The organism is Pseudonocardia sp. ZF1 (genome assembly GCF_056835605.1).
In genome coordinates, this window is record NZ_JAJNBY010000001.1 from 1,238,662 (window position 1) to 1,469,347 (window position 230,686).

The window sequence follows — 230,686 nt, forward strand, 5'->3', positions numbered from 1 at the left end:
TCTTCGCCGTGCGGGCGGCCAGCCGCAGCGCGCCGTGGAAGCAGGCCGCGTAGGCCGCGGCGAACAGCTGCTCGGGGTTGGTGGCGCCCCCGGGGCCGCCCAGCTCCGGCGGCATCTTCAGGTCCTGGTCGATGAAGCCGTCGTCGCTGCGGACGTGGCCGTCGCGGCCGCCGCCGGTCGAGGTGGCCTCGGTCGTGTAGTTCGCCATGGGTGCGCCTCCGAACTCGATTGGTTGCGCACAACCTATCTCGGGTCGGGCCCCGTCCGCCGTATGGAGCCGGTCACGAGGACTCGCGCAGCCGGCGCAGCGCGCCGTGCACCTTCTCCCGGTCGGTGGTCTCCCAGAACGGGGGCAGGCTCGCCCGCAGGAAGCCGCCGTAGCGCGCGGTCGCGATCCGCGGGTCCAGGATCGCGACGACGCCGCGGTCGTCCGTGGCGCGCAGGAGCCGTCCGGCGCCCTGGGCGAGCAGGAGCGCCGCGTGTGTCGCCGACACCGACAGGAAGCCGTTCCCGCCGCGCGCGTCGGTGGCCTTCTGCCGGGCCGCGATCAGCGGGTCGTCCGGGCGCGGGAACGGGATCCGGTCGATGATCACGCAGGACAGCGACGGACCGGGCACGTCGACGCCCTGCCACAGCGACAGCGTGCCGAACAGCGAGGTCTCCGGGTCCTCGGCGAACCGCTTCACCAGCAGCATCGTGGAGTCGTCGCCCTGGCACAGCAGGGGGGTGTCGAGCTTGCCGCGCAGCGCCTCGGTGGCCTGTTTCGCCGCGCGGGTGGAGGAGAACAGACCCAGCGTGCGGCCCCCGGCGGCGCGGACGAGTCCCTCGATCTCGTCGAGGGTCTCCGGCGCGAGGCCGTCGCGGCCGGGGCTGGGCAGCCGCCGGGCGAGGTAGAGGATCCCGGACTTGGCGTGCGCGAACGGGGACCCGACGTCGAGGCCCTGCCAGCGCGGCGCCTCCGGGTCCTGGACCGGGCCGTGCCCCTCGTCGACGCTCGACGGTGGGGTGGACCCCGCCTCCCTGGGCTGCGACGCGGGCAGGCCCCACTGCCGGGCCAGCGCGTCGAACGACCCGCCCAGGGCCAGGGTCGCCGAGGTCAGCACGGTGGTGCGGGTGTTGAACAGCCGCTCGCGCAGCAGCCCGCCCACCGACAGCGGCGCGACCCGCAGCACCTTGTGGCGGGAGCCGTCGGGCCCCTGCTCACCCAGCCAGACGACGTCGCGGCGTGTGGCCGCGTCGGTCTCGGAGAACGTCTCCAGCAGCCGCGCGGCGGTGTCGACGACCTCGTCGAGCACGGCCTGGGCGAGCTTGCGCGCGGCGGCGCCCTCGGGGTCGGCGTCGTCGCTGCGCTTGTTCGCGCCCATCGACTGCCGGCAGCCCGCCCCGGCCGAGAGGATCGCGTTCAGTGCGCCCGCGGCGGCGGTGGTCAGCGACTCCCAGCGCCCGGGGGGCATGTCCTCCAGCACCGCGGCGAGACCCTCACCGGCCTCCGCGAGCCGGTCGGCGGTGTCCTGGTCGACGAGCTTGCCGCAGCGCCGGGCCGCGGTCGCGACGGTGCCCGCGGTCAGCTCGGCGGTGGCCGCGCCGGTGACCCGGTCGACGAGCTCGTGCGCCTCGTCGACGATCACCACGTCGTGCTCGGGGAGCACCTGCGCCTCGCCCATCGCGTCGATCGCGAGCAGGGCGTGGTTGGTGACGACGATGTCGGCCCGCCCGGCCTCGGCCTTCGCCTTCTCGGCGAAGCAGTCCTCGCCGACCGGGCAGCGGCTCGCGCCGAGGCACTCCCGCGCCGTCACCGACACCTGCCGCCACGCGGAGTCCGGGACGCCGGGGACCAGCTCGTCGCGGTCCCCGGTCTCGGTGTCCGACGACCACTCGTGCAGCCGCTTCACCTGCCGCCCGAGCGCCGAGATGGCGAACGCGTCGAACAGTTCCTCGGAATCGTCGGCAGCGTCCCCCATGTCACCGTGGAGCTTGTTCATGCACAGGTAGTTCCGCCGCCCCTTGAGGATGGCGAAGGTGGGCTCGCGGCCCAGCACCTTCTTCAGGCTCTTCGCGACGCGCGGCAGGTCCCGGTCCACGAGCTGGCGCTGGAGCGCGATCGTCGCCGTGGAGACGACGACCGTGGTGTCGCGGGCGATCGCGTGCCGGATCGCGGGCACGAGGTAGGCCAGCGACTTCCCGGTGCCGGTGCCCGCCTGCACGGCCAGGTGCTCCCCGGACGACAGCGAGCGGCGCACCGCGTCGGCCATCCGGTCCTGGCCCTCGCGGCGTGAGCCGCCGACCGAGGTGACGGCCACCTCGAGCAGCTCGTGCACTCCGGGCAGGTCCTGGGTCCGCACGGGGGCCGTCGAGGGGGGAGGCACGTCCGGCAGGTTACCGAGCGCCCCCGACAGGCCCGGCCGTGACCGTGCCGCCCGGCACCCGGGACCGCGCACCCGGCGTACCCGGGCCGCTCACCGGGTGTGATATCGGGCGGCCGGTTGCCGGTGAGCGGCGACACAGCGTCACCATGGGGGGGTGACAGCAACCATCACGACGCCGACCGTGCCCGAGCCGGGGATGTTCCCGGTGCTGATCGAGCACGAGGCCCGCTACGCCGACCTCGACCCGAGCCGCCGGATCGGCCGCGACGCCCTGGTGCGCTGGTTCGAGGACGCCCGCGTCGCCGTCGAGCGCGACACCTTCGGCGCCGACCTGGTGGCCCGCCTGCAGTCCCGCGTGCGGCTGCTGCTCGCCGCCATCCGGGTCGACGTGCTGGCCCCGCTGCGGGTCGCCGGCTCCTACCGGATCGGCGTCGGCGTCAGCCACATCGGTACCACCTCGTTCTCCTACCGGTACGCGGTCTTCGCCGGCGACGAGTGCGTCGCCACCGGCGAGTCGACCTCGGTGCACACCGACGGCGACGCCCCGACCCCGCTGACCGACGAGGTCCGCGGCGCGCTGACCACCCTGCGCATCGAGTCCCCCGCCCCGGTCCGTCCCGAGCGCGGCGACGCCCGCGCCGTCCGCGAGAACTACCCGTTCCGCTGGGACGTCCGCACCCGCTTCACCGACCTGGACACCAACCGCCACGTGAACAACGTCGCGCTGGCCTCCTGGTACCTCGACGGCCTCGCCGAGCTGCACTCCGACGTGCTGGGCTACCCCGCGGGCGGACCGCTCGACGGGCTCTCCCCGTCGACGCTGTCGGTCCAGTACCTCTCCGAGGTGCACTACCCGGGCATCTACCAGATGCGCGTCGCGGTCACCGAGATCGGCGAGGACACCGTCCGCTACGTCTGCGGTCTGTTCCACGACCGCGAGCTCATCGGCCTGGCCGAGGCCGAGGGGGCCCACCACGCCCCGGGTGAGGACGGCGACCCGGTCCTCCTCGCGGAGAAGCTCGCCCCGTTCCGCTTCCGGGACTGACCCCGCCACGATCCACCGAGATGCGGCGCAGCGGGACTTGTGGATCTCCACACCCCGCTGAGCCGCATCCCGTCGACGGAGGGCCCGATTCAGAGGACCGCGCGGACGGCGGTCTCGAAGCCGACGACGTGGTCGCGGCTGACGGCCTCGGCGCGGTCGGCGTGGCCGGCGGCGATCGCCTCCAGCAGTGCCACGTGTTCGTGCACGTGGTGGCCGACCTGGTCCATGCGGTCCAGGAACAGGCAGTGGATCCGTGTGGCCAGGTGGTAGTAGCGGGTGAGTGTGTCCTCCAGGTACGGGTTCCCGGCGGCCCGGTACACCGACCGGTGCACCGTCACGTCCCACCGCATGAGCTCGGTCCGGCCCATCCGCGGCGCCTCCAGCGACGCCACCCGCACGGCCAGCTCACGCAGCTCGTCACGCCGCCACCGCGGGGCGACGACGGCGGCCCGCCGCGCGGCGGTCGGTTCCAGCACGGTCCGGACCTCGCACACGTCGCGCAGGTCGGAGATGTCGACGGCGGTCGCGAACGTCCCCCGCCGCGGGTAGGACACGACCAGGCGCTCGGTCTCCAGCCGCTTCAGCGCCTCGCGCACCGGGGTGCGGCCCAGGCCGAGCCGGGTCGACAGCGCCTCGTCGTCGATCGGGGCCAGCGGCGGGATCTCCAGCATGATCAGCTGGTCCCGGATCGCCACGTAGGCCCGGTCGGCCAGCGACCGCGGGCTGTCGAAGTCCACGAACACGTCCTCGGTGATCGTCATGCGGGCTGCCCCTCGGGAACGGCCGGGCGGTCCAGCCGCGACGCGACCGCGCCGGGCAGCCGGAACGACCCGGTCACCACGACGGGGTCGCCCCCGCCGGTCGTCAGGGCGTGGTCGACGGCGTCGGCCGGGTCCGCGACGGCGACGGCCGGCACCCCGGCCGCCCCCGCGGCCGCGGCGATCTCGGACGGGCTCCAGTGCCGCGACGCGTGCTCCCCGCCCGGCAGCCCGGTCGCGACGACCCGCGCCCCGGCCCCGGCGACCGCCCGGACGGCCTCGCCCAGGTCCTTGTCCCGGGCCAGCGCCAGTACCCAGGTCACCGGGCGTCCCGGGTGGGTCTCGGCCACCGTGGTGGCCAGCGCGGACAGCTTCAGTGCGTCGTGCGCGCCGTCGAGGACCACCGGGGTGCCCGCGACGGTCCGCCGCTCGAACCGCCCCGGCAGCGAGGTCAGCGCCAGTCCCTGACGGACGGCGAGCGGGTCGAGCCGCCAGCCGTCGCGCCGGGCGAGCACCGACACCGCATGCAGCGCCAGCACCGCGTTCCCGGCCTGGTGCCTGCCGTGCAGACCCAGCGGCACGTCCGACCACCCGGCCAGGTCCACCATGGTTCCCGCCGGGCCGGTCCGGGCCAGCGCGGCGGCGACGGCGACGTCCACGACGTCGACCAGGGTGTCGCGGCGCACCGCCTCCCGGGCCACCGCGGCGTCGCTCTCGGGGCCGCCACGGGCCAGCACCGCGCGGCCGCCGACCGGCAGGATCCCGGCCTTCTGCGTCGCGATCTCGCCGAGCGTGCTGCCGAGCATGTCGACGTGGTCCAGGCCGATCGCGGTGAGCACGGCCAGCTTGTCCGGGCGGGCGACGACGTTCGTCGGGTCCAGCCTGCCCCCGACACCGGTCTCGACGACGGCGTAGTCGGCCCGTCCGGCGACGGCGGCGAACCCGAGTGCGGTCACGACCTCGAAGAACGAGCAGCGCTCGCCCCGGCGCGCCTCGACCGCGGCCACCGAACGCGCGACGGCGGCGAGCCGGTCGTCGAGCACGTCCGCGCGGACCGGGAGGTCACCGGTGCGGAACCGCTCGCGGATGCCGTAGACGTGCGGCGAGGCCTGCACGCCGACCCGGAACCCGTGCCGGGTCAGCAGCGACGCGACGAACGCGCACACCGACCCCTTGCCCGCCGTCCCCGCGACGTGCACGGTCCGCACGGCCTCCTGCGGGTCACCCAGCCCGGCCAGCACCTCGCGGGTGCGCTCACGGGGCGCGTCGGGTGCGGTGCCGTTGCGGCGCCCGGTGGCCGGGCGCGACAGCAGGAACCGCTCCAGCTCGTCCTGTCCGGAGAACACGGCTCAGCACTCGACGATGTTCAGCGCGAGACCACCGCGGGCGGTCTCCTTGTACTTGTCCTTCATGTCCGCGCCCGTCTCCCGCATCGTCTTGATGGCCTTGTCCAGCGAGACGTGGTGCACCCCGTCGCCGTGCGCCGACATCCGCGCCGCGGTGATGGCCTTGATCGAGGCGACCGCGTTGCGCTCGATGCACGGGATCTGCACGAGCCCGCCGACCGGGTCGCAGGTCAGCCCGAGATTGTGCTCGATGCCGATCTCGGCGGCGTTCTCGACCTGCTCCGGGGTGGCGCCCATGATCTCGGCGAGCCCGGCGGCCGCCATCGCGCAGGCCGACCCGACCTCGCCCTGGCAGCCGACCTCGGCGCCGGAGATCGAGGCGTTCTCCTTGAAGAGCAGCCCGACCGCGCCCGCGGTGAGCAGGAACCGGACGACGGAGTCGTCGTCGAAGCCGGGCAGGAAGCGCTCGGCGTAGTGCAGCACGGCCGGGACGATCCCGGCGGCGCCGTTGGTGGGGGCGGTGACGACGCGCCCGCCCGCCGCGTTCTCCTCGTTGACGGCGAGGGCGTAGAGCGTCACCCACTCCATCGCGTGCAGCGCGTCCGGCTCGCCGGTCGCGGCCTCCAGCCGCTCGCGCAGCGCCATCGCCCGGCGCCGGACCTTCAGTCCGCCGGGCAGGGTGCCGCCGGTGCGGGCGCCGCGCTCGACGCACTCCCGCATCACCGACCAGATGTGCAGCAGCTCGCTGCGCACCACGTCCTCGGTGCGCCGGGACAGCTCGTTGGCCAGCATGACGCCGGAGATCGACAGCCCGTGGGCGCGGGTGAGTCCGAGCAGCTCGTCGCCGGTGGTGAAGGGGTGGGCGACCGGGGTCGCGTCCTCCACCAGGACGGGGCGGCCCGCCTCGTCGGAGTCGAGCACGAAGCCGCCGCCCACCGAGTAGTACTCGCGCTTGTCCAGGACGGCGCCGACGGCGTCGAAGGCCTGCAGCAGCATGCCGTTGGAGTGGAAGTCGAGCCGGCGGTTGCGGTGCAGGACCACGTCGTCGTCGGGAGCGAAGGTGATCTCATGGACCCCGCCGAGGCGGATCCGCCCCTCCGCGTGGACGTCGGCGACCATCGGGTCGGCGGCGACCGGGTCGACGAGGTGCGGCTCGTGCCCGGCGAGCCCGAGCACGACGGCCTTCACGCTGCCGTGGCCGTGTCCCGTCGCGCCGAGGGAGCCGAACAGCTCGACCCGCACGGACGCGGTGCGGGGCAGTTCGCCCGACGCGGCGAGCCGCGCGACGAACCGGGCCGCGGCCCGCATCGGGCCCACGGTGTGCGAGCTCGAGGGTCCGATCCCGACCGTGAACATGTCGAACACGGAGATGCTCACGGCCGCTCCGATCCACGCCGGGCTCTGGTCATGTCGACGATGTTAGACTGATATATCAAACATGCCAAGAGGGGTGCGAGGGTCGGTCCGCGGCGGGTCAGTGCGTGTGGTCGTAGGGCTGCTCGAGCGGCACGCCCTCGGGCGACATCGGCGGCGGGGGCAGGTCCGCACTGGAGGTCAGCGGGGCGGCCCCGGCCAGCGGGCGGCCCGCGGTCTCGGGCAGGAACACCACGCCGACCACGCCGACGAGGCCGGCGGCGACGAGGGCGTACCCCGGCCAGTCGAGGTTGCCGGTGGCGGTCACGGCGGTCTCGATCAGCGTCGGCGCGGTGCCCGCGAACAGTGACACCGACAGGTTGAACACCACGCCCAGGCCGCCGTAGCGGACCATCGTCGGGAACTGCGCGGGGAGTGTCGACGGCAGCACCGCGGCGAAGCCGACCAGCACCGTCGCCATCAGCAGCAGGCCCACGAACTGGCCGATCATGCCGTCGCGCATCAGCCAGACCGCGGGCAGCCCGACCCCCACCAGGGTCAGGCTCGTGACCATCAGGACCGGCTTGCGGCCGACCCGGTCGCTGAGCCTGCCCACCGCGGTGATCGCGCAGAGCATGCCCAGCATGACCGCGACGAGCATGGCGCCGGTGGCGGCCCCGGAGGCGCCGTGCTGGCCGTGCCGGGGGAGCGTCCCGGTCAGGTAGGTGGGCATGTAGTTGGTCAGCACGTAGTTGGTGACGTTCCAGGCGACCACCAGTGCCGCGGTCACCAGGGCCGGTGCCCGGTAGCGGCGGACCAGGATCTGCATCGCCCGCCGGTAGGGCATCGTCGCGAGCGCGGGGGAGCGCTCCATCAGTTGCCGGAACGCCGGGGTGTCCTCCAGGCGCATCCGCAGGTAGATGCCGGCTATCCCGAGGGGGAGGGCGAGCAGGAACGGGATCCGCCAGCCCCAGGCGAGCAGGTCCTCCTCGGGCAGCACCGCGACGAGCACGCCGCAGACACCGGCGCCGAGGGTGTAGCCGGTGATCGTGCCGAACTCCAGCCAGCTGCCGAAGAAGCCGCGACGGCGGTCGGGCGCGTACTCCGCGACCAGGGTCAGTGCGCCGGTGTACTCCCCGCCTGCGGAGAAGCCCTGCAGCATCCGGATCAGCAGGACCAGCAGCGGCGCGGCGATCCCGGCCGTCTCGTAGGAGGGCACGAAGCCCAGCGCGAGCGTCGCGACGGTCATCAGCAGGACGGTGAAGGCGAGCACCCGGGTGCGGCCGATGCGGTCCCCGAGCGGCCCGAACACGAACCCGCCGAGCGGTCGGACGACGAAGGCGGCCGCGAACGTGGCGAGGGTCAGCACCAGCGACCACTCGCCGGCCTCCGGGAAGAGGACCCGGTTCAGCACCACCGCGGAGAGGAAGGAGAAGAGGCCGAAGTCGTACCACTCGGCGACGTTGCCGACCGAGGCCGCCGCGGCCGCCCGCCGGACCGTGCGCTCCTCCTCGACCGCGACCGGGCCGCGGCGTCGGGGCCTGCGCGGTCCGTCGGTCATGGGGTCTCCTCGGATCGATCGGCCGCGCCGCGGCAGCCACGCCGACGTGGCGATGCAGTATCGCCACACCATCATTCTCGCGGTCATGGTGTCACGTGTCCACGAGTGATATATCTTTCGTCGACGGGCGGCCCGGAGTGTGCCGGTGCCGGTTTTCGGGGCTTTTCGGTCACCGGGGACAGCCGCTCACATTTCCACGTCGTGACGCCGATGCCCCGTCCGGGCCGGCCGAGAAATCGCTCGTTGACGGCTGCGACCTGCGGCCTCACCATACGGTTGCGCATGGCATGGCGAGTTTCGCGATAGGCAACAGTGGAGGAAGCATGATCTTCGTGGGCGAGCTGTCCGACATCCCCGTCGGGGAGTCCGTTCGTGTCCAGGGGACGGTGCCCATCGCCGTCTTCAACGTCGACGGCGATCTCTACGCCATCGACGACACGTGCACCCACCAGGACGCCTCGCTGTCCGACGGATGGCTCGAGGACTGTGCGGTGGAGTGCCCGCTGCACGCGGCCTGCTTCGACCTGCGGACCGGGATGCCGAGCGGCCCGCCCGCGAAGACCCCCGTCCGCACGCACCAGGTGGTGGTCGCCGACGGTGTGGTCCACGTCGTCGAGTCGGTCCCCGCCTCCGGTGCTGCGACCGGCGTCCGCCCGGGCGTACGGGCCGGCACCTGATGCGCGACGTCACGGTCGTCGGCGCCTCGCTCGCCGGCCTCGCCACGGCGCGTGCCCTGCGCGCCCAGGGCTTCACCGGGACGATCACGGTCGTCGGCGACGAGAAGCACGCCCCCTACGACCGCCCTCCGCTGTCCAAGGAGTTCCTCGCCGGGAGCTCCGACGAGGACGCCATCGCCCTGACCGAGGACGACGACGCCGCCCTCGACGTCGAGTGGCGCCTCGGTCGCACCGCACTCGCCCTCGACGGTCCGGCCCGGACCGTCACCCTCGACGACGGCTCGACCCTCTCGGCCGACGCCGTCGTCCTCGCCACGGGTGCCCGCGCCCGGAACCTCCCGGGTGAGCTGCCCGGCGGGGTGCACACCCTGCGCACCCTGGACGACGCCCGCGCCCTGCGCGCCGACCTCACCCCGGGCCGGCGGCTGGTGGTGATCGGCGCCGGGTTCGTCGGGGCCGAGGTCGCCTCGACCGCCCACGGCCTCGGTCTGGACGTCACGATCGTCGAGGCGGCCCCGGTGCCGCTGCAGCGGGCCCTCGGGCCCGAGATGGGCACCGCCTGTGGCCGCCTGCACGCCGCCGCCGGGGTGTCGCTGCACCTCGGCACGGGCGTGGCCCGGCTCGTCGGCTCGCCCCGGGTCACCGGGGTCGAGCTCACCGACGGCCGCGAGCTGCCCGCCGACGTGGTCGTGGTGGGGATCGGCGCGATCCCGAACGTCGAATGGCTCGACGGCTCCGGCCTGGAGCTCGACGACGGTGTCGTCACCGACGCCGCGGGCCGCACGACCCTGCCCGGGATCGTGGCGGTGGGGGACTGTGCCAGCACCCAGCGCGACTACACCGGCTCCCGGCTGCGCCTGGAGCACTGGACCAACGCGCTGCAGCAACCGGCGGTCGCGGCCGCGGCGCTGCTCGGGACCGAGCACTCGCTGCCGGCCCACCACGCGGTGCCCTACTTCTGGTCCGACCAGTACGGGCACACCATCCAGTTCGCCGGGCACCGGGCCGAGGACGGTTCGGTCCGGATCGAGGACGGGGACCCCGAGGCCGACGGCGGGTTCCTCGCCGTGTTCCGCGACGCCGCGGGGGAGGCCGTCGGCGTGCTCGGCGTCGACCGTCCCCGGCCCTTCGGGCGGATGCGGCGGGAGCTGGCGAAACGGCTCGCCTGACCCGGTCCGTCACCTGCGGCGCAGGTCCTCATGTGGACCTGCGCCGCAGGCGTGTCCGGACCCGCTCGCACGCACCTCGATCAGCCTCTTGACCTGCCGGGAGTGCCGTGCGAGGCTGAGCGCGGACAGTTGATATATCAGTCTTCTGAAGAAGATATCTGGAGGTGCCCATGACGACGTTCGCCGTGGATCGGGGTCCGTCGGACGGTGCGACGCGGGTCCTCGACGGGACGCTCGCCGAGACCGACCCGGAGGTGCACGCGGCCGTCGCCGCCGAGCTGGGTCGCCAGCGCGGCACCCTGGAGATGATCGCCAGCGAGAACTTCGCCCCGCTGGCCGTCATGCAGGCACAGGGCTCGGTCCTCACCAACAAGTACGCCGAGGGCTACCCCGGCCGCCGCTACTACGGCGGCTGCGAGCACGTCGACGTCATCGAGCAGCTCGCCATCGACCGCGTGAAGGCGCTGTTCGGCGCCGACTACGCCAACGTCCAGCCGCACTCCGGCGCCCAGGCCAACGCCGCCGCGATGGCCGCGCTGCTGAACCCCGGCGACACCATCCTGGGCCTGGACCTGGCCCACGGCGGGCACCTCACCCACGGGATGCGGCTCAACTTCTCCGGCCGCCTCTACGACGTCGCCGCCTACCACGTCTCCGCCGAGGACCACCGCGTCGACATGGCCGAGGTGGAGCGCCTGGCCCGGGAGCGCCGTCCGAAGCTGATCATCGCCGGCTGGTCGGCCTACCCGCGGCAGCTCGACTTCGCCGAGTTCCGGCGGATCGCCGACGCGGTCGGCGCCCACCTGATGGTCGACATGGCGCACTTCGCGGGGCTCGTCGCGGCCGGGCTGCACCCGTCGCCGGTGCCCTACGCCGACATCGTCACCAGCACCACCCACAAGACACTCGGCGGCCCGCGCGGCGGCATCATCCTGGCCCGCGCCGAGCACGCCAAGAAGCTCAGCTCACAGGTCTTCCCCGGCCAGCAGGGCGGCCCGCTCGAGCACGTGATCGCGGCCAAGGCCGTCGCGTTCAAGCTCGCCGGCGAGCCCGCGTTCGCCGAGCGGCAGCAGCGCACGCTGGAGGGCGCCCGGATCGTCGCCGAGCGGCTGGTGACCGAGCCCGGCGTCGGCGTGGTCTCCGGCGGCACCGACGTCCACCTGGTCCTGGTCGACCTGCGCGACTCCGAGCTCGACGGCAAGCAGGCCGAGGACCGCCTGCACCGGGTCGGCATCACGGTCAACCGCAACGCCGTCCCGTTCGACCCGCGCCCGCCGATGGTGAGCTCCGGGGTCCGGATCGGGACCCCCGCGCTGGCCGCCCGCGGCTTCGGTGCCGAGGACTTCACCGAGGTCGCCGACATCATCGCCCGCGCCCTGCGCCCCGCCGCGGGCGAGGCCGAGCTCGACGAGCTGGCCGCCCGCGTCACCGTCCTCGCCGACCGCCACCCCCTCTATCCGGAGCTGACGGCATGAGCACCCGGAACACACCCCCCGGGGCGCACCTGCCCGAGCACCCCGACGCCCTGTGGCGCAACCCCGAGCCGAAGCGCTCCTACGACGTGGTCGTCGTCGGCGGCGGCGGGCACGGTCTGGCCACCGCCCACTACCTGGTGAAGAACCACGGCATCACCAATGTCGCGGTGCTGGAGAAGGGGTGGCTCGCCGGCGGCAACATGGCCCGCAACACCACCCTGATCCGCTCCAACTACCTGTGGGACGAGTCGGCCTTCATCTACGAGCACGCGCTGAAGCTGTGGGAGGGGCTGGAGGAGGACCTCGGCTACCCGATCCTGTTCTCCCAGCGCGGCGTGCTGAACCTCGCCCACACCGAGCAGGACGTGCGCGACTCGGTCCGCCGGGTCGAGGCGAACAAGCTCAACGGGATCGACGCCGAGTACGTCGGCCCCGACGATGTCGCCAAGATCTGCCCGATCGTGAACGTCTCGCACGACATCCGCTACCCGGTGCTCGGGGCGACCTACCAGCCCCGGGCCGGCATCGCCAAGCACGACTACGTGGCCTGGGGCTTCGCCCGTCGCGCCGACGAGGCCGGGGTGGATCTCATCCAGGACTGCGAGGTGCTGGACTTCCTCACCGAGGGCTCCGTCGAGGACGGCACGGCCCGGGTCACCGGGATCCGCACCAGCCGGGGCGACATCGCCTGCGGGCAGGTCGCGCTCTGCGCGGCCGGGCACACGTCCACCCTGCTCGACCGGCTCGGCGTCGACACCCCGTTGCAGTCGCACCCGCTGCAGGCGCTGGTGTCCGAGCTGCTGGAGCCGGTGCACCCGACGATCGTCATGTCGAACGCGGTGCACGTCTACGTCTCCCAGGCGCACAAGGGCGAGCTCGTGATGGGCGCCGGCGTCGACTCCTACAACGGGTACGGCCAGCGCGGCGCCTTCCACATCATCGAGCGCCAGATGGCCGCCGCGGTCGAGCTGTTCCCGGTGTTCGCGCGGGCGCACCTGCTGCGCAGCTGGGCGGGCATCGTCGACGTCACCCCGGACGCCTCGCCGATCGTCGGCCGCACTCCGTACTCCAACGTGCTGGTCAACTCCGGGTGGGGGACCGGCGGCTTCAAGGTGACGCCCGGGCTGGGCTGGTGCCTGGCCCACACCATCGCCACCGGCGAGCTGCACCCGCACATCGCCCCGTTCTCCCTCGACCGGTTCGTCACCGGCGCGCTCGTCGACGAGCACGGCGCCGCCGGCGTCGCCCACTGACCCCAGGAGCCACCACCGTGCAACTCATCGACTGCCCCTGGTGCGGCCCCCGCGAGGAGGTCGAGTTCCACTACGGCGGCCAGGCCCACGTCGAGTACCCGGCCGCACCCGCCGAGCTCGACGACGAGCAGTGGGCGCACTACGTGTTCTTCCGGGACAACCCGAAGGGCCCGTTCGCGGAGCGCTGGAGCCACTCCGCGGGCTGCCGCCGCTGGTTCAACGCCGTCCGTGACACCCACACCTACCGGTTCCTCGCCGTCTACCCGATGGGCGAGGCCCGGCCGCAGATCCCGGGGACCCGCACATGACCCGCGTCGACGGGTACGGGCGCATCGACCGCACCCGTACACTGACCTTCGTCTTCGACGGCACCACCTACACCGGTCACCCGGGCGACACGCTGGCCTCCGCGCTGCTCGCGCACGGCGTCACCGTGCTGGGCGGCTCGGTCAAGCTCGGCCGCCCGCGCGGCATCGGCGGGGCCTGGACCGAGGACCCGGTCGGCCTCGTGCAGATCGAGGAGCCGTTCCCCGAGCCGATGCTGCAGGCCGCCACCGTCGAGCTCTACGACGGCCTGGTCGCCCGCGGCCTCAGCGGGCAGGGCCGGCTCGCGACGGTCCCCGACACCGCGCGGTACGACCGTCGCCACGCCCACTGCGACACCCTGGTGATCGGCGCCGGCCCGGCCGGACTGCTCGCCGCGCGCACCGCGGCCCGCCGCGGCGACCGCGTGGTGCTCGTCGACGACCGTCCCGAGGCCGGTGGCGCGCTCGTCCCGACCGACCGGATCGACGGGCGCGCCGCGCACCGCTGGGTCGCCGACGTCGTCGCCGAGCTCGCGGAGAACCCGGAGGTGCTGCACCTGCAGCGGACCACCGCGTTCGGCCACTACGACGACGGATTCGTCCTGGCCCTGGAGCGGCGCACCGACCACCTCGGTGCGGCCGCCCCGACGAACCGGTCCCGCCAGCGGGTGCACCGCATCCGCGCCGGGCGGGTCGTCGTCGCGGCGGGCGCGATCGAGCGTCCCGTGGTGTTCGCCGACAACGACCGGCCGGGCGTCATGCTCGCCTCCGCGGCGCGGGAGTACCTGCACCGCTACGGCGTGCTCGCCGGCCGCGAGGTCGTCGTGTTCACCACCGACGACGCCGCCTACCTCGCCGCCGCCGACCTGGCCGGGGCCGGGGCACGCGTCACCCTCGTCGACGCCCGCGCCGAGCTGCCCGCCGAGCGGGCCCGCGCCTGCACCGAGGCCGGGGTGACCGTGACGGCGGACGCCACCGTCGTCGGCTCCGACGGCGACGCCGCGGGCCGGGTGTCCGCCGCGCACGTCGCGACCGGCGACGGCACCGAGGTGCTGGCGTGCGACCTGCTACTGGTCTCCGGTGGCTGGACGCCCACCGCGCACCTGTTCAGCCACGTGCGCGGACAGCTCGTCTTCGACGCCGGCCTGGGCGCGTTCCGCCCCGGCGCCGCGATCGCGGGTACCGAGGTCATCGGCGCCGCGAACGGCACACTCGACCTGGCGGGCTGCCTGTCCGAGGGCGCGGGCGGCGACGCCCCGAGCTCCGCCCCGGAGCCGGTGCGGACGCCCGGCCTGGTGCTGTGGCGCACCGCGGGGGACTCCGCGCGCCAGTTCGTCGACGTCCAGCGGGACGCGACCGTCGCCGACATCGAGCGGGCCGTCGGCGCGGGGCTCCGCTCGGTGGAGCACGTGAAGCGCTACACCACCATCGGCACCGCCCACGACCAGGGCAAGACCTCCGGCACCATCGCCTCCGGGATCACCTCGGAGCTGCTGGGCCGCCCGGCGGGCGACCTCGGGACCACCACGTTCCGCCCGCCCTACACCCCGGTCCCGTTCGCCGCGCTCGCCGGCCGCGAGCGCGGGCAGCTGTTCGACCCGGTCCGCACCACCGCGGTGCACCCGTGGCACGTCGCGCACGGCGCGGTCTTCGAGGACGTCGGCCAGTGGAAGCGGCCCCGCCACTTCCCGCGGGCCGGTGAGGACATGGATGCCGCGGTGCTGCGCGAGTGCGCCGCGGCCCGCCGCGACGTCGCGATCATGGACGGCTCCACGCTCGGCAAGATCGACGTCCAGGGCCCGGACGCGGACACGTTCCTCGACCTCGTCTACACGAACCTGATGAGCAGCCTGAAGGTCGGCCGTGTCCGCTACGGCGTCATGTGCGGCAACGACGGCATGGTCACCGACGACGGCACCGTGCTGCGCATCGCCGAGGACCGGTTCCTGCTCACCACGACCACCGGCGGCGCGGCCTCGGTGCTCGACCACCTCGAGGACTGGCGCCAGACCGAGGTGGGGCACCTGAAGGTGAACCTGACCTCGGTCACCGAGCACTGGGCCGTGTTCCCGGTCGTCGGGCCCCGCTCGCGTGAGGTGATCTCGGCGGTCTTCCGCGACGTCGACGCCTCCGCCGAGGCGTTCGAGTTCATGACCTGGCGCGACACCGAGCTCGACGGCGTCCCGGTCCGGCTGGCCCGGATCTCCTTCTCCGGGGAGCTGGCCTTCGAGGTCAACGTCGACGCCCGGTACGGCCTGGCCGTGTGGGAGCGGCTGGTCGCGGCCGGCGAGCCGTACGGCATCACCCCCTACGGCACCGAGACGATGCACGTGCTGCGCGCCGAGAAGGGCTACCCGATCATCGGGCAGGACACCGACGGCACCGTCTCCCCGCACGACCTGGGGATGAGCTGGGCGGTGTCGAAGAAGAAGGTCGACTTCGTCGGCAAGCGCTCCTTCGCCCGCGCCTCCAACACCGACCCGATGCGCAGGCACCTGGTCGGGCTGCTCCCCACCGACCGCGGCACCCGGCTGCCCGAGGGGGCGCAGATCGTCGAGTTCTCGCCCGACGGCACCCTGCCCCCGCCGCCGGTCCCGATGCTCGGCCACGTCACGTCCAGCTACCTGTCCGCGGAGCTGGAGCGGCCGTTCGCGCTGGCCCTGCTCGAGGGCGGGCGCGACCGCATCGGCGACGTCGTGCACGTCCCGCACCAGGGGGCGCTGGTCCCGGTCGAGATCACCGGACCCGTCCTCGTCGACCCGGAAGGAGCCCGCCGTGACGGCTGAGCTCGCCACCACGCACCCGCTCGACGCCCACGCCACGGCACTGACCGGGCTCGCCCGGGACACCGACGGCGGCCTCTCGGTCGAGGTCCTGCCGACCGCGCAGTCGGTGACCCTGCGTCTCGACCCGGCGGGCCCGGCCCGCGCCGGTGTCGACGCCGCGCTCGGCACCGCGCTGCCGACAGGTGCGAACACCTGGGTCGCCGCCGGTGACGGCGAGGTCGTCTGGCTCGGACCCGACGAGTGGCTGGTCACCAGCCGCTCCGCGAACGCCGCGGTCTCCGAGGCGGCGCTGCGCGCGCTCGTCGCCGGGGAGGCGGGCGGCGCCGCCGTCGACACCTCCGCCCAGCGGGTCGTGCTGCGGATCGGTGGGCGCCTGGCCCGCGAGCTGCTGTCCTTCGGCTGCTCGCTGGACCTGCACCCGCGCTCGTTCCCGGCCGGGCGCAGCGCCCAGACGCTGCTCGGCGGGGCGGGGGTGCTCCTCCTGGCCCGTGACGCCGCCGCCGACGCCGACGGGGGAGCGGTCCTCGACGTGCACGTCCGCAGCTCGTTCGCCGGCCACCTCGCCGACTGGCTGCTCGACGCCGCCCAGGAGTTCCGCGACGACCCCGCCGCCGACCCCGCCGCGTCGCCGGCCCTCGCCGGCTGACCCGCCCGACGACCACCGAGAAGGAGACCACCATGACCCCCCGTGTCGTCATCATCGGAGCCGGGATCGTCGGGGCGAACCTGGCCGACGAGCTCACCACCCGCGGCTGGACCGACGTCACCGTCCTGGACCAGGGGCCGCTGCCGCTGACCGGCGGTTCCACCTCGCACGCCCCCGGCCTGGTCTTCCAGACCACCGGGTCGAAGACCATGACCGCGTTCGCGACCTACACCGTCGAGAAGCTGAAGAGCCTGGACGTCGACGGCGGCTGGTGCTTCAACCAGGTCGGCGGCCTGGAGGTCGCGACCACCCCGGAGCGGCTCGCCGACCTGCACCGCAAGCGGGGCTGGGCGGTCTCCCGCGGGGTCCCGGCGTCGGTCGTGGACGCCGCCGAGTGCGCGCGGCTGCACCCGCTGCTCGACGCCGACCAGGTCCTCGGCGGCCTGCACACCCCCACCGACGGCCTGGCCAAGGCGGCCCGCGCGGTCGTCGCGCTGGCCCGGCGTGCCGAGTCCCGCGGTGCGGTCTTCCGCGGCTCGGTGCGCGTCACCGGCATCGCGCAGTCCGGCGGCCGGGTCACCGGCGTCGAGACCGCCGACGGCGAGACCGTCCCCGCCGACATCGTCGTGTCCTGCGCCGGGTTCTGGGGCCGCGAGCTCGGAAAGCTCGTCGGGATGCGGGTGCCGCTGCTGCCCCTGGCCCACCAGTACGCCCGCACCACCCAGGTCGAGCAGCTCGTCGGCCGCAACGACGAGCTGATCGAGGCGCGGCTGCCGATCCTGCGCCACCAGGACGCCGACCTCTACTACCGCGAGCACAACGACTGCATCGGCATCGGCTCCTACGCCCACCGCCCGATGCCGGTGTCGATCTCCGACCTGCCCGAGGTCGGCGACGGCGAGGTAGGCGAGCGCACCCAGCCCTCGATGCTGCCCTTCACCTCCGACGACTTCGCGCTGCAGTGGGAGCAGAGCACGCAGCTGCTGCCCGGTCTGCAGCGCTCCACGATCGAGCACGGCTTCAACGGGGTCTTCTCCTTCACCCCCGACGGCGGCCCGCTGATCGGCGAGTCCGCCGACGTCGCCGGCTTCTGGATCGCCGAGGCCGTGTGGGTCACCCACTCCTCCGGCGTCGCCCGCTCGGTTGCGCAGCTGCTCGTCGAGGGCCGCAGCGAGCTCGACCTGCACGGCTGCGACGTGCACCGCTTCGACGAGGTCGAGACCACCGACGCCTACGTCGACGAGACCTCGCAGCAGAACTTCATCGAGATCTACGACGTGCTGCACCCGCTGCAGCCGAAGCTGTCCCCGCGCGACCTGCGGACCAGCCCGTTCGTGGACCGCCAGCGCGAGCTCGGGGCGTTCTTCCTGGAGTCCCACGCCTGGGAACGTCCGCACTGGTACGAGGCCAACGCGGTGCTGGCGAAGGACCTGCCCGCCGAGTGGCGTGCCCCGTCCCGCGACGCGTGGTCGGCGATGTTCCACTCGCCGGTCGTCGCGGTCGAGGCGTGGCGGACCCGCACCGCGGTCGCGATGTACGACATGACCCCGCTGAAGCGCCTGGAGGTGTCCGGGCCGGGTGCGTGCGCGTTCCTGGAGGGCCTGACCACCGGCACGATGGACAAGTCCGTCGGCGCCGTCACCTACACCCTCATGCTCGACGAGGCCGGCGGCGTCCGCAGCGACCTCACCGTCGCCCGGCTGGGCGAGCAGCTGTTCCAGGTCGGCGCGAACTCCCACCTCGACCTCGACCATCTGCGGCGTGCGCTGCCCGACGACCACTCGGTGGTCGTCCGCGACATCACCGGCGGTACCTGCTGCATCGGCGTCTGGGGCCCGCTGGCCCGCGACCTGGTGCAGCCGCTGTCGGGCGACGACTTCTCCCACGAGGGGCTGAAGTACTTCCGCGCGAAGTCCGCGCACATCGCCGGCATCCCGGTGACGGCGATGCGGCTGTCCTACGTCGGCGAGCTCGGCTGGGAGATCTACACCAGCGCCGAGTACGGCCGGAAGCTGTGGGACGTGCTGTACGAGGCCGGGCGCCCGCTCGGCGTCGTCGCGGCCGGGCGCGCGGCGTTCAACAGCCTGCGGCTGGAGAAGGGCTACCGCTCCTGGGGCGCGGACATGTCCACCGAGCACAACCCGTACGAGGCCGGTCTCGGTTTCGCGGTCCGCCCGCACACCAAGGGCGACTTCGTGGGCCGCGCAGCCGTCGAGAAGATCGACCCCGACGCCGTCACCCGCAGGCTGACCTGCCTCACGATCGACGACGGCCGCAGCGTCGTCCTCGGTCACGAGGCCGTCCTCGTCGACGGACAGCCCGCCGGCTACGTCACCTCCGCGGCGTACGCCTACACCCTGGGCACCCCGATCGCCTACGCCTGGCTGCCCGCCGGGCTGCCGGTCGGGGGAGCGGTCGAGATCCAGTACTTCGACCGCCGGATCCGCGCCTCGGTCGCGGCCGAGCCGCTGTTCGACCCGGAGATGAGCCGCATCCGGCGCTGACCCGCACGACCCGGGGCCCGGCCCACCCGCCGGGCCCCGGGCCCCGACGTGCCACCCGCCCGTCGCACCGCCGCACGGAAGGACCCCATGCGTTCCGACACCCTCGACCGGTTCCTCTGGGACCTGGCCGCCCGCGTCCCCGCTCCCGGGGGCGGCGCGACGGCCGGCCTGCACCTCGCGCAGGCCGCCGCCCTGCTCGGCATGGTCGCCCGCTACACCGACGGGGACCGCTACGCCGAGCACGCCGACGCCGTCCTCGACATCCGCAACCGGGCCGACGCGCTGCGCATCACCGGCCTCGGACTCGCCGAGGACGACGCCCGCGCGTTCGGTGCGGTCGGCGCGGCCTATGCACTCCCGCGCGACACCGAGGAGGCGAAGAAGGGCCGCACCGCGGCGATCGCCGCCGCACTGGTCGAGGCGGGACGGATCCCGGCGCAGGTCATCCGCGCCGCGGAGCAGGTGGTCGGCCTCGCCGAGCGGCTGCGGCCGATCGGCAACCCCACCGTGATCAGCGACGTGGGAGCGGCGGCCGACGCCGCACGGGCCGCAGCCAGCACCGCCCGGCTCAACGTCGAGATCAACCTGGCGGGCCTCACCGACCCGCCGGCGCGCAGCGAGCTGTCCGCGGCACTGGCCGGCGTCGACGACCTGCTGCGCCGGGCCGACACGGTGACCGACGACGTACGGGAGCAGATCCGCCGATGACCCCGCAGGCCCCCACCCCGCCGACCCCCACCCCGACCACGTCGTGCTCGAGGGCACCGCGCGCGCCCGCGAGCTGCGCCAGGGCGTGCACGCCGAGGCCGCCGCGCTCACCCTGCTCGGCGTCGCACCGCGGCTGGCCGTCGTCGTCGCCACCGCCGACGAGGGCGCCGGCTGGTACGTCCGCTCGCTGTCCCGTGCCGCCCGCCGGGTCGGCGTCGAGTGCGAGGTCGTCGACCTCGGCCCGGACGCCGCGCCCGAGCTCATCGGCGCCACCCTGGCCCGCCTGAGCAGCGACGACACCGTGCACGGCATCATCCTGCAGACCCCGCTGCCCGACGGCGCGCGGGTCGAGGAGCTGGCCGCGTCGATCGTCCCGGAGAAGGACGTCGACGGCGCCAACCCGCTGTCCGCGGGCCGGCTCGCCGCGGGCCTACCCGCCTACCCGCCGGCCACCGCGGCCGCGGTGCTCGAGCTGCTCGACCACCACGGCGTCGAGCTGGCCGGGCGCAGCGCGGTCGTCGTCGGGCGCTCGCTGGTCGTCGGCAAGCCGACCGCCCAGCTGCTGCTGCAGCGCGACGCGACGGTCGGGATCTGCCACCGCCACACCAAGGACCTCGCCGAGCACACCCGCACCGCGGACGTGCTGGTCGTCGCGGTCGGGCGGATCGGGCTGATCCGCGCCGAGCACGTCGCCGACGGCGCGGTCGTGGTCGACGTCGGTACCAACACCGCGTCCGACGGCAGCCTGGTCGGCGACGTCGACGCGGTCGACGTCGCGCGGAGGGCGGGGGCGCTCACGCCGGTGCCCGGTGGTGTCGGTCCGGTGACCACGGCGCTGCTGCTCGCGCACACCGTCCGCTCGGCGCGCGCCCACGTCCGAGACCCGCTCACACGACCTGGCGGACCGCCTTCTCGAACCCGATGACGTGCGCGCGGGCCCGTTCGGCCGCCTCGTCGGCCTGCTGGCCCGCGATGGCCCGCAGCAGCCCCGAGTGCTCGCCGACGTGCCGGTCGAAGTCGGTCATCCGGTCCAGGAACAGGCAGAAGATCCGGGTCGCCAGGTTGTCGTAGCGGATCAGGGTGTCCTCGAGGTGCGGGTTGGCCGCCGCGGAGTAGATCGTCCGGTGCACGTGCAGGTCCCAGCGCATCAGCTCGTCGCGGTCCAGTGTGCGCACGTCGATCCGGTCGATCGTGTCGGCCAGCTCGGCGAGGTCGGCCCGGGTCGCGGGGCCGGAGTACTCGGCGGCGCGGCGCGCGGCGAGCGGCTCGAGCTGCACACGGATCTCGGAGATGTAGGCGAGGTCGGTGATGTCGACGCCGGTCGCGAACGTCCCGCGGCGCGGGTAGGAGACGACCAGCCGGTCGATCTCGAGGCGCTTGAGCGCCTCCCGGACGGGGGTGCGACCGACCTCGAGGGACTTGGCGAGGGCGACGTCGTCGATGGCCGTCATCGGCGGGATGTCGAGCATGATCAGCCGATCCCGGATCACCGTGTACGCCTTGTCGGCGAGGGACGTGTACTCCGGCTCGGCGTCGTCGGGAAGAGCGGTCACCGTCGCATGTTAACGCGACATGTGTGGGTAACAGTCCTCGGACGTGCCCACACCTCTTGACCGAGACTGATATATCAATGCACTATCTACACCGTGCCGCGGTCTCCGCGGACCGCGTCCGACCGAGGAGAGGCCGCCGTGTCCCGTTCCTTCATCCTGACCCTGGACTGCCCGAACCGCACCGGCATCGTGCGGGCGGTCAGCGCGTTCCTGTTCGAGCACGGCTGCGACATCGGTGAGTACCAGCAGTTCGACGACCCGCTGCGCGGCCGCCTCTACCTGCGCACCCAGGTCGGCGCGGAGCAGGACGTGGACCTCGACGCGGTCGGTCGCGACTTCGAGGCGGTCGCGGCGGAGTTCGGCATGAGCTTCACCTTCACCGACGGCGTCCCCGCCCGGATCCTGGTGATGGTCTCCAAGCTCGGCCACTGCCTCAACGACCTCGTCTTCCGCTGGCGGGCCGGCAGCCTCGGCGCCGACATCGTCGCCGTCGTGTCCAACCACGAGGACCTGCGCCCGATGGCCGAGGCGGCGGGGCTGCCGTTCGTGCACGTCCCGGTGACCGCGGAGACCAAGCCCGAGGCCGAGGCGCGGCTGCTGTCGCTCGTCGACGAGTTCGACGCCGAGCTGGTGGTGCTCGCCCGTTACATGCAGGTGCTCTCCGACGAGACCTGCAAGGCCCTCGAGGGCCGGGCGATCAACATCCACCACTCGTTCCTGCCCGGTTTCAAGGGCGCCCGCCCCTACCACCAGGCCTACGAGCGCGGCGTCAAGCAGGTCGGCGCCACCGCCCACTACGTCACCCCGGACCTGGACGAGGGCCCGATCATCGAGCAGGAGGTGATCCGGATCGACCACTCCTACGACCCGAAGGCGCTGCAGATGGTCGGCCGCGACGCCGAGGCGCTCGCCCTGTCCCGCGCGGTGCGCTGGCACTGCGAGCGACGGGTGCTGCTGACCGGCGGCAGCACGGTCGTCTTCCGGTGACGCCGCTCCGGCCTCCACGGCCCCGTCCCCGCACCGCGGGGGCGGGGCCGTTCCGCGTTCTGTCGGTCGTGTCCCGCCTGCCGCTGCCCGGCCCGGCGACACCTCGCGTCTCGTGGCACCCGACGCGTGGGGTGCCACGCGTCGTGGTGAGGTGCCACGGTGTTCGTGCACTTCTGCCCGATGCCGGGGGGCGGGAAGGGGGAGTGGGGCGCACGAACGCCCCGCGCCGGCGGGCCGGGCGGGGCGGTCGTGATGGTGCGGGACGGAACGGGACGGAACGGGATCAGCCCACCCGGTCACGCACCCAGTCGTGGAACTCGCCGATGTGGTGCTCGCTGGGCACGAGCACGCCGCCCTTCTCGTAGGAGCGCGAGTCCATCGCGAGCTGACAGCGCTCGCAGGCGTCGAAGTCCTGGACGTTGACCCGGTGGAACAGCTCCACCGAGCGGTCGATGTCGGCGCCGGAGTCGACGACCTCGGGCAGGTAGAGCCAGTCGCAGACGACCAGGGTCCGCTCGGCGGTCAGCGGGAACATGCGGTGGAACACCACGTGGTCGGGGACCAGGTTGACGAACACCGACGGCCGCACGGTGATGGCGTAGTAGCGGCGGTCCTGCTCCTGCGCGACGCCCGGGATGCGGGTGAGCCCCTCCGAGCCGTCGACGGTGAACCCCTTGATCTCCTCGCCGAACTCCGCGCCGTGCCCGACGAAGTACTGGGCGGCGAGGCCGTCGGCGAACTCGGGCAGCACCTCGGTGAGCTCGGGGTGGATCGTCGCGCAGTGGTAGCACTCCATGAAGTTCTCGACGATCTGCTTCCAGTTCGCCTTGACGTCGTAGGAGATGCGCCGGCCGAGCTTCAGGTTCTCGACGTCGTAGCCGACGATCGCGTCCGGCGAGCCGAGCCGGGTGGTGACGTCACCGATCACCGTCTCGGTGAACGAGGGCGGCTCCTCGGCCAGGCTCAGCCAGACGTAACCCAGCCACTCGCGGACGTGCACGGTGTGCAGGCCGTACTCGACCTTGTCGACGTCGGGCATCGAGCCGAGGTTCGGCGCCGCGATGAGCTTGCCGTCCAGGCCGTAGGTCCAGGCGTGGTACGGGCACTGGAAGGAGCGCTTGACCTCGCCCTTCTCCTCCGTGCACAGCCGCGCGCCGCGGTGCCGGCAGACGTTGAGGTAGGCCCGCACGGAGTTGTCCCTGGCCCGCGTGACGATCACGCTCTCCCGTCCGATCTGGACGGTCTCGAACGCGCCGGGCTTGTCCAGGTCCGCGGCCAGCACCGCGCAGAACCACGTCTTGTGGAAGATGTTGTCCTGCTCGGCCCGGAAGATCGCGGGGTCGGTGTAGTAGTGGCCGGCGAGGGTCTCTCGCAGGCTGTCCGGGAGGCTCTGCCCCTCGGTGGCGGGGGTCGACAACTCACCGGTCGTCATGGCGGTGCTCCTCGTGGGCGACGGTCGGGCGTACGGCTGCGGGTCTGGCGCGAGGTCGGGCGCCTCGACGGGGGTGTGTCCGGCGGGCCGAGCTCGGGATCGGTGCGACGGCATCGGTGTGTCACGGGGGCCGGCGCCGCGGGTCCGGGGGCCCACGCGACGGCCGGGCGCCGGCGGCGACCGGCGTGCGGTCACGGTGGAAGCGTTGCGGCACAGCGGATCACCTCCTGCAGTGGGATTCCGATGCGACGACGACGGCGGCGATCGGGGCCGCGGAAATACACGAGAAACACCGGAAACTGTTGCGTAACAAGCAACGAGTCGCTCAATGCGCACCATGATGGGAGCGCGTCTCCCGGGTCGGTGTCAAGGGGCCGCGGTGGTGGTGTTCGTGCAGGCCCGGGGTGTGGACCGGTCGCCGCGGGTGGGGCGACGGAACTGCTGGGGGCACGGTGGCGACTCCGGTGTCGGCGGGCTCCGGGCGGCTGGCGAGGTCTTGACCGCCGCTCCGGGGTCACCATAACGTGCACAGATATATTAATCGAGTATCTGGGGAGCAGGTGACGCCGGGCTCGGTCCCGGCCGGCCGCCGCCCCTCCGGCGCCGCCTGCGCGGCCGGAGGGACCCGCCCCCTCACCCGTCGCGCCGGGCGACCCCGGCCGCGGGACCGCACGACCGCACGACCCACGGAGCGGCGCACGGACCGCACTTCCCCCGCACCCGGACAGAGGTGGAGACGTCATGACGCAAGTCGATCCCCGGTCGTGTACCGAGGACCCCGGAGCACCCCCGGAACGACCCCGCACGGACTGGACGGTCTTCGGGATCGGGGCCGCGCTGGCGCTGCTGTTCGTCGTCTGGGGGGTCGCGTCGCCGGAGAGCCTGCGCACGACCGCGTCCGGGATGATCGAGGGACTGATGCGTGGCGGCGGCTGGGGCTTCATCCTCGCCGCGACCGCCTTCGTCGCCTTCGCACTGTTCCTGGCCTTCAGCCGGTTCGGGCGCATCAAGCTCGGCGCCGACGACGAGGAGCCCGAGTTCCGCACGGTCTCGTGGATCGCGATGATGTTCTCCGCCGGCATGGGCATCGGGCTGATGTTCTTCGGGGTCACCGAGCCGCTGACCTTCTTCCGGTCCCCGCCGCCCGGGTCCGCCGCGCCGGCGACGACCGAGTCCATGCAGGTCGCGATGGCGACCTCGCTGTTCCACTGGACCCTGCACCCGTGGGCGATCTACGCCGTCGTCGGTCTCGCCATCGCCTACTCCACCTTCCGTCGGGGCCGGCGGCAGCTGATCAGCCAGGCGTTCGTCCCGCTGATCGGGCAGAAGGCCGCCGACGGGGCGATCGGCAGGGCGATCGACATCCTCGCGATCTTCGCGACGCTGTTCGGCTCGGCCGCGTCCCTCGGTCTCGGCGCGTTCCAGATCGGCGGCGGCATGCAGACCGTCGGCTGGGTCGACGGGGTGCCGGGGGCCGGCGTGCTCGCGACGATCATCGTCGTCCTGACCGCGGCGTTCATCCTCTCCGCGGTGTCCGGCGTCGCCAAGGGCATCCAGTGGCTGTCCAACACCAACATGGTGCTGGCCGGGGCGCTGGCGTTGTTCGTGTTCGTCGTCGGCCCGACGGTGATCATCCTGGACCTGGTGCCGACCGCGCTGGGCGCCTACTTCGCGCAGTTCTTCGAGATGGTCGGGCGCACGGAGGCCGTCGGCGGCGAGCCGATGCTCGAGTGGCTGTCGAGCTGGACCGTCTTCTACTGGGCGTGGTGGATCTCGTGGACGCCGTTCGTCGGCATGTTCCTGGCGCGGATCTCGCGCGGGCGCACCATCCGTGAGTTCGTCGGCGGCGTCATCCTCGCGCCGAGCCTGGTCTCGCTAATCTGGTTCTGCATCTTCGGCGGCACCGCGATCACCCAGGCCCAGCAGGGTGCGCAGTTCTCCGACGACTCCAACGTCCAGCTCTTCCAGATGCTGGCCGCCTACCCCTGGGCGACGGCCACCGGCCTGCTCGTCATGGTCCTGGTGGCGATCTTCTTCGTGTCCGGCGCCGACGCCGCGTCGATCGTCATGGGCACGCTGTCCCAGCGCGGCACCATCGAGCCGAGCAGATGGGTCGTGGTCTTCTGGGGTGCCGCGATGGGCGCTGTCGCGGTGCTGATGCTGGTCACCGGGGGTGAGGACGCCCTGTCGGGCATCCAGAACCTGACGATCCTGGTCGCCGCGCCGTTCGTGGTGATCATGGTGCTGCTGTGCCTGGCGCTGCACCGCGACGTGCGCCGGGACAAGGTCATTCTGCGCGCCGAGAAGAGCGCCGAGGTGATGGAGCAGGCCGTCGAGTGGGCGACCGACAACCACGGCGACGACTTCTATGTGAAGGTCGGGTCCTTCGCGAAGGACGACTCCGGTGAGCCCGCCTCCCCGGACGGCACCCACCCCGCTGCGACCGCCGCCGCGCCGGCGGCGGCCGACGGGGCGGGGGACCGGGCCGAACCCGTCCCGGTCGCCGTCGTCGACCCCCTCGCCCCGGTCGGCCGGCCCGACGACGACCGGCCCGCCCCGGTCGGCACGGCCGACCGGCACTGAGTCCGGCACCGCAGCACCGGCACCGCAGCACCGGCACCGCAGCACCGGCACCCGGCCGGGTGCGCGCCACGAGCGCTTACCCGGCCGGTCCGGCGCCGGGCCGCCGGGGGTCAGGCGGTCCGGAGCTCCACGCCGGCCCCGGTCAGCGCGGCGAGCGCCCGCTCCGTCGTCTCCGGTGCCACCCCCGCGCAGTGGTGCAGCAGCACCGTCGTCGCCAGCCCGAGCCGGGACGCGTCGAGCGCGGTCGCCCGGACGCAATGGTCGGTCGCCAGGCCGACGACGTCGACCTCGGTCACCCCGCGCTCGGTCAGCCAGTCGCCCAGCGGGGTGCCCGACTCGTTCGCGCTGGCGCCCTCGAACCCGGAGTAGGCGCTGGTGTAGGCGCCCTTGTCGAAGACGCACTCGATCGGCGCCACGTCCAGCGCCGGGTGGAACGACGCGCCCGGCGTCCCCGCGCGGCAGTGGGGCGGCCAGGAGTCGACGAAGTCCGGGGTGTCGGAGAAGTGCGGCCCCGGGTCCACGTGCACGTCCCTCGTGGCGACGACGTGCTCGTAGACCCGCCCGTCGCGGCCGGCGGTCGCGAGCGGCCCGATCCCGGCGGCCACGGCGGCCCCGCCGGCCACCGCGAGGGCGCCGCCCTCGCAGAAGTCGTTCTGGACGTCGACGACGATCAACGCTCGTGCCATGGCTCAGCTCCCGGTGAGGAAGGTGGTCGGGATCGCAGGCTCGCCGCGGGACAGCTTCAGCCCCTCCCACGGTACGGCGACCAGCGCCGTCCGCAGCCGCTCCCGGGCGGCCTCCAGCCCGGTGACGACGTCGTCGGCGACGACCTTCCCGTCCCGCACCAGCGGCACCGGAAGCGCCCGGTCGTGCGGGCCGAGGACCGGGTCGGTGCCGTAGGGGTACACGACCTCCTCGACCGCGGTCCCGGTCGGCTTGAACCGGCGCAGCGCCGCCTTGCGCCCGCCGCGGGACTCCTTCGCACTCGACCGCTTGGCCACCGGGCGCCCGTCGACCTCGACGAGCTTGTAGACCATCCCGGCCGTCGGCGAGCCCGACCCGGTGACCACCGAGGTCCCCACGCCGTAGGAGTCGACCGGCTCGGCGCGCAGCGAGGCGATCGCGTACTCGTCGAGGTCGCCGGACAGCACGATCCGGGTGCCGGTGGCGCCGAGCGCGTCGAGCTGCTCGCGGGCCTGGCGGGCCAGCTCGCCGAGGTCACCCGAGTCGATGCGGACCGCACCCAGCCCGGGCCCGGCGGCCGCCACGGCGTGCTCGATGCCGCGGCGGATGTCGTAGGTGTCGACGAGCAGCGTGGTGCCGGTGCCCAGCGCGGCGACCTGGCTGGCGAAGGCGGCCGGCTCGTCGTCGTGCAGCAGGACCCAGGCGTGCGCGGCGGTGCCCGCGGTCGGGATGCCGTGCCGGGCGCCCGCGGCGAGGTTCGACGTCGTCGCGAAGCCCGCCAGGTACGCGGCCCGGGCCGAGGCCACGGCGGCCTCCTCGTGGGTGCGCCGCGAGCCCATCTCGATGAGCGGCCTGCCGGCCGCCGCGGTCACCATCCGGGCCGCCGCCGAGGCGATCGCGCAGTCGTGGTTGTAGATCGACAGGGCGACGGTCTCCAGGATCACCGCGTCGGCGAAGGTGCCGGTCACGGTGAGGACGGGGGAGCCGGGGAAGTACAGCTCGCCTTCCGGGTAGCCGTCGACGTCACCGGAGAAGCGGTAGTCGCCCAGGCGCTCCAGGGTCGCCGCGTCGACGACCGGGGCGAGGAACTCCAGGTCGGCGGCGGAGAACCGGAAGCGCTCCAGCGCCTCCAGCAGCCGCCCCGTCCCGGCGACGACGCCGTAGCGGCGCCCGTCGGGCAGGCGCCGCGCGAACAGCTCGAAGACGCAGTGGCGTTCCGCGGTGCCGTCGGCGAGGGCCGCCGCCACCATCGTCAGCTCGTAGCGGTCGGTCAGCAGGGCCGTGCCGGTCATGGCCGGGAGCCTACGGCTCCTGTGCCACCATGGGGTGCATGTCCGCGCCGTCCCCAGCGCCGTCCCCGGCGCCCACCGAGCAGGTCACGCCCGACCTGGACGAGTCCGCCGGCCCCGACACGCCGTGGCAGGCCATCGTCTGGAACGACCCGGTCAACCTCATGTCGTACGTGACCTACGTGCTGCAGAAGGTGTTCCACTACCCCGAGGCGAAGGCCACCGCGCTGATGCTCGACGTGCACCACAAGGGACGCGCCGCGGTGTCGGCGGGGGACAAGGACACCGTGGAGGGCCACGTCGCCCAGCTCCACGCGGCCGGCCTGTGGGCCACCATGCAGCGGGCCTGAGCGTGAACGGCTGGAAGCGCAGCGGCCGGGGCGACCGCGTCCGCTACACGTCCGGGTTCTCCGGTGAGGAGGCCGTCGTCCTGCGGGGGCTGTTCGTCGAGATCCGCCAGATGCTCGCCGGTCGTGCCGAGCTCGCGCCCACCGACGAGCTGGCCGAACTCACCGGCATCCGCACCGGTCCGACGTCGCGGCCGACCGACCGGGTGCTGGCCCGGCTGCTGCCGGACTTCACCACCGAGGACTCCGACCTCGCCGGCGGGATGCGCTCGCTGCACGAGCCGTCGCTGATCGAGGCCAAGGACACCGCCGCGGCGACCGTCCTGGACACCCTGCCCGAGGCGGGCGGACGGCTCGAGCTCACCGAGGCCCAGGTCGACGCCTGGCTGGCCGCCCTCAACGACGTGCGGCTCGCGCTCGGCACCGCCCTCGACGTGAACGAGGACATGCCCGAGCAGCTGTCCGACGACGACCCGCGGGCCCAGCACCTGGGCGTCTACCACTGGCTGACCTACGTGCAGGACTCCCTGGTCCGGGTCCGCGTCCGCGGGCTCTGACCCGCCCGGCCGACCCTCAGCGGCGCACGATCCGGTCGGTCGACGGCGCGGCCAGGCCCGGGTTCGCGCCCAGGTACGCGACGAACGCGTCGAGGTCCACCGGGCCGCCGACCAGCTCGGTCCCGGCGGTGAAGGTGTCGAAGCCGTCGCCGCCCGCGGACAGGAAGTTGTTCGTCGCGACCCGGTAGCGGCCGTCGTCGGTGACTCCGACGCCGCCGATGGAGATGTCACCGACCCGGTTCCCGGCCACCACCGTGTAACGCAGGTTCGACGAGCTCTGCAGCACCGTCGGACCGTCGTCGACGGTGAACTGCTGGTCGAGCACCGCGCGCAGCTGAGCGCCGGTGAGCGTCATGGTCTGCAGGATGTTGCCGAAGGGCTGCACCGTGTAGGCCTGCCCGTAGGTGACCCGCCCGCCCGGGCCCGGCACCAGGTCCGCGCGCACCCCGCCGGGGTTGGTCAGCGCGAGCTGTGCGCCGTCACCGCGCGAGGCCGCCAGCTGGGCGTCGGCGATGACCGTGCCGAGCGGGGACAGCCCGGTCGGTGCGGCCGCACGCAGCAGCGGCCCGGTCACCGTTCCGACCGGCCGTTCGGCCAGCGGCCGCGACTGCGCGACCGCACGGTCGACGATGTCGGCGACGGCCGGGTCGGGGGCGACGTCGCGGGTGACGACCTCGTTGCGGGCCGTCGTCGCGCCGCGGTCCACGTCGCCGTCGCCGGTCAGGGCGAGGTCGACCACCGACAGCAACCTGCCGGACGACAGGCCCTGCACGAACGGTCGCGGGTTCCCGGCCGGGTCTGTCGCCGAGCACGCGTACTGCTGGTGGGTGTGCGCGGAGAACACCGCGTCGACGTCGGCGGACACCGCGGCCGCGATCCGCGACCCCGGCCCGCCGGGCTCGATCGCACAGGCGTCCGGGCCGCCGTCGCCGGTCGCCTCGTCGCCCTGGTGCAGCAGCAGCACCTGTGCCCGCACCCCCTGCGCGGTCAGTTCGCGCGACGCCGCGTCGACCGCGGCGACCTCGTCGCCGACCTCCAGGCCGCGGATGCCGTCGGGGGAGACCAGGTCGGGCAGCTCGGACAGGGTGGCGCCGATGACGCCGATCCGGGCGCCGCCCGTCTCCACCACCGTCGACGCGGCGAGCGCGGGCTTCCCGCCCTCGGTCACGTTCGCCGACAGGATCGGGAACGACGCGCCGTCGTAGGACGGGGTGAAGCGGCAGCCGTCGGCCGGGTGGCAGCCGCCGCGCTGCAGCCGGCGCAGCTCGGTGATGCCCTCGTCGAACTCGTGGTTCCCCGCGGCGGACGCCGCGACGCCGATCCGCTCCAGGACCTCGACGGTCGGCTCGTCGCGGAACAGCGCCGACGCCAGCGGGGACGCGCCGACGTTGTCGCCGGTGGACAGCACCACGCTCGCCGGGGCCTGCGCCCTCAGCGCCGCGACGTGCGCGGCGACGAACGCGGTGCCGCCGGCCTCGACCTGCGCGCCGGCGTCGTCGGTCACCCGGCCCGAGGTCCCCGAGGGCGGCTCCAGGTTGCCGTGCAGGTCGTTGAGTGCGATGAGCCGCACCGTGCCGGAGCCCGGCGCGCCCGCGGCGGGGCGACCCGAGAGCGTCACCGCCTCGACGGTGACCCCCACCGCGAGGACGACGACGAGCACGGCGGCGAGGACGAGTCCGACACGGCGACCGGAGGAGGGCACGCAGGGCAGTATGGCCGCACCCCCGTACGGGAGGCCGTGGCCGGGATCACCGACCGTGGTGTCGAGTGCGTGAACGGGCGGTTCCGGCCCGGCGGGTGTTCGGTCCCGTGGCCGTGGCCGCGTATCCTCGGGCCGTGCTCGTCCTCCGGTCCGACCTCGTCGATGCGATCGTCGCGCATGCCCGCCGGGACTTCCCGGTCGAGTCGTGCGGGCAGCTCGTCGGTCCCGAGGCCGGCGAGCACCCCGAGCGCTACGTGCCGATGACCAACGCCGACGAGGTGGCGAGCGACTTCGCCTTCGCCCCGGCCGAGGACATCCGCCTGGAGCGCGAGCTGGACGCGGCCGGTGAGCGCCGCATGCTCGTCGTCCACTCCCACACGCGGCTGCCGCGGCGCCCGGTGGCGCACACCGGCCTGCCCGAGGCCTACCCGTCGCCCAAGGACGTCGCCCAGATGGAGTGGACCCCCGACCAGCACTGGCTGATCGTGGGCCTCGCCACCGCCGACGCCGAGCCCGAGGTGCGCTCCTACCACCTCGCCGACGGCGAGGTCGTGGAGGACGAGCTGGCGGTCGTGGAGTCCTACATGTTCTCCCACACCGGCTCCGACGACGTGCCCGACCGGGCCTGATCGACCCTCTCGCGCACCCGCGCCGGAGGTCGCGCGGGAATGTCGCCGTACTCCGGCCGCGTTGTCGCGCGTGAGAAATCCACGCCAGAGCGACCCACCAGGAGTGATCACAGAGATGGCCGTCTCCGTCTCCATCCCCACCATCCTTCGCACGCACACCGACGGTGAGAAGACCGTCGAGGCGAAGGGCGACACCGTCTCGGCGGTCATCGACGACCTGGAGTCGCGGCACAGCGGCATCAAGGACCGTCTGATCACCGACGGCAAGCTGCACCGCTTCGTCAACATCTACGTCGACGACGAGGACATCCGTTTCGCCGGCGGCCTGGAGGCCCCGGTCTCCGAGTCCTCCACGTTCACGATCCTCCCGGCCGTGGCCGGCGGTCGCTGAGCCCCACCGGACCCCGGCACCGGGCGGCGTCCCCGCCCGGTGCCGTCGTGTGAGGAGAACCCGTGCGTTACGACTCGTTGCTGGACGCCGTCGGCGACACCCCGCTGGTCGGGCTGCCGTCCCTGTCGCCGTCGGAGGACGTGCGGCTGTGGGCGAAGCTGGAGGACCGCAACCCCACCGGCTCGATCAAGGACCGGCCCGCGCTGGCGATGATCACCGACGCCGAGAAGCAGGGGCTGCTCACGCCCGGCTGCACGATCCTGGAGCCCACCTCGGGCAACACCGGGATCTCGCTCGCGATGGCCGCGAGGCTCAAGGGCTACGAGATCATCTGCGTGATGCCGGAGAACACCTCCGAGGAGCGTCGCCAGCTGCTGGCGATGTACGGGGCACAGATCATCTCCTCGCCGGCGGCGGGCGGCTCGAACCAGGCCGTCGCCGTCGCCAAGCAGCTGGCGGCCGAGCACCCGGACTGGGTGATGCTCTACCAGTACGGCAACCCGGCCAACACCGACGCGCACTACCGCGGCACCGGCCCCGAGATCCTGCGCGACCTGCCGTCGATCACCCACTTCGTCGCCGGGCTCGGCACCACCGGGACCCTCGTCGGCGCCGGGCGCTACCTGCGCGAGCACAAGCCCGACGTGCAGGTCGTCGCGGCGGAGCCCCGGTACGGCGAGCTCGTCTACGGCCTGCGGAACCTCTCGGAGGGCTTCGTCCCGGAGCTCTACGACGAGACCGTGCTGACCGGCCGGTTCTCGGTCGGCTCCTACGACGCGCTGCGCCGCACCCGCCAGCTCGTCGAGCAGGAGGGCATCTTCGCCGGGATCTCCTCCGGCGCGATCCTGCACGCCGCGCTCGGCGTCGCGAACAAGGCGCTCGACGCCGGGCAGCGCGCCGACGTCGTCATGATCGTGTGCGACGGCGGCTGGAAGTACCTGTCCACCGGGGCCTACTCCGGCGACCTGGGCACGGCCGCGCAGGGCATCGACGGTCACCTCTGGGCCTGACCGGGCCGAACCGGTACGTAACGGGCGAATCGGGCGGCCAGGCCGGTACCGTGGGTGACATGACCGCGCTCTCGGACGGCCGTCCCGCCCGCGTGCTGCCGCCGGCACCGGTGCGCGCCGCGGTGATCATGCTGGTGTTCACCGCCGCGCTCTACGTGTTCGAGGCGGTCGACCAGGCCTCCGGCGGCATGGTCGAGTCCGCCGCCGCGATCTACCCCCGCAGCACCGAGGGGCTCACCGGTGTCCTCACCGCGCCGCTGGTCCACGACGACTGGGCCCACCTCGCCGCGAACAGCCTGCCGTTCCTGATCTTCGGGTTCCTCGCGATGTCCGGCGGGCCGGTGCAGTGGTTCGCGGTCACCGCCACGATCTGGCTGGTGAGCGGGCTGGGGGTGTGGCTCGTGTCGCCGGCCCCGGTGATCGGCGCGTCCGGGATCGTCTTCGGCTGGTTCCTGTTCCTGCTCGTGCGCGGGTTCTACGCCCGCAACGGCAGGCAGATCCTGCTCGCCCTCGTGCTCTTCCTGTTCTACGGCTCGATCCTCTGGGGCGTGCTGCCGTCGGACCCGTCGGTGTCCTGGCAGGGCCATCTGTTCGGCGCGGTCGGCGGCGTCGTCGCCGCCTACTGGGTGGCCAAGGCCGACCGCCTACCCTCCTAGGGTGTGAGCGACGCGCCCGGTATCGACGCCCCGATCGGCATCTTCGACTCCGGAGTCGGGGGACTCACCGTCGCCCGCTCGGTCATCGACCTGCTGCCCGCCGAGCAGATCGTCTACGTCGGCGACACCGCGCACAGTCCCTACGGGCCGCGCCCGCTGGCCGACATCCGGCGCCTCGCGCTCGCCATCGGCGACGAGCTCGTCGACTCCGGGGTCAAGGCCCTGGTCATCGCCTGCAACTCCGCCTCGGCGGCCTGTCTCGCCGACTTCCGCGAGCGCTACCCGGTCCCGGTGGTCGAGGTCGTCCGCCCGGCCGTGCGCCGCGCCGTCGCCACCACCCGCAACGGCCGGATCGGCGTCATCGGCACCGCCGCGACCATCGCCTCGGGCGCCTACGCCGACGCCTTCGACGCCGCCCGCGACACCGAGATCACCTCGGTGGCCTGCCCCCGGTTCGTCGACTTCGTGGAGCGCGGCACCACCAGCGGACGCCAGGTCCTCGGCGTCGCCCAGGGGTACCTGGAACCGCTGCAGCGCGCCGGGGTCGACACCGTCGTCCTCGGCTGCACCCACTACCCGCTGCTGTCCGGGGTGCTGGAGATCGTCCTCGGCCCGGACGTGACGCTGGTGTCCTCGGCCGACGAGACAGCTCGCACCCTGGTCCGGACCCTGCACGCGCACGACCTGCTGCGCGACGACACGACTCCGCCCGCGCCGCACCGCTTCCTCGCCACCGGCGACCCGGAACCCTTCGCCCGGCTCGGCCGCCGCTTCCTCGGCCCCGAGATCGGCTCGGTCGTGGGCCGCGCGGGCGCCGCGCTCCCGTCCGCCTGACCACCGGCCGCGACGGGCGGGTCCTCCGCGCCGCACCGGGAGCGGGGGGTAGCGTTCCCGCCGTGATCGGAACGCTCGTCCTGGTGATCACCGTGGCGCTCTCGGCCACCGCGCTGTTCGGGCTGGTCACGACGGCGCTGAACCGGCCCCCGAGCCGGGTGCACACCGTCGCCGTCGGGATCTGTGTGGCACTCATCGTCGTGCAGGCGGCGATCGCGGCGTATCGGGTCCTGCTCGGCGGGGTCACCCTGCCCGAGCAGTCGACCTTCCTCATCTACCTCGCCGTCGCGGTCTGCGTCCCGGTGATCGCGCTGCAGTTCGCCACCGCCGAGCCGAGCCGCTGGGGCGGCGCCGTGATCGCCGTCGGCGCGGTCGGGACGCTCGTCGCCGTACTGCGCCTGCAGGGTCTGTGGATCCCGGGGGTGCCCGGTGCCTGAGCCCCGCGCCACCGCCACCGGGCCCGGCCGCATCCTCATCGCCGTCTACGGCATCTTCGCGCTCTCGGCCTCGGCGCGGGCCGGCGTGCAGATCGCCGAACGCTTCGGTGACGCGCCGCTCGCGTACGCGCTGTCCGCGCTCGCCGGCTTCGTCTACATCCTGGCCACCGTCGGTCTGGCGGGCACCGGCCCCGGCTTCCGCCGCCTCGCCTGGTCCGCCGTGGTGTTCGAGCTCGTCGGCGTGCTCGCCGTCGGCGCGTTCACCACGTTCGTCCCCGCCGACTTCCCCCGCGAGACGGTCTGGTCGCACTTCGGCGCCGGCTACGGCTTCGTCCCGCTGGTGCTGCCGTTCGTCGGGCTCTGGTGGCTGCGGCGTACCTCACGATCGGGTTAGGGTCGCGCATGCGGCTGATCGTTCTCGGGTGCTCCGGCAGCGGCCCCGGACCCGAGTCCCCGGCATCGGGCTACCTCGTCGAGGCCGGGACGACCCGCCTCACGCTCGACCTCGGCAACGGCACCCTCGGCGCCCTGCAACGGCACGCCGACCCGTTCTCCCTCGACGCCGCGGTGTTCAGCCATCTGCACCCCGACCACTGCTCGGACTTCCCGTCGCTGGTGGTGCACCGTCGCTACCACCCCCGGCCCCCGTTCGACGCGACCGCGCGCAAGCTGGCCGTGCACGCCCCGGCCGGTGCGCACACCCGCTTCGCCCGCGCCGACGCCGTCACCGAGGCCGACTACGCCCGCACCGATCTCACCGACGTCTTCTCCTTCCACGACCTCGTGGTCGGCGAGCCGTTCACCGTCGGCACCGGGGACGACGCCGTCACCGTCACCGCGTACGAGGTCGTGCACGTCTGCCCCGCCTACGCGCTGCGCCTCGAGCACCGCGGCCGGGTCCTGACCTACTCCGGGGACACCGCCGCCTGCCCCGGGCTCGTCGAGGCCGCCCGCGACGCCGACCTGCTGCTCTGCGAGGCCAGCTGGCCGCACGCCGAGGCCGGGCCGCCCGGGGTGCACCTGTCCGGACGGGAGGCGGGCGAGCACGCCGCGGCCGCCGGGGCCCGGCGCCTGGTCGTCACCCACGTCCCGGCCTGGTTCGACCGCGAGCTCCTCGGTGCCGAGGCCAAGGCGGCCTTCGGCGGGACCGTCGAGCTCGCCTGGCCCGACGCGGTGTTCGAGGTCTGAACCGGCTTCCTACGATGGCCGGGTGACACGAACAGAGGGCAGGGCCGACGGCCGGACCGACGACGAGATGCGGCCGGTGACCATCACCCGGGGCTTCCAGAAGCACCCTGCGGGATCGGTGCTGGTGGAGTTCGGGGACACGAAGGTGCTGTGCGCCGCCAGCGTCACCGACGGCGTACCGCGGTGGCGGAAGGGATCCGGCCTCGGCTGGGTCACCGCCGAGTACGCGATGCTGCCCTCGGCGACCGACACCCGCTCGTCGCGGGAGTCGGTGAAGGGCAGGATCGGCGGCCGCACCCACGAGATCTCCCGGCTGATCGGCCGGTCCCTGCGCGCCTGCATCGACCTGCGCGCGCTCGGCGAGAACACGATCGCGATCGACTGCGACGTCCTGCAGGCCGACGGCGGCACCCGCACCGCGGCCATCACCGGTGCCTACGTGGCCCTGTGCGACGCCGTCACCTGGCTCGGCGAGCAGGGCAAGCTGTCCGATCCCAAGCCGATCTCCTGCCAGGTCGCCGCGGTGTCGGTCGGCGTCGTCGACGGCCGCGTCCGGCTCGACCTCCCCTACTCCGAGGACTCGCGGGCCGAGGTCGACACGAACGTCGTCGCCACCGAGACCGGCACCCTCATCGAGGTCCAGGGCACCGGCGAGGGCGCCACGTTCTCCCGCTCGACCCTCGACGCCATGCTGGACTCCGCACTCGCCGGTATCGCCGAACTGGCCCGCCTGCAGGTCGAGGTGCTCGCCGCGCCGCACCCGAAGATCGCCGCGCAGGCCGCCGCCGACGTCCCGGACACCGCGGGGGAGGGCGACGCGTGAGGATCCTGCTCGCCACCCGCAACGCCAAGAAGCTCGTCGAGCTGCGCCGGATCACCGAGGCCGCCGGGCTCTCCGGGGTGGAGATCGTCGGGCTCGCCGACGTCCCCGGGTTCCCGGAGGCCCCCGAGACCGGCGCGACCTTCGCCGCGAACGCGCTCGCCAAGGCCCGCGACGCCGCCGCCGCGACCGGGCTGCCCGCGATCGCCGACGACTCCGGCATCACCGTCGACGCCCTGAACGGCATGCCGGGCATCTTCTCCGCCCGCTGGTCCGGCCGGCACGGCGACGACGAGGCCAACCTGCAGCTGCTGCTCGGGCAGACCACCGACGTCCCCGACGAGCGCCGCGGCGCCGCGTTCGTGTGCGCCGCCGCGCTGGTGACGCCCGACGCGGCCACCGCAGGCCCCGATTCCGACCCCGCCCCCGGCGACACCGACGGCACCGGCGGCCCGGACGCGGAGGCCTCCGTGCCCGGGCGCACCGTGGTGCACGGGACGTGGCGCGGCACCCTGCTGCGCGCCCCGCGGGGTGAGAACGGCTTCGGCTACGACCCGATCTTCGCCCCGGAGGGCGACGACCGCTCCTCGGCCGAGCTCAGCGCCGAGGAGAAGGACGCCGCCTCGCACCGGGGGACCGCGCTGCGCGCGCTCGTCCCGCACCTGCAGGCGCTGCTCGCCGACGGCTGAGGGACTACTCGGGAGCGGGCTCGGCCAGGACGCGCTGCGCGATCCGGAACGCCGAGTTCGCCGCCGGGACCCCGCAGTAGATCGCGGTCTGCAGGATGATCTCGACGATCTCGTCGCGGGTCAGGCCGTTGCGCCGGGCCGCCCGCACGTGCAGCTCGAACTCCTCCCAGTGCCCGTGCGCGACGAGCGCGGTCAGCGTCACCGCCGAGCGCATCCGGCGCTCCAGCCCGGGGCGGGTCCAGATCTCGTTCCACGCGTAGCGGGTGATCAGCTTCTGGAAGTCCGCGGTCGTGTCGTCGACGCGGCCCAGCGCCGCGTCGACGTAGTCCGAGCCGAGGACCTCGCGGCGCACGGCCAGCCCGTCGGCGTCCAGTTCGGCGGGGTCGATACCCGAGTCGCTCATGGCCGGCAGCCTCTCACGGCCGGCCGCGGCGGCACGCGCGCCGACCGCGACCGGTGGCGCGCCCGGAGGTGCCCGGCCACGCGGACGGTCGCGGCCGGTGACGCACACGGGGGAGTCCGGTCACGTGCGACGACCGCGGCCGACGGCACCGGCACGGGTCTCGGTACCGTGATCTCCGTGCGGTGGTGGCGGTTTCTTCTGGGCTGCCTCGGGCTGGTGCTCGCGGCCGCACTCGTCGTACTCGTGGCCCGGTCCCTGGGGCTGTCCGCCGTCCCCCGGTTCGGTGAGCTGCGCCGGGCCGTGGAGGCCGCCGGGATCTGGGGCCCGGTCGTGTTCGTGCTGCTCCAGGTCGCGTTGAACGTCCCGCCCTTCCCCCGGACGGTGTTCACCGTGTCCGCCGGGGTGCTGTTCGGCGCCGTCGGCGGTGCGGCGCTGACCCTGTTCGCGACCGCGCTGTCCGCGGTCGTGGCGTTCGCGCTCGTCCGGGCCACCGGCGGGCGGCTCGTCGCCCGCTACGCCGGCCACCCGCGCGCGGTGTGGGTGCGCCGCAGGCTCGACCACCACGGCGTGCTCGCGGTGACGTCGCTGCGGCTGATCCCGATGGTGCCGTTCGCGGTGCTCAACTACCTGTCCGGGCTGTCCCAGGTGCGGTTCTGGCCCTACCTGGTCGGCACCGTGATCGGGTCGGCGCCGAGCACCATCGCCGTCGTCGCGCTCGGCGACGCCGTGACCGGGCACGTACCGCCGGCCCTGCTGCTGGTCTCCGGGATCTGCGCGGTGCTCGGTCTCGGCGGGGTGCTGCTCGCCGCACGGCGGCCGCTGCCGGACGAGACCGACGGCGTCGCGCCCGGAGGCGCGGAGCCGGCCGGGACCGCGCCGCCCGCCGGGTGAGGCGGGCGACGCGACGCGTGCCGGCGGCGGGATTCGAACCCGCACTTGCACGGACCTAAACCGTGTCTCTCTGCCAGTTGGAGTACGCCGGCTAGTTCTTTCGGCCGCACCAGGTAGCGGTGAGGGCATGGCAGTTCGCGCACAGGATACGAAGGTTCTCGAGCCGGTTGTCGGTGTGGTCGCCGTTCACGTGGTCGAGCTGGAGCGGGACGGGTCGTCCCTGCCACTCGGTCAGGCCACACCCCTCGCACCGCGCGGCCTTCAGCCCCTCCGCGACGAGCCGCCGGCGCAGGGTCGCGCTGCTGCGGTAGCTCGACCCGCGGACCAGGATGTCCGCCAGCGGGCGTGCCCGCCGCCCCGGGAAGGTCCGGCCCCGGGCCCAGGAACGCCCCGTGAAGTGTGTCGTGTCGAGCTCGAGCGTCCGGATGTGCGCGACCACCGCCCGGAACATGCCGCCGCTGGGCTCGTACCCGAGCCGCCGGAGCACGGCGTGCACGCTGACCTCGGCCGCGACGGCCGCCCGCAGCTCGCCGTCGGTGTAGCGCCGTCGGTGGTTGCGGTGCCCGGGGTCGAGCGCGCCCGGGATGTGGCTCGCGTCCGCGCCGGTCCGGACGATGTGGGCTCGCAGCTGGTCGTACCGCCCGGGCCGGATGCCCAGCCGGTGACACACCTCGCTCGACCGTCGCGACACCGCCACCGCCGCGACCAGCTCGTCGTCGGTCCACCGGCGGGCGCGGGGCACGTCCGCTCACCCCGCGCCCGCCGGCCGGACGGGCATCAGACCTTCCAGTCCCGGCGCAGCTTCGCCACGTGCCCGGTCGCCTTCACGTTGTACTGCGCGTCGACGATCGTGCCGTCCTCGCCGACCAGGAAGGTGGAGCGGATGACCCCGGTGACCGTCTTGCCGTAGAGCTTCTTCTCGCCGAAGGCGCCCCAGGCGGTGAGGACCCCGCGGTCCGGGTCGGACAGCAGCGGGAAGGTCAGCTCCTCGTTGTCGCGGAACGTCGCGAGCTTGGCGGGCTTGTCCGGGGAGATGCCCAGCACGTCGATGCCCGCGCCGTTCAGCTCGGCGAGGTTGTCGCGGAAGTCGCAGGCCTCCTTCGTGCAGCCCGGGGTGCTCGCCGCCGGGTAGAAGTAGACGACGACCTTGCGGCCGCGGTAGTCCGCCAGGGAGACGGGCGTGCCGTCGGCGTCGTCGAGGGTGAAGTCGGGGGCGGTGTCGCCCGCCTGCAGCCGTGTGCTCATGACGATCAGCGTGCCACCCGTGTCCTCGTCCTCGGCGCCGAGCACGCGGCCTGTGGACGGACCGTCCGGTTGTGGACGGAGTGGGCTCAGGGCTCCCCGGCGAGCCGTTCCAGCCGTCGCAGCTGGCCGTCGAGGTAGGGCCGTGCACGGCGCAGGCCGCCACGTTCGGCGATCGCCGCGGCGAGCGAGCGCAGCGTGCCGAGCACCGCGGGCAGGTCCGGATCCCAGCCGCGCCTGCGGCACTCGGCGAACCAGTCCGCGGGGCTCGTGTGACCGCGGGCCCGGTTGCAGCGACCGCAGGCGACGACCTCGTTCTCCAGCCACGACGGTCCGCCCTTCACCTTCGGGACGAGGTGGTCGGTCGTGGCGCGGACCGGTCCGGTGCAGTCGCGGCGGCACCACACACAGTGCCCGCCGTCGCGGAGCGCGGCCAGCGCCAGGCGCTGTGCGCGCCCGGGCTGGGCGGGGGAGGGGGTCACGGAACGGTCAGAACGCGTAGCGGATGCGCAGCCACGGTGCGTGCCGCTCGACGAGGCCGCGCAGTTCACGCACCCCGCGGGCCTTCACGGTGTCCCGGTAGCGCACGTTCCACATGCCGTTGCCGCTGCGCTTGCCCTGCTGGATCGCGGGTCGCCACAGCACCTCCTCGGCCCGCGGGTGCCAGCCGAGGTTCACCTCGTGCAATCCCTCGTTGTGGGTCAGCAGGATCACCTCGGCGGCGGCCTGCGCACGGAACGCGGGGCCGGTGACGTCGCCGATCCGGCTCAGGAGCTCGGCCCAGTCGGCCTGCCAGCCCTCGCGCAGCACCACCGGGGACAGGTTGAGGTGCACCTCGTAGCCCGCGGCCACGAAGTCGTCGATCGCGGCGATCCGCCGGGCGACCGGGGTGGTGCGCACGTCGAGCAGCCTGCTGTCGCGTTCGGGCATCAGCGAGAACCGGATGCGGGTGCCGCCCTGCGGGTCGAGGCCCAGCAGCTCGCGGTTGACGTACTTCGTCGCGAAGCTGGCCCGCGCGCCGGGCAGATCCCGGAAGCAGCCGACCAGGTCGGCCACGTTGTCCGAGAGCAGCGCGTCGACCGCGACGTCGGAGTTCTCCCCGATGTCGTAGACCCAGTCGGTCGGGTGGACCTGGTTCGGTTCGGTCTTGGGCCCCTGACGCCGCACGTGCCCGCGCAGGTAGCGGACGATCCGGTCGATGTTGGTGAACACGGTGACCGGGTTCGCGTAGCCCTTCTGCCGGGGGACGTAGCAGTAGGCGCAGGCCAGCGCGCAGCCGTTCGCGGTGGAGGGGGCGATGAAGTCCGCGGAGCGGCCGTTGGGGCGGGCCGAGAGCGACTTCTTCTCGCCCAGGACCAGATTCTCGGTCTTGACCCGGACCCAGCGGTCCACGTTGCCGGCGTTGCCGTGCAGCGCCTCGATGTTCCAGTGCGAGGCGATCTCGACGATCTCGGCGCCGGGGAACGACAGTGCGACCTGCTGTCCGCGCGGCGACGCCAGCGCGTCCGGTTCGGCCCAGATCCGGCGGATGTCGAACAACTGTTCCACACTCACCGGCCCAGCCTCGCAGGATCGTGCGGGTACCGCCCGGCGACCGTCCGCGGCACCCGAATCGGCGGCGCGCCGTGGGCGGGCGCGCGGACCGGCCCGTGCGGTGGCTACGGTGTGTGCCACGCCGCTCGCGGTGCCCGGACGTCGGTGTCGGGGCAGCGTCGGGCGCGAGCAGCAGGAGTCCCGGGCGCGGACGCGTACCGGCCGAACCGGAGGTGGACGTGGTGGCCCGCGACCCCGAGAACATCCAGCGCGAGATCGAGAAGACCCGGGACGCGCTGGCCGAGAGTCTGGACGCCCTGGCGGACCGGGCGAACCCGAAGAACCTCATCGAGGGCGGCAAGGAGCAGCTCGCGGAGCGGCTCGCCGACCCGAAGGTCAAGTACTCGCTGATCGCGGTCGGCGCGCTGGTCGGGCTGGCGATCGTCCGCTCGATCTTCCGCTAGACCGCCTGCACGCCACGCCCGGCCGGTGTCCGCACCGGCCGGGCGTTCGTGTGTCAGGACAGCGAGTCGCGCAGCTCCAGCGTCGCGGCGCGGTCGGCACCCTCGGCCAGCGGGCGGCGGTAGCGGGCGACGAGCCGGGCCGCGCCGAACCCGGCGACGGCGACGAGGTCGTCGCCGCGCAGGTAGCCGAGCACGGTGCCCTTGACCGGGCCGTCGTCGAGACCCTCGCCGTGCAGCGGCAGCAGCGAGTCCGCGCGGTCCGGCCGCCCGACGAGCTGGATCTTCATGCCGAACTGGTCGGACCAGAAGAACGGCACCGCGGCGGGCGGCGGGGTCGTGCCGGTGATGTCCGCGGCGACCGCGGCGGCCTGGTCGCTCGCCGAGGTCCAGTGCTCCAGCCGGGTGCGCTCGCCGGTGTCCGGGTCGGTCCAGGCGGCCGCGTCGCCCGCCGCCCACACCCCGGGCAGCCCGTCGACCCGGCCGCGGTGGTCGCAGGGGATGCCGTCGGCGACGTCGACGCCGGTGGCCTCCAGCCAGCCCAGGTCGAGCATCCCGCCCACGCCGACGACGATCTCGTCGGCCGTCACCGTCGACCCGTCGGAGAGCGTGGCGCCCGAGTCCGTCAGCTCCGACACCGACACCCCGGTGCGCAGGTCGACCCCGGCGTCGCTCATCAGCCGGGCCACGACCGCACCGGCCTGCTCGCCCAGCAGCCGCGCCATCGGCACGGTGCCGGTCTCGACCACGGTGACCGCGACGCCCCGATCCCGGGCGGTGCTCGCGACCTCGGCCCCGATGAACCCGGCACCCACCACGAGCAGCGACGACGCCGAGGCCAGCGCGTCGCGCAGCTGCTCGGACTCGTCGACGGCGCGCAGCAGGTGCGCGGAGTCGGGCTGGTCGTCGAGCACCCGGGAGGTGACCCCCACGGCGAGGACGACGGCGTCGGCGTGCAGCACGGTGCCGTCGTCGAGCTCGACCTCGGAGCCGTCGGCCGGGTCCTCGGCGGGCCGCAGGGCGACCGCGGAGCGGCCGAGGTGGGTGCGTACGCCGAGCTCGTCGAGGTCCTCGGCGGTGCACAGGTCGACCTTGGTGCGCTCCCACTCACCGGCCAGGAACTGCTTGGACAGCGGCGGGCGATCGTAGGGGAGGTGCTCCTCGGCACCCACCAGGCTGATCCGGCCCTCGTAACCGTCCCGGCGCAGGTTCTCCACCGTGCGCAGTCCGGCCAGTCCTGCGCCGACCACCAGCACGTGTTCCGGCACGTTCATCTCCTACCTCCCCGCTCCGGGCCCGGACGGTGTGCCGGTCCCGCCCCGATCTTCGCGGACCGGGCACCGCGCCGCCGCGCGGCCCGGGCGTCAGAAGGTGCGGTCCTCCGGGTCGAGCCGGTTGCGCAGCCGGGACAGCGTCTGCGCGAGCAGCCGGGAGACGTGCATCTGCGAGATGCCGACCTCCTGGGCGATCTGGGTCTGGGTGCGGTTGCCGAAGAACCGCAGCATCACGATGGTCCGCTCGCGGGGCGCCAGCTCGGCGAGCAGCGGGCGCAGCGACTCGCGGTAGTCGACCCGGTCGAGCTCGGCGTCGGCGTCGCCGACCAGCTCGCCGACGGTGGCGCTGCCGTCCTCCGACGACAGCATCTCGTCGAGCGAGGAGCTGCGGTAGGCCTCGGCGGCCTCCAGGCCCTCCAGGACCTCGGCGACGGGCAGGTCGAGGTACTCGGCGAGCTCCGAGGGCCGGGGCGCGCGACCGAGGGTCTGGGACAGCTCGGACACCGCGCCGTTGATCGACACGTGCATGTCCTTGAGCCGTCGCGGCACCCGCATCGACCAGCTCTGGTCCCGGAAGTGCCGACGTACCTCACCGGAGATCGTGGGCACGGCGAAGGAGAAGAACTCACCGCCCTTCTCCGGGTCGAACCGGTCGATGGCGTTGATCAGCCCGACCGTCGCGACCTGCACGAGGTCGTCGAGGGGCTCGCCACGGTGGTTGAACCGGCGGGCGATGTGCTGGGCGACGGGCAGGTAGCCGGTGACGAGCTGCTCACGCAGCCGTTCCCGGCGGGGGTCGCCGTCGTCGAGACCCGCGTACTGCTCGAGCAGCGGGGTGAGGTGGGCGTACTGAGGGTCCGACGTCACGTCACAGCCCGTGACCCGCGAGCTTGTGCAGGCGGATGGTGAGGGCCGGGCGCCCGCCGTCCTCCTCACCGGACTCGACCGCGACGTGGTCGGCCAGGGTCTGCAGGACCCGCCAGCCGAAGGAGTCGGTGGGCAGCTGCGCACCGGTGGCCGTCTCGACCCGGGCGGTGACCTCGATCCGCTCGTCGGAGACGGCGAAGGTGCACCGCAGCGGCGACCCGGGGGCGGCCATCGCGACCAGCGTCGCGCACGCCTCGTCGACGGCCATCCGCAGATCGGAGACCGCGTCCAGGTCGAAGTCCGCGCGTGCGGCGAGGTCGGAGGCCACCGCACGGACCGTGGGGATCAACGCGGGCCGTGCCGCGACCCTGATCTCGACGGTGTTGTCGGTGCCGGCGCCGTGCGCCGTGCCTGCCACGTCCTCCTGGGCCACGCTGACGAGTCCTTTCGTGCGACGGGGGTGTCGGGCCGGATCATGTCGCCTCCGGCGGGGGTGTGCAGGACCGGGTGCCCGCTCAGGCGCCGGGAATGCCCGCCTGGTCGGGCAGGACGGTGAACAGCTGGGCGGAGCCGGTGACCTCGAGCGGTCGGAGCACGGCCCGGTTGGTGGCGACGACGAACAGCCGCCGTCCGTCCCGGGCGGCCCGCCGTGCGGTGTGGATGAGCACGCCGAGGCCGCTGGAGGCGAGGAACGTGACGCCCTCCAGGTCCACGGCGAGGTCGCGGCCGTCGCCGTCGGGGGCGAGGTCCAGCAGCTCGTCGAGAGCGGTCTCGAGGCGCGGTGCGGTCAGGGTGTCGACCTCGCCGCGCACGGTGAGCACGGTCAGGCCGCTGCGCGGTGAGGAGAAGCCGACGCCGAGGTGGGCGGAGTCGGTGCCGTCCAGCTCGGCGTCCCCGTCCCCCCGGGACGGTTGTGCCGGCGCGGATCCGGGCAGGGTGATCACCTCCGTGTCGGGCGCCGGGCGGCGCGGAAGCGTTGCGGAGCGCCGCCGTGCTCTCGACGGGCAGGTGTCTTCTCGCGCCGCACGACGCACCGGGGTCGCGGCGGGGCCGTCCTGGCCCGCGCCGGGTCCGGTCCACCCACGACAGGAGACCGGGCCCGACGATACCGGCCGGGCTCGGCGGGCCCGGCACGGCGCCTGCCCTTAGGCTCGCCCGGGTGACGCGGTACTCCGATCTCGGCCCCGACGCCCCGGCCGGTCCCCCCGGCGACGCGGTGGACAGGGCTGTCGACCAGGCGGTCGCGACCTCGGTGGAGTCCTTCGGGGAGCAGCCGAGCACCCCGGCTATGCCGCACGTGCGCGGCGGGGCGCAGGTGGCCGTCCTGATGATCGACATCTCCGGGCGCCGGATCGTCTACGCCAACACGACCGCGCTGGAGCTGGCCGGTGACCGCCCGGTGCAGCTGCCCGTCGGGGTCCGCGAGTGGAGCGAGGCCGCGCGGCTGACCGACCTGGACGGCCGTCCGTACACCGGCGAGGGGTCCCCGCTGGCCCGGATCGCCTCCGGCGAGGCGGTGTCCGGCGAGCCGGTCGCGCTGCACGGACCGGGGCTCATGCCCGACCGCGACGGTGTCCCGGTCCCGGGGGAGGGGGCCACGGCCAGCAGCACCCTGGTCTGGGTGACCGGGTTCGCGCTGGCCGACCCCGCAGCCCAGGGGCATGGCACCTACGCGCAGACCTCGGCCACCGGGCCCGGCCGGGCGCTGGCGGTGCTGTTGCCGCTGTCGGACTCCGAGGTCGGCCAGGGCGAGGACCGCGACCGGATGGGGTTCCTGCGCGACCGTGCGGTGCTCGCCACCGAGATGTCGTTCACCATCTCCGACCCGCAGCGTGAGGACGACCCGCTGGCCTGGGTGAACCCGTCGTTCGAACGGCTGACCGGGTACCCCCTCGACGAGGTGGTCGGGCGCAACTGCCGGTTCCTGCAGGGCCCCAACACCGACCGGTCCGCGGTCCGCCGGGTGCGCGAGGCGCTGCGGGACCGGCGGGCGATCACCGAGGTGCTGCTCAACTACCGGCGCGACGGCACCGCGTTCTGGAACCAGGTGTCCATCTCGCCGGTGCACGACGGCGACGGTGAGCTGGTCAACTTCGTCGGCGTGCAGAGCGACGTCACCGAGCGGGTCGTCGTCGAGCAGGAGCGGCGGGCGGCGCTCGCCGACGCCGAGGCCGCACGGGCCCAGCTGCGGCTGCTGGCCGAAGCGACCACCCAGATGACGACGGCGCTCGACGTGGCCGACGCCTGCCGCCGCTTCTCCCGGATCGTGGTGCCGGAGCTGGCCGACCTGTGCACGGTGGACCTGCTCGACACCCCCGACGGGGCGACCCGCGAACGGATGGCCGTCGCCGCCCGTGACGCCGACGACGAGGCGTTGCTGTCGCGGTCCGGTCCGCTGGGGGCGGTGCGGATCGAGCAGCAGGCCGAGACCGCGGTGCGGACCGGCAAGCCGTACCTGGTGCAGGAGCTGCCCGACGACGGCCGCGAGGTCTACCCCGACGACCCGGAGGCGGCCGACGCCTACGAGCGGCTGCGGCTGCGCTCGGCGATGGTCGTCCCGCTGCTCGGCCGCGGCCGGGTGCTCGGCCTGGTGACACTGTCCACCCAGTTCCCCTACGGCCGTCGCTGGACCCAGCGCGACGTGCACCTGGCCTCGGACCTCGCGGGCCGCGCGGGGCTGGCCGTCGACAACGCCCGGCTCTACGAGGTGGAGCGGGCCGCGGCGGCGACCCTGCAGCACAGCCTGCTCCCGGCGCTGCCACAGGTCCCGGGGATGCGGGTCGCGGCCCGCTACCTGGTGGGTGCGGACGGCAACCAGGTGGGCGGGGACTGGTACGACGTGCTGCCGATGCCGGACGGCTCGGTCGGCGCCGCGGTGGGCGACGTCGTCGGCCACGACCTGTCGGCGGCGGCCGCGATGGGGCAGCTGCGCGGCGTGCTGCGCTCCTACGCCTGGGGCGGGGACGCTCCCGGGCCGGTGCTCGACCGCTGCGACCAGCTGGTGCAGGGCCTGGACATCGCCGCGATGGCGACCGCGGTGTACGCCCGGTTCGGGCCGGTGACCCCCGACGGCGGACGCGAGCTGACCTACGCCAACGCCGGGCACCCGGCGCCGCTGCTGCGCGACCCGCAGGGCCGGCTGCACCGGCTCGACGCGCACCACTCACCGATGCTCGGCGCGGTGCCGGACTACGGGCGGGCCGCCGGGGCGCACCGCGGCGGCGCCACGGTCCCGTGTGCCGCCGGGTCGCTGCTCGTGTTCTACACCGACGGTCTGACCGACATCATCGGTGAGGACGCCGACGCCCGCACCGAGCTCATCGAGCGCACGCTGGAGGACCTGCCGTCCGACGCCGACCCGGAGCGGGTGGTGGAGCGGGTGCTCGAGGTCTGCCTGCCGGACCGGCTCGACGACGACATCGCCCTGCTCGCGATCCGTCTGGACCACCCGGCCTGACGGTCCGGTCGGCCGGGCCGTCACCCGTCCGGACCCGGCCGCGCGGAGCGACCCGATCGGCCCCACCGGCCGACACGATCGGCGGCCGGCCTGCCGTGTCGGCCGGTGGGGCCGGACGGGTCGACCGCTCCGGCCGCGTCGGGCGTCCGTGGTCGACCGGTCCGCGGTCGACCGTCCGGGGCGGCCGCCCCCGGGCGGTGCCCCGCCCGGCAGCGGGCCGGTGCCGTTCGACCGTCCGACCCATCCGCGCTACCGGTGGGCGGGCCGAGGTCACGGCGGTGTTGCGGTCGGCGCGGTCCGCGGGTTCCGGACCGGGGGTCGTCGCCCGCTCGTGGATCGGGTGACCCCACTCGTCCGTCCGGGTGGGTAATCGACGGCCGAATCGGGGATCCGGGCGTTGTACTCGACGGACGAGGACGTGCGGGATCGACGGGGGCGAGCGTGAGGCAGGGGACGACGCGACCACGGAGGCTGGTCGCGGTGGCACTGACCGCGGCGGAGTCCGCCCGTGCGGGGGGCCCGCTCGCGGCGCTCTCCGGTGAGGCGGGGGAGACCGACCTGCTGGTCGTGCGGGACGACCCGGCCCCCACCCGGCGCCCGCTGACACCGGTCGAGGCGCGGGAGCTGCTGGCGGCCGAGGACGACACCGAGGACGTGCCGGTCGAGGCGCTGCCGGTCGAGCGGGTGCGGGTGCACCGGCTCGGGCTGCGCTGGGCGGTGCAGGACGGCGACGAGGCGGACCTCGTCGCGGCGCTCTCGGAGCTGGTCGGGTTCGACCCCGACGACGACACCTGGTGCGTGGCCCCGGCCGCCGCCGGGCCGGTGGACGACCCGGAGATCGAGGTGATCCGCCGCGCGGTGCGCCGCGTCGCCCGGGTCTACGGCCTGCCGGTGCTGCCCTACCGGCCCGCCGGACCCGCCGCGGAGGACGTCACGGAGCCGGAGGCTCTGCCCTCGGCGGTGTGACTCCGGCCGGGCGGCCGGAACGGCCGAGCAGCAGAACGGCCCGCCCGGAACCCGGGCGGGCCGTGCCGGATCGACGATCCGTCGTCCGTGGTCCGTCAGACGACGGCGGCGAGGCCGGGGCCCTGCTCGGCGACGATGCGCTCGGCGTCGCGACGCTCGATGATGGCGCGGCGCTCGGACTCGCCCAGCCCGCCCCACACGCCGAACGGCTCACGGCTGGCCAGCGCGAAGCGACGGCACTCCTGCAGCACGGGACATCCCCGGCAGACCTGCTTCGCGCGCTCGGTGCGACGCGACCGGGAGGGGTTGCGCTCCCCGTCGGGGTGGAAGAACACGGCGCTGTCCATGCCGCGGCACGCACCCAGTCGCTGCCACTGCCACACGTCGTCCATCGGGCCGGGAAGCCGGGAAACGTCGCTCACGTGCTCACCTCGTCGCTCGGGGCCCGGGAGGACCGGGTTGGCTCCTCACCCCGGTTCCCGAGGGGGTTCGAGATCAAACCTGCGCGATGCCGGGATGGGTGCTAGCGACGGGCCGTGCGAGGCGTCCCGGGGCGGCCGCGCGGTCGGACGGACCGGGCATCGCCCCTGTTCACGACACCGCCACGCATCCCCGGGCCGCGCACTCCGCCGCGCCAGGGGGTGGATCCGGGCTCGTCGATATGTGACTCAGGTCACTTTCTCAGGAGTCGAGTGCGGCCTGCACGTCGTCGTGGATGTCGAACAGATGGTGCAGCCCGGCGATGCCGATCGGGCGCAGGACACGCCGCTCGGTGCACGCCAGACGCAGCTCGACCCCGGCCCGGTGGGCCTGCTCCCGCAGCTCGATCAGCGCCGCCAGCCCGGAGGTGCCGAGGAAACGGACCCCGTCGAGGTCCAGCACGACCAGCGAGGCCGCGGAGATCTGCTCGGCCACCGCGTGCCGCAGCTCCGGCGCGGTCAGCATGTCCAGCTCACCGGTCACGGCGACGACGACCGTCCCGTCCGCGGGCCGGGAGTTCTCCAGCCGCAGCCCGTCGCAGGTGTCGGTGACATCGGGTGACGTCCCGCCCGAGCCGTCGGTGGTGCCGGCGGCGGGCGGACGGGGGTCGGTCATTGGGTCGACGGTAGGCACCGCGGCACGCCGTCGCCACTCGGAGCCCGCTCAGCGCAGGCGATGTGTCCCGTCGGGCATCCGCACCGTGAGGCCCCTGCGGGCCAGCAGCTCCAGCAGCGGCACGACGACGCGGCGGCTGCTCCCGAGTACCTCCCGCGCGGCGGAGACGGTGAACGCGCCGTCGAGCCCGTCGAGCGCGGCGACCGCCCGCTCCGGCGCGTCGGGGCCGAGCACGACCTCCGGGGCCACCCGCAGCAGCTCCCCGGCGCGGTCGAGCACCGCCAGCTCCCGCGGCCCGAGCCCCAGCTCCGCGAGCCGGGCCGCCCCCGGCGCGGCGAACGGGGCCCCGTCGAGGTCGGCGCGCACGCGGGCCGCGGCGTCGCGCAGGGCCGCGGGCGGGCCGGTGTCCGCGGCGGCCCGCACCCGCCCGTCGCGCAGGACGAGACCGGACCCGCCGACGGCGGACAGCACGGCCTCCACCAGCGCGACGTCCGGGAGTCCCGCGGCGCGCCGGGCCGCGGCGAGCGGCAGCCCGGGGTCGAGGGGGTCCTCGGCGTCGTGTGCGGCGACGGCGGCGGCCAGTGCGGCGGCCGACGACGCGGCGGTGGCCGGGTGCAGCAACCGGCCCGCCGCGCCGGGGACCCGGGCCGCGAGCGCGGCCACCTCGCCGGCGGGCACGCCCCAGCGCACCAGGTCGTCGGCCCGGACGGTGCCGCGCCGGGCGAGCTCGGCGTCGGCGTCGGGGACGGCACCGGCCCCCGCGAGCTCGTCGGCCCGGCGGCGGGCCGCGCCGCGCCTGCGCAGCGGCGGCGGTGCCGGGTCCAGCACCGTCACCCCGGCCACGATCCGCCCGGCACCCGGGTCACGCAGCACCGCCCGGTCCCCGATCCGCAGCGGCAGCGGCCGTGCCGGGGTCAGCCGCACGACCGGGTCGCCGCCCGCCGGGCCGGGACCGAGCGGGCGGACCCGCACCGGCACGGCCGCCGAGCCGACGTGCAGGGTCAGTCCGACCGGCGACGACGGCAGCGGTACCGGCCCGCCGATCCCGTGCAGCCGGGCGTCGGCCGCCCCGGTCACCGGCCACGCCCCCGGGCCGAGCAGCGCGTCGCCGCGGTCGACCCGGTCACGGGGGACGCCCCGCAGGTTCAGCGCGACCCGCGCGACCGCGTCGGCGGCGTCGACCGGCTCGCCGAGCTCCTGCACCCCGCGCACGGTCACCGGTGCCCGCCCGGCGCCGCCGTCGAGCTCCAGGGTGTCGCCGGGGCGCACGGTGCCGCTGCGCAGCGTGCCGGTGACGACGGTCCCGGCCCCGCGGACGGTGAACGCCCGGTCCACCCACAGCCGCACCGGCCCGTCCGGGTCGGGTGCGGGCAGCCGTGCGGTGAGCGCGGCCAGCGCGCCGCGCAGCGCGTCGAGACCGGTGCCGGTGCGGGCGGAGACGGCGACCGAGGGCCAGCCGCCGAGCCCGCGGGCGGCGAGCGCGGCGCGGGCGTCGTCGAGGGCCAGCTCGGGGTCGAGCAGGTCGGAGCGGGTGACCACGAGCAGTCCGTCGGTGACGCCCGCGGCCGCGAGCGCGTCGGCGTGCTCCCCGGACTGCGGCATCCAGCCCTCGTCCGCGGCGACGACGAACAGCGCCGCCGGGACCGGACCGGCCCCGGCGAGCATCGTGGCGACGAAGCGTTCGTGCCCGGGGACGTCGACGAACGCGACCGTGCCCGCCCCCGGCACCTCGGTCCACGCGAAGCCCAGGTCGATGGTCATCCCGCGGCGGCGTTCCTCGGCGTACCGGTCGGGCTCCATCCCGGTCAGCGCCCGGACCAGCGTGGACTTGCCGTGGTCGACGTGGCCCGCGGTGCAGAGGACGTGCACGGCTCAGCCCTCCGGACGCACGGGCACCGCGCGCACGGCCCTGGCCAGCGTCGCGTCCGCCGACGCCGGCAGCGCCCGCAGGTCGAGCAGGCAGCGCCCGTCGGTGACCCGGCCCAGCACCGGCGGGTCACCGGCACGCAGTGCGGCCGCGTACCGCTCGGGCAGCGCGACCGCGGCGCTGGGCAGCTCCACCCCGGGTGCGCCGCCACCGCCGACCCCGGCGACGGTGTCCGTCGCGGTCGCGTCGATCCCGTCGGCGGCCAGGGCCTCGGCGAGCGTGTCGGCCCGCGCCCGCAGCGCGGCCGGGTCGGCGTCGAGGAACTCCCGGACGGGCGTCGGCGGCCCGGCCACCGACGCCTCCAGCGCCGCGAGGGTCAGCTTGTCGACGCGCATCGCCCGGGCCAGCGGGAAGCGCCGCACCCGCTCGACCAGGGCGGCGCCGCGGTCCCCACCGCCGAGGAGCAGCCCGGCCTGCGGCCCGCCGAGCAGCTTGTCCCCGGAGGCGGTGACGAGGTCGGCGCCGTCGGCGAGGGTGCCCGCGGCGTCGGGCTCGTCGGGCAGCAGCGGGTGCGGGGTCAGCAGCCCGGACCCGATGTCGACGACGACCGGTGGCCCCAGCCCGGCCAGCTCCCGGACCCCGACGGCCGAGACGAACCCCGTCACCACGAAGTTCGACGGGTGCACCACCAGCACGAACGCGGTGTCCGGGCCGATCGCGCCGGCGTAGTCGCGCAGGTGGGTGCGGTTGGTGGTGCCGACCGGGCGGAGCCGGGCCCCGGTGGACTCGATCAGCTCGGGGATGCGGAAGCCGTCGCCGATCTCGACGAGCTGGCCCCGGGAGACGACGACCTCGCGGCCGGTGCCGGCGAGGGCGGCGCACACCAGCGCGAGGGCGGCGGCGCCGTTGTTCGCCACCCAGGCCGCCCCCGCACCCGGGACGGCGGCGCGCAACGCGGCCAGCGCGTCCGCGCCGCGCGGCCCGCGGCGCCCGGTGGCCAGGTCCAGCTCGACGTCGCAGGTGCCCGCGGCCACCCCCAGCGCGTCGACGGCGGCGGCCGACAGCGGCGCCCGGCCCAGGTTGGTGTGCAGCAGGACGCCGCTCGCGTTGAGGACCGCCCGGATCCCGGTCGCGGCGGCGGGCAGCGACGCCCCGGCGACGGCGGCGACCTCCTCGGGTGCGATCCGGCCCGCCCGCGCGTCCTGCTGCGCGGCGACGACGGCGCGCTTGACCCGCGGCCGGCCCAGCCGTGCGGCGGCACCGGCCAGCGCCGGGTCGGCCAGGACGACGTCGGTCCGGGGGACGCGCCGGCGCGGGTCGGGCTCGGCGGGAGTCACCGGCGCACCGTAACCCCCGTCACACCGTGCTGTCCCGTGCTCCGGGCCGTCGCGTTCCGGGACCCGGGGTCAGGACGTCCGCTGCCCGCTGCCCTCGGTGGTGGCGGCGGTGCCGGTCGCCGGGGCCGCATCGGCCGGCGGCTCCGGCTCCCGCTGTTCGGGCAGCACCACAGCCGGCAGGTCGACGGCGTCGGCGTGGTCCACGACCACGGCGGCGTCGTCGGCCGCGAGCTCGCCGGTCCCGGGGGCCTCCCCGGTCCGCAGGGCGTGCGCCGGGCCGCCCACCGGGCGCCGGACACGCTCGCCCTGGTCGGCGCCGCGCGCGGCCCGGGCGGGCGCGTCGAGCCTGCCGAGCTCGGACCCCAGCATCCCGTGCAGCCGGGCGATCTCCTCGCGCACCGAGGAGCGCAGCGCGGACACGTGGGCGTGCATCGACGCCGCGGTGTCCGCGACGAGCTCGCTGTCCCGCCGCGCGGCCACCCCGGCCGCACGCAGCCGGTCGACCTCCGCGCGGGCGTCGTCGACGATCCGGGCGGCCTCGTCGCGGGCGGCGTCCACCAGCTGCGCGGCCTCGGTCTCGGCGGTGCGCCGCCGCATCGCGGCCTCGTGCTCGGCCATCCGCAGCACCTTGTCCGCGCGCATGCCGAAGGTCTCCGCGGGTCGGGACCGGGCGTCCTCGAGGGCGGCGGCGAGTGCCTCGGCCCGGCGCTCGGCGGCGTCGCGGGCGTGCTCGGCCGCGGCGAGGCGGCCCACCAGGTCCTCGACGGTGTGCTCGACGCTGCGGGCGCCGTCGCCGCCGCGCGGGGCGCGCTGGGGCAGTCCGACGGCCGTCGTCGGAGGGAGCACGGCGTCGGCGACGGGCCCGGCCGGGGGAACGGCGTCCCCGGAGCGGGTCGTCTCGTCGTCGCGTACGTCCTCGGCCGTCACCTCGGCGCCGGTATGCGTGACACCGTCGGTCACCTCGTCGTACCCCCCGTGCAGCTGCTCACGGTGCGTCAGTCTCCGTCTCCCCGGCGCAGCCCGACAGCCCCCGTTCGGCGGACGGCGGCAGTCCGGCGGTCGACGGTGTGTGACGCGGGCGATCACGGAGCGACGCTGCCAGGATGGGGACATGTCCGACACCGGTGTCGTCCGTCGTCTCACCGAGTTCAGCCACGGCGCGGGCTGCGGCTGCAAGCTCGGACCGGCCCAGCTGGGGGAGGTCCTGGCGGCGGTCACGCCCCCGTCCCATCCGGACCTGCTGGTCGGCACCGACACCGGCGACGACGCCGCGGTCTGGCGGCTGTCCGCGGACCGTGCGCTGGTCGCGACCACCGACTTCTTCACCCCGATCGTCGACGACCCGGGGACCTGGGGCGCGATCGCCGCCACCAACGCGGTCTCCGACGTCTACGCCATGGGCGGCACCCCGCTGTTCGCGCTGAACCTGGTGTGCTGGCCGTCCGAGCAGCTCGGGCCCGACGTGCTGGCCGCCGTCCTGGAGGGCGGCGCCGGGGTGGGGCGGCGGTGCGGGTTCGCCGTCGTCGGCGGGCACACGATCGACGACCCGGAGCCGAAGTACGGCCTCGCCGTGGTGGGGGAGGTCCACCCGGACCGGGTCCTGACCAACGCCGGGCTGCGCCCGGGCGACGAGCTGGTGCTGACCAAGCCGCTCGGGATCGGCGTGACCACCACCGCGGTGAAACGCGGGGTGCCCGCGGACGTCGACGCCGCCGTCGCCGTCATGACCACCCCGAACGCCGACGCCGCGACGGCCGCCCGCGAGGCGGGCGCCACCGGCTGCACCGACGTCACCGGCTACGGCCTGCTCGGGCACCTGACGAAGATGACCGTCGCCTCGGGGGTGGACGCCCACGTCGACGTCGCCGCGGTGCCGCTGCTCGGCGGGGTGCGGGAGCTGGTGGCCGACGGCGTCGTCCCCGGCGGCACGCTGCGCAACCGCGCCTGGATCGACGACCGGGTCGTCGCGGGCTCCGCGGGCGAGGAGGACCTGCTGGTCCTGTCCGACGCCCAGACCTCCGGCGGGCTGCTGTTCGGCGCCGCCCCCGGCCGCGGCGACGCCGCCGTCGCGTGGCTGCGCGGGCGCGGGCACGACGCGGCCCGGATCGGCACCGTGACGGAGGGGACCGGGCTGGTCCGGCTCTGAGGCCGATCTAGGGTCGGGGGCGTGCAGCCCGTCGACCGCTCCTGTGCCCGTACCCGCGCCTGGGTCGACGAGGCGATGCGTCGCGTCCAGGCCGACGCGAACCGTTCCGGCGACACGCACCTGCACGTGCTGGACCTGCCCGCCGAGTGGGGCGTGCAGGTCTACCTCAAGGACGAGTCGGTGCACCCCACCGGCAGCCTCAAGCACCGGCTGGCCCGGTCGCTGTTCCTCTACGCGCTCGCGTCGGGCTGGATCACCGAGGGCACCACGGTCGTCGAGGCCAGCTCCGGGTCGACGGCGGTCTCCGAGGCGTACTTCGCCCGGCTGCTCGGGGTGCCGTTCGTGGCCGTCATGCCGCGCTCGACCAGCCCGGAGAAGATCGCGCTGATCGAGCGGGAGGGCGGGCGCTGCCACTTCGTCGACCACGGCGGCGAGGTCTACGCCGAGGCCGAGCGGCTCGCCGCGGCCACCGGCGGGCACTACCTCGACCAGTTCACCTACGCCGAGCGCGCGACCGACTGGCGCGGCAACAACAACATCGCCGAGTCGATCCTGGCCCAGCTGGCCGAGGAGCCGCACCCGGTGCCGGAGTGGATCGTCGTCGGGGCCGGGACCGGGGGCACCTCGGCCACGATCGGCCGCTACCTGCGCTACCGGCGGCTCGCGACCAGGCTGGCCGTCGTCGATCCGGAGGGGTCGGCGTTCCTGCCCGGCTGGACGGCGGGGGACCCGTCGTACGCGACCGGGGCGGCGTCGCGGATCGAGGGGATCGGGCGGCCCCGGATGGAGCCGAGCTTCGTCCCGTCGGTGATCGACCGGATGGTCCCGGTGCCCGACGCGGCCAGCGTCGCCGCCGCCCGGCACCTGCGCGACCGCACCGGCCGGTGGGCGGGCGGGTCGACCGGCACCAACCTGTGGGGTGTCTACCAGGTCGTCGCGGAGATGCTCCGCGCCGGACGCGCGGGCAGCGTCGTGACCCTGCTGTGCGACGGCGGCGAGCGCTACCGCCACAGCTACTACGACGACGCCTGGGTGGCCGCCCAGGGGATGGACCTGGCGCCCTACACGGAGACCCTCGACCGGTTCGTCGCCACCGGGGTCTGGTCCCCGCCCGCGGACTGAGCCGGGCCGGGGATCATTCCCCGGCGAGCAGGGCGCCGGTCGCGAGCAGCCGCCGCTCCGACCCGGGCCGGCCCACGAGCTGCACGCAGCCGTGCTCCCCGGGCCGCTGCACCGGCGCGACCAGCGACGGCAGCCCGGCCAGGTTCCACGCGGCCACCCCGGTGGACCCGGCCCCGGACGCCCCGGGCGGGGCGGGCAGCAGACCGGCCTCGGCGCCGGCGTCGTCGAGCCAGGCGATCATCCGCTGCCGCCACGACGCGGGCGTCGCGGGACGCAGCCCGCCCAGACGCCGGACGCGGCGGCCGCGCCGGACCAGGCTGCGGGCGCTGCGCGGCAGCTCGGCGGGGTCGAGGCCGAGGTCCTCGACCCGGCGGGCGAGCCCGGCCTGACGGCGGCGGGCCGAGTGCACGACCAGTACGGCCCGGTACGGCGGGTCGGCCGCGACGAGGCCCAGCCCGGCGTCCTGCAGCAGCCGGATCGCCGCGTGCACCGCGGACGCGGAGTCCGGCCCGGCGAGCCGGGTGCGGCCGGTGCGCAGCGACGCGGCCAGCGAAGAGACGGGCGCCGCGGCCGGACCGGGGCCGGTGCCGGCGGGGGTGGTGAGCCGCAGCACCGACGACGGCGCGGGCGGCCCGCCGGTGCCGCGCGAGAGCGCGTCGAGCACGGCGGTGAGGTCCTCCGCGCGTCCGGCGAGCAGGGTGGGCTCGGCCAGCCCGCACCAGCGTCGCTCGGCGGCGTCGGGCAGCGGGAGCACCCGGCGGCCCGGCTTGAGCGCGGCGATCCCGTGGGCGGCGGCGGCGCAGCGCAGCGTGCCGTCACCGTCGACACCGATCCCGAGCGGGACGACGCCGGAGGCGACCACGGTCGCGGTGGCCCGGCCACCCGGGGTGGCGTCGAGGCCCACCTCGTGCTCGGCGGTCCGCGCCCGCCCTGCGACGAGTGCTCCCGCGGCCCGCAGCCTGCGCACGATCTCGTCCCCGCGCCCGGCCACGGAGATGCCGTCCTCGACCACCACCGGGACCCCTGCCAGCGGCAGGGCGAACCGGTCGGTGCGCCGGTCGAGCGCCGCGGCGGCCGCGCGCAGCGGCGCGGGGTCCACCACCAGCCCGGCGCCCACGGGGACCGCGTCGCCGGGGGTGGCGAGGAGCCGCTCGGCGACGGTGGCCGCGCTCAGCCGCCCCTCGCGTACCGCAGCCGCGAGCTCCGGCACACCGGACGGGCCGTCACCCGAGGTGGGGGACAGCTCGTCCAGGTGCAGGAGGCTCATCGCGGTGGGGCTCGTCGTCCCGGTCGTCGGGGGTGATGGTCGGCGGAGGCGGACGGGAATCGAACCCGCCTGGCCGAGATGCTCGGCCACGTCGGTGTTGAAGACCGCGGGGGCCACCAGGCACCCATACGCCTCCGGGTCGTCAGGCCGTGCGGAGCGCCTCCGGCACGCCGTCGGCCACGTCGAACAGGGACATCAGGTTGGTCGCCTCGAGCGCGCGGGTGACGGCGTGCGAGCCGCAGACCAGCCGTAGCCGGCTGCCGGCGTTCTCCGCCTTCTCCTTGCCCTCGACGAGCGCTGCCAGCCCGGCCGACCCGAGGAACGTGACCCGGGTCAGGTCCACCACGAGCAGGCTCGCGGAGCCGATCCGCTCGGCGAGTCGTTCGCTCAGCACGGGCGCGGTCATCGTGTCGATCTCGCCGTGCACTCCGACGACGACGGCGCCCTCACCGTGCTCGGTCACCTCGAAGCGGACGACCTCGCCGACGTCGGGGCCCTGGTCTCCCCCCACCCCGGTGGGCGTCTCACTGCTCATGTGTCGTGCTCCCTCGCGAGTCGTCGCCGTCGGCGCCGTCGACGTGCTCGTCGTCCGTTCCCGGACGCGTCCTCGACGTCACCGTGAGTGACAACCGGCCGCCGTTGCTTGACGTACCGCTCGTGCTGCCTCCGCACCAGCCTAGTCAGCGCGGTCACCCACCCTACGACCGCGGTCGCAGGTGGCACAAACGTCCCGGGACACGGTCGGGCGCGCTGCCCGGGGTGGTCCGGCCCGGCTGGCAGGGTAGGGGCCATGAGCGTCGAGCAGTCTCCGCCGTTCGGGGTCCGGATCGGTGTCCGCAGCTACGAGATGGACGTGAACGGGCACGTCAACCACGCCGTCTACCACCAGTACGGCGAGCACGCCCGGATGGAGCACTTCCGTGCCGCCGGGCTGTCCCAGCACGCGCTCGGCGCACACGGCCTGACGATCGTGCTGCTGTCGACGACGGTGCACTTCCGGGCCGAGCTGCGCGCCGGGGACGAGCTGCGGATCGACTCGGTGATCGCGTTCACGACGCGCAAGCCGTTCACGATGAGTCACCGGATCGTCCGGGTGGCCGCGGCCGACGGGGCCCGGACGGACGATCTCGCGGCCGAGGTGGAGTGCACCCTCGGGGTCCTCGACACCACGACGCGACGGCTGGTCGCCGACCCGCACGGCAGGCTCGTCGCCGCGTCGTCGGACCCGGCCCTGCTGGGGCCGGGTCCGGACGTCACCACGTCCTAGCGCGGTCCGTGGCGGCGGGGCGTCGCCACGGACCCGCGGGCGGCTCAGCCGCGCCGGGCGGGGCCGGCGCCGTACGGGCCGCCGGTGCGGGCGGGGACGGGGCGGTACCCGCCGGTGTCCTGCGGCCGCCCGGGGGCGGCGGCCGGGTGGCCCCCGGTGCCCTGGGGCCGGGCCGGGGCGACGGCCGGGTACCCGCCGGTGCCCTGCGGCCGGGCGGGGGTGACGGCCGGGTGGCCGCCGGTCGCCAGGATCCTGTGCGGGGCGGTCGTCCCGGCCCGCGCCGGTCCGATCAGCGGCGGCACCGCTCCGCCGGCCCGCCGCACCGCGCGGCGCGACCGGAGGTAGGCCCGCGGGCCGTTCAGCAGACCCCGGTTGCGCGTCTGGTCGGCGTCGGCGGGCATCGCCACGCCCGCGCCCGCCTCGCGGTCGGAGATGTGGCGCAGCCGGGCGACCGCCGCCGGGAGGCGGCGCAGCGCGACCGACCGGCCCTGCGGCGACAGCGCCACCTTGGCCAGGAAGCTGCCCAGTCCGACGGCGTAGCCCTCCATCTGCTTGCGCAGCGCGGCCTGGTCGGGGCGGTGGTGGTGCCACAGGTAGGCGCCCGGGGCGTAGCCGAGGACGTTGCCGGCCAGGATCATGCGGACGAGGAACTCGCAGTCCTCGCCGCCGTGGGTGGGGGTGCCCGGGCCCATGGCCTCGTCGAAGCCGCCGACGGCGCGGGCGGCCCCGGCCCGCACGGCGAGGTTGGCGCCGATGCCGAACAGGCCGGGTGCGAACGGGAAGATCGGGGAGTCCGCGGGGGGCTCGGCGAGGGTGAACCGGCGTGGGGTGAAGCCCTTGTTCCAGGCCAGGGCGACGTCGGCGGCGCGCTCCTCGGGGCTGCCCAGGCGGGCGGCCAGTACCGGGCCGGAGACGCAGGCGAGCTCGGGGTCCGCGGCGAACGCGCCGGCGATGCGCGAGGCCCAGGCGGGGTCGACCTCGGTGTCGTCGTCGGTGAAGGCGACGATCTCGGTGCGGGCCTCGGCCAGACCCCGGTTGCGCCCGACCGACGCGCCCCGGCGGGGCTCGCGGACGTAGCGGACCCGCGGGGACCCGGCGGCGGCGACGGCGTCGCGGGTGAGCTCGTCCGGCGGGTCGTTGTCGACGACGACGACCGACAGTGCCGGGTGGTCGGAGGCGAGGACCGCGCGCAGGCAGCGGGCCAGCGACTCGGGCCGGTTGCGGGTCGCGATCACCACCGTCACGGGGTCGCTCGCGACCGGAGCCGGGGCCACCCGCTCGGGCGACCCCAGGGTGATCAGTGCGGACCGCAGCTCCGCGATCGTGGCGCGACCGCCACGCAGCGGCACGGTCACCTGACCCTGCGGAGTGCCACCGACGGTGACGAGCAGACGGGCGGCGTGGAAGGCCGGGTCGACCCGCAGATCACGCAGCGGGCCGAGCCGGTCCAGCTCACCGACCCAGGTCGCGGCGTCGTTCGGCGCAGACATCCCTGACATGGGACACAGTGTCGGGTATGCCCGCTGTGCTCACACTGAGAGTGCGCGGTTGCCGGAAAACGGACACCGTGCGTGTGCGCGGTCGCGGAGTTCACCGGATGTGGTGCGACGGACGGCGTCGGCGCAGGTAGGAGCCGTACCGTCCGATCGTGCGCCGTACGGGTGACGACGGCGGCCGCGCAGGGCGGTTGCCCGCGGCCGTCCGGGGGCACGACGAGCGGCATTCGCGATGCGACGACACGCCGGAGTGGTGCGGTTCCGGGCGTGTCGTGCGCCATCATCACCCGAACGGGTGGCGAGTCCACACCGGACGGCGTCCCGACGGCCCGGACCTGCACCGATGGTGACCCCGCGCGCGACGGGGTGCGGACCTCCCGGCGCGGGTAGGTTCGGATCATGAGCGAGTCCCGTCCCACCGCGTCGGTCCTGGTCACCGGGAGCGAGCTGCTCACCGGCCACGTCGCCGACGCCAACGGTCCCTTCGTCGCCCGCTCCCTCGGCGAGCTCGGCTTCGCCGTCTCGCGGGTCCTGCTGGTGGGGGACCGCCCGGAGGACCTGCGCTCGGCGCTGGAGTTCGTCGCCTCCGACGACCTCGTCGTCACCTCGGGCGGGCTCGGGCCGACCGCCGACGACCTGACCGCCGAGGTCGTCGCCGGGTTCGCGGGCGCGGAGATGGAGGTCGACACCGCGCTGCAGGGCCGGATCCACGACCGGGTCGCCGGCTGGGCGAGCCGCGCCGGCTGGGCCGGGCCCGCGCTCGACGCGGCGACGGCCAAACAGGCCAGGGTGCCGCGCGGCGCGAGCGTCCTCGAGCCGGTCGGGACCGCACCGGGGCTGGCCGTGACACGGCCGGGTGGACCGTTGGTCGTTGTGCTGCCGGGGCCGCCGCGGGAGCTGCAGGGCATGTGGCCCGCCGCGCTGGAGTCGGCGCCCGTGGCGGAGCTGTTGACCCGGGTGCCCCGCGCGGAGGCCACGCTCCTGCGCTTCGCCGGGCTGCCGGAGTCCGAGATCGCCGAGACGCTGCGTGTCCTGGAGGGCGAGCTCGACGTGTCCGGGGTGGAGGTGACCACCTGCCTGCGACGCTCCGAGCTGGAGGTCGACCTGCACCCGCTGCCCGGCGCCGAGCTCGCGGCCCGCGAGCTGGCCGCGCGCATCGTCGACCGCCACCGCCGCGCACTCATCAGCGACGACGGCAGCACCACCGACGAGCTGCTCGCCGCGGCGCTGGGCGCGAAGGGCTGGACGGTCGCGACCGGCGAGTCCTGCACCGGCGGGCTGCTGGCCGGGCGGCTCGTCGACCGGGCCGGGTCGTCGGCCTACGTCGCCGGAGGCGTGGTCGCGTACTCGAACGAGGCCAAGACCGCACTGCTCGACGTCCCCGCCGCGCTCATCGAGGCGCACGGGGCCGTGTCGCCGGAGGTCGCGCGGGCACTGGCGGACGGTGCGCGGGCGCGGTTCGGGGCGGACGTCGGCGTCGGTGTCACCGGCGTCGCGGGCCCCGGCGGCGGTACCGAGGCCAAGCCCGTCGGCTACGTCTGCTTCTGCGTGACCACCGCCGACGGCCAGGTCATCGCGCGCGACCCGCAGCTGCCCGGCGGGCGCGCCGACGTCCGCGAGCGTTCGGTCGACCTGGCGATGCACCTGCTGCTGCGCGCCACCGGGGTCACCGGGGCGGGCGCGCACCGCTGAGGGCGCGACGCCCCGCCCGGGGCTCCCGGGCGGGGCGCGGTCGCGGTGCGGGGAGGCTCAGCCCTTCGCGGCGGCGAACCGCTCGGCGGCGTCGGCCCAGTTGACGACGTTCCACCAGGCCTTGACGTAGTCGGGCTTGACGTTCTTGTACTGCAGGTAGAACGCGTGCTCCCACATGTCGAGCAGGACGATGGGGGTCTGGCCGGCGGGGAGCTGGGACTGCTGGTCGTAGAGCTGGTGGATGAGCAGGCGGTCGCCGAGCCGGTCGTGGCCGAGGATGGCCCAGCCGGAGCCCTGGATGGTGGTGGCGGCGGCGGTGAAGTGGGCCTGGAAGCCGTCGAAGGAGCCGAAGTCCTTCTCGATCGCGGCGGCGAGGTCGCCGGTGGGCTTGTCGCCGCCGTCGGGGGAGAGGTTGTTCCAGAAGGCGGAGTGGTTGACGTGGCCGCCGAGGTTGAAGGCGAGGGTCTTCTCGAGTCCGACGACGGCGCCGAAGTCGTTCTTCTCGCGGGCGTCGGCGAGCTTGTCGAGGGTGGTGTTGAGGCCCTGGACGTAGGTGTTGTGGTGCTTGGAGTGGTGCAGCTCCATGATCTCGGGCGCGATGTGCGGGGCGAGCGCGGAGTAGTCGTAGGGCAGATCCGGAAGCGTGTACTCGGCCATGGGGCCTCTCCTCGTCGGGGATGCGCGGCGGGACGCCACGCGCGGTCATTTGCCACTATGTAGCAACTGCCGCCTACCCGCGACGGGCGACGCGCACGCATGGACGCGGGGATTCGCCACATGTACTCTTCTGCAAGTCACTTGCAGAAATGCGGGCGACGCGGTGGGGATCGTTCTGGCAGCTCGAATCCACCGTCGACGGCGCCGCGCGTCACGTCCGACCGGACGGGGCCGCGGCGCCGTCGCGTGTCCGGCTCAGCCCAGGAACTCGGCCAGCTTCACCACGGTCGCCCGGTTCCGCATCGTCCCGCCCTGGTCGCCGGCCCTCGTCCGGGCGGCCAGCCGGGTCGCGAGCTCGCTGCGTCCCAGCCCGTCGGGCAGGTGCAGCCAGACCACCCGCCCGCGGGCGACGGCGTCGCCCGGCCCACCCTTCGCCCGCTCGGCCGCCAGCGCGGCCGCGATCCGCTCGCGGTCGTCGTCGGACACCGGACGGGCCCGGAACAGGGCGTGCAGCTGCTTCGGGTCGGTGACCTCCGGGTACGGGTTCGCGGCCACCGCGGCGAGGAAGTCGTCGCGGCCGAACACGACCACCGGGCGCTCGACGCCGAACTCCTCGACCAGCGCCGCGGCGACCGTGGCGGCGACCTCGTCGTCACCCAGGGGGCTGGTCAGGGCGACGTTGCCGGACTGGATGTGGGTGACGACGTCGGCGCAGCCGCGCCCGCCGAGCACCCGGCGCAGGTCGGCCATCGGGACCTTCCCGTGGCCGCCGACGTTGATCCCGCGCAGCAGCGCGACGTGGGTACGCACGCCGGAATGGTGCCGCCGCCACGCGGCGATCGGAAGGGTGAAGGCCGAGGCGGACCGTGCGCGGGTTTCCCGGCCGTCATGACGGACGGTCGGCGGCGGCCAGCACGGTGTCGGCCAGCTCCGTCGGGGTGAGCCGGTCCGAGCGCAGGACGAGGGTCCCCACCGGCTGCCGGCCCGCGGCGGCCGGGTCCAGTCGGCTCAGGGCCCAGTCGAGGGCCGACCCGTCCGGTCGGTGGTCGCCAGGTGGCGGCGTGCGGGCGCGGAGCCGGTCCCGCAGCACCTCGGGGGCGGTGTCCAGGAAGACGTGCAGCACCTCCTCGCCCGCGGCGGCCAGGCCGTCGAGGATCTCCGTCCGGTAGCCGTCGCGCAGGAGCGACATCGGCACGATCAGTGTCTGCGCGTGGTGCCTGCGCAGGGCCAGGGCCGTCGCGACGACCAGCTCCCGCCAGCTCGGCAGGTCCTGGAAGTCCTCGTTCGGCGGGAGCCACTTCGAGAGCATCAGGCCGACGTCCTCGGGGTCGTACACGACCGTGCCCGGGAGGCGGCGGTGCAGCTCGGCGGCCAGGGTCGTCTTGCCCGCTCCGAACCCGCCGTTCAGCCAGACGATCACGGGGGCACCGTAGCGCCGGGGTCCGGACTCACCGAGGTGCCGGGGCTCCTGACCCGAGCACCGAACGGTAGTGCGCGACGAGGGCCTCGTCGGGTCCCGGCGTGGTGTCGAGGTCGCTCCCGCCGAGGTGTGCGGAGAGTGCCTCGAAGCAGCGGTCCCACCCGGCGGCGGTGTGCGCCGACCAGCGGGGGTCGAGCACGGTGTTGCCGAGACGCAGCACGCAGCCGTCGCCGTCGGGTTCGAGGGTCCAGCGCAGCCTCTCGTCGGCCCAGGTGAACCCGAACGCCGTCGGTGGCTCGAGCTCGGTGATCTCGGCGTGGTCCTGCTCGCCGCCCTCGAAGGTCAGCGTGATCGTTCCCCCGACGCGCATCTCCGCCTGCACCTCGCAGGGGAACCAGCGACTCATCTGGGCGGGTTCGGTCAGTGCGGCCCAGACCTTCTCGATCGGATGCGGGTAGCGGCGTGCGAAGCGCAGGACCGGGCCGTCGGGATCGACGGTGACCTGGATGCTCATGACGGTTCCTCTCCGTGGGGGCTGTCGAGGGAGTCGAGGTGTGCGCCCAGGGCGTCGAGTCGTTCCTGCCAGAAGGCGCGATGCGGCGCGAGCCAGGTCTCGATCTCGGCCAGCGCGTCCGCCCGGAGGACGTAGCGTCGGCGCTGGGACTCGACGACGACGTCGACCATGCCCATGTGGCGCAGCACGCGCAGGTGCTTCGACACCGCGGTCTGGTTCAGCTCGAGCGCGGTCACGAGCTCTCCGACGACGCAGCCCTGCGTCGTCCGCAGCCGGTCCAGGATGGCTCGTCTCGTCGGGTCCGCCAGGACGTCGAAGGAGTCACGCACCCGCTGAACATGCCATAACAGGTATATGCCGGTCAAGGCACATACTTGTCACGACCCGGCAACGACGACGGCGCTGACCGCGGGGAGAGATCCCCGCTGGTCAGCGCCGTCTCAGGGCCTGTGATCAGGCAGCCTGCTTGGTCTCCCAGAAGATCTTGTCGATCTGGGCGATGTAGTCGAGCAGCTCCTGGCCGGTGGCCGGGTCGTTCGAGCCCTTGGTGCCCGACGCGCCGGCGGCCTTGGTGGCCTTGTTGAACAGCTCGTGCAGCTCCGGGTACTTCTCGAAGTGCGGCGGCTTGAAGTAGTCGGTCCAGAGCACCCACAGGTGGTGCTTGACCAGGTCGGAGCGCTGCTCCTTGATCTCGATGGCGCGGGCCCGGAAGTCCACGTCCTCGTTGCCCTGGTACTTCTCCTGGATCGCCTTGACCGACTCGGCCTCGATCCGGGCCTGGGCCGGGTCGTACACGCCGCAGGGGAGGTCGCAGTGCGCGGTGGCCTCCAGTCGCGGACGGAGAATGCGGGACAGCCGCATGAGTGTCCTCCCTGGTGGGGTGATCGTTCTGGCACCGGCGACCCTACCCTCGCGGCGGTGGTCGGGCAGGACGACCACCGCCGCGAGAGATCCACTCTGGAGGGAGTCCGTGATGCGCCTGCGGAGGGTGACGGTGCGGGGGCCGTCGATGTCCCCGGCCCTGTCCGACGGCGACGTCGTGCTGGTCCGGTTCGGCGCGCCCGTCCGGTCCGGCGACGTCGTCCTCGTGACCTGGGCGTCCCGCCCCGGACAGCTGTCGGTGAAGCGGGCCGTTCACCCCGACGGCGACGGCTGGCACGTCCGCGGCGACAACCCGTTCGGCTCCACGGACTCGGCCACCCTGGGCCCTGCCTCCGTCCACGCCGTCGCCCGCCACCGCCTCTGGCCCCGCCCCGGCCGGGTGCCCGGACCCCGCCACTGAGCCCCGCACGGGACCCGGCGCCCCGCACCGGTCCCGGCCCCGCGCGGGACGCCCGAACCGGTGCGGGAGCCGTGGGCTGACGTAGCGTCGGGGCCGTGGGTGCCGGTGAGGGTGTGCAGGTCGGGGACGGGCTGGCCGTCGGGCCGGATCTCGTCGGCGCCGCGGAGGTCGCGACGGGGCAGGCGCTGGCCGCGCTCGGCGTCGTCCCCGACCTCGTGGTGTTCTTCGTCTGCCCCGGTGCGGGGGCGGCCGCGCCGGTCGAGGAGGTCGAGGCCGCGGGGCTGCGGGTGATGGAGCTCGCCGCGCCCGGCGCGACGATCGGGACCACCGCGCACGGCGTGATGGCCGACGGCCGCGGCGTCGAGGGCGAGCCCGCCGTCGCCGTCTGGGCGGCGTCGCTGCCCGGCACCCGGGTCCGGACGATCTTCCCGGTCGCCGAGCGCCGCCCCGGCGCCGGACCGGACGGCCGTGACGCGATCGGCGTGCGCGGCCTGGTCCCGCCCGCCGAGGACGACCGCGTCGCCGTCCTGCTCGCCGACCCGTTCGCGTTCCCGGTCAGCGGGGTGCTGGACCGGCTCGCGTCGACGAGCCCGGGCTTCCCGGTGATCGGCGGCCTGGCGAGCGGCCCCGGCGGACCCGGGGCCAACCGGCTGTTCGCAGGCGGGACCGTGCACCACGGCGGCGCGGTCGGGGTGCTGCTCGGCGGCACGTCCGACGCGCGGGTCGTCGTCAGTCAGGGATGCCGCCCGATCGGGCCGCCGATGGTCGTCACCCGCGCCGAGCAGAACCGGATCGCCGAGCTCGCCGGGCGGCCCGCGGCGGAGCGGCTGCGCGAGATCGTCACCGCGCTGCCGCCCGAGGAGCAGCAGCAGGCGCTGACCGGGCTGCACCTGGGCGTCGCGGTCGACGAGTACGCCGAGTCCCACGACCGTGGGGACTTCCTGGTCCGCGCGGTGCTGGCCGTCGACGTCGGCGACGGTGCCGTCATCGCGGGCGACGTCGTCGAGATCGGCACCACCGTGCGCTTCCAGGTCCGCGACGCCGCGGGCGCCGCCCAGGACCTGCACGAACTGCTCGCCCCGGTGCGCCACGCCGCGCCGGCCGCGGGCGCGCTGCTGTTCTCCTGCAACGGTCGCGGCGCCGGCATGTTCGGCGACGCCGACCACGACGTGCACGCCGTGCGCGTCGGCCTCGACCCGCACGCGGGCGGATCCGGCGACGCGGCCGGACCCCGGGTGGCCGGCTTCTTCGCCGCCGGGGAGATCGGACCGGTCGGGCCGGGCAACCACCTGCACGCGTTCACCGCGTCCGTGCTGGTGGTCTGAGACCTCAGCGCAGGGTGCGGAAGAACCCCCGCACCTCGTCGACGAAGGAGTCGGGCTGCTCCAGCGACGGGAAGTGCCCGCCGACGTCGGGACGCGAGAACCAGCGCAGGTCGGTGTAGCGGCGCTCCAGCCAGGACCGGGGGAGCTTGACCATCTCGTGCGGGAACTGGGCGACGCCGGTCGGGACCTCGACGTCGTCGAGGCGGCGGCGGGCGAAACTCTCCCAGTAGATCCGTGCCGACGACGCGCCGGCCGAGCCCAGCCAGTACTGCATGACGTTGTCCAGCAGCCGGTCCCGGCTGATCACGTTCTCCGGGTGGCCCGCGCAGTCGGTCCAGTCCCAGAACTTCTCCACGATCCACGTGCACTGCGCGGCGGGGGAGTCGGCGAGCCCGTAGCCGACGGTCTGCGGACGGGTGGACTGCTCGGCGGAGTAGCCGGAGCCGTAGCGGGAGAACTCCTTCGAGAAGCGGATGTCGGCCTTCTCCTGCGCGGTGAGCCCGGCGGCGTCGTCGGGCTTGGGCGCCAGCGCCATCGTCAGGTGGATGCCGTACAGCATCTCCGGGGCCGCGGTCCCCAGCGCCGAGGTGATCATCGAGCCCCAGTCGCCGCCCTGTGCGGCGAAGCGCTCGTAGCCGAGCCGGTCCATCAGCTGCGCCCAGGCGACGGCGATCCGCTCGACCCCCCACCCGGTCGTCGTGGGCTTGCCGGAGAACCCGAACCCGGGCAGCGTCGGCACGACGACGTGGAAGGCGTCGGCGGGGTCCTCGGGGTCGGTCAGCGCGGGCAGCACGCCGAGGAACTCGACCAGCGAGCCCGGCCAGCCGTGGGTGAGCAGCAGCGGCATCGCGTCCGGGTGCTTCGAGCGGGCGTGCAGCACGTGGATCTCGACCGAGTCGTCGCCGCCGCCGTCGAGGCCGGTGCGGAACTGCGGCCACGCGTTGATCTCGGCCTCGACGCGGCGCCAGTCGTAGCGGGTGCGCCAGTACTCGCACAGTTCGCGGGCGTAGTCCAGCGGGACGCCCTGGGACCAGCCGTCGACGGTCGCCGGGTCCGGCCAGCGGGTGCGGGCGAGCCGCTCACGCAGGTCGTCCAGCTCGGCGTCGGGGATCTCGATCCGGAAGTCGCGCACGTCGTCACGGTGGCACGGAACGCCACGGCGGGCGTACCGGTCACGGCATCGGAACGATCACGATGCGAGCGCCCGGCTGATCCCACGGGCCGCAGCGCGCACCGCGGGCACCAGGGTGTGCGGGTTCGTCGCGGCCGGCACGACGATCGACAGCGCGGCGACGACCGGACCGTCCCCGCTGCGCACCGGGGCGGCCACCGACATCGACACCTCCTCGATCTGCCGGTCGGACACCACGAACCCGCCGGTGCGGGCCTGGGCGAGCAGCGCCCGGACACCGTCGGCGCGGCACACCGTGAACGGGGTGAACCGGCGGATCGGGCGGGCCAGCACGGCCTCGACCGCGGCCGGGTCGGCGTGGGCGAGCAGCACCAGCCCGACCCCGGTCGCCGTCGACGGCAGCCGCGACCCGGTCCGGGTGACGATCGAGACGGCGTCGCGGCTGGACAGGCGCTCGACATAGACGACCTCGCCGGCGTCGTCCGGGTCGAGCACGGCGAGCTGCACGTTGTGCCGGGTGACCTCGTGCAGGTCCTCCAGGAACGGCATCGCCGCCTCCCGCAGCCCGTGGCTGGCCGGGGCCAGGTGCGCGATCTCCCAGAGCCGCAGCCCGATCCGGTAGCGACCGTCGTCGCCGCGGTCCAGCGCCCCGCCCGCGGCGAGCTCACCGGCGATCCTGTGCACCGTCGTCAGCGGGAGCCCGGTGCGCCGGGCGATGTCGGTCAGCCCGAGCACCGGGTCCTTCGCGCTGAACGCGCCCAGCACGTCCAGCACCCGCGCGGTGACCCCCGAGCGGACCGGACGCGTCGTCATGACCGGGCATTCTTCCGTAGAGCGGAAGCTCGGTCGAACGGCCGTGCCGGGAACGGGAAGGTGGCTCCCATGACGCAGCGACGCGAGTCCCGGACCCAGGTCGGCATCGTCGGAGCGGGCCCCGCCGGGCTCGTGCTGGCGAAACTGCTGGCGCTGGCCGGTGTCGAGTCGGTCGTGCTGGAGGCCCGCGACCGCGCCTACGTCGAGGCGCGGGTCCGCGCCGGGGTGCTGGAAGCACCCACGGTCGAGCTGCTGCGCGGGATGGGCGTCGCCGGACGGCTGGACCGTGAGGGCATGCCGCACACCGGCATCTCGCTGCGCTTCGCCGAGGCGCCCGGCGCCCCCGCCGCCGACCACCGGATCGACTTCGCCGACCTCGTCGGCACCGGGATCACCGTCTACGGCCAGCAGGAGGTCGTGAAGGACCTGCTCGCCGACCGCGTCGACGACGCGGGCCTGCCGGTCGAGTTCGGCGTCTCCGGCGTCGCTCTGCACGACGTCGACACCGACGCCCCGTCGGTCACCTACGCCGACGCCGACGGCGCCGAGCACGTCCTGCGCTGCGACGTGATCGCCGGCTGCGACGGCTTCCACGGCGTCTCCCGCCCGCTGGTGGCACCCGACATCGCCGAGCGGGTCTACCCGTTCTCCTGGCTCGGGGTGCTCGCGAAGGCCGCGCCCACCACCGACGAGCTCGTCTACGCCCACCACGACGACGGCTTCGCGCTCTACTCGATGCGCAGCCCCGAGGTGACCCGGCTCTACGTCCAGGTCCCGAACGACACCGACCCGGCCGACTGGTCCGACGCCCGCATCTGGGACGCCCTCCACACCCGCCTGGCCTGCGAGGGCTTCACGATGAACGAGGGCGAGTTCCTCGAGAAGCCCTCGGTCACTCCGATGCGCAGCATGGTCGCCTCCCCGATGCGCCGCGGACGGCTGTTCCTCGCCGGCGACGCCGCGCACATCGTCCCGCCCACCGGGGCGAAGGGCATGAACCTCGCCATCGCCGACGTCCGGGTGCTCGCCGACGCGGTCGTGCGCGCGCTGCGCGACGGCGACACCGGCGGTCTCGACTCCTACTCCGACACCTGCCTGCGCCGGGTCTGGCGGGCCGAGCACTTCTCCTGGTTCATGACCTCGATGCTCCACCGCTTCGACCCCGCCACCGAGGGCGGCGACGCGTTCGGCGTCGGCCTGCAGCGCTCCCAGCTGCGCTACACCGTGACCTCCCGCGCCGCCGCGACGAGCCTCGCCGAGAACTACGTCGGCCTCCCGCACGGTGCCGTCTAGATCCCACCCACCACGAGGAAGGACCGCCGATGCGGGGCTACGCCCCCGTCCCGGCCGGGACCCACGCACCGCTGCTCTCACCGGACTACCGCAGCACCGCGCTGCGGGCACCCGCCGAGCAGCCGGTGATCCTGCCCCAGCGGCTCACCGAGATCACCGGCCCGCTGCTCACCGGCCCGGTCCGCCCCGGCGACGACGACCTCACCGTCGGCGCCGGCGGCGAGGCGCTCGGCCAGCGGATCGTCGTCGCCGGGCGGGTGCTCGACTCCGACGGCCGCCCCGTGCCGGACACCCTCGTCGAGGTCTGGCAGGCCAACGCCGCGGGCCGCTACGCCCACCGCTGGGACAACTGGCCCGCCCCGCTCGACCCGAACTTCACCGGCGGCGGCCGGGTCCTCACCGACGCGCAGGGCAACTACTCGTTCACCACGATCAAGCCCGGCGCCTACCCGTGGGGCAACCACCACAACGCCTGGCGCCCCGCCCACATCCACTTCTCGCTGTTCGGGCGTGCCTTCACCCAGCGGCTGGTCACCCAGATGTACTTCCCGGACGACCCGCTGTTCGGCCAGGACCCGATCTACAACGCGACGCCGGAGGAGGCCCGCGGGCGGCTGGTGTCCACCTTCGACCTCGACGCGACCCGCCCCGAGTGGGCACTGGCCTTCCGCTTCGACATCGTGCTGCGCGGCCGCGGCGCCACCCCGTTCGAGGAGCCCCACGCATGAGCCTGCCGCTGACCCCCACCCAGACCGTCGGCCCGTACCTGTCGCTGGGGCTGCCCTGGCCGGACGGCCCGGACGTCGTGCCCGACGGCACCCCGGGCGCCGTCCTCGTCGGCGGGACCGTGGTCGACGGCGCCGGCGCGCTCGTGCCCGACGCGCTGGTCGAGACCTGGCAGGCGGATCCGGACGGCCGCTTCGACCACCCCGACGACCCGCGCGGCGCGGCGAAGTCCACGGTGGAGGGCTTCCGCGGTTTCGGTCGCTGCCCCACCGACGACGAGGGCCGGTGGTGGATCCGCACCGTGCTGCCGGGTGCGCTGCCCGACGAGGTGCCCCACGGTTCCGATGCGCGCTCCGCCGAGGCTCCGCACGTGAACGTCTCGGTGTTCGCCCGCGGCCTGCTCGACCGCGTCGTCACCCGCATCTACTTCCCCGAGCACACCGACGCCCACGCCACCGACCCGCTGCTCGCCGCGGTCCCGGAGGCGCGCCGGCACACGCTCGTCGCCGTCGCGGAGGGCCCGGGCCGGTACCGGTTCGACATCCGCCTGCGCGGCGAGGGGGAGACGGTGTTCCTCGCTCTGTGACGGTGCCCGGCCGCGCGCGCACCCGCCCGGGGCATCACACCGTGGAGGTGTGACGCGTCCGGTTGATTCCCGGTGATCCGTCGGGGGTACTCCTGCGAAGATCTACCCAGCAGGGGCGGGAGGAACGGTGGACGCAGCACAGTCGGCGGCACACGTGCCGTTCGGGGACCCGGCGACCTCCGCGGCCCGGGTCCCCGGGCGCGTGACCGGTGCCGTCGTCGCGTTGTCGCGGCGGTACCCGCTGGCCGTGCAGCTCGCCCGCTACGCCGCCGTCGGCGGTGGGGCGACGGCGCTGAACGCCGCGCTGTTCCTGCTGTTCCGCCCGGTGCTCCCGGCCGTCCCGGCGAACCTGGTCGCGCTGGTCCTCACCACCGCGATCAGCACCGAGGCCAGCCGCCGTTTCGCCTTCGACGGCGCCCCCGCGCACCGGCTGCGCGAGTGGGTGCAGGACGCGGGCACCGTCGCGTTCTACGCGACCTACACCTCCGCGGTGCTGCTCGCGCTGCACCAGCTGGCCGGGGCCACCACGCCGGGGGAGGAGGCCGCGGTCGTCGCGGTCGCCAGCCTCGCCGGCGGGCTGCTGCGGTTCGCGGTGCTGCGGTTCTGGGTGTTCGATGTGGCGCGGCCGGCCGCCGGTGCGCGACCCGACCAGGGAGGACGGCACCCGTGCCCGGAACAGTCGACTTCGACGCCTTCGACCTGACCGTCGGCCCGCCCGAGGAGCGGGTCGTCGTCCACGGGGTGCGCGGTGGCGAGGGCCCGCCCGTCCTGCTGCTGCACGGCTTCCCGCAGACCCACGCCATGTGGGGGCCGCTCGCGGCGGACCTGGCTCGCGACCACACCGTCGTCGCCACCGACCTGCGCGGCTACGGCGAGTCCGGCCGCCCCTCCGACGGCGAGAACCACGCCGGCTACTCGTTCCGGGCGATGGCCGCCGACCAGGTCGACGTCATGGCGCGGCTCGGGTTCGACAGCTTCGCCGTGGTCGGCCACGACCGCGGCGCCCGCGTCACCCACCGGATGCTGCTCGACCACCCCGAGCGCGTCGCGCGGGCCGCGCTGCTCGACATCCTCCCCACCGCCTACGTCTACGCCCACACCGACCGGGCGCTGGCGACGGCGTACTACCACTGGTTCCTGTTCATCCAGCCCGCCGACCTGCCCGAGCGACTCATCGCCGGGGACCCGATCGGCTACCTGCACTCGCTGCTCGGCGGCTGGGGCTCCGGACTGGACGCGCACCCGCCCGAGGCACTGGCCACCTACGAGCGCGCGTTCGCCGACCCGGCGGCCCGGCACGCGATGCTGGAGGACTATCGCGCCGGCGCCTCGATCGACCTGGAGCACGACGCCGCCTCCGACGCGGCGGGTGAGCGGATCGCCGCGCCCACCCTGGTGCTGTGGGGCGAGCGCGGCGTCGTCGGCGCCAACGGCGAGAGCCCGCTGGAGGTCTGGCGCCGCGCGGCCGCCGATCCCGGTCTGGTCACCGGGGAGGCGGTCACCGAAGCCGGGCACTTCCTCGTCGACGAGCAGCCCGCCGTCACCACCGCGGCGGTGCGGGGCTTCCTCTGCGGCTGACCGGGCGATCCGGAAGACTCGTGCGTATGCGACGAAACACCCCTCTCCGGGCGCTGCTCGGCACCCTCGCGGCGCTCGCGCTCGTCCTCACCACCGCCGCGTCCTGCGGCGGCGGGTCCGCGACCCCCGCGCCGGCCCCCCAGCAGCAGCAACAGCAGCAGGACACGGACGACGACCGCGACGGCGACGACGACCAGGACGGCCGGCAGGACGGCGACGACGGCGGCAACGACGCCGACGACGACGGCTGAGCGCGTCCGGCCCGGGCCCCGCGCGAGGCCCGGGCCGGACACCGTCCTCAGGCCCGGACCGCGTGCACGATCCCCCAGGTGAGCTTCCCGGCGCGGCCACCGTCCACCCAGTGCTGCAGCCCCGCCTTCATCGCCGTCAGGTAGGTCCCCGAGATCGACGACGACAGCTCCTCCTCGTGCGCCACCAGCTCCTCCCGCACCCGGCGGTAGTGGGTCGCGAGGTGCTCGGCGTGGTCGAGGAAACGGACCCCGGTGAAGCCACGCCGCTCCAGACCGTCGGTGTAGAAGCCGGGCGTGGCCATCGTGGACAGTGCGATGCGGTCGAGGATCGGCTGGATCGAGGACTGGTCGAGCCCGTCCACGGCCATCGGGTCGGTGAACACCACCTGCCCGCCGGGGCGGAGCACCCGGGCGATCTCGTCCAGCACGGTGTCGCGGGAGCCGGAGTGCAGGAACGCGTCCTGCGACCACACCAGGTCGACCGAGGAGTCCTCGACCGGCACGTCCTCGTAGCTGCCGGTGGTCACCTCGACCCGACCGGCCAGGCCCTGCTCCCGGGTCATCCGCTCGTTGCGGGCGTTCTCCACCGGGGAGAGGTTGAGGCAGTGCACCGTGGCCCCGTGTGCGGCCGCCAGCCGGCGGGCCGCGCCGCCGTACCCCGCCCCGAGGTCGAGTACCCGGGTGCCGGGGCCGACCCCGGCGACCTCGGCCATCCGGGTCACCGTGCGGGCGCTGGCGACCGAGATCAGCTCGTCCGGTGCGCTGTAGATGCCGACGTGGATGTCCTCGCCGCCCCAGACCCGGGAGTAGAAGGTGTCGGCGTCGTCGGAGTCGTAGTAGGACCGGGCGGTGTGCTCGGCGGTGTCCTGGGTCGTCCGTGTCACTCGGCGTCCTCCTGGTCGAGGTAGGCCTTCTCGGCGATGTGCACGAAGAAGTCGGGCTCGTCGTCGGCGTAGGTCGACTGGAAGTCGCCGTAGGTCTCGACCCGCTGGAACCCGACCTCGTGCATGAGGCGGCGGGTGTAGTCCTTGCGCAGCGGGAACATGTTCAGGTGGTACTGGGACCCGTCGGGGAACCGGTAGCGGAACCGGGCGAGGCCGTCGTCGACGTACTCCGGCTCGGCCACGACGTCGTCGCCGCAGTAGTAGTACTGGTGCTTCGAGCTGAAGCCGTTGTCGAGGATCGCGTCGTAGTTGCGCTGGTCGAGGATCAGCACACCGTCGTGGGAGAGCATGGCGTAGAACTCGGCGAGCGCCCGGCGGCGGTCACGCTCGGAGAACAGGTGTGTGAACGAGTTCCCGAGGCAGATGATCGCGTCGTACTCGCCGTGGACGTCGCGGTTGAGCCAGCGCCAGTCGGCCTGCACGACGCGCAGCACGTGCCCGCCGAACTTCATCCCGTTGTCGAAGGCCTTCGCCAGCATCTCGGCGCTGCCGTCGGCGGAGACGACGGTCTCGAAGCCCTCCTCCAGCAGCCGGACGGAGTGGAAGCCGGTGCCGGTCGCCACGTCGAGCACACTGGTGACACCGCGCCTGCGGAGCTGCTCGACGAAGAAGCTGCCTTCGCTGGCGTAGCGGGCCCGCCAGTCGATCAGCTCGTCCCACTTGTCGACGAACGTCTGCACGTACTCGTGCTTGTAATGGGTGGACTCGCGGACCTCCGTGGGCGCGTCGCCGAACTCCTGCACGGTGCTGGCGGGCCCCCGGAGCCCGCTGCGGTGGTCTGCCGTCATGGGGCGCGCCTCCTCGGCGCTCGGGTGCGGGACGGCCCTGACGGTAGGTGTCCCCGCGGCCCCTGTCCCCTCACCCAGGGTGAGACTGGAACGGCCGCCGGAGTTGTGTTATGCGCAACTCGGCCGGTCATTCGGGGATTTTCCGGGCGGCGGCGAGCGGACCCGGGCGGTGACCGGCGGCGTGCGGGCCCACCAGTGACGTCATGTGGTCGTCACACATCGTGGGTCCGGAGTGGACGCCGTCTCACTGCCGTCCGGCCGGCGGTGGCCCGCGGCCGGGACGTCGGTGATCCGTTCACCCCGGGTGATCTGTGGTTCCGGTCACACCGTGGATCGGAGTTCACACGTCTGGCGTAACGGCGCCGCCCCACAGGGCGCTCAGCGCGCGTCGCCGCTCGGCGCGGCCGAGCCCCCGCAGGTCCGCCGTGCCCCGTTCGGTGACGACCACGTCGACGTCGTGCGACGGCGTCGTCACCGGTCCGCCGAGCCGCTCGACCAGCGTCGGGCGCCCGCGGTGCGCCGCGGGCAGCGCGATCACCGACAACCCCGGCCCGCGGACCGCGGCGGCCGCGAAGTCCGGGTGCCCGCCGATCATCCCGGCCGCCGAACCGGCGACGCCCTCGACGTTGACCTGGCCGTCCCGGTCGATCTCCAGCGCGGTGTTCAGCGCGACCAGCGGCCCCGGGCCGGTGCTGAGCCGGGACACGTCGTGGGTGTGCTCGACCGGGCGGACCGTGCCGCGGCCGGCCCGGCCCAGCCGGTCGGCCCAGTCGTAGAGCCGGGGGCTGCCGTAGAGCGCCGTCGACGACGGTGTCCCGCGCAGCAGCCCGCGCTCGTCCAGGTCGACGACCGCGTCGGCGAGCAGCCCGGAGTCCACCGCGACCGGCACCTGCAGGGCCTCGACGAGTGCGGCGGCCAGCCGCCCGGGGCCGAACTGGATCCGCGCCCCGGCCGGGACGAGACTCGCGACCGCGGCGGCCACCGCCCGGTCGGCGTCGCCCGGCGCGGGGGTGGCGACGGTGTGCGGCGCGCCGTCCGGGCCGTCGACCTCACCGAGCACCGCCACCCCGGCCAGCGGGGGACCGGCGTCGGCGTGCGGCGCGGAGCGGGACACGACCGCCGCGACCGGGACCCCGGCGTCGTACAGGCCGCGCATCCAGGACGCCTCCGCGCCGAACCGCAGGTCGCCGCGGTCGTCGCGGACGACGGTCGCCAGCAGCAGGTCCGGGCGCAGCGGACCGGCCAGCAGCGCCGGCGTCGCCGAGAGCCGGGCCGGGACCCGGTGCGCGCGCCCGGACTCGATCAGCGTCCGCGCTCCCGGCCCCCCGACGACGGTGCGGATGTCGGCGAACGCGTCCGGCTCGAGGTCCGGGGCCGGGCCGGGCACCCAGCCCAGCACGAGCCGCACACCCCCGGCACGGGCCGCGACCGCCGAGAGCGGGCGGGCGAGCGCGTAGGGGAGCCCGCAACCGTCGGCCAGCGCCACCCGGGAACCCGGCGCGACCAGCTCGGACAGACCGCGTGCGAGGTCACCGTCGACGCCCATGCGCCCATCCGACCACAGGGCTAGCGTCGGCGGCATGGGGACCGACCAGGACAGCGGTGAGTTCGTACGGGAGGCGCTCGGGGTGGCCGAGCGGATCACGGCCGACGGGTCGTCGCCGTGGCCGGTCGAGGCGGGCCGCTACCGCCTCGTCGGCGCGCGCGCCTGCCCGTGGGCGAACCGGGTGATCATCACCCGGCGGCTGCTCGGGCTGGAGGACGCGATCTCGATGGGCATCGCGGGCCCGCTGCACGACGAGCGCAGCTGGCGCTTCCACCTCGATCCGGGGAACGTCGACCCCGTGCTCGGCATCGAGTACCTGCGCGAGGCCTACGAGAAGGCCGTCCCCGGCTACGACGAGGGTGTCACCGTCCCTGCCATGGTCGAGGTCGCCTCGGGCAAGGTCGTCACCAACGAGTACGCGCTGCTGGAGCGCGACCTGTCGACCCAGTGGCGGGGGCTCCACCGCGACGGCGCCCCGGACCTGTGGACCGACCCGGAGGCGATCGACGAGATCGGGGAGGGGATCTTCCACGACGTCAACAACGGCGTCTACAAGTGCGGGTTCGCCTCGTCCCAGCGCGCCTACGACCGCGCCTACGACGCCCTGTGGTCGCGGATGGACGAGCTGTCCGAGCACCTGTCGACGCGCCGCTACCTGGTCGGTGACTCGATCACCCAGGCCGACATCCGGCTGTGGGTGACCCTGGTCCGCTTCGACGCCGCCTACCACGGCCACTTCAAGGCCAACCGGCACAAGCTCACCGAGCTCCCCGTGCTGTGGGCCTACGCCCGGGACCTGTTCCAGACCCCCGGCTTCGGCGACACCATCGACTTCGAGCAGGTCAAGCAGCACTACTACGGCGTGCACGCGTCGGTGAACCCGACCGGGATCGTCCCGAAGGGGCCCGACACCGCCGGCTGGACGACCGCGCACGGCCGCGAGGAGCTGGGCGGGCGCCCGTTCGGCGACGGCACCCCGCCCGGCCCGCCGCCGGAGTCCGAGCGGGTCCCCGCGGTCGGCTGAGCCCCGCACCCGGCGGAGCGGGTCGGGCCGGGGGAGCCGGTGACCGCGGCGCGGCGGGGACGCCGGGCCGGGACGGGCCTGTCACGATGGTCCCGATGCGAGTGCCTGGACGACCCCACCCCGTGATCCGGCAGCGACGCCGTCGCAGCACCGGACTGCTCACCGCCGCCGTCGTGGGCGCGCTGACGGCGGGGCTCGTCGCCGTCGCCGGGCCGCAGCTCACCGCGAACAGCACCGCCGCCGCCCCGCCGGGTGCACAGCCGCAGGCGGCGCCGGCGGCACAGCCGGACCCGGACACCTGTGCCCCGATGGTGGCGGCGCTGTCCCCGCGCGACCGGCTCGCCCAGCGCCTGATGGTCGGGGTGGACGCCGCCGACCCGGCCGGCGCCACCGCGATCGTGCGGGGGTCGCAGGTCGGCGGGGTGTTCCTCGGCGGCAACGCGACCGCGCTGCTGCAGGACGACCGGCTCGCGGCGCTGCAGAAGGCGTCCCGCACGCCGCTCGCCGTCGCCGTCGACGAGGAGGGCGGCCGTGTCCAGCGCATCGACGAGCTCGACGGCGAGGTCCCCAGCGCCCGGCAGATGGCCGCGTCCGGCAGCCCCGAGGAGGTCACCGGGATCGCCCGCGAGCGCGCCGGACAGCTGAAGGCACGTGGTGTCACCTGGAACCTCGCGCCGTCGGTCGACGTCTCCGACCAGCCGCGCACCGCCGTCATCGGGGACCGCTCGTTCTCCGACGACCCGGCCACCGTCACCCGCTACGCCGCGGCCTGGGCCGAGGGACAGCAGGCCGGCGGGGTGTTCGGGGTCCTCAAGCACTTCCCCGGCCACGGGCACAGCTCCGGTGACTCGCACAAGGGCTCGGTGAGCACTCCGCCGCTGGACCAGCTGCGTGCCGGTGACCTCCGGCCCTACTCCGACCTCGTCGGACCGGGGAAGCCGCTCGACGGGCGGGTCGGGGTCATGCTCGGCCACCTCGACGTCCCGGGCCTGACCACCGACGTGCCCACCAGCATCGCCCCGGCCGCCTACCGGCTGCTGCGCGAGGACTACCGGTTCGACGGCCTCGCCATGACCGACGACCTCGGTGCGATGAAGGCGATCACCGATCGCTTCGGGCTCGCCGAGGCCACCACCCGGGCCCTGACCGCCGGCGCGGACATGGCGCTGTTCTCCAACGTCACCCCGGTCGCCCCGCTGCTCGACGCCGCGGAGAAGGCGCTGGCCGAGGGGCGGATCACGGCGCAGGCCAACGACACCGCCGTCGCGCGGGTGCTGGCGGCCAAGGGGCTCTGCAGCCGCGGCTGAGCGCCCCTCAACCGGAGGGGCTCTGCAGCCGCGGCTGAGCGCCCCTCAACCGGCGAAGAACGCCCGGATGTCGGCCGCCACGTCGGCCGGCCGCTCCAGGGCGGCGAAGTGCCCGCCCTCGTCGAAGGTGCTCCAGTGCTCGATCCGGCTGTTGTCGCGCTCGGCGAACACCCGGACGGTCCGGAAGTCCGAGGCGAACACGGCCACCCCGGTCCGGGCGTGGTTCACCCGCGGCTCCGCGCCGGCGCGTGCGTCCTCGAAGTAGATCCTGGCCGAGGTCGCCGCGGTGTTGGTCAGCCAGTACAGCGACACCTGGGTCAGCAGCTGGTCACGGGTCACCAGCGCGGTGCCGTTGCCGAAGGACGCGAACAGCTCGGAGTAGGCCAGCTGCCCGACCGGTGAGTCGGCCAGCGCCGCGCCGATCGTCTGCGGGCGGGAGGCGTTCATCCCGTTGTAGCCGCCGACCGAGGAGAACCACTGCATGAACTCCAGCGCGGCGTGGTCGTCCGGTCCCAGCCGCTCGAACTCGGCCGGGTCGCCCGACGGGAACGAGAACAGCTGCAGCACGTGCAGCCCGAGGAACCCGGGCGGGTCGAGCAGGCCCAGCTCCCGCGCGACGAGCGCCCCGGCGTCGCTGCCGTGCGCCCCGTAGGAGGGGTAGCCGAGCCGGCGCATCAGGGTGTCCAGCGTCGCGGCGATCCGGGCGGTGGTCCAGCCGCCCTCGGCGAGCGGGGTGCTGAAGCCGAACCCGGGCAACGAGGGCACCACCACCGAGCAGGCGTCCTCGGCGCGGCCGCCGTGTGCGACCGGGTCGGTCAACGGGCCGATCACGTCGAGGAACTCCGCGAACGAGCCGGGCCAGCTGTGCAGCAGCAGCACCGGCGTCGCGCCGGGCTCGGCCGAGGGGACGTGCAGGTAGTGCAGGACCTGGCCGTCGATCTCGGTGCGGTACTGCGGGTGGGCGTTCATCCGGGCCTCCTGGGCCCGCCAGTCGAACCCGTCGCGCCAGTACGCGACGGTCGCGGCCAGCCACGCGTCCGGGGTGCCGTAGGTCCAGTCGTCTCCCGGCGCGGGACGGGGCAACCGGGTGCGGGACAGACGGTCGGCGAGGTCGTCGAGGTCGGACTGCGGGATCTGCACGGTGAACGGCGTCATGGGTACTACGGTGCCGGTTGAACAGGCACGTTCCCTTCCTGTCCGCGACCGGATCCGGAGGTTCTCGTGGCCGACACCGCCGCCCGCATGCTCGCGCTCCTCGGGCTGCTGCAGAGCCGGCCGGAGTGGACCGCGCCGGAGCTGGCGGAGCGGCTCGGCGTCAGCACCCGCACCATCCGCAACGACGTCGCCCGGCTCCGCGGACTCGACTACCCGGTGCACGCCGTCCGTGGCGGCGCCGGGCACTACCGGCTCGGGCCCGGCGCGCGGCTGCCCCCGCTGCAGCTCGACGACGCCGAGGCCGTCGCCGTGGCGATCGGGCTGCGCACCGTGAGCGCGAGCGGCGGGCGGCTGGGGGACAGCGGCGACCGCGTCCTGGCCAAGCTCGACCAGGTGCTCCCGGACCGGCTGCGCCGCCGCGTCGCCGCGATCCACGACGGCACCGTCGCGGGGCCGCGCAACACCGACACCGTCGACCCGGATCCGGAGGTCGACCCGGCGGTGCTCACCGAGCTCGCCACTGCGATCCGCGACCACACCTGCGTGCGGCTCGACCTGCCCGGGCAGGAGTGGCCGGTCACGGTCGAGCCGTACCGGATGGTCTCCTGGCAGGGCCGCTGGTACCTGGTCGGGCGGCTCGACGGCGGGTGGCGGACGTGGCGGGTCGACCTGGTCCGCCCGCGCACGGCGACCGGCCGCCGGTTCGTCCCGGACCCGCTGCCCGGCGGGGACTACCCGGCCCTGGTCCTGCGGGAGGCCGCGTCGACCGGGTGGCAGGTGCACGTCCGCATCACCGTCGACGCATCGGCGGCGACGGTGCTCGCCCGGATCAACCCGGCCGTCGGCGCGGTCGAGGAGGTCGACGACACGCACTGCGTCCTCGTGACGGGGGCGGACAGCATCGAGACCGTCGCGGTGTACATCGGGCTGCTCGACCTGGACTTCCACGTCACCGAGCCACCGGAGCTGGTGGCGCGGCTGCGCGCACTGGCCGACCGCTACACCCGGGCGACCACGGGCCCCTGAGCACGCACGAGGGCCCCGCACGACACTGTGCGAGGCCCTCGGCCGGGGAGAACGACGGTCAGGACGCCATGTCCAGCCCGCCGTTCACGCTGATCACCGAGCCGGTCACGTAGCCGGCGCGGTCGTCGACGAGGAACTGCACGGCGCGGGCGATCTCGTCGGCCTGGCCGAGGCGGCCGACCGGGATCTTCGAGACGATCTTCTCGAGCGCCTTCTCCGGCACGGCGGCGACCATCTCGGTCTCGATGAAGCCCGGCGCGACGCAGTTGACGGTGACGCCCTTGCGGGCGACCTCCTGGGCCAGCGACTTCGAGAAGCCGATCAGGCCGGCCTTCGACGAGGCGTAGTTGGCCTGGCCCATCGCGCCGGTCTGGCCGATCACCGAGGAGATGTTCACGATCCGGCCGAACTCGTTGCCGGTCATGTGCTCCAGCACGGCCTTGGTCATGTAGAACGCGCCGGACAGGTTGATCCGCAGCACGGCGTGCCAGTCGTCGACGGTCAGCTTGCGGACGGTCTTGTCGACGGTGATGCCGGCGTTGTTGATCAGGTAGTCGACGCGGCCCCGCTGCTCCAGGACCTCGGTGACGACCCGCTGGCAGTCCTCGGGCGAGCCGACGTTGCCCCGGTGCACCGAGATCGACGCGCCCTCGGCCTCCAGCTTGCCCTTCAGCTCGTCGGCGGCCTTGGAGTTCGACGAGTACCCCGCGGCGACGTGCACCCCGGTGCGGGCCAGCGCGGTGGTGATCGCGGCGCCGATCCCGCGCGCACCCCCGGTCACGATGGCGACGCGCTGCTCCGGGTGGGTATCGGTGATCGCGGTCATGCGTTTCCTCCAAGGGTGTCGAGAGTGCGCTTCATGCCCCGCTGGACCGCGTCGGCCAGGTACGGCCGGAGCTGGTCGGGGGAGACGATCCGGTGCACCGAGCCGACGGACTGCGCCCGCTCGATGGAGTGCTTGGTGTCGAACTCGTCCGCGACCTGGCCGAGCTTCTCGGAGCGGACGTCGGGGCGGAGTGTGGCGAGGTCGCCGCGCAGCCGTGCCGCCGTCGCCTCGTCCCCGTCGGTGACGGCCTGCTTGATCCGGGTCTCCAGGTCGGTGACCCGCTCGTCCTTGGCGGTGCGGTCGTTGACCTCGCCGGCGAACACGACGGCCGCGGCGGGCGCCCCGCCGAGCACGGAGGCGTAGGAGCCGGTGATCGCGGCGACCTCCATGTTGTCGTTCAGCGTTCCGGAGAACACCACGAACGCGCCGCCGTGGTAGCGGGAGACCACGCAGAACACGATCGGGCCGTCGAAGTTGACGATGGCCCGGCCGATCTCGGCGCCGTTCTCCAGCTGCAGGCCGCGCAGCGACTCCGGCGAGCCGTCGAAACCGGACAGGTTCGCCAGGACGACCAGCGGCCGGTTGCCCGACGCGGCGTTGATGGCCCGCGCGCACTTGCGCGACGAGCGCGGGAACAGCGTCCCGGCGGTGAACTGCGACGGCCCGTCGACCGGGCGCGGCCCGCGCCGCGGCAGCGGCCGCGACTCGATGCCGATCATCGCGATCGGCTGGCCGCCGAGGTGGGCGTCGAGCGCGACGACCGAGTCGGCGTCGTGCATGTCGGCCCACCGCTCCGACGTCGGGTGGTCGGCGTCGGCGACGCCGCGCAGCACCGAGCGGATGTCGAACGGCTTCTTCCGCTCCCGGTTGGTCTCCGGCGCCCAGATCTCGCCGAGCGTGGTGAAGTCGCAGTTCGGCCCGGAGTGCGGCGCCGTGGTGACGTCGCGGGAGACCGGGTCGGTGGTCGGCGCGGGTCGCGGGAACCGCTCGCCCGGCTGGGTCCAGGTGTGGGCGTAGTGCTGCAGCAGAACGCCCACGGCGCCGCCCAGGTCCGGCGCCCAGTACTGCGCCTGCCCGTTCGGGCCCATGATCCGGTCGTAGCCGCCGATGCCGAAGTTGTCCTCGGCCGAGACGCCGCCGGAGAAGTCCAGCGAGTGCTTGCCGGTCAGCACCATGGCCGAGTCCGGCGTCATCACCAGGATGCCCCTGGTGTGCATGAGCATCGTCGCCTCGGCGTTCCAGTAGGGCTGGGCGCCGACGTTGATGCCGGTGACGACGACGTTGATCTCCCCGCCGTCCTGGGTGAACTCGATGATCCCGCGCAGCACCCGGGAGATCCAGTCCATGTTCTCGGTGCCGGAGTCCATCGCGATCTTCGCGCCCGCCGAGACGGCGAACCACTCGATCGGCACGTCCAGCTCGCGGGCCAGGTGGATCGCGGCCATCACGCGGCGGCACTCCGGCTCGGCGATCGCGCCGAGCGCCCGGGTCGGGTCGCCGAGCAGCACGACCCGCTTCATCCCGTCCGGGTAGCGCCGGGTCGGCACCGAGACGACACCGAGCACCAGGTTGGCGCTGTTGCCGCCGGGGGCGCGGTCGACCGGCACCGGCAGCGCCGGGTCGGCCGGGTCGACGAGGTCGTACTCCTGCCAGGTGCCCGGGCCGGCGTCGACCGGGGCGGTGAGCAGCGGGACGATCTCGTACGGGTAGACGGCGCCGCGGCGACGGGCCTTGAGCACCTTCTGGTCGTAGGCGTCGAGCTCGCGCATCGGCTCGGTCGGGGGCTGGTCGAGCTTGACCGTGAGCCCCGCGCCGGGCGGGCGCGACATGCGCAGCAGCATCGAGCGCGGACCGCCCTGGCCGCCGGTGACCTGCGGGTCGGCGGTGCGGAACTCGACGAGGACCTGCTCCAGACCGAGGTTGGCCGTGCGCGGCGCGAGCCGGCGGACCACCGAGTCCAGCTCGGCGAGCGGGACGTCGACCTCCGGCCACACGTAGAGCGCGATCCGGTTCCACGACATCCGGGCGAGGGTGCGGTCCCCGGCGCGTGCGGCACGCAGCGAGTTGATGCAGGCGTCGAGCGCGCGCTCGAACTGCGGCAGCGAGCGGACCTTCCCGGTCTCCTCGTCGCGCAGCACGGTCAGCTCGCGGACATCGGCCATCGCGACCAGCCGGTCGTCGGCGGTGACCTCGCGGCCGGTGGCCCGGAACAGGTGCACGTCGGTGGCGGCGGGCAGTCGGTGCAGCTCGAAGTTGCGGAAACGCCACAGCCGCAGCCGGTCCGCGACCAGCGGGTGCATGCCCCGCAGCGTGCGGTCCTCGACCAGCTCGCCGGTCTCGTCGGGCCGGAAGGTGAACCAGGTCGGCGGCTCGGCCTCCTCGCTCGCCGTCCCCGCGGCGCGCGGGTTCGGGCGGACGGCGACGGCGACCCGGTGCAGGTGCGCGGGCACCTTCCCCAGTGCGGCGCGGACGCGCTCGGCGCGGGCGTCGGGGTCACCGCCGTCGTCGGCCTTGGTCGAGGTGACGTAGAGGTCGACGAGCGCGGTGCGGTCCCCGTCGAGTTCGCCGACGCGGCGGCGCAGCTCGTCGGACACGGCCTGCGCGGCGGCCGGGTCGTTGTTGTCGATCACCGAGGCGAAGACCGTGCGGTCCCGGCCCAGGTGCTGGTAGCGGGCGGTCAGCAGCGGCTTGCCCGCGTGCTCGACGAGCTCCAGGTCGCGCAGCACCCGCACCCGGTAGTAGCGCCGGGTCATGACCTCGAGCAGCACGGCGTCGTGCCGCTCCCCGAACACGCCCAGGATCGGCTCCGAGGACCCGACGAGGGTGTCGATCCGGCGGGCCCGGTCCGCGGTCTCCGGGTCCGAGGCGAGCACGTCCAGGCTCTCCCGGACCTCGGCCAGCGCCCGGTCCCGCTCGGCGGCGACGACCGGGGCGTCGAACGCCCGGTAGCGGGCCAGCCGCGCGGTGTCCCCGACGACGGGGTGCCGCAGCTGGGTGGCGACGACGACCTCGTCGAGGGTGCGCAGGTAGTCCTCGCGCGCCGCGGGGGAGAGGTTCGCGACCGACTCCGGGTGGCGCAGCCGCCAGTTCAGCAGGTCCAGCACGACCGGCACCTGCTGCGGCGCGCGGCGGTGGGCCAGGAACATGCGGTACAGCGCCGGGCCCAGGTCGTCGGCACGGCCGGTCCCGCCGTCGATCTCGGTGACGCCGTAGTGGGCCAGCGCCCGGCGCAGCTTGGCCTGGAACGACTCGGGCAGGCCCTCGTCGTCGGCGTCGCGGGAGCGCAGGTAGGCGTAGAGGTACTCCTGCGGGTTGCGCTCGGTCTCGCCGGTCTCGTCGTCGGTCTCGGACCGGTTGCGCGAGAGCTGGCACAGGTCGGCGAAGATCTGCAGGACGGCGGTCTCCCCGGCCAGCACGGCCGGGTCGTCGGCGGCCAGCTGGTCGCGGGCGGCGGTGAGGCGGCGCAGCTGCGGGCGGGCCTGGCGCTCGTCGACGTCGAAGCCCAGCACCTGGAAGCGCAGCGCGGACAGCGCGTCGGCCGCGGTCGCGGCGGCGTCGGTGTCGGCGCCGGCCGCGGCGAACGCGGACAGGTCGGCGCGCTCCCCGCTGGGGCCTGCTGCGTCCGCGTCGGCCGACGGCTCCAGCCGCACGAGCTTGGTGCCGCCGTCGACCTGGGTGTTGGCCGGGACGAGGATCTCGGCGACGGTGCCGTCGAACGGCGCCCGCAGCGAGGTCTCCAGCTTCATCGACTCGACGATGGCGAGGGTGTCGCCCTCGGACACGGTCTGGCCCGCGGTGACCGGCAGCGCGACGACCATCGCCGGGGCGGGGGCGCGGACGATGCCGGCCTCGCCGCCGGAGATGCGGTGCACGGCGCCGTCGACCTCGACGAGGTAGTCCGCCTCCTGCGCGACCGACAGCACGGTCCAGGACAGGTCGCCGACGGTGAGCCGGCGCTCGTAGGCGCCGTTGCGCTCGACGTCGACGTCGACCGACACGCCGTCCAGCTCGACGGTGTAGCGGCCGGCGCGGGTGCGGGCGACCGTCAGCTTGTAGGACTGCCCGGCGACGGTGACGTCGGTCTGGTGCCAGGTCTCGTAGCCCACCTCGGGCCGGCCGGCCTCGGCGGAGCGGAACAGCCGCTCCTGCTGGCGGGCGACGTGGCCGTCGTGGCTCTGCACGGCGGTGGCGAGCAGCGCGACGTCGAGGCGGCGCGGCGGCGCGTAGCCGTCGGCCATCATGGTGTCGAGCCAGGTGGTCTGCAGCTCGCCCGAGCGGAACTCGTCGCGGTCGAGCAGGTCCAGCAGGAACGCCTTGTTCGTGGAGCCGCCGTCGATCACCGCGGAGGTCTGACGCAGCGCCCGGGACAGCCGCGCGCGGGCCTCGTCGCGGTCGCGGCCCCAGGCGATCACCTTGGCGATCATGGAGTCGAACTGGGGCGGGATGACGTCACCGGCGGCGACGCCGGTGTCGACCCGGATGCCCGGACCGGACGGCAGTGCCAGGTGCTCGATGCGCCCCGGGGCGGGCGCGAACTCGCGCTCCGGGTCCTCGGCGGTCAGCCGGGCCTCGATCGCCCAGCCCTGGGCCGCCGGGACCTCGCGTGCGACCTCGGCGAGCGTGCCGCCCGCGGCGACGTGCAGCTGCAGCTTCACGATGTCGACGCCGGTGCACGCCTCGGTGACCGGGTGCTCGACCTGCAGCCGGGTGTTGACCTCGAGGAAGGAGAGGAGCTTCTCCTCGGGCTGGTAGAGGAACTCGACGGTGCCGGCGTTGACGTAGCCCGCGGCGCGGGCCAGCTCGGCGGCCGAGCTGCGCAGCAACGCCTCCTGCCCGGCGTCGAGTGCGGTGGACGCCGACTCCTCGATGACCTTCTGGTTGCGCCGCTGGACCGAGCAGTCGCGTACCCCGAGGGTCCAGACGTCGCCGGTGGCGTCGGCGACGACCTGCACCTCGACGTGCCGTCCGCCCGACACCGCGCGCTCCAGGAACACGGTCGCGTCCCCGGCGGTCCTCGACGCCTCCGACGCGGCCCGCTCGAAGGCCTCGTCGAGCTGCTCGGGACCCGGCACGTAACGGATGCCGCGGCCCCCGCCTCCCGCGGTGGCCTTCACCATCAGCGGGTAGCCGACGGTCTCGGCGGCCTTGCGCGCCGTCTCGACGTCGGCCACCGGACCGCCGGACCACGGCGCCATCGGCACGCCGACCGACTCGGCCAGCTGCTTGGAGGCGATCTTGTCCCCGAGCCGGCGCATCACCTCGGCCGACGGGCCGACGAAGGTGATCCCCAGCCGCTCGCACAGCTCGGCGAAGTCGGCCTTCTCCGAGACGAAGCCCCAGCCCGGCCAGACCGCGTCGGCGCGGGTGGCGCGCAGCGCGCGCTCCAGCTCGTCGTGATCGAGGTAGGGGCTGGTGCCCATGTGGTCCGGGTCGTCCGGCCCGATCAGGACGGCCTCGTCGGCCTCACGGACGTACATCGCCCGCCGGTCGACGGCGGTGTGCAGCGCGATCGTGCGCAGGCGGCGGTCGGGCCCGTTCTGGGCGTTCCACTCACGGACGGCGTTGATCAGCCGCATGGCGGGTTCGCCGCGGTTGACGATGGCGATGCGCGAGAACATGGCTGGGCTTCACTGCTCCTACGGGTGCTGCGACGAGGTGGCGGCGGTGTGCCGCATCGACATCGTCGTCGTGCGGTCGGCGGGTCGGTGCGGACGGTGGCCCGGTCGGTGCCGGAATGCGGGCGGGCTCACCTCTCGGACGGGGATCTTCCCGCCCACTGTGGCCCGTGTCACCCGGTCGTGGCTACTCGCCGAAGGCGATCCGGACGTCGTCGGAGGTGGGCGCGGCGGCCGGCTCGGCCGTCGCCGCGGCGGTCGGGTCGAGGTGGACCTCCGGTGCCATCACGGCCGGGTCGACCTCCAGCACCGCGTAGCCGCCCACCGCGCCGGCCCCGAAGCCGGGCGCGAAGACCCGGGTCCGGCCGGCCACGACGCCGTCGGCGACGGAGTCGAACAGCGCGATCGGGATGGACGCCGCGGAGACGTTCCCCATCGACTCGATGTTGAAGTACAGCTGCTCCGCCGAGAGCCCCGCCTTGCCCGCGAGCTGCAGGATCATCGTCTTGTTGGCCTGGTGCGGGACGATCAGGTCGACGGCGTCGAGCATCGAGCCCTCGCCGTCGGGGCCGGCCTGCTCGGTGAGCTCGCCGATCATCTGCGACAGGTAGCGGGCGACGAGCGCCTTGACCTCGGGGCCGTAGACGGTGATGTCGTTGTCGAACTCCGGGTTCGGCCAGATGATCGAGTTCACCTGGGTGTCCGGGCCCGACGCGTAGGTCTGCAGCAGGTCGATGTCGCCGCGCTCGCCCTCGGCGGCCGGGGCGATCACCATCGCGGCCGCGCCGTCACCGAAGATCATCCGCGAGGTGCGGACGTTGCCGATCTTGTCGGAGAACTTCTCGACGCAGACCAGCAGGACCGGCCGGTTCACCTCCTGCAGCTGGCGCACGGCCTCGGACAGGCCGTAGGGCAGCCCGGCGCAGGCGGCGACGATGTCGGCCGAGCAGTGCGTCTGGAGCAGCCCGAGCCGGCCGGACAGCCACGTCGACAGCGACGGGATGAGCCGCTCGCTGGTGCAGGTGGCGACGAGCACGGCGCCGATCTCGGAGCGGTCGCGGCCGGAGTGCTCCAGCGCGCGGACCGCGGCGGCCCAGGCCAGGTCCTCGATGTCCAGCTCGGTGTAGCGGCGCTGGTCGATCCCGGTCTTGGCGGAGATCTCGTCGGCGCTCATCGGCGACCAGGAGAACGCGGAGTTGCGGACGACGTCGTCGTTGGAGCAGACGTGCTCGCCCCGGACGACGGCGAGCGCCTCGACCTTCGGCTGTACCGCGAACGCCTCACGGACCCGGATCGGCGGCAGCGGGGTGGCGGGCTCGACCGGGTCGGACTGGGTGGAGAGCCGGCCCCGGCGCGCCGGGCGGGTGCCGGTGGCGCGGTCCAGGAACTGCTCGACGTCGCGGTTGCGGGGGTGGAAGGCGATGACGTACTCGTCGTCGCCGATCTCGTCGGCGGTCCGCAGCTCGGTGGCGGCACGGTCCCAGGGGTACTGGTTGTGCAGCACCATCGCCCAGCGGGTCAGGGCCTCGAGCTCGGGACGCTCGGCGTGCGCGTCGAGGATCTCGTTGAAGGAGAAGACCGGGTAGTCCGGGTCGTGCTGCGGCACGACGAAGGTCTGCGCCCCGGGTGTGGTGAGGAACTGCTCGACGGTCGGCTTGACGGCCGGCAGCTCGGTCGCGTGGTGGCGACGGTTGCCGTAGACGTCGAAGAGGAGGTCGAAGATGCGGCGCTCGGTCGCCTCGTCCCAGGTGCTGGGGAGCGCGGCGAAGGCGTCGGCGACGGCCCGGACCTTCTTGTCGCCGTCGCGCCACGGGGTGAGCAGCGGGAGGAAGACGTCGCTCCGGTGGCGGGGGAGGTCACGCCAGCGGGTCGGACGCTTCTCGAACATGGTGAGCGTGTACCGGTTGACCCAGAACAGGTTCTGGCTCATGTCGCGCAGCAGCGCGAAGCGGCTCTCGTAGGCGCCGCTGGTGACCCGCTCGAGGATGTCGGTGCCGGTGGGCGCCTTTGCCTCGAAATCGCGACCGACGATGGCGGTGAACTGCTCCATATCGTCGATGACGGAGAAGTCGAGTTCTCCGAGAAAATTGGCGGGAAAGACCAGTCGGTCGTGGTTGTTGACCACGAACGGTTTCATGTGACGACCTCCAGCAGCGGCGTCGACCGGCGGAATCGCCAGGCGGGGCGCGGTGCGGCCTGGTCGATCGGATCGGTTGCGGTGCCTGCAACGCTATCGACGAACAGTCACGATCGGAATGTGATCCAGCCGCCGAGTGTGCGCTCTCACGGATGGTCGGTCAACTCGGACTGTTACCGGCGAGAATGTTACCGGTCGGTTCTACTCGTCGGTTCCCTGAAAGAATTCCGCAGATCCGCAGGTTGGCGGGCGGTGGTCGTCCATAGTGGAATGATCACCGGGTGTGGCCGGTCGGTCCCGAGGCGTGCACATGCAGGCGGGAGCGTGGTCGTCGGCGTCACAGCCCGCGCGACGATCGTCACCCGCACCTGGTGGGGTGCACCATCGTCCGAACGGGGGAGGGCGGTGTCGATCCTCCGATGTGGACGGTCGCACGGGGTCGCGGCGGGCGGGTCGGACCGGCGGGCGGTGTGCGGGACGGAATGCGTGGGCGGAATGCGGTCGCCCCCATTTCCGGGGCACCGTTCCCGGGGGGTCCGGTCCTCAGCCGTGGGCGGTGGCCGGGGCCGGGGCCGCGACGGTCTCCGCCGCCGGAGCGGGCGTGAGCAGAACCAGCACCGTGGCGAGCAGCCCGGCGGCGCCCGCCGCGACGAAGGAGATCGTGTACGCCGTCGCCGAGGGGGGTCCGCCGTCGCCGAGCACGTAGGTCGCCGTCACGGCCGCGACGACCGCGGTGCACGAGCTCGTGCCCAGCTGGCGGGCCAGGGTGTTGAGGCTGTTCGCCGCGGCGGTCTCCGACTCCGGCACCGCGCGCATGATCGTCAGCGGGATCGCCGAGTAGGCGAGCGCGGCGCCGACCGCGGCCACGGTGGAGGCGGCCATCAGCAGCGGCACCGTCGAGGGCATCGCGGCGAAGGCGAAGTTGCCCACCCCCAGCAGGAGCGTGCCGAGCACCAGCGTGGTGCGCGGGCCGCGCAGCCGCGACAGGCGCGCCGAGGCCGAGGAGAACACCACCATCGACCCGCCCATCGGCAGCAGCACCAGCCCGGCGACGACGAGCGAGAGCCCGAACCCGTAGCCGGTCGTGACCGGCGCCTGGAGGATCTGGGTGGCGAGCACGAAGCCGGCGAACATCGCGAAGCCCACCAGCACCGAGGCCAGGTTGGTGAGCAGCACCGCGGGCCGTGCCGAGACCCGCAGGTCCACCAGCGGTGCGGGGACGCGCAGCTCGTACCGGGCGGTCGCGGCCACCAGCACCACGGTGCCGGCGAACAGGCCGAGCACGGTCGGGGAGGCCCAGCCCCAGTCGTTGCCCTTGGAGATCGCCAGCAGCAGGCACACCAGCGCCCCGCCGACGCCGAGCGCCCCGGGCACGTCGAACCGGCCGCCGGTGCGCAGCCGCGACTCGGTCACCAGCCACCGGACCAGCAGGATCTGCACGACACCGAGCACCGCGGCCCCGGCGAACAGCCAGCGCCAGCTCGCGAACTGGGCGACGACGCCGGTGATCGGCAGCCCGATGGCCCCGCCGAAGCCGAGCGAGGAGGACATCAGCCCGACCCCGGACCCGACCCGCTCGGCGGGCAGGACGTCGCGCATCAGGCTCATCCCGAGCGCGATCACCCCGAACGCGGCGCCCTGCAGCACCCGGGCGACGAGCAGCAGCCCGATCCCGGGCGCCAGCGCGCCGAGCAGCGACCCCACCCCGACCAGACCGAGCGCGACGAGGAGCATCCGCCGCTTGCCGAACATGTCGCCGAGCCGCCCCAGCACCGGCGCCGACACCGCGCCGGCGACCAGATTGGCGGTGATCAGCCACGACGCGGTCGACCCGCTGACGTCGAGCAGCTCCGGGAACCGCGGGAGCAGCGGGACGACCATGGTCTGGACCAGCGAGACGAGCAGCCCGCAGGAGGCCAGGACGGCGATCGCGACGCCGGGGCGTGGCGGCACCGGTGCGGATCCCTCGGGGTGGGTGCTCTCGGGCTGCTGGTGCGGACGGCGTGCCCGGAACACTCGACCTCCGTGGTGGGTGACAGATCGTGCCGGCGGACGACCCCGCTCAAGCGGGAGTCACCCATCAGATGAGCACGCCGGTCACCCGTCCGGCAAGCCGGGTCACCTCCCGCGTGCGGGGACCGGCTCGGGCGGCGGCGGGCCGTCGTAGACCGCGGAGGGCCGGATCAGCCGTCGCTCGGCGGCCTGCTCCAGCACGTGCGCGCACCAGCCGACGACCCGGCTGACCGCGAACGTCGGCGTGAACATGCTGCGGGGGATCCCGCAGCCCTCCATCACCACGCCCGCGTGGAACTCGACGTTCGCGAACAGCGGGTGGTCCGGGCGCAGCTCCGCGAGGGTGGCGGCCACCCGCCGTTCGACGTCGGCGGCCCGCGCGGGCAACGGCCCGCCCAGCTCCGCGGCGACCTCGCGCAGCAGCGCCGAGCGCGGGTCCGGCCCGCGGTAGACGGCGTGGCCGAACCCCATGATCCGCATCCCCGCGGCGAGCCGGTCGGCCACCCAGCGCTCCGGTGAGCCGCCGGCGTCGCGGTCGATCGCGTCGAGGCTCTCCAGCGCCCGGTCGGGGGCGCCGCCGTGCAGCGGCCCGGCGAACGCCCCGAGCGCGGCGACCACGCAGGACGCGACGTCGGCGCCGGTGGAGGCGACCACCCGGGCGGTGAAGGTGGAGGCGTTGAAGCCGTGGTCCACCGTCGCGACAAGGTAGGCGTCGAGCGCGCGGACGTGCGCCGGCGCGGGCTCGGCACCGTCCAGCATCCACAGCCAGTTCGCGGCGGAGGACAGGTCGGTGCGCGGTGCGACCGGGTCGAGGCCGTGCCGCAGCCGGTGCAGCGCGGCGAGGACGGTCGGTGTCGCGGCGCAGACGGTCGCGGTGTCGCGGGTGCCCGCCGCCGGGTCGTCCCAGAGCGGGCGCATCCCGTGCTGCGGGCCCAGCAGCGACAGCGCGGTGCGCAGCCCGGCGAGCAGGTCGGGCCCACAGGCGTCGGCGATCGCGGGCAGCTGCGCCGCGACGGCGTCGGGCAGTGCCCGGCGCTCCGCGGTCGCGGCGGCGAACTCGGCGGCCTCGCCCGCGTCCGGGAGACGGCCGTGGACGAACAGGAACCACACGTCGTCGAAGGTGCGGGTGCGCGCGAGGTCGACCGCGGAGTACCGGCTGTAGTGGTAGAAGCCCTCGTCGCCGCGGACGTCCCCGATGCGGGTGCTGGTGACGGCGACGCCGCGCAGGCCCGGTGGGACCTGCCCGGCGGCGGCGCCGATGCTGTCGGTGCTGGTCATGACCGGACCGTCCGCCCGTCGGGAACCATTGTCAATATTGATGCAATCAATGTTGATACGGTCCACGTCGTGGAGTACCTGACCGTCGCCGAGACCGCGGAACGCCTCGGGGTGAAGCGGGAGACCGTCTACGCCTACGCCAGCCGCGGGCTGCTGACCAGCGTGCGCGGCGCGCAGCGGCGGGGCAGCCGGTTCGCCCAGGACGAGGTGGAGGCCCTCGCCGCGCGCGGCCGCGAGTCGGGCGAGCCGTCCGGGACGGTCGAGCGGATCAGGACGCGGATCACACTCGTCGCCGACGGCGGGCCGTGGTTCCGCGGGCTGGCGGTGCCCGCACTCGCGGAGTCGCAGGACCTCGAGCACGTCGCGGCGCTGCTGTGGGAGGTCCCCGGCCGGGTGCCGTTCGACGCCGACCCGGACCTGCTCGCCCCGGCGCGTGCCGTGCTCGCCGCCGCCCCCGCCGGGGCCCGGGCGACCGACCGGTTCCGGCTCGCCGTCGCCGCGGTGGCCGCGGCCGACCCGCTGCGCGCCGACGCGCGGCCGGGAGCGGTGGTGGCGACGGCGTCGTCGCTGCTGGGGACGGTCGTGACCGCGCTCGCCGGGGACACGGGGGCCGCGGGCGGGCCGGGTGTCGCGGGGGCCGGCCTGGCGGAGCGGCTGCTTCCGGCACTGGTCCGTGACCCGGACCGGGCACCCGCGCCGGCAACGGCCGGACACGTCCGCGCCGCGCTGGTCCTGCTCGCCGACCACGGCCTGGCGTCGTCGACGGTCGCGGCCCGGGTCGCCGCGAGCACCCTGGCCGACGTGCACGCCGTCGTCTCGGCCGGTCTCGGCGCCCTCGACGGGCCCCGGCACGGACTGGTCAGCGGGCTCGCGTACCGCTTCCTCGCCGACGCCCTGGAGGACCCGCCCGGCGTGCTCGCCCAGCGGCTGCGGGCCGGCGAGCGGGTCCCGGGCTTCGGGCACTCGGTCTACCGGGGCACGGACCCGCGGGCCACGGTGCTGCTCGACCGGTTGCGTGCCGACCCGGCCGCGGACGACGTCGTGGCCTGCGTCGACGCCGTCGTCGCGGGGATGGACCGCGGCGGCGACGGCCCCGCCGCGAACGTCGACCTCGCGCTCGCCGCGCTGATGCACGCCCACGACCTGCGCCCGGACGCCGGCGAGCTGCTGTTCGCCTGCGCCCGGACGGTCGGCTGGGTGGCGCACGCCCTGGAGGAGTACGCGGAACCCGGACTGCGGTTCCGGCCGACCGGCGTCTACACCGGGCCGCGGCCCGGGTCGACCAGCGCGGCGAGCACCACGACGTTGTCGGTGTAGCTGCGCACACCCCGGTCGAACGTCCCGCCGCAGGTGATCATCCGCAGGCCCGCGCCGGGCAGGTCGCCGTAGACGGCCGCGGTGGGGAAGCGGTCCTTGGCGTAGCGGCGCACCGCCTGGACCTCGAAGGTCGCGGTGGTGCCGTCGGCGCGGTCGACCGACACCAGGTCACCGGGGGCCAGCGCGTGCAGCCGGTGGAACGGGCCCGGCTCGTGGTCCCAGTCGACGTGCGCCGCGAGCACCGCCGGTCCCCGGGCGCCCGGGGTGGGGGCGCCGGTGTACCAGCCGGTGTCGGCGCCGTCGGGCGGCACCTCGAGGGTTCCGCGCCCGGTCAGGCCGAGCGGGACGAGCCCGCTGTCGAGCCCGATCGAGGGCGCCCGCACCCGCACCGGCTCCGACGGCGGCAGCGGGGCCGCCGCCGGACGGAGCGTGGTGGAGGGCAGCGGCGGCACCGCCCCGCCCAGCGCCACCGGCGGCGCCCCGAGCGGGACGGCCAGTGCCAGCACGACGAGCACCCCCCACCACACCCGTCGCACGGCACGGGGCCCGAGCGGTCCCCGCGGACCCCGGACGCGCGCGGGGTCGGAGGACGCGTTCCCGATCGGGAGCGCGTTCTCCGGAGCGGCGCGCGTGCGGTGTCCCCACGGGGCCGCGGGGGCGGGGCGGGGGCGGGGGTCACGAGTGGCGGGTGGTCAGGGGGGGCGCGGCGCGGCCGGTGCGACGCCCGCCCCCACGACGACGCCCGCCCCGGTGGCGAGGACCGCGCCCGTCCCGACCAGCAGGAACACCGTCGGGTCGACCCCGGCGCCGCCGGAGCCGTCACCGGCCTCGACACCACCACCCGGGACCGCGCGGACCTGCCCGGTACCGGCGGCCGCGACGAGGTCCGAGCCCTCGCAGGCCCGGCCGTCGTCGTCGCGGTCCAGGTTGTTCGGGTCCGTGGGGTCGGCGGCGAGCACGGCCTGGGCCTGGGCCCGGGAGAGGTCGACGCAGTCCAGGTCGCTGCCGCGCCCGGCGGCGGGGGCCCCGGCCGCGGGGGTGGTCGCCTCCGGGGCAGCGGCGGTCTCCTCGGGTGCGGTCTCCTCGGGGACGGTCGCGTCCGGGGTGCCGGCGCCGGGGGCCTCGTCGGCCGACATCGCGTCGTCCGCGGGCTCCTCGGCGGACGGCTCCGCGGTGTCCTCCTGCGCCGGGGCGGTCACGACCGGGCCCGCGGTGGCGACGGCGGCCGGGGCCGTGACGGCGCCCGCCACCGGGGTGACGGCCGGTTCCGCGGCGGACGCCGCTCCGGCCAGCGGGACCCCGGCGAGCGCGGCGAGGGTGAGGGACGCGGCGACGGCGCCGGTGCGGCGGACGAGCGAACGTGCGGTCATGATCCACTCCCTGTGACGAACGTGATCCTGGTGACCGGTGGGGCGAACGGGACGCCCTGTCCGATGGCGGAGAGTGAAGCGACACCCCGTCGACAGGGCCAGGGAAGTCGCCCGTACGGGGATCACCGGGGCGGGTGGCGTCGCCCGGAGTGACCGGTGCCTCGGCGTGCCGGGGCGCGCGGGGCCCGGCACGACGTCCAGGATGGCGACCGTGACGACCACCCCCGAACCGCACCGGCGCCGCCGCCGGTCCCTCGACGACGGTGTCTCCGACGCGTTCGTCGAGCTCTGGTCCCAGCGCCGCCCGTGCGTCCTGGTGACCCCGCGCCGCGACGGCACCCCGCACGCGGTACCGGTGGGGGTGACCGTCGACGTGGCCGGGCGCACCGCCCGGGTGATCTGCAGCGGCGGGTCGCAGAAGGCGCGCAACGTCGCCGCGGCCGGGCCGGACGGGGCGCGGGTCAGCGTCACCGTCGTCGACGGCCGCACCTGGTCCACGCTGGAGGGCTGCGCCGTCGTGCGGGACGAGCCCGACGTCGTCGCCGACGCCGAGCGCCGCTACGCCGCCGAGTACAAGCAGCCCCGGGAGAACCCCGCCCGGGTGGTGCTGCAGATCGCCGTCGACCGGGTCCTCGGCAACGCCTGAGGGGATACTCGACGGTGTGGACCTGCCGGAGACGACCTTTCTCGGCCACAGCACCCTGCGGCTGCGGATCGGCGGGCGCACCGTCCTGACCGACCCGGTGCTGGGGCGGTCGGTCGGGCCGCTGCGCCGCGCCGCGCCGGCCGTCGACCCGGCGGGGCCCGCCGGGGCCGACCTGGTCCTGATCTCCCACCTGCACGCCGACCACCTGCACCTCGCCTCGTTGCGCCGGCTGCCCCGCGCGGTGGAGGTCGTGGTCCCCGCGGGCGCCGGCGACTGGCTCCGCCGTCGTGGTGTCGCCCGGGTGTCCGAGCTCGCCGTGGGGCAGACCCGTGTCTTCGACGGGCTGCGCGTCACCGGCACCCCGGCCGACCACTCGGGGCACCGGTGGGGACCCCGGTTCACCCACGGCCCGCAGGCCGACGCGATGGGGCACCTTCTGGAGGGCGACGGGCTGCGCGTCTACGTCGCCGGTGACACCGGCCTGTTCCCCGGGCTCGACGACGTCGCCGCCCAGGGCCCGATCGACCTCGCCGCGCTGCCGGTGTGGGGGTGGGGCCCGAACCTCGGCCCCGGCCACCTCGACCCGGCCGGCGCCGCCGAGGCCGTCCGTCGGCTCGCACCGGCCGTCGCGCTGCCGGTGCACTGGGGGACCCTCGCCGTGGCCGGGCTGTGCTCGGTCCCGGGGCGGACCGGGTCCCGGATGCGGGAGCTGCTCGTGCGCCCGCCGCACGACTTCGCCGACGCCGTCGCCGCGGCCGGGCTGCCCACCCGCACCCTCGTGCTCCCGCCCGGCGCCGCCGTCGGAACGCCGGCGTGAGCGCGCCGCACCTGCTGGCCGCGTCCGCGCAGGAGTGGCTGGACGCCGAACTCAGCCCGGACGCCGGACGGATCGCCTACCTCGTCGTCGCCGGGGGAGTGCTGCTCGGGTCGGTGGTGCCGGTCGTGCCGACCGGTGCGATCGTCGGCGCCGCCGCCGCGACGGCGATGACCAGCTCCGCCCTGTCGCTGCCGGTGGTGCTGCTGCTGTCCTTTGCCGCGGCCCTGCTCGGTGACGTCATCACCTTCGCCGTCGCCCGCCTGGCCGGTGACCCGGTCCGCGCCGCCGTCGCCGGCGGGCGGCTCGGCGGTGAGCGCACCGCGGCCCGGATCGAACGGATGCGCGGCGCGTTCGCCGAGCGCGGCTGGCTGGTCGTGCTGGTCGGACGGGTCGCCCCCGCGGGGCGGGTGCCGACCCTGATCGCCGCCGCGGTCTCCGGGATGGCCTGGGCGAAGCTGGTGCCCGCGGTCGCGGCCGGGGCGGTGCTGTGGACGCTGCTCTACGGCGTGCTCGGGGTGCTGACCGGCAACCTCACCGACTCCCCGCTGGTGGCCGCGCTGCTCGCGGTCGGGTTGGTGGCCGTCGTCGCGGCGGTCACCGCGCTGGCCGGGCGGGTGCGGACCCGGCTACGGGCCCGGCACCCCACCGGCTGAGCCCCGGCGGCCCCGCCGTCCCGGCACGCGTACGGCACGCCCGTCCGCCGGCGCACACGGAACCGGCCGGGCGCGACGGGAGGGGGGTGTCGCGCCCGGCCGGGGCGGGTGCCCGGGGCGTGGCGTCGCCCCGGGGGGATCAGGTCAGTTGCCGCCGCCGAAGGGGTTGATGCCGAACGGCAGCTCGCCGGTGGAGCCGCCCTCGGGCACGGTGCGCGCCCCGTTCTGGGCGGTCGCGGCGGCGGTGTCGCGCACGCTGCCGAGCGTCACCGGCACCTCGCGGGCACCGGACCCGCTGCCGACGGTCAGCGTGACCTGCTGGCCGGGGGTGAAGTTGCCGACCCGGGCGATCAGGTCCGCGAAGCTCGACACCGGGTACTCGTTGACCTTGGTGACGACGTCGCCCGCCGCGATGCCCGCGGCGGCCGCCGGCGAGTTCGGCTCCACCGTCGTGATCTGGGCGCCCGCGGTCCCGCTCGGGGCGCTGCCGGAGGCCGACACCGAGCCCTGCACGCCGAGCTGCGGCTTGGTCGCGACGCCGGAGTCCATCAGCTCCTGGGCGACCCGCTTGGCGGTGTCGACCGGGATCGCGAAGCCCAGCCCGATCGAGCCGGAGCTCTGCCCGGCGGTGGCGATCGCGGAGTTGATGCCGACGACCTGCCCGGCCAGGTTGACCAGCGGACCGCCGGAGTTGCCCTGGTTGATGGGGGCGTCGGTCTGCAGGCCGTTGTAGACGACCGGGGCCTGGCCGTCGCCGCCCGCGGTGACGGTCCGGTTCAGCGCCGAGACGATGCCCGCGGTGACGGTGCCGGACAGGCCCTGCGGCGAGCCGTTCGCGACGACCTGCTCGCCGACCTGCACGCTCGAGGACTCCCCGAGAGTGGCGGGCTTCAGGTCCGTGGCGCCCTGCAGCTTGATGACGGCGAGGTCGTAGCTGGGGGAGGTGCCGACGACGGTCGCGGTGTACTGCTTCCCGTCGGCGGTGGACACGGTGATCCGGCCGCCGTCGGCGGCGGTGGCGACCACGTGGTTGTTGGTGAGGATCTGGCCGTCGGAGGTCAGGACGACCCCGGAGCCCTCGGCGACGCTCTGCGCGGTGCGGACCTGGATGTCCACCGTGCTCGGGGTGATCGCGGCCGCGGCACCGGCGATCGAGCCGTCGGCGGGGGTGGCCGGGGTGCCGGGGGCGGCCGCGCTGGTCAGCGTGGCCGGGGTGGAGGAACCGTCGAGCACCAGGTAGGCGCCGCCGACGCCGGCCGCACCGCCGACGAGGGCGGCCGTCAGCGCGACGGCGGCCAGGCCCGCTCCGAACCGGCGCGGCGGCCTCGGTGCCGGACCCTGCTGCGGGAACGGCGGGTACACCGAGGTGGGCGGGCTCCCCGCGCCGTAGGCCGGGATCGTGGGGTTGCTCGTCGTCGCCCACGGCGGGGGAGTCTGGGTCCCGTGGCTACCGCCCGGGTCGCCCCCCTGGCTGCCGCCCTGCTGCCGGTGGTCGGTGTCGGTCACGGTGGTCGCCTCCTGTGCGTGGGTGCCGTCGTCGCCGGCCGGGTGGGCGGGGACCGCCCCCTCGTGACGCCGTGCGGGCCGGACGGGGTCGGTGGCGCCGCCTCCGGTGGAGGTCCGTCCGTCGGACGGCTCGCCCGTTCCCGGCCCGTTCTCGGTCATGGGGCAACTGTGCGCCGTGACCCTGAGACGACCCTGTGACCGCGCTGGGAATCGCTCGGGCATCGGGTGAGAGTGCCCGGCACGCGGGTCCCCACCGACGGTCCGGGCAGGTCAGGAGATCGCGCCGACCACCGTGAGCACCAGTCCCAGCACCGCGAGGGCGGCCCCGCCGCGGGCCCACAGCCGCTGCGCGCGCCGGTCGGAGGCGGTCAGCTCGGCCTCGGTGCGGGTGGACAGCACGAAGGTCCCGCCGGAGTCCTGCGGCGGCCGGACCACCAGTGGCCCGTCGCGGTCGTCGACCTCGCCGAGGACGTACATCGCGACGCCGGGGCGCAGCACCCACTCCTGGTTGCGGTAGCCGACGGTCCGGTCCCCGCCCCGGCCCCGGTCGTCGGCCGGATCGAACCGGTCCAGCACCCGTTCCACCGGGTCCGGGTGCCGCCCGCCCGGGTCGACGCCGATGGTGTGCCCGTCGCGCAGCAGCGCCCAGCCGTGCGGGGACGTCCGCTCGGACACGGTCTCGGTGTGGGTCTGCGTCCGGGTGCGGCCCTCGTCGTCGCGCTCACGGCGCTCGAACCGGCGCTCGACCCGCTGCATGTGCCACACGCAGTCGACGCCCGCGAGGTCGGAGCGCAGCACCCCGACCGGGGCGGGCGCGGTCTGCCCGACGACCTCGCAGACCTTCCGGAACGTGCCCGGCCGCCCGGCGAGCTCCGCCGCGACGCCCGCGAGGTCGAGCAGCTCGGGCACCGACAGCGTCTCGGCAGCCATCATCGCGTGCACCCGGCGCTGGGTGCGGACCGCGACCCAGATGCAGGCGGCCCCGGCCAGCAGCGCGATGATCCCCACCCACAGCACGGGCGGAACCTAGCAGGTCAGGCGACCAGCTCCACGATCGTGGCGTTGGCGGTGCCGCCGCCCTCGCACATGGTCTGCAGCCCGTAGCGGATCCCGCGGTCGCGCATGTGGTGCACCAGCCGGGTCAGCAGCACGGTCCCCGACGCGCCCAGCGGGTGCCCGACGGCGATCGCCCCGCCGAGCGGGTTCAGCACGGCGTCGTCGGCGCCCAGCTCGGCCTGCCAGGCCAGCGGGACCGGCGCGAACGCCTCGTTCACCTCGAACGCGCCGATGTCGCCGATCGAGAGCCCGGAGCGCTTCAGCACCTTCTGTGTCGCCGGGACGGGCCCGGTCAGCATCCGCAGCGGGTCCGCGCCGGACACGGCCCCGGAGTGGTAGCGCACGATCGGGGTCAGGCCGAGCTCGCGGGCCCGCTCCGGGGTGGTCACGAGCACCGCCGACGCGCCGTCGGAGATCTGCGAGCTGTTCCCGGCGTGGATCACCCCGTCCGCGGAGAACGACGGCTTCAGCGCGGCCAGGGTGTCGACGGTGGTGCCACGGCGAAGGCCCTCGTCGGCGGTGAACCCGGGCGCTCCGGGCACGTCGACGAGCTGGTCGTCGAACACGCCGGCGTCGATCGCGGCGGCGGCGAGCTCGTGGCTGCGTGCCGCGTACTCGTCGAGCCGGGTCCGCGACAGTCCCCAGTCCCGGGCGATCCGCTCGGCGCCGACGCCCTGGTTGAAGTCCCCGTTCGGGAACTCCCCGGACTCCAGGTCGGCGCGGTAGCGCTCGCGCACCAGCGGCCCGTAGGGACGTCCCAGGTCGCGGCCCGCGCCCAGCGGCACCCGGGTCATCGACTCCACCCCACCGGCGACGACGACGTCGTACTGCCCGGCCAGCACCATCCCGGCCGCGAAGTCGAACGAGGACTGGCTCGACCCGCACGCGCGGTTCACCGTCACCCCGGGCACCGTCTCCGGCCAGCCCGCGGCCAGCAGCGCGTAGCGGCCGATCTGCGCAGCCTGGTCGCCGACCTGGTTCACACAGCCCCACACGACGTCGTCGACGACGGCGGGGTCGATCCCGGTCCGCTCGGCCAGGGCGCTCAGCACGGCGGCGGACAGGTCGACCGGGTGGACCTCGGCCAGGGACCCCTTCCGCTTCCCGATCGGTGTGCGGACGGCGGCACAGACGACGGCCTCGGGCATGGGGGTCCTCCTCGGTCACCGGTGACACGACTCGTTCGCGACGCTAAGCCATCGGAGGGGGTCGGCGCTGAGAGAGCGATCACAGCGCCGGATGCGCATCAGGTGTCGAGGCGCTCTGGATCGATGAGGTACCGTCTCCGGCGTACGCGAAGGGGAGTAGCTCCCAACGCTGCGCTCGACATACTGGTCCGCCTCGTACTCCGACGGCCGACCCGGGTGCAGCGGCCTGACCACCACCAGGCGAGCGAGACCTTCGATCCGGATACACCGGGTCGAGGGCACCCCAACCTCGGTCCGGTCGAGATCGAGGGATGGACATGGACGGATTCCTGATCGCGTTCGCGATCAGCTTCGGCGTCATCTTCGTGGCCGAGCTGGGCGACAAGTCGCAGCTCATGGCCCTCACGTTCGCGACGCGCTTCAACGCGATCCCGGTCCTGATCGGGATCACGATCGCCACCTCGGTGACCCACCTCGTGTCGGTCGCCGTCGGCTACGGCCTGGGCGCGTCGATCCCGACCGGCTGGATCGCGCTGGTCGCCGCGGTCGCGTTCCTGGCGTTCGGTGCCTGGACACTGCGCGGCGACAGCCTCTCCGAGGACGAGGAGGCGAAGGCCAAGCGGGCCGGCGGGTCCGCCGTCGTCGCCGCGTCGGTCGCGTTCTTCCTCGCCGAGCTCGGTGACAAGACGATGCTCGCGACGATCACCCTGGCCTCCCAGCACGGGACCCTCGCCGGGTCGATCGGCATCTGGGCCGGATCCACGGTCGGCATGGTCGCCGCGGACGGGCTGGCCATCGTCGTCGGGCGTCAGCTCGGCAAGCGGCTCCCGGAGCGGGCCATCTCGATCGGCGCCGCGGCCATGTTCTTCGTGTTCGGCGCCTGGCTGCTCTACGAGGCCGTCCCGCAGGTGTGGGGCGAGGACGCCTGGGGCCGCGTGGTCGACGTCGCCGGGCACCACGGGCTCGGCTGGGCCGCGCTGGTGCTGGGGGCCCTCGCCGTCGGCGCCGGGCTGTGGTTCCGCGGTCGTGCGCACCGCGCCCGCGGGGAGCGCAGGCTCGACGTCACCCGGACCCCGGGCAGCCCCGCCTGGTGGGCCCGCACGCTGTTCGTGCTGGCCGCGCTGCTCGGGTTCGGTGCACCGCTGCTGGTCGCCCTCGACGTGCTGCAGCCGATCTCGGTGCTGGCCCGGCCGGCGGTCGCCGTCGTCGGGGCGGGGCTGCTGCTGCTCGGTTTCGCCGTCGTCGCGGTCGCGATGCTGCAGCTCGGCACGGTGTGGCGCCGCTCGGCCACCGAGGCCGGAGCGGCCGCGGCCGGTGACCCGGACGCCGCACGACGCCCGGTGCTCGCCACCGGCGGGATCTACCGCCGCGTCCGTAACCCCGCCCTGACCGGCCTGATCGTCGGGTGCGCCGGGATGCTGTTCATGGCCCCGACCCTGCTCGGCGTGCTCGCCGGGGTGCTGATCCTCGTCGCGGTGCAGATCCAGGCCCGTGCGGTCTACGAGCCCGGCCTGGGCAGCGCACTGGGCGCCGAGTACGACGAGTACCGCGCCCGGACCGGCCGGTTCCTCCCGCGGGTCCGCACCGACCGCACCCCAGCGGGTGAGGGCGACCGCACGACCGTCGGCTGAGCGGCCCGCCGCGACGCCACTGCGGCGACGACACCGCCCGCCCCGGCGCGACCGGGGCGGGCGGTGTCGTCCGGGGGTCCGCAGGCGGGTCAGGAGTACCAGGTCGGCTCGGGCAGCTCGTCGCGCAGCACCCACGCCCCGACCTCGCGCCGCTTGTAGGCGACCGGGTCGTGCAGGGTGTGCGTGCGGACGTTGCGCCAGAACCGGTCGAAGCCCAGCTCCGTGGTCGTCGCGCGGGCCCCGAGGCCCTCGAAGATCCCCGAGGTGATCTCCAGCGCGACGTCGGTGGCACGCGCCTTCACCGCGGCGACCCGCACCTCGTGCCGGCCGCGCTGCTCGGCGGTGACGCCGTCGGCGTCACGGTGGATCACCTGCTGCTCCTGCGCGACGGCGTCGGCCAGCGCCTCCACCGCCCACAGCTTCGCGTGCAGGTCGCCGTAGAGGTCGAGCTGGTAGGGCTCGTCGACGGCGCGCTCGTGGCCCCCGTGGAGCCACGGCCGGGTCCGCTCGCGGGTGAAGCGCGCCGCGGTCTCGAGCGCCCCGCGGGCGATCCCGAGGTAGAACTCCACGAAGACGAGCTGGATGATCGGCACGTTGAGCGTGTTGTAGACCCGCGGCGTGAACACCCTGTCGGTGAACCCGGCGGCCGCCGCCCACGGCACCCGGACGTCGGTGATCGTGACGCTGCCGGACTCGGTGAGGCGCTGGCCGATGTTGTCCCAGTCGTCGCCGAAGACGATGCCCTCCTGGTGGCTCGGCACGATCGCGAAGACGTGGGTGTCGGTCCGCTCGATCACCCCCTCCAGCACGGTGACGTCGGAGACCCTGCTGCCGGTGGAGAAGGACTTGCGGCCGGAGTAGACGAGCTCGTCGCCCTCGTCGCGGATGGTCAGTTCGGCGTCGCGCGGGTTGACCGCGCCCCCGAAGAACCAGCGGTTGCGGGTGGCGTCGGCCTCGACCGCCGCGATCTGCTCGGGCGTCTCGACCAGCCGGGCGGCCCAGAACCAGAGCAGGTGGTAGCCGAGCAGCTGGCCGATGGAGCCGTCGCCCGCGGCGACCTCGCGGATCACCCGGTAGGCCAGCGGCCACTCCTGTCCGCCGCCCCCGTGCTCGACCGGCCCCAGGATGGTGACCAGGCCGGAGTCCTTGAGCAGGGCGACCTCGTCGTGCGGGGTGGCGCCCGCCTGGTCGCGGGCCGCGGCGTCACGCTCCAGGACACGGCGGACGTCGCGGGCCCGGGCCAGCCAGCCCGGGGCGTCGGTGGGCGTGGTGGACCAGTCGAGCGACTCGACGGTGGTGGGCTCGGAACGGTTCTCGGTCGTGGTCACGGTGTGTCTCCTCGTCGTCGGAGAAAGGTGTCCGGGCGCGGCGCCGCAGGATTCGGCGGATACGCGCGAAAGTGCGCACCGAATCGGCGGAGGAACGGTGGGCCCGGACGGGAGGGAACTGTCGGGGCGGTCACCGGCGACCGGGATCGCCGGCCGCGGCGCAGCTCAGGGAGCCTGCTCCGCGGGGATGCCGGTCAGCGACAGAGCGACGAGGTCACACGCGAGAGGTCGACGTGGCGTCGACGGGTGAGCTCGGTGAACAGCACGGCCCCAGTGTTCGGGGAGATCACGGTGGACGTCAACGGGACATTCCCGGGAATGGGACGCGGCGCGGGATGTCCGGTCAGGACGGGTCCCGGGAACGCGGACGGGCCCGGCGACGACGGTCGCCGGGCCCGTGCGGACGGTCTCGCTCAGACGGTGGTGAGCTGCGGCTCGCGGGCGGCCAGCTCGGCCTCCTTCTCGCGGATGATCGGCAGCACCTTCGCGCCGAAGTACTCGACCTCCTCCTGGAAGTGCAGGAAGCCGAGCAGCAGCAGGTTCGCGCCGCGCCGCTTGTACTCGATCGCGCGGTCGGCGATCTGCTCCGGGGTACCGATCAGCTGGGTCTTGAAGCCGTCGTTGTACTGCACGAGGTCCTCGAACGACGAGTCCGCCCACATGCCGCGCTTGTCGCCGGTGGAGTTGCCGGCCTGCTGGACGGCGTCGCGGAAGCCCTCGACGGCGGGCCGGTTGGCCTTCTCGATGATCTCGCGCAGGGTGTCCCGGGCCTCCTTCTCGCCGTCCCGGGCGATCATGAAGCCGTTGAGGCCGAACCGGACGGGCTGCAGCCGCTGGGCGGTCTTCGCGTGGCCGAGGACCTCCTCGACCTGCTCGGTGAAGCCGTCGTAGTCCTTGCCGTTGGAGAAGTACCAGTCCGACACGGTGCCGCCGTTGTAGCGGGCCGCGGTGGAGTTGCCGCCCTGGAAGATCTCCGGGTGCGGACGGCCGGGGACCTCGACCGGGCGGGGCTTGAGGTCGAAGTCGCGGATCCGGTAGAAGTCGCCGGCGAACTCGGCGCCGCCGTCGGAGGTCCAGATCTCGCGCAGCACCCGGATGAACTCGTTGCTGCGGCGGTAGCGCTCGTCGTGCTCGAGCCACGGCTGGCCCATCGCGGTGAACTCGGCCTTCAGCCAGCCGGAGACGATGTTGACCGCGAGCCGGCCGTTCGTCAGGTGGTCGGCGGTGGCGACCCACTTGGCCAGCACCGAGGGCTCCCACAGGCCGGGGTGGACGGCGGCGATCACCTTGAGCCGCTCGGTGGCCAGGCCCAGCGCGAGGGAGAACGCGGTGGCCTCGTGCTGGTGGTCGGCGCCGTAGCTGGCCATGTAGCGGATCTGGGACAGCGCGTACTCGAAGCCGTTGTTCTCGGCGGTCTGCGCCAGCTTCCTGTTGTACTCGAAGCCCCAGTCGGTGCGCTGTTCGATGGTGCTGGTGACCAGCCCGCCGGAGACGTTCGGGACCCAGTACGCGAACTTCAGCGGCTCCTGGATCCGGGTGTTGGGCGTGGTGGCGAGAGCTTCGGACACGGGAGACTCCTCGGGGGTGTGCCGGGCACGGCAGACGGACGCACGACGGCGCCGGAAAGAGGGGGAAGAGGGAGGAAACGGACCTGCGGTGACGCGATCAGCGACAGGCCTGGCTCACGACGACGAGGTTGTCGACGTGACGGCGTCGGGTCAGCAGGAAGCCGGTCACGCTTCCACCGAACCCGCGGTGCGAGTTGTTGTCAACCGGATGCCGGGGAGATCACCACGGGTCCTCACCGGTGGACCGGATCGACGCCGAGCAGGCCGTGCGCCAGCCCGCCGAGCAACCCCACGAGCCGGTGCTGGTCCAGGCCGCTGCGGAAGAACAGCGTCGACTGGATCGCGCCGACGCAGGCGTGCACCAGCACGCGCAGCTCGCCGTCGGACAGGTCCGGACGCAGCGGGGCGAGCACGTGCACCCAGTCCTCGACGTGGTGGCGCTGACGGCGCCGCAGGTCGCGGCGGGCCTCGGCGGGCAGGGTGTGGACCTCGCCGTAGTAGACGGCGAACTCGGTGCGGTTCTCGGTCACGAGCCGGATGTGGTCGGCCACCAGGACGGTCAGCGTCTCGCGCTCGGGGGTTCCCGCGGCCAGCGCCGCCGCCGCGGAGGCCTCCAGGCGGGCCATGCCGCGGTCGAGCAGGGCGAGCAGGACCGCCTCCTTGGAGGCGAAGTGCCGGTAGATCCCGGACCCGACGATGCCGGCCTCGGCGCCGATCTCGGCCATCCCGACGGTGTGGAACCCGCGACCGGCCGCGAGCCGGGCCGCCGCCTCGAGGATCCGCTCCCCGCGTTCCGGGTCGCGCCGCCGCGGGGGTCCCGCGGTTCCGGAGCTGGTTCGCGTCGGCATCTTTCCAGCATCGCATCCGCGCGGTACGGTCCGCCACAAGTGAACAACGGATCACTAGGGAGTCGGCGTGGACTTCACCGAGACCGACGAGGAACGCGATCTGCGGGCGGCCGTCGCCGCCATCGCGGCCTCCTTCGGCAGCGAGTACTACCTGCGGTGCGCCCGGGAGGGCAGGCACACCCACGAGCTGTGGAAGGCGATGGGGCAGGCCGGGTTCCTGGGCGTCAACGTCGCTGAGGAGCACGGGGGCGGTGGCGGCGGGCTCGTGGAGCTCTCCATCGTCTGCGAGGAGGCCGCGGCGCAGGGCGCCCCGCTGCTGCTGGTGCTGGTGTCCGCCGCGATCTCGGCCGAGGTGATCGGGGAGTTCGGCTCCGAGGAGCTGCGCCGTCGCTGGCTGCCCGGGCTCGCCGACGGCTCGACCAAGGTCGTCTTCGCGATCACCGAGCCGGAGGCGGGGTCCAATACCCACCGGATGGCGACCCGCGCCGACCGCGACGGCGACGACTGGGTGCTGAACGGCACCAAGCACTACATCTCCGGCACCGACGACGCCGAGGCCGTGCTGGTCGTCGCGCGGACCGGGAGGGCGCCGGACGGGAAGGCGCGCCTGAGCCTGTTCGTCGTGCCGGTCGACTCGCCGGGGCTGACCCGCACCCCGCTGCCGGTGGACCTCATCGCCCCGGACAAGCAGCACGTCCTGCACTTCGACGACGTCCGCGTCCCGGCGGGCAACCTGGTCGGCGCCGCGGGCGACGGGTTCCGCCAGGTCTTCCGCGGCCTCAACCCCGAGCGGATCACCGGCGCCGCGCTCGGCGTCGGCATCGCCCGGTTCGCGCTGGCCAAGGCGGCCGACTACGCCCGCACCCGGCAGGTCTGGGACACCCCGATCGGCGCCCACCAGGGCGTCTCGCACCCGCTGGCGCGGGCCCGGATCGACACCGAGCTCGCGGCGTTGATGACCCGCAAGGCCGCGTGGCTGCACGACCGCGGGATGCCCGCGGGCGAGGAGTCCAACATGGCCAAGTACGCGGCGGCCGAGGCGGCGACGCACGCCGTCGAGGCGGCCATGCAGACCCACGGCGGCAACGGTCTGGCCGGCGAGTACGGGCTGATCCCGTACTGGGGGATGGCCCGGCTCATGCAGGTCGCGCCGGTGAACCGCGAGATGATCCTCAACCACGTCGCCCAGCACGGGCTCGGACTGCCGAGGTCGTACTGATGGGTGCCGGCGAGCTCGACCGGAACCTGATCGGGCGGGTCAACGTCGCCGACGCACTCGGCCGCAGCGCCGCCGCCCGGCCGGGGCGGACCGCCGTCGTCGACGGGGAGCGGTCCTGGACCTACGCCGAGCTGGACGCCTGGGTGGACCGGCTGGCCCGCGGGCTCGCCGCGCGCGGCTGGGCCCGGGGCGACGCGCTCGCGCTGGCCTCGGGCAACAGCGCCGAGTTCCTCGCCGTCTACTACGCCTGCGCCCGCCTCGGCCTGGTCTGCGTGCCGGTGAACCTGGGCTGGCGTCCGGACGAGGTCGCCTACGTCCTGGGCCACTCCCGGGCCCGCGGGATCGTCGTCGAGGCGCAGCTGGTCGCGGCGCTCGCTCCGGCCTGGGAGCAGGTGCCCGCGGTGACCGAGGTGTTCGTCGCGCCCGGCACCGGCGGGCCGGCCGGCACCGGGGTCCCGCTGGCCGACGTCGAGACCGGGGAAGGGGACGGCGCCGGGCCGGTCGAGGTACTGGTCGAGGACCGGGACCCGCTGTCCTACCTGTACACCTCGGGGACGACGTCGTTCCCCAAGGGCGTCGTCACCTCGCACCTGGCGGTCACCCTGGAGTCGTTCTCCGCGGCGCTGGACTCGGGCTGGTCGGCGGCGGACAGCTTCCTGGCGATGATGCCGATGTTCCACACCGCGCAGCTCAACGCGTTCTGCACCCCGGCGGTGCTGGTCGGGGCGACGATCCACCTCTCCCCGGGGGTTCGAGCCCGCCGCGTTCCTCGACACCGTCGAGCGCGAGCGGATCACCCAGGTGTTCGGACTGCCGATGATGTACCGGGCGGCACTGGAGCACCCGTCGTTCGCCGGGCGGGACCTGTCGTCGCTGCGGCGCGCGGTGTACGCGATGGCGCCGATGCCCGAGCCGCTGATCCGGGCCTGCCTGGACGGCTTCGGCTGCGACTTCGCGCTGCTGTTCGGGCAGACCGAGATGAGCCCGTGCACCACCCTGTTCCGTCCCGAGCACCAGCTGACCCACATCGGTGCGGTCGGCACCCCGATCACCGGGGTCCGGGTCGCGGTCATGGACTCCGGCGGGACCCTGCTCGGCCCGGGGGAGGAGGGCGAGATCGTCTACCGCGGCCCGTCCACCATGAACGGCTACCTCGACGACGACGCCGCGACCGCCGAGGCGTTCCGGCACGGCTGGTTCCACTCCGGCGACGTCGGCCGGCTCGGCGAGGACGGCGTGCTGTGGTTCGCCGACCGGGTCAAGGACGTGATCAAGACGGGCGGCGAGAACGTGGCCTCGCTGGAGGTCGAGCGGGCCGTCTACGCGGCCGCACCGGACGTCGCGGAGGCGGTCGTGGTCGGGCTGCCGCACCAGCGGTGGAGCGAGGCGATCACCGCGGTGGTCGTGCCCCGGCCCGGCGCGACGGTCGACCCGGAGGCGCTGCTGGTCGCGCTGCGCGGGCACCTCGACCCCTACAAGGTCCCGAAGGCGGTGATCGTCGCCGACGAGCTGCCGCGCACCTCGACCGGGAAGATCCGCAAGAACGTCGTCCGCGAGACCCACGCCGGCCACTACGGGCCGCCCTAGCCGACGTGCACCACGGGGCGCCGGGCCACGTCGGGCTCGGCCTCCCGCAGGATCTCCCGGGTGATCGGGGCCACCTCGCCGACGCCGGTGAACAGGTACCGGCCGAAGTGGCGCACCGGGTTGCCCTCGGTCCAGTCGAAGTAGATGTGCGGGGCGCGGTCGCCGACGTCGCGCAGGTGCAGCAACAGCGCGGCGATCGCGTTCGGGACCGACGGCGCCGACGTCGTCAGCACCCGGTACGGGCCGCGACGCTCCCCGCGCACGGCGATGCCCGACTCGAACTCCGACGGGTCGGTGACGGTGACCTCGACCAGCACCACGCGGCCGGGGTCGGGGATGTGGTGGTCCTCGGTCTCCTCGGCCAGCTTCTCCCGGTACTCCTCGTCGCGGGCGACGCTGTCCCGTTCGCCGGGGCGGGGCTCGTGCGCGACCAGGCGCAGCGGCCTGCCGGAGCCGGAGCACTCGTCGAGGAACCCGCGGGCGGTGTCGTCGAGGGTGACGTCGGTGATGCGCAGCTCGAACGCGCGCAGGGTGCGCGACAGCAGCGACACCACCAGGATCCCGGCGATGAAGCAGGCGGCGATCTTCACACCCTCCGGCCGCTCGACGACGTTCGCCACCGTCGTGTAGGCGAACACGAGCGCGATCAGCGCGAACGCGACGACGACCGGGCGGCTCCCGGTGCGCCGCACCGACAGCGCGACGGCGACCGCCGCGGAGGTCATCAGCACCAGCACGCCGGTGGCGTAGGCCCCGCCCTGGGCGTCGACGTCGGCGTCGAACAGCCACGTGACGGCGAACGCGACGACCATCACGACCAGGACGAGCGGCCGTGCCGCCCGCGCCCAGGACGGCGCCATCCCGTAGCGGGGGAGGAACCGCGGCACCAGGTTGAGCAGGCCCGCCATCGCCGAGGCCCCGGCGAACCACAGGATCGCGATCGTGGACAGGTCGTAGACGGTGCCGACGACGTTCCCCAGGTCGCGGTGGGCCAGGAACGCCAGCGCCCGCCCGTTCGCCTGCCCGCCGGGGGCGAACTCCGGCTCGGGGATCAGCAGCACGGTCACGACGCTGGAGGTCACCAGGAAGGTGCTCATGACCAGCGCGGCGACGGTGAGCAGCCGCCGGGTGCCCGCGATCCGGCCCTCCGGGCGGTCCTCGGTGTCACCGTCGCGGCCGCGCACCAGCGGCATCACCGACACCCCGGTCTCGAACCCGGACAGGCCCAGCGCCAGCTTGGGGAACACGATCAGCGCGACCCCCACCATGAGCAGCGGGTCCGGGTAGCGGGACACGAGCAGCGCCGACCAGTCCGCGACGACGTGCGGCGCCGCGACGATCCGGACCAGCCCGTCCACCACGACGACGGCGTTGAGCACCAGGTAGACCGCGACCAGCGCGACCGCGATCCGGATGGCCTCGGAGAACCCGGCGAGGAACACCCCGCCGAGCAGCGCGAGCAGCAGCAGCGTGATCGGCACGTTCTGGCCCTGCAGGGCCGCGGGGGCCAGCGGGTTCTGCACCAGGTGCGCGGTCGCGTCGGCCGCGGACAGCGTCATCGTGATGAGGAAGTCGGTGGCCGCGAACCCGAGCAGGACCAGGACGAACACCTTCCCGCGCCACCCGGGCAGCAGCCGTTCCAGCATCGCGATGGAGCCCTCCCCGTGCGGGCTCTCCCGGGCGACGCGGCGGTAGACCGGCAGCGCACCCAGCAGCGTCACCGCCACCAGGACGAGGGTGGCGACGGGGGAGAGCACGCCGGCGGCCAGCGCCGCGATCCCCGGCTGGTAGCCCAGCGTCGAGAAGTAGTCGACGCCGGTCAGGCACATGACCTTCCACCAGGCGTGGCGCGGGTGCTCCGGTTCGGGCCGGGCGTGCGGGCCCTGCCGGTCGGGGCGGTGCGCGTCCTGCAGGAGCCAGGAGCCCACCCGGTTGCGGACCCGCCGCGGGGCCTCGGTGATCGCCACCGGCCCAGGATTGCGCTACGACACCGTCGGCGCCGCTCCTGCGGGCGGATCGTCCGGATCCGGTGGGGTGACGGTGGCCGCGTCGGTGCAGGCGAGCAGCGCGCCGGCGAGCGGGCCGTGCCCGGCGACGAGCTCGACGACCCGCGCGTCGTAGCCGCGGACCTCGAGGAACCGGGCGGCGTCGCGCTGCGGGTCCCCGGTCCGGCGGGCGACCGGCGAGTGCCCGATGGGGTGCAGCACCGCGGCCGTCATCAGCAGGTCCCGGTCGTGCCCGCCGTCCTCGGCGGCGGCGCGGGCCGCGATCGCCGCCCGCTGCGCGCGCTCCCACAGCTCCGGGCGTTGGTGGGCCAGCAGCGTCTCGGCGAGCGCGCGGGCGGCGTCGAACCCCATGACCCGATCCTGCCCCACCCCGCCGTGAGGTGATCCGCTGCGCGCGCGGTGATCCGTGCCGCGCGTGCGTCCGGACGCGCGCGGCGCGCGGATCACCGCGCGGACGACGACGCCCCGCGGCCGGTGCGGCCGCGGGGCGTGTCGGGGCACCGGCCGGGTCAGACCGTCTCGGACTCCCGGTCACCCCGCTGGGCGCGGACCGCGCGGAGCACGACCGGGGCGACCAGCAGGATCGCGATCAGCGAGTACACGACGATCGCGAGCGGGGTGGAGACCAGCGTGGTGACGTCGCCGTCGGCGATCTGCAGGGCGCGGCGCAGCTGCAGCTCCGCGTCCGGGCCGAGGATGACACCGATGATCGCCGGCAGCACCGGCAGCCCGAACCGGCGCATCAGGAACCCGATGCCGCCGATCGCGAGCAGCACCAGCAGGTCGACCGGCTGGCCGGACACCGCGTAGGCGCCGACGCAGGCGAAGAACAGGATGCCCGCGTAGAGGTACGGCCGCGGGATCCGGAGCAGCGTCGCCCAGGCCGGGGCCAGCGGAAGGTTCAGCACCAGCAGCATGACCAGGCCGATGAACAGGCTCGCGATGAGCGTCCAGACCAGGTCCGGCTCCTTCTGGAACAGCAGCGGGCCGGGCTGGATGCCGAACTGCTGGAACGCGGCGAGCATGACGGCGGCGATCGCCGTCGTCGGCAGGCCGAGGGTCAGCATCGTCGCCAGCGTCCCCGCCGACGACGCGCTGGCCGCGGACTCCGGCCCGGCGACGCCCTCGATGGCGCCCTTCCCGAACTGCTCCGGGTGCTTCGAGAGCTTCCGCTCGGTCACGTACGCCATGAAGGTCGACATCTCGGCGCCGCCGGCCGGGATCGAACCGAAGCCGAAGCCGATGAACGGGCCGCGCAGCCACGGCTTCCAGGTCCGCCGCAGGTCCTCGCGGCCCAGCCACGGACGGCCGACCGGGATGACCTCCTGCGTGCGTCGTCGCAGGTGGGCGGCCACCCACAGCGCCTCGCCGATCGCGAACAGCCCGACCGCGACGATGATGACGTCGATGCCGTCGGCCAGCTGCGGCACCCCGAAGGTGAGCCGCGGCTGCCCGGAGATCGGGTCGAGCCCGACCAGGCCGATCGTGAGGCCCAGGGCGAGCGCGGCGAACCCGCGGACCCGCGAGGCGCCCAGCACGCCGCTGACGGCGACGAAGGCCAGGACCATGATCGCGAAGTAGTCCGGGGCGCCGATGTCGACGGCCACCGAGGCGATCAGCGGGGCGACCAGGACCAGCCCGGTCACGCCGACGATGCCGCCGATGAAGTGCCCGATCGCGGCGGTGGCGAGCGCCTGGGCGCCGCGCCCGGACTTCGCCATCGGGTTGCCCTCGATGGCCGCCATCACCGAGGCGGACTCGCCGGGGGTGTTCAGCAGGATCGACGTCGTCGACCCGCCGAACATCGCCCCGAAGTAGATGCCGGCGAACATGATGAACGCACCGGTCGGGTCGAACGCGTAGGTCACCGGCAGCAGCAGTGCCACCGCCATCGCCGGGCCGATGCCCGGCAGCACGCCGATCGCGGTGCCGAGCAGCACCCCGAACGCGGCGAACAGCAGGTTCTGCGGGGTCAGCGCGTGCGCGAACCCGTTCATGAGCAGGTCGAACGTGCTCATCAGCCGAACACCCCCATCAGCGGGCCGCCCGGGAGGTCGACGCCGAGCACGGCGTCGAACAGCACCCAGGTCAGCAGCGAGACCGCGGCGGCGATGCCGAGGTCGCGGAGCACCGCGCGCGAGCCGAGCGCGTAGGTGGCGCCGGCGAACAGGACGGTCCCGGCGATCGGCCAGCCGGCGAGCGGGATGAGCGCCGCCGTCGCGGCGATCACCCCGGCCAGCATCCCGACCGTGCGCAGGTCCATGGCGGTGTCGAGGTCGACGTCCTCGCCGCCCTCGGCCTCGCCGCGGCCGCCGCGCAGGACGTCGACGGTCAGCAGCGCCGCGAGCACCAGCAGCGCCGCGCCGAGCACGAACGCGACGGTGCGCGGTCCGAGCGGGTCGGACGCGCTGCCGCCGCCGCCCTCGGCGAGGGTGTCACCGAGCACCAGCAGGCCGGTGAGGGCCAGCAGCACCGACACACCCAGCTCCGAGTGCTCCTTCCACCAGGAGCGAGCGGTCCCGGTGTCCCCGATGGTCGTCACGTCAGCCCCAGCCCGGTCAGTACCCGCTCGACGCGGGCGTCCTCGTCGGCCAGGAACCGGCCGAACTCCGGCCCCGGCAGGTACGCGTCCTGCCAGCCGTTGCGTGCCAGCACCTCGCGCCACTCCGGCGTCGTGTGCAGCTCGGCGTAGGCACGCTCCAGCTCGGCGACGCCCTCGGGGGCCAGCCCCGGCGGCGCGACGACACCGCGCCAGTTGGTGAACTCGACGTCGATGCCGGACTCACGCAGCGTCGGCGCGTCGAGGCCGGGGATCCGCTCGCCCGCGGTCACCGCGAGCACCCGCAGGTCGCCCGAGGCGATCTGGTCGGCGAACTCGCCGAGCCCGGACACCCCGAACGCGACCTTGCCGCCGAGGACCGCGGCGAGCAGCTCGCCGCCGCCGTCGTAGGAGACGTAGTTGACCGCGCGCGGGTCCACGCCGGCGCCCTCGGCCATCAGCATCGGGGCCAGGTGGTCCGGGCCGCCGGGGGAGGAGCCGCCGCCGACCGGGGTCTTCCCGGGGGCCGCCCGCCAGGCGGCCAGCAGGTCGCCCACGTTCCGGTAGGGCGAGTCACCGGGGACGACGACGATCTCGGTCTCCTCGGTGAGCCGCGCGATCGGTGTGGTCTGCTCGAGCGTGGCCGGCGAGTCGTTGGAGTACACGCTCCCGACCACGCCCAGGCCCATGCTCATCACGAGCCGGTCGTCGCCGGCCTCGTTGACGGTCCGGCCGAGCCCGACCGTGCCGCCCGCACCGGGCAGGTTGAAGACCTCGACCGACCCGGTCAGCCCGGCGTCCTCCATGGCCTTGGCCGCGCTGCGGGCGGTGACGTCGTAGCCGCCGCCGGGGGCGTTCGGGACCAGCATCCGCAGCCCGCGGAGCTGGGTGCCGTCGCCGCCGCCCCCGATCGCGCCCACCGCCGGCGGGACGAGGAGCAGGGCGGCCAGCACGGCCACCACCGTGCCGAGGAGAGGTCCGACCCGGGGCCGCGGCACGGGCGACGTGGGGTCGTCCGGCGGGGGCCGGTCCTGCGTTCGTGGAGGAGCCGTCTGAGGCATCTGCGTCCGATCTCACCGTTGCGAAGCGAACGCGTTGCAGTGTGCGGAGTCACCCCTCCGATGTCTCCGTAACGGCCACAACGGTCGTTGTGGTCGTTGCGGTCACCGCGGCCCGGGTCCGCGGGTCAGCGTGACCGCAGCCCCAGCTCGCCCAGGACGTGCTCCACCCGCTCGTTCTCGGCGGCGGTGAACCGGGCGAAGTCCGGGCCCGGGAGCCAGGCGTCGCGCCACCCGTTCGCGGCCAGTACCTGCCGCCACTCGGGGGTGTCGCGCATCGCGGAGACGGCGTCGGCCAGCGCGGCGCGGTCGGCGTCGGCCAGCCCGGGCGGCGCGACCAGCCCGCGCCAGTTGCTGAACTCCACGTCCACCCCCGACTCGCGCAGCGTCGGCACGTCGAGGCCGGGTACCCGCTCGCCCGCGGTCACCGCGAGCACCCGCAGGTCACCGGACCCGATCTGGTCGGCGAACTCGCCCACCCCGGACACCGCGAAGGCCACCTCGCCGCGCAGCACCGCCGCGAGCAACGGCCCCCCGCCCTCGTAGGACACGTAGCGGACCCGGGCGGGCGCGATGCCGGTGCCCTCGGCGAGCAGCATCGTGGCGAGGTGGTCCGGCCCACCGACGCTCGAGCCGCCGCCGACGGTGATCCCGCCGGGGGCGGCGCGCCAGGCGTCGAGCAGCGCGCGGACGTCGCGGTAGGGCGAGTCCGCGGGCACGACGACGATCTCCGACTCCTCGACCAGCCGCGCGATCGGCGTGGTGCCGGTGAGCGAGAGCGGGGTGTCGCGGGACGCGGTCGCCCCGACGATCCCGAGCCCCATGCTCATCAGGAGCCTGCCGTTGCCCGCCTCGCCCTCGACCCGGCCGAGCCCGGCGATCCCGCCGGCACCGGACAGGTTGAACACCTCGACCGGGCCGGCGATCCCGGTGTCGGACAGCACCTTGGCCGCGCTGCGGGCGGTGACGTCGTAGCCGCCGCCGGGTGGGTTGGGGACCAGGATGCGCAGGTCGGACAGCGGCCGCGGCCCGTCGGTCAGCACGATCGGGACGACGACCGCGGCGAGGGCCAGCACGAGCACCACGATCAGCGAGACGACCGGACCCCGGCGGGCGCGGCGGGGGATCGGTGCCCCGCCGGGCCGCGTCACCGTCCCCGCCATGCCCACCCGCCCGTCGCCGTGCCGCCGCAGGTGAGTCTGCGCGTCCGCGGCCGGGCCGGTCCACCGAGGGTGAGCCGCGCGACGCGTCGTGGTCCCACCGCCTCGCGTGGCCGCCGCCGTCGCCGCACGTCCTACGCTGGGCGCATGCGACGGCGCGCCGGGGGGACGGGTGGACCGCTGGCCCGCCAGTTCCTCGTCTGGCAGCTGGTGGTCGTGGTCGTGCTGCTCGGCGCGGTCGCGGCGCTGGCCGCCGTGCAGTCCTCGGAGTCGTTCCGCGAGACCCAGGGACGCCGGATGCTGTCGGTCGCCGAGGACGTCGCGTCCGTACCGACCGTGCGCGAGGCGTTGCAGACCCGCCGCTACGACCTGCTTCCGTCGTTCGCCCGCAGCGCGGAGAACCTGTCCGGGGCCGACGAGATCGAGATCGTCGACGCCGGTCTGGTCGTGCGCACCTCACCGGACCCGTCCCGGGTCCGGCAGCGGTTCGACCCCGGTGCCAGCACCGCGCCGCAGGGCCGGGCCTGGGTCGGCAACCCCGACGGGCGCACCGTCGTCGCCCAGGTGCCGGTGATCGACGACCGCGGCGCCGTCGCCGGACTGGTGTCGGCCGGGATCCGCGCCCCGTCGCTGTGGGAGTCCCTCTCCGGGGCCCGCGCGGAGACCGGCGCGCTGCTGGGGCTGGCCCTGGGCGTCGGCGTCCTCGGGTCGCTGCTGCTCGCCCGGCGGGTCCGCCGCCAGACCCTCGGCCTGGAGCCCGACGAGATCGTCGAGCTGGTGCAGCGCCGCGAGGCGATGCTGCTCGGCATCAAGGAGGGCGTGGTCGGGCTGGACACCGCCGACCGGATCACCCTGCTCAACCCGGTCGCCCGCGAGCTGCTGGAGCTGCCCGGCGCCCGCGAGGGCGACGCCGTCGCCGACCTCGGCCTCGACGACCGGCTCCGCGAGGTCCTCACCGGTGCCGCCGACGGCGAGGACCAGCTCGTGCTGCGCGACACCCGGGCCCTGGTGCTCAACCGCCGCCCGGTCCGCGTCGACGGCCGCGACGTGGGCGCCGTGGTGACCCTGCGGGACCGCACCGAGCTCACCACCCTGCAGCACCGGCTCGACGCCTCGCACACCGTCACCGACACCCTGCGCGCCCAGGCCCACGAGTTCTCCAACCGGCTGCACACCATCGCCGGGCTCACCGAGCTCGGCGAGCACGACGAGGTGCGCCGGTTCGTCGCCGGGATCGTCGCCGCCTCGGAGGGGTGGCGCCGCGAGGTCACCGCCAGCGTCGGCGACCCGGCGACGGCCGCGCTGCTCGTCGCGAAGAACAGCCAGGCCGCCGAGCGCGGCGTCGAGCTGGCCCTGGACCCGGAGTCCCGGCTCGACCCGACCGACCCCGACCACGACCCGGACCTGTCCGCCGACCTCGTGACCGTGCTCGGCAACCTGATCGACAACGCGATCGACGCGACCGCCGGGCGGGACGGCCCGCGCCGGATCGAGATCGGGCTCGCCGGCGGCGGCGACACCGACGGCGACGAGGTCTGGGTCGAGGTCCGCGACTCCGGCCCCGGGATCGCCTCCGAGCTGGCCGAGGAGGTGTTCCGGGCCGGCTACTCGACCAAGGCCGCCGAGATCGGCGGCCGCGGGCTAGGCCTGGCCCTGGCCCGGCAGGCGTGTCTGCGCCGGGGTGGCACCATCGCGGTGCGGCCGGCGCCGGCGGGCCGGGCCGGTGCGGTGTTCGAGGCGGTGCTGCCGGTGGCGCCGACGGGGGTGCGGGTGTGAGGGTCCTGGTCGTCGACGACGACTTCATGGTCGCGAAGGTCCACTCCGGCTACGTGGAGCGGATCGAGGGCTGCACCGTGGTCGGCGTCGCGCACAACGGCGCCGACGCCCTCGACGCCGCCGCCCGGCTCCGCCCGGAGCTGGTGCTGCTCGACGTCTACCTCCCCGACATGTCCGGCCTCGAGGTGCTGACGCGGCTGCGCACCGGGGCCGCCGACGACCCGTTCGTGCTGGTCGTGACCGCCGCCGACGACTCCGACACGGTCGCCGCCGCCCTGCACGGCGGCGCGCTGCACTACCTCGTCAAGCCGTTCGACTCCGCCGCGCTCGCCGCCCAGGTGCACCGCGCGACGCGGATCCGGCGCGACCTGGACCGGGTCCGCGACCAGTCCGACATCGACCGGCTCTTCGGCGGCACCGGTGCCGCCCCGGCCCGCACCCCCGGCGGCCCGGAACGGATGCCGAAGGGGCTGACCACCCCGACCGCGGAGCTCGTCGCGGGCACCCTGCGCGCGCACTCGGGTACCGACGCGGAGGCGGACCTGTCGGCGACCGAGTGCGCCGAGGCCACCCGGCTGTCCCGGGTCAGCGCGCGCCGCTACCTGGAGCACTTCGTGTCGACCGGGCAGGTCACCGTACGGCTGCGCTACGGCGGCACCGGCCGCCCGGAACGCCGCTACCGCTGGGTCGGCTGACCGGCCCCCCGCAGCGGCTCCGCGTACGGTGCCGCCGGTTCGGCCTCCGCCTGCGGTGCCGCCGGCTCGGCCCCCGCCTGCGGTGCCACTGGGTCGGCCTCCGCCTGCGGTGCCACTGGGTCGGCCTCGGCCTCGGCCTCCTCGGCCTCGGCGGCGTGCTCCAGCAGGACCGCCGCGATCGGCTCGCACAGCAGGTCCGGCAGGGCGTGCCCCATCCCGTCCACCGTGACGAGTTGCGCGGCCGCCCCGATCCGCGCCGCCAGGTGGTCGGCGTGCGGCGGCGGGTGCACCGGGTCCTCCGGCGCCTCGACGACGAGCGTCGGCACCGTGACCGAGCCCAGCTCGGCGCCGCGGTCCAGCCCGTCGGGATCGGCCTGGGCGTGCGCGGTGCACGGCTCGACCCGCCCGGTGTGGTCCATGATCCGCCGCTCCCGCGCGGTGAACTCCGCGGTGTCGAACGGCAGCACCCCGCCGGAGACGCGTCGCCAGTACTCGACCCGCCAGGCCAGCTCCCCGGCCTCGTCACGCGGATCGCCCAGCTCCTGCCACATCCGCTGCACGTCCCGGGTCGGGCCGGGCAGGTCGGCGTCGCCGGTGTCGAGCGCCGCGGTGCACAGCAGCGTCGCGCTGACCATGCGGTGCGGCGCGTCGAGCGCGAGCAGCTGGACCAGCGTCCCGCCCATCGACATCCCGACCAGGTGCGCCCGGTCGATCCCGCAGCCGTCGAGCACCGCGAGTGCGTCGGTCGCCAGGTCGGCGACGGCGTAGGGCCGATCCTCGAACGCGTGGGTCGAGCGGCCGGTGTCGCGATGGTCGTAGCGGACCACCCGGTGCCGCTCCCGCAGCACCTCGACCAACGCGTCCGGCCAGCCGTACCCGGCCGAGCCCGCCCCGTTCACCAGCAGCACCGGCGCCGCCGGCGTCGGCCGGTGTGCGGGCAGGTCCTGCACCCAGAGGGTCACGCCCGGCTCGGTCTCGACCTCGCGTACGGTGCCGGCGATCTCCACATGCGCAGGCTGCCAGACCGGTGACGACCCGCCTCCGCCGACCGGGCCCTGCCCGGAACGCGCGACGGCCCGGTCCGCACAGTGTGCGTACCGGGCCGTCGCGAGGAGCTGGGGGAAGGTCAGCCGACCTTCTCGATCAGCGCGGCGCGCTGACGGTCGCCGAGGCCGGCGGCACGGCGCGACACGTCGATGCCGGCCTCCTCCATCACCTTGGAGACCTTCGCCGGGCCCCAGCCCGGGACGCTCTTGAGCAGGTCCGCGACCTTGGTCTTCCCGACGATCTGGTCGGTCTTCGCGCGACCCAGCACCGCGGGGATGGTCTCCTCGCCGCTGGCGATCTTGTCGCGGAGCTCCTTGCGGGCGGTACGGGCCGCAGCCGCCTTCTTGAGCGCCTCGGCGCGCTGCTCCGGGGTCAGGGTGGGCAGAGCCATCGCTGACAACTCCTCTCGGTTCACGCACCCCGCTCACCGGGGTGGACTGCCATCTCCGATCGCGGTACAGACTGGCAGAGACATCGCCACGACCTGCGGGAACCCCCTCCTCAGGGCGTGTCGGCCCTGTTCGGGGCCGTCCGTGGCGCTGCTCACCGCACCCGGGCGACCGCCCGTCGCACGGCGCGGGGTCGGGACTGTTGCCGCAGGTCAGCGGCATGAAACCGCGGAAGCGGTGACGATGGGCTCACCGTTCGAGCACGGAGCGCAGTCCCGTGACGTCCCAGAGGGTCCGGACCTCGTCGATCCGGCCCTGCCGCACCCGCACCAGCTGCACCGCCAGCACCTCCGCCGCGCGTCCGGTGGGGGCGAGCCCGGGCACCAGCCACGGCAGCTCCCGGTCGTGGGTGAAGCCGACGCGGACCTCGTCGACCACCCGGCGGACGTCGACGGTGCGCGACACCCGGGTCCGGGTCAGCCCGGACGGCCGGGCCGCGGCGAGGGCGGCCAGGTGCGCGGCGACCGCGTCCCGGCCGTGGCCCCCGGCGCCGGTCGGCAGCTCGGTCCAGCTCACGTCGGTGGCCAGCGCGGCCGTCGCCGGGCCGGGGTCGCCCGCGGCGTAGAGCGCGTCGGCCGCGGTGTCCCAGAGCCGTGCGATGTCGCGCATCAGGACCTGCATCGCCGGGGTCACCGGATCACGGTGCCACGCCCCGGCCCACCCCCGCACGCGACGACGCCCGGGGGCACGTGCCCCCGGGCGTCGGTCGTGGTGCGTGGGCCGGCTCAGGCCGTGGCGGCCGGGCTCCCCTCGGGCGCGGGCGGCGTGCCGGGCGACACCCGCGGGTCCAGCTCGGCGCGCTCGTCGGTCTTCTCACCCAGCGGCTTCTCCGGGTCGACCGCCTTGTCGTAGGAGGCGGTGACGCTGATCAGCCGGTGCCCGCGGAAGCGGGCGTAGCGCAGCGACCGCAGCCAGTTGTAGAGCGTGCCGAAGCGGTTGCCCCAGCCGATCAGGAACATCACGTGCACGTAGCACCAGATGAAGTACCCGAGCCAGCCGGTGAGCTTGATGCCGCGGACGTCGGCGACGGCCTCGCGGGCGCCGATGGTGGCCATCGAGCCCTTGTCGAAGTACTTGAACGGGGCCGGGGTGGTGTCGTCGCCCTTCGCCCGTGCCTTGATCAGCTTGCCGACGTAGGTGCCCTGCTGCATCGCGACCTGCGCGACGCCGGGCAGCCGGTCGATGGTGGAGACCATGTCGCCGATCGCGAACACGTCGCGGCGGTCCGGCAGGCTGCAGTCCGGGTCCACGGTGAGACGGCCCGCGCGGTCCACCTCGCCGCCGGAGGCCTTCGCCAGCAGCTCGCCCAGCGGCGACGCCTGGACGCCCGCGGCCCACACCTTGGTACGGGCGGTGATGCGCTCCTCGCCGTTCGGGCCCTTCACCGTGATGGAGTCGGCGTCCATCCCGGTCGCCATGGTGTTCAGGCGGACCTCGATGCCCTTCTTCTCCAGGGTCTTGCGGGTGTAGTTCTGCAGCTTCTTCGCGAACGGCGGGAGCACCGCCGGCGCCGCGTCGAGCAGGATGATCCGCGCGGAGCGGGTGTCGATCGACCGGTACTCACGCGGCAGCACGTACTGCGCCAGCTCGGCGAGCTGACCGGCGAGCTCGACGCCGGTGGGGCCGGCGCCGACGACCACGAAGGTCATCCACGCCTGCTTCTCCTCCTCGGTCGTCGCGACCTCGGCGAGCTCGTAGGCACCCAGGATGCGCGAGCGCAGCAGCCGGGCGTCCTCGATCGACTTCATGCCGGGCGCGTGCTCGGCCCACTCCGGGTGCCCGAAGTAGGCGTGCGTGGCGCCCGCGGCGACGACGAGGGTGTCGTAGGGCAACACGATCCGCTGCCCGTCCGGCGCGGCCGCGTGGACGACCTTGGCCTCGAGGTCGATGTCGCCGACCTCGGCGAGCAGGGTGCGCACGTTGCTCTGCTTCTTCAGCACCCGGCGCAGGGCCGGGGCGATCAGGCCGGGGGACAGGATGCCCGTCGCCACCTGGTAGAGCAGCGGCTGGAAGAGGTGGTGGTTCGTACGGTCGACGATCGTCACGTCGACATCGGCGCCCTTGAGCGCCTTGGCGGCCTGCACACCGCCGAACCCTCCGCCGACGATCACGACCTTGTGCCGGCCCTGCCGCTCGTCGTGCTCTGCCGTGCTCACCTGAGTCCGCCCCTTGTCGGTCGGTCCTGGCGCGGCGTCACCGCGCACCTGCTCGATGGCCGGTGTCGGTCCCCGCCTCCGGACCCTGAGTCCTGGTGTCGGCGGTGGACGGCGGCCGTCCTGGCCGGTCTCCGACCGTACGAACCCACGGCCGCCGGGGCAATTCGGATCGCCCCGGAAACGCCTTTCAGAGTCCGAACTCACACGGTGGGGGAGCGGAAGCCGGGATGCGGGTGCACACGACCGTGCGACGATGGAGCCCATGTGCGGGATCGTGGCTGCGTTCGGTGGACCCACGGCGTGGCCGGGCGGTGAGCCCGCCGACCCCGGGAAGTACGAGCGGATGCTCGCCCGGGTGGCGCACCGCGGCCCCGACGACACCGGCGTGCAGGTCGTGGGGAACACCTGGCTCGGGCATCAGCGCCTGTCGATCATGGACGTCAGCGGCGGGCACCAGCCGATGTCCGACGTCGCCCGCACCGCGTGGATCGTCGGCAACGGCGAGATCTACAACCACGAGCGCATCGCCAAGGCGTTCCCGGACGGCACGGTGCGCACCAAGTCCGACACCGAGGCCGCGCTGCACGCGGTGATGTGGGACGGCCAGGCCGCGGTCGCCTCCCTGAACGGCATGTTCGCCGTCGCCATGGGGCGTACCGACGGCGCCGGGCTCGTCGCCAGGGACCCGTTCGGCGTGAAGCCGCTGTACTGGGTGCCGCCGACCGAGACCGGTGGCGATGACGTCCCCTACACCGCGCCGGACCCCTCGGAGACGGTGCTGTTCGCCAGCGAGCTCCGCGCGTTCGACCCCGAGGACCGCCCGTACGTGCGCTCGTTCCCGCCCGGCTGCCTGTGGAGCCCGTCGTCGGGGCTGGTGCGGTTCGCCGACGCCGTGCCGGTCGAGGTCCGCCCGGCACGCCGCGCGATCCGCCCCGGCTGGGACGACGCGGACCTGTCCCGGGTGCGCGAGGCCGTGGTGTCCGCGGTCCGTCGCCGGATGATGTCCGACGTCGGTGTCGGCGTCTTCCTGTCCGGTGGCCTGGACTCGGCGCTGGTCGCGGCCATCGCCGCGCAGGAGGCCCGGGCCCGCGGCGAGCAGCTGCCCACCTTCGCCGTCGGGACCGCCGAGTCCGGTGACCTGATCGCGGCCCGCAAGGTCGCCGCGCACATCGGGTCGGACCACCACGAGATCCTGGTGACCCCCGAGGACATCGCCGAGGCCCTCGACCACGCCGTCGAGGTCATCGAGCACTACGACCCGGCCCTGGTCCGCAGCGCGGTGCCCAACCTGATCCTCGCCCGCGAGGCGGCGAAGAAGGTCAAGGTCGTGCTCACCGGGGAGGGCGCCGACGAGCTGTTCGCCGGTTACTCCTACGTCCACGGTCCCGAGTACGCCGACCCGGACACCCTGCAGGCCGAGCTGGTCCGCTCGCTGGAGCAGCTGCACCACCTCAACCTGCAGCGCTGCGACCGCACCACCATGTACTTCGGCCTGGAGGCCCGCGAGCCGTTCCTGGACTCCGGCCTGGTCCGGGCCGCGCTGGCGCTGCCGCCGGAGTGGAAGCAGTGCCCGGACGGCCGCCCCGAGAAGGCGGTCCTGCGCGAGGCGTTCGAGGGCTGGCTGCCCGAGGACCTGCTGTGGCGCGGCAAGGAGCAGTTCGGCGACGGCTCCGGCGCCGGCACCGTGCTCGCCGAGCTGGCCGCCCGCAAGGCCGCCGCCGCAGCCGACGCCGGGGAGACCGACGGGGTGCCCGAGCATCCGTCCGACTCCTGGCCGCTGCGCAGCGAGGAGGAGATCCTCTACCACGGGATCTGGCGCTCCCACTTCGACGGGATCCGGCCGGACCACGTGCTCGGGGCGTTCGCGACGGCCTGAGCCGCAGGTCGGCCCCGGGTCAGCCCCGGGCCGCCCGGTCGGCGCGGGACGCGTCGGCGAGCTCCTTCAGGCCGGGGGTGTCGTCGCCGTCGCCCCAGCTGTCCGGGTCCCACAGCCCGGCCGCGGCCAGCGCACGGCCGCAGTGCACGTAGGCGTCGTGCACGTCGACCAGCAGCGCCAGCGGCGGTGGCCTGTGGGCCGCCCGGCCCTGGGCGGCGGCGTCGGACGGCCCCCACAGCGCCAGCACCCCGGGGTCCCGTGTGACCCGGGCCCGGCCGTGCACGCGCAGCACGTGGGCTGAGCGCGGCACGCAGAAGGTCAGGCCGACGCCGTCGCGTGCGAGCAGGTTGCGCATGCTGTCGACGCGGCGGTTGCCCGGTCGTTCCGGGACGGCCAGGCGGCGACCGCCGTCGAGGACCCGCACGGAGCCGGGCGCGTCGCCGCGCGGGGTCACCGTCACGGTGCCGTCGGCGGCGGTGGTGCCCAGGAAGACCAGCGGCGACGCGGCGACGAACCGGGCGGCGACCTCGTCGACCCGGTCGGTGGACTTGTGCGCGACCAGCGGGTGCGGCTCCGCGACGACGGCGCGCAGCTCCTCCTCGGTCCGGATCCCGGAACCGTCGGCCGCGCCGGTGTCCGGTGCGGCGAGCGGGTGGTGCCGGCCGGCCGGGACGACCATCGGGGTGCCCGCGACCGGGTCGGGCACCACCCGCGACTCCATCCCGAACACCCGGCGCACCAGGTCGGCGGTCATCGTCGTCGCGGGCGGGCCCTGCGCGACGATCGCGCCGTCGGCCATCGCGATCAGGTGGTCGGCGTAGCGGCAGGCCAGGTTCAGGTCGTGCAGGACGACGACGACCGTGCTGCCCCGCACCCGGTTCCGGTCGACGAGCAGGTCCAGCACCTCGACCGCGTGCGGCAGGTCCAGGAACGTGGTCGGCTCGTCGAGCAGCAGCGCCCCGGTGTCCTGGGCCAGCACCATCGCGATCCACACGCGCTGGCGCTGACCGCCGGACAGCTCGTCGACCGGCCGGTCGGCCAGCTCCAGCACCCCGGTCGCGCGCATCGCGTCGGCGACGGCGGCGTCGTCGGCGTCGCCGCGGCCGCCGAACCAGCCCTGGTGCGGCGACCGGCCGCGTTCCACCAGGTCGGCGACGGTGATGCCGTCCGGGGCGGTCGGGGACTGGGGGAGCAGCCCGAGCCGCCGGGCCAGCTCGCGGCCGGGCAGCGTCCGGACGTCGGTGCCGTCGAGACGCACGGTCCCGGCGGCCGGGGCGACGATCCGGCCCAGCCCACGCAGCAGTGTGGACTTGCCGCAGGCGTTCGGACCGACGATCACGGTGATCCGGCCGGGCGGGGCGTGCACGGTCAGGCCGTCGACGACGACGCGCTCGTCGTAGCGCAGGACCAGGTCCTCGGCGTCCAACGCGGGCCCGGCGGGGGCGGTGGCGGGCGTGGTCACGGGGTTCCTCCGGTCCGGGAGCGGGCGAGCAGCCACAGCAGGTAGGGGGCGCCGATCGCGCCGGTGACGACGCCCGCGGGCAGCGCGACCTCGGCGATCAGGGTGCGGGCGACGACGTCGGCGAGCAGTACCAGTGCGGCCCCGACCCCGGCGGCGTGCGGCAGCGACGCCCGCCCGGGGCCGGCGAGCCGCGCGGCGAGCGGCCCGCTGACGAGCGCGACGAACGAGACCGGCCCGGCCGCGGCGACCGCGGCGGCGACCAGCAGGACGGCCACCGCCAGCAGCGCGGCCCGGGCCCGGCCGACGGGCAGCCCGAGCGCGGTCGCGGTGTCGTCGCCGAGCTCCAGGCGGGGCAACGCGCGGGCCAGCAGCAGCCCGGCCGGGACGAGCACGGCGCAGGCGAGCGCCAGCGAGACCGCGGTGGACCAGCCGGTCTCGGTGACGCTGCCGGTCAGCCAGACCAGCGTCTGCTGTGCCGTGGTCAGCGACGCGGTGATCATCAGGTAGGACACGACGGCCATGGCCGCCGACCCGATCCCGACCCCGACCAGCACGAAGCGGGTGCCGCCGAGGCCGTCGCGGCGGGCCAGGACGGTGATGAGCAGCGCCGCCGCGACGGCGCCTAGGACCGCGCCGGCCGAGGTCCCGGTGGCGGACAGGCCGAGCACGACCGAGGCGGTGACCGCACCGACGGCCGCACCGGCACCCACACCGATCACGTCCGGGCTGGCCAGGGTGTTGCGCAGCACCCGCTGGAACAGCGCCCCGGCCAGGCCGAGCGCCGCGCCGACCAGCAACGCGGTCAGCGCCCGCGGCATCCGCAGCCGCAGCACCACCAGCTCGGTGCGCGGCGTGCCGAGCCCGGTCAGCGCGGCCAGCACGTCGCCGGGACCGAGGCCCTGCGCACCCACCGAGAGGGAGGCGACGAACGCGGCGAGCGCGGCGACGGTGACGGCGAGCCCGGCCGTCGTACGACGGCGCCGGGATCGGGCCCGGATCCGGCGCAGCACCGCGGTGGGATCCCCGACGGGGACGGTCCCGGTGCTCATCGCAGGAATCTCCGCCGCCGGACCAGCGCGACGAACAGCGGGGCGCCGACCACGGCCGTCACCACCCCGGCCTGGACCTCGCCGGGCGGGGTGACGACCCGCCCGAGGACGTCCGCGGCCAGCAGCAGGACGGGCCCGGCGAGCGCCGCCAGCGGCAGCACCACCCGGTGGTCGGTCCCGGCGAGGCGTCGCACCAGGTGCGGCACGGCCAGCCCGAGGAAGGCGATCGGTCCCGCGGCGGCGGTCGCCGCCCCGGCCAGCACGACCAGGGCCACCCCGCACACGGCGCGGTCGGTCCCGACCGCGCGGCCGAACGACCGGGCGACGTCGTCGCCCAGCGCCAGCGCGTTGAGCCGCGGACCGCAGGTCAGGGCCAGCGCGAGCCCCGCGACGACGAACGGCGCGGCCTGCGCTGCGATCCCCAGGTCCCGTCCGGCGACCGAGCCGACCTGCCAGAACCGGTAGTCGTCGAAGGCCTGGGGGTCGGTGAGCAGGAACAGGGTGGTGATCGACTGCAGGCCTGCGGCGAGCGCGGCGCCCGCCAGGGCCAGCGTGGCGGGGGAGACGCTGCCGCGCCGGCCGATCCCGGCCACCCCCGCGACGACGACGGCCGCCACCGCCGCCCCGGCGAAGCCGAACCAGACGTAGCCGGTGAGGGTGTCGACGCCGAGCAGCGCGATCCCGAGCACGACGGCGAGCGCGGCGCCGGTGTTGAGCCCGAGGATGCCGGGCTCGGCGATCGGGTTGCGCGTCATGCCCTGCGCGAGCACCCCGGCCACGCCGAGCGCGGCCCCGGCGAGGACCGCCAGCACCGTGCGCGGCAGCCGCACCTCGGTGACGACGAGCGCGTCGGCGAGGACCGGTCGACGGCGCCGGTGAGCACGTCCAGCACGAACCCCGGCGCGAGCGGCCGGGCGCCGACCAGCAGGCCGAGCGCGGCCACGGCCAGCAGCGCGGCGGCCAGCCCGGCCGCGGCGGGCCACCGCCGGCGCCGCACCGTCGCCGGTGCGCCCGGCGGGGGCGGGACGGGGGCGGTGGTCGCCGGGGCGGTCACCGCGCCTTCGCCGCCGCGTCCGCGAGCGGGGCCACGGTGCGGTCGAGGGCGTAGCGCCAGCCGTCGACCGAGGCGCTGGAGAACGCCTGGGAGACGTCGCGGTCCGACAGCAGCACACCGCGACCGGCGGCGACCGACGGCACGGCCTTCCACAGCGGGTCGCCCGCGATGGCCGAGGTGTCCTTCGAGATCGCCTGCATGACGGTGACGTCGGCGTCGAGGAGATTCATCCGCTCCCGCGAGATCGGGACGGAGAAGCCGTCGGTGCGCTGCGACGCGATCTGCGGGGCGTTGACCATGCCCAGCTCCTGGAGGAACGCCAGGCGCCCGGAGTCACCGGTGTAGGCGGCGTACTCGCCGAGGGTGTTGCGGGCCCCGGACACGACGGTGGCGCCCTGCAGCTGCGGGTGCTGTGCCCGGGCGTCGGCGAAGCGCTGCTCCAGGTCGGCCTGCGCGCGCGCCGCCTCCTGCGGCTTCCCCAGGGCGGCGCCGACCGTGCGGAGCTGGTCGCGCCAGGTCGTCTTGTAGTTCTCCGCGCCGGCGGGGATGCCGACCACCGGGACGCCGAGCTGGGTCAGCCGGTCGTGGCGGTCGCGTGCGCCGGATGCCCGGGTGTCCAGGACGAGGTCCGGGTCCAGCGCGGCGACGGCCTCCAGGTCGACCTCGAGCGTGCCGAGGATCTGCGGCGGGGTGGTGTAGCGGGCCTGCACCCACGGTCCGAGGCCGTCGCCGCCGACGGCCAGCCAGTCCGCGGCCCCGACCGGCTCGACGCCCAGGGCCAGTGCGGTCTCGGCGTCGCTCCACCCGAGGGCGACGACCCGGCGGGGCTGCTCGGGGACGGTGACGTCGCCGAACGCGGTCGGGATCGTCACCGGGAACGCGCCGTCCCCGGACGGAGCCGTCCCCGGCGCGGGCGCGGGCGCCGGTGAGCCGCATCCGGCCAGCACCATCATCACGGTGAGCAGACCGGCGAACAGGGGGAGCGTTCGACGCACGGTAAGGGCCGCCTTTCCACTGAACAGGTGACCCTTACTTCACCATCCCGGGTGCGGCGAACGGAAGAGCGGACCGCAGCCGTCTGCGCCACAACTGGCGCCGCACGGCCCCCGGTACGGCGGGCCCGGGTGCGGAGCGCTCAGTTCTGGTCGGGACGGAGGCCGTCGACCTGATCGGAGCCGGAGACCCCGGTCGAACCGGTCGCGGACGGGTCCTGCGACGTGCCGGGCTCGCCCCCGGCGGGGACGTCGGCCGCGCCCGTCGCCGCGCAGGACTCCTCGACCGACTGCGGCAGCGCCGCGGCCGGGTCGGGGGTCGGCGACGCGCTCGCCGAGGACGACCGCGACGACTCCGTGCTCGGGGACGGCTGCGTCGTCGGGGCGGCGGGCGCCGGGGCGCTCCCGGGCGCCGGCTCCGGGGCCGGGTCGGCGATGGCGTTGCGGACGACCTCGCGCATGTAGGAGACGTCGGGGTCGGCGGTGACGAAGTAGCCCGTCGAGGAGTTCGGGTCCGGCAGCGACGGGTCGAACGCGACGCTCTCCAGCCGGAACCCCTCGTCGGCCAGGACGGCCAGCGCGGGCAGCACCTGCTGGGGCATGTCGGTGGCGACGTTGTCCCGGGTCACCGCGGCGATGCTCTGGAACCGGGAGATCAGCTCGGTCGCGGTCGTCTGCGAGATGACCGCCTGGATCAGGCAGCGCTGGCGGCCCATCCGCTGGTAGTCGGTGCCGTCCCGGCGGGAGCGCGCGAACCACAGCGCGTCCTCGCCGCCCAGGGTCTGCACCCCGGGGCTGATGTAGCGGTCCGGGGTGACGTGCCTGCCGAACGCGGTGACGCCACCGACCGGGATCGGCTCGGGCCCGACGTTCACGGTGACCCCGCCGACGGCGTCGATCATCGAGGAGAACCCGGCCATGTTGACCTCGAGGTAGTAGTCCAGCGGCAGGCCGGTCATGTACGCGATCGAGGACTGGAGCAGGTTGATGCCCGGCGACGACGTCGGTCCCGACGGCGCGATCTCCGGGTGCTGCTCGGCATAGGCGTAGACGGCGTTGAGCAGGTAGTCGCCCGACAACGGCTGCGACGGGTCGTGGAAGCCGTCCGGGAACTCCTCCGCGGCCGGGCTGCCCGGCGGGAACTCGGCCCGCTGGATGTTGCGGGGCAGGCTGAACAGCGTCGTCCGGCCGGAACGGGTGTCGATGCTGGCGACCATCATGGTGTCGGTACGGGTACCGGTCCGGTCGTCGCCGGCGTCGCTGCCCAGCAGCAGCACGTTCAGCCGGGGCTTGCCCAGCGCCTCGGCCGCCGAGGTCCCGCCGCCCTGGAACAGCGAGTTCAGCAGCCCGCGCTGGGAGTTCATCAGCTCGACGCCGTAGCCGAAGGGCACGGCGACGGTGAGGCACAGCAGGGCCGCGGTCCCGGTGCCGAGGATCTTCCGGCCGAGCGGCATCCCGCGCGGCCGGGCCAGTGCGTAGGTCCGCGCGACCTGGGCGATCCAGGCGATCCCGGCGACCACCAGCGCCACCGCGATGACGGTCAGCGTGGTCGTCGACAGCAGGTTCTGGAGCAGCGTCGAGCGCCGGGCCAGGAGTACCACCGCCGCCAGCCCGACGACGATCGCGACCACTGTGCCGAGGATCAGCCCACCGGTACGACGGCGGCGCAGCGCGAGGTGTCCGCTGCCGGGCACCACGGTGGACGCCACGGTGAGTCCGAGCGCGGCGGCGAGGGTGCGCCGCGCGGGGTCGGGTGCGGCCGACCTGCCGGCGGGCGGGGACAGCGTGCTGTTCCCGTCGCGCCTCTCACCGCGGCCGCCCCGGGCCTTCGCCGCGGAGCCTCCCGCCGCCGAGCCTGCTGCGGCGGTGCCTGCCGCGGCGGTGCCTGCCGCGGCACCGGCGGCGAGACCGGTGTGCGGTGGCCGAGGAGGAGCGGAACGCGAGGTGTCGCGCGGGGCCTCCGGCGCGGACCCGCCCGGACCTGCCGGGCGTGTGTCGGCGGGGCGTGCCTGCGGTCCGTCCGGTCTGCCGGTGTCGGACCGACCGGGGGCGCCGTCCGGGCGGGCGGTGCCGGACGACCGCGCACCGGAGGGGGGCGCGGTGGCGCCGCCGGGCTGCCCGGTCGCGGTGGAACGGCCCGGTACGGCCTGCGGGCCGCTGTCGGGCCGGCCGCCGGACCGCGGGTCGGGAGCACCGGGACGGGCCTCACCGGGGCGCCGGGCGCCACCCGGCGGCAGCGGCCCCGGGCCCGCCTGGCCCGGACGCGACCGACCCGGACCGCTCGGGACCGCGGGGCCGCCGGGGCGCGACGGTGCGTCCGGGCGCGAACCCGTGGGCGCGGACGCACCGGCACCACCGGGCACCGCGCCACCGGAGTCCGGGCCACCGGGCCGGCGCGGGACGATCGGCAGCTCGCCGCTGAGCCGGGCCGCGCGGTCACGCTCCTCCGGCGGGGCGTCGGGCTCGGAGGCGCGGTGCCGCCGGTGCTCCGCGGCGGTGTCCGGCCGGCCGGGGACCTTCACGGTGTCACCGATGCCACGACGGGTCGCGCGGATGGAACGGATGTCGGTGGGCCTGCTGTCGCTGTGCCCACCACGGCCCGGGGTCTCCTCCCGGGTCGCGCGGGACGACCAGGCGGCGGCCTGCCGGACCGCGGCCCGGGCCTCCCGCTCGCGTCGGGGGAGCCAGGACTCGTCCTCGGCGGGGCGCCCGGCACCGTCCGGCGGGCCGGGGGGCCTGCCACCGGGACGCGCCGCGGGACCGGTCCCGGGGCGCGGGTCACCGGCGGGCGGGCGTGGCGCACCGGGTGCGGGCGGACCGGGTCGTCGCCGGGGGCCCGACGGCTGCTCCTGGGGAGGCCTCCCGGACTGCGGGGGCCTGCGGTCACCGGGCCTGCCGGACTGCGGGGCCGGGGGCCCGGGGGGCCGGGCGGGGTGTGGCACCGCCACGGGCGGGCGGCGGCGGGGTCTCACCGCGGTCCCGGGGCGGGGTGCCACGCCGGGCCTCGTCCCGCAGGTGCGGGCGGTCGTCGCGGCGGGCGCGCTCGGGAGGGCCGGGTCGTCGTGGCCGGTCCGGACCGGTCGGGCGGGAGCCCTCCTGCGGTCGTTCGTCCACCCGGAGCACCCCCTTCACTGGTCGGCACGGGCGGGGTGGCCGTGCCGCGCGGAGGAGCCGCGGCACGTGCCTGCGCACCCGGCGGCGACGACGGCGCTCGGGTCCCGGTGAGGGTACTTGCCGTGATCACGATCTCGGTGAGCGGCCACCCACCCCGGTGGGTGGCGCCGGGCAGGGCGGACATACCCGTCACTGGTAGGACACGAAGACGGGCGACTCGGGCCGGACGGCGTAGGTCTCGCGCGGGGTGAAGGTCGGCTCGTCCTCGTCGATGAAGTTCTTCCAGCCCCACCACAGACCGGGCGGACGGGGTGCGGCGTGCAGTGCGTTCCAGGTCTCGGTCTTCTCCTGGCGGGTGCCGTAGCCGTCGGCGTGCAGCACGGTCGCGAGCTCGCGGTGGGAGGTGACCACGGTCTGCCGGTCGGAGATCATCGAGACCCGGAACTGGTGGATGAGGAACACCTTCTGCGGCAGCTTCTTCGCGCGCACCAGCCCGGCCAGCCACTCCGAGGTCCGGTTGATCTCGGCCGCGGTCACCGAGCCGACCTGCACGCCGTGGCGCCGGCCCGGCTCCAGCCGCCACTCGGGGTCGAGCGCGAGCCCGACGTGCGGCTGCGCGAGCAGCTCGGCGTAGCGCTTCGCCTGGGTCAGGAAGTCGGTGGTCCCGGGCTGCAGGTCCAGCACCACGTAGACGCCGGCCTTCCCGGCCTGCTCGACCCACGGTCGCAGCTCCTCGACGCTCATCTCCGCCGAGTAGTCGCCGTCCGGGCCGGGGGCACGGTCGGCGACCGTCGTGATGATCTCGAACGCCGGCACGACGGGCTCGCGCACGAGCGGCTGGAAGTCGGCGGCGAGGTCCTTCGCGCGGGCGATCGAGCGCGGCAGGTCCTGCTCGCCGAGGACGCCCATCGACGGGGTGCCCGGGTGTCCGTAGAGCGCTGCCATCCGGCGGCCCGGGAAGACCTCGGTGCCACCACCGGGAAGCTCCGGCACCGCGGGCGCGGCGGAGGTGGGCGCCGGCTGCTCGGGGACGGCGGGGCGGCCGGAGCCGGGCGGGGCGGCGGCGCTCGCGGAGCAGCCCGCGACCAGCGCGCACGCGGTCAGCAGCGCCACGAGCAACGCAGGCGGACGCAGGCGACGCGCGCGGCGACGACGGCTGGTGACGGACAGGACGTGCGAGGACTCACCCGAGATGGACACCGGTCACCAGGCTAGGCGACAGGATCGCGCACGGCAGTACGGACGGTGACCGGGCGTGTCGGCCACGCGACGGGCCGTGGCCCGCCGCGGTCGTCCGACCCGGGTCAGCGCGGGACGACGGGCCCGTCCGGGCCGTCCTCGGGCCCGCGCTGCGGACGCGGTGGACGTCCCCGCAGGATCCGCTTGAGGCCCGCGGTGTGCCGCCTGCTGACGGGCAGCTCGACCGCCCCCGGCCCGTTGCCGAGGCGGACCACGTACCCCGACCCGGACATGCGCAGCTCGGTGATGAGCGGCAGCGACACCAGGTAGGCGCGGTGGATCCGCACGAACCCGGCCTCGCCCCAGCGGTCCTCCAGCACCGAGACCGGTATCCGGACCAGGTGGCTGCCCTCGCTGGTGTGCAGCCGGGCGTAGTCGCCCTGGGCCTCGACGAACCGGATCGAGGAGCGGGGGACGAGTTTCGTGGTGCCGGCCAGCTCGACCGGCACCACCTCGTCGTCGGTGGTCGCGGCGGGGGCACCCCGGCGGGCGGCCGCGGGATCGGGCCTGCCGCCCTGCTCGACGCCGTGGCGCGGCGGCGCCGGGGGTGGGCCGGGGGCGGCCCGGCGGGCGGCGCGCAGCGCCATGGTGCGGTCCAGCGAGCCGGACAGGCGCTCGGTGCGCAGCGGCTTGAGCAGGTAGTCGACGGCGCCGACCTCGTAGGCGTCGACGGCGCGGTCGTCGTGGGCGGTCACGAACACCACCGGCGGCGGGTCGGCCATCGCGTTCAGCACCCGGGCGAGCTCCAGGCCGTCGAGGCCGGGCATCCGGATGTCGAGGAACACGACGTCGACGGTCGGGGTGCTCGCGTCGGCCTGCGAGCCGTGCAGGATGCGCAGCGCCTCGGTGGCGTCCGGCGCGGTCAGCACGGTCGCGACCCGCTGGTCCTCGCCGAGCAGGTGCGCCAGCTCGAGCAGGGCCGGTTCCTCGTCGTCGACGGCGAGCACGGTGAGCCGTGTCCCCGCCGGGGCGGCAGGCGGTGGTTGCGGCGGCTCCGGGGCGCGGAGCTGTCCCGGGACCCCGATGGGCCGGTGGTTGCTCGCGGCGCCGTACCCGGGCTGCAGCACGTGGCCGACCGGGCCGGCGGGCGTCGCGCCCGAAGCGTGCCCACCCCGCGCGTGGCTGTACACGGCTCCTCCTTGCCGCGGGCACACCGCCCGCTGACCGGTGACTGCGGGCACACCGTATCGAGACAGCGGAGCGTCACCGACGGCCGGTCCGGCCTCCCGTCCCACACGATCCGGGGTGGGCCTTCGGAGTGGGCGTGACAGCGGAGCGTCACGAGTCGTGGCAGCCGGTCGTGGACGCGGTCCGTCCTCGGGGCCTGGGACGGCGTCGTGGCTGGTCGGGCGGAGGGTCGTTCCCCCGCCGATCGGACGGGCTGCGGGCGGGTGTCATTGTGGCACTCGGTGCCGAAACGCTACCGTGCCGTGAGACCCGCCACGTGGGACCGTCTCGTACGCGGTCGGCGTGTCGGACCGGCCGCGACCGACGGTGGCCGGGCGCAAACCTCCGACTGCGAAGGGGCAGGCATGGCGAGCACGAAGGACTGGTTCGAGACGGTCGCGGAGGCGCAGCGACGGGCGCGCAAGCGCCTGCCGAAGTCGGTCTACTACGCGCTGGTCGCCGGCGCGGAGCAGGGGATCACGCTGGCGGACAACGTCGCCGCCTTCGACGAGCTCGGTTTCCGCCCGCACATCGCGGGGCTGCCGCCGCAGCGGGAGCAGAAGACCTCGGTGATGGGCGTCGACATCGACTTCCCGGTCATGATCTCCCCGACCGGTGTGCAGGCCGTCGACCCCGAGGGCGAGGTCGCGGTCGCGCGCGCCGCGCACAGCTCCAACATCCAGAACCCGCTGAACCCCGAGCAGACCGTGTCGACGGCGATGGGTCTGTCGTCGTTCGCGTCCCGCTCGGTCGAGGACGTCTGCGCGGTCCACGACAAGGTCTTCTTCCAGGTCTACTGGGCCGGGTCGAAGGAGGACATCCTCGAGCGCGCCCTGCGTGCGAAGCGGGCGGGCGCCAAGGGCCTCATCGTGACCCTGGACTGGACCTTCGCCACCCGCCGCGACTGGGGCAGCCCGCCCATCCCCGAGAAGGTCGACGTCAAGGCCGCGCTGCAGTTCGCGCCCGAGATGATCACCAAGCCGCGCTACGTGCTGGACTGGGCGAAGTCCGGGAGGATCCCGGACCTCAAGGCCCCGAACATGGCGCCCCCCGGTGGCGGCGACGCCCCCACCTTCTTCGGCGCCTACGGCGTCTGGTGGACCACCCCGCTGCCGACCTGGGACGACATCGCCTGGCTCCGCGAGAAGTGGGGCGGCCCGTTCATGATCAAGGGCATCATGCACCCCGACGACGCCCGTCGCGCCGTCGACGCGGGCGCCACCGCGGTCTCGGTGTCCAACCACGGCGGCAACAACCTCGACGGCACCCCGGCCGCGATCCGGGCGCTGCCCGCGATCGTCGACGCCGTCGGTGACCAGGTCGAGGTCGTGATGGACGGCGGCATCCGACGCGGCGCCGACGTCGTCAAGGCGCTCGCGCTCGGTGCCCGCGCGGTCCTGATCGGCCGCGCCTACCTGTGGGGGATGGCCGCGCAGGGCGAGCGCGGGGTCACCAACGTCCTGTCGATCCTCTACAAGGGGATCGACGAGGCGCTGCTGGGCCTGGGCAAGAAGTCGATCCACGAGCTCTCCCGCGACGACCTGATCGTCCCGGAGAACTTCACCCGCGTCTCGAAGCTCTGAGACACCCGGTGGTGGGGGGGCCCGGCGCGACCGGGCCCCCGCACCACCGCCTGCTCACAGCGGGTACGTGACCCGGGTCAGCTCCTCGGCGCGCTCCCAGAGCGCCCGCTGCATCCGGCGGTCGTGCGAGGCCGCCGTGGACCCCACCGGCCGCGGGTTGCCGCGTGCCTCGCCGATCCCGTCGGGTCCGATGTAGGCACCGCCCGGCAGATCCGGCACGGTCGCCGCGAACAGTGTCGGCAGCGCGCCCATCGGCGCCGGCTGGGCGACCAGCGGGGTGAACACCGACATGATCGTGTCCTGGAAGGACTCGGTGCGCCCCTGGAGGTTGGTGGAGGACAGGCCCGGGTGGGCGGCCATCGACCGCAGCCGCGACCCGGCGGCCACGAACCGGTGCTCCAGCTCGTAGGCGAACATCAGGCAGGCGAGCTTGGACTGGCCGTAGGCGGTCCAGCGCTCGTAGCGGCGGCGCTCGAAGTTCAGGTCGTCGATGCCGATCCGGCCCATCCGGTGGGCGAGGCTGGACAGTGTCACGACGCGTTCGGTGATCCGGTCGCCCAGCAGCCCGGTCAGCGCGAAGTGGCCGAGGAAGTTGACCCCGAGCTGGGTCTCGAATCCGTCCGCGGTGCGGGAGAACGGCACCGCCATCAGCCCGGCGTTGTTGACCAGGACGTCGGCGGTGCCCTCGAACCCGGCGGCGAACTCGCGGACCGAGGTGAGGTCGGCCAGGTCGAGGCGGCGCACCGACACCGCGCCACCGAGCTCGGAGGCGATCTCCTCGCCGCGGACGGTGTCCCGTACGGCCAGCACGACACGCGCACCGGCGTGCACCAGGGCCCGGGTGGTCTCCAGCCCGAGGCCACTGGTGGCGCCGGTGACGATCACGGTCCTGCCCTGCTGGGGCGGGATGTCCGCCGTCGTCCAGGGGGCGGGTGAGGTCCGGAACACGGGAGGACTCCTTCGCGGGGAACGGGACCCCAGGTCTACCCGCTCGCGCGGGGCCTTGCGCGCCCGCGCCCCGGACGGGTCAGCCCGCCGGCTCGCCGGTCTGCCGGTCCCGCCGGGCCGCGACCAGGGCGTCGACGAGCAGGAACAGGATCAGCGAGACCCCCAGCACCGGCAGCACCAGCCCGGCCGCCACCGCGGCCAGCCCGACCAGCGCCACCGCGGCGGGGGAGGGCCGTTCCCGGGACCCGGGCGGCCCGGCGAGTCCGCGCGACCCGTCCGGCCGGGTCGGCCTGCGCAGCCACCACATCCGGTAGCCCCACACGACCAGCACGACCACGGCCGACGCGAGTGCGGCGAGCGCGACCAGGTTGACGGTGCCGAACAGCAGGCCCATGTGCGCGTCGATACCCCAGCGGGCGAGCTTCGCCGCGACCGGCCAGTCCGCGAAGGCGAGCCGGTCGGTGATCGTCCCGGTCGCCGGGGCCACGGCGACCGAGTCCTGCTGCGACGGCCAGCTGCGCACCGTCTGCTGGACCGTCCAGGCCTCGCCGGGCTCGCCCGGGGTGAGCTCGACCGGTCCGGAGAGGCCGTCGGCGCGCGCGGCGTCCAGGACCCGCTGGGCGACGGCCGGGACCGCCCGCGGGGCCACCGGTGCCGTCGCGGCACCCGTCACGGGCGCGGCCGCGTCACCACCGGCGGCGGGCAGCGTGCTGCTGACCGACGGCGTCGTCCAGTCCAGGGCGGTGCGCAGCGCGCCCACGTTGGCCCCGGCGAACTGCGACCAGGTCAGGCCGGTCGCGGCGAGGAACAGGAAGCCGACCGAGGCCCAGACGCCCACCGCGCCGTGCCAGGACCGCAGTCGCGACCGCGACGACCCGCCGGTCCGCGGCAGCAGCCGCTCCCGGCGTCGTCGTACCCGGCGGGTCACCTGCACCACGAGGCCGGACAGGGTGAGCACGGCCAGCCAGGACGCCGCGAGCTCGGTGTAGACCTGTCCGGGGGCGCCCAGCAGCAGTGAGCGGTGCAGATTGTCGATCACGCCGCGGGCCGGGAGCCACTCGGCGTAGGTGTCGAGGGTGGCCCGCACCTGCGCGGTGTACGGATCGACGAACACGGTGCGGCTGTAGCTCTCAGGCAGGTCGGCGTCGAACGACACCCGGGTCGTCGCGCCGGGCTCGCGCGACGGCCGGATCTCGGTGACGGGCAGGCCGGGCTGGGTCGCGACGGCCGCCTCGACCTGCCGCGACAGCGGGAGCTCCGGGCCACTGACCGGGGCGGTCAGCGCGTCCGCGTACATCCAGCGCTCGATCGGTGGCGACAGCGTGTAGAGCAGCCCCGTCAGCGCCGCGACCAGCAGGAACGGGCCGACGAACAGGCCCGCGTAGAAGTGGATCCGGGTGACGAGTCCCTTCAGGCCCCGGAACAGCGGGGGCCGCTCCGGCGGCGGGACGGGCGCCCCGGGCCGGGTGTCGAGGCCGGCGCTCACCAGCCCGCCACCATCGCCGCGAGCATGACGACCATGCCGACGCTCATGGCTGCGTGGCAGGCGGCGTCGGAGCGCGCGCCCAGCCGGCCCGCCGTCCGCGCAGGGGCCCCGGCCCGCTCGGCGAGCGCCGTGGCCGCCCCCGCCGTCCCGGCCGTGGTCGCCGTCCCGGCCGGGGCCGGCTGCGCGGAACGGGCCTGCGGGGCCGCCGCGGGGTCGGCGCAGTCGCAGGCGGCCGGGTCGGTCGCGGCACCGGTCGTGGACGCGTCGTCGGGCGTCAGCGGGTCCCCGGCGTCGCGGTCGTGGCTCAGCGCGCGGGCACCCCAGTACCCGGCGGCGGCCAGGAGCACCGCGCACAGCGTCACGGTCACCGCGATCGCCCACCCGGCCGGGCCCGCCGCGCGGGCCGTCCCGGACATGTCCATGGCGGCACCGCCGCCGTGGTGGGCGTGGGCACCGCCGCCGCCCGCGGCCTCCGCCGGTGAGGCCATGATCAGCGGCATCGCGGCGAGCATCCAGACCATCGCCGCGGCCATCAGTGCGTGCGCCGCACCCGCGACCCGCCCCGAGGGTCCGCAGGGCACCCCGCGTGACGCGGTGACCAGGAAGAACACACCCAGCACGGAGAACAGGACGATCTGGGTCCACAGCCCGGCGCTGCCGTACCAGGTCCAGGTCATGACGACCATCGCCGCGCTCATCAGCAGGTGCGCGAGCTCCGCGGTGCGGTGCGCGGCGGAGCGACGCTCCGAGACCGCGGTGGCCCAGCGGGTCAGCGCATAGAACCCGGTGGCGGCGAACACCGCCGTCAGGGCCCAGGCCAGCGGCAACGACGAGATCACAGGTACTCCTCGGGGGCGGGGGAGGTGCGGGGGCGCACGCCGGAAGTGGTCGCCGGTGGGGCCTGTCCGGTTCCCGCCCGTACCGGTCCGGTGGGTGCGGCGCCGGTCACTCCCGTCGTGACCGTCGGACCACGGTGGTCGGGCGGTGCGGAGGCCCGGATGCCGCGGCGGTCGGATGCGGCGGCGGCCGGGTGCCGCGACGGCCCGGGGTACAGCGGCGGTCGGGTGCAGTGACCGGGGGGTATGCGGCCGGGTGCCGCTGTGGTCGGGTGCCGCTGTGGTCGGATGCCGCTGTGGTCGGATGCCGCTGTGGTCGGATGCCGCTGTGGTCGGGGCGGCGGCCCGGTGGGACGCGTCGGGTGCGGCGCGGTCTCAGGGGCGGGCGGCGCGCCGTACGCCGGGCGCGGCCGCCCCGGCGGTCCCGGTTCCGTCCTCGCCGAGCGCGCGCAGCAGGTCCTCGCGTGCCCGGGCGACCCGGGACCGGATGGTGCCGACCGGGCAGCCGCAGACCTGCGCGGCCTCGGCGTAGCCCAGGTCCAGGACCTGGGTCAGGACGAACGCCTCACGACGGTCGTCGGGCAGCGCGTCGACCAGCGTCCGCAGCAGGACGGCCTCCTGCGCGCCGGTGCGGGGCACCGCGCGCTCCAGCACCTCCTGGGTGTCCTCGCCCAGGTCCCGCACGCGGGGCCGGCGGACCGCGGTGCGCACCGCGTCGACGGCGACCCGGCGGGCGACCGACAGCAGCCAGGTGCGCGCGGTGGAGCGGCCCGCGAACGAGGGCAGCGACCGCAGGGCCCGCAGGAACGTCTCCTGGGTGAGGTCCTCGGCGTCGTCGCGGCCGAGGTGGACGAGGAAGCGGTGGACGTCGACCTGGGTCGCCCGCACGAACTCCGCGAGCGCGGCTGTGTCACCGGCACCCGCGGCCAACGCCCACGCCGTCACGGTGGCGTCGTCGTGGCGTTCGGGCACGCTGGTCACGGTAGCCGTCGGCCGTGCGGGGCAGAAGCCCGACCCGGTCACCGTCCGCTCGGTGGGAGCACGGTGTGTGACCGGATCGGTGCTGTCCGGACGCTACCGTCGCAGGGTGTCCGACATGTGGGTCAGCTGGTCCGGGGGCAAGGACGCGGCGACGGCGCTGGCCGCCGCGCGGCGGGCCGGAGCGCGGGTGACCGGGCTGCTCAGCACCGTCACGGCAGGGCCCGGTGGCGCGGAGATCGCGGTGCACGGCGTGGGGGCCGCGCTCGTCGCCGCCCAGGCCGACGCGCTGGGCCTGCCGCTGCACCGGGTGGAGCTGCCGCCGTCGTGCGCCGACGGCGAGTACCGGGCCCGGCTGCGGGCCGCGCTCGCGCCGGCCGCCGCGTCCGGTGTCACCGGGCTGGTGCACGGCGACCTGGCGCTGGCCGACGTCCGTGCGTTCCGCGAGGAGGTCCTCGACGGCACCGGGGTCACCGGGGTGTTCCCGCTGTGGGGCGCGGCGACCGGTGCGCTGGCCGCCGGGATGCTCGACGCCGGGTTGCGGGCGGTCGTCGTCGCCGTCGACCCGGGCCGGGTCCCCGCGCGGCTCGCCGGGGCTGCGTTCGACGCCGAGTTCCTGGCAGCGCTGCCACCGGGGGTGGACCCGTGCGGGGAGAACGGCGAGTTCCACACCTTCGTCACCGGCGGGCCGGGGTTCGCCCACGACGTGCCGGTCGTGGTCACCGGCACCGTCGCCCGCGACGGCCACGTGCAGGCCGTGCTGGCCCCGGCCGGCTGAGACCGGGTCCGTGCCCGCCGGGCGGCTCAGCCCGCGGTGCGGGAGGCGAGCAGCCGGAACGCCGGCGTCGGCAGCTCGGGGGCGAGGTCGACCACGCAGGTCCGGGCCAGGATCTCCAGGGTGCGTGGGCAGGCGCCGGGGCCGTGGTCGATCTCGGTGCCGTTCGCCGCGTACGGGTCGAACCCGGGGTGCAGCGGGTTGCGGGCCCGCAGCGAGCGCCAGTTCGTGTAGACGTGCCGGCCGGTGTCGATGAGCCGGTGCACGCCGCGGCGGGCACCGAACTCCGCCGCCGCCTCGGCCGACGGGAAGGCCAGCGCCAGCCCGGCGGCGTGCGCCGGGTCGTGGTGCGGCACCGGCTCCAGGTCGCGCCCGATCCGGTCCGACAGCGCCGACAGCATGATGTCGCGGTGCCGCCCGCGCCGGGCGATCTGCGCACGCAGGCCGGCCAGCTGCGGACGCAGCACCGCCGCGGACAGCTCGGGCATCCGCAGGTTGACCCCGACGATCAGGTCCGCGTCGGCCCCGGCGAATCCGGCGCGTTCGTAGCTGCCGACGTCGTGGTACATCGACGCCCGCTCGAACAGCTTCGGGTCCCGGGTGACCAGGGCGCCGCCCTCGCCGGAGCGGATGTTCTTGTGCTGATTGAAGCTGAAGGCGCCGGCGTGGCCGATCGACCCGGCCGGGCGCCCCCGGTACGTGACGCCGATGGCCTGGCAGGCGTCCTCGATCACCACGAGGTCGTGGGCGGCCGCGACGTCCATGATCGCGTCCATGTCGGCGACATGGTTGAGCATGTGCACCGGCAGCACCGCCCGGCTGCGCGGGGTGATCCGGTCCTTGAGGTCGGCCGGGTCCATCGTGAGCGAGGCGTCGACCTCGACCAGGACCGGCACGGCGCCGACGGCGAGTGCCGCGGCGGCCGTCGACACCCAGGTATAGGCGGGGACGAGCACCTCGTCGCCGGGGCCGACCCCGGCGCCGACGAGTGCCGCGACCAGGGCGCTGGTGCCGCTGTTGACGGCCAGTGCGTGCGAGGTCCCGAGGAACCCGGCGAGCTCGGACTCGAACCGTGCGACCTCCGAGCGGTCGCCGCCGGTGAAGCGGCCCAGCTCCCCGCGCCCGAGGACCCGGACCGTCGCGGCCATCCCCCGTGCGGTCGTCGCCATGGCGGCGAGTCCCATACCGTGCTCCTCCGGATGCGAACCGTGTGAACCGGACACGACGGTACCGGGCGGGTCGGCACGCCCCCGGCGACGGGAGGCCGGGAGCAGCCACAGCGTCCTCACAGCCGAGCCGGGGCACCATCGGTGGCAGTACCGCACCACGTTCGGAAGGAACCGCCCTCCATGCTCATCGACACCCGGCGCGCGCTCCCCGGCTCCATCTTCGAGGCCGAGGTCTGCGTGATCGGCAGCGGTCCGGCCGGGGCCGCGGCCGCGACCGAGCTGGCCGACCGCGGCCTGCGCGTCGTCGTCCTGGAGGGTGGCGGCCCGGGTCTGAGCCGCACCGCCCGCGACACCTACCGGGGCATCACCGGGCGGGGCAAGCACGACCCGGTCGACGCCGTCCGGCAGAAACGCCTCGGCGGCACCTCCCTGGTGTGGGGCGGGCGCTGCGCCCCGCTCGACGACGTCGACTTCTCCGACCGCGAGTGGATGCCCGGTGCCGCGTGGCCGATCCGGCACGAGGAGCTGCGCGCCTGGTACCCGGCCGCCCAGCGGCACCTCGACGCCGGCGCCTGCGAGTACTCGGCCCCGGAGTCGGGCTTCCCGGCTGCCCCAGCCGGGATCCACAGCGACACCCTGCGCTGGGACGACCTGTGGCGCTGGAGCCCGCCGACGTCGTTCGCACCGACCGTGGAGAACATGGCGAAGGCGGGGCGGATCCGGCTGTTCCTGCACGCCACCGTCGCCCGTCTGGAGCGCGACCCGGTGTCGGGCACCGCGACCGAGGCCGTCGTCGTCCCGCGGCCGGGATGCGACATCCGGATCCGGGCGCGGCACTTCGTCGTCGCGGCGGGGGGCCTGGAGTCGGTCCGGATCCTGCTCGCCTCCGACGGCTACGGCGGCACCGGGACCGGAGCCGGGATCGGCGACGAGTACGGCCAGGTCGGGCGGCACTACATGACCCACCCGGTGGGCGAGGTCGGGCGGCTGCGGCTGACCACGGCCGGGCGCACGCTGGGCCTGGGCTACCTGCCCACCGACGACGGCGTCTACGCCCGCCGGATGCTCTCGCTGTCCCCGCAGGTCCAGGCCGACCACCGGCTGGGCAACCTGAAGGCAGCGCTGTGGTTCGCCGACCCGAAGGACGCCGAGCACGGCGACGCGCTGCTGTCGACGTTCGCGCTGACCTACTGGGGCCTGGGCAAGCTCCGCACCGGGTTCAAGGCCGCCGGGACGCACGCCCAGTACAGCCACACCACCGACATCGGCCACCACGTGCGCAACGTCGCCGCCGACCCGCTGCGGGTGGCACGCTTCGCCCGTGGGTGGGCCCGGCCGCGGATCACCGGGGAGCGGCGGGTGCCGTCGTTCATGCCGCTGGACTCCGCGCACTGCCGGCTGCGGTTCGACGCCGAGCAGACCCCCGACCCGGGGAACCGGGTCACGCTCGACCGCGAGCGCGACGCGCTGGGCCAGCACCGGCTGCGGGTCGACTACCGGGTCTCCGCCGCTGACCGGGAGGCGATCGTGACGTCGCTGTCCCTGATCGGCAAGGAGCTGGAGCGGACCGGGCTCGCCCACGTCGACCTGTCCGACGTGGAGCACGTGCACGACATGGACATGACCGACGGCACCCACCAGATGGGGCTGCTGCGCATGTCGGAGTCGCCGCGCACCGGCGTCGTGGACCCGGAGTGCCGGGTGCACGGCACGCCGAACGTGCACATCGCCTCCAGCGCGGTGTTCCCGTCGGCCGGCGCGGTCGGGCCGACGCTGGCGCTGGTCGCGCTGGCCTGCCGGACCGCGGAGCTGATCACGGCCGACGTCCGGGGCTGAGCCCGCGCGGTCAGCCGCGCAGCAGCGTGACCCCGGTCCCGGCGTCGTCGAGCGCCGCCCACATCTCCTCGAGGGGAAGTGGGCGGTGCCGGGTCCGGGTGATCACCGCGTGCGACGGCGTCGGGACGAACGGGAACACCGCCGCCAGCCCGGCGACGGTCTCGCAGAGCCGCTGGGCGGCCGCGGCCATGGACCGGACGTCGGCGCCGGGCAGCAGGAGGAGGAATTCCTCGCGCCCGACGCGCACCGGCCGCCCGGCGGACCCGACCTGCCCGGTGAGCAGCCGGGCGATCCCGCGGAGCACCGCGGTCTCGGCACGGAACCCGTGTCGCCGGGTCATCGACCCCAGCCCGTGCACCCGCAACAGCACCAGGCCCAGGGGCAGGGTGCCCGGGGCGGACCCGTCGAGCCAGCGGTCCAGGAACGCCCGGGTCGGCAGCCCGCTGCGCGGGTCGCGCTCGGCGCCGGGTTCGAGCTCGTCGAGCCGGGTCTGCGCGGCGTCGGCGCGGCGGCGTTCCAGTGACAGCTCACGGGCGAGGGCGTCCGCGGCGGCGTCGTAACGGTGGTCGGTGGCCGTGCCGGGGATGGGGACGACCCGGGAGAGCACCTCGTCGAGGCCGCCGGTGTGCCGCGAGCCGAGCCGCGCGCCGAGCTGGTGACGCAGCCGCAGCAGCTCGGAGTGGGCGTCGGCGTGCCGGAACGACCAGCGGGCGGAGAACAGCCTGCCCCGCTCCAGCGAGCGCGCCGCCCCGTCGACGGCCTCCAGGTCGTGGGCGACGACGGTCGCCCCGGACCGCGGCGTCAGGACGGTGACGCTCCACTCGCGGGCCGCGTCCTCGCCGCCGGTGAGACGGACGTGCCCGAGGCCGTCGGGGAGCCCGTCGGGGGCGTCGCCGACGGTGGCGACGACGGCGCCGTCCCCGCACACGGCGGCGAGCCGGTCCCAGACGCCGAGTGCCGGCCGGAGGTACTCCGACCGCTGGACGAGCCCGACGACCGCCATCGGCCGGTCCCGGGACGGGGCGAGGGCGAACTCCTCGATCGCCAGGGCGAGCGCGTCGAGCAGCGGCTTCGTGACGGTCCGTGAGGGGCGGTGCGCGACGCCGGGCATGAGTGTGGAGTCCCCGGCACTGATCACTCACGCCTCACTCATTTGCAGTAACGCTTGTCACAGAGTTATACGTGTGTGAACGGTTAAGCGGTTGCCTGTGTGATGCGAGTCTCGGTCCCTCCCCGTAACAGTGCGGCGGCGAGTACCGCACCGATCACGAGGAGTGATGATCCGATCCACATGGCGCTCGTGAACCCCGGCCCGAACGACGCCGGGTCGGCGGGGGCGTCCCCGCGGATCCCCGCGATCGCGGGTACGGCCGCGACCGCGAGCAGGCCCGCGGCCCGCGCGATCGCGTTGTTGACCCCCGACGCGACGCCCGCGTGCCGGTCCGCTGCCGCGTCGAGCACCGCCGTGGTCAGCGGCGCGACGGCCGCGGACAGCCCCAGCCCGACCAGCGCCGTCGCCGGGAGCACGTCGGTGAGCCAGGTCGCGCCGGGCCCGATCCGCGACGCCAGCAGCATCCCGGCCGCGGCCAGCAGCAGCCCGCCGGTGACCAGCGGTGCCGGGCCCGTGCGCGTCGCGAGCCGTCCGGCGCGGGCCGACAGCAGCAGCATGAGCACGGTGACCGGCAGGGTCGCGGTCCCCGCCAGCAACGGGGAGAACCCGGCCACGATCTGCAGCTGCACGGCGAGCAGCACGAACAGCAGCCCCAGCGCCGCATAGACGGCGACGGTCACGACGTTCGCGCCGGTGAACCGGCGCCCGTCCCCGGCGTCGCCGGTGCCGGTGAACAGCTCCGGTGGCACCAGCGGGGACCGGCTGCGCCGTTCGACCAGCGCGAACGCCACGAGTGCGGCCACTCCGGCGAGGCCCGCGCCCCACACCTGCAGTCCGGGCGATGCACCGGCGCCGGCCGCCGTCCCGGCCCAGGTCAGCAACGCCAGCCCGGCGACCGCGAGCACGCTGCCCGGGACGTCGAGCCGGTGCGCGGCGTCGGGGTCACGCGACTCGGGCACGTGCCGCACCGCCACCGCGACGACGACCGCCGCGAGCGGCAGGTTGATCAGGAACACCGCCCGCCACGACCACTCCACGAGCGTCCCGCCGACGAACGGGCCCAGCGCCCCCGCGACCCCGCCGAGCCCGGACCAGGCCCCGATGGCCACCGCCCGGTCCGCCCCGTGGAACGACGCCGAGATCAGCGCCAGGCTGCCCGGGGTCAGCAGCGCCCCGCCCACCCCCTGCAGGGCCCGGGCCGCGGCGAGCACCTCGACGCTCGGCGCCAGCCCGCACAGCAGCGAGGCCAGCGCGAACCAGACCGCCCCGGTCACGAAGATCCGCCGCCTGCCGAACCGGTCGCCCAGCGAGCCGCCGAGCAGGATCAGCCCGGCCAGGGTCAGCGTGTAGCCGTTGACCGTCCACTGGAGACCGGCGAATCCGGCGCCGAGGTCCTCGGCGATGCGGGGCAGGGCGATCGTGACGACGGTGTTGTCGAGCATCGCCATGCCCGAGCCGAGCACGCAGGCCGTGATGACCCAACGGCCGGCCGCGGTGCCGGTGCGCAGTCCGGTGTCCATGGTCGGCGAACACCGGGATGTCCCGGTCTCTTCCGCCGCCGCGACGTGCCGTTCCTGTCAGGGGGTGCCTGCACACTGCCGGCCATGGCGGAACGGGCGGCGCGGCCGCTGATCGGGATCGAGGACCTGGCGGTCCCGGAGTGGGCGCGGACGATGCAGGTGGCCGCCGAGGCCGGGGTCCTCGCCGTCGCCCGGTCGGTGCCGAGGACCGCGATGTCGCTGACCCGGTGGGCGTGGCGGGCCGCGCCGGGATGGACGCTGCTGGCCGGGACCGTGCATCTGCTCGCGGGTGTCGCGACCGCGTTCGGACTGCTCGCCACGGCCGACGTGTTCACCCGGCTGCTCGCGGACGGTCCGACCCCGGAACGGGTGGTGGCGTCCCTGCCGGCCGTCGCCCTCGTCGTGGCGGCACTGTCGGCGCGCGCAGCTCTCGAGCTCGCCGTCCGTGCCGTCACGACGACGCTCGCGCCCCGGGTCGAGCGGCTGGTCGAGCGCGAGCTGCTGGAGCACGTCGCCGAGGTCGAGCTGATCGCCTTCGACGACGCCGACTTCACGCTGCTCGTGCAGCGGGCCGATCAGGCGACGGCCCGGATCAGGGAGGGCGTCCGGATGGTCGGCGACCTGCTCGGGAACTGCATCGGCCTGCTCGCCGCGGCCGCCACGGTGGGCGTGGTCCATCCCCTGCTGGTCCCGGTGGTGCTCATCGCCGCCCTGCCGCAGGCGTGGGCGACCCTGCGCACGATCCGCAACAGCTTCCTGTCCCACCTGCGGATGATGGCCAACCACCGACGTCTCGCCATCAGCGGTGGCCTGCTGACCAGCCGCGGCGACGCGGCCGAGGTCCGCGCCTTCACCGTGCAGGACACACTCCTGGCCGAGCACGCGCGCATCGCCGCGGTGGTCGCGGAGGAATCCGTCCGGGTCGGCCACCGCGCCACGCTCGTCACCGCGGTCGGCCGCGTCCTCGGGGGCGTCGGGGCCGGAGCGGGGTATGCGGTTCTCGGCCTGTTGCTCCACGGCGGATGGCTCCCGCTGGCGCTGGCGGGTACGGGGGTCATCGCGCTCCGGACCGCGACGTCGTCAGCGGTGGGGGTGGTGCTGGGGGTGAACAACCTGTTCGACGCCGGACTGTTCGCCGAGCTCTACGACCGGTGTCTCGTCGAAGCGCGCGACCGCCGGTCCCGCGGGACCGCTGCGCCCGCCGGCGATCCGGACGAGATCCGCTTCTCCGGCGTCACCTTCACCTACCCCGGCCAGCCCGATCCGGCACTGGCGGGGATCGACCTCACCCTCCGCCGCGGCGAGGTCGTCGCGTTGGTGGGGGAGAACGGCTCGGGGAAGTCGACGCTCGCCAAGCTCGCGGTCGGGCTCTATCGGCCGCAGACCGGCAGCGTCCGGTGGGACGGCCTCGACACCGGCGGCCTCGACCAGCGCGCACTCCACGACCGGGTGGCCCTCGTGCTGCAGGAACCGGTGCACTGGCCGGTGTCGGCGGAGGACAACATCCGCCTCGGCCGCCTCGACCGCCCCGACGCCGGTGGGACCGCGCTGGCCGACGCCGTCGAGCGGTCCGGGGCCCGCGCGGTGCTCGACGACCTGCCGGACGGCGGCGCGACGGTGCTGTCCCGGGCGTTCCAGGGCGGTCGGGATCTGTCCGGTGGGCAGTGGCAGCGCATCGCGGTCGCGCGTGGTCTCTACCGCGATGCGGCCGTCGTCGTCGCCGACGAACCGACGGCCGCCCTGGACGCCCGTGCCGAGCACGCCGTGTTCGGCGCGTTGCGCGAGCTGTCCGGTGGCCGTGACCGGATCACCGTCCTCGTCACGCACCGCCTGGCGAACATCCGCGGCGTGGACCGCATCGTCGTACTCGACCGCGGCCGCATCATCGAGCAGGGCACGCACGCCGAGCTCATGGCGAACGACGGCCCCTACCGGGAGCTCTTCACCCTGCAGGGGGCCGCCTACGCCGACCTGTGAGCCGTGCGGCCGCGTCCCAGCCGGGGTCAGCCGGTGACCACCCCCGCCCGCCGCCCGGCCTCGGCGAGCCGCTCGGCCAGCAGCGCCGCGGCCGCCTCGTCCACCCGCCCCACCGACAGCCGCAGCATCTGCCGGTCGTCGGGCAGGAACGCGGTGCCGGGGATGGTCAGGGTGTCGTGGTCGAGCAGCAGCGTCCGGACGACGTCGAGGGTCGGGCGGTCCGGGAACGGATGGCGCACCCAGGCGAAGAACCCGCCGAGGGCGGCGACCTCGAACCCACCCGGCCGGTCGGCGAGTGCGGCACCGACCCACTCCCGCCGCCGGGCGATCTCCGCGACCCGGTCGGCCCGCCACGCCCCGGCGCGGGTGAGCCCGGCCACCGCGGCCTCCTGCCCGGTCCGCGGTGCGCAGATGGCGATGCAGTCGAGCAGCTTGAGCACCTGGCGTCGCAGCTCGGGGCCCGCGATCACCGATCCGACCCGGTACGCCGGGATGGCCAGGTCCTTGGAGTAGGAGTGCAGGCCGACCACGGTCGAACGCCACGCCGGGTCGGCGAACAGCGTGTGCGACGGCTCGGTCGTGTCCGGGCGGAACGAGCGGTAGGTCTCGTCGAGGACGAGCGCGATGTCGTGGCGCCGGGCCAGCTCGGCGAACGCGGTCATCTCCTCGGGCGGGACCGTCACCCCGCTCGGGTTCCCCGGGGTGACCAGCACGATCGCCCGGGTCCGCGGGGTGAGGAGCGCCTCGGCGTCGGCGGCGCGCGGGACCAGGTCGGCGTCGGGCTCCAGGTACACCGGCGTGACGCCGCGCATCCGCAGCCACATGTCGTGGTTGAAGTAGTAGGGCAGCGGCGAGATCACCTCGTCGCCCGGACCGGCGAGCGCGTCGGCGACCACGGCGAACGCCTGGTTGCAGCCCGCGGTGACCACGACGTCGTCGGGGGTGAGGTCCCCGCCGTGCTCGCGGGCCAGCTCGTCGGCGATCGCCCGCCGCAGCGGCGGGATGCCCGGCACCGGCGCGTAGCCGGACAGGCCGGGGTCCCGTGCGACCTCGACGACGCGCTCGACGACCTCGGGTGCCGGCGGGTACGGCGGCGCGGCCTGCGACAGGTCCAGCAACGGGTGCGTCGCGTTCCGCGCCGGGTCCCGCTCGCCGGCCAGCGCGAGGGCCGCACCGATGGGGGAGTCGCTGCCGGCCGCCGTCGTGGGGTCGAGTCGCACCGTGGGATGCCGCCTTCCGGGTCGTCCTGCGTCGGTCCTGCGGTCCGATCGTCGCCGACGCGGCCCGGGGCGGTCCAGCGACCCTCGGGATACGGTCGCCGCACGAGGCGTTGCGAGGTGGCACGGTGGTCGAGGTCCGCACGGCGCCCGGCGCGGGGTTCCGCCGCCGGGTCCTGCTCGTCCTGTGCCTCACCGAGATCACCAGCTGGGGCGTCCTCTACTACGCGTTCCCGGTGCTCGCCCCGTCGATCTCGGCGGACACCGGCTGGTCGGTGAGCGCGGTGACCGGCGCGTTCTCCGCGGGCCTCGGGGTGTCCGCGCTGGCCGGGATCGTCGTCGGACGGCTGCTGGACCGGTGGGGCCCGCGCTGGGTGATGACGGCCGGATCGCTGCTGGGGGTGCCCGCCGTCGTCGGGATCGCGGTCGCGCCGTCCTGGCCGTGGTTCCTCGCGGCGTGGCTGGTCGCGGGGCTCGCGCAGTCCGCGACGCTGTACCCGCCCGCGTTCGCGGCGCTGACCCGCTGGTGGGGGAGCGACCGGGTGCGCGCGCTGACCGGGCTCACCCTGGCCGGCGGCCTGGCCAGCACGGTGTTCGCGCCGCTGTCGGCGGCGCTGCTCGGCGGGTTCGGCTGGCGCGGCACCTACCTGGTGCTCGCCGTCGTCCTGCTGGTCGTGACGGTCCCCGCGCACCTGCTCGGGCTGCGCGGCCCGTGGCCGGAGGCACCCGCCCCGCCCGAGCACGCCGACCCGGGCGCGATCGCGCGCAGCCGCCCGTTCCTGCTGACCGTGGCCGCGGTGTTCCTCGGCACGTTCTGCGGGTTCGCGGTCGCGGTGAACCAGGTGCCGCTGCTCATCGAGCGGGGACTCGACGTACAGACGGCGGCCTGGGCGCTGGGGCTCGGCGGGGTCGGGCAGGTCGCCGGGCGGGCCCTCTACACCCGTGCCGTGGGACGGCTGGCCCCACCGGCACGGGCGGTGCTCGTCCTGGCGGCGCTGGCCGCGTCGACCGCGCTGCTGGGACTGCTGCCCGGCCCGGCGTGGCTGCTGGTCGGCGCGGCGGTGCTGACCGGCGCGGCCCGCGGGATCACGACGCTGTTGCAGGCCACAGCGGTGTCGGACCGGTGGCCGTCGCGGTTCTACGGGCGGCTCGGCGGGCTGCTGTCGGCGCCCGCGACGGTGGCGGTCGCGGTCTCGCCGTGGGCCGGCGCGGCGCTGGCCGGGCCGCTCGGGGGCTACCCGCAGTTGTTCGCGGTGCTCGCCGGGGCCGCGGCGGTGGGGGCGGTGCTGGCCGTCGGCACCCGGGTCCGTGATCCGCGCTGACCCGGCTGTGGGGCCGTGCCCGTCCCCCGGGACCTGCCGCCGGTAGTGGCGCGCCGTCGCCTGTCCCGCCCGCCCCGCGACGACCACGGCGCGCCGATCCACCCTCACGGGTGGGCGACGGGCCCGGAACGCACGAAACCGGCCACGGAGGACCGTGACCGGTTTCGGAGGATGTGTGTCCGAGGGGGGACTTGAACCCCCACCCCCTTATACGGGGACTAGCACCTCAAGCTAGCGCGTCTGCCATTCCGCCACTCGGACGTCGCGATCTCTCGATCGCGTCGTGGAGAAGCATAGCCGAGGCCCACGGCCGGGTTGCGGCGGGGTCGGCACGCGTCGCCGGTGGTAGAACGACGCCCATGACCGCTTCAGCGAACGACGACCCGAGCAGTGCCGAGGACGAGGTCGTGCAGCTGTGTTCGGAGCTGATCCGGATCGACACGACGAACACCGCCGACCCGGAGACCCTCGTCGGTGAGGCCGAGGCGGCCGACTACGTGGCGGACAAGCTGCGCGAGGTCGGCTACGACGTCGAGCTCGTCGAGTCCGGCATGCCCGGGCGGATGAACGTGATCGCCCGGCTCGAGGGCGCCGACCGCACCCGCGGTGCACTGCTGATGCACGGCCACCTCGACGTCGTCCCCGCGGACGCGGGCGAGTGGTCGGTGCACCCGTTCTCCGGGGCCGTGCAGGACGGCTACGTCTGGGGCCGCGGCGCCGTCGACATGAAGGACATGGACGCGATGATGCTGGCGGTCGCCCGCCGCTTCAAGCGTGAGGGCGTCGTCCCGCCGCGGGACATCGTGTGGGCCTTCGTCGCCGACGAGGAGGCCGGCGGGAAGTGGGGCGCGCAGTGGCTGGTCGAGCACCGGCCCGATCTCTTCGAGGGGTGCACCGAGGCCGTCGGCGAGGTCGGCGGGTTCTCGCTGACCCTCGGTGAGGACCAGCGGGCGTACCTGATCGAGGCCGCGGAGAAGGGCATCGCCTGGATGCGGCTGCGGGCCAAGGGCAAGCCCGGCCACGGCTCGTTCCTGCACGACGACAACGCCGTCACCATCCTGGCCGAGGCCGTCGCCCGGCTCGGGAACCACACGTTCCCGCTCACGATCACCGACACAGTGCAGGCGTTCCTGGACCGGATGACCGAGCTGACCGGCGTCGAGTACCCGGAGGACGACCTCGGGGGCGCCCTGGCCAAGCTCGGACCGATCTCGCGGATCATCGGCGCGACCGTGCGGGACACCGCGAACCCGACGATGCTCAACGCCGGGTACAAGGCCAACGTCATCCCGTCGACGGCCGAGGCGGTCGTCGACTGCCGGGTGCTGCCGGGCCGCGAGGAGGCGTTCCTGCGCGAGGTCGACGAGCTGCTCGGCCCGGACGTCGAGCGCGAGTGGGTCACCGACCTGCCGGCCGTCGAGACGCCGTTCGAGGGTGCGCTGACCGACGCGATGCAGGCCGCGCTGCGCACCGAGGACCCGACCGCCGAGATCGTCCCGTACATGTTGTCCGGGGGGACCGACGCGAAGGCGTTCTCGACGCTGGGCATGAAGTGCTACGGCTTCGCGCCGCTGCGGCTGCCCCCGGAGCTGGACTTCGCGTCGCTGTTCCACGGCATCGACGAGCGGGTGCCGGTGGACGCGCTGAGGTTCGGCACCCGGGTGCTCGACCGCTTCCTGCGCACGGTGTGACGGGGACGCCGGGCCCGGCCGGCCCGGCACCCCGCTCCGTGACGGCCCCGGCCCCCGGGTGGCAGGGTGGCGGCATGGATCTCTCGGGCAAGGTCGCCCTGGTCACCGGAGGCGCGTCGGGCATCGGTGCGGCCGCGGTCGACCGGCTGGTGGCGGCGGGTGCGCAGGTCGTGGTCGTCGACCGGGACGCCGACGGCGCCGCGGCCGTCGCGGAGAGGGCCGGTGGGCTGGCCCACGCGGCCGACGTCACCGACCCCGCGGCGATGACCGCCGCGGTGGCCGCGGCCGAGGAGCGTTTCGGGCGGCTCGACATCGTGCTGCTCAACGCCGGCATCACGGCGGGCCAGTCCGGCGTCACCGACCTCGACCTGGACGGCTACCGGCGCATCCTCGGCGTGAACCTCGACCACGTGGTGTTCGGGCTCAACGCCGCCGTGCCGGCGCTGCGCCGCGCCGGGGGCGGGCACGTGGTGGCGACCGCGTCGCTGGCCGGGCTGATCGGTCTGCCCGGCGACGCGCTCTACACCGCGACCAAGCACGCCGTCGTCGGCTACGTCCGGGCCGCGGGCCCGGCGCTGGCGGGGGAGGGCATCCGGGTCACCGCCGTGTGCCCCGGGTTCGCCGACACCCCGCTGATCGGCAACGTCCGCGCCCAGTTCGGCGACTTCCCGCTGCTGGGGGCCGACGACGTCGCCGCGGCCGTCGAGCAGATCCTGGAGCGGGGCGAGCCGGGGGAGTGCTGGTACGTGCAGCCCGGCCGCGAGCCCGCGCCCTACGGCTTCCGCGGGGTGCCCAGCCCGCGCGGGGCGGGCACGCCGCCGGAGGTCGGCTGGCAGGACGCCTGAGCCGGGTCTTGACCTCGACGGCGGTGCAGGTCACATCCTGGGGGCATGGCCGAGCTGAACCACACCATCGTCCACTCCCGTGACAAGCGCGCCGGGGCGGCGTACCTGACCGAGATCCTGGGACTGCCCGAGCCGACGTCGTTCGGGCCGTTCCGGGTCGTGCGTGTCGCCAACGGCGTCGACCTGGACTTCATGGACGCCGACCCGGCGACGATCGTCCCGCAGCACTACGCGTTCCTGGTCTCCGACGAGGAGTTCGACGCCGCGTTCGCCCGGATCACCGCCCGCGGCCGGCAGTACTGGGCCGACCCCGACGGGAGCCGTCCCGGCGAGATCAACACCCACGACGGCGGCCGGGGCGTGTACTTCGACGACCCGTCCGGGCACCGCCTGGAGCTCATCACGGTGCCCTACGGCGGCTGACGGGCGGGGACCGTCAGAAGGTGGGCTCGGGCAGCAGGCCCTGCTGGGCGCCGAGCCGTCGTCGCAGCACGATCTTGCGCACGCCGCCGGGATAGAGGCGCAGCCGGGACAGCTCCCAGCCGGAGAACTCGGCCTGGATCGCCAGCCGCACCGACGCCGTCAGCCGGGAGACGTCCCCCTCGATGCGGACCGGGCGGTACTCGTACCGGTCGTCGGTCCAGCCGTCGCCGTCCCGAGTCCCGGCCACCCGATTCCCGGCGGCGGAGTCCTCCGACCCGTTCCCAGCGCCCTCGGTCATGCGTGCCTCCTGGTCGTGCCGTGCTCGTCGGTGCCCACCGGATGAACGGCGGGTGTCGCGTCGGGCATTCCCACTGTAAGGGGCACCCGGGCCGGCGGGGGAGGCTCAGACGGGGTCGCTCACGTCGTCGAGCGCGGTGCGGATCTCGGCGGGCAGCACGAGGTCCTCGGCTGCGAGCGAGGCCCGCAGCTGGGCCGCGTCCCGCGCCCCGACGACGGCCGAGGCCACCCCCGGGCGGTCCCGCACCCAGGTCAGCGCCACCGACAGCGGTGAGGTGCCGAGCCCGTCGGCGGCGGTGAGGACCGACTGGACGATCCGCGCCGAGTGCTCGGTGCGGCGCGCCTCCACGTACGAGGCCAGCAGCGCGCTCGCGCCCCGCGAGTCCGCCGGGGTGCCGTCGGTGTACTTGCCCGTGAGCACCCCCCGGCCCAGCGGGGCCCAGGCCAGCAGCCCGAGGCCGTGGTGCCGGGCGGCGGGCAGGAGCTCGGCCTCCGGTTCCCGGGCGAGCAGCGAGTACTCCACCTGCGCCGACACCGGACGGCAGACGGCCGGGTCGGGCCCGGCGGTGGCGCCACCCGCGACGGTCGCCAGCTGCCAGCCGGCCGGGGCGACCAGCCCGGCGTAGCGCACCCGTCCGGAGTAGACGGCGACCTGCACCGCGGACAGCGTCTCGTCCAGCGGCACCCGGGGGTCCCAGCCGGGGAACTGCCACAGGTCCAGGTGCCCGGTGCCCAGCCGGCGCAGCGTGCGGTCCAGTGAGCGCAGCAGCGCGGTCCGCGACGCCCGTTCACCCGCGTCGGGGGCGGCCGTGCCGCGCCCGGCGAGGACGACGTCGTCGCGACGCACGGTGCCCCGCAGCAGCCCGCCGAGCACCTGCTGGGCGGCGCCGCCGCCGTAGTCCTCGGCGGTCTCGACGAGGGTCCCGCCGACGTCGACGAACGCGCGCAGCTGGTCCGCGGCGTCGGCCGGGGAGGTGTCCTCGCCCCAGGTCATGGTGCCCAGGCCGACCCGCGACACCTCGAGGCCGCTGCCGCCCACCGGTCTGCGTTGCACGGTCGTCGAGCCTAGGCGCGCGGGCCCGCGGGACCGGTGAGGGCGCGCAGAGTGACCCCCGTCTCGGCGAGTACGGTGACGGCCTGTGATCAACCAGGAGCCGAGCCGCCAGGACCGGACGACCCCGGACCGGAGCACGCCGGACCGCGGCCGCGACGGGAGCCGTTCGTGAGCTGGCTCGAGGTCGTCGTCCTCGGGATCGTCCAGGGGCTCACCGAGTTCCTCCCGGTGTCCTCCTCGGCGCACCTGCGGATCGTCTCGGCGGTCGGTTTCGGCGGGGACCCGGGGGCGGCGTTCACCGCCGTCTCCCAGCTCGGCACCGAGGCCGCGGTGATCGTCTACTTCGCCAAGGACATCTGGCACCTGTTCCTCACCTGGGTGCGCGGGTTCCGCGACGCGGAGGTCCGCGCCACCGACGACTACCGGCTGGCCTGGCTGGTCGTCATCGGGTCGGTCCCGATCGCCGTGCTCGGGGTGCTGTTCAAGGACCAGATCGAGGGTGTCGCCCGGAACCTCTGGCTGGTCGCGACCACGCTGATCGTGTTCGGTGTCCTGCTCGGCCTGGCCGAGCGCTTCGGCAAGCAGGTCAAGCCGGTCGAACGGATCACCGTCAAGGACGGCATCCTGCTCGGCTTCGCCCAGGCCATGGCCCTGATCCCGGGCGTCTCGCGGTCCGGCGGCACGATCACCGCCGGCCTGTTCCTGGGGCTGACCCGGCCCGCGATCGTGCGGTACTCGTTCCTGCTGGCGATCCCGTCGGTCTTCGGTGCCGGCCTGTTCACGCTGCCCGACGTGTTCGCCGGCGACGGCCCGTCCGGGCCGCAGATGCTCGTGGCCGTGCTGGTCGCGTTCGTCGTCGGCTACGCGGTGATCGCCTGGTTGCTCCGCTTCGTGGAGAACAACACCGTCTACGTGTTCGTCGCCTACCGGATCGCGCTGGGCGTCGCCCTGCTCGCCGCCCTGTCACTCGGCGCGGTCAGCGCGTACTGACCGCCCTCGCTCCCGTAGCCTCGGTCGGCGTGACGACCTTGATCCTGCTGCGGCACGGCCGGTCCACCGCGAACACCGCGGGCGTGCTGGCCGGGCGCACCCCGGGCGTTGAGCTCGACGACCGCGGCCGGGAGCAGGCGGCGGCCGTCGTCGACCGGCTCGCGGCCCTGCCGATCGCCTCGGTCGTGACCTCCCCGCTGGAGCGGTGCCGCCAGACCGTCGCGCCGCTCGCGGCGGCCCGCGGCCTGGAGCCGGTCGTCGAGGACGACCTGGCCGAGGTCGACTACGGCGCGTGGACCGGGCAGAAGATCTCCGACCTGCTCAAGGAGGACCTGTGGAAGGTCGTCCAGGCGCACCCGTCGGCGGCGACCTTCCCGGACGGCGAGTCCCTGGCCGGGATGCAGGCCCGCTCGGTCGCGGCGGTGCGTCGCCACGTCGCCCGGGTCCGGGCCGAGCACGGCGAGAACGCGATCGTCCTGGCCTGCAGCCACGGTGACGTGATCAAGGCGATCCTCGCCGACGCGCTGGCCAGCCACCTCGACAACTTCCAGCGGATCGTCGTCGACACCTGCTCGGTGAGCGTCGTCACCTACACCGAGCTGCGGCCGTTCGTCGCGCGGATGAACGAGCAGTCCGGCGACGTCGCGAGCCTGGTCCCCAAGCCGAAGCCCGCCGAGGGCGAGGAGCAGCCGGTGAACGCCTCCGACGCCGTGGTCGGGGGTTCCACGAACGCGTGAGGCGGGGTGATCCACCTCGCATCGTCCCTGGTGGACGCACCCACAGGTGACCGCGGGGATGCCCCCGCAGCCGGATACGCCTACCCTGGGAAGGGTCATGGCACGCGTCATCCACGTCTTCCGCCGACCCGACCGCTTCGTGGCCGGGACCGTCGGCGAGCCCGGCGATCGCGCCTTCTACCTGCAGGCGATCGAGAGCAGCCGCACCATCAGTGTGCTGCTGGAGAAACAGCAGGTCTCGGTGCTGGCCGAACGCATCACGGCGCTGCTGGGCGAGGTGTCCAAGCGCTTCGGCGAGGACAACCTGCTCGGCGCGACCGTGACCACGGGGTCCTCGGACAACGACCCGCTCGCGGTCCCGCTGGAGGAGGAGTTCCGGGTCGGGACGATGGGCCTGGGCTGGGACGCCGACTCGAGCTCGATCGTCGTCGAGCTGCTCGCGGTCACCGAGGAGGAGATCGACGAGTCGGTCGTCCTCGACGACACCGAGGAGGGCCCGGACGCGCTGCGCGTGTTCCTGTCCCCGACGGCGGCGAAGGCCTTCGCCGAGCGCGCCGAGAAGGTCGTCGACGCCGGCCGTGCCCCGTGCCCGTTGTGCGCCGAGCCGCTCGACCCGGCGGGCCACGTCTGCGTGCGCCTCAACGGCTACCACGACCGCAACCCCGTGGCCGGGACGGAGTGACGCTCGACCTGCGCGACCCCGCGGTGTTCGAGGTCCTGCGCACCGGCCGCATGGACATCACCGGCCGGATGGTCGACGCCTCCAACGCCACCCTGTTCGGCACCGTCTCCCTCGACGGCGTCGAGCTGCGCTGCGTGTACAAGCCGGTGCGCGGGGAGCGCCCGCTGTGGGACTTCCCGGACGGCACCCTCGCCGGGCGCGAGGTCGGTGCCTTCCTCGTCTCCCAGATCTCCGGGCTCGACGTCGTCCCGCCCACGGTGCTGCGCGACCAGGCCCCGTTCGGGACCGGCATGGTGCAGGCCTGGGTCTCCTCGGGTGACGAGAGCGCCCTGTCCGAGCCGCCCGCCGACGGCGCGGGCGACGAGCTGGACGGCGACATCACCGAGGAGACCGTCCAGCTCGCCACCGAGTCGCTGGTCGAGCTGTGCGAGCCGCACGAGATCCCCGGCGGCTGGCTGCCGGTGCTCCGTGCCCGGGACGGCGCGGGGGACCCGGTGGTGCTGGTCCACGCCGACCACCCGCAGCTGCGGGACATGGCGCTGTTCGACGTCGTCGTCAACAACGCCGACCGCAAGGGCGGGCACGTGATCCTCGCCGGGGACGGCGACGTCTACGGCGTGGACCACGGCCTGACCCTGCACACCGAGCCGAAGCTGCGCACCGTCCTCTGGGGCTGGGTCGGGGACGAGCTCGGCGAGGAGCACACGGCCGTCCTGAAGGAGCTGCGCGCCCGGCTGGCGGGCGAGTTCGCCGACGTCCTCGGCGAGCACGTCACCCGCCGCGAGGTCGCGGCGCTGCGCTCCCGGATCGACCACCTGCTCGCCGAGCCGCGCTTCCCCGGCCCGGACGGCTACGGCCCGGCCATCCCCTGGCCGGCGTTCTAGCCGGTCACATCCAGGAGCCCGAGCCGCTGCGTCGCGCGGGTCATCGCGACGTAGAGGTCCGCCGGGTCGGCCGCCCGGATCCGCTCCGGGTCGACGATCACGACGGCGTCGAACTCCAGGCCCTTCGACGACACCGGGGTGTGCACCGGCACGCCGGGTGACCCCAGGTCGGTGCCGGGCGGGGCGATGACGGTGACCGTCCCGCCGGCGGTGCGGGCCCGCTCGTCGTCGACGGCGGCGCGGACCGCGGCGCGGAGCTCCCCGGCCGGGACCGTGCGGGTCCACGGCCGCTCACCGGTGCTGCGCACCGACTCCGGCGGGCGACGGTCCGGGGCGTAGGTCGCCAGCACCCGCGCGGCGGCGTCCATGATCTCCGACGGCGTCCGGTAGTTCACCGTCAGCGTGCGGTGCGTCCAGCGTCCGGCCAGGTGCGGGGCGAGCACGTCGGCCCAGGCCCGGGCGCCGGCCGGGGCGCTGCGCTGGGCGAGGTCGCCGACCGCGGTGATCGACCGCGCCGGGCAGCGCCGCAGCAGCACGTGCCAGTCCATCGCGGACAGCTCCTGCGCCTCGTCGACGACGAGGTGCCCGTAGCGCCAGTCCCGGTCCGACGCCGCGCGCTCGGCCACGGTCAGCGGCACCCCGGCGACGTGCCGCTGCGCGAGCATGTCCGCGGTCACGAAGTCGGTGGGCCGCAGCTCGTCCGGGTCCTCCCCGGCGAGCGACCGGTCCGCGGACTCCAGCACGGTCAGCACCTCGGCGGCGTAGGCGCTGTCCGGCTCCGGTGCCGCGGCGGGTGTCCCGTCCGGGACCGGGCCGAGGAGCTCGGCGAGCTCGTCGAGCAGCGGCGCGTCGGCCACGGTCCACGGCGTGCCCGGTTCCCGCCGCAGCGACTCCGGAGCGCCCGCGGCGGCCAGCCGGTCCGGGTCGGCGTACAGCTCGGCCAGGGCCCGCTGCGGGGTCAGCACCGGCCACAGCTCCTCGACGGCCGCGTGGAACCGGGGGTCGGTGCGCAGCGCGTCGCGCAGCTCGGCCCGCATCTCGGCCGACACCTCGGCCGCCCCGGCGGGCTCGATCTCCGGGATGTCCAGCCCCGCCAGCAGCTCCGCGAGCTCCGGCGGGTCCTCCAGACCGACCTCGAGCCGCTCCAGCCCCTGGTCGACGAGCAGCCGCCCGAGGGTGTCGCGGAACGTGGCGCGGGCGGTGTTGTGCGGCTGCCCGGTGGCGCGGGCCCGCCGGCGCGCCTCGGCGGCCAGCGTCGTGTCGATCTCGACGGTGACGTCGTCCATCCCGATCGCGACCGGTGCCCCGGGCAGCTCCTGGCGGTCGTCGACGGCGCGGCGCAGCACGTCGACCATCGCGAGGTCGCCCTTGAGCCGCGCCGTCCCCGGCGGGTCGGTCGCGTCGGCGACGACGCCGTGCGCGAGGCGTCCCGGGGTGGTGAACACGACCGCGGACTCGCCGAGCGCGGGCAGCACACCGCCGACGTAGTGCACGAAACCCGCACTCGGCCCGACGACGAGCACGCCGCTGCGGGCGAGCCGGTCACGGTGGGTGTAGAGCAGGTACGCGATCCGGTGCAGCGCGACGGCGGTCTTGCCGGTCCCGGGGCCGCCCTCGATCACGACGGTGCCCGACAGCGGCAGCCGGATGATCTCGTCCTGCTCGGACTGGATCGTCGTGACGATGTCGCGCATGCGGGTCCCGCGCGGCGCGGTGAGGGCGGCGAGGAGCGCGGGGTCCGACGCCGACACGGTCCCGGTGCCGGGCCCGTCGCCGTCGAGGAGGTCGTCGTGGAAGCCGGCGACCCGCTCGTGCGGGGCGGTGCCGGCGACGGTGTAGTGCCGGCGCCGGGTCACCCCGAGCGGGGTGACCGGGGTGGCGCAGTAGAACGGCTGCGCGGCCGGGGCCCGCCAGTCGACCAGCGCGCTCTCGCCGTCGGCCGGGTCCGTCAGCCCGATCCGGCCGACCCGGGTCGGGGCGGCCCCGTCGACGTGGTCGAGACGCCCGAAGCACAGTCCCGCGCGGGCCGCGGTGAGGGTGCGCACCCGCTCCGAGGCGCGGTGCACCGACACGTCGCGTTCCCAGCGGGCGCTGAGCTGCTCCCCGGCGCGCTCGGCTGCGGCGCCCCGGGCCTGCGCGCCCGCCGCGGCGAGCTCGTCGTCGAGCAGGGCGTGCAGCCCGCGGAGGTGCCGGGTCTCGCGGGTCAGCTCCGCCTCGTAGGAGGAGTGGGTGGTCGCCGGGGCCTTGCCATCCGTGTTATGCTGAGACTGCAGGGTTACGTCCTCGTGTTCTGCGCGCACCCCACAGGGTAGCGCGATCCCGGCCCCCTGCGCACTCATCTCCCTCGTCGGCGGACGAGTCCGACCGTCTCGCGCAGCGCCATCGCCGTCGCGAACGTGCCGAACACCAGCCCCAGCACGACCGCGTCGAGCGCCAGGCCGAGGAACGCGCCCGCCACCGTGCCCGGTGCGGCGGTCAGCGCCAGCACCGTGCCCCACCTCCCGGACGCGGTGCCCTGACGCAGGTGCACGACCGTCCCGACGATCGAGTTCGGGATGAACATCAGCAGCGACGTCCCGGCCGCGACGTGCAGGTCCGTGCCGAACAGCAGCACCATCGCCGGCACCGCGAGCAGCCCGCCACCGAGTCCCATCGCACCCGCCCAGGCGCCGATGACCAGGCCGACCACCGTCGCCGTCGGGTACAGGAACCAGGGATCGGCGACCAGCGACGCCGGCACCACCGCGCCGCCGAGCAGCGGCACGCCCAGCGCGTCGACGAGCAGCTTCGCCGCCGTCAGCACCAGTACGGCCACCAGCAGCACCCGCAGCAGCGTCTCCGACGCGCGCGCCAGCAGCTTCGGCCCGATCCACCCGCCGACCGTGCCACCGACGATCAGCCCGGCGCCGGTCCGCAGGTCCAGCGACCCGCCGCCGAGCGCGTAGGCGGCCGCACCGGCGACGCAGACCCCGATGTTCGCGATCGTCGACGAGCCGTGGATCCGGGCCCGCGACATCGCGGTGAACCGGTCGAGCGCGGGCACGAACAGCACTCCGCTGCCGCCGCCGATCAGCCCGCCGACGACGCCGCCGATCAGGCCGATCACGCCCACCGGCACGGCCCGGCCGTCCCGGTCCGTGTCGGGGGAGAGGCGGACCATCGGGCCAGTGTCACCCCGACGGCGGTCCCGCCGTGCGCGGCGTCCCAGCGGGCGGGAACCGGGGATACGGTCGGCCCATGACCTTCCCGGCCCCGCAGCGGATCACCGTCCCCGGCACGACCCTGCCCGAGATCACCCTGTCCGTGCACGACACCGGCGGCGACGGCGACCCCGTCCTGCTGCTGCACGGCTGGCCGGACCGCGCGAGCCTGTGGACCCACCAGGCCACCGCGCTCGCCGGGGCCGGGTACCGGGTCGTCGTCCCGGACCTGCGCGGCTTCGGGGACTCCGACCGGCCCGCCGAGGTCGAGCACTACCGGATGCGGGCCCTGGCCGCCGACGTCCTCGGCGTCGCGGACGCGCTCGGCATCGACCGGTTCGCCCTCGCCGGGCACGACTGGGGCGCCTCCCTCGGCTGGGCCCTCACCCTCGCCTCGCCGCGGGTGACCCGCTACGCCGCGTTCTCCGTCGGGCATCCCGCCGCGTTCGCCACCGCGGGGTTCCGGCAGAAGGCGATGTCCTGGTACATGCTCTGGTTCCAGTTCCCCGGCGTCGCCGAGCAGGTGATGCCGGCCGACGACTGGCAGTTCCTGCGCGGCTGGCTGCACGCGACGCTGCCCGAGGGACACCCGATGGCCGCCCGCCAGCTCGCCGACCTCTCCCGGCCGGGTGCCCTGACGGCGTCGTTGAACTGGTACCGCGCCAACATCGACCCGGCGACGTTCGTGCCCACCACGATCCCCCAGCCCCCGCGGATCACGGTGCCGACGATGGGGGTGTGGAGCGACGGCGACCTCGCGCTCACCGAGGGGCAGATGCGGGGCTCCTCGGCGTACGTGGACGACTTCCGCTTCGAGCGCGTCGAGGGCTGCGGGCACTGGATCCCGGAGGAGGCGCCGGAGACCGCGAGCGCCCTGCTCGCCGACTTCCTCGCGGGGTGACCGAGGGGACACGCGCTCCTCGCTGCGCCGCCGGGGGCCGCGGGCCAGGATGGGGCGGGTACAGCGGCGTCGGAACGACACGGAGGAAGCACTGATGGCGGAGAAGAGCCGGATCGGGGTCACCGGGCTGGCGGTGATGGGGGCGAACCTCGCCCGCAACATGGCCCGCCGTGGCTTCCCGGTGGCGGTGCACAACCGCACCACCTCGAAGACGACCGAGTTCATGAAGGACTACGGCGACGAGGGTGCCTTCACCGGCACCGAGTCGCTGCAGGAGTTCGTCGACGCGCTGGAGACCCCGCGCAAGATCGTCGTCATGGTGAAGGCGGGCAAGCCGGTCGACGCCGTCATCGACGAGCTGGCCCCGCTGCTCGACTCCGGCGACATCATCATCGACGCCGGCAACTCGCACTTCCCCGACACCGATCGTCGCGCCGCGTACTGCGAGGAGCGGGGCCTGCGGTTCATGGGGATCGGCGTGTCCGGCGGCGAGGAGGGCGCACTCAACGGGCCGAGCATCATGCCCGGCGGACCGCAGGAGGCCTACGGCGAGGTCGAGGAGATCCTCACCGCGATCGCCGCGAACGTCGACGGCACCCCGTGCTGCACCCATGTCGGCCCCGGCGGCGCCGGGCACTACGTGAAGATGGTGCACAACGGCATCGAGTACGCCGACATCCAGCTCATCGCCGAGGCCTACGACCTGCTCACGCACGTTGCCGGGCTGTCCGCGCCGGAGATCGGGACGATCTTCGAGGAGTGGAACTCGGGCGACCTCGAGTCCTTCCTCATCGAGATCACCGGCATCGTGCTGGCCAAGACCGACGAGAAGACCGGGAAGCCGCTCGTCGACGTCATCGTCGACCAGGCCGAGCAGAAGGGCACCGGCCGCTGGACGGCCATCGACGCGCTCGACCTCGGCGTCCCGCTGACCGGCATCACCGAGGCCGTGTTCGCCCGCACGCTGTCCAACCTGCGCGACGAGCGCCGGGAGGCCTCGACCACGCTGGGCGGCCCCACCCCGGGCTCGGGGAAGAACCGCGACGAGCTCGTCGAGGACATCCGCCAGGCCCTCTACGCGTCCAAGGTCGTCGCCTACGCCCAGGGCTTCGCGCAGATGCGCGCCGCCTCGCAGGCCAACGACTGGGACCTCGACCTCGGCGCGATGGCCCGGATCTGGCGCGGCGGCTGCATCATCCGCGCCCAGTTCCTCAACCGGATCACCGAGGCCTACGAGTCCCACCCGGACCTGGACAACCTGCTGATGGTCCCGTACTTCACCGAGGCCGTCGCGAACGCGCAGGACGCGTGGCGCCGGGTCGTGGTGACCGCGACCGAGCAGGGCGTGGCGATCCCCGCGTTCTCCTCCAGCCTGTCCTACTACGACGGCTACCGTCGCGAGCGCGGCCCGGCCAACCTCATCCAGGGGCTGCGGGACTACTTCGGTGCGCACACCTACGCGCGCACCGACGCCGACGGCAAGTTCCACACCCGCTGGAGCCAGGACGGCAGCGAGGTCGCCGCGGACTGACCCCCCGCGCCGTGACACCCCGGCCCCGGCACCATGGGGCCGGGGCCGCGGTGTGCCGGGCGGGCCCTCAGCCGCGGGTCGCCGCCGGCCGCGCCGCGCCGGACGCGTCGCCGTCGGTCGTCACGGGCCCGTCGACGTGGTGGTACTTCCCGCCGCGCAGTGCGCTCGCCACCGCGGCGACCAGGCAGGCGACGGCGGCGAACCCGAGCGCGAAGGTCAGCCCGTCGGCGAACGGGCCGGAGATCAGCTGCGGGAAGAACTCCCGCCCGGTCAGGTACGCCGACTGTGCGGGCGCCAGCGCGCCGAGGACCTGCGGGCCGAGCAACGTCGCGATCGGGTTGTAGCCCAGCAGCGCCGCGAACAGGATCCCGACCGGCGGCAGCGCCGCGACCCGGTCCGCCGCGAGCTCCGGCACGCCCTGGGCCATGAGCCCGTCGTGCAGCGACGTGGGCAGCGTCGTCGACAGGCCCGCGATGAGCAGCGAGAAGAACACCCCGATCGACAGCACCGTCGCCGCGTTCTGGAACGTCGAGGTCATGCCGGCCCCGGCGCCACGCTGGTGCGCGGGCAGCGAGTTCATGATCGCCGCCCGGTTCGGGGAGCTGAACAGGCCCATCGCCAGGCCGTTGAGCGCCAGCAGCAGCGCGAACGCCCGGTAGTCGAAGTCCACCGGCAGCGCCAGCAGCGCGAGGAACGTCGCGGCCGCGCCGAGCATTCCGACGGTGGCGAAGGCGCGGGCGCCGTAGCGGTCGGACAGGATGCCCGACACCGGCCCGGCGACGAGGAACCCGATCGTCAGCGGGACCATGTAGATGCCCGCCCACAGCGGCGTCGTCTCGAACGGGAAGCCGTGCTCGGGCAGCCAGATGCCCTGCAGCCAGATGATCAGGATGAACTGCAGCCCGCCGCGGCCGAGCGCGGCCAGCAGGCTCGCGATGTTGCCCGCGGTGAACGCGCGGATCGAGAACAGCGAGACGTGGAACATCGGCTCGGGCACCCGGCGCTCGATCCAGGTGAACAACGCCAGCACCGCGATCCCGCCGAGGATCAGGCCGAGGACGAGCGGGCTGGTCCAGCCCATGACGTGGTCGCCGTAGGGCTGGATGCCGTAGGTGATGCCCATCAGGACGGCGACGAGCCCGACCGCGAACGTCAGGTTGCCCCACCAGTCGATCCGCGCCGCGCGGCGGGCGCCGGTGTCGCGGAGCCGGGCGTAGGCCCAGATCGTGCCGAACACCCCGACCGGGACCGACACCAGGAACACCAGGTGCCAGTTCACCGGGGCGAGCACCCCGCCGACGACCAGTCCGAGGAACGAGCCGGCGATCGCCGCGACGGAGTTGATCCCGAGCGCGAGGCCACGCTGGTGCACCGGGAAGGCGTCGGTCAGGATCGCGGTGGAGTTGGCGAGCAGCAGCGCCCCGCCGACACCCTGCAGCACCCGCATCGTGATCAGCCAGACCGCGCCGGCGTCGCCCTGCATCCAGGTGGCGGCCAGCAGCACCGAGAACACCGTGAAGACGGCGAAGCCCAGGTTGTACATCCGGGTGCGGCCGTACATGTCGCCGAGCCGGCCGAAGCTGACCACCAGCACCGCCGTGACGACCAGGTACCCCATGATCAGCCACAGCAGGTAGTCGATGTTGTCCGGCGCCAGCGGGTCGATCCCGATGCCGCGGAAGATGTCCGGCAGCGCGATCAGCAGGATCGACATGTTGATCGTCACGATCAGCACGCCCATCGTGGTGTTCGACAGTGCGACCCACTTGTACCGGTCGGCCGGTCCCGATTTGTTGAGCATCGCTAATAACTATAACTCTCCGGTGCGCGTTCGCGCTACGGTCTCGCCCGGCTCGTCCGGTCCGTCCCGATCCTCCCCCGGGTAAAGGAATTCCCAGGTCGGACGGGGTCTACAGTCCGCGGCGTGAGGTGGCGAGGGGCGGAGCCGTCCGCCGGGACGACCCGGCGCGAGGTGCTGCGCGCGGCGGCCGCCGCAGCCCTGCTCGCCGCGACGGGCGGGTGCTCCACCGGACCCACGGCATCCCCGCCGTCGTCCCCGGTGCCCGGCGCCCCGTCCGCTCCGCGGACCACCACACCCGCCCCGGATCCGGCCGGGACCGAGGTCGCGCACGCCGGCACCGGGCGCCCCGAGCTGGCGCTCACCTTCCACGGCGCCGGCGAGGTCGACCTGGCCCGCCGGGTGCTCACGCTGCTGCACGACCGGGGCGCCGCGGTGACCGTGCTCGCCGTCGGGACCTGGCTCGCCGACAGCCCGGACGCCGCCCGGATCGTCACCGGGCTCGGCCACGAGATCGGCAACCACACCTGGTCCCACGGCGACGTCAACGGCCTCGGCGAGGCCGCCGCCCGCGTCGAGATCGAGCGCTGCCGGGACGTGATCGCGGCGGCCACCGGCGGGCCCGGGGCGTTCTTCCGGCCCTCGCAGGCCCAGCACGCGACCCCGCTGCTGCGCCGCCTCGCCGCCGACGCGGGCTACCCGGTGACCCTGTCCTACGACGTCGACTCCCGCGATTTCGCCGACCCCGGACCGGCCGCCGTCGCCGCCCGGGTGCGGACGGCCGGGCCCGGCAGCGTCGTGAGCATGCACCTGGGCCACCCCGGCACGCTCGCCGCGCTGCCCGCCGTCCTCGACGACCTCGACGCCCGCGGCCTGCGCGCGGTCACCGCGACCCGCCTGCTGGCCCCGGCATGACCCGCCCACCCCGGAGGGACCCCGTGCGCCGCCCGCTGTACGTCCTGCTGGCCCTCGCCGCGCTCGCGGCGGGCTGCTCCGGCCCCGCGCCCACGACCCCCGAGGCGTCCCCGGCCCCGTCGGCCGCGCAGGCCGCGCCGGCGCAGGCCGGGCTGCCCGGCATGCCCCCCGTGGCCGACCCCGGCAACGTCGACGCCGCCGCCGGCGCGAACATGCTCTCCGACGCCGCCCGTGCGGCGAAGCCGCTGGTCTACGTCCCGCACACGAAGTCGGGGGAGGTCCGGGTGATCGACCCGGGGACCTTCGCCACGGTCGGCACCTACCGCCTCGGCGGGGAGCTGCAGCACGTCGTCCCGGCGTGGGACATGCAGACCCTCTACGCCACCGACGACACCACGAACAAGATCACCCCGTTCGACCCGCGCACCGGGCTGCCGGGGCGGAACATCCCGGTCGAGGACCCGTACAACATGTACTTCACCCCGGACGGGGCCTCGGCGATCTCGGTCGCGGAGGCCCGCCGGGAGCTGGTTCTCTACGACCCGCACACCTGGGCCCGCCGGGCCGAGATCCCGACCCCCGACTGCGCGGGCATCGACCACGCCGACTTCACCCCCGACGGCCGGACCGCGGTGTTCACCTGCGAGTTCGCCGGCCGCGTCGCCGTCGTCGACATCCCGGGACGACGGCTGCTGCGGATGGTCGACATGCCGGTGCGGCACACCATGATGGGCCCGCAGGACATCAAGCTCGCCCCGGACGGCTCGGTGTTCTACATCGCCGACTCCGAGGAGAACGGCGTCTGGGTGCTCGACGGCGCCGCCACCCGCGTGCTGCGCGAGATCCCGACCGGCGCCGGCGCGCACGGGCTCTACCTCTCCCGCGACGCCCGCGACCTCTACGTCACCAACCGGCACGACGGCAGCGTCTCGGTGCTGGACTCCCGCACCGGGGCGACGAAGGCGCTCTGGCGGATCCCCGGGAAGGCGAGTCCCGACATGGGTAACGTCTCGGCCGACGGCCGGACCCTGTGGTTGTCCGGGCGCTACGACCGGGAGGTGTACGTGCTCTCCACCGACGACGGGCACCTGATCCGGCGGATCCCGGTCGGTGACGGCCCGCACGGGCTGTGCGTGTGGCCGCAGCCCGGCCGCTACTCCCTCGGCCACACCGGGATCACCCGGTGACCGCCGGACCGACGGCGACGACGACCTCGGCCCGCCGGACCGAGCAGCTGTTCCGCGTCGCCCTGGTCGTGAAGGGCATCGACGGGGCGGCGGAGCTGCTGGGCGCCGTCGCGCTGGTGCTGGTGTCGGGGGACTGGCTGCACCGGGTCGTCGCGCAGATCCTCGCCCGCGACCTGATCGGTCCGCCGGACGGCACCCTGGCCCGGCACCTGACCGAGGGCGTCGACCGCTTCGCCGGCGGGGACCGCACCTTCGTCATCGTCTACCTCGGGCTGCACGGCGTGCTCAAGCTCGGCCTGGTCGCGGCGCTGCTGACCCGCTGGCGACCCGCCTACCCGCCCGCGGTGGTGATCCTGGCGGTGTTCGTCGTGTACGAGCTGGTCCACGCCTGGCACACGCACTCCGTCGTGCTGCCGTTCCTCGCCGCGCTCGACCTCGCGATCATCGTGATGGTGATCCGCGAGTACCGGCTGCTCGGCCGGGAGGCCGCCGACTCAGGCGCCGGCCGCGACCGGTAGCCGCTCCAGGACCGCGCGCGCCGCGGCGCGACCGGCCCGGTCGGCGCCGATCGTGCTCGCCGAGGGGCCGTAGCCGACCAGGTGCACCCGCGGGTCGGCGACGACGCCGGTGTCGCGCGGCCCGCCCATCACGATCCCGCCGCCCGGTCCGCGCAGCCGCAGCGGGGCGAGGTGGCCCAGCGCGGGCCGCCAGCCGGTCGCCCACAGCAGCACGTCCGCGGGCTCGCGGGTGCCGTCGGACCACTCCACCCCGTCCGGCACGACCCGGGTGAACATCGGCCTGCGCGCCAGCACCCCGCTCGCGATCCCGGCCCGCACCCCGGGCGTGAGCCCCAGCCCGGTCACGCCGACGACGCTGCGCGGCGGCAGCCCGGCCCGGACCCGCTCCTCGACCCGGGCGACGGCGGCGCGCCCCTGCTCGGGCCCGAACGGCGTGCTGTGCCACTCGGGCTCCCGGCGGGTGACCCAGGTCGTCGCGGCGGCGTACGGGGCGATCTCCAGCAGCAGCTGCACCGCGGTGATCCCGCCGCCGACCACGACGACCCGCCGGCCGGCCATGGCCTCGGGACCCGGGTACCCACGGGCGTGCAGGCTCGTGCCGCGGAACGTCGCGAGGCCCGGGTAGGCGGGGACGAACGGGCGGGTCCAGGTGCCGGTGGCGTTGATCAGGTGGTCGGCGACCCAGGTGCCGCGGTCGGTGTCGACGGTCAGCGACCCGCCGGTGCCGACGGCCTGCGGCCCGCCGGCGTCGGCGTCCGGCGACCCGCCGGTGTCGGACACCTTGTGGACGTGCACCGGGCGAACGACCCGCAGGTCCAGCTCGCGTTCGATGCGCCCGAAGTAGGCCGGGACGGCGTCGCGCGCGGGGAGGTCCGGGTCGGCGCCGGGGTCGTCGAACCCGGAGCGGACCCCGGCGACGTCGTGGATGCCGTTCACCGTGCGCATCCGCAGCGTCGGCCAGCGGTGCCGCCACGCGCCGCCGGGGCCGTCCTCGCCGTCGAGCACGACGAACCCGGGGCCCGGCTCCAGCCCGCCGCGCCGCAGCCCGGCCGCCGCCGACAGGCCCGCCTGGCCCGCGCCGATCACCACGACCCCGGTCCGCTCCACACCCGGGCCAACGCCCCGGCCGCACACGGTCATCCCGCGGCGAGCACCGGTTGCGGAGCATCACGCCCGCCTCGCGGACGCCGCGCGCCACAACCGGTGATCACGGCTGCGCCGCGGCGCGGACCACGTCGGCGACGTCGGCGTTGGCGCCGCAGACCACCAGGGCGAGCCGGGCGTCCGGGTGCCGCTGCACGATCCGGCGGGCGGCCGGGACCAGGCAGCCCGCGGCCGGCTCGGCCCAGATCCCGGCGTGCTCGGCGAGGGTGAGGGTGCCGCGGCAGGCCTCGGCGTCGTCGACGACGAGGACCTCGTGCACCAGGGCACGGACGTGGTCGTAGGTCAGCTGCGACGCCGACGGCGCGGACAACGTGGTGATCGCCGACGAGATCGTGACGGGCGTCGGGCCGCCCGCGGCCAGGGCGGCGGACATCGCCTCGCCGCCGACGGTCTCCACACCCCACACCCGGGTGCCGGGCAGCAGCGCGTGGACCGCGGTGGCGACCCCGGAGATCAGCGCCCCGCCGCCGATGGAGACCAGCACGTCGGTCGGCGGCTCGCCGAGAGCGACGGCGTCGCGGGCCAGCTCCAGCCCCACGGTGCCCTGCGCGGCGACGATCACCGGGTCGTCGAACGGGTGCACCAGCGTCCGCCCGGCCCGCTGCAGGTCCCCGGCCTGCGCGAACGCGGCCGCGATGTCGGAGGTGAGCCGTACCTCGGCACCGGCGGCGCGGGCCGCGGCGACCGACCGGGCCGGCGCGGTGCGCGGCATGACGACGACCGCGTCCACCCCCGCGGCGCCCGCGACCTCGGCGACGGCGAGCCCGTGGTTGCCGCCCGACACCGCGACGACGCCCGCGGCGCGCTCGGCGCCGGTCAGCGACGCGAGCTTGGCCAGCACCCCGCGCGGCTTGAACGACCCGGCCCGCTGCAGGTGCTCCAGCTTGAGCAGCACGGGCGCGCCGAGGGCCGCGGACAGCCCGGGGGAGGGGACGGTCGGGGTGCGCACCACGCCCCCGGCGATCCGCTCCGCCGCCGTCTCGATGTCTGCGATGCTCACCTGGTCCGCCACCGCCGCAACGTAACCCCGGCCCCGCGGCCGTCCGGGGCCGCCCTGGGCGGCGACCGTGTGGCCCGTGGCGGTCGCCGCGGAACCGGTGGTGGGCGGGTCGGCACGACCGCGTCGAACCCGCCCGGGATCCGTGCGGCGCCGTTCGCCCGGCTCAGCCCATCGTCCGCGCGCCGTCGATCGCCTCGCGGATGACGTCGGCGTGCCCGGCGTGCTGGCTGGTCTCGGCGAGCATGTGGATCGCGACCCGGCGGACCGACCAGGACGTGTTCGGCTCGAACCACGGCGCGACCGGCAGGGCGTGCGAGGAGTCCAGGTCCGCGGTCCGCAGCACCTCCTCGGTGCGCGCGGCGACCTGCTCGACCCGGGCCCGCAGGTACTCCAGGGTCTCGTGGTCGGCCAGGACGAACCGGGTGTCCACCCACTCCTCGCCGGAGGCGGACCAGTCACCGCCGTTCGCGCCGGCCTCGGCGTCGACGGCGTCCCAGTCGACGGAGTCGTTGTAGACCTCGACGTCACCGAACGCGGCGGCACCCTCGACGGCGAAGCGGAACCACTGCTCCTCGGTGTCCGCGACGTGCTTGAGCAGCGAGGCGATCGTCAGCGCACTCACCGTGCTGCGGGTGCGCGCCTGCTCCTCGGTCAGCCCGTCGGCGGTCTGCAGCAGGAAGCCGCGGTGCCGCTCCAGGGTGGCGATCAGCTCGGCACGCTCGCCGGTCAGGGCCTGCTTCTCGTCGGTGGCGTTCATCTCCGGGGCCGCCTCTCGGGGTCCGCGGACCGGGGCCGTCCCGGTCCGACGGGAACGACGATAGGACCGATCGCGGACGGATCCGGTCCTCGATCAGGAACTGCCGGCGGGGCGGTCGCCGAGGTCGTGCAGCGCGGTCTCCCAGCGCTCCCGGCGGGCGTCGTCGTCCAGCTCCCACCAGGGGGTGCCGCGCTCGCCGAGGCCGTGCTTGGCCGCGGACACCCGTGTCCGGGCGGCGGCGACGCGCTCGTCGTCGCCGGTCCGCCTGCCGGCCCCGACCTCGGCGCGGGCGTTCCCGAGGTGCTGCTGCAGCGCGGACCGCACGTCGTCGGGGATCGTCGGGTCGGTGGCGCGCCACCGGCGGCCCCGGACGACGATGTACCGCCCGTCCGGGGTCCGCTCGGGTTCGCTCACGGGATGGCGGCGGCGCTCAGCCGCTGACCGGCACCACGTCCGGCGCGCCGAGGCGGGCGGCGTCGGCGGTGGCGTCGTCGGGCATCTTCTGGCTCTCCCGCTCGGCCTCGACCCGCTTGACGTAGTGGTCGACCTCGCGGGCGATCTGCTCGTCGCTCCAGCCCAGCACCGGGGCGACCAGCGTCGCGGTCTCCTCGGCGGCACCCACGCCCCGGTCGAAGGTCTCGATCGAGATCCGGGTGCGGCGGGCGAGGATGTCCTCCAGGTGCCGCGCCCCCTCGTGCGAGGCGCCGTAGACGACCTCGGCCCGCAGGTAGTCCTCGGCGCCGGTGAGCGGCTCGGCCAGGGTCGGGTCGGCGATCAGCAGATCGAGGACCTCGTCGATCAGCGAGCCGTACCGGCCGAGCAGGTGCTCGATCCGCACCGGGTGCAGCCCGCTGCGCGCGGCGAGCTGGTGGGTCGAGTTGCGCAGCGCCGTGAAGCCCTCGGCGCCGAGCAGCGGGACCTTCTCGGTGCAGGAGGCGGGCACCTTCGCGTCGAGCGAGTGCACGGCGGCGTCGACGGCGTCCTTGGCCATCACGCGGTAGGTCGTGTACTTGCCCCCGGCCACGACGACCAGACCGGGCACCGGCGTGGCGACGGCGTGCTCGCGGGACAGCTTCGAGGTCGCCTCGGACTCGCCGTGCAGCAGCGGGCGCAGACCGGCGTAGACGCCCTCGACGTCCTCGTGGGTCAGCGGCTGCTCGAGCACCTCGTTGACGTGCGCGAGCAGGTACTCGATGTCGGCCGCGCTCGCCGCCGGGTGCGCCTTGTCCAGGTCCCAGTCGGTGTCGGTGGTGCCGATGATCCAGTGCCGGCCCCACGGGATGACGAACAGCACCGACTTCTCGGTGCGCAGGATCAGCCCGGCGTCGCCGCGGATCCGGTCGCGGGGGACGACCAGGTGGATGCCCTTGGACGCGCGCACCTTGAACTGGCCGCGCTCGCCGGCGAGGCCCTGGGTGTCGTCGGTCCACACCCCGGTGGCGTTGATGACCTCCTTGGCGCGGACGTCGAACCGGTCCCCGGACTCCAGGTCCTGCACGGTCGCGCCGATCACGCGGCCGGAGTCCTTCAGCAGTCCGACGACGCGGGCGCGGGTCGCCACGTGCGCGCCGTAGGCGGCCGCGGTGCGGGCGATCTCCATGGTGTGGCGGGCGTCGTCGACCTGGGCGTCGTAGTACTCCAGGGCCCCGACCAGGGCGTCCTTGCGCAGCGACGGCACGACCTTGCGGGCGCCGCGACGGGTGAGGTGCCGGTGGTGCGGCAGGCCGCGGGCGCGGCCGGACAGCAGCCCGAGCGAGTCGTAGAGCGCGACGCCGGCACCGGCGTAGAAGCGCTCCCACACGTGGTGCTTGAGCGGGTAGACGAACGGCACCGGGCGGACCAGGTGCGGCGCGAGGGTCTGGATCAGCAGCCCCCGCTCCTGGAGTGCCTCGGCCACCAGGCGGAAGTCGAGCATCTCCAGGTAGCGCAGGCCGCCGTGGATGAGCTTGGAGGAACGGCTCGACGTACCGGACGCGAAGTCGCGGGCCTCGACCAGCCCGGTCGACAGACCACGGGTGGCCGCGTCGAGGGCGGCACCGGCGCCGACGACGCCACCGCCGACGACCAGCACGTCCAGTTCGCGGTCGCCCATCGCCTGCAGCGCCGTGGTACGGGCCTCCGGGGAGAGCGCCACCGATTTCATGATCAGACCTTCCTGAGTGGTTCGTGCTCGTGCTGTCCCGCCGGGGGACTACCCGCTGAAAACCCGTCCGATCGCGGGTGTGCCCGGTGTCGCCCCCACGTGTGGTGAGGGCGACACCGGGCGGGTGGTCCTACTCGACGTCGACCCAGTCCAGGGTCCGCTCGACGGCCTTCTTCCACCGGCCGTAGCCCTCGTCGCGCTGCTCCTGCGACCAGGTCGGCTCCCAGCGCCGGGCCTCGTTCCAGTTCTCCCGCAGCTCGTCGGTGTTCTTCCAGAACCCGACGGCCAGCCCGGCCGCGTAGGCCGCACCGAGCGCGGTGGTCTCGGCGACGACGGGCCGCGAGACCGGAACACCCAGCACGTCGGCCTGGATCTGCATGCACAGCTCGTTCTGGGTGACGCCGCCGTCGACCTTCAGCGTCTCCAGGGTCACCCCGGAGTCCTTGGTCATGGCGTCGCTGACGTCGCGGGACTGGTAGCAGATCGCCTCCAGCGTGGCCCGCGCCAGGTGCGCGTTGGTGTTGAACCGGGACAGGCCGACGATCGCGCCGCGGGCGTCGGAACGCCAGTACGGCGCGAACAGGCCGGAGAACGCCGGGACGAAGTACACGCCGCCGTTGTCCTCGACCTGGCGGGCCAGCGACTCCGACTGCGAGGCGCCGGAGATGATGCCGAGCTGGTCGCGCAGCCACTGCACGGCCGAGCCGGTGACCGCGATGGAGCCCTCCAGCGCGTAGACCGGACGCTCGCCCTCGAACTGGTAGCACATCGTGGTGAGCAGCCCGGACTCCGAGCGGACCAGCTCGGTGCCGGTGTTCAGCAGCATGAAGTTGCCGGTGCCGTAGGTGTTCTTGGCCTCGCCGGGGGCGAAGCAGACCTGGCCGACGGTCGCGGCCTGCTGGTCGCCCAGGTCACCGGTGATGGGGACCTCGCCACCGAGCGGGCCCCCTCCGAGGGTCGTCCCGAACGCGGTCGCCGACGACGACGGCTTGATCTCCGGCAGCATCTGCCGCGGGATGCCGAAGAAGCCGAGCAGCTCGTCGTCCCAGTCGAGGGTCTCGAGGTCCATCAGCATGGTGCGGCTGGCGTTGGTCACGTCGGTGACGTGCAGCCCGCCGTGGGTGCCGCCGGTGAGGTTCCAGATGACCCAGGTGTCGGTGTTGCCGAAGACCGCGTCGCCGTTCTCCGCGGCCTCGCGGACGCCGTCGACGTTCTCCAGGATCCACTGGATCTTGCCGCCGGAGAAGTAGGTGGCGGGCGGGAGGCCGGCCTTGCGACGGATGACGTCGCCGCGGCCGTCGCGGTCGAGCGCGGTCGCGATCCGGTCGGTGCGGGTGTCCTGCCAGACGATCGCGTTGTAGTACGGGCGCCCGGTGCGGCGGTTCCACACGACGGTGGTCTCACGCTGGTTGGTGATGCCCAGCGCGACCAGGTCGGACGCGGACAGTCCGGTCTTGGTGAGCGCCTGCTGCAGGCAGGTGTTGGTGCGCTCGACGATCTCGATCGGGTCGTGCTCGACCCAGCCGGCCTGCGGCAGGATCTGCTCGTGCTCCAGCTGGTGGCGACCCACCTCGTTGCCGCTGTGGTCGAAGATCATGAAGCGGCTGGAGGTGGTGCCCTGGTCGACGGCGCCGACGAACTCGGCCATTGAGCTCTCCTTCTTGCGGGGATCGGGGCGTGGGTGCGGTGGGGACGGCGTTCGGCCGGGTCAGGCCCGCCCGACCTCCTGCGGTGCGTCCTCGGCGGGGATGTAGCGGTCGATCAGCAGCTTGAACAGGCCGCCGCCGACGAGGGCGCCGATCAGCGGCGCGACGATCGGCAGCCACCAGTACGGCGTGCCGTCGCCGGTGACCCACGCGGTCTCGTACCCGGTGATCCACGATGCCAGGCGGGGGCCGAAGTCGCGGGCCGGGTTGATGGCGTAGCCGGCGTTCGCGCCCCAGGCCATGCCGATGCCCACGACCAGGATGCCGATCATGAACGGCGCCATGTTGGACAGCGGGCCCTTGTTGCGCGGGTGGACCAGCGCGAAGATCACGAACACCAGGATCGCGGTGCCGACGACCTGGTCGAAGAACGCCGTCGTGATCGTCGTCGGGTCGCCCGGAGAGGTCGAGAAGATGCCCTGGGTGTCGGTCAGGTTCGGGTCGACCGAGCGGATGAAGTCGGCGTAGACGAACCGGACGATCAGCGCGGCGACGAACGCGCCGAGGGTCTGGGCCAGCACGAACGGCGCGACCTTCCGCCACGGGAAGCCCTCGTAGACGGCGAAGGCCAGCGTGACGGCCGGGTTCAGGTGGGCGCCGGAGATCCGGCCCGCCACGTAGACGCCCAGCATCACGCCGAAGCCCCAGGCCCAGGCGATCGAGTCGTAGGCGCCGTTCGAGCCGTCGGGGGTGGTGACGACCTGCGCGACGACGCCGACGCCGAACAGGATCAGGATCATCGTCCCGGCGAACTCGGCGCTCAGCTCGCCGATCAGCGACGGCGCCGTCGGGGCGGCCGACGGGGTCGCCCGTGTGGTCCGTTCCGCGGGTGCGGGATCGGCCGCGGTGTTCTCGGAGCTCGTCATCGAACCCCCTCCTGGTGAGTCCCCCTCACGGGACCGGGCGGCCCCGCTGTGTGACGTGGGACGCTAGGAGTGCTCGCGGTCGTGGGCAACGAGGATCGTTCGACGATGCCGAACGTTGCGGGTCGATCGGTCCATGATCCAGTCCCGGGAACGTCCGGACGGCCTACGATCGCTGCGTGGCACGGGCGATCCAGTCGGTGGAGCGGGCGGCGGCGCTGCTGCGGCTGCTCGGCGGTGCGGGGCGCCCGCTGGCGCTGGCCGAGCTGGCGGCGGCCCTGGACCTGCCGCGCCCGACCGCCCACGGGCTGCTGCGCACCCTCCGCGAGGAGGGGCTGGTGGCGCAGGAGTCGTCGTCGGGCCGCTACCTGCTGGGCGAGGGGCTGGGGCGGCTGGGCACCCCGTGGGACCGGCACGACCTGCGCGCCCGGGCGATGAACTGGGCCGACGCGCTGGCGGCGGGCACCGGCTGCGCGGTGTACCTGGGAGTGCCGTCCGCCGACGGGGCCGGGGTCGACCTGGTGCACCACGTGTTCCGGCCGGACGACACACCGCAGCGGCTGCGGACCAACACCACCCAGCCGTTGCACGCGACGGCGTGGGGGCGGTGCCTGCTGGCCTTCGCGCCGGCGTCGGTGCGGGCGGTCGAGCCGCTGGAGACCTACACGCGGGCGACCGTGACCGACCCGGCGGCGCTGACCCGGGAGATCACGGCGACGCGGCGGCGCGGCTGGGCGGCCGACGCCGGCGGCTGGGAGCCGGGCGCCGGCGGGCTCGCGGTGCCGGTCCGCAGCGGGGGCGGGCTGACCGTTGCGGCGCTGGGGATCGGCGCCCCGGTCGAGGAGCTGTTCGCCGCGGACGGCCGCGCTCGCCCGGAGGTCGTCGTCGAGCTCGTCGCCGCGGCCGCCGAGATCGCCGACGGACTGGAGGGACTGACGTGAGCGGCCTGTCGCCGGGGGAGCGGGTGGTCGCCGCGATCGACCAGGGGACGACGTCGACGCGCTGCCTGCTGTTCACCCGCTCGGGCCGGATGGTCGCGGTCGCCCAGCGGGAGCACCGGCAGCACTTCCCGAGCCCGGGCCGCGCCGAGCACGACGCCTCGGAGATCTGGCGCGCCGTGACCCGGGTCGTGCCCGCCGCGCTGCGCCGCGCCGGCCTGGGGCCGCAGAACGTGGTCGCGCTCGGGATCGCGAACCAGCGCGAGACGACGGTCGTCTGGAACCGCCGCACCGGGGTCCCGCTCGCGCGGGCGATCACCTGGCAGGACACCCGGACCACCGACATCGTCGCCGGTCTCGCCGCTGACGCCGACGCCGCCCGCTGGGCCCGGGTCAGCGGGCTCGGCCCGGCGACGTACTTCGCGGGACCGCGGCTGCAGTGGCTGCTCGACCACGTGCCGGGTGCGCGCGACGGCGCCGAACGCGGCGAGGTCCTGTTCGGGACGATGGAGTCCTGGCTGATCTGGAACCTCACCGGCGGCCCCGACGGCGGCGTGCACGTCACCGACGTCACCAACGCCAGCCGCACGATGCTGATGGACCTGCGCACGCTGGAGTGGTCCGACGCGCTGTGTTCGGCGCTGCGGGTGCCGCGGGGGATGCTGCCGACCATCGTGCCGAACGCCCGCGTCTACGGCCGGTGCTCCGGTCTGCTGGACGGTGTGCCGGTCGCCGGTGCCCTCGGCGACCAGCAGGCGGCGCTGGTCGGCCAGACCTGCTTCGCGCCCGGCGAGGCGAAGTGCACCTACGGCACGGGTGCGTTCCTGCTGAAGAACACCGGCTCCCGCATCGCCGGGTCCGAGGCCGGCCTGATCCCGACCGTCGGCTACCTGTTCGGGGACCGGCCGGTCTACGCGCTCGAGGGCTCGATCGCGATGACCGGCTCGCTGGTGCAGTGGTTCCGCGACGCGCTGGGCATGATCTCCACGGCGGCCCGGATCGAGACGCTCGCACTGACCGTCCCGGACAACGGCGGCTGCTATGTCGTCCCCGCCTTCTCCGGTCTCTACGCCCCGCACTGGTACCCCGACGCCCGCGGCGTGATCGTCGGCCTGACCTCCTACATCCACCGCGGCCACCTCGCCCGCGCGGTACTGGAGGCGACCGCGTGGCAGACCCGTGAGGTGCTCGACGCGATGAACGCCGACTCCGGCCTGCCCGTCACCCGCCTGAAGGTCGACGGCGGCATGACCGCGAACCACCTGCTCATGCAGTGCGTCGCCGATGTCCTGGACCTCACGGTGGAACGCCCCCTGGGTTCGGAGGCGGTGTCGCTCGGCGCGGCGTACGCGGCCGGCCTGGCCGTCGGTTACTGGCCGGACCCGGAGGTACTGCGCCGCAACTGGCACCGGGCGGCCGCCTGGGAGCCGACGATGGACCCCGGCCTGCGCCGCCGCGAGCACGACAACTGGCGCCGCGCGGTGCAGCGGAGCACGGGGTGGGCACGCCCGGACTGAGCCTCGGCCGGCGGGCCCGCCCCGCCTCGGCGGGAGGTGCCGCGCGTTCCTCAGGTTTCTGCCGCCCGCCGTCGACGCCGTCGGACCCGGTCCCGGTACTCGCGGTCCCGCATCTCCTGGACCCGGCGCACACCGACGTCGAGCAGGCGCCCGGCCACCGGGCGGAACCAGTCGACCCACTCCGTGGGGACACCGGTCACGATCCGCCGGGCTCCGGTGTCGGTCACGTCCTCCCAGAGGATCTCGTGGGCCCGCGCGGTCGCGAGGACGAGCAGCCGTCGACCGTCCTCGGGATCCGGCTCTCGCTCGATCAGATCGCGCTCCTCCAGCCGTGCGAGCAGCCGGGCGGTACCCCCGGTGGCGAGCCCGACGGTCTCCGCGACCTCGGCGCCCGTCATGGCCCGCCGGCCCAGCAGCAGCTCGGCGAGCACCGTGTACTCGTGCACCGTCAGTCCGAAGCGCCCGGCAACCGACCGGATCCGGTAGAAGCCGAGCAGCTCGGCCCGGGCGAGGAGCGGTCCGAGTTCCTCCGCGGTCTCGTCCCGGACCCGCCGGTCCTCCTCCACCTGCCTCGCACGTGCGTCCCCCTCCTCGACCTGCCTCGCACGTGCGTCGCGCCCGGTGACCTGCCGGCCGGTGTCCCGATGATCGGGGTCCTCCCGATCGGTGTCCTCGGGGTCCCCGGTCGTTCCGTCGGACTCCGGCGGCCTGACGCGGTCGGTGCTCCGACTCCCCGGAGGGCGGTTCGGACGAACTCGCTTACCGGGTAAGCGAATTCCTCGGACCTCCCCACCCGGCGCCCGGGCCGGATCGTCCTCCGCACCCGGACGATCCGCCCCGGAGCCGGAGCCGGAGCCGGAGCCGGAGCCGGAATCGGAGCCGGGGCCGGAACCGCAGCCGACGTCGGAGCCGGAGTCGGAGATGGCGTCAGGCTCTGACGGTGTCCCGCTGTCGGACGGATCCGGGGACCCTGTTCCGCGAACTCGCTCACCCGGTAAGCGAGTTCGCGGAACAGAGGCACCCCGCCGGCCCCGGTCGGGTCCGCCACCTGCGGTGGCGTGGTCCGTATCGCGCTGCATGGGGAAGCGGTAGCAGTCCGGCCGGCCCACCACGGCGGAATCCGTCGGGCGGTTCGCGATCGTGGTGCCCGTGCCCGTGCCCGTGCCCGTGCCCGTGCCCGTGCCCGTGCCCGTGTCGGTGCCGGTGCCGGTGGGCCGCGGGGTGGTGCGGTGGGTCAGCGGGTGAACGCCCCGGCGTCGGTCAGGTCGGCGGTGCGGGTCTCGTGCAGGCCCCACACGCACAGGCCCGACACGGCGGCCAGTCCGGCGATCAGCAGCGACACCGGCCAGGACGCGCCGGTCGTGGCGACCAGGCTCGTCGCGAGCAGTGGCGTGATGCCGCCGCCGACGATGCTGGAGGCGTTGTAGCCGATCGACGCGCCGGTGTAGCGGTAGCGCGTCGCGAACAGCTCCGGCAGGAACGCGCCCATCGGGGCGAACACACCGGCGAAGGCGATCATCGCGACCGAGAAGCCGACGGCGATGAGGACCCCGTCACCGGTCCCGAGCAGCCAGAACAGCGGGAACGCCCACAGCACCGCCAGGATGCAGGCCCACAGACACACCCGGCGCCGTCCGACCCGGTCCGAGAGCACCGCGAGGACCGGGGTCGCCACGCCCATCACCGCGGCCGCGACCATGGCCGCGACCAGCAGTGTCGTGCGGGACAGACCGAGCTCGGAGGTGCCGTAGGACAGGCTGAACGTGGTGACCGTGTAGAAGATCGTGTGGGTGATGATCATTCCGCCGGTCGCGAGGAGCAGCGACCGGGGCTGGCGGCGCACCACCTCGGCGACCGGCGCCTTCTCACGCTCCTGCTCGCGCATCGCCTTCTCGAACACCGGGGTCTCGGCGATCCGCAGCCGGATGTAGAGCCCGACGACCACCAGGACCGCGCTGGCCAGGAACGGCACCCGCCAGCCCCAGGCGGCGAACTGGGCGTCGGTCAGGGCGGCGGAGAGCGCGAGGAACGCCCCGCTCGCGATGATGAACCCGACCGCCGGGCCGACCTGCGGGAAGCTCGAATAGAGCCCGCGACGTCCCTCGGGCGCGTGCTCGGTCGCCATCAGGACCGCACCGCCCCACTCGCCGCCGAGCCCGAAGCCCTGCAGGAACCGGCACAGCACCAGCAGTACCGGCGCGGCGATCCCGATCGTCGAGTACGTCGGCAGCAGTCCGATCGCGACGGTGCCGACGCCCATCGTCAGCAGCGAGACCACCAGGGTCGCCTTGCGACCGACCCGGTCGCCGAAGTGCCCGAAGGCGACCGCGCCGACCGGGCGTGCGACGAACCCGACGCCGAAGGTCGCGAACGCCGCCAGCGTGCCGACCAGGGGGTCGAGGTCGGGGAAGAACAGCGTGCCGAAGACCAGGGCCGCGGCGGTGCCGTAGATGTAGAAGTCGTAGAACTCGATCGCGGTGCCGATGAAGCTGGCGACGGCGATGCGCTGCGCCGACATGGTCGGTGCGGTCTCCGCGTCCGGCCCCCTCGTCGCACCCGGGCCGGTCGATGCGTCCGGTTCGGTCACTGGTCCCCCTCCTCGCGCGGCATCCGCCGCAGCAGCTCCGGTCCGAAGCGGGTCACGTGGGCCCGCGCGGCGGCCTCGGCGCGGGCCGGGTCGCCGGAGGTGATGTCGTCGAGCAGCGAGCGGTGGCTGTCGCCGATGTCGCCCAGGTCGTCGTAGAGGTCGCGGGACAGCCGGAAGACGTGCTGCAGCGGCGCCGAGATCGTCTCCCAGGTGTGCAGCAGGCGTCGTCGTCCGCAGAGTTCGTGGATCCGGCGGTGCAGTGCGAAGTCCAGGGTCACCGCGGCGGCGCTGTCCCGCGCTGCGCAGGCGGCGTGCAGGTCGTCGACGATCCGGCCGAGCTCCCGGGCGTGCTCCGCCGATCCGGTCGTGGCCAGGGCCCGCACGGCCAGCGGCTCGGTCGCGGCGCGCAGCGCGATGATCTCCTCGGCGTCGTCGGCGGTCAGCGTCGCGACCCGGGCGCCGCGGCGGGGGAGCAGCACGACCAGCCCCTCGGCGTCGAGCCTGCGCAGCGCGTCGCGGACCGGGCCGCGGCTGATCCCCAGCCGCGCGGCGAGCTCGCGCTCGACCAGCCGGTCACCGTCGCGCAGCGAACCGGACAGGATCAGGCCCCGCACCCGGTCGGCCGCCGCGTCGCCGAGGCCGGGATGGGCGGCGAGGTCCCCGACCTCCGGCGTCGGGCTGGTCACCCGGCCTCCAGCTCCGCCCGCAACCGGTGGGCGACACCGGACCCGGTCACCGGCTCGACGTCGTCGCGGGTCACCGGGGCGCCCGCGGCGACGGCGCGCCGCAGCGTGACACCGTCGGCCAGCCCGATCGGCAGGAAACCGCCGGTCCGGGCCGCGGCGGCCGGGCGGACCACCCCGTGCACGGTCGAGCCGCCCTCGCCGTCGAGCCGGTCCCCGGGGACCAGGTCGCGCTTGGCGGTGGCGACGACGTCGGCCACCCAGCCCCGCGGCAGCCCGGAGTCCGCGCCGCGGGCCCCCGCGGCGCACACGCTCTGGGCCAGCTCCAGCCCGATGAGGTGGTACGGCCGGTACATCGCGGTGTAGCGGCCCGAGGGGTCGGTGCGCAGCCCGTAGTTCGCGAAGCAGCCCGCGACGTAGTCGCTCGGCGCCTCCAGCGTCACGTAGACGCCCCACCGCAGGTCCCGGTCCACGGGGCTCCCGTCGCGGTGCAGCGACGACACGACCTCCACCGTCCCGGTCCGGTCCAGCACCCCGCCCGCCTCGCGCGGGATGCACACCCGCTGCAGGTCGTCGGTGCCCGCGGGCGGGAAGGCGAGCCCGTCCTCCGGCGGGAGCAGGCCGGTCGCGTTCGCGACGGCGGCCATCTCGATCGCGGACTTCGTGCCGTCGAGGAAGGAGTTGAACATGACCGGGTTCAGCCCGGACCCCGCCGCGTGCTCGGGGGTGAACCCGTAGTGCCCCCACACCGTCTCCGGCGTGGAGCGGTGGTACTCCGGCAGGTACTTGGTCCCCTTCCCGGCGGCGACGACAGCGAAGCCGTTGGTCCGCGCCCAGTCCACCAGCTCGCAGATCAGGCTGGGCTGGTCGCCCGAGGCCATCGTGTAGACCACGCCCCGCTCCGCGGCACGGGCCGCGAGCACCGGACCGACGAGCACGTCGGCCTCGACGGTCACCATCACGACGTGCTGCCCGGCCTCGATCGCGCCCAGCGCGTGCGCGGCGCCCGCGACGGGGGAGCCGGTCGCCTCGACGACGACGTCCACGTCGTCGGCCCCGAGCACCGCGTCGACCGAGGTCGCGACCCGGGTCCCGGTGAGCCCGGCGGTGTCCAGCGCGGCGCGGCCGCGCTCCTCCGAGAGGTCGACGACGGCGCTGACCTGCAGGTTCGGCACCCGGGCCGCCTGGTGCAGGAACATCGTCGCGAACGTGCCCGCACCGATCACGCCGGCCCGGACCGGTGTGGAGCGCTGCTGCATCGTCTCGAACAGACCCATCCGGTGCCCCTCCACGCCGCGCCGCCGTGCCACCCCGCTGTGGCCGACGATCGCACCGTGCGCCGGTGCACGGTCGACTGTCAATGGTTGACCAGACTGTGGAACGCCGCGATGTGGTCGCTTGCTCACGATGTGGGTGATCTGTCACGGTGTCGACCGGCCCGGTCACCGCCGTCCGGGCCGGTCGACACCGAGGAGCGAGGCCGATGGGGCCCGAGATCATCGCGATCGCCGTGCTGGTGGTCATGTTCGTGATCGCCACGACGATGCCGGTCAACCTCGGCGCACTGGGGTTGCTGGGCGCGACCGCGGTCGGGATCGGCGTGCTGGGGCTGAGCCTCGACGACGTCCTCGCGGGCTTCCCCGGAGACCTGTTCCTGCTGCTCGTCGGGCTGACCTACCTGTTCGCGCTGGCGACGGCCAACGGCACCGTCGACCTGCTGGTCCACTGGGCGATGCGGGCCGTCCGCGGACGGCTGGTGCTCGCGCCGTTCGTGTTCTTCGCGATCTCCTGCGGGCTGTCGGGGCTCGGGGCGTTGTTCGCGGTCGCGATCGTCGCACCGCTGGCGATGCCCTTCGCCCGGCGTTACGGCATCAACCTGCTGCTCATGGGCATGATGGTCGTGCACGGCGCGCTCGGCGGGGCGTTCTCGCCGATCACCGTCTACGGCGCGTTCGTGAACTCGACGATGGCGGGCGTGGGCCTGCCCAGCGACCCGATCGCGCTGTTCCTGACCCCGCTCGTGGTCAACGTCGTGATCGCCGTCGTGATCTTCCTGGTGCTCGGCGGCCGGTCGCTCGTCGGGCGCACGGTCGACCCGGTCGAGGCTCCGGACGCCGACGCCGCCCCCGCCGGGGGCACCGGGGCCGGGAGCGGCGCCGCGGCCGGCACCGTGACCGGGGCCCCGGTCGCCGGCCGGGTGGGGCTGGAGCAGGGCATCACGCTGGCCGGCATCGCGCTCATGGCCGTCGGCTCCGCCGCGTTCGGCTGGGACGTCGGCGTCGTCGCGCTCGCCGTCGCGATCGTGCTGCGGCTGGTCGCCCCGCGCCGCCCGGACGTCGTCGGGAGGATCTCCTGGTCCACCGTCCTGCTGATCTGCGGTGTCGTCACCTACGTCGGCGTGCTCCTGGAGGCCGGTGCGGTCGACCTTGTCTCCTCGGGGATCAGCGGGATCGGCGCACCGCTGCTCGCGGCGCTGCTGCTCTGCTACGTCGGCGGCGTGCTCTCGGCGTTCGCGTCCTCGGTGGCGATCCTCGGCGTCGCGATCCCGCTCGCCCTGCCGATCCTGCAGCAGGGTGAGGTGTCCGCGGTCGGGATGGTGGCGGCGCTCGCGGTCGCCGCGACCGTCGTCGACGTCAGCCCGTTCTCCACGAACGGGGCGCTGGTGCTCGCCAACGCGCCCGCCGACGTCGACCGGGACCGCTTCTACCGGCAGATGCTCGCCTACGCCGGCGTGGTCGTGCTGGTCGGTCCGCTGCTGGCCTGGGCACTGCTCGTACTGCCCGGGGTGCTCTGAACGGGTTAACGTCCGGGCATGAACGACGCCGCCGTCGCCGCCGGGCGCCTCGCCCGTGGGCTGGAACCGCTGCACTCCCAGGTCTACTTCGCCCCCGAGGGCGAACCGGCCTACACCGCCGCCGGGCTGGAGCCGGGCCGGATGAGCTACTTCGCCCCGCGGGCCGCACCGATGGGCGCGGTCGGCGCCTCGGTGGTCACCGCGACGTTCTACAACTTCTCCCCGCGCCTGGTCGCGAAGTCGGTCCCGCGGGCGTGGGACCTGGTGTCCGCACCGGACCTGCTCGACGTGCGGTTCGCCGTCGCCGACGCCTCGCTGTGCCGCACCCTGGGCGACGACGCCGTCGCCTCACCCGAGATGGCCGAGGCCGCCGGGCTGGCCCGGACCGCGGCCGGGGCCGTCACCCCCGACGGGCGCCCGCTCGCCGCCGGGCACCTCGACGTGCCCTGGCCGACCGCGCCGCACCTGGTCCTCTGGCACGCGCTGTCGATCCTGCGCGAGCACCGCGGCGACGGACACATCGCGCTGCTGGTCGAGGCCGGGCTGTCCGGGCTGGAGGCGCTGGTCACCGCGACCGCGACGGGCACCGGGTTCACCGTGGCCTTCGCCCGCGGCAGCCGCGGCTGGTCGGCCGCCGAGTGGAACGCCGCCGTCGCCGGACTCGCGGACCGCGGCCTGCTGCAGCCGGCCGACACGGCCGGGGACGACGCCGTCGAACCGGTCCTGACCGAGGAGGGCACGGCGCTGCGCAAGCGGATCGAGAACGACACCCATCGCCTCGGCGCCGCCCCGTGGTCCGCGCTCGGCGCCGACGGAGCCGCGCGGCTCGGGGAGCTCGGCGGGGCGTTCGTCCGGACGGCCCTGGCGAACGGGGCGTTCCCCGCCGAGGGGGTCTTCGCGGCGCGTCCGAAGGGCTGATCGCACTCCGCGCCCGGCCTCAGGACGGGCGCGGTGTCCCGACTGCCCGATATGGTGCGCTCCGCAACCGACCATCGTGGTCGGTGTGGTGACCTGCAGGAGGACCCCGGTGCTCGAGATCAGCGGCCTCGAATGGGCCGTCACGATCGGCGTGATCATCGCGCTGCTCGCGTTCGACCTCGTCCTGGGCTGGCTGCGGCCGCACCGGGTGGGATTCAAGGAGGCCACCGCCTGGTCGGTGTTCTACATCCTGGTCGCGATCGCGTTCGGGCTGGTGTTCGCGACGATCCACGGCTGGGACTTCGGCACCCAGTACTTCACGGGCTACATCGTCGAGAAGAGCCTGTCGGTCGACAACCTGTTCGTCTTCGTCGTGATCATGACGACGTTCGCGGTGCCGGAGGAGCACCAGCACAAGGTGCTGACCTTCGGCATCGTGCTCGCCCTGATCATGCGCGCGATCTTCATCGCGGTCGGGGCGACGCTGCTGAACCTGTTCTCGTTCATGTTCCTGGTCTTCGGTCTGCTCCTGCTGTGGACCGCCGTGCAGCTCTACCGGCACAAGGACGAGGACCCCGACATCGAGGACAACATGGTCGTGAAGGGCGCGCGCAGGCTCTTCCCGGTCACCGAGGAGTACGACGGCGGGAAGCTGTTCACCCGGGACGACGGCCGCCGGGTCGCCACCCCGATGTTCATCGTGCTGGTCTCGATCGGCGGCATCGACCTGCTGTTCGCGCTCGACTCGATCCCCGCGGTGTTCGGCGTGACCCAGGAGGCGTTCATCGTCTTCACCGCGAACGCCTTCGCCCTGCTCGGCCTGCGGGCGCTGTTCTTCCTGGTCAAGGGCCTGCTGGACCGCCTGGTCTACCTCTCGACCGGCCTGGCGGTCATCCTGGGCTTCATCGGGGTGAAGCTGGTCCTGCACTGGGCCCACGTCGACATCAACCCGGCCGTCCCGGAGATCCCGACCATGGCCAGCCTGGTCGTGATCCTGGGGATCCTCGCCGTGGTCACCGTCGCGAGCCTGATCAAGACGCGCAACGACCCGTCGATGACCGCCCACGCCGGGTCGCTGCGTGCCCGCAAGGAGCGCTCCGAGCAGCGCGACTGAGCCGGTCCGGCCGGGCCGGCGCTCAGCCGGGCAGGCCGGCCAGGCCGGGCCCGCCGAGCGGGGTGACCTCGATGTAGTCCGGCGGGGCGGTGAGCAGCGCCAGCACGTCGCCCAGGCCGCTCTCGCCGATGTCGCGGCTCAGCGCCGCCTCCGACGACGCGGCGTCGGACCACATCTCGGTGACCCAGACGACGTCGGGCTCGTCCGGGGTGGCGTTCACGACGTAGGCGAGGCAGCCGGGCTGGGCGGCCATGTCGTCGGCGACGCGGAGCAGCGCGCCTGCCAGCTCGGTCCCCTGTCCCTCCAGGGCCACCATCCGCACGTACCGGCCGACCCGCTCGCTCGTGTCCACGGCGGCGACCGTAGACGGCCCCTCCCGGCGTCGCGGGGCCGGGGCGGGCTCGGCCGGCGGGCTGGTCGGCGTCGCCGGGGCCGTCCCTCCGCACCGGAGGCGGTGCCGACGATCTCCACGGATGCCGTGGTTCCGGTCCACTCCGATCCACCCGCCGCCATCCAGGACAGGATCGGACCGGAATCGGCGGCACACTGGTCGTCGTGATGGGGACATCGGCGCGGCTGCTGCGCCTGCTCGGGCTGCTGCAGGTGCCGCGCGACTGGACGGGGCCCGCCCTGGCCGAGCGCCTCGACGTCGACGTGCGCACCGTCCGCCGCGACGTCGACAAGCTCCGCACCCTCGGCTACCCGGTCCACTCCACACCCGGGGTGACCGGCGGCTACCGGCTCGGCGCCGGGGCCGCGCTGCCACCCCTGCTGCTCGACGACGACGAGGCCGTCGCCGTCGCGGTCGGGCTGCGGACCGCCGCGGGCGGGTCGGTCTCGGGCATCGAGGAGACCTCGGTCCGGGCCCTGGCCAAGCTGGAACAGGTCCTGCCGAACCGGCTGCGCCGCCGCGTCGCCGCGCTGGGCACCGCGACGTCCACGCTCGCCGCGCGCGGCCCGACCGTCGACGCGGACGTGCTGTCCGCACTGGCCGCCGCCTGCCGCGACCACGAGGTCCTGCGGTTCGACTACGTCGCGGGGGACGGGACCGAGACCCGCCGGGTCGCCGAACCCGAGGGTCTCGTGCACACCGGGCGCCGCTGGTACCTCGTCGCCTGGGACACCGGCCGCGACGACCGCCGCACCTTCCGGGTCGACCGGATGCGGCCCAAGCTGCCCGCCGGGCCGCGCTTCGTCCCGCGCCCGGAACCGGAGGGCGGGCTCGCCGCGTTCGCCCAGCGCGGTATCTCCTCGGGTGCCTACCCGCACCGGGCGCGGATCGTGTTCCACGCCCCGGCGGAGCGGATCGCCGAGCACGTCACCCCGGCGTCGGGGATCGTGACCGACCTCGGCGGGGACCGCTGCGAGCTCGCGGCCGGGGCCTGGACCCTGGAGTCGCTGGCGGTGTGGCTGTGCTTCTTCGGCGTCGACTTCGAGGTGGTCGAGCCGGTCGAGCTGGTGGAGCACCTCGACGCGGTCGCCGCCCGCCTCGGGCGGGCCGCGGACCACGCGCGCGCGAACGGCGGCGGCTGACCGGACCGCTCAGCCCACGGCGCGGACCGCGCCCACGGGCGTGCCGTGGCCGAGCACGTCGGTGCGGGTCGCGGCGGTGAGCGCGTCGGACCCGGCGCCGAGGGACTCCAGCACGGCGCGGGCGACGACCGGCAGCGGCCGCGGCGACCCGTCCAGCACGGTGACGGCGAACGCCCGCCCGTCGGGCAGCGCGGCCGCCAGCACACCCTCGGCTCCGTCCTTGACGACCAGGCCCGGCACCGCGCCGGCCAACCGGGTCACCGGCCGGTCCGTGCCGCCGACCCACCACGGGTGCGCGCGGACCGCGGCCGCGACCCGCCCCTCGGGGGTGTCCGGTGCGGCCGTCGCCAGCATCGCGAAGGCCCTGGCCAGCCCGGCCGGGGTGGTGCCGAACAGCGGGGCGCCGCAGCCGTCGACGGTGGTGAGGTCGACCGGCACCCCGGTCAGCTCGGCGACGGTCTCCCGGACCAGCCGCTGCAACGGGTGCGCGGGGTCGCGGTAGCCGGCCGTCGGCCACCCCGCGGCCACGCAGGCGGCGAGCATCGCGGCGTGCTTGCCCGAGCAGTTCTGCAGCACCGGCGACGGTCCCGACCCCGCCGCGCGGACGGCCGCCGCGGCCGCCGGCCCCAGCGGCAGGTCCGGGGTGTTGTCCAGGTCGGCCTCGTCGAGCCCGGCACCGGTGAGGATGCGCCGCACGCCGTCGACGTGGCCGGGCTCGCCGGAGTGCGAGGCACAGGCCAGTGCGAGCAGCTCGCCGTCGAGGTCCAGCCCGGCCTGCAGCATCGCCACCGCCTGCACCGGCTTGAGCGCCGAGCGCGGCAGGAACGCCACGTCCGGGTCGCCGGAGCCGGTCACGGTGCCGCCGGGGCGGTGCACCGCGACGGTGCCCAGGTGCACCGACTCCACCGTGCCCTCCCGCTCCACGACGGCCAGCGGGACGGCGGCGGCCAGGACGGGTGGGACGGTGCCGGGTGTGCTCATGCGGCCGACGCTACGTCCGCCGCGGCGGACGCTCAGGCGGGGACCGGGGCCAGACCCAGCTCCCGTGCCAGCTCCGGCGTCGGATGCACCGGGACGGGACCGTAGGCGTTGTCCCGGGCCGAGCGCCGCCGCACGGCGGGCAGGCGCATCAGCAGCCGGACGAACGCGGGAGGGGCGATGGTGCGGCCGCGCTCGCGGGCCCGTGCGACGCCCCGCTCGATGCGGACCTGTCGGCTCTGCACGGACACGATCGCGGGCTCCCGCTCGGCCTGGACCGCGGCGAGCGTCGCGGTGCCGACCGTGCCCGCCCGCAGCGCGGGCACCAGGTGGTTCGCCGCGGCGAGCGCGTCCTGCAGGGCCATCAGGATCCCGTTGCCGCCGACGGGGGAGATGACGTGCGCGGCGTCGCCGATCAGCAGCAGGCCGGGCCGGTGCCAGTCCGGGACCCGGGAGATGTCGACCGACAGGAGCGTGGCGTCGTTGAGGTCGGTGAGCAGACCGACCCGGCCGGCCAGCCACGGCACCAGCCCGGCGACCTCGCGGCGCACGTGCTCCACCCCGGCCTCGCGCAGCGCCGGATAGCCGCCCTTGGGCAGCGACAGTCCGACCTGCCAGCGGTCCTCGCCGCCGAGCAGGCCGACGTAGCTGCGGGTGCCGAGGAACAGGTCGACGGCGGCGTCGGGCGGGTCGTCGTCGTGGCGGGGCAGGGCGAACCACAGCAGGTCGGTGGTGGCCCCCTGGGACTCCGCGGTCAGGCCGGCGAGGGTGCGCAGGCGGGAGAACCGGCCGTCGGCGGCGACGACCAGCCCGGCGTCGATCCGCTCCCCGGACCGCAGGGTCACCCCGCGGACGGGGTCGTCGGCGGTGCCGGCGCCGAGCAGGCCGTTCACCGCGGCGCCGGTGCGCAGCTCGAAGGTCGGCAGGGTCGCCGCCTCGGCGGCGAGGACGTCGAGGAACCGGGCCTGCGGCATGAGCGCGACGTAGTCGTAGGGGGTGTCGAGCAGGCCGTAGTCGGTGGTGGTGACCGTCCCGCGACCGGTGCGGAAGCGGAACCGCCGGGCCGGGACGTGCGGCTGCTCCAGCAGGCGTCCGGCGAGCCCGAGCCGGTCGAACAGCTCGAGCGTCCACGGGTGCAGGGAGTCGCCGCGGAAGTCGCGGTCGAAGTCCCGGTGGCGTTCGAGCAGTGTCACCGGCAGGCCCGCCCGGGCCAGCAGGTAGGCGAGCAGCATGCCGCCGGGGCCACCGCCCGCGACGATCGTCCGTTCCGCGGTCACCCGACCATGTTAGCTCGCCGATCGAGTGTCTTGTCCATCGAGGGAGTTGAACTGGGGGAGCGGTCGGCGGCACAGGAAGGTGCGGGCGGGCGGCGGGTTGCGCCACTCGGTCGCGGTCTCCACGACCTCGTCGAAGTGGGTGTCGAGCAGGTCGCGCAGTACCCGCACCCGGTTCGGCAGCGCCATCCAGGTGATGATCATGCTCATCACCCCGCCCGGGACCAGTCGGCGCGCGATCGTGCCCATGACCTGCAGGCGCAGGGTCTGCGGGAACACCGCCCACGGCAGGGTCGAGACGAACGCGTCGACCTCGGTGATGCCGGCCTCGTCGAGGATCCGGTCCAGGTCGGCGACGTCGCCCTGCACGACCTCCAGCCACGGCTTGTGCCGGCGCAGGTGCGCGACCAGCTCGGAGTCGATCTCGATCGCGAGGTAGCGCGCGTGCGGCCCGAGCCGCTCGCGGATCGGCTCGGCGAGCACCCCCGGTCCGGCGCCGAGCTCGACGACGACGCCGTTCGTCCCGCGCGGGACGACGGCGGCGAGCTGGCGGCACAGTCGCCGTCCGGTGAGGAACGGGGTCGCGAGCTGGTCCATCTTCGAGAACGAGCGTTTGAGGAAGACGGCGTGGTCGGGTCGGCCCATGCGGTACATCGTGGCCGTTCGCGCGGTCCCGGTCATGTCCGGGCGATCCGGGTCACCCGGCGACGGGCGTGTGTCGGTCGGTGTCGTTCCTGTTAAGCGAGCGCCGAGGGGCTTCCGTACACGCTGTATCCACCGTATACAGAGCACATGGCACCGGAAGATCCGCTGGTCGACGCCCTGCGTCGCGCGATCGTGGAAGGCGTGTACCCGCCCGGCCACCGGCTGGTGCAGGAGGAGCTGGCGGACCGCTACGGCGTCAGCCGCATCCCGCTGCGGGAGGCGCTGCGCACCCTGGTCGGCGAGGGCCTGCTGCGCAGCGAGGCCGGCCGCGGCACCTTCGTCACCGAGCTGGACCTGGCCGAGATCGACGAGATCTACGACCTGCGGCGCATGGTCGAGCCGAGCTTCGCCCCGCACGTCGCAGACCGGGTGTCCCGGCGCGACGTCGCGCGGTTCGACGGCATGGCCGGCGACATGGACCAGGTCGCCCGGACCGGCGCCGCCGAGTGGTCCCGCACCAACCTGGCCTTCCACCTCGACATGTACCGGCTCGCCCGGCTGCCGCTGCGCTACGAGCTGATCTCCCAGCTCTACCACCGCCTGGAGCCCTACTCCCGGTTCTACGTGCACGGCACCGGCGCCTACGAGCGCGTGCAGGACGAGCACCGGGGCATGGTGCAGGCACTGGCCGACGGCGACGCCGACGAGCTCGGCCGTCTCGTGCTGGCCCACATCGACGGCGGCCAGGAGGGCCTGCACGCGGCCTGGTCGGCCGACCGGGGCGAGCTCTCCGCGTTCTGGGCGGCACGGGAGGCGAGGTGCGACACCGACCTCCTCGGCCGGCTCCGGCCCGGGGATCCCCTGCGTCTGGACGCCATCGTGTCCGGCCGCGACACCGAAGGATGAGAGGTACCCCAGTGTCCGCACCGACCACGGAAACCCCCGCGATCGTCACGTCCGTCCGCCCGCCGTTCCACCTGGCGATCCCGGTGGACGACATCGAGGCGGCCCGGGAGTTCTACGGCACGCTGCTCGGCTTCGGCCGCGGCCGCTCCGCCGAGCGCTGGACGGACTGGAACGTCGCCGGGCACCAGGTCGTCACCCACCAGGTCGGCGAGCCGTCGGACACCCCGCGCGCCGGTGTGGCCGGGACCAACCCCGTCGACGGCCACGACGTGCCGGTCCCGCACTTCGGCCTGGTCCTGAGCGTCCCGGAGTTCCGCGCGCTGGCCGAGCGGCTCACCGCCGCGGGCACCGACTTCGTCATCGAGCCCTACGTGCGGTTCGAGGGCGAGCCGGGGGAGCAGTGGACGATGTTCTTCCTCGACCCCGCGGGCAACGCGCTGGAGTTCAAGGCCTTCGCCGACCCGGAGCAGCTCTTCGCCGTCTGAGCCGTACCCGGTCGCGGCCCGTCCCCGGACGGCCCGCGGCCGGGGTCATCGGCGGGATGCCGCCGCCCCCCGCTCAGGACGCGCGGGCGGGGGACGGGGCCGCGGGGAACAGCGCCGCGACCCGTGCTGCCGACGCACGGGCCCGCGCCGTCGTCCCCAGCACGCCGAGCACCACGACCACCACCGTCAGCGGCGTCACGACCGCCCACGCCGTCGCGACCCCGGCGGCGGTGCTCGCCGCGGTGGCGACCACGGTCCCGCTGACCGCGACGCCGAACGACTGCCCGGCCTGCCTGCTCGTCGAGGCCACCGCGGCGGCGACCCCGGCCCGCTCCGGCGGCATCCCGTTCACCGCGGTGTTCGTGATCGGCGGGTTGAGCAGGGCGAACCCGCAGCCGAACACCCCGTGCGCGAGCAGGATCAGCCACAGCGGCGTCGTCGGGGAGAGCTGGGAGAAGGTGAGCGCGACCAGCACCATCGCGCTCCCGCCCAGCACCAGCGGCAGGCGTGCCCCGCGGGCGGCGACCATCCGCCCGGACAGCGGCGCGACCACCGTGGTGGCGACGGCGGCCGGCAGCAGGGTCAGCCCGGCCTGCAGCGCACCGAGCCCGCGGACGTCCTGCAGGTAGAGCGCGGACAGGAACAGCAGCGAGCCGAACGCGGCGAACGCGCAGACCGCGATCACCGTCGCCGAGGCGAACGGGGCGCTCCGGAAGAACCGCAGTTCCACCAGCGGTTCGGGGTGGCGCCGCTCCCAGACGACCAGGGACACCAGCGCGACGACGGCCAGCACCGCCAGCCCGAGAACCCCCGCCGACGACCAGCCCAGCCGCGGCCCCTCGATCACCGCCGCCACCGTCGACCCGAGCAGCGCCACCACGAGGAGCTGACCCACCGGGTCGGCCCGCCGCGGACGGGCGGCCCGCGACTCCGGGACGAGCCGGGCCGTCAGGACCCAGGCCGCCAGCACGACGGGGATGTTCACCCAGAAGATCGCCCGCCAGCCGACGCTGTCCACGAGCAGCCCGCCGAGCACCGGGCCGACGCCCAGCGAGATGCCGACCATCGCGCCCCACACCCCGATCGCGCGGGCCCGCTCCCGGACGTCGGTGAAGACGTTGGTGATGATCGACATGGCGACCGGGTTGAGCATCGCGCCGCCGAGCGCCTGGACCACCCGTGCCCCGATCAGCCAGCCGACCGTCGGGGCCAGGCTGCACAGCAGCGACCCGATCCCGAACAGGACGAGCCCGGTCTGGAAGACGCGGCGGCGCCCGACCCGGTCGGCCGTCGCACCGGCCAGCATCAGGAAGCAGGCCAGGACGACGGTGTAGGCGTCGACGGTCCACTGCAGCTCGGTGATCGAGGCGCGCAGGTCGGTGACCAGCGCGGGCAGCGCCACGTTGATGATCGTGACGTCCATCGAGACGACGAGGATGCTCGTGCACAGCACGGCCAGGATCAGCAGCCGGTGCCGGCGTCCGGCGGGACCGGCCGGTACGACGACGTCGTTCCCCACGACATCTCCTTGTCCGGAGCTAACGAAACTGGGACGACGATAACCCGGGAACGACGACGGCCGCCCTTCCTCGGTGTCACTCCCCGGTCTCATCCGCCCGTCTCGGGCTGTTACGCAAGGAGAACCTCGAGCGACTACGTCTCTGACGTGTGGACGCGAGTCGATCGAGTGAGGGTTCGTGCAACTTCCGAAGGGGCGGATTCCGGCAGCGGTCGTGAGTGTCGCCGTCGTGGTCGGCTTGGTCGTGGCTGCTTCTGTCGTTGTCGGTGCGGCGGTCCCCGGGGTTGCCTTCGCACAGGCCGGACACTGGGTCTTCAACCGCTCGGAGAACGCGGTCGTCCATGTGGACAGCGGTACCCGTGCCGTGGATGCGCGGGTCACGGTGCCCGAGGCGGACGATGATCCCGCGTTCGCGGTGCAGGGGGCGACCCAGGGTTTCCTGGTCGGCCGGCGGAACATCACCGTGTTCGGGAAATCCAGTCTGACCGTCGAGACGACCCTCCCCAGTGGACAAACCGAGCTGCCGGTCGGTATCGAGACCGTAGGTGGGCCGTACCTCGTCTATCAGCACACCGGGACGATCGTCCGGCTCGGCGTGCCCCCGATGACCATTCCCGTGGGCGGTCCCGTGTCGAGGCCGGTGTACACCGACGACGGAACGCTGTGGGTTCAGCGGACCGACGACGGTCAGATCTGCTCGTTGTCCGCCGGGGCGACGAGTATCGACTGCGCTGTATCAGTACAGGCCGGAACACCGGGCGCGTTGTCGATCGCCCAGGCCGCGGCTGGATTCGTCTCCTTGGCGGACGATGCGGTGCAGATCGTCGGCAGCCGGGACAAGGCCTCGCCGGTCGGGCTCGGGGTCGATCTCCCTGGCGAGACGCTCATCGCCGACCGGGACTCGGAGAACCGTCTGCCCGTCGTCATGCCGAACCCGGCGCGCCTGGTACTGGCCGACGACAGCGGGGTCCTCATGGGCAAGGCCGGCGGAGCCCCGATCACCGTAGAGCTGGGCCAGGGCTCGTTCTCGGGGCCAGTGGCTGCCGATGGGGTGGTGGCGCTCATCGACCTCACCCGGCACAGGCTCCTGACGTTCGCGATGGATGGCAGGCCGCTCGGTGCCGTGGATCTTCCGCCGGGTGACGACTCGGCGAGCATCATGCGTGGCGGCGACGGGCGGCTCTACGTCGACGACTCGAACGGGTCCAAGACCCATGTGGTCGCCAAGGACGGCACCATCGCCTCCATCGCCACCGGTGTGCCCTCCGACACCGCTGTCTCGGCGCAGCCACCCGAGATCTCGGCTGTGATGCCCGTGCTGTCCACGCGGGCGTCGGGCGGAGGCGTGACGTCGACGGTCGGGGGTGGAGGTGGTGGCGCCACGTCCGGGCCGTCGGGTAGCGGCGGAGGGCAGGCCCCTTCGGGGCCCCCGCTGCCGGGCCCCCCGCTGCCGGGTCCTCTGCCGCCCCCTCCGCCGGTGTCCGGGCCACCGGGCGCACCGCTCGGTCTTCGCCTGACCAAGGACGGCTCGGAAGGGATGCGACAGGCATGGCTCGAACTGGCATGGAGTCCGCCGGATCTGAACGGGGGGACGTTGAAGAACTACGTGGTCCAGGTGACGGGGGAGTCCGGAGCTCCGGTCACCAAGACGACAACCGCGACGGAGATGAAAGAGATCTGGATGGACCGTTGTGCCGGGCCTTTCGTCCTCACTGTGAAGGCGGTTACATCCGTGGGTGGTCGAACGCTTACGGGGCCTGCGGCATCGGTGACCAGTAGCTCCAAGGGTGGCTGTTCCCTGAACTTCGATATCGCGGCGCGCGCGACCGGTTCGACGACAGCGTCGGTCACCCTGACACAGAATGCGCCGATCGATCCGGGTGTCTCAGGTGGGTGCTCGCTCCAGTTCGGTGAACGTACTGTCTGGTCGGGGCGATGTGGTGGGTCCTCATTCGCGGTCAACTCCAGTCAGCCTGTTCCGGTCACCGGCTTGGAGCCGGGAACCACCTACTCCGTCGTCTTGCGTGTGGACCAGCTCGACGGCTCGACGACTTCCGCCACCGACACTGTCACCACGCAGGCGATCGCGAAAACCGTGCCTGAGGACGTCAACGGCGATGGGAGCGTCGACTGCGCCGATGTGCAGGCCGTCAAATCGCAGTGGGGGCAGACTGGACCCGGCCACAGTGGTGACGTGAACAAGAGCGGCAAGGTCGATATCACTGATCTCAGCATGGTTCTTTCAAAATATGACGGTCCGAAGTCCGATGATCCCGAGACGAGCTGCCAGTAGCTCCTCGAGGGCTGCCGACAGGTGAGCTCGTCGTGGCGATTCGGACGACACGCGAGTCAGTACGTAGAACATCTCCAGATTACATTCGAGAAGGATCAGAGTGAACGTCGTCCCCGATCTGAGTGTCGCGTATCGGACGCTTTCCGACAACATCCAGCGCGTGGTCCAAGGCAAGCCCGAGATTGTCCGCATGGCGATCGTGGCCTTGTTCGCGGAGGGACACCTGCTGCTGGAGGACGTCCCAGGGCTGGGTAAGACCACTCTGGCCCGCAGTATCGCCCGCAGCATCGGCGGCGAGTGGAAGCGCGTCCAGTTCACGCCTGACGTGCTGCCCGGTGACATCACCGGGACGATGGTGTGGCACCAGAGCAGCGGACGGTTCGAGTTCCACCGGGGTGGCATCTTCGCCAACGTCGTCCTCGCTGACGAGATCAACCGAGGCACGCCCAAGACCCAGTCCGCGTTGCTCGAGGTGATGGCAGAGCGAAAGGTCACGGTCGACTCCGAGACACACCCGGTGCCGCGTCCGTTCCTGGTTGTCGCCACTCAGAACCCGATCGAGCTCGAGGGCACCTATCGGCTCCCGGAGGCCCAGCTCGACCGCTTCATGATGCGGCTGTCGGTGGGCTACCCCGATCACGACGCGGAGGTGCGAATCGTGCTGGGGGATGCGACCGGACTCGACCCGGATCTGCTCGCTCCCGTCCTCGACATCGCCACGCTCCAGCAGATCATCACCGCCGTGCAGCAGCTGCACATCGACCCGCACGTCGCCTCGTACGCGGTCCGCGTCGCGTCGGCCACCCGCTCGCACCCCGATATCCGTTACGGCGCCAGCCCGCGCGGGAGCGTCGCACTCATCCGGGCAGCTCGAGCCTCGGCAGCGATCGAGAATCGTCGCTACGTCACCCCGGACGACGTGAAGGCCGTGGCGTACCCGGTCCTCGAGCATCGCCTGATCCTCACCCCGGAAGCCGAACTCAACCGGCGCTCGACGACAGATGTTCTGGCTGATGTCCTGGCCACCACATCGGTTCCGATCGCTTCGGCGCGCTGACATGCGCCCCACCCGTCGGGGCATCGCGGTTCTGGTGTGTGCGGTGGCGCTCTATCTGACCGGGCTGGCGCTGGGCATGACCCTGCTCCGCGCTCTTGGTGGCTGCGCACTGGGCGCGTTCCTCGTCGCTGTCGCACCCGTGTTCTCCCGGGTCAGACCTGCGGTCGCACGTGCGGTTCACCCGGATCGAGTGCAGCGGGGCGGCACTGCGTTCGCCGAGCTCGTCGTCGGTAATGGAGGGGCTGTCCGACAGGCCGCATTCATCGCCTGCGACACGATCGGAGACGAGGTCCGCGAGATCTCGGTCCGAGCTCTCCCCGCCGGCGGCTCGGCCCGGTACCGCTACGAGATTCCCACCGACCGGAGGGGGCGGATCCCGTTGGGGCCTTTGTCGATCGAGCGGTCGGACCTGCTCGGCCTCGCTCGTGCTCGTGGCGAGATCGGCGAGGTGACGGAGCTGAGGGTCTACCCGAAGCGGCACCCCGTCCGGCTCTCCTCGGCCGGCCGGGCTCGCCACCACCACGAGGGCGAGCCCCCGCCGCAGTCGATGCGTGGATCCACGGACCTGCGGGCGCTGCGGGAATACGTGATCGGGGACGAACGACGTCACCTGCACTGGAAGGCAACAGCCCGAACCGGACAGCTGATGGTTCGTGAATACGCGGACCCGGCTCAACCGTGGATGGTGGTACTCCTCGACACCCGGTCCACTGTGCTGCCGACGGAGCGATTCGAGGAGGCGGTGGAGATCGTGGCCTCCCTGCTCTGGGAGGCGGGAGAGAAAGGTCGGCCCTCGCGCCTGTGCACCGCCTCCGGGCTGCGTCACGACGTCGTCGGTGGGGCGAGAGGCATCCGGGAGGTACTGGATCTCCTCTGCGAGGTGCGTCAGGAGGACGGCGTCAAGATCGGTCTCGACCTCGGAGGGCTCGGCGGGATGCAGGGTGACGGCCTACTGGTCTACGTCGGCGGTGCCGGGCGGGAGGTGCGTGTTCCCGGCCGTCGGTTCGCACGGACCGTGGCCTTCGATCTGACCGCGAACACGGTGAGTCGCGGTAGCGATGGGCTCCTCACCGTTCGCGCTCCGACCGCCGTCGAGGCGCTGGCAACGTGGAACGCGGTGATGACGCGATGACGTCGAGGTTGTCTGGGGTCGGCGTCGTTCTGGCGGCCCTCGTCGCCGGCCTGGGATTCAGCGAGGTGTTCGCTGTCTCAGCACTGGCCGGACCGCTCGTCGCCGTGCTGCTACCGGTGGCCCTGATGGACCATCTCGCGCTCCGTCACGAGCGGCTGGCGCACGTCCGTCCGCTGCTCGGTTTCATGGGCGGGGCCGTCGTTGGCCTCGTGGTGGTGTCGCTCCCCGGTACCCCATGGGGAGACTCGGGACGTGCGGTCCTGAACGGCGTGGTCGACGGGTGGATACGCACACTCGAATCCACCCTCCCAGCGCGCCCCGAGGGGCATCTGCTTGTGTTCGTGCCGCTACTGGCGCTGCTCGCGGCCGTCATCGGACTCGAGTGGCTGCGGCGGGGCTTCGCACCCCTCGTCACGCTGCTTCCCAGCGCCGTGTTGCTCCTCCTCGGACAGGCGTTCCGCGCCGCGTCGGGGTGGAACGCCGTCGCCCTGGCGATCGGATACGGCGTCGCGGCGGCGATCGTTCTGGCCGCAGGTCGAAGGTCCGCCGCCTCAGATCTCACCGCGCGACGGCTGACCGATGTCACCGCCCTCGCGGCGCCGGCCCTCCTGGTGGCCGGCCTGGGAGCGTGGGGTCTCGCCGAGGCCGATCCCCTCGGCCTGCCGACCTATTCGGTGCAGGACAGGATGCAGGTCACCCAGGTGCCGTCCGGCACGGTCAACCCCTTGACCGAGATCGGGGGGCGGCTGGACGCCCCGGGTACCGTCGTGTTCACCGCGCACACGAGTGCCCCGGTAGATCGCTGGCCGCAGCTCGTGCTCGATGGTTTCGACGGTGCCGGGTGGACCAGCAGCGCCACCTATCGGCCGCTGGGCGCAGCCCTGGACGGCGATCCATCGGTGACCGTGCCCCGGCGAAGCTTCGACGCCGAGATCAGTCTCGGCCCTGGAGCCGACGGTCCGTGGTTGCCCAGCCAGAACAGGACCGAGTCCGTCGAGGGGCTGAGCCCCGCCGTTGACGCGGCCACCGGCACGCTGCTCGACCCTGATCGCGGTGTCGGGTCGAGTTACCACCTGCGGTGGAGCGCGGCCCAGCCCGGACGGGAGCAGCTCGTCGGAGCCAGAGTGAATTCCGCCGTACCGGGGTCGGTGCAGGTCAGTGACCTGCCTGCCGGGATCGCGGCGGCCACGACCACGGCGGTCGGTAATGCTCCGCCGTCGTTCGCGACGGCCCAGAAGATCGAGACGTGGCTGAAGGACAACCACACCGTCGCGACGGGGGACGAGTTGCCGACGGGAAGCGGTAGCGCGCAACTTCTCGACTTCCTGAACCGCTCCAAGCGAGGTACCAGCGAACAGTTCGCAGCCGCCTACGTCCTCATGGCCAGTCAGGCGGGTATCCCCGCTCGGCTCGTCGTCGGCTTCCGGTCTCCGAAGCCGGACGGCTTCGGGGCTTACGTGGTCCGCAACGCCGATGCCTTCGCCTGGCCCGAGGTCGCCGTCGACGGGGTGGGATGGGTTCCGCTCGATCCCACGGGCGGCGCTCGTGAGAACCCCGAGAACGCTCCTCCGGTGACGCAGGCCGCCGATGCGTCGCAGGCGAACCCTCAGCAACCGACTCAGGCGGCGCCGCAGCAGTCGCCCGGGCCCGGTCAGACGACGCCTGCTCCGATGCCCGTCGGTCGCGGATGGTCGGTTCTGCCCGTGGTGGTCGCAGTCGTGGTCGGTCTGCTGCTGGTCTGGCTGGTCGGTGTTCCTGCCGCGAAGCGGCTCCAACGCCGGCACCGCCGCCGGGCGCACGGGGCCGAGGCAGTTGTCGGTGCGTGGCTGGACACCCGCGACCGGCTTCGTGACCACGGTGTCGACACCCATGCGGCGATGACGGTCCGAGACGCGATCGAGCCGTGCCGGACCGTCCTCAACGGCTCGTCCTCCGAGCTCGAACGGCTCGCGTGGTGCGTCGACGAGGCATTGTGGTCCGGTGGCACGATCCCACCCGGTCTCACCGACGAGGCATGGAGCGCGGCCGATGTCGTTCAGAAGGTGCTGTCGCGACGTCCTGTTGGTGAGCGCCTGCGCGCGGCCGTAGGCGTACGGGGTCTCCGCCAGTCGATGATCAAGGACTCGTGAATCGGCAGACCGCATCCCGGAGGGGCTGCACGTTGCTCTCCGAGACCGTCCCGGCCTGGTTGCTCCCCTGGACCTGGAAGCAGTACTGCTTCCCCGGTTCGACGGCGACGGAGTAGGAACTCACTCGTCCGACAAGTTCGACGGTCGCGGGTGCCCCCGGTTGTCCGACCAGCACTGCGTAGTCGAGATCGGCCCCGCCGGCAGGGTGCCAGGTCAGCTCCACCGTGGTGCCGTTGTCGACAGGCTTCTCGAGTGCGATCCCGGCAGCTTGCTCGGACGGGGCTGTCGAGGAGCTCGGAGGAGCCGGAGGGCCGGCACCGTCCCCGGGGCCGGCGAGTACGTAGATCCCGCCACCGACGACGAGGAGTGCTGCCGCGCCGACGGGGAGCATCCACCTCGGACGGGATCGGGGCTTCTCAGCTGCTGGAGACGCCCCTCCAGCCCGCAGACGGGTCGAGTCCTGTCCTGATGGGGGACCGTAGGAAGGGCCAGCCTGCGCCGACCGGATCCGTGTGTCGTCGCCCGGGATGTTCATGGGAGGGGCGTACTGCGGAGAGTCGGGTGGTGGCGCGAAGCGGGGTGCGTCGAACTGCTCCGGTCCCCGCGGCGAGTGGCTTGCGGACGGAGTGTTCGGAGGCGAGACGAGCGGGGCGCCGGGTGGCGGGGCGAACGTCGGTGCCGCCCCTCCAGCGTCCAGCGCATCCGCGACAGCGATCAGGTTGGGACGCGCTCCCGGCTCCTTCGCCAGCATCGCTGCGAGCAGATCGGCCAGCCAGGCCGGCCCAGGAGCCCTCGGCGGCTCCTGGGTCAGCACCCTGGTGACATGCGCGGCATCCGGTTCGCCGGGGCGTGGCGGAACAGGGGGAGTGCCTGTCAGCGCGGTGAAGAGGGTCGATCCCAAGCCGTAGACGTCGGTGCGTTCGTCGATCGCACCGTCATAGCGCACTGTCTCGGGCGCCGCATGCGTCATGGTGAACCCGGCGGCGACGTTGCCCTGATAGTCCCGGAGGACCGCGAGGCCGAAGTCTGCGAGGACCGGAGCACCGGTGGCTCTCAGCAGTACGTTCTGGGGGGTGACGTCGCCGTGCAGAACCCCGGCCGAGTGCGCGTAGAGCAACGCACGGGCCAGTGTGAGGCCGAGCTCCACGACTTCTGCAGCGGGACGTGGCCCTCGCTGTTGTACCTGCACCAGCAGAGAGCTGTCACAGGCCTCGGTCACCAGATAGGGCCTTCCGTCCGGCAGGACGTCGGCGCTGTAGACCTTGATCAGGTTCGGGTGCCCGTCGAGCCGCCCCACCGCCTGGCACTCGGCGCGGAACTGATCGCTCGCCGAGCGGTCGGCGAGCGTAACCCGGAAGACCTTCGCCGCGACGAATCTGTCGAGATGAGCTTGCCGGCCGCGAAAGACGTCGGCGAACCCGCCTCTGCCCAGCGGGTGCAGATCTGTCAGCCCGGGCAGGTCGGGGGTCTCGGGCGCCACCCGCCGAGAGTATCGGCAGTCGATCTGGAGGTCAGGTGCACTACCGGCTCACCGTGTCCGACAGCAATACCGGCATCCGTTCGGACGTCGTCGTCGAGTGCGCACCGACCGATCCCGTCGGTGTCGTGCTCGACCTGATCAGCTCCGTCCTACCCGTTCGCGGCATGCCGACGACGGCCGGCCAACCCCTCGATTCCACTGTGGAGGTGGCGCACTCGGCGCTGCGGGAGGGCGCTCTGCTCGTCTACGGCGGAGCCCGGGGGGCGGAAGCCGACCCGTTCACCGATGCACCCACGGCGGGAACGCGATTGCGCGTCGTCACAGGACCCTCCGCGGGAGCGGTGGTCCCGGTTTCCGGATCCCTTGAGATCGGTCGTGCGCCGGGGCTCGGCCTGGTCCTCGACGACCCGGACGTCTCGCGCGTCCATGCTCGGGTACAAGAAGGGCCGGCAGGGGCCCAGATCAGCGACGCCGACTCGGCCAACGGTCTCTTCGTCGACGGAAGGCGTGTCACGACAGCCCATCCCCTGCGTGAGGGAGAGGTCTTGCAGCTCGGGGGCTCTCGACTGGTTGTGGAGGATCCGGGGCGTGCCCGGGCTGCGCTCAGCCGCAGCGCGGACGGCGCCTACCTCCTGAACCGGGCGTTCCCGGACCGTCGCGCCCCCTTCGTCGCCCCCACGATCACCCTTCCGACCCCACTGCGCGAGGACGAATCCCGTGGGATACCCCTCCTCGCGATGGGCATCCCGATGGTCCTCGCCGTGGTGATGGCCATCGTGCTCAGATCCCCCATGTACCTGCTGTTCGGGCTGCTCAGCCCAGTGATGCTGGGCGCCAACTGGTGGACCGAACGCAGGCGCAGACGCGCCCGGGACAACCGCGAGGAAGGGTCGTACGTCGACAAGTTGCGTGTTGCGTCGATCCGGATCGAATCGGCTGTGGACGACGAGGACGCCGACCTGCGTCGTGCTCTCCCCGACCCGGCGACAGTGGTCCGGATGGCTACGGAGCTACGCCGGGATCTGTGGTCACGTCGGCCGGGAGAGGACGGGTGGCTCCGTCTGCGGATCGGCACCGCGGACCGAGCGGCGTCGGTCGAGGTCCAGGGCGAACGGCCCGCGGACTGGGTCGACCCGGTCGTACGCCGTGCTCCCGTCGGTGTGGACCTCGAAGATGCCGGAGTACTGGGACTGGCCGGCCCGCATGCCCACGAGTACCTGGGCTGGGTGCTGACTCAGATCGCGACCGGGCACAGCGCGGACGAACTGGTCGTCACCGTCCTCGCTCCTGAGGCGGCGGAGGACGAGATCGGGTGGATTCGGTGGCTGCCGCATACCCGTACAGCGACCGGGGGTGTACTCGCCGCGTGGGACGACGAGTCGGTACCCCCGCTCGCCCGGGAACTGAGCGGCCGCCTCGACCGGCTCGAGGCCGAGCTCCGGGGACCGCTCGGAGGACTCGGCGCGCTCGGCCGGTCGACACCCGGCCAGGTGCTGGTGGTCCTCATCGGGGCGGGCAGGCTCGTTCAGCTGCCGGTGATCGCCGATCTGCTGGTCAGGGGCCCGGCGCTCGGTTTCCGTTTCGTGTGCACCGACCACGACGAGCGGCTGCTCCCGGACAGTTGTCGTGCCGTCGTCTCCGACCGCAACGGACAGACCGTCCTACGGGTCGACAGGGGGGCAGCTCTGGTCCTGAGCCCCGACCGGCTTGCGGGGGGCACCGAGGAGATGGTGGCGAGGATCCTCGCTCCGTTGCGCCGCGTCGGAGACTCGCCGTTGGGCGGGCTCCCGGACACGGTTCGGTTCACCGACTTCGTGGACGTCGGAGATGCCGAGGCGATCCGTGCGAGCTGGCGGCTGGTGCCTGAGCGGACGGAGATCATTCTCGGACGCGGGCCGGATGGGTTGTTCACCGTGGACGTCGCGGCGGACGGTCCACACGCCGTGGTCGCGGGCACGTCCGGGGCGGGGAAGAGTGAACTGCTGCAGACGTGGGTCGGAGCGCTGGCGCTCGCGAACTCACCGGAGCGACTGTCCGTGGTGTTCATGGACTACAAGGGTGGCTCCGCGTTCCGAGATCTTGTCGCACTCCCACACGTCGTCGGCACGGTGACGAACCTCGACGAGCGTCTGGCCCGTCGAGCACTTGCTTCGCTGCGCGCTGAGCTGACTCGACGCCAGCACCAGCTCAAGCTGGCCGATGCGCAGGACCGCCCGGACTACCTTCGCCGAGCGGAACTCGACTCCGGCCTGCCTCCGTTCCCTCGTCTGCTGATCGTCGTGGACGAGCTCGCCGAGCTGAAGGACCAGCTTCCCGACCTCGTCGAGGGGCTCGTCGGTGTCGCCCGCATCGGTCGGTCGCTCGGGGTTCATCTCGTGCTCGCGACCCAGCGTCCGGCCGGTGTGGTGGACGCTCAGATCCGCGCGAACGTCAACCTGCGAGTCTGCCTGCGCACGCGAGACGAGACCGAGAGCATCGATGTGATCGAGACGGGCGACGCCGCCCGGATACCCGTCGACCGGCCCGGCCGGGCGATGGTGGGTAGCGGGGGGCCGGTGGCGGCGCTCGTCCAGACCGCGCGCATCACCACCCCGGTCCAGGACGGGAGCATCGCACCACGGCGTGCCGTGTCCTTGCCGTGGTCTGCGTCCGCGGCCCCGGCTCCCCCCGCGACCGAAGGCCTGCGCACCGATCTGCATGTTCTCGTCGAACGCGTGGCCGCAGCGGCGGACGCGGACGGGATCTCTGCGCCGTTCCGGCCATGGAGCGCTCCCTTGCCGGACCTGGTCTTGCTCGACGACCTTCCGTCGGAGCGGAGCACACTCCTTCTCGGTCTGATCGACCGGCCGGACCAGCAACGACAGGACGTCCTGTCGCTGACGACGGGGTCCGGGCACCTGGCCATCGTCGGCAGTAGCCGTACAGGTCGTACGGCGGCCCTTCGCGCAATCGCTGCGGGGCTGGCTCTGGGCAGCTCATCGGACACCGTCCACGTGCATGCCGTCGACGGCGGCCGCGGACTGGCCGCGTTGGCAGCTCTGCCGAATGTCGGAGTCGTCGCGGACGACGACGACCCCGAACGCGTCGAACGCCTGCTCGTCCGGCTGGCGGAGGAGGTCCGTCACAGGCGGCGGACGCTTGCAGGACAGGGGGCTGCGAGCACGGCTGAACTCGGGGACAGCCGGCCTCCGGACATCGTCCTGCTCGTCGACGACTGGCACGGTGTCGTAGAGGGCGACGGACCTGCCCAGGCCGCGCTCCAGGACCTGCTCGCCGCCGGAAGCACAGCGGCGGGCGTGACCGTATGTCTCGCAGGGGACGAGCGGCTGTTGCGTGGACGTCTGCTCACCCGCTTGGACCACCGCCTCTGCCTCCGTCTCAACAATCCGTCGGACGCGACGATGCTGGGACTCGGTCCACGCAACCTGCCCGACGGCCTTGCCGCCGGACGCGGGCTGTGGGCGGACGACGGCTGTGAGGTCCAGGTCCCACTACTCGCGGCCGAGCGATCCGGACCTGCTCAGGTCGCTGCACTGCGTTCGATCGCCGCAACCGCCCACGCGCGATACGGAGAGCCGCGCGACGAGCGGGCTCCGCTCCGGCTCGACCCGCTTCCCCTTCGCATCGGTCCAGTGGCTGCCGCAGCGCTTCCGCTGCGACGACTCCGGGACGTACTCGCCGGCGTGTCCGGCGACCGCATGTCCCGCCTGGAGCTTCCGCTCGTCGTGGGCCGGCCCGTACTGGTTGCCGGGCCGCCCCGCTCCGGTCGTAGCACGGCGATCACACAATTGGCCGTCGATGCCCTAGGCCGCGGCCGCAGCGTCGTCCTCGTCGCAGGCACCACGTCCGTCGTCCACGAGCTCGCGGCCGAGGCAGGGGTGCGGATCGTCGAACCGGCCGACCTCACCGAGGTCGTCTCGAGCGGGCCGGACATCGTCGTCGTCGACGACGCGGACTCGGTCGCGTTGGACGATGAGCTTGTCGTCCGGCTGTGCGCAGACCACGTGCTGGTAGTGAGCGCGACGCTGGACTCCTTCGGGTTCGGCGCCCGTGGTGTCGTTCGAGCGGCGAGCCGCCGTCCTGCGGCAGTGGTCTTGCTCAGCCCCCCGAACAATCTCGCGGCCGAGAACGTCGGGGTGAAGATCGACCGGGGGGCCGGCTTCAGCGGCCCCCCCGGCCGTGCCCTCTTCTCGGTGGATGGGGAACTGGTCCTCGGCCAGGTCGTGGACCCGGCAGCGGTCTAGGAGAATCGCAACGTTCGAGCGATGGCGTCGAAGACCTCGTCGAACTGTTCGACGAGGTCCAGATTCGGTGTGAGGAAGGAGAGCGCTGCAACCCGGGACATGCCGGCCACCGGTACGAAGTAGCGCCGAAGGCGGGCCTGCTGGGGGGCGACCCAGGCAGGGTCGTCCACCTCTGTGATTCCGGAGACCAACACGGCTTCGCCGGCGGGCAGGTCCACGGGTATGACCTCGACCCCGTCTCCGCCGAGTAGTTCCTCGAGTACGTCGGCCCCACCGATGGGTGGAGAGAGAGCCAACGTGACCTGTGCGGACATGACGAAGGGCATCTCCTCGCCCTCCACCTCGACGAGGTCGGTGTAGAACCCCGCCAGGACGACGTCTGCAGCTGCCGACAACCGCGCCAGGCGTACTGCCAACGGGGCGAGAAGCGCGGTGAGCAGCTCGCGCCCCTCGTCGGATTGCTGGATCTTCGAAGCGAGTTCCGCGGCGACATCCCCCGTGCGCGGATCGATCTCGATCCACTGCTCGGGCAGGGTGATCGCGACAGTGTCAGGAGGATTGGGCGTCATTTCATCACCATCTTCGTCAGCTGCGCGGCGTCGTACTCGGCGGCTGCCTTGCCGATCTTCCCGACGATGCCGTCGCCCATGGTGCTCGCCGCCGCGTCGCCTGCGAGCTTCTTGGCGAGCCTCGGCGCTTCCTCTTGAAGTAGGTCCTTCTCATCCGGATTGTGCCATTTCTGGATGTCCTGACTCAGATGCTGTCCGGTCTCGACAAGAGAGTCGGCGGACTTGGCGATGTTCCGCCCTGCGGCCACGACGGAGTAGGCGGTCTTGGCGCGAAACGCGGTCTGGGGGTCGACGTGCAGCTTGCCCAGCACCTTGGTCGCCCCGGGCGCGAACTTGTCAGCTGCATCGAACGGGGCGAGTACCCCTCGAACCGAGTTCGGGTCCCGGTAGTTGATGGCGCGTTTCAGCTCACCCGCCAGCTTGGTGATCGGGCCACTACGTACTGCCTTGGCTGCTTTGAGCGCCTTACTCAGGGGGGTCAGAGACAGGCCGAAGTCGATCGCTCTACCCGCGACCTGCTTCCCGCTTGCGTTGCCGTACAGGGCGGACACCAGAGTGCCGAGGAACGCAAGCCCTTTGAACGCGGCGGCCGTGATCAGGAATGCAGCGGCGATCGCGCCGACACCGGGGATGAAGGAGAGGAAGCTCAGGGCTGTCCCGATGCCGGACATCAGATCTCCGATGTCGCTCAGGATGTTGAGAAACGACTGGAACTCAGGGCGGGAGGTGAGGTCGTCCAGACCACGGCTGATCCGGCGGACGGTACTCGACGCTCCGTCCCACACCTTGTCCAACAGGCTTCGGTCGTCGTAGCCGGGAGCGTCAGCAGCTCTGATCCGTGCAGCCGCGGTGCGTGCAGCGTCGTCGCGAACGGCTGCGGCCTGATCGGCGAGACGCCGTGCCGCTTCGACTCTCGCCTGCGCACTCGCGACGTCGGACGCAGCCGCGCCGGCACGTCGACGAGCCTCGGAGGCGCGTGCGCGCGCCGCGTCCCGCTGAGCGGCGACCTGCTGCTCGTAGGTCTGCATCGCAGCCTGGTAGGTCAGGTCCAGTGTGCCGACCGTCGCGGCCTGTAACCGAGCCTGGGCGATCCTGCCGTCGGCGAGCAGGGCGGTGCCGTCGGATGCCACGGCGTCCCGCGTGGCGATGTTCCGACGGGCAGCGGCAGCATCCCGGTCGACGATCGCCGAACCTGCGTCCGACGCGGCGCGCCGAGCCGTGGCCTGCGCCTCGTCCAGGAGGTGGGCGAAGTCGCGGAGGGCCTCCGAGGCATGGCGGTGGTGCATCGCCATTCTGATGAGATCCGGACCAATCTCGGACAGCTTGTCGCGGAATGCATCGGCCGCCTGGCCACGCCACACCTCGGGGCCGGAACCTGCGTCGAGAGCCCGCAGACGGGAGGTGATCTGCTCGGCCTGATCACACACCTCGCCGAAGAGGACCGAGAGTCGGAGGGCGACGCCGGGATCCCCCGGTACGGGGTCGTGCCCGAGAGCCTCCCAACTCATGACGTCGCCGCCGCATCGCCGTCCATCGTGTCCTCCAGCATCGTCTCGGCCTTGGTGTAGAACTCGAGCGCCTTCGCGGCGTACGCCTGGCACGCCCGCAGGTTCTCGACGAGCTGTGCCCGCCCGCTCTGCCAACTCCGCTCGAAGTGGCCGACTGCCTCGGCCACCTCGCGGGCACCGATCTCGTCGCCAGGCAGCGGAGGCCGCCGGGAGTCGAGACCGTCGATCGCGCTGATGAGGGTCGCCAGCTCCCGGTGGATCCGCCCGAGTTCGCCGAAGTCGACGAACAGCTCACCCGTCGTACTCACCGGCGGCCCCCCCGCTCAGCGACCGGCGGCCTGCTGGAGGCCCTGCTCGGTCTGCTCGTAGGTGTCCGCGGCGGTCTTCAAGAAATGGCCCATGTCGTCCATTGCCTGCTGGATCGACTTGGCTCCCGCCTGCCACTCCTGCCAGCGGGACTGGAAGGCCTGGGATGCGCCGCCCTCCCACCGGGCGGCCAGGTCGGCGATCTGAGCGGTGAGCCTGGTCAGGACGTCGTGCACGTCCGCGGCGCCGGTCTGCACGCTGGTGGACTGGGTGCGCAGGTCCTGGAAGGTGACCGTGAGCTGAGCCATGGTGATCTCCTCTGGTTCGTGGTGCGTGACGTCCCGGGAGGTCCCTCGGGGTGTGGAGGACCACTGTTACCGACCGTCGACACAGCGTCGACGAAGAACTCTTCGGTGACGCCAGAGGTAACGAATCCTGCTGGAGCACCGAGCTTCCCGTCGATGACGGGGCACGAGCGGTGACCGGTCCAGAGCCGGTCGGGCGGGTCTCCGGACTGCTGGCGCCGGGCTGCATTGCACCCGCATCCGTGGATCTGAGGCCGGGCGAGGTGTGGACGGTCGGGAGGCGCGACGAACGGTTCCTGGCGCAACGACCGGATCGTGCGACCCGTCATCTCGGGGTGCCCGACCCCCGTCCCGACCTCTCGGTCAACCAGCTCGAGCTCCGCGTCGGCAGTCTTGCGGTGGCGGTCAGCTCGAGTCGAAGCGCCGGAGTCGCGGTGGACGGCGTGATCCGACCGAGTCCGGCGGTACTGGCGGCAGGAACGAGCTACGTGAGCCCCACCGTCGACGGTCTGCATCTGGACTTCGTCGTCACCATCCTGGCCGAGGACACCTTCGCTGCCGGCTACGACGCCATTCCCTCCAGCGGGACGACTCTGACGTTGCGGATCGACCTGGAGGTCGACTCGGCCCTGTGGCGAGTTGCGCATGCTCTCGCCTGGCCCTGCACCTCCGCGATGCGCCGTCCGCACGTCGTCGGGTGGTCGGGGCGGGACGTAGCCGAACGGCTGACACAGCTCGGTTGGCAGTCGGCCACCCGCAATGTCACGACCTTGGGGCAACAACTGCACACCATCGCGGAGAAGGTGGCGAACTGTCTGCTGTCCGACGGGCGGCGCGCCGACATGGTCTTCCCGTCATGGCCTCCGTGGTCGGAGGGTGAGCCGGGGGAGACCCGCGACCAGCGAGCAGAGCGCCGCAACCGCGTAGTGGCCGAAGCCCTGTGGCGGGCGCGGGCGGTCGAGTCTTCGGTGATCGACGGCACGCGCTGAGTCGGCTGAGAAGGGTGGAACCGCCTGTGAGCCGGCTCGCGGAAACAAGTGGGCCGCTCTCCTGTGAAGGAGAGCGGCCCAGTCGCTGATGGTGCGCCGTCAGGGACTTGAACCCCGAACCCGCTGGTTAAGAGCCAGCTGCTCTGCCAATTGAGCTAACGGCGCATGTGTTCAGTTGTGGTCCTGCGTGCGCCGTCAGGGACTTGAACCCCGAACCCGCTGGTTAAGAGCCAGCTGCTCTGCCAATTGAGCTAACGGCGCGTGTGGAGTTGTCGTGCCTCGCCCACGCACGGAGGATCGATCCCGGGCGTGCGATGGGATCGATCGCCGAGGCGGCGACCGGGTGAGTGACGGGACTTGAACCCGCGGCCCCCTGGACCACAACCAGGTGCTCTACCAACTGAGCTACACCCACCATGCGTTCTCCCGGGCACTCCCGGAAGCGCTGGACTACTGTAGCCCGCCCGCTCCGGGGGGTGTCAGGCGGGGGTCGTACCGCCCTCCGGGGGTGCCGCGACGTGCGCGACCGCGGCCGCGGCGGCCTGCGCCTGCTCGGTCGTCGGACCGGGCGGGGACACGAACAGCGCCTGCCGGTAGTAGGCCAGCTCGCGGATCGACTCGCGGATGTCGGCGAGCGCGCGGTGCGCGAGGCCCTTCTCCGGCTTCGCGTAGAACACCCGCGGGAACCAGCGCCGCGCCAGCTCCTTCACCGAGCTGACGTCGATCATCCGGTAGTGCAGGTACCCGTCGAGCTCGGTCATGTCCCGAGCGATGAAGCCGCGGTCGGTCGCGATCGAGTTGCCGGCCAGCGGCGCCGAGCGGGCGTCCGGGACGTGGGTGCGGACGTAGTCGAGCACCATCTTCTCGGCCTGCTCGATCGTGACCGTCGCGCGCCGGACCTCCTCGGTCAGCCCGGACCGGGCGTGCATGTCGCGCACGACGTCGGGCATCGCGTCGAGCTTCGCGTCGTCACAGGCGATCACCACGTCGACGCCCTCGCCGAGGATGTTGAGGTCGCCGTCGGTGACCAGTGCCGCGATCTCGATCAGGGCGTCGGAGCCCAGATCCAGCCCGGTCATCTCGCAGTCGATCCACACCAGCCGATCGGTCATCGTCACAGCCTAGGTGACGTCGTCGCGACCGGCGCGAGCCTCGGCCGTCACCGTCGGGGGAGTGCCCTAGGCTCGCGCCGTGGCTGACGACACACCTGCCCGCACCATCGCCGCCGGATACGCCACCGACGGAGCTGTGCTCGAGCTCGGCACCGTCCTGGTCGACGGGGTGTGCGACCCGCAGGCGCGGGTCCGGATCCCCCTGGCGACGCTGAACCGGCACGGCCTGGTGGCCGGGGCGACCGGCACCGGCAAGACCAAGACACTGCAGGCCCTGGCCGGGCAGCTGTCCGACGCCGGGGTCCCCGTCCTGCTCGCCGACGTCAAGGGCGACCTGTCCGGCATGGCCCGCGCGGGCGAGCCGGACGACAAGGTCACCGCCCGCGCGACCGACACCGGCGACGACTGGAGCCCGACCGCGTACCCGGTGCAGTTCCTGTCGCTGGGCGACGGCGGCGTCGCCGTCCCGGTGCGGGCGACGCTGACCCAGTTCGGCCCGATCCTGCTGGCCAAGGTGCTCGGCCTCAACGCCACCCAGGAGTCCACCCTCGGCCTGATCTTCCACTGGGCCGACCGGCGCGGGCTGCCGCTGCTCGACACCAAGGACCTGCGCGCGGTCATCCAGCACCTCACCTCCGACCAGGGCAAGGCCGACCTCAAGGGCATCGGCGGGGTCTCCCCGGCGACGGCCGGGGTCATCCTGCGCGCGCTGGTCAACCTGGAGGCCCAGGGCGGCGAGGAGTTCTTCGGCGAGCCCGAGTTCGACCCCGCGGACCTGATGCGTCAGATCGACGGCAAGGGCGTCGTCACCCTGCTGGAGCTGGCCGAACGCGCCGCGAACCCGGTGCTGTTCTCCACGTTCCTGATGTGGCTGCTCGCCGAGCTGTACGAGGAGCTGCCCGAGGCGGGCGACCTCGACCGGCCCAAGCTGGTGTTCTTCTTCGACGAGGCGCACCTGCTGTTCACCGACGCGTCGAAGGCGTTCCTCGACCGCATCGAGCAGACCGTCAAGCTCATCCGGTCCAAGGGCGTCGGCGTGTTCTTCTGCACCCAGCTGCCCACCGACGTGCCGAACGAGGTGCTGTCCCAGCTGGGCGCGCGGATCCAGCACGCGCTGCGGGCCTTCACCCCGGACGACCAGAAGGCGCTGTCGCGCACCGTGCGGACCTACCCGAAGTCCGACGTCTACGACCTGGAGTCGGCGCTGACCTCGCTGGGCACCGGTGAGGCGGTCGTCACGGTGCTGTCCGAGCGCGGCGCGCCCACCCCGGTCGCCTGGACCCGGCTGCGGGCCCCGCGCTCGCTGATGGCGGCCCTGCCGGTCGACGACGTCCGCGCCGACGCCGCCGCCTCACCGCTGCAGGCGAAGTACGGGCAGATGGTGGACCGCGAGTCCGCCTACGAGAAGCTCACCGCGAGCATCGCGGCCGGGCGGGGCGGCGAGGCGACGCCGGTCGAGGCGCCCCCGGCGCCCGCCCCGGAGCCGGGCCAGGCCCCGCCGCCCCCGCCGCAGGACTCGCCGGGCGGCGGGTTCTTCTCCAAGATCGGGGACTTCCTGCAGTCGCCGACCGGTCGTCAGCTCACCAACACCGTGACCCGCGAGATCACCCGCAGCCTGTTCGGGACCCGCCGGCGTCGCTGACCCACGGGTCAGGCCCGGAACGGGGTGACCGCGTCCGGGGTCACCGCGGCCATCAGCGCGACGGCGTCGGCGGGGTCGAGGTCCAGCACCTGCACCGCGCCGCCGCCCGCGGCGGTGGTCGCCTCCAGCGTCAGCACCCCGGCGTGGCGCTGGAACAGGCTCTGCCGCACCCGCCATCCGATGACGCCGTCGCGGCGCAGCGCGGTCGTCGTGCGCAGCAGCGACCCGTGCCGGGCGACGAGGTAGCGCTCGTCGAGCCGGTGGCCCAGGGCGCGGTAGCGGTCCAGCGCGAGCGGCACGGCCACCACGACCAGCGCAACGCCGACGACGACCGGCCAGACCGCGGCGTCGAACCAGGCGAACACCCCGAGGGCGACGGCCGGGACGAGCGCGGGGCCGACCGCGCGCACCAGGCGCCGGGCCCGGGCCCGCGCCGGGTGCGCCCGCAGCGGACCGTCGGTGACCGGGCCGGTCGCGCGTGCGGCCGTCGCGGCGACGGCGTGGGCGTGCGCGCGGCGCACCGGCGGGCCGAGTGCGCCGCCGCCGGAGTCCGTGTCCTCCCCGGCGAGCCCGACGGTCAGCGCCCCGGCCTGGGCGCCGCCGCCCAGGGCACGCACCAGCAGTGGCTCGGACACCGTCACCCCGCGCAGCCGCTGCTCGGACACCGACAGCGACCGCTTGGTCAGCAGGCCGCGTCGCACCCGCAGCGTGCCGTCGGGCTCGCGGCTGAGCCGGTAGTCCCACCAGCGCTCCACGAACAGCACGATGCTGCCTGCGACCATGACCAGCAGCAGGAGCCCGACCGCGACGAGCGCCGTCGCCCAGACCGGTGCGGCCGACAGCTCCCCGGCGACGGCGTCCGCGCCGGGCAGCGAGCGCGGGTCGAGGCCGGTCTCGTTGAGTACGTTCCAGCCGGCGCCGGCCAGCGCACCGATCGCGGCCAGCGAGCTGACCGTCAGCGGGGCGAAGCGCAGCGAGGACCAGCGGACCCGGTCGAGCTCTGCGCCCGCGGGGTCGACGTGATCGGCCGGGCCTGCGGTCCCGTCGCCGGCGGCCGCGTCCCCGTCGGCACCGTTGCCGTCGGCACCGTCCCCCTCGACCCGGGCCCGGTCCGCCCCGGTCCCGCCGGCGACCGCGGCCGGTCCGCGTGCCGGGGCGGGGCGGGCGAGCAGCTCGCGGCGCAGCCGTTCGGCCTCGTCGGTGGTGACGGCGTCGAGGTCGAGGCCCGCGTCCGACCCGCTCTGCCCGGAGCCGACCTTCACCACCGACAGCCCGACGAGCCGGTGCAGCAGCGGTGCGGTCAGGTCGACGGTGCGGATCCGGTCCCGCGGCACCGAGCGGCGCTGCCGGTTCAGCAGTCCGCTGTGCAGCTCGACGCGCTCGTCGGTGATCCGGTAGCGGGTGGTGCGCCAGCGCACGACGCCCACCGCGACCGCGACGACGACCGCCGCCCCCGCGATCCAGACCTGGGTGGAGTTGCCGCTGCCCGCGCCGAACAGGACCAGCACGACCAGCGCGGGGGCCAGCCGCAGCAGCGCGGTGGCCGGGCCGACGAGCAGCATCCGGCCCGGCAGCCGTCGCCAGCCGACCTCGTCGGGGGTCGTGCCGGTGCCGTCCGCGGGTGCGACGGGTGCGGGCTCGGTCACGTCGCGTCCCCGCTGTGCCGCCCGGTCGTCTCGGTGAGCCGGCGGGCGAGCTCGGCGGCGGCGTCGACGTCGAGCCCGGCGATGCGGACCGGGCCGCGGGCCGACGCGGTCGTGACGGTCACCGTCGCCAGGCGCAGCGCCTGCTGCAGCGGGCCGTGCTCGGTGTCGACGGTCTGCACCCGCGGGATCGGCGCGATCCGCCACTCCCGCACCAGCCAGCCCGATCGGGTGTAGACGGCGTCCTCGGTCACCTCCCAGCGGTGCAGCCGGTACCGCAGACCGGGCACGACGAGCGTCCCGACCAGCAGCCACAGCACCGTCAGCACCACGGTCGCGATCAGCACCCCGTGCCACGGGACCGCGGGCAGCAGGAACCACGCGACGACCTGGCCGGCGAGCAGCACGAGCGGGACCGGCACCGCCGAGAGCCGCCACCACCAGATCGCGCGGGGGTCGACCCGGTTCGCGGGTGGGCGCAACGGGAGCGGCAGCGCGTCGGTCGGGACCCCGGGTCCGGGGTCGCCGGTGCGGGGGCCGGTGGCGGTCATGGTCCCACTCTGCCGAACGGCACCCGGCGGGAGCATCCGAGCACGCCGTCGGAGATCCCACTGTGGCCGAAAGTGGGGGCCGTGGCCGACCGAGGGGTGCCGCCGAGTGGCACACCACGTGCGTCCGGGATCCGGGTCCGGGTACGAGGTGTGCCACTCGGCGGGCGACGACGGTCAGTGGGCCGGTGCGGACAGGTCGTAGACGGTGGTGCCGTCGACGGTCGTCGCGGTGTAGTGCTGCGCGACCCAGGCGGTGATCTCCGCCCCGGTGCCGCCGCGGCCACCGCCGGGACCACCTCGCCCGCCGCCGCTGACGAAGTACCGGACCTCGCCCTGCGCGACGTACTGCCGGAACCGGTCCAGGGTGGGGTAGGGGTCGCTGCCGGAGAAGCCGCCGATCGCCATGACGGCGGTGTCCCCGCCCGCGGCGAGCATCATCGACGCCGCGCCCTGCGAGCCGACGGTCGCCGCGGCCCAGCGGGCCGGACCCGCGTCCCGCAGCAGCGCGACGACCTGCGCGCCGGTCCGCTCGGTCCCCGGACCGCCGCCGGACGTCCCGCCCGGCCCACCCGCGCCGCCCTGCCCGGTTCCGCTCGGCCCGGTTCCGCCCTGCCACGCAGCGCCCTGCCCGGTACCGGCCGGGAGTCCGCCGCCGGCCGACGGGTCGGCACCGGCCGGGGTTCCGGTACCACCGGGAGCTGCCGCTACCGGGGCCCCGGTGCCGTCGGGAGCTGCCGCCGCCGGGGCCCCGGGAGCGCCGGCAGCCGCCGCGCCGGTCCCGTCCAGGCCCCGGTCCCGGTCGCCCCGCCGGTCGCGGAACCCGCCCGGGCCCCGGTCGCCTCCGGCGACCTCCGGCCCGGCGGTCGGGATGGAGCCCTCGTGCGGGGTCGCCACGGTCTGGACCGCGTAGGCCGCGGGGGCGGCGACCCCGCTCAGGACCGCGACGCCGAGTGCCACGGCGAGCCACCGCCGTCCGCGGGCGGGGACCAGCAGGGCCGCGCCGGCCACGACGCCCGCCACCAGCACCACCCAGCGCAGCCACGGCAGGAACTGCGGCGACCAGCCGAGCATCACGAACGCCCACACCGCGGTCCCGGCGACGGCGACGGCGAGCACCCCGCGGACCCACCGTCGGTCCCGGTGCCCGAGCAGCTCGCGACCGCCGACCGCGACCAGCGCCGCGATCCCGGGCGCCAGCGCGACCGTGTAGTAGGGGTGGACGATCCCCTCCATGAACGACAGCACCAGCACCGTCACCAGCGTCCAGCCGCCCCACACGAGCAGCGAGCCGCGGACGGCGTCGGTGCGCACCGCGCGGCCGCGCACCACCAGCGCTGCGACGAGCAGCAGCAGCGCGGCCGGGAGCAGCCAGGAGACCTGGGTGCCGAACGACGTCTCGAACATCCGCAGGAACCCGGCCCGACCGCCGAAGCTCCCACCACCCGGACCACCCGGCGGCATGCCGCCACCGGCGGGGGCGCCACCCGGGAACGCACCGGCCGCGGCGTCGCCCACGGTGTCACGGCCGCGGCCGCCCTCGCCGCCGACGATCCGGCCCAGCCCGTTGTAGCCGAAGGCCAGGCCGAGCGGGGTGTCGTCCCCGGACCCGCCGATGTACGGGCGGGCGTCGGCCGGCCACAGCGCGACGGCGAGCAGCCACCAGCCGGCGCCGACGACGATCCCGGCACCGCCGACGAGCAGCTGCCACACCCGTCGCCACGGACGGCCGGGTGCGGCCCACAGCCAGGCCAGGGCCAGACCGGGCAGCACCAGGAACGCCTGCAGCGACTTGGTCAGGAACGCGAACCCGAGCACCAGCCCGACCGCGGCGATCCACCGGGTCCGGCCGTCCTCCAGGCCCCGGACCAGCAGATACGCCGCCGCGACGAGCAGCAGCGTCAGCAGCGCGTCGGGGTTGTCGAAGCGGAACATCAGCGCCGCGACGGGCGTCAGCGCCAGCAGTGCCCCGGCGAGCAGCCCGGCGCCGTGCCCGGACACCCGGCGCACCGCGGCGTACAGCAGCCCGACCGCGGCGACGCCCATCAGCGCCTGCGGCACCAGCAGGCTCCAGGACGAGAACCCGAAGATCCGTGCGGAGATCTCCATCGGCCACAATGACGCGGGCGGCTTGTCGACGGTGATCGCGTTCGCCGGGTCGAGGGAGCCGAAGAAGAAGGCCGTCCAGTCGTCCGCCCCGGCCTGCACCGCGGCGGCGTAGAAGGAGTTGGCCCAGCCCGAGGCGCCCAGGTTCCACAGGTAGAACGCGCCCGTCGCGACGAGCAGCGCGGCGACCGGGACGGGCCGGGTCCAGCGGCGCGGACCGTCGGACAGGGGCGGGGGAGGGTCGGCCCGGGTGGGGAACCGGTCGAGGGTGCTGGTCATGCGGCGGTCGCCTTCTCGAGCGGTGCGGTGGTGGACCGGGTGCGGAACACCCAGGAGCGGAACAGGACGAAGCGCAGCACCGTCGCGACCAGGTTGGCCCCGACGATCACCGCGGCCTCGACGGCCAGGTGCGCGCCGGGTGCGACGACGCCGAGCACGGCGAGGGCGCCGGTGGTCAGGACGAGGCCGAGCGCGAACACGATCAGCCCCTGGAACTGGTGGGTGACCGCGCGGTCCCGGCCACGGACCCCGAAGGTGAACCGCCGGTTCAGCGCGGTGTTGGCGACCGCGCAGACCAGCAGCGCGACGACGTTCGCCGCGATCGGCCCGAGCATCCCGCGCAGGGTGAGGAACAGCAGCAGGTTCGCCACCGTCGACGCGACGCCGATCGCGGCGAAGCGGGCCAGCTGGAACGGCATCGCCCGGGGCACCCCGGGCACCTCCGGCGGGGCCAGCGGCGCCCGCCCGAGCTGCGCGCGGACCTCGGCGAGCGGCAGCGCGCCCGTCGCCAGTGCCCGGCCGACCCGCCACACGCCCTTCAGGTCCGCGACGGCCGTCGCCACGATGTCCACGCTGGAGTCCGGGTCGTCGACCCAGTCGACGGGCACCTCGTGGATGCGCAGCCCGGACCGCTCGGCCAGCACCAGCAGCTCGGTGTCGAAGAACCAGCCGGTGTCCTCGACCAGCGGCAGCAGCCGCCGCGCCACGTCGGAGCGGATCGCCTTGAACCCGCACTGGGCGTCGGAGAAGCGGGCCGAGAGCGCGCCGCGCAGGATCAGGTTGTAGCTGCGCGAGATGAACTCCCGCTTCGGGCCGCGCACCACCCGCGAGCCGCGACCCAGCCGGGTCCCGATCGCGAGGTCGGAGTGCCCGGACACGAGCGGGGCGACGAGCGGGAGCAGCGCGCCGAGGTCGGTGGACAGGTCGACGTCGCAGTAGGCGAGGACATCGGCGTCGGAGTCCGACCAGACCCGGCGCAGGGCGCGGCCGCGGCCCTTCTGCTCCAGGCGCACCGTGCGGACCTCGGGGATCTCGGCGGCCAGCCGCCGGGCGATCACCGGGGTGGCGTCGGTGCTGGCGTTGTCGGCGACCGTGATCCGGTACGAGTAGGGGAACCCGGAGGTGAGGAACGCGTGCAGGCGCCGCACCGAGGACTCCAGGTCGCGCTCCTCGTCGAAGACGGGGACGACGATGTCGAGCACGGTCCGGCCGCGGTCGGACGGACGCGCCCCGGGACGGCCCGGGTGGGTGCCGGTGGCGGGGCCGGCGACGACTGTGGTCATGGGATCGACGATCGGGGCCTGCGCTGTCGTGGCCGTGTGATCGACCTGTGCGTCGGCTGTGAGCCGGTCGGCCGCCCGCCGGGTCACGACGCGCTCAGGTCGTGGAGGGTGACGCCGTCGACGGTGCGGGCCGGGAACGTCGCCGCGACCCACTCGGCGATGAGGCGCGCGTCGTCGCTGCCGCCGGAGGCGGTGGAGATCATGTCGCTGCCCGCGGAGCCGACGAACCAGTGGATCCGGTGCTGCGCCACCATCTGCCGGAACTGCGCGAGCGTCGGGTAGGGGTCGGTGCCGTTGAATCCGCCGACGGCGAGCACCGGTGCCCCCGAGGCGAGCTGGTAGCCCGCCGCCTGCATGGAGCTCACCGTGGCCGCGGCCCAGGTGAAGTCGTCCGCGTCCGCCGCGATCAACCCCGTGACCTGCGACGACGGCGTGGGGGCGCTGAGGATGCCGCCCGGCCCGCCGCCGCGCCCGCCGGCAACCCCCGGCCCCCGGGTGGGTCCGCCACCGGCCCACCGGCCGCCCGGCCCGCGCGCCGTCGCGGCACCCGGTGCGCCCGCGGCCCCACCGGTCCCGGCCGAGCCCGCAGCCGCGCCGCCCCCGGCCGCGCCCGGTGCCCCGACGGCCCCACCGGTGACGGTTCCGGCCGGGCCGGATGCGCCACCCGGGGCGCCGGCCCCGGAACCGGCCCACGGCCCGCGCATCCCGCCGGGGCCACCCCGGCCCCCGCCCGGTCCGGACGCGTAGCCCTCCGGCCCGGAGCTCGGGATCGCGCCGGTGTGCGGGGTCGCCGCCGTCCCCAGCGCCCAGGCCGTCGTCCCACCGGCCCCCGCCAGCAGCGCCGCGGTGAGCACCCCGGTGGCCAGCACCCGCGGCATCCGGTGCACCCCGAGCAGGGCGAGCGCCGCGCCGAGCCCGACCACGAGCATCGCCGGGCGCAGCCATCCCAGCCAGGCCGCGGGCAGCAGCGCGTACGCCCACACCGCCGTCGCCGCGACCGCCGCGGCCAGCCACCAGCGGGCGGCCGCGGACGCACGGTCCCGCCACAGCGTCGCCCCGCCGATCCCGACCAGCGCGGCGACCGCCGGGGCCAGCGCGACGGTGTAGTAGCTGTGCACGATCCCGGCCATCAGGCTGAACGTCAGCCCGGTGACCAGCAACCAGCCGCCCCACAGCACGGTCGCCGCACGCAGCGGGTCGGTGCGCGGGGCCCGCCGGGTCCACCACAGCAGGGCCCCGAGCAGCACCAGCGCCGCGGGCAGCAGCCAGGACGCCTCCCGGCCCATCTCCGACCCGAACAGCCGCAGCAGTCCGGTCTCGCCCCAGCCACCGGCACGTCCGCCCGCGCCGCCGCCGACGGAGCCGACCTCGTCGCCGGTGAGCCGGCCGACGCCGTTGTAGCCGAAGACCAGCTCCAGCACGCTGTCGCCCTGGGAGCCGCCGATCCAGGGCCGGTCCGCGGCCGGCCACAGCTCCACGACGAGCACCCACCAGCCCGCCGAGACCAGCAGCGCGGCCCCGGCGACGAGCAGCGCCCGGATCCGCGGCCACCAGGCGAGCGGGGCGGCGAGCAGCCACACGGCGGAGAACGCCGGCAGCACCAGGAACGCCTGCAGCACCTTGGTGAGGAAGCCGTAGCCGACCAGGAGGCCGACGAGCACCAGCCACCGGGTGCGGCCCTGCTCGACCGCCCGGGTGAGCGCGTAGGCGGCGCCGGTCAGGACGAGCACGAGCATCGCGTCGGGGTTGTCGAAGCGGAACATCAGCACCGCGACCGGGGTGAGCGCGAGCGCGGCCCCGGCCACCAGCCCGGCCCCCGGCCCGGCGACGCGCCGGACCGCGGCGTGCAGCAGCGCGACCGCGCCGACGCCCATCAGCGCCTGCGGCACCAGCACGCTCCAGCTCGACAGCCCGAACAGCCGCACCGACAGCCCGATCGGCCACAGCGCACCCGGCGCCTTGTCGACGGTGATCCCGCCGGCCGCGTCGGAGGCGCCGAAGAACCACGCCGACCAGCTCTGCCCGCCCGCCTGCGTGGCCGCCGCGTAGAACGCGTTGGCCCAGCCCGAGGCCGACAGCCCCCACAGGTACAGCGCGGCCGTCGCGGCGAGCAGCACCGCGAGCGGCAGGTGCCGCCACCGGCGGGTCGGCGGCGGGGACGGTGCGCGGGCGGGCCGGGGCCGGGACAGGGTGCTCGTCACCCGGGCGACGCTGCTCCGCCGCGCTGTGCGGAACCGGTGATCGACCTGTGAACCACCTGTGCCGGTCACCCCCGGTCCGTCGATCAGTACCTGAGCGCTGCGAGCCCGGGCCGTGCCAGCCCTCATGTACTGATCGACGCAGGGACGCCGGGCGGACGCGGGTGGTGTGACGCGGGACGGCGCCGCGGTGCGGGGTGGGCGGGTGCCGGGGAGGATCGGCGACGTGCCGGTCCTCGCGTCGACCCCGGAGCCGGTCCCGGCCGGGCCACGGCTGCTGCTGCCCGGCTGGACCCCGGAGGTCGCGGCGGCCGTCGTCGCCGGGACCCGGCGCGGCGACTGGGCGCCGGACTTCCCCGCCGAGGGCGACCGGACGATCGCCCGGCTGCTCGCCCGCGATCCGGCCGGGCCGGGCTGGGGCGAGCTCGGACACCGGCTGCTCGTCGAACGCGACGGCGGCACGATCGTCGGCGGCGCGGGTCTGTTCCCCGCCCCCGACGACGGCCCGGCCGCCGTCGAGCTCGGCTACGGCGTGGTGCCGTCCCGGCGCGGCCGCGGCTACGCCGTCGAGGCCGCCCGCCTGCTGCTCGCGCTGGCCCGCTCGGCCGGGGCGTCACCGCTGGTCGCGGGCGTCGAGCCCGGCAACCCCGCCTCGGAGCGGGTGCTGCAGCGGATCGGGATGCGCCCCACCGGGACCCGCGACGGCGTCGCGCGGTTCCGGCTCGACGTAGGGTCGACCACGTGATCAGGCTCGTCGCGCTCGACATCGACGGCACCATCGTCCACGGGCGCAGGCCCCCGAGCCCCGCGGTCCTCGATGCCATCGCGCTCGCCGGGACCCGGGCCGAGGTGATGCTGTGCACCGGCCGGACCGTCGTCGGCGTGGCCGGCGCGCTGGACGCGATCGGGCTGCGCGACGGCGTCACCCTGACCTCGAACGGCGCGGTCGAGATGGAGACCGCGACCCGCCGGGTCCTGGCGATGGAGCGGCTCGCCCCCGAGGCCGTGACCGCGGCCCTCGACGCGATGAGCGAGCTGTTCCCGGGGGCGGTGTTCGCCTGCGAGCACGTCGGCGTCGGGCAGCGGGTCAGCGCCCCGTTCCCGGACGGCGTGCTCGCCGGCACCGTCACCGAGGTCGGCCGCGCCGGTCTGCTCGACGAGCCGACGCCCAAGCTCGTCATGTACTGGCCGGGGCACGACCCGGACGAGACCGCCGCCCGGGCGGCCCGGCTGCACGTCCCCGGCACCGAGCCGACCCTGGACCACGAGCTGCCGTGGGTCACGCTGGTGCCGGCCGGGGTGTCCAAGGCGTCCGGGCTCGCGCGGGTCGCGGCCCGGCTCGGCGTCGACCGCTCCGAGGTACTCGCCGTCGGCGACGGCGACAACGACCGCGCGATGCTGCGCTGGGCGGGCCGCGGGATCGCGATGGGGCAGGCGCCGCCGCAGGTGCACGCCGACGCCGACGAGTCCACCGGCACCGTCGCGGAGGACGGCCTGGCCCGCGCCCTGGAGCGCGCGTTCGGCTAGTGCTCGACGGGGGTGCCCGCGACCAGCGGCGTCGCCGCCTCCAGGGCCGCCCCGCAGGACGGCGGCCGTGGCGGCAGCGAGGAGTCGATGACCACCGGCACCGTCCAGACCCGGCCGTCGCGGGACCGCACGGTCACGTCCCCCGGGCCGTCGACGGCATCGAGGAGCAGTGCGGACGCGTCCCCGATGCCGGTGTGCTCGCGCACGGCGAGTTCGGCGAGCTGGCGGACCGGGTCCAGCCCGGTGTGCCCGCGGCAGCTCCACGGGTCGACGCCGCCCCCGGCCGCGGCCTTCAACGCGGCCAGCGCGCCGCCGGTGTCGAGGCGGCCGTAGGCGTAGCCGGTGGGCAGCACCAGCGCGGTCGGCGCGAACCGGTGCCCGCCCAGGTGGGTGCACTCCCAGACGTCGGCGCCCTCGGCGGCCAGCTCCCCGGCGAGCGCGCGGCCGCGGACGGCGCAGCAGACGTCGCGCCTGCCGTGCGCGCACACCAGCATCACCGGGTCGGTGACCGGGGTGCCCGCACCCGGGTCGAGGTCGATGCGGGCGAGGTCGTCGGTGCCCCGCACGGTGCGCGCCCACACCCGCGAGCCGCCCGGGGCGAGGTCGGCGACGTAGACGGTGCGGTCGCCGTCGGCGTCGCAGCGGCCCTCGCGACCGGGGCGGCGGATCAGGAGGAGGATGACGTCGTCGGCGCGGAGCCGGTCGCAGAGCGCGGTGACCGCCGGGTCCGGGTGGTCGGCGACCTTCCGCGGCCACGCCCCGATGTGCTCGACGGCGACGAGGCGGCGCACGTGCGGCGCGGTGCCGGTCATCGGCTCGCCGACGGCCTCGCTCAGCCCGGCACAGCCCGCGGCGGGCGCCCCGGCGGGGGGACCGCCGAGTGCGCCACGTGCCGCGGTGACCGTCATCGGGCCATCTTAGGGAAGGTTTCCCTGACTTCAACCCGGGACGCCCGGTCGGGTCACTCGCGGCCGGGGAGCTCCGTGCGCAGGACCTTGCCGGTCTGGTTGCGCGGCAGCTCGTCCAGGAAGTGCACGTCCCGTGGGGCGGCGAACTTCTCCAGGTCGGACTTCACCCGGCTGCGGATCGCGTCCGCGGTGACGTCGGCTCCCGGCTCGAGCACCACCCAGGCGGCGAACCGCTGGCCGTACTCGTCGTCGTCCACCCCGAGCACACAGGCCTCGCGCACCCCGTCCATCCCCGAGACGAGCTCCTCGACCGGGCCGGGGTGCAGGTTCTCCCCGCCCGAGACGATCATGTCGTCGGCCCGGCCGGTGAGGAACAGCCGTCCCTGCTCGTCGAGGTGCCCGACGTCGCCGGTCCCGAGCAGTCCGTCGCGCTCCTCCAGGCCGTCCTCGCCGCCGGTGTAGCCCTCGAACGGCAGGTCGTTGCCGACGAACACCCGGCCGTCGACGCCCGCCGCGGCCGGGGTGTCGTCGTCGTCGAGGATGACCAGGGTGGTCCCGGCCGGGGCGCGGCCCGCGGTGCCGGGGGCGTCGCGCAGGTCCTCCGGTCCGGCGATCGAGACCCAGGAGACCTCGGTGGAGCCGTAGAGGTTGTAGAGGCAGTCGCCGAAGCGGTCCATGAACCGGTTGGCCTGTCCGCCGGGCAGCGCCGACCCGGAGACGGCCACGATCCGCGGGCCCGCCGGGTCGTCCCCGCCGTCGCCCCAGCCGTCGGCGTCGGACTCCAGGACGCGCTGGAGCATCACCGGCACCGCGAACACCGTCGTGCACCGGCGCTCGCGCACGGCGTCGAGGAACCCCTCGGGGGTGAACCTGCGGCGCAGTACGACGGTAGCGCCGTGCAGCGAGGCGAGCAGCAGCCCCGCGTTGCCCCAGGTGTGGAACAGCGGCGCGGCGATGTGCGTCGGCTCACCGGCGCGCAGCGGGATCGCCGACAGGATCGACGCCGCCGGGGCGAGGGTCGACGGGTGCGGCCGCTTGGCGCCCTTCGGCGTCCCGGTGGTGCCGGAGGTCAGCACGATCTGCTTGGACGGCTCCGGCTTGAACGGCAGCTCGCCCGGCCCGCCGCGCTCGACCATCGCCTCGAGGTCGTCGAGCGCGCGGTCGCCCGCGGGGCGCGGCCCGTCCGGGGTGCGGGTCAGGACGACGCGCGGCCCGTCCGGGACGATGTCGAGGAAGTCCGGGTCGGCGACGAGGGTGTGCAGCTGCTGCTGCTCCTGCACCCCGCGCAGCTGCTCGGCCGAGAGCCCGGTGTTCACCAGCACGACGTCGGCGCCCGCCTTGCCCGCCGCGACCATCGCCTCGATCGGCGCGCGCGCGTTGCGGCACAGCACGCCGACCGGGGCGCCCGGCCCGGCACCGGAGTCGAGCAGCGCCAGCGCGAGGCTGTCGGTGCGGGCCTCCAGCTCGGCGTAGGTGGTGACCCCGTCGTCGTCGACGACGGCGAGCCGGTACGGGTGGCGGGCCGCTCCGACGGCGAACGCGGCGGTGATGCTGTTGCCGTAGCGCACCAGGGCCCGGCCCATCCCGTACAGCTTCCCGGGGCCGAGCGGGCGGACGACTCCCGAGCGGGTCAGGGCCACGGCGGCACGGGCGGTGCCGCTGCCCAGCTCGTAGGCGGTACGGGCGGTGCCGGAGAGGTTCTGGAGCAGCGGGGAGCCAGCCATGCGGCGCAGTCTGTCAGGGCCACCCGTCGGGTCGCCGGGTCCGGTGCGGGGATCTGTGTCAGAGGTCACTGAGCATGTCCGTCATGTTTCGTAGCGTGAAGACGATGTGTCCCTCGGCGACCCACAGGTCGCCGAACTCTCCACCACACACCGTCGGGGATCCTGATGCGCCTCTACCTGCCCACACGCACGTCCGCTTCCGGCCGCACCCTGGTCCGCGCGGGACGTCCGACCAAGTCGATGCCCGGGTTCGGCGGCCTCGCCGGCGTCTGCCGCTGCGGTGCGGCCCGGCCCGCCGACGCGCGCGCCCTGCCGTGGCGCGACTGTCCGTCCTGCACGCCGCAGCGGGCCCGCGCCGGGCGCTGAACGCCCCGGCCTCGTAGGTTCCCGGGTCGGCGGGCACCGGGTCCGCCGACCGCGGAGGCCCCATGAGCACGCCCACCCCCGAGATGCGGCTGCGCGCCCTCGAGCGCGAGGACCTGCCGTTCGTCCACGGACTGTCGAACGACTCCGGGATCATGTCGTACTGGTTCGAGGAGCCCTACGAGTCGCTCGTCGAGCTGCAGGAGATCTTCGCCCGGCACGTGCACGACAACCGCGAGCGGCGGTTCATCATCGACTGCGCGGGCGAGCGCGCCGGCCTGGTCGAGCTGGTGGAGATCGACTACATCCACCGCAACGCCGAGTTCCAGATCATCGTCGCCCCCGCCTTCCAGGGCCGGGGTCTCGCCGCCCGCGCCACCGCCGCGGCCCTCGACTACGCCTTCGGCGTGCTGAACCTGCACAAGGTGTACCTCGTCGTCGACGTCGACAATGCCCGTGCCGTACGCGCCTACGAACGCACCGGCTTCGTCGTCGAGGGCGAGCTGCGCGAGGAGTACTTCGCCAGCGGCCGCTACCACGACGCGTACCGGATGGCGGTGCTGCAGCGTGAGCACCTCGGGCGCACCGTCGACGGACCCCGCTGACCGGACCGGGCCGGCCGGCAGGGAGGGGGACCCGTCGGCCGGCCCGGCGTGCACCGGTCGCGGGCATGCGACCGGGGTCGGGCGCGTCGACCGTGATGACGACGACACCCATGAACAGTACTATCCCGCCACGTAGTCGTGTCAACGTTCCGCTACGCTGCGCCCATGAACAGCAAGAACCGGGTGTGGGTCGGGGTCTGCTCGATGTCGCGGTGCGGATCGGACAACCGATGACATCGTTGATCGTCGGGTGAGCGCCCGCGACCGTCGTCGCCGCGGGTCACGGGTGGTTGCGGCCCGCCCGTCGTCGCCGTGCGCGCCCGGTTGCCCCGGGTAGGATCCGCCCCGATGTCCGGAACGCCGACGGCCGGGGACGAGTTCCCGATCGACACGCTCGCCGCGCGTGCCGGCATGACCGTCCGCAACGTGCGCGCCCACCTGTCCCGCGGGCTGCTGCAGCCGGGGGAGATGCGCGGGCGCACCGCCTGGTACGGCCCTGTCCACCTGGCCCGGCTGGAGCTGATCGCCGGCCTGCAGCGGCGCGGGTTCTCGCTCGCCGCGATCGGCGTGCTGATCAACCAGACTCCCTCCGGCAGCGCCGAGGAGGCGTTGCGCCTCTACCGCGGCATGCTCGCCCCGTGGCAGCCGGAGGAGCCGGTCGAGCTCGCCGAGGAGGACCTGGCCGAGTGGGCCGGCGCCCGGACGTCCCCGGAGTTCGTCGGGCAGCTGGTCGCCTCCGGGATGATCGAGCGCACCGGCCCGGGGCGGCTGCGTGTGCTCAACCCGTCGATGGTCCGCTCCGGGGCGCACGCCGTCGCCCTCGGTCTGGCCCCGGAGGCGGTGCAGCAGGTCGGCGACGAGCTGCTGACCCGCACCCGTGAGATCGCCGAGATCTTCGTCGAGCTGTTCCGGGAGCAGGTCTGGGCGGCGCACGTCGCGGCCGGGCTGCCCCGCAGCGGCGTCGCGGACCTGCGCACGGCGGTCGAGGCCCTGCAGCCGGTCGCCACCCAGTCGCTGCTCGGCGCCTTCCGCCAGACGATGCAGCAGGCGATGGACGACTTCATCCGCCGGCTGTCCACCGACCTCGCCCCGGCCGACCCGCCCGTCGACCCCGGGGCCGCGGAGCCGTACTCAGACCGGTAGGTCGACGGTGAACACCGTCCGGCCGGGGTCGCTGTCGACCCCGACCGTCCCGTCGTGGGCGGCGACGACCGCGGCCACGATCGCCAGGCCCAGCCCGGTGCTGGGGGTGTCGTTCCCGGCGCGGGTGCGTCCCTCCGCACCGCGGGCGAACCGCTCGAACACCCGCGGCAGCACGTCCGGGGCGATGCCGGGGCCGTCGTCGGCGACCCGCAACCGGACCCGGCCGGGGACGGGCCGGTCGAGGGAGACGGTGACCGTCGTGCCGGGCGGGGTGTGGGTGCGGGCGTTCGCGAGCAGGTTGGTGACCACCTGGGCGAGCCGGTGGGCGTCACCGGTGACCGTGACCGGCTCGTCGGGCAGGTGCGGGAACCAGCGGTGGTCGCGGCCCGCCACGTGGGCGTCCCCGACGGCGTCGAGGACCAGCCGGGTGAGGTCCACCTCGGCGCGCTCCAGCGGGCGGCCCGCGTCGAGCCGGGCGAGCAGCAGCAGGTCCTCGACCAGGGTGGACATGCGTTCGGCCTGCGAGCTGATCCGGGCCAGTGCGTGCGTGGTCCGCTCCGGGACCGGGTCGCGCTCGCGGCGCGACAGCTCGGCGTAGCCGCGGATCGCCGTGAGCGGGGTGCGCAGCTCGTGGCTGGCGTCGGCGACGAAGCGCCGCAGCCGGGTCTCGGACTCCTGGCGGGCGGCGAGCGCGCCCTCGACGTTGTCGAGCATGTGGTTGAGCGCGGTGCCGACCTGGCCGACCTCGGTGCGCGGGTCGGGGTCGGGGACGCGGGCGGCGAGGTGGACCTCGCCCCGGTCCAGCGGCAGGTCCCCGACCTGCGCGGCGACGCCGGCGACGCGTTCGAGCGGGCGCAGCTCACGGCGCACCAGCACGGCCGCCGCGATGCCCGCGAGCACCACCGCCCCGCCCAGCACGACGAGCTCGGTGACGACGAGCCTGGTCACGGTGGCACCGGCGTTGTCCGGCTGCGCGATCAGGTAGGTCGTCGTCCCCTCGGTCCAGCCGACCGCCCGGTAGTCGCCCAGGGACAGGGTGACGTCGTGCGGTGCGGTGTCGGCGGGCACCGACCGGAGCACGCCGAGGTCGTCGCCGGACACCGCGGTGCTGGTGCCACCGCGCTGGGCGAGCCGGGCCACGACGACACGGCCGTCGTCGAACACCGCGCCGATCGCGTTCGCGCTCGGGCCGGGACCGAGGAACACCCCGTCGGGTGGGCCGGGGCGCCGGCCGCCGTCCCCGGCCGGGGCGCCGGTCCCGTCGCCCTCGTCCTGGGTCAGCCGCCCGGGGGCGCGCCCGGTCTGCTGGGCGACGAAGCCCTCCAGGGAGAACGACAGCTCGTGGTCCTGCCGGGTGGACAGGTAGCGGTCGAGGGAGAGCGTCGTCGCGACGCCGATCGCCACGCACGCCACCGTGAACAGCAGCAGCACCGTGACGACCAGCCGGGCCCGCAGCGAGCGGACCCGGCCGGAGACGCGGGTGACGACCACCGGGTCACTCCGCCGCGGGACGCAGCACGTAGCCCGCGCCGCGCACCGTGTGGATCATCGGCCGGCGCCCGGCGTCGATCTTCTTGCGCAGGTAGGAGACGTAGAGCTCGACCACGTTGGACTGGCCGCCGAAGTCGTAGTTCCACACCCGGTCGAGGATCTGGGCCTTCGACAGCACCCGGCGGGGATTGCGCATGAGGTAGCGCAGCAGCTCGAACTCGGTCGCGGTCAGCTCCACCGGGTCGCCGGCGCGCGACACCTCGTGCGCGTCCTCGTCGAGCACCAGGTCGCCGACGACCAGCTCCGAGGAGCGCTGGGCGGCGGCCATCCCGGCGCGGCGCAGCAGCCCGCGCAGCCGCGCGACCAGCTCCTCCAGCGAGAACGGCTTGGTGACGTAGTCGTCGCCGCCCGCGGTGAGGCCCGCGACCCGGTCCTCGACGGCGTCGCGCGCGGTCAGGAACAGCACCGGCACCTCGGGGGTGTCGGCGCGGACCCGGCGCAGCACCTCGAAGCCGTCGACGTCGGGCAGCATCACGTCCAGCACGATCGCGTCCGGGCGGAACTCGCGGGCGTGGCGCACCGCGGACATGCCGTCGGCGGCGGCGCGGACCTCCCAGCCCTCGTAGCGCAGGGCCATCGACAGCAGGTCCGACAGCGTCGACTCGTCGTCCACCACGAGCACCCGGATCGGGCCGCCGTCGGCGCGGCGCAGCGGGTCGGCGTCCCGGTCCATCACCTCGGTCATGCTAGGAGCACACCGCACGAACCTGTGCGACAGCTGTGCCCCGGCTGTCGGTTCACCGGGCGCGCCAGTACCCCGTGGCGTAGACGGCGCGCCGGTCGAACCCCCGCTCGCCGAGCAGGTGCGCGCGCAGCTCCTTGACCGCGGCGGACTCCCCGGACAGCCACGCCTGGCCGCGCCCGCCCGGCAGCTGTGCGGCCCGCACCGCCGCGACCAGCGGCTCACCCGCCGGGGCGTCGCCCCGGTGCACCCAGGTGACGGCGACGTCGCCGGGCAGGGTCTGCTCCTCGCCCGCGTCGGCGACCTCGGCGACGACCCGGACCGGCACCCCGGGGGCGGCCTCGGCGAGGGTCTCGCAGACGGTCGCGATGGCGGGCAGCGCGGACTCGTCGCCGATCACGAGGTGGTGCACGGCGGCCGGGTCCGGCTCCCAGCGCCCGCCGGGCTCGGACACCCCGACCCAGTCCCCGGGGGCGGCCGACACGGCCCAGGCGGCGGCCGGGCCGTGCCCGGCGTGCACGACGAAGTCGACG

General features: G+C 74.3%; 208 protein-coding genes, 6 tRNA genes and 1 pseudogene (2 of these 215 running past the window's edge). 92 read left to right on the forward strand and 123 right to left on the reverse strand.

Annotated elements, in window-relative coordinates; genetic code table 11:
- Both ZF1_RS06280 and ZF1_RS06285 read right to left on the reverse strand, forming a co-directional pair.
- On the reverse strand, positions 1–208 hold the 5' end (the start) of the coding sequence (locus tag ZF1_RS06280; RefSeq protein ID WP_482636707.1) for an organic hydroperoxide resistance protein. Its footprint begins 209 nt before the window's first position; only the first 208 of its 417 coding nucleotides appear in the window; its start codon is at positions 206–208; the stop codon falls past the left edge of the window.
- Between the two features lie 73 nt (positions 209–281).
- Entirely contained in the window at positions 282–2,375 is a 2,094-nt protein-coding gene (locus ZF1_RS06285; protein WP_482638679.1) for an ATP-dependent DNA helicase, read from the reverse strand.
- A gap of 145 nt (positions 2,376–2,520) precedes the next feature.
- On the opposite strand from ZF1_RS06285, the gene ZF1_RS06290 reads away from it, so the two are divergent.
- Positions 2,521–3,411, forward strand: coding sequence for a thioesterase family protein (locus tag ZF1_RS06290; RefSeq protein ID WP_482636708.1), 891 nt, complete (start codon positions 2,521–2,523; stop codon positions 3,409–3,411).
- Positions 3,412–3,500: 89 nt separating this feature from the next.
- Here the strand turns inward: ZF1_RS06290 and ZF1_RS06295 are convergent, their stop codons facing one another.
- The 4 genes from ZF1_RS06295 to ZF1_RS06310 form a co-directional block, all read right to left on the reverse strand.
- A complete protein-coding gene (locus ZF1_RS06295) occupies positions 3,501–4,172 on the reverse strand; it encodes a GntR family transcriptional regulator (RefSeq protein WP_482636709.1) in 672 nt (223 codons plus the stop codon).
- Positions 4,169–5,515 carry a bifunctional folylpolyglutamate synthase/dihydrofolate synthase gene (locus tag ZF1_RS06300; RefSeq protein ID WP_482636710.1) on the reverse strand — a complete coding sequence of 449 codons (1,347 nt, stop codon included), beginning with the start codon at positions 5,513–5,515 and terminating at the stop codon, positions 4,169–4,171. The genes ZF1_RS06295 and ZF1_RS06300 overlap by 4 nt, the downstream gene beginning before the upstream one ends.
- 3 nt (positions 5,516–5,518) lie before the next feature.
- Positions 5,519–6,892, reverse strand: a complete 1,374-nt coding sequence (locus ZF1_RS06305; RefSeq protein WP_482636711.1) for an L-serine ammonia-lyase — start codon at positions 6,890–6,892, stop codon at positions 5,519–5,521.
- A 97-nt stretch (positions 6,893–6,989) separates the two neighbouring features.
- Positions 6,990–8,429 (reverse strand): MFS transporter, encoded by a 1,440-nt coding sequence (locus ZF1_RS06310; protein ID WP_482636712.1) that lies wholly within the window; start codon positions 8,427–8,429, stop codon positions 6,990–6,992.
- A 323-nt stretch (positions 8,430–8,752) separates the two neighbouring features.
- Here ZF1_RS06310 and ZF1_RS06315 point away from each other — a divergent pair, with 323 nt between their 5' ends.
- The 10 genes from ZF1_RS06315 to ZF1_RS06360 all read left to right on the forward strand — a co-directional run bounded on the left by ZF1_RS06315 (position 8,753) and on the right by ZF1_RS06360 (position 20,877).
- A complete protein-coding gene (locus tag ZF1_RS06315; RefSeq protein ID WP_482636713.1) occupies positions 8,753–9,106 on the forward strand; it encodes a bifunctional 3-phenylpropionate/cinnamic acid dioxygenase ferredoxin subunit in 354 nt (117 codons plus the stop codon).
- Complete coding sequence (locus tag ZF1_RS06320; RefSeq protein WP_482636714.1) at positions 9,106–10,275, forward strand: NAD(P)/FAD-dependent oxidoreductase; 1,170 nt, start codon at positions 9,106–9,108, stop codon at positions 10,273–10,275. Before ZF1_RS06315 ends, ZF1_RS06320 begins: the two co-directional genes overlap by 1 nt.
- A gap of 170 nt (positions 10,276–10,445) precedes the next feature.
- The gene (glyA, locus tag ZF1_RS06325) at positions 10,446–11,750 is read left to right on the forward strand and encodes a serine hydroxymethyltransferase (protein WP_482636715.1); all 1,305 of its coding nucleotides are present in this window, start codon (positions 10,446–10,448) and stop codon (positions 11,748–11,750) included.
- Positions 11,747–13,003 carry a sarcosine oxidase subunit beta family protein gene (locus tag ZF1_RS06330; RefSeq protein WP_482636716.1) on the forward strand — a complete coding sequence of 419 codons (1,257 nt, stop codon included), beginning with the start codon at positions 11,747–11,749 and terminating at the stop codon, positions 13,001–13,003. The genes glyA and ZF1_RS06330 overlap by 4 nt, the downstream gene beginning before the upstream one ends.
- Before the next feature lie 17 nt (positions 13,004–13,020).
- Positions 13,021–13,311, forward strand: coding sequence for a sarcosine oxidase subunit delta (locus tag ZF1_RS06335; protein WP_482636717.1), 291 nt, complete (start codon positions 13,021–13,023; stop codon positions 13,309–13,311).
- Complete coding sequence (locus ZF1_RS06340) at positions 13,308–16,094, forward strand: 2Fe-2S iron-sulfur cluster-binding protein (protein ID WP_482636718.1); 2,787 nt, start codon at positions 13,308–13,310, stop codon at positions 16,092–16,094. Before ZF1_RS06335 ends, ZF1_RS06340 begins: the two co-directional genes overlap by 4 nt.
- Complete coding sequence (locus tag ZF1_RS06345; protein WP_357437416.1) at positions 16,084–16,740, forward strand: sarcosine oxidase subunit gamma; 657 nt, start codon at positions 16,084–16,086, stop codon at positions 16,738–16,740. Before ZF1_RS06340 ends, ZF1_RS06345 begins: the two co-directional genes overlap by 11 nt.
- 32 nt (positions 16,741–16,772) lie before the next feature.
- A complete protein-coding gene (locus tag ZF1_RS06350) occupies positions 16,773–19,244 on the forward strand; it encodes a GcvT family protein (RefSeq protein WP_482636719.1) in 2,472 nt (823 codons plus the stop codon).
- 87 nt (positions 19,245–19,331) lie between these two features.
- Complete coding sequence (locus tag ZF1_RS06355) at positions 19,332–19,952, forward strand: cyclodeaminase/cyclohydrolase family protein (protein ID WP_482636720.1); 621 nt, start codon at positions 19,332–19,334, stop codon at positions 19,950–19,952.
- 43 nt (positions 19,953–19,995) lie between these two features.
- Positions 19,996–20,877, forward strand: a complete 882-nt coding sequence (locus tag ZF1_RS06360; protein ID WP_482636721.1) for a bifunctional 5,10-methylenetetrahydrofolate dehydrogenase/5,10-methenyltetrahydrofolate cyclohydrolase — start codon at positions 19,996–19,998, stop codon at positions 20,875–20,877.
- Here ZF1_RS06360 and ZF1_RS06365 read toward each other — a convergent pair.
- The gene (locus ZF1_RS06365) at positions 20,840–21,505 is read right to left on the reverse strand and encodes a GntR family transcriptional regulator (RefSeq protein WP_062400749.1); all 666 of its coding nucleotides are present in this window, start codon (positions 21,503–21,505) and stop codon (positions 20,840–20,842) included. The two genes, ZF1_RS06360 and ZF1_RS06365, sit on opposite strands and share 38 nt — an antisense overlap.
- Positions 21,506–21,643: 138 nt before the next feature.
- On the opposite strand from ZF1_RS06365, the gene purU reads away from it, so the two are divergent.
- The gene (gene purU / locus ZF1_RS06370) at positions 21,644–22,492 is read left to right on the forward strand and encodes a formyltetrahydrofolate deformylase (RefSeq protein ID WP_062400750.1); all 849 of its coding nucleotides are present in this window, start codon (positions 21,644–21,646) and stop codon (positions 22,490–22,492) included.
- A gap of 283 nt (positions 22,493–22,775) precedes the next feature.
- On the opposite strand, the gene ZF1_RS06375 is transcribed toward purU, so the two are convergent.
- Positions 22,776–23,924 carry an aromatic ring-hydroxylating oxygenase subunit alpha gene (locus ZF1_RS06375; RefSeq protein ID WP_482636722.1) on the reverse strand — a complete coding sequence of 383 codons (1,149 nt, stop codon included), beginning with the start codon at positions 23,922–23,924 and terminating at the stop codon, positions 22,776–22,778.
- 741 nt (positions 23,925–24,665) lie between these two features.
- Between ZF1_RS06375 and ZF1_RS06380 the strand changes: the two genes are divergently transcribed.
- Entirely contained in the window at positions 24,666–26,507 is a 1,842-nt protein-coding gene (locus tag ZF1_RS06380) for a BCCT family transporter (RefSeq protein WP_482636723.1), read from the forward strand.
- Positions 26,508–26,617: 110 nt separating this feature from the next.
- On the opposite strand, the gene ZF1_RS06385 is transcribed toward ZF1_RS06380, so the two are convergent.
- Complete coding sequence (locus ZF1_RS06385; protein WP_482636724.1) at positions 26,618–27,193, reverse strand: isochorismatase family protein; 576 nt, start codon at positions 27,191–27,193, stop codon at positions 26,618–26,620.
- Positions 27,194–27,196: 3 nt separating this feature from the next.
- Positions 27,197–28,483: a nicotinate phosphoribosyltransferase gene (locus ZF1_RS06390; RefSeq protein WP_337826484.1), complete on the reverse strand. Its 1,287-nt coding sequence runs from the start codon at positions 28,481–28,483 to the stop codon at positions 27,197–27,199.
- Positions 28,484–28,521: 38 nt separating this feature from the next.
- On the opposite strand from ZF1_RS06390, the gene clpS reads away from it, so the two are divergent.
- Positions 28,522–28,830, forward strand: coding sequence for an ATP-dependent Clp protease adapter ClpS (gene clpS / locus ZF1_RS06395; RefSeq protein ID WP_060710877.1), 309 nt, complete (start codon positions 28,522–28,524; stop codon positions 28,828–28,830).
- 2 nt (positions 28,831–28,832) lie between these two features.
- Positions 28,833–29,384 (forward strand): DUF2017 domain-containing protein, encoded by a 552-nt coding sequence (locus ZF1_RS06400; protein ID WP_100879829.1) that lies wholly within the window; start codon positions 28,833–28,835, stop codon positions 29,382–29,384.
- 16 nt (positions 29,385–29,400) lie between these two features.
- Here ZF1_RS06400 and ZF1_RS06405 read toward each other — a convergent pair whose 3' ends face one another.
- The gene (locus ZF1_RS06405; protein WP_350589870.1) at positions 29,401–31,086 is read right to left on the reverse strand and encodes a bifunctional metallophosphatase/5'-nucleotidase; all 1,686 of its coding nucleotides are present in this window, start codon (positions 31,084–31,086) and stop codon (positions 29,401–29,403) included.
- A gap of 134 nt (positions 31,087–31,220) precedes the next feature.
- On the opposite strand from ZF1_RS06405, the gene ZF1_RS06410 reads away from it, so the two are divergent.
- The 10 genes from ZF1_RS06410 (at position 31,221) to ZF1_RS06455 (ending at position 37,740) form a co-directional block, all read left to right on the forward strand.
- Positions 31,221–31,715, forward strand: coding sequence for a M67 family metallopeptidase (locus ZF1_RS06410; protein WP_083474908.1), 495 nt, complete (start codon positions 31,221–31,223; stop codon positions 31,713–31,715).
- A 115-nt stretch (positions 31,716–31,830) separates the two neighbouring features.
- Positions 31,831–32,106 (forward strand): MoaD/ThiS family protein, encoded by a 276-nt coding sequence (locus ZF1_RS06415; protein ID WP_073576170.1) that lies wholly within the window; start codon positions 31,831–31,833, stop codon positions 32,104–32,106.
- 62 nt (positions 32,107–32,168) lie between these two features.
- A complete protein-coding gene (locus ZF1_RS06420; protein WP_073576169.1) occupies positions 32,169–33,116 on the forward strand; it encodes a PLP-dependent cysteine synthase family protein in 948 nt (315 codons plus the stop codon).
- 59 nt (positions 33,117–33,175) lie between these two features.
- Positions 33,176–33,772, forward strand: coding sequence for a rhomboid family intramembrane serine protease (locus ZF1_RS06425; protein ID WP_357437401.1), 597 nt, complete (start codon positions 33,176–33,178; stop codon positions 33,770–33,772).
- 3 nt (positions 33,773–33,775) lie between these two features.
- Positions 33,776–34,606, forward strand: coding sequence for a glutamate racemase (gene murI / locus ZF1_RS06430; RefSeq protein ID WP_062400757.1), 831 nt, complete (start codon positions 33,776–33,778; stop codon positions 34,604–34,606).
- A 62-nt stretch (positions 34,607–34,668) separates the two neighbouring features.
- Positions 34,669–35,043 (forward strand): hypothetical protein, encoded by a 375-nt coding sequence (locus ZF1_RS06435; protein WP_482636725.1) that lies wholly within the window; start codon positions 34,669–34,671, stop codon positions 35,041–35,043.
- The gene (locus tag ZF1_RS06440; protein ID WP_482636726.1) at positions 35,036–35,437 is read left to right on the forward strand and encodes a hypothetical protein; all 402 of its coding nucleotides are present in this window, start codon (positions 35,036–35,038) and stop codon (positions 35,435–35,437) included. The genes ZF1_RS06435 and ZF1_RS06440 overlap by 8 nt, the downstream gene beginning before the upstream one ends.
- 8 nt (positions 35,438–35,445) lie before the next feature.
- Positions 35,446–36,231 carry an MBL fold metallo-hydrolase gene (locus tag ZF1_RS06445; RefSeq protein WP_482636727.1) on the forward strand — a complete coding sequence of 262 codons (786 nt, stop codon included), beginning with the start codon at positions 35,446–35,448 and terminating at the stop codon, positions 36,229–36,231.
- A gap of 22 nt (positions 36,232–36,253) precedes the next feature.
- Complete coding sequence (gene rph, locus ZF1_RS06450) at positions 36,254–37,054, forward strand: ribonuclease PH (protein ID WP_482636728.1); 801 nt, start codon at positions 36,254–36,256, stop codon at positions 37,052–37,054.
- Positions 37,051–37,740, forward strand: coding sequence for a non-canonical purine NTP pyrophosphatase (locus ZF1_RS06455; RefSeq protein WP_482636729.1), 690 nt, complete (start codon positions 37,051–37,053; stop codon positions 37,738–37,740). Before rph ends, ZF1_RS06455 begins: the two co-directional genes overlap by 4 nt.
- A gap of 4 nt (positions 37,741–37,744) precedes the next feature.
- On the opposite strand, the gene ZF1_RS06460 is transcribed toward ZF1_RS06455, so the two are convergent.
- On the reverse strand, positions 37,745–38,143 hold the full coding sequence (locus ZF1_RS06460) for a carboxymuconolactone decarboxylase family protein (RefSeq protein ID WP_062404267.1): 399 nt from the start codon (positions 38,141–38,143) through the stop codon (positions 37,745–37,747).
- Between the two features lie 177 nt (positions 38,144–38,320).
- On the opposite strand from ZF1_RS06460, the gene ZF1_RS06465 reads away from it, so the two are divergent.
- Complete coding sequence (locus tag ZF1_RS06465; protein ID WP_482636730.1) at positions 38,321–39,034, forward strand: TVP38/TMEM64 family protein; 714 nt, start codon at positions 38,321–38,323, stop codon at positions 39,032–39,034.
- 18 nt (positions 39,035–39,052) lie between these two features.
- Here the strand turns inward: ZF1_RS06465 and ZF1_RS06470 are convergent.
- The 5 genes from ZF1_RS06470 to ZF1_RS06490 all read right to left on the reverse strand — a co-directional run bounded on the left by ZF1_RS06470 (position 39,053) and on the right by ZF1_RS06490 (position 41,830).
- Positions 39,053–39,126: transfer RNA gene (locus tag ZF1_RS06470), tRNA-Leu, on the reverse strand.
- The gene (locus tag ZF1_RS06475; protein ID WP_482636731.1) at positions 39,126–39,776 is read right to left on the reverse strand and encodes an HNH endonuclease signature motif containing protein; all 651 of its coding nucleotides are present in this window, start codon (positions 39,774–39,776) and stop codon (positions 39,126–39,128) included. Before ZF1_RS06475 ends, ZF1_RS06470 begins: the two co-directional genes overlap by 1 nt.
- Positions 39,777–39,811: 35 nt before the next feature.
- Positions 39,812–40,279, reverse strand: coding sequence for a thioredoxin-dependent thiol peroxidase (gene bcp, locus ZF1_RS06480; protein WP_308818288.1), 468 nt, complete (start codon positions 40,277–40,279; stop codon positions 39,812–39,814).
- Positions 40,280–40,365: 86 nt separating this feature from the next.
- On the reverse strand, positions 40,366–40,758 hold the full coding sequence (locus tag ZF1_RS06485) for an HNH endonuclease (protein WP_161151331.1): 393 nt from the start codon (positions 40,756–40,758) through the stop codon (positions 40,366–40,368).
- Between the two features lie 7 nt (positions 40,759–40,765).
- A complete protein-coding gene (locus ZF1_RS06490) occupies positions 40,766–41,830 on the reverse strand; it encodes a spore photoproduct lyase family protein (protein ID WP_482636732.1) in 1,065 nt (354 codons plus the stop codon).
- A 221-nt stretch (positions 41,831–42,051) separates the two neighbouring features.
- Between ZF1_RS06490 and ZF1_RS06495 the strand changes: the two genes are divergently transcribed.
- Complete coding sequence (locus tag ZF1_RS06495) at positions 42,052–42,273, forward strand: DUF3618 domain-containing protein (RefSeq protein ID WP_062404273.1); 222 nt, start codon at positions 42,052–42,054, stop codon at positions 42,271–42,273.
- Between the two features lie 53 nt (positions 42,274–42,326).
- Here the strand turns inward: ZF1_RS06495 and ZF1_RS06500 are convergent, their stop codons facing one another.
- The 4 genes from ZF1_RS06500 to ZF1_RS06515 all read right to left on the reverse strand — a co-directional run bounded on the left by ZF1_RS06500 (position 42,327) and on the right by ZF1_RS06515 (position 45,355).
- Positions 42,327–43,544 carry an NAD(P)/FAD-dependent oxidoreductase gene (locus ZF1_RS06500; protein WP_482636733.1) on the reverse strand — a complete coding sequence of 406 codons (1,218 nt, stop codon included), beginning with the start codon at positions 43,542–43,544 and terminating at the stop codon, positions 42,327–42,329.
- Between the two features lie 90 nt (positions 43,545–43,634).
- Entirely contained in the window at positions 43,635–44,411 is a 777-nt protein-coding gene (locus ZF1_RS06505; RefSeq protein WP_208825020.1) for a SigB/SigF/SigG family RNA polymerase sigma factor, read from the reverse strand.
- Between the two features lies 1 nt (position 44,412).
- Positions 44,413–44,844, reverse strand: coding sequence for an ATP-binding protein (locus tag ZF1_RS06510; RefSeq protein WP_482636734.1), 432 nt, complete (start codon positions 44,842–44,844; stop codon positions 44,413–44,415).
- Positions 44,845–44,926: 82 nt separating this feature from the next.
- Positions 44,927–45,355, reverse strand: coding sequence for an STAS domain-containing protein (locus ZF1_RS06515; protein ID WP_251785500.1), 429 nt, complete (start codon positions 45,353–45,355; stop codon positions 44,927–44,929).
- A 215-nt stretch (positions 45,356–45,570) separates the two neighbouring features.
- On the opposite strand from ZF1_RS06515, the gene ZF1_RS06520 reads away from it, so the two are divergent.
- Both ZF1_RS06520 and ZF1_RS06525 read left to right on the forward strand, forming a co-directional pair.
- Positions 45,571–47,868: a SpoIIE family protein phosphatase gene (locus ZF1_RS06520; protein ID WP_482636735.1), complete on the forward strand. Its 2,298-nt coding sequence runs from the start codon at positions 45,571–45,573 to the stop codon at positions 47,866–47,868.
- A gap of 480 nt (positions 47,869–48,348) precedes the next feature.
- Positions 48,349–48,834: a hypothetical protein gene (locus tag ZF1_RS06525; protein ID WP_482636736.1), complete on the forward strand. Its 486-nt coding sequence runs from the start codon at positions 48,349–48,351 to the stop codon at positions 48,832–48,834.
- A 95-nt stretch (positions 48,835–48,929) separates the two neighbouring features.
- Here the strand turns inward: ZF1_RS06525 and ZF1_RS06530 are convergent, their stop codons facing one another.
- The 5 genes from ZF1_RS06530 to ZF1_RS06550 all read right to left on the reverse strand — a co-directional run bounded on the left by ZF1_RS06530 (position 48,930) and on the right by ZF1_RS06550 (position 54,060).
- A complete protein-coding gene (locus ZF1_RS06530; protein ID WP_060710891.1) occupies positions 48,930–49,256 on the reverse strand; it encodes a WhiB family transcriptional regulator in 327 nt (108 codons plus the stop codon).
- 259 nt (positions 49,257–49,515) lie between these two features.
- Positions 49,516–49,929 (reverse strand): STAS domain-containing protein, encoded by a 414-nt coding sequence (locus ZF1_RS06535; protein ID WP_482636737.1) that lies wholly within the window; start codon positions 49,927–49,929, stop codon positions 49,516–49,518.
- Between the two features lie 48 nt (positions 49,930–49,977).
- Entirely contained in the window at positions 49,978–51,798 is a 1,821-nt protein-coding gene (locus tag ZF1_RS06540) for a SelB domain-containing protein (protein WP_482636738.1), read from the reverse strand.
- A 3-nt stretch (positions 51,799–51,801) separates the two neighbouring features.
- Positions 51,802–53,133 (reverse strand): L-seryl-tRNA(Sec) selenium transferase, encoded by a 1,332-nt coding sequence (gene selA, locus ZF1_RS06545; protein WP_482636739.1) that lies wholly within the window; start codon positions 53,131–53,133, stop codon positions 51,802–51,804.
- A gap of 69 nt (positions 53,134–53,202) precedes the next feature.
- Positions 53,203–54,060, reverse strand: coding sequence for a hypothetical protein (locus tag ZF1_RS06550; protein ID WP_482636740.1), 858 nt, complete (start codon positions 54,058–54,060; stop codon positions 53,203–53,205).
- A 184-nt stretch (positions 54,061–54,244) separates the two neighbouring features.
- Here ZF1_RS06550 and selD point away from each other — a divergent pair, with 184 nt between their 5' ends.
- Positions 54,245–55,279 (forward strand): selenide, water dikinase SelD, encoded by a 1,035-nt coding sequence (gene selD, locus ZF1_RS06555; RefSeq protein WP_357546079.1) that lies wholly within the window; start codon positions 54,245–54,247, stop codon positions 55,277–55,279.
- 21 nt (positions 55,280–55,300) lie between these two features.
- The gene (gene cds1 / locus ZF1_RS06560) at positions 55,301–56,401 is read left to right on the forward strand and encodes an L-cysteine desulfhydrase Cds1 (protein ID WP_482636741.1); all 1,101 of its coding nucleotides are present in this window, start codon (positions 55,301–55,303) and stop codon (positions 56,399–56,401) included.
- A 13-nt stretch (positions 56,402–56,414) separates the two neighbouring features.
- Here cds1 and ZF1_RS06565 read toward each other — a convergent pair whose 3' ends face one another.
- The 3 genes from ZF1_RS06565 to ZF1_RS06575 all read right to left on the reverse strand — a co-directional run bounded on the left by ZF1_RS06565 (position 56,415) and on the right by ZF1_RS06575 (position 58,203).
- The gene (locus ZF1_RS06565) at positions 56,415–57,668 is read right to left on the reverse strand and encodes an amidase (protein ID WP_482636742.1); all 1,254 of its coding nucleotides are present in this window, start codon (positions 57,666–57,668) and stop codon (positions 56,415–56,417) included.
- Positions 57,669–57,711: 43 nt separating this feature from the next.
- Positions 57,712–57,804: transfer RNA gene (locus ZF1_RS06570), tRNA-Sec, on the reverse strand.
- A 6-nt stretch (positions 57,805–57,810) separates the two neighbouring features.
- Positions 57,811–58,203 (reverse strand): STAS domain-containing protein, encoded by a 393-nt coding sequence (locus tag ZF1_RS06575; protein ID WP_482636743.1) that lies wholly within the window; start codon positions 58,201–58,203, stop codon positions 57,811–57,813.
- A 255-nt stretch (positions 58,204–58,458) separates the two neighbouring features.
- On the opposite strand from ZF1_RS06575, the gene ZF1_RS06580 reads away from it, so the two are divergent.
- Complete coding sequence (locus tag ZF1_RS06580; RefSeq protein WP_482636744.1) at positions 58,459–58,935, forward strand: acyl-CoA thioesterase; 477 nt, start codon at positions 58,459–58,461, stop codon at positions 58,933–58,935.
- Positions 58,936–58,979: 44 nt separating this feature from the next.
- Here ZF1_RS06580 and ZF1_RS06585 read toward each other — a convergent pair whose 3' ends face one another.
- Positions 58,980–60,425 carry a glycosyltransferase family 2 protein gene (locus ZF1_RS06585; RefSeq protein WP_482636745.1) on the reverse strand — a complete coding sequence of 482 codons (1,446 nt, stop codon included), beginning with the start codon at positions 60,423–60,425 and terminating at the stop codon, positions 58,980–58,982.
- Positions 60,426–60,830: 405 nt separating this feature from the next.
- Between ZF1_RS06585 and ZF1_RS06590 the strand changes: the two genes are divergently transcribed.
- The gene (locus tag ZF1_RS06590) at positions 60,831–62,123 is read left to right on the forward strand and encodes a competence/damage-inducible protein A (RefSeq protein ID WP_482636746.1); all 1,293 of its coding nucleotides are present in this window, start codon (positions 60,831–60,833) and stop codon (positions 62,121–62,123) included.
- Positions 62,124–62,180: 57 nt separating this feature from the next.
- On the opposite strand, the gene ZF1_RS06595 is transcribed toward ZF1_RS06590, so the two are convergent.
- The 6 genes from ZF1_RS06595 to sodN all read right to left on the reverse strand — a co-directional run bounded on the left by ZF1_RS06595 (position 62,181) and on the right by sodN (position 65,575).
- Positions 62,181–62,780, reverse strand: a complete 600-nt coding sequence (locus ZF1_RS06595; RefSeq protein ID WP_062400780.1) for a superoxide dismutase — start codon at positions 62,778–62,780, stop codon at positions 62,181–62,183.
- Positions 62,781–63,035: 255 nt separating this feature from the next.
- Entirely contained in the window at positions 63,036–63,590 is a 555-nt protein-coding gene (locus ZF1_RS06600; protein ID WP_482636747.1) for a DUF1697 domain-containing protein, read from the reverse strand.
- 76 nt (positions 63,591–63,666) lie between these two features.
- Positions 63,667–64,200, reverse strand: a complete 534-nt coding sequence (locus ZF1_RS06605; protein WP_482636748.1) for a P-loop nucleotide/nucleoside kinase family protein — start codon at positions 64,198–64,200, stop codon at positions 63,667–63,669.
- Positions 64,201–64,228: 28 nt separating this feature from the next.
- Positions 64,229–64,714: an SRPBCC family protein gene (locus ZF1_RS06610; protein ID WP_482636749.1), complete on the reverse strand. Its 486-nt coding sequence runs from the start codon at positions 64,712–64,714 to the stop codon at positions 64,229–64,231.
- The gene (locus ZF1_RS06615) at positions 64,711–65,043 is read right to left on the reverse strand and encodes an ArsR/SmtB family transcription factor (protein WP_482636750.1); all 333 of its coding nucleotides are present in this window, start codon (positions 65,041–65,043) and stop codon (positions 64,711–64,713) included. The genes ZF1_RS06610 and ZF1_RS06615 overlap by 4 nt, the downstream gene beginning before the upstream one ends.
- Positions 65,044–65,167: 124 nt before the next feature.
- Positions 65,168–65,575 carry a superoxide dismutase, Ni gene (gene sodN / locus ZF1_RS06620; protein WP_062400785.1) on the reverse strand — a complete coding sequence of 136 codons (408 nt, stop codon included), beginning with the start codon at positions 65,573–65,575 and terminating at the stop codon, positions 65,168–65,170.
- 112 nt (positions 65,576–65,687) lie between these two features.
- Here sodN and ZF1_RS06625 point away from each other — a divergent pair, with 112 nt between their 5' ends.
- Positions 65,688–65,996 carry a S24/S26 family peptidase gene (locus ZF1_RS06625; RefSeq protein WP_062404275.1) on the forward strand — a complete coding sequence of 103 codons (309 nt, stop codon included), beginning with the start codon at positions 65,688–65,690 and terminating at the stop codon, positions 65,994–65,996.
- Positions 65,997–66,091: 95 nt separating this feature from the next.
- Positions 66,092–67,321 carry an FIST signal transduction protein gene (locus ZF1_RS06630; protein ID WP_202968090.1) on the forward strand — a complete coding sequence of 410 codons (1,230 nt, stop codon included), beginning with the start codon at positions 66,092–66,094 and terminating at the stop codon, positions 67,319–67,321.
- 4 nt (positions 67,322–67,325) lie between these two features.
- Here the strand turns inward: ZF1_RS06630 and ZF1_RS06635 are convergent, their stop codons facing one another.
- Entirely contained in the window at positions 67,326–68,453 is a 1,128-nt protein-coding gene (locus tag ZF1_RS06635) for an epoxide hydrolase family protein (RefSeq protein ID WP_482636751.1), read from the reverse strand.
- Between the two features lie 57 nt (positions 68,454–68,510).
- Positions 68,511–69,266: an IclR family transcriptional regulator gene (locus ZF1_RS06640; protein ID WP_482636752.1), complete on the reverse strand. Its 756-nt coding sequence runs from the start codon at positions 69,264–69,266 to the stop codon at positions 68,511–68,513.
- Between the two features lie 69 nt (positions 69,267–69,335).
- Between ZF1_RS06640 and ZF1_RS06645 the strand changes: the two genes are divergently transcribed.
- The 6 genes from ZF1_RS06645 to ZF1_RS06670 all read left to right on the forward strand — a co-directional run bounded on the left by ZF1_RS06645 (position 69,336) and on the right by ZF1_RS06670 (position 73,700).
- A complete protein-coding gene (locus ZF1_RS06645; protein ID WP_482636753.1) occupies positions 69,336–70,559 on the forward strand; it encodes a 4-hydroxybenzoate 3-monooxygenase in 1,224 nt (407 codons plus the stop codon).
- A 29-nt stretch (positions 70,560–70,588) separates the two neighbouring features.
- A complete protein-coding gene (gene pcaH, locus ZF1_RS06650) occupies positions 70,589–71,287 on the forward strand; it encodes a protocatechuate 3,4-dioxygenase subunit beta (protein WP_482636754.1) in 699 nt (232 codons plus the stop codon).
- A complete protein-coding gene (pcaG, locus tag ZF1_RS06655; RefSeq protein ID WP_482636755.1) occupies positions 71,284–71,871 on the forward strand; it encodes a protocatechuate 3,4-dioxygenase subunit alpha in 588 nt (195 codons plus the stop codon). The genes pcaH and pcaG overlap by 4 nt, the downstream gene beginning before the upstream one ends.
- Positions 71,872–71,998: 127 nt before the next feature.
- On the forward strand, positions 71,999–72,574 hold the full coding sequence (locus ZF1_RS06660) for a GtrA family protein (protein ID WP_405418899.1): 576 nt from the start codon (positions 71,999–72,001) through the stop codon (positions 72,572–72,574).
- Complete coding sequence (locus ZF1_RS06665) at positions 72,538–73,449, forward strand: alpha/beta fold hydrolase (protein ID WP_482636756.1); 912 nt, start codon at positions 72,538–72,540, stop codon at positions 73,447–73,449. The genes ZF1_RS06660 and ZF1_RS06665 overlap by 37 nt, the downstream gene beginning before the upstream one ends.
- Positions 73,450–73,475: 26 nt before the next feature.
- The gene (locus tag ZF1_RS06670; protein WP_482636757.1) at positions 73,476–73,700 is read left to right on the forward strand and encodes a hypothetical protein; all 225 of its coding nucleotides are present in this window, start codon (positions 73,476–73,478) and stop codon (positions 73,698–73,700) included.
- Between the two features lie 47 nt (positions 73,701–73,747).
- Here ZF1_RS06670 and ZF1_RS06675 read toward each other — a convergent pair whose 3' ends face one another.
- From ZF1_RS06675 to ZF1_RS06685, 3 genes are all read right to left on the reverse strand, one after another.
- The gene (locus tag ZF1_RS06675; RefSeq protein ID WP_482636758.1) at positions 73,748–74,584 is read right to left on the reverse strand and encodes a methyltransferase domain-containing protein; all 837 of its coding nucleotides are present in this window, start codon (positions 74,582–74,584) and stop codon (positions 73,748–73,750) included.
- A complete protein-coding gene (locus tag ZF1_RS06680) occupies positions 74,581–75,432 on the reverse strand; it encodes a glycine/sarcosine N-methyltransferase (protein WP_100879853.1) in 852 nt (283 codons plus the stop codon). Before ZF1_RS06680 ends, ZF1_RS06675 begins: the two co-directional genes overlap by 4 nt.
- 340 nt (positions 75,433–75,772) lie before the next feature.
- On the reverse strand, positions 75,773–76,978 hold the full coding sequence (locus ZF1_RS06685) for an acetyl-CoA hydrolase/transferase C-terminal domain-containing protein (RefSeq protein ID WP_073575497.1): 1,206 nt from the start codon (positions 76,976–76,978) through the stop codon (positions 75,773–75,775).
- 34 nt (positions 76,979–77,012) lie between these two features.
- On the opposite strand from ZF1_RS06685, the gene ZF1_RS06690 reads away from it, so the two are divergent.
- Together ZF1_RS06690 and ZF1_RS06695 are read left to right on the forward strand one after the other, a co-directional pair.
- The gene (locus tag ZF1_RS06690; RefSeq protein ID WP_073575496.1) at positions 77,013–78,002 is read left to right on the forward strand and encodes a glutathione S-transferase family protein; all 990 of its coding nucleotides are present in this window, start codon (positions 77,013–77,015) and stop codon (positions 78,000–78,002) included.
- A gap of 125 nt (positions 78,003–78,127) precedes the next feature.
- Positions 78,128–79,309 carry a glycoside hydrolase family 3 N-terminal domain-containing protein gene (locus tag ZF1_RS06695; protein ID WP_376772718.1) on the forward strand — a complete coding sequence of 394 codons (1,182 nt, stop codon included), beginning with the start codon at positions 78,128–78,130 and terminating at the stop codon, positions 79,307–79,309.
- Between the two features lie 45 nt (positions 79,310–79,354).
- Here ZF1_RS06695 and ZF1_RS06700 read toward each other — a convergent pair whose 3' ends face one another.
- On the reverse strand, positions 79,355–80,464 hold the full coding sequence (locus ZF1_RS06700) for an epoxide hydrolase family protein (protein WP_161151212.1): 1,110 nt from the start codon (positions 80,462–80,464) through the stop codon (positions 79,355–79,357).
- 66 nt (positions 80,465–80,530) lie between these two features.
- Here ZF1_RS06700 and ZF1_RS06705 point away from each other — a divergent pair, with 66 nt between their 5' ends.
- Positions 80,531–81,490 (forward strand): helix-turn-helix transcriptional regulator, encoded by a 960-nt coding sequence (locus ZF1_RS06705; protein ID WP_073575494.1) that lies wholly within the window; start codon positions 80,531–80,533, stop codon positions 81,488–81,490.
- A 58-nt stretch (positions 81,491–81,548) separates the two neighbouring features.
- Here ZF1_RS06705 and ZF1_RS06710 read toward each other — a convergent pair whose 3' ends face one another.
- From ZF1_RS06710 to ZF1_RS06730, 5 genes are all read right to left on the reverse strand, one after another.
- A complete protein-coding gene (locus tag ZF1_RS06710; protein WP_161151213.1) occupies positions 81,549–82,316 on the reverse strand; it encodes a beta-ketoacyl-ACP reductase in 768 nt (255 codons plus the stop codon).
- The gene (locus tag ZF1_RS06715) at positions 82,313–87,934 is read right to left on the reverse strand and encodes an ATP-binding protein (protein WP_482636759.1); all 5,622 of its coding nucleotides are present in this window, start codon (positions 87,932–87,934) and stop codon (positions 82,313–82,315) included. The genes ZF1_RS06710 and ZF1_RS06715 overlap by 4 nt, the downstream gene beginning before the upstream one ends.
- A gap of 184 nt (positions 87,935–88,118) precedes the next feature.
- Complete coding sequence (locus ZF1_RS06720; protein WP_178374134.1) at positions 88,119–90,068, reverse strand: 3-oxoacyl-[acyl-carrier-protein] synthase III C-terminal domain-containing protein; 1,950 nt, start codon at positions 90,066–90,068, stop codon at positions 88,119–88,121.
- Positions 90,069–90,611: 543 nt separating this feature from the next.
- Positions 90,612–92,084, reverse strand: a complete 1,473-nt coding sequence (locus tag ZF1_RS06725) for an MFS transporter (RefSeq protein ID WP_482636760.1) — start codon at positions 92,082–92,084, stop codon at positions 90,612–90,614.
- 102 nt (positions 92,085–92,186) lie between these two features.
- Complete coding sequence (locus tag ZF1_RS06730; RefSeq protein ID WP_482636761.1) at positions 92,187–93,359, reverse strand: citrate/2-methylcitrate synthase; 1,173 nt, start codon at positions 93,357–93,359, stop codon at positions 92,187–92,189.
- A gap of 69 nt (positions 93,360–93,428) precedes the next feature.
- Here ZF1_RS06730 and ZF1_RS06735 point away from each other — a divergent pair, with 69 nt between their 5' ends.
- The gene (locus tag ZF1_RS06735) at positions 93,429–94,676 is read left to right on the forward strand and encodes a citrate synthase (RefSeq protein WP_482636762.1); all 1,248 of its coding nucleotides are present in this window, start codon (positions 93,429–93,431) and stop codon (positions 94,674–94,676) included.
- On the opposite strand, the gene ZF1_RS06740 is transcribed toward ZF1_RS06735, so the two are convergent.
- Together ZF1_RS06740 and ZF1_RS06745 are read right to left on the reverse strand one after the other, a co-directional pair.
- Positions 94,616–95,182, reverse strand: a complete 567-nt coding sequence (locus ZF1_RS06740) for a class F sortase (protein WP_482636763.1) — start codon at positions 95,180–95,182, stop codon at positions 94,616–94,618. The two genes, ZF1_RS06735 and ZF1_RS06740, sit on opposite strands and share 61 nt — an antisense overlap.
- A gap of 186 nt (positions 95,183–95,368) precedes the next feature.
- Positions 95,369–96,046 carry a hypothetical protein gene (locus ZF1_RS06745; RefSeq protein ID WP_482636764.1) on the reverse strand — a complete coding sequence of 226 codons (678 nt, stop codon included), beginning with the start codon at positions 96,044–96,046 and terminating at the stop codon, positions 95,369–95,371.
- Positions 96,047–96,257: 211 nt separating this feature from the next.
- Between ZF1_RS06745 and ZF1_RS06750 the strand changes: the two genes are divergently transcribed.
- From ZF1_RS06750 to ZF1_RS06760, 3 genes are read left to right on the forward strand one after another with little or no spacing between them, the layout of a single operon-like run.
- Complete coding sequence (locus tag ZF1_RS06750; protein WP_482636765.1) at positions 96,258–96,692, forward strand: pyridoxamine 5'-phosphate oxidase family protein; 435 nt, start codon at positions 96,258–96,260, stop codon at positions 96,690–96,692.
- A 16-nt stretch (positions 96,693–96,708) separates the two neighbouring features.
- Entirely contained in the window at positions 96,709–97,509 is an 801-nt protein-coding gene (locus ZF1_RS06755) for an MBL fold metallo-hydrolase (protein WP_224403328.1), read from the forward strand.
- A complete protein-coding gene (locus tag ZF1_RS06760) occupies positions 97,506–98,162 on the forward strand; it encodes a DedA family protein (protein WP_224403327.1) in 657 nt (218 codons plus the stop codon). Before ZF1_RS06755 ends, ZF1_RS06760 begins: the two co-directional genes overlap by 4 nt.
- Before the next feature lie 144 nt (positions 98,163–98,306).
- Here the strand turns inward: ZF1_RS06760 and ZF1_RS06765 are convergent, their stop codons facing one another.
- From ZF1_RS06765 to ZF1_RS06775, 3 genes are all read right to left on the reverse strand, one after another.
- The gene (locus tag ZF1_RS06765; RefSeq protein WP_482636766.1) at positions 98,307–99,827 is read right to left on the reverse strand and encodes a S1C family serine protease; all 1,521 of its coding nucleotides are present in this window, start codon (positions 99,825–99,827) and stop codon (positions 98,307–98,309) included.
- A gap of 111 nt (positions 99,828–99,938) precedes the next feature.
- A complete protein-coding gene (locus ZF1_RS06770; protein WP_482636767.1) occupies positions 99,939–100,685 on the reverse strand; it encodes an E3 ubiquitin ligase family protein in 747 nt (248 codons plus the stop codon).
- A 17-nt stretch (positions 100,686–100,702) separates the two neighbouring features.
- On the reverse strand, positions 100,703–101,872 hold the full coding sequence (locus tag ZF1_RS06775) for a thiolase family protein (protein ID WP_482636768.1): 1,170 nt from the start codon (positions 101,870–101,872) through the stop codon (positions 100,703–100,705).
- Between the two features lie 317 nt (positions 101,873–102,189).
- Here ZF1_RS06775 and ZF1_RS06780 point away from each other — a divergent pair, with 317 nt between their 5' ends.
- Positions 102,190–103,503 carry a TMEM165/GDT1 family protein gene (locus ZF1_RS06780; RefSeq protein WP_482636769.1) on the forward strand — a complete coding sequence of 438 codons (1,314 nt, stop codon included), beginning with the start codon at positions 102,190–102,192 and terminating at the stop codon, positions 103,501–103,503.
- Between the two features lie 89 nt (positions 103,504–103,592).
- Here the strand turns inward: ZF1_RS06780 and ZF1_RS06785 are convergent, their stop codons facing one another.
- The 4 genes from ZF1_RS06785 to ZF1_RS06800 form a co-directional block, all read right to left on the reverse strand.
- Positions 103,593–104,831 (reverse strand): acyl-CoA dehydrogenase family protein, encoded by a 1,239-nt coding sequence (locus ZF1_RS06785; RefSeq protein ID WP_482636770.1) that lies wholly within the window; start codon positions 104,829–104,831, stop codon positions 103,593–103,595.
- Between the two features lie 194 nt (positions 104,832–105,025).
- Positions 105,026–105,121, reverse strand: coding sequence for a putative leader peptide (locus ZF1_RS06790; protein ID WP_357546205.1), 96 nt, complete (start codon positions 105,119–105,121; stop codon positions 105,026–105,028).
- Positions 105,122–105,244: 123 nt separating this feature from the next.
- Positions 105,245–106,363 (reverse strand): dimethylsulfone monooxygenase SfnG, encoded by a 1,119-nt coding sequence (gene sfnG, locus ZF1_RS06795; RefSeq protein ID WP_482638680.1) that lies wholly within the window; start codon positions 106,361–106,363, stop codon positions 105,245–105,247.
- A gap of 269 nt (positions 106,364–106,632) precedes the next feature.
- Entirely contained in the window at positions 106,633–107,247 is a 615-nt protein-coding gene (locus ZF1_RS06800; protein ID WP_062400803.1) for a TetR/AcrR family transcriptional regulator, read from the reverse strand.
- A 67-nt stretch (positions 107,248–107,314) separates the two neighbouring features.
- On the opposite strand from ZF1_RS06800, the gene ZF1_RS06805 reads away from it, so the two are divergent.
- The 3 genes and pseudogenes from ZF1_RS06805 to ZF1_RS06815 all read left to right on the forward strand — a co-directional run bounded on the left by ZF1_RS06805 (position 107,315) and on the right by ZF1_RS06815 (position 110,053).
- On the forward strand, positions 107,315–108,466 hold the full coding sequence (locus ZF1_RS06805; RefSeq protein ID WP_482636771.1) for an acyl-CoA dehydrogenase family protein: 1,152 nt from the start codon (positions 107,315–107,317) through the stop codon (positions 108,464–108,466).
- Positions 108,466–109,561: pseudogene (locus ZF1_RS06810) on the forward strand (AMP-binding protein); the annotation flags it as partial. The gene ZF1_RS06805 and the pseudogene ZF1_RS06810, both read left to right, overlap by 1 nt.
- 45 nt (positions 109,562–109,606) lie before the next feature.
- On the forward strand, positions 109,607–110,053 hold the full coding sequence (locus tag ZF1_RS06815; protein WP_482638681.1) for an AMP-binding enzyme: 447 nt from the start codon (positions 109,607–109,609) through the stop codon (positions 110,051–110,053).
- On the opposite strand, the gene ZF1_RS06820 is transcribed toward ZF1_RS06815, so the two are convergent.
- The 6 genes from ZF1_RS06820 to ZF1_RS06845 all read right to left on the reverse strand — a co-directional run bounded on the left by ZF1_RS06820 (position 110,050) and on the right by ZF1_RS06845 (position 116,819).
- Positions 110,050–112,020, reverse strand: a complete 1,971-nt coding sequence (locus tag ZF1_RS06820; RefSeq protein WP_482636772.1) for an APC family permease — start codon at positions 112,018–112,020, stop codon at positions 110,050–110,052. The two genes, ZF1_RS06815 and ZF1_RS06820, sit on opposite strands and share 4 nt — an antisense overlap.
- A gap of 15 nt (positions 112,021–112,035) precedes the next feature.
- Positions 112,036–112,410, reverse strand: a complete 375-nt coding sequence (locus tag ZF1_RS06825; protein WP_482636773.1) for a hypothetical protein — start codon at positions 112,408–112,410, stop codon at positions 112,036–112,038.
- Positions 112,411–112,568: 158 nt separating this feature from the next.
- Positions 112,569–114,077 (reverse strand): tripartite tricarboxylate transporter permease, encoded by a 1,509-nt coding sequence (locus tag ZF1_RS06830; RefSeq protein ID WP_482636774.1) that lies wholly within the window; start codon positions 114,075–114,077, stop codon positions 112,569–112,571.
- Positions 114,077–114,601 carry a tripartite tricarboxylate transporter TctB family protein gene (locus ZF1_RS06835; protein WP_482636775.1) on the reverse strand — a complete coding sequence of 175 codons (525 nt, stop codon included), beginning with the start codon at positions 114,599–114,601 and terminating at the stop codon, positions 114,077–114,079. The genes ZF1_RS06830 and ZF1_RS06835 overlap by 1 nt, the downstream gene beginning before the upstream one ends.
- A complete protein-coding gene (locus ZF1_RS06840; protein ID WP_482636776.1) occupies positions 114,598–115,560 on the reverse strand; it encodes a Bug family tripartite tricarboxylate transporter substrate binding protein in 963 nt (320 codons plus the stop codon). Before ZF1_RS06840 ends, ZF1_RS06835 begins: the two co-directional genes overlap by 4 nt.
- A gap of 224 nt (positions 115,561–115,784) precedes the next feature.
- Positions 115,785–116,819 (reverse strand): Bug family tripartite tricarboxylate transporter substrate binding protein, encoded by a 1,035-nt coding sequence (locus tag ZF1_RS06845; protein ID WP_482636777.1) that lies wholly within the window; start codon positions 116,817–116,819, stop codon positions 115,785–115,787.
- Positions 116,820–116,963: 144 nt separating this feature from the next.
- Between ZF1_RS06845 and ZF1_RS06850 the strand changes: the two genes are divergently transcribed.
- Together ZF1_RS06850 and ZF1_RS06855 are read left to right on the forward strand one after the other, a co-directional pair.
- Positions 116,964–118,592, forward strand: a complete 1,629-nt coding sequence (locus ZF1_RS06850; protein ID WP_482636778.1) for a sensor histidine kinase — start codon at positions 116,964–116,966, stop codon at positions 118,590–118,592.
- On the forward strand, positions 118,589–119,287 hold the full coding sequence (locus tag ZF1_RS06855; protein ID WP_073575477.1) for a response regulator: 699 nt from the start codon (positions 118,589–118,591) through the stop codon (positions 119,285–119,287). The genes ZF1_RS06850 and ZF1_RS06855 overlap by 4 nt, the downstream gene beginning before the upstream one ends.
- Here ZF1_RS06855 and ZF1_RS06860 read toward each other — a convergent pair.
- The 4 genes from ZF1_RS06860 to ZF1_RS06875 all read right to left on the reverse strand — a co-directional run bounded on the left by ZF1_RS06860 (position 119,269) and on the right by ZF1_RS06875 (position 122,939).
- Positions 119,269–120,294 (reverse strand): alpha/beta fold hydrolase, encoded by a 1,026-nt coding sequence (locus ZF1_RS06860; RefSeq protein ID WP_482636779.1) that lies wholly within the window; start codon positions 120,292–120,294, stop codon positions 119,269–119,271. The genes ZF1_RS06855 and ZF1_RS06860 overlap by 19 nt on opposite strands.
- Before the next feature lie 119 nt (positions 120,295–120,413).
- A complete protein-coding gene (gene mihF / locus ZF1_RS06865; protein ID WP_020621796.1) occupies positions 120,414–120,725 on the reverse strand; it encodes an integration host factor, actinobacterial type in 312 nt (103 codons plus the stop codon).
- Positions 120,726–120,972: 247 nt separating this feature from the next.
- Positions 120,973–121,416: a nuclear transport factor 2 family protein gene (locus ZF1_RS06870; RefSeq protein ID WP_251785388.1), complete on the reverse strand. Its 444-nt coding sequence runs from the start codon at positions 121,414–121,416 to the stop codon at positions 120,973–120,975.
- 92 nt (positions 121,417–121,508) lie between these two features.
- Complete coding sequence (locus ZF1_RS06875; protein WP_482636780.1) at positions 121,509–122,939, reverse strand: NAD(P)/FAD-dependent oxidoreductase; 1,431 nt, start codon at positions 122,937–122,939, stop codon at positions 121,509–121,511.
- A gap of 253 nt (positions 122,940–123,192) precedes the next feature.
- On the opposite strand from ZF1_RS06875, the gene asnB reads away from it, so the two are divergent.
- Positions 123,193–124,815, forward strand: a complete 1,623-nt coding sequence (asnB, locus tag ZF1_RS06880; protein WP_482636781.1) for an asparagine synthase (glutamine-hydrolyzing) — start codon at positions 123,193–123,195, stop codon at positions 124,813–124,815.
- 19 nt (positions 124,816–124,834) lie between these two features.
- On the opposite strand, the gene ZF1_RS06885 is transcribed toward asnB, so the two are convergent.
- The 8 genes from ZF1_RS06885 to ZF1_RS06920 all read right to left on the reverse strand — a co-directional run bounded on the left by ZF1_RS06885 (position 124,835) and on the right by ZF1_RS06920 (position 134,672).
- Entirely contained in the window at positions 124,835–126,277 is a 1,443-nt protein-coding gene (locus tag ZF1_RS06885) for an ATP-binding cassette domain-containing protein (RefSeq protein ID WP_482636782.1), read from the reverse strand.
- Positions 126,274–127,326 carry a FecCD family ABC transporter permease gene (locus tag ZF1_RS06890; RefSeq protein ID WP_482636783.1) on the reverse strand — a complete coding sequence of 351 codons (1,053 nt, stop codon included), beginning with the start codon at positions 127,324–127,326 and terminating at the stop codon, positions 126,274–126,276. The genes ZF1_RS06885 and ZF1_RS06890 overlap by 4 nt, the downstream gene beginning before the upstream one ends.
- On the reverse strand, positions 127,323–128,156 hold the full coding sequence (locus tag ZF1_RS06895) for a FecCD family ABC transporter permease (protein ID WP_482636784.1): 834 nt from the start codon (positions 128,154–128,156) through the stop codon (positions 127,323–127,325). Before ZF1_RS06895 ends, ZF1_RS06890 begins: the two co-directional genes overlap by 4 nt.
- Positions 128,078–128,380, reverse strand: a complete 303-nt coding sequence (locus ZF1_RS06900; protein WP_482636785.1) for a hypothetical protein — start codon at positions 128,378–128,380, stop codon at positions 128,078–128,080. Before ZF1_RS06900 ends, ZF1_RS06895 begins: the two co-directional genes overlap by 79 nt.
- Positions 128,377–129,375: an ABC transporter substrate-binding protein gene (locus ZF1_RS06905; protein WP_482636786.1), complete on the reverse strand. Its 999-nt coding sequence runs from the start codon at positions 129,373–129,375 to the stop codon at positions 128,377–128,379. The genes ZF1_RS06900 and ZF1_RS06905 overlap by 4 nt, the downstream gene beginning before the upstream one ends.
- A 140-nt stretch (positions 129,376–129,515) precedes the next feature.
- On the reverse strand, positions 129,516–131,894 hold the full coding sequence (locus tag ZF1_RS06910) for an LCP family protein (protein WP_482636787.1): 2,379 nt from the start codon (positions 131,892–131,894) through the stop codon (positions 129,516–129,518).
- 781 nt (positions 131,895–132,675) lie between these two features.
- On the reverse strand, positions 132,676–133,686 hold the full coding sequence (locus tag ZF1_RS06915) for a hypothetical protein (protein WP_482636788.1): 1,011 nt from the start codon (positions 133,684–133,686) through the stop codon (positions 132,676–132,678).
- 104 nt (positions 133,687–133,790) lie between these two features.
- On the reverse strand, positions 133,791–134,672 hold the full coding sequence (locus tag ZF1_RS06920) for a LytR/AlgR family response regulator transcription factor (protein ID WP_476654822.1): 882 nt from the start codon (positions 134,670–134,672) through the stop codon (positions 133,791–133,793).
- 585 nt (positions 134,673–135,257) lie between these two features.
- Between ZF1_RS06920 and mftD the strand changes: the two genes are divergently transcribed.
- Positions 135,258–136,475 (forward strand): pre-mycofactocin synthase MftD, encoded by a 1,218-nt coding sequence (mftD, locus tag ZF1_RS06925; RefSeq protein ID WP_062400817.1) that lies wholly within the window; start codon positions 135,258–135,260, stop codon positions 136,473–136,475.
- A gap of 54 nt (positions 136,476–136,529) precedes the next feature.
- Here the strand turns inward: mftD and ZF1_RS06930 are convergent, their stop codons facing one another.
- From ZF1_RS06930 to ZF1_RS06945, 4 genes are all read right to left on the reverse strand, one after another.
- A complete protein-coding gene (locus ZF1_RS06930) occupies positions 136,530–137,423 on the reverse strand; it encodes an oxidoreductase (protein ID WP_482636789.1) in 894 nt (297 codons plus the stop codon).
- A 79-nt stretch (positions 137,424–137,502) separates the two neighbouring features.
- Positions 137,503–138,909, reverse strand: a complete 1,407-nt coding sequence (locus ZF1_RS06935) for a PepSY-associated TM helix domain-containing protein (RefSeq protein ID WP_083658560.1) — start codon at positions 138,907–138,909, stop codon at positions 137,503–137,505.
- The gene (locus ZF1_RS06940) at positions 138,906–139,748 is read right to left on the reverse strand and encodes a DUF5134 domain-containing protein (RefSeq protein WP_337826463.1); all 843 of its coding nucleotides are present in this window, start codon (positions 139,746–139,748) and stop codon (positions 138,906–138,908) included. The genes ZF1_RS06935 and ZF1_RS06940 overlap by 4 nt, the downstream gene beginning before the upstream one ends.
- 372 nt (positions 139,749–140,120) lie before the next feature.
- Entirely contained in the window at positions 140,121–140,717 is a 597-nt protein-coding gene (locus ZF1_RS06945) for a sigma-70 family RNA polymerase sigma factor (RefSeq protein ID WP_217266888.1), read from the reverse strand.
- A gap of 124 nt (positions 140,718–140,841) precedes the next feature.
- On the opposite strand from ZF1_RS06945, the gene ZF1_RS06950 reads away from it, so the two are divergent.
- Positions 140,842–141,501: a Dph6-related ATP pyrophosphatase gene (locus tag ZF1_RS06950; RefSeq protein WP_357437669.1), complete on the forward strand. Its 660-nt coding sequence runs from the start codon at positions 140,842–140,844 to the stop codon at positions 141,499–141,501.
- A gap of 26 nt (positions 141,502–141,527) precedes the next feature.
- On the opposite strand, the gene ZF1_RS06955 is transcribed toward ZF1_RS06950, so the two are convergent.
- Positions 141,528–142,682: a DegT/DnrJ/EryC1/StrS family aminotransferase gene (locus ZF1_RS06955; protein ID WP_357437309.1), complete on the reverse strand. Its 1,155-nt coding sequence runs from the start codon at positions 142,680–142,682 to the stop codon at positions 141,528–141,530.
- 165 nt (positions 142,683–142,847) lie between these two features.
- Here ZF1_RS06955 and ZF1_RS06960 point away from each other — a divergent pair, with 165 nt between their 5' ends.
- Positions 142,848–144,503: an FAD-dependent oxidoreductase gene (locus ZF1_RS06960; protein ID WP_357437306.1), complete on the forward strand. Its 1,656-nt coding sequence runs from the start codon at positions 142,848–142,850 to the stop codon at positions 144,501–144,503.
- A 10-nt stretch (positions 144,504–144,513) separates the two neighbouring features.
- Here the strand turns inward: ZF1_RS06960 and ZF1_RS06965 are convergent, their stop codons facing one another.
- On the reverse strand, positions 144,514–145,641 hold the full coding sequence (locus ZF1_RS06965; protein WP_357437304.1) for a sensor domain-containing diguanylate cyclase: 1,128 nt from the start codon (positions 145,639–145,641) through the stop codon (positions 144,514–144,516).
- Between the two features lie 56 nt (positions 145,642–145,697).
- Positions 145,698–147,134: an MFS transporter gene (locus tag ZF1_RS06970; protein WP_482636790.1), complete on the reverse strand. Its 1,437-nt coding sequence runs from the start codon at positions 147,132–147,134 to the stop codon at positions 145,698–145,700.
- Positions 147,135–147,218: 84 nt separating this feature from the next.
- Between ZF1_RS06970 and ZF1_RS06975 the strand changes: the two genes are divergently transcribed.
- On the forward strand, positions 147,219–149,111 hold the full coding sequence (locus tag ZF1_RS06975) for an ABC transporter ATP-binding protein (protein ID WP_482636791.1): 1,893 nt from the start codon (positions 147,219–147,221) through the stop codon (positions 149,109–149,111).
- Between the two features lie 26 nt (positions 149,112–149,137).
- Here the strand turns inward: ZF1_RS06975 and ZF1_RS06980 are convergent, their stop codons facing one another.
- Positions 149,138–150,331 carry an aminotransferase gene (locus ZF1_RS06980; RefSeq protein WP_482636792.1) on the reverse strand — a complete coding sequence of 398 codons (1,194 nt, stop codon included), beginning with the start codon at positions 150,329–150,331 and terminating at the stop codon, positions 149,138–149,140.
- 125 nt (positions 150,332–150,456) lie between these two features.
- Between ZF1_RS06980 and ZF1_RS06985 the strand changes: the two genes are divergently transcribed.
- Positions 150,457–151,650: an MFS transporter gene (locus ZF1_RS06985; RefSeq protein WP_062400827.1), complete on the forward strand. Its 1,194-nt coding sequence runs from the start codon at positions 150,457–150,459 to the stop codon at positions 151,648–151,650.
- A gap of 176 nt (positions 151,651–151,826) precedes the next feature.
- Here ZF1_RS06985 and ZF1_RS06990 read toward each other — a convergent pair.
- Positions 151,827–151,911: transfer RNA gene (locus ZF1_RS06990), tRNA-Leu, on the reverse strand.
- Positions 151,912–152,009: 98 nt separating this feature from the next.
- Here ZF1_RS06990 and ZF1_RS06995 point away from each other — a divergent pair.
- The 3 genes from ZF1_RS06995 (at position 152,010) to ZF1_RS07005 (ending at position 154,609) form a co-directional block, all read left to right on the forward strand.
- Positions 152,010–153,341, forward strand: coding sequence for a M20/M25/M40 family metallo-hydrolase (locus ZF1_RS06995; protein WP_482636793.1), 1,332 nt, complete (start codon positions 152,010–152,012; stop codon positions 153,339–153,341).
- A 74-nt stretch (positions 153,342–153,415) separates the two neighbouring features.
- Entirely contained in the window at positions 153,416–154,186 is a 771-nt protein-coding gene (locus ZF1_RS07000) for an SDR family oxidoreductase (RefSeq protein ID WP_482636794.1), read from the forward strand.
- A gap of 45 nt (positions 154,187–154,231) precedes the next feature.
- The gene (locus ZF1_RS07005; protein ID WP_482636795.1) at positions 154,232–154,609 is read left to right on the forward strand and encodes a VOC family protein; all 378 of its coding nucleotides are present in this window, start codon (positions 154,232–154,234) and stop codon (positions 154,607–154,609) included.
- 13 nt (positions 154,610–154,622) lie between these two features.
- Here the strand turns inward: ZF1_RS07005 and ZF1_RS07010 are convergent, their stop codons facing one another.
- Both ZF1_RS07010 and ZF1_RS07015 read right to left on the reverse strand, forming a co-directional pair.
- Entirely contained in the window at positions 154,623–154,907 is a 285-nt protein-coding gene (locus tag ZF1_RS07010; protein ID WP_062400830.1) for a DUF5703 family protein, read from the reverse strand.
- Between the two features lie 105 nt (positions 154,908–155,012).
- On the reverse strand, positions 155,013–155,960 hold the full coding sequence (locus ZF1_RS07015) for an aldo/keto reductase (protein WP_482636796.1): 948 nt from the start codon (positions 155,958–155,960) through the stop codon (positions 155,013–155,015).
- A 168-nt stretch (positions 155,961–156,128) separates the two neighbouring features.
- On the opposite strand from ZF1_RS07015, the gene ZF1_RS07020 reads away from it, so the two are divergent.
- From ZF1_RS07020 to ZF1_RS07035, 4 genes are all read left to right on the forward strand, one after another.
- Complete coding sequence (locus ZF1_RS07020; RefSeq protein WP_482636797.1) at positions 156,129–156,950, forward strand: undecaprenyl-diphosphate phosphatase; 822 nt, start codon at positions 156,129–156,131, stop codon at positions 156,948–156,950.
- A 29-nt stretch (positions 156,951–156,979) separates the two neighbouring features.
- Positions 156,980–157,687 (forward strand): histidine phosphatase family protein, encoded by a 708-nt coding sequence (locus ZF1_RS07025; RefSeq protein ID WP_482636798.1) that lies wholly within the window; start codon positions 156,980–156,982, stop codon positions 157,685–157,687.
- Between the two features lie 97 nt (positions 157,688–157,784).
- On the forward strand, positions 157,785–158,369 hold the full coding sequence (locus ZF1_RS07030; protein WP_208821306.1) for a DUF3090 domain-containing protein: 585 nt from the start codon (positions 157,785–157,787) through the stop codon (positions 158,367–158,369).
- Positions 158,370–158,419: 50 nt separating this feature from the next.
- Entirely contained in the window at positions 158,420–159,253 is an 834-nt protein-coding gene (locus ZF1_RS07035; RefSeq protein ID WP_208821382.1) for an SCO1664 family protein, read from the forward strand.
- Here ZF1_RS07035 and ZF1_RS07040 read toward each other — a convergent pair.
- Positions 159,250–161,553 carry a UvrD-helicase domain-containing protein gene (locus ZF1_RS07040; RefSeq protein WP_482636799.1) on the reverse strand — a complete coding sequence of 768 codons (2,304 nt, stop codon included), beginning with the start codon at positions 161,551–161,553 and terminating at the stop codon, positions 159,250–159,252. The genes ZF1_RS07035 and ZF1_RS07040 overlap by 4 nt on opposite strands.
- Positions 161,554–161,588: 35 nt before the next feature.
- On the reverse strand, positions 161,589–162,413 hold the full coding sequence (locus ZF1_RS07045) for a TSUP family transporter (RefSeq protein ID WP_482636800.1): 825 nt from the start codon (positions 162,411–162,413) through the stop codon (positions 161,589–161,591).
- Between the two features lie 77 nt (positions 162,414–162,490).
- Here ZF1_RS07045 and ZF1_RS07050 point away from each other — a divergent pair, with 77 nt between their 5' ends.
- Both ZF1_RS07050 and gndA read left to right on the forward strand, forming a co-directional pair.
- Entirely contained in the window at positions 162,491–163,354 is an 864-nt protein-coding gene (locus ZF1_RS07050) for an alpha/beta fold hydrolase (protein ID WP_482636801.1), read from the forward strand.
- A gap of 94 nt (positions 163,355–163,448) precedes the next feature.
- Positions 163,449–164,885: an NADP-dependent phosphogluconate dehydrogenase gene (gene gndA, locus ZF1_RS07055; RefSeq protein WP_251786817.1), complete on the forward strand. Its 1,437-nt coding sequence runs from the start codon at positions 163,449–163,451 to the stop codon at positions 164,883–164,885.
- A 67-nt stretch (positions 164,886–164,952) separates the two neighbouring features.
- On the opposite strand, the gene ZF1_RS07060 is transcribed toward gndA, so the two are convergent.
- Positions 164,953–166,686: an MFS transporter gene (locus ZF1_RS07060; RefSeq protein ID WP_482636802.1), complete on the reverse strand. Its 1,734-nt coding sequence runs from the start codon at positions 166,684–166,686 to the stop codon at positions 164,953–164,955.
- Between the two features lie 123 nt (positions 166,687–166,809).
- Here ZF1_RS07060 and ZF1_RS07065 point away from each other — a divergent pair, with 123 nt between their 5' ends.
- The 3 genes from ZF1_RS07065 to ZF1_RS07075 are packed head-to-tail and all read left to right on the forward strand — an operon-like array spanning position 166,810 to position 169,303.
- On the forward strand, positions 166,810–167,598 hold the full coding sequence (locus ZF1_RS07065) for a polysaccharide deacetylase family protein (RefSeq protein WP_482636803.1): 789 nt from the start codon (positions 166,810–166,812) through the stop codon (positions 167,596–167,598).
- A 23-nt stretch (positions 167,599–167,621) separates the two neighbouring features.
- Entirely contained in the window at positions 167,622–168,785 is a 1,164-nt protein-coding gene (locus ZF1_RS07070; protein WP_482636804.1) for a YncE family protein, read from the forward strand.
- A complete protein-coding gene (locus ZF1_RS07075) occupies positions 168,782–169,303 on the forward strand; it encodes a DUF2127 domain-containing protein (RefSeq protein WP_251786821.1) in 522 nt (173 codons plus the stop codon). The genes ZF1_RS07070 and ZF1_RS07075 overlap by 4 nt, the downstream gene beginning before the upstream one ends.
- On the opposite strand, the gene ZF1_RS07080 is transcribed toward ZF1_RS07075, so the two are convergent.
- The 7 genes from ZF1_RS07080 to ZF1_RS07110 all read right to left on the reverse strand — a co-directional run bounded on the left by ZF1_RS07080 (position 169,280) and on the right by ZF1_RS07110 (position 176,939).
- The gene (locus ZF1_RS07080; protein WP_412763145.1) at positions 169,280–170,443 is read right to left on the reverse strand and encodes a flavin-containing monooxygenase; all 1,164 of its coding nucleotides are present in this window, start codon (positions 170,441–170,443) and stop codon (positions 169,280–169,282) included. The two genes, ZF1_RS07075 and ZF1_RS07080, sit on opposite strands and share 24 nt — an antisense overlap.
- Before the next feature lie 67 nt (positions 170,444–170,510).
- Positions 170,511–171,467, reverse strand: a complete 957-nt coding sequence (locus tag ZF1_RS07085) for a pyridoxal-phosphate dependent enzyme (protein ID WP_482636805.1) — start codon at positions 171,465–171,467, stop codon at positions 170,511–170,513.
- Between the two features lie 163 nt (positions 171,468–171,630).
- Entirely contained in the window at positions 171,631–172,224 is a 594-nt protein-coding gene (locus ZF1_RS07090; RefSeq protein WP_482636806.1) for a DinB family protein, read from the reverse strand.
- A 93-nt stretch (positions 172,225–172,317) separates the two neighbouring features.
- Positions 172,318–172,638 carry a hypothetical protein gene (locus tag ZF1_RS07095; protein ID WP_476654061.1) on the reverse strand — a complete coding sequence of 107 codons (321 nt, stop codon included), beginning with the start codon at positions 172,636–172,638 and terminating at the stop codon, positions 172,318–172,320.
- 16 nt (positions 172,639–172,654) lie between these two features.
- The gene (locus ZF1_RS07100) at positions 172,655–174,367 is read right to left on the reverse strand and encodes a glycerol-3-phosphate dehydrogenase/oxidase (RefSeq protein WP_482636807.1); all 1,713 of its coding nucleotides are present in this window, start codon (positions 174,365–174,367) and stop codon (positions 172,655–172,657) included.
- Positions 174,368–174,497: 130 nt separating this feature from the next.
- A complete protein-coding gene (gene glpK, locus ZF1_RS07105) occupies positions 174,498–176,015 on the reverse strand; it encodes a glycerol kinase GlpK (protein WP_208821334.1) in 1,518 nt (505 codons plus the stop codon).
- A 60-nt stretch (positions 176,016–176,075) separates the two neighbouring features.
- The gene (locus ZF1_RS07110; RefSeq protein WP_482636808.1) at positions 176,076–176,939 is read right to left on the reverse strand and encodes an MIP/aquaporin family protein; all 864 of its coding nucleotides are present in this window, start codon (positions 176,937–176,939) and stop codon (positions 176,076–176,078) included.
- Positions 176,940–177,115: 176 nt separating this feature from the next.
- On the opposite strand from ZF1_RS07110, the gene ZF1_RS07115 reads away from it, so the two are divergent.
- Positions 177,116–177,877 carry an IclR family transcriptional regulator gene (locus ZF1_RS07115; RefSeq protein ID WP_178374095.1) on the forward strand — a complete coding sequence of 254 codons (762 nt, stop codon included), beginning with the start codon at positions 177,116–177,118 and terminating at the stop codon, positions 177,875–177,877.
- Positions 177,874–179,391 carry a glycerol kinase GlpK gene (glpK, locus tag ZF1_RS07120; RefSeq protein ID WP_083474585.1) on the forward strand — a complete coding sequence of 506 codons (1,518 nt, stop codon included), beginning with the start codon at positions 177,874–177,876 and terminating at the stop codon, positions 179,389–179,391. The genes ZF1_RS07115 and glpK (ZF1_RS07120) overlap by 4 nt, the downstream gene beginning before the upstream one ends.
- Positions 179,392–179,441: 50 nt before the next feature.
- Here glpK (ZF1_RS07120) and ZF1_RS07125 read toward each other — a convergent pair whose 3' ends face one another.
- The 4 genes from ZF1_RS07125 to ZF1_RS07140 form a co-directional block, all read right to left on the reverse strand.
- Positions 179,442–179,957: a MarR family winged helix-turn-helix transcriptional regulator gene (locus tag ZF1_RS07125; protein WP_482636809.1), complete on the reverse strand. Its 516-nt coding sequence runs from the start codon at positions 179,955–179,957 to the stop codon at positions 179,442–179,444.
- Between the two features lie 668 nt (positions 179,958–180,625).
- Positions 180,626–181,909 carry an MFS transporter gene (locus ZF1_RS07130; protein WP_062404310.1) on the reverse strand — a complete coding sequence of 428 codons (1,284 nt, stop codon included), beginning with the start codon at positions 181,907–181,909 and terminating at the stop codon, positions 180,626–180,628.
- A gap of 65 nt (positions 181,910–181,974) precedes the next feature.
- Complete coding sequence (locus ZF1_RS07135; RefSeq protein WP_482636810.1) at positions 181,975–182,664, reverse strand: GntR family transcriptional regulator; 690 nt, start codon at positions 182,662–182,664, stop codon at positions 181,975–181,977.
- On the reverse strand, positions 182,661–183,938 hold the full coding sequence (locus ZF1_RS07140) for an NAD(P)H-dependent oxidoreductase (RefSeq protein ID WP_476654064.1): 1,278 nt from the start codon (positions 183,936–183,938) through the stop codon (positions 182,661–182,663). The genes ZF1_RS07135 and ZF1_RS07140 overlap by 4 nt, the downstream gene beginning before the upstream one ends.
- Positions 183,939–184,144: 206 nt before the next feature.
- Here ZF1_RS07140 and ZF1_RS07145 point away from each other — a divergent pair, with 206 nt between their 5' ends.
- The 3 genes from ZF1_RS07145 (at position 184,145) to ZF1_RS07155 (ending at position 187,487) form a co-directional block, all read left to right on the forward strand.
- Positions 184,145–185,455, forward strand: a complete 1,311-nt coding sequence (locus ZF1_RS07145; RefSeq protein ID WP_482636811.1) for an SLC13 family permease — start codon at positions 184,145–184,147, stop codon at positions 185,453–185,455.
- Between the two features lie 18 nt (positions 185,456–185,473).
- On the forward strand, positions 185,474–186,373 hold the full coding sequence (locus tag ZF1_RS07150; protein WP_482636812.1) for an SCO6745 family protein: 900 nt from the start codon (positions 185,474–185,476) through the stop codon (positions 186,371–186,373).
- A 109-nt stretch (positions 186,374–186,482) separates the two neighbouring features.
- Positions 186,483–187,487, forward strand: coding sequence for a TerC family protein (locus tag ZF1_RS07155; protein ID WP_251786831.1), 1,005 nt, complete (start codon positions 186,483–186,485; stop codon positions 187,485–187,487).
- Positions 187,488–187,509: 22 nt separating this feature from the next.
- Here the strand turns inward: ZF1_RS07155 and ZF1_RS07160 are convergent, their stop codons facing one another.
- Positions 187,510–187,839 (reverse strand): putative quinol monooxygenase, encoded by a 330-nt coding sequence (locus ZF1_RS07160; protein WP_020623433.1) that lies wholly within the window; start codon positions 187,837–187,839, stop codon positions 187,510–187,512.
- A gap of 203 nt (positions 187,840–188,042) precedes the next feature.
- On the opposite strand from ZF1_RS07160, the gene ZF1_RS07165 reads away from it, so the two are divergent.
- Entirely contained in the window at positions 188,043–189,020 is a 978-nt protein-coding gene (locus ZF1_RS07165) for a helix-turn-helix transcriptional regulator (protein WP_251786833.1), read from the forward strand.
- A gap of 9 nt (positions 189,021–189,029) precedes the next feature.
- Here the strand turns inward: ZF1_RS07165 and ZF1_RS07170 are convergent, their stop codons facing one another.
- From ZF1_RS07170 to ZF1_RS07180, 3 genes are read right to left on the reverse strand one after another with little or no spacing between them, the layout of a single operon-like run.
- The gene (locus tag ZF1_RS07170) at positions 189,030–190,001 is read right to left on the reverse strand and encodes an asparaginase (protein ID WP_482636813.1); all 972 of its coding nucleotides are present in this window, start codon (positions 189,999–190,001) and stop codon (positions 189,030–189,032) included.
- A gap of 32 nt (positions 190,002–190,033) precedes the next feature.
- On the reverse strand, positions 190,034–191,275 hold the full coding sequence (locus ZF1_RS07175) for an FAD-dependent oxidoreductase (RefSeq protein WP_405418810.1): 1,242 nt from the start codon (positions 191,273–191,275) through the stop codon (positions 190,034–190,036).
- A 9-nt stretch (positions 191,276–191,284) separates the two neighbouring features.
- Complete coding sequence (locus tag ZF1_RS07180) at positions 191,285–191,917, reverse strand: class I SAM-dependent methyltransferase (RefSeq protein WP_224403286.1); 633 nt, start codon at positions 191,915–191,917, stop codon at positions 191,285–191,287.
- A gap of 147 nt (positions 191,918–192,064) precedes the next feature.
- Here ZF1_RS07180 and ZF1_RS07185 point away from each other — a divergent pair, with 147 nt between their 5' ends.
- On the forward strand, positions 192,065–192,823 hold the full coding sequence (locus ZF1_RS07185; RefSeq protein ID WP_482636814.1) for a GntR family transcriptional regulator: 759 nt from the start codon (positions 192,065–192,067) through the stop codon (positions 192,821–192,823).
- Between the two features lie 11 nt (positions 192,824–192,834).
- Positions 192,835–193,308 (forward strand): VOC family protein, encoded by a 474-nt coding sequence (locus ZF1_RS07190; RefSeq protein ID WP_224403285.1) that lies wholly within the window; start codon positions 192,835–192,837, stop codon positions 193,306–193,308.
- Between the two features lie 73 nt (positions 193,309–193,381).
- Here the strand turns inward: ZF1_RS07190 and ZF1_RS07195 are convergent, their stop codons facing one another.
- Positions 193,382–194,827, reverse strand: coding sequence for an MFS transporter (locus ZF1_RS07195; protein ID WP_224403284.1), 1,446 nt, complete (start codon positions 194,825–194,827; stop codon positions 193,382–193,384).
- Between the two features lie 178 nt (positions 194,828–195,005).
- Between ZF1_RS07195 and ZF1_RS07200 the strand changes: the two genes are divergently transcribed.
- The 4 genes from ZF1_RS07200 (at position 195,006) to ZF1_RS07215 (ending at position 201,438) form a co-directional block, all read left to right on the forward strand.
- Positions 195,006–197,120, forward strand: a complete 2,115-nt coding sequence (locus ZF1_RS07200; protein ID WP_482636815.1) for a dockerin type I domain-containing protein — start codon at positions 195,006–195,008, stop codon at positions 197,118–197,120.
- Positions 197,121–197,220: 100 nt separating this feature from the next.
- On the forward strand, positions 197,221–198,177 hold the full coding sequence (locus tag ZF1_RS07205) for an AAA family ATPase (protein ID WP_482636816.1): 957 nt from the start codon (positions 197,221–197,223) through the stop codon (positions 198,175–198,177).
- Between the two features lie 43 nt (positions 198,178–198,220).
- Positions 198,221–199,309 carry a DUF58 domain-containing protein gene (locus ZF1_RS07210; protein ID WP_482636817.1) on the forward strand — a complete coding sequence of 363 codons (1,089 nt, stop codon included), beginning with the start codon at positions 198,221–198,223 and terminating at the stop codon, positions 199,307–199,309.
- Positions 199,285–201,438, forward strand: a complete 2,154-nt coding sequence (locus ZF1_RS07215; protein WP_482636818.1) for a transglutaminase TgpA family protein — start codon at positions 199,285–199,287, stop codon at positions 201,436–201,438. Before ZF1_RS07210 ends, ZF1_RS07215 begins: the two co-directional genes overlap by 25 nt.
- On the opposite strand, the gene ZF1_RS07220 is transcribed toward ZF1_RS07215, so the two are convergent.
- Positions 201,425–202,918 carry a protein kinase domain-containing protein gene (locus tag ZF1_RS07220; protein ID WP_482636819.1) on the reverse strand — a complete coding sequence of 498 codons (1,494 nt, stop codon included), beginning with the start codon at positions 202,916–202,918 and terminating at the stop codon, positions 201,425–201,427. The two genes, ZF1_RS07215 and ZF1_RS07220, sit on opposite strands and share 14 nt — an antisense overlap.
- 53 nt (positions 202,919–202,971) lie before the next feature.
- Here ZF1_RS07220 and ZF1_RS07225 point away from each other — a divergent pair, with 53 nt between their 5' ends.
- Positions 202,972–207,162 (forward strand): FtsK/SpoIIIE domain-containing protein, encoded by a 4,191-nt coding sequence (locus tag ZF1_RS07225; RefSeq protein WP_482636820.1) that lies wholly within the window; start codon positions 202,972–202,974, stop codon positions 207,160–207,162.
- Here the strand turns inward: ZF1_RS07225 and ZF1_RS07230 are convergent.
- The 4 genes from ZF1_RS07230 to ZF1_RS07245 form a co-directional block, all read right to left on the reverse strand.
- Positions 207,159–207,731 (reverse strand): hypothetical protein, encoded by a 573-nt coding sequence (locus tag ZF1_RS07230; protein WP_482636821.1) that lies wholly within the window; start codon positions 207,729–207,731, stop codon positions 207,159–207,161. The genes ZF1_RS07225 and ZF1_RS07230 overlap by 4 nt on opposite strands.
- A complete protein-coding gene (locus ZF1_RS07235) occupies positions 207,728–209,158 on the reverse strand; it encodes a hypothetical protein (protein WP_482636822.1) in 1,431 nt (476 codons plus the stop codon). Before ZF1_RS07235 ends, ZF1_RS07230 begins: the two co-directional genes overlap by 4 nt.
- A 77-nt stretch (positions 209,159–209,235) precedes the next feature.
- Entirely contained in the window at positions 209,236–209,547 is a 312-nt protein-coding gene (locus tag ZF1_RS07240; RefSeq protein ID WP_482636823.1) for a hypothetical protein, read from the reverse strand.
- Positions 209,548–209,562: 15 nt separating this feature from the next.
- Positions 209,563–209,853, reverse strand: coding sequence for a WXG100 family type VII secretion target (locus ZF1_RS07245; protein ID WP_482636824.1), 291 nt, complete (start codon positions 209,851–209,853; stop codon positions 209,563–209,565).
- 50 nt (positions 209,854–209,903) lie between these two features.
- Here ZF1_RS07245 and ZF1_RS07250 point away from each other — a divergent pair, with 50 nt between their 5' ends.
- Positions 209,904–210,839 (forward strand): hypothetical protein, encoded by a 936-nt coding sequence (locus tag ZF1_RS07250; protein WP_482636825.1) that lies wholly within the window; start codon positions 209,904–209,906, stop codon positions 210,837–210,839.
- 89 nt (positions 210,840–210,928) lie between these two features.
- On the opposite strand, the gene ZF1_RS07255 is transcribed toward ZF1_RS07250, so the two are convergent.
- From ZF1_RS07255 to orn, 4 genes are all read right to left on the reverse strand, one after another.
- Positions 210,929–211,004, reverse strand: a tRNA-Lys gene (locus ZF1_RS07255).
- Positions 211,005–211,027: 23 nt separating this feature from the next.
- Positions 211,028–211,100, reverse strand: a tRNA-Lys gene (locus tag ZF1_RS07260).
- Positions 211,101–211,181: 81 nt separating this feature from the next.
- Positions 211,182–211,254: transfer RNA gene (locus ZF1_RS07265), tRNA-His, on the reverse strand.
- A 64-nt stretch (positions 211,255–211,318) separates the two neighbouring features.
- Positions 211,319–211,951, reverse strand: coding sequence for an oligoribonuclease (gene orn, locus ZF1_RS07270; protein ID WP_073575512.1), 633 nt, complete (start codon positions 211,949–211,951; stop codon positions 211,319–211,321).
- A gap of 79 nt (positions 211,952–212,030) precedes the next feature.
- Between orn and ZF1_RS07275 the strand changes: the two genes are divergently transcribed.
- Positions 212,031–213,593: a helicase HerA-like domain-containing protein gene (locus ZF1_RS07275; RefSeq protein WP_482636826.1), complete on the forward strand. Its 1,563-nt coding sequence runs from the start codon at positions 212,031–212,033 to the stop codon at positions 213,591–213,593.
- Positions 213,594–213,601: 8 nt separating this feature from the next.
- Here ZF1_RS07275 and ZF1_RS07280 read toward each other — a convergent pair whose 3' ends face one another.
- From ZF1_RS07280 to ZF1_RS07300, 5 genes are all read right to left on the reverse strand, one after another.
- The gene (locus tag ZF1_RS07280; RefSeq protein ID WP_482636827.1) at positions 213,602–215,239 is read right to left on the reverse strand and encodes a PH domain-containing protein; all 1,638 of its coding nucleotides are present in this window, start codon (positions 215,237–215,239) and stop codon (positions 213,602–213,604) included.
- A complete protein-coding gene (locus tag ZF1_RS07285; protein WP_482636828.1) occupies positions 215,236–215,787 on the reverse strand; it encodes a PH domain-containing protein in 552 nt (183 codons plus the stop codon). The genes ZF1_RS07280 and ZF1_RS07285 overlap by 4 nt, the downstream gene beginning before the upstream one ends.
- 174 nt (positions 215,788–215,961) lie before the next feature.
- On the reverse strand, positions 215,962–218,169 hold the full coding sequence (locus tag ZF1_RS07290) for a glycosyltransferase family 39 protein (RefSeq protein ID WP_482636829.1): 2,208 nt from the start codon (positions 218,167–218,169) through the stop codon (positions 215,962–215,964).
- Positions 218,166–219,452, reverse strand: coding sequence for a bifunctional glycosyltransferase family 2/GtrA family protein (locus ZF1_RS07295; RefSeq protein ID WP_482636830.1), 1,287 nt, complete (start codon positions 219,450–219,452; stop codon positions 218,166–218,168). Before ZF1_RS07295 ends, ZF1_RS07290 begins: the two co-directional genes overlap by 4 nt.
- A gap of 83 nt (positions 219,453–219,535) precedes the next feature.
- Positions 219,536–221,653, reverse strand: coding sequence for a glycosyltransferase family 39 protein (locus tag ZF1_RS07300; protein WP_482636831.1), 2,118 nt, complete (start codon positions 221,651–221,653; stop codon positions 219,536–219,538).
- A 202-nt stretch (positions 221,654–221,855) separates the two neighbouring features.
- On the opposite strand from ZF1_RS07300, the gene ZF1_RS07305 reads away from it, so the two are divergent.
- Positions 221,856–222,395, forward strand: coding sequence for a GNAT family N-acetyltransferase (locus ZF1_RS07305; protein ID WP_482636832.1), 540 nt, complete (start codon positions 221,856–221,858; stop codon positions 222,393–222,395).
- Positions 222,392–223,177 carry an HAD family hydrolase gene (locus tag ZF1_RS07310; protein ID WP_357437264.1) on the forward strand — a complete coding sequence of 262 codons (786 nt, stop codon included), beginning with the start codon at positions 222,392–222,394 and terminating at the stop codon, positions 223,175–223,177. The genes ZF1_RS07305 and ZF1_RS07310 overlap by 4 nt, the downstream gene beginning before the upstream one ends.
- Here ZF1_RS07310 and ZF1_RS07315 read toward each other — a convergent pair.
- Positions 223,174–224,085, reverse strand: a complete 912-nt coding sequence (locus ZF1_RS07315) for a sucrase ferredoxin (RefSeq protein WP_357437261.1) — start codon at positions 224,083–224,085, stop codon at positions 223,174–223,176. The genes ZF1_RS07310 and ZF1_RS07315 overlap by 4 nt on opposite strands.
- Before the next feature lie 53 nt (positions 224,086–224,138).
- Complete coding sequence (locus ZF1_RS07320) at positions 224,139–225,809, reverse strand: AMP-binding protein (RefSeq protein WP_482636833.1); 1,671 nt, start codon at positions 225,807–225,809, stop codon at positions 224,139–224,141.
- 165 nt (positions 225,810–225,974) lie between these two features.
- On the opposite strand from ZF1_RS07320, the gene ZF1_RS07325 reads away from it, so the two are divergent.
- The 3 genes from ZF1_RS07325 (at position 225,975) to ZF1_RS07335 (ending at position 227,920) form a co-directional block, all read left to right on the forward strand.
- A complete protein-coding gene (locus tag ZF1_RS07325) occupies positions 225,975–226,175 on the forward strand; it encodes a hypothetical protein (RefSeq protein ID WP_062400862.1) in 201 nt (66 codons plus the stop codon).
- Positions 226,176–226,237: 62 nt separating this feature from the next.
- A complete protein-coding gene (gene speG, locus ZF1_RS07330) occupies positions 226,238–226,777 on the forward strand; it encodes a spermidine N1-acetyltransferase (protein ID WP_226355640.1) in 540 nt (179 codons plus the stop codon).
- Positions 226,778–227,125: 348 nt separating this feature from the next.
- Complete coding sequence (locus tag ZF1_RS07335) at positions 227,126–227,920, forward strand: MerR family transcriptional regulator (RefSeq protein WP_405418786.1); 795 nt, start codon at positions 227,126–227,128, stop codon at positions 227,918–227,920.
- Here the strand turns inward: ZF1_RS07335 and ZF1_RS07340 are convergent.
- The 3 genes in view from ZF1_RS07340 to ZF1_RS07350 are tightly spaced (at most 52 nt apart) and all read right to left on the reverse strand, a layout consistent with a single transcriptional unit that may run on beyond the window.
- Complete coding sequence (locus tag ZF1_RS07340; RefSeq protein WP_482636834.1) at positions 227,909–229,411, reverse strand: sensor histidine kinase; 1,503 nt, start codon at positions 229,409–229,411, stop codon at positions 227,909–227,911. The genes ZF1_RS07335 and ZF1_RS07340 overlap by 12 nt on opposite strands.
- A 4-nt stretch (positions 229,412–229,415) precedes the next feature.
- A complete protein-coding gene (locus ZF1_RS07345; protein WP_062400865.1) occupies positions 229,416–230,156 on the reverse strand; it encodes a response regulator transcription factor in 741 nt (246 codons plus the stop codon).
- Positions 230,157–230,208: 52 nt separating this feature from the next.
- Positions 230,209–230,686 carry the 3' portion of a siderophore-interacting protein gene (locus tag ZF1_RS07350; protein WP_073577208.1) on the reverse strand. Its footprint extends 284 nt past the window's final position, so only the last 478 of its 762 coding nucleotides appear in the window; its start codon lies off the right edge, out of view — the gene reads right to left on this strand; it ends in the stop codon at positions 230,209–230,211.

Coding starts and splice junctions, on each gene's coding strand:
- ZF1_RS07230 (WP_482636821.1), bottom strand. CDS start 207,731: ATGACGCCCAATCCTCCTGACACTGTCGCGATCACCCTGCCCGAGCAG.
- glyA (WP_482636715.1), top strand. CDS start 10,446: ATGACGACGTTCGCCGTGGATCGGGGTCCGTCGGACGGTGCGACGCGG.
- ZF1_RS07185 (WP_482636814.1), top strand. CDS start 192,065: ATGGCACCGGAAGATCCGCTGGTCGACGCCCTGCGTCGCGCGATCGTG.
- ZF1_RS06425 (WP_357437401.1), top strand. CDS start 33,176: ATGACCGCGCTCTCGGACGGCCGTCCCGCCCGCGTGCTGCCGCCGGCA.
- ZF1_RS07285 (WP_482636828.1), bottom strand. CDS start 215,787: ATGACCGCCACCGGCCCCCGCACCGGCGACCCCGGACCCGGGGTCCCG.
- pcaH (WP_482636754.1), top strand. CDS start 70,589: ATGCGGGGCTACGCCCCCGTCCCGGCCGGGACCCACGCACCGCTGCTC.
- ZF1_RS06800 (WP_062400803.1), bottom strand. CDS start 107,247: ATGCCGACGCGAACCAGCTCCGGAACCGCGGGACCCCCGCGGCGGCGC.
- ZF1_RS07150 (WP_482636812.1), top strand. CDS start 185,474: ATGAACGACGCCGCCGTCGCCGCCGGGCGCCTCGCCCGTGGGCTGGAA.
- ZF1_RS07145 (WP_482636811.1), top strand. CDS start 184,145: ATGGGGCCCGAGATCATCGCGATCGCCGTGCTGGTGGTCATGTTCGTG.
- ZF1_RS07060 (WP_482636802.1), bottom strand. CDS start 166,686: ATGCTCAACAAATCGGGACCGGCCGACCGGTACAAGTGGGTCGCACTG.
- ZF1_RS07050 (WP_482636801.1), top strand. CDS start 162,491: ATGACCTTCCCGGCCCCGCAGCGGATCACCGTCCCCGGCACGACCCTG.
- ZF1_RS06585 (WP_482636745.1), bottom strand. CDS start 60,425: ATGTCTGCGCCGAACGACGCCGCGACCTGGGTCGGTGAGCTGGACCGG.
- ZF1_RS07345 (WP_062400865.1), bottom strand. CDS start 230,156: ATGACCGAGGTGATGGACCGGGACGCCGACCCGCTGCGCCGCGCCGAC.
- ZF1_RS06610 (WP_482636749.1), bottom strand. CDS start 64,714: ATGAGCATCCAGGTCACCGTCGATCCCGACGGCCCGGTCCTGCGCTTC.
- ZF1_RS06975 (WP_482636791.1), top strand. CDS start 147,219: ATGGCGGAACGGGCGGCGCGGCCGCTGATCGGGATCGAGGACCTGGCG.
- ZF1_RS06690 (WP_073575496.1), top strand. CDS start 77,013: ATGGGGACCGACCAGGACAGCGGTGAGTTCGTACGGGAGGCGCTCGGG.
- ZF1_RS07325 (WP_062400862.1), top strand. CDS start 225,975: ATGCGCCTCTACCTGCCCACACGCACGTCCGCTTCCGGCCGCACCCTG.
- ZF1_RS07315 (WP_357437261.1), bottom strand. CDS start 224,085: ATGACGGTCACCGCGGCACGTGGCGCACTCGGCGGTCCCCCCGCCGGG.
- ZF1_RS06720 (WP_178374134.1), bottom strand. CDS start 90,068: ATGAAACCGTTCGTGGTCAACAACCACGACCGACTGGTCTTTCCCGCC.
- ZF1_RS06780 (WP_482636769.1), top strand. CDS start 102,190: ATGGACGGATTCCTGATCGCGTTCGCGATCAGCTTCGGCGTCATCTTC.
- ZF1_RS06355 (WP_482636720.1), top strand. CDS start 19,332: ATGCGTTCCGACACCCTCGACCGGTTCCTCTGGGACCTGGCCGCCCGC.
- speG (WP_226355640.1), top strand. CDS start 226,238: ATGAGCACGCCCACCCCCGAGATGCGGCTGCGCGCCCTCGAGCGCGAG.
- ZF1_RS06745 (WP_482636764.1), bottom strand. CDS start 96,046: ATGACCGCACGTTCGCTCGTCCGCCGCACCGGCGCCGTCGCCGCGTCC.
- ZF1_RS06590 (WP_482636746.1), top strand. CDS start 60,831: ATGAGCGAGTCCCGTCCCACCGCGTCGGTCCTGGTCACCGGGAGCGAG.
- ZF1_RS06330 (WP_482636716.1), top strand. CDS start 11,747: ATGAGCACCCGGAACACACCCCCCGGGGCGCACCTGCCCGAGCACCCC.
- ZF1_RS06565 (WP_482636742.1), bottom strand. CDS start 57,668: ATGAGCCTCCTGCACCTGGACGAGCTGTCCCCCACCTCGGGTGACGGC.
- ZF1_RS06625 (WP_062404275.1), top strand. CDS start 65,688: ATGCGCCTGCGGAGGGTGACGGTGCGGGGGCCGTCGATGTCCCCGGCC.
- ZF1_RS06995 (WP_482636793.1), top strand. CDS start 152,010: ATGACCGCTTCAGCGAACGACGACCCGAGCAGTGCCGAGGACGAGGTC.
- gndA (WP_251786817.1), top strand. CDS start 163,449: ATGGCGGAGAAGAGCCGGATCGGGGTCACCGGGCTGGCGGTGATGGGG.
- ZF1_RS07090 (WP_482636806.1), bottom strand. CDS start 172,224: ATGAACGCCACCGACGAGAAGCAGGCCCTGACCGGCGAGCGTGCCGAG.
- orn (WP_073575512.1), bottom strand. CDS start 211,951: ATGACCGATCGGCTGGTGTGGATCGACTGCGAGATGACCGGGCTGGAT.
- ZF1_RS06830 (WP_482636774.1), bottom strand. CDS start 114,077: ATGAGCACGTTCGACCTGCTCATGAACGGGTTCGCGCACGCGCTGACC.
- ZF1_RS06685 (WP_073575497.1), bottom strand. CDS start 76,978: ATGGGCGTCGACGGTGACCTCGCACGCGGTCTGTCCGAGCTGGTCGCG.
- ZF1_RS07290 (WP_482636829.1), bottom strand. CDS start 218,169: ATGACCAGCACCCTCGACCGGTTCCCCACCCGGGCCGACCCTCCCCCG.
- ZF1_RS06390 (WP_337826484.1), bottom strand. CDS start 28,483: ATGACCGGCACGGCCCTGCTGACCGACCGCTACGAGCTGACGATGGTG.
- ZF1_RS06580 (WP_482636744.1), top strand. CDS start 58,459: ATGAGCGTCGAGCAGTCTCCGCCGTTCGGGGTCCGGATCGGTGTCCGC.
- ZF1_RS06380 (WP_482636723.1), top strand. CDS start 24,666: ATGACGCAAGTCGATCCCCGGTCGTGTACCGAGGACCCCGGAGCACCC.
- ZF1_RS06710 (WP_161151213.1), bottom strand. CDS start 82,316: ATGACCGCGATCACCGATACCCACCCGGAGCAGCGCGTCGCCATCGTG.
- ZF1_RS06715 (WP_482636759.1), bottom strand. CDS start 87,934: ATGTTCTCGCGCATCGCCATCGTCAACCGCGGCGAACCCGCCATGCGG.
- ZF1_RS06320 (WP_482636714.1), top strand. CDS start 9,106: ATGCGCGACGTCACGGTCGTCGGCGCCTCGCTCGCCGGCCTCGCCACG.
- mihF (WP_020621796.1), bottom strand. CDS start 120,725: ATGGCTCTGCCCACCCTGACCCCGGAGCAGCGCGCCGAGGCGCTCAAG.
- ZF1_RS06950 (WP_357437669.1), top strand. CDS start 140,842: ATGTGGGTCAGCTGGTCCGGGGGCAAGGACGCGGCGACGGCGCTGGCC.
- ZF1_RS07005 (WP_482636795.1), top strand. CDS start 154,232: ATGGCCGAGCTGAACCACACCATCGTCCACTCCCGTGACAAGCGCGCC.
- ZF1_RS07130 (WP_062404310.1), bottom strand. CDS start 181,909: ATGTCGGCGCAGCGCATCGCCGTCGCCAGCTTCATCGGCACCGCGATC.
- ZF1_RS07080 (WP_412763145.1), bottom strand. CDS start 170,443: ATGACCGTGTGCGGCCGGGGCGTTGGCCCGGGTGTGGAGCGGACCGGG.
- ZF1_RS06730 (WP_482636761.1), bottom strand. CDS start 93,359: ATGACCAGCACCGACAGCATCGGCGCCGCCGCCGGGCAGGTCCCACCG.
- ZF1_RS06955 (WP_357437309.1), bottom strand. CDS start 142,682: ATGGGACTCGCCGCCATGGCGACGACCGCACGGGGGATGGCCGCGACG.
- ZF1_RS07320 (WP_482636833.1), bottom strand. CDS start 225,809: ATGGCTGGCTCCCCGCTGCTCCAGAACCTCTCCGGCACCGCCCGTACC.
- ZF1_RS06960 (WP_357437306.1), top strand. CDS start 142,848: ATGCTCATCGACACCCGGCGCGCGCTCCCCGGCTCCATCTTCGAGGCC.
- ZF1_RS06375 (WP_482636722.1), bottom strand. CDS start 23,924: ATGACGACCGGTGAGTTGTCGACCCCCGCCACCGAGGGGCAGAGCCTC.
- ZF1_RS07140 (WP_476654064.1), bottom strand. CDS start 183,938: ATGGGTCTGTTCGAGACGATGCAGCAGCGCTCCACACCGGTCCGGGCC.
- ZF1_RS06535 (WP_482636737.1), bottom strand. CDS start 49,929: ATGACCGACCCCCGTCCGCCCGCCGCCGGCACCACCGACGGCTCGGGC.
- ZF1_RS06890 (WP_482636783.1), bottom strand. CDS start 127,326: ATGAGCACCGGGACCGTCCCCGTCGGGGATCCCACCGCGGTGCTGCGC.
- ZF1_RS07010 (WP_062400830.1), bottom strand. CDS start 154,907: ATGACCGAGGGCGCTGGGAACGGGTCGGAGGACTCCGCCGCCGGGAAT.
- ZF1_RS06295 (WP_482636709.1), bottom strand. CDS start 4,172: ATGACGATCACCGAGGACGTGTTCGTGGACTTCGACAGCCCGCGGTCG.
- ZF1_RS07045 (WP_482636800.1), bottom strand. CDS start 162,413: ATGGTCCGCCTCTCCCCCGACACGGACCGGGACGGCCGGGCCGTGCCG.
- ZF1_RS06765 (WP_482636766.1), bottom strand. CDS start 99,827: ATGACCGAGAACGGGCCGGGAACGGGCGAGCCGTCCGACGGACGGACC.
- selD (WP_357546079.1), top strand. CDS start 54,245: ATGTCCGACACCGGTGTCGTCCGTCGTCTCACCGAGTTCAGCCACGGC.
- ZF1_RS07100 (WP_482636807.1), bottom strand. CDS start 174,367: ATGAAATCGGTGGCGCTCTCCCCGGAGGCCCGTACCACGGCGCTGCAG.
- ZF1_RS06340 (WP_482636718.1), top strand. CDS start 13,308: ATGACCCGCGTCGACGGGTACGGGCGCATCGACCGCACCCGTACACTG.
- pcaG (WP_482636755.1), top strand. CDS start 71,284: ATGAGCCTGCCGCTGACCCCCACCCAGACCGTCGGCCCGTACCTGTCG.
- ZF1_RS06575 (WP_482636743.1), bottom strand. CDS start 58,203: ATGAGCAGTGAGACGCCCACCGGGGTGGGGGGAGACCAGGGCCCCGAC.
- mftD (WP_062400817.1), top strand. CDS start 135,258: ATGGCGAGCACGAAGGACTGGTTCGAGACGGTCGCGGAGGCGCAGCGA.
- ZF1_RS06645 (WP_482636753.1), top strand. CDS start 69,336: ATGACGCAGCGACGCGAGTCCCGGACCCAGGTCGGCATCGTCGGAGCG.
- ZF1_RS06815 (WP_482638681.1), top strand. CDS start 109,607: ATGAACGGCTACCTCGACGACGACGCCGCGACCGCCGAGGCGTTCCGG.
- ZF1_RS06700 (WP_161151212.1), bottom strand. CDS start 80,464: ATGACGCCGTTCACCGTGCAGATCCCGCAGTCCGACCTCGACGACCTC.
- ZF1_RS07170 (WP_482636813.1), bottom strand. CDS start 190,001: ATGAGCACACCCGGCACCGTCCCACCCGTCCTGGCCGCCGCCGTCCCG.
- ZF1_RS06595 (WP_062400780.1), bottom strand. CDS start 62,780: ATGGCCGAGTACACGCTTCCGGATCTGCCCTACGACTACTCCGCGCTC.
- ZF1_RS07245 (WP_482636824.1), bottom strand. CDS start 209,853: ATGGCTCAGCTCACGGTCACCTTCCAGGACCTGCGCACCCAGTCCACC.
- ZF1_RS07000 (WP_482636794.1), top strand. CDS start 153,416: ATGGATCTCTCGGGCAAGGTCGCCCTGGTCACCGGAGGCGCGTCGGGC.
- ZF1_RS06445 (WP_482636727.1), top strand. CDS start 35,446: ATGCGGCTGATCGTTCTCGGGTGCTCCGGCAGCGGCCCCGGACCCGAG.
- ZF1_RS06775 (WP_482636768.1), bottom strand. CDS start 101,872: ATGCCCGAGGCCGTCGTCTGTGCCGCCGTCCGCACACCGATCGGGAAG.
- ZF1_RS06500 (WP_482636733.1), bottom strand. CDS start 43,544: ATGAACGTGCCGGAACACGTGCTGGTGGTCGGCGCAGGACTGGCCGGA.
- ZF1_RS06385 (WP_482636724.1), bottom strand. CDS start 27,193: ATGGCACGAGCGTTGATCGTCGTCGACGTCCAGAACGACTTCTGCGAG.
- sodN (WP_062400785.1), bottom strand. CDS start 65,575: ATGCGGCTGTCCCGCATTCTCCGTCCGCGACTGGAGGCCACCGCGCAC.
- asnB (WP_482636781.1), top strand. CDS start 123,193: ATGGAGCCCATGTGCGGGATCGTGGCTGCGTTCGGTGGACCCACGGCG.
- ZF1_RS06670 (WP_482636757.1), top strand. CDS start 73,476: ATGCGACGAAACACCCCTCTCCGGGCGCTGCTCGGCACCCTCGCGGCG.
- ZF1_RS07030 (WP_208821306.1), top strand. CDS start 157,785: ATGGCACGCGTCATCCACGTCTTCCGCCGACCCGACCGCTTCGTGGCC.
- ZF1_RS07110 (WP_482636808.1), bottom strand. CDS start 176,939: ATGACGAGCTCCGAGAACACCGCGGCCGATCCCGCACCCGCGGAACGG.
- ZF1_RS06850 (WP_482636778.1), top strand. CDS start 116,964: ATGCGACGGCGCGCCGGGGGGACGGGTGGACCGCTGGCCCGCCAGTTC.
- bcp (WP_308818288.1), bottom strand. CDS start 40,279: ATGAGCACACGGCTGCAGGCGGGCGACACCGCCCCCGACTTCACCCTC.
- ZF1_RS06415 (WP_073576170.1), top strand. CDS start 31,831: ATGGCCGTCTCCGTCTCCATCCCCACCATCCTTCGCACGCACACCGAC.
- ZF1_RS07335 (WP_405418786.1), top strand. CDS start 227,126: ATGTCCGGAACGCCGACGGCCGGGGACGAGTTCCCGATCGACACGCTC.
- ZF1_RS06680 (WP_100879853.1), bottom strand. CDS start 75,432: ATGACGGCAGACCACCGCAGCGGGCTCCGGGGGCCCGCCAGCACCGTG.
- glpK (WP_208821334.1), bottom strand. CDS start 176,015: ATGGCCGAGTTCGTCGGCGCCGTCGACCAGGGCACCACCTCCAGCCGC.
- clpS (WP_060710877.1), top strand. CDS start 28,522: ATGTCCGCGCCGTCCCCAGCGCCGTCCCCGGCGCCCACCGAGCAGGTC.
- ZF1_RS06315 (WP_482636713.1), top strand. CDS start 8,753: ATGATCTTCGTGGGCGAGCTGTCCGACATCCCCGTCGGGGAGTCCGTT.
- ZF1_RS07035 (WP_208821382.1), top strand. CDS start 158,420: ATGGACATCACCGGCCGGATGGTCGACGCCTCCAACGCCACCCTGTTC.
- ZF1_RS06310 (WP_482636712.1), bottom strand. CDS start 8,429: ATGACCGACGGACCGCGCAGGCCCCGACGCCGCGGCCCGGTCGCGGTC.
- ZF1_RS06845 (WP_482636777.1), bottom strand. CDS start 116,819: ATGGCGGGGACGGTGACGCGGCCCGGCGGGGCACCGATCCCCCGCCGC.
- ZF1_RS06350 (WP_482636719.1), top strand. CDS start 16,773: ATGACCCCCCGTGTCGTCATCATCGGAGCCGGGATCGTCGGGGCGAAC.
- ZF1_RS06970 (WP_482636790.1), bottom strand. CDS start 147,134: ATGGACACCGGACTGCGCACCGGCACCGCGGCCGGCCGTTGGGTCATC.
- ZF1_RS06825 (WP_482636773.1), bottom strand. CDS start 112,410: ATGGGGTTCGACGCCGCCCGCGCGCTCGCCGAGACGCTGCTGGCCCAC.
- ZF1_RS06640 (WP_482636752.1), bottom strand. CDS start 69,266: ATGACGACGCGTCCGGTCCGCTCGGGGGTCACCGCGCGGGTGCTGGAC.
- ZF1_RS07180 (WP_224403286.1), bottom strand. CDS start 191,917: ATGGGCCGACCCGACCACGCCGTCTTCCTCAAACGCTCGTTCTCGAAG.
- ZF1_RS07295 (WP_482636830.1), bottom strand. CDS start 219,452: ATGACCACAGTCGTCGCCGGCCCCGCCACCGGCACCCACCCGGGCCGT.
- ZF1_RS06460 (WP_062404267.1), bottom strand. CDS start 38,143: ATGAGCGACTCGGGTATCGACCCCGCCGAACTGGACGCCGACGGGCTG.